Origin of the sequence: Nocardia blacklockiae (assembly GCF_015477355.1) — a bacterium.
Lineage (GTDB): Bacteria > Actinomycetota > Actinomycetes > Mycobacteriales > Mycobacteriaceae > Nocardia > Nocardia blacklockiae.
Window position 1 is genome coordinate 1 of the sequence record NZ_JADLRJ010000005.1, and the last position, 227513, is coordinate 227513.

Here is a 227513-nt window from a genome sequence, read left to right on the forward strand (position 1 = left end):
AGGCCAACCCCCAAGGTTTTCGGCGCGTCTCGGTTTTCGGGTGCCGCCGCGCCGCGACGAAGGAGCAAGCGGCGGCACCCGAAAACCGAGACTCAGGCGCCGAAAACCCGCCGCAGCGAAGCGAAGGCCAAAAACACAGCCCCGAACCTCCGCCCAACGCCGACACAACCCAGCCTCGCTCCCCCCACACAACCAGCCCTATCCCCACCCTCACTCCCCACCCCAACTCCCCCAACCCCAACCCCCCACCCCCCTCAAAACCGCGGATGCTCCCCCACCAAAACCGCCCGCACCCCCTCACTATCCTTAGCCTTCTTAACCGCCCCCAACGTCCAACACTCAATATGCCGAGCCGTAAGCACCGCCAAAGCCCGCTCAGCATCCTCAGGCGCCACCACAGCCACCATCCCCACCCCCATATTGAAAGTCTTCTCCATCTCCACCCGCTCGACCCGCCCACGCTGCGCGATCATCTTGAACACGGGCGCGGGATTCCAAGTCCCCCGGTCGAGTTCGGCCACCAGCCCCGCGGGCAGCACCCGCGCCAGGTTCCCGGCCAGCCCGCCTCCGGTGACGTGCGCGAAGGTACGCACATCGGTCTCGGCGACCAGGGCCAGGCAGTCCTTGGCGTAGATCCGGGTGGGCTCCAGCAACTCCTCACCAAGGGTCCGCCCGAATTCCTCGACGTGCCCGGTCAGTGACATCCGATCGATGTCGAGCAGCACGTGCCGAGCGAGGCTGTATCCGTTGGAGTGCAGTCCGGAGGAACCCATGGCGATGACGACGTCGCCGGGCCGCACCCGGTCGGGCCCGAGCACCGCTTCGGCTTCCACGACGCCGACCCCGGTGGCCGAGATGTCGTAGTCGTCGGGGCCCATGAGTCCCGGGTGTTCCGCGGTTTCGCCGCCGAGCAGCGCGCAGCCGGCCTTCACGCAGCCCTCGGCGATGCCTGCGACGATCTGTGCCATCCGTTCGGGCACGACCTTGCCGACGGCGATGTAGTCCTGCAGGAACAGCGGTTCGGCGCCGCACACCACGAGGTCGTCGACGACCATGGCGACCAGGTCCAGTCCGACGGTGTCGTGCTTGTCCAGTGCCTGTGCGACCGCGATCTTGGTGCCGACCCCGTCGGTGGAGGACGCGAGCAACGGCTCGGTGTAGTCACCCTTGAGCGCGAACAGTCCGGCGAAGCCGCCCAGGCCGCCCTGTACCTCGGGGCGGGTGGCCTTCTTGGCGAGCGGCGCGTACAGCTCGACCGCGCGGTCACCGGCCTCGATGTCCACGCCGGCCGCGGCGTACGAAGCACCGGCGCCAAGGCCGTCCACACCGGCACCAGTCGGGGTCTGCTCAGTCATTTTCGGGGAAAGCTCCAAACCGAATCGGCGGATAGATGCCTGCTCACGCTACCGGAGCCGGATAACGGGACTGCACCGGTATTGCCTTCTCGGCTCGACGAATCGGGCGATTTCGGGCGACCGCCGTTGACATACATACGGTATGTATGTGAATCTGAGCGCATCGCGACCACACCTCTGCGGAAGGCACGACATGGGAATCAGCAGCGCACTCGGCCCGGTCCACGAGGCGGAACTGCCGGGCGGCACCCGGATCCGCTACCACGACACGGGCTCCGGCGCGCCCGTGGTGTTCGTGCACGGCCTATTGGTCAACGCCGACCTGTGGCGGAAGGTGGTGCCGGGCGTGGCCGCCGCCGGGCACCGCTGCCTCGCCCCGGATCTGCCGTTCGGCGCGCACTCGATCCCCGTGCCCGGCGCGGACCTCTCCCCGACCGGCGCGGCCGACCTCATCGCCCAGTTTCTCGAACGGCTGGACCTGCGTGATGTGACCTTGGTGGCCAACGACACCGGCGGCGCGATCACGCAGATCATGCTGACCCGCGACCGTTCCCGCGTAGGCCGGGTCGTGCTGACCAACTGCGATGCCTACGACAAGTTCTTCCCCCAGCCGTTCACGCCGCTGCCGCGCCTGGCGGCGGTGCCCGGCCTGGTGCGAAGTCTGCTGGAGCTCATGCGATTCCGGCCCGCGCAGCGACTGCCGATCGCGTTCGGTTTGGTGACCAAGCGCCCGGTGCCGCCGGAGATCGCGGACTCCTATCTGCTGCCGAGCCGGCAGTCCGCGGCGATCCGGGCCGATCTGCTGCGGTTCGTGCGGGGCGTGCACAAGCGCTACACCCTCGCGGCCGCGGAACGGTTCCCGTCGCTGGACCTGCCGGTGCTGCTGGCGTGGGCGCCCGAGGACAAGGCGTTCAAGCTCGCGTTCGCCGAGCGGCTGGCGCGCGACCTGCCGGACGCCACGCTGCGGCTGATCGAGGACTCCTACACCTTCAGCGCCGAGGACCGGCCGGAGTTGCTCACCGAGTTGATCGTGGAGTTCACTCGGCTGCATGCCACGCCGTAGTCAGGAGGATCGCTCGCGCGCCACCCGGGCCGCGCTCGAGGACGCCGGACGCCGGCTGTTCGCCGAGCGCGGCTACGCGAACGTCTCGGCCGAGGAGATCGTCACCGCGGCCGGGGTCACCCGCGGCGCGCTGCACCACCACTACGGCGACAAGCGCGGCCTGTTCCTGGCCGTGCTCGAACAGTTGGAGGCGGAGAACACCGCCGAGATCGCCCGCGCCATCGCCGAACTTCCCTATCCCGGCGATCTGCTCGCGGCGATGGCCGTGGGCCTGCGCACCTTCCTGGAGATCAGCCGCCGCCCCGAAACCGTGCGGATCGCCATGTCCGACGGCCTGACCGTGCTGGGCTGGGAGGGCTGGCGCGAGATGGAGGCCCGCCACGGCCTCGGGCTCATCACCGACCAGCTGCGCCGGGCCGTCGACGCCGGCCTGGCCGTCCCCGTACCGGTCCACGTCCTGAGCAAACTCGTCCTCAGCGCCGTCACCGAGGCGGGCATGATCGTCGCCCACGCCGAGGACCCCGACACCGCCCGCCTCGAGGCCGAACAGTGCCTCCTCTTACTGATCAGCGGGATCCTCCGCCAACCCGGCGGCTGACCACGACGCCCCGCGCCGAACACGTGACGGCCGCGGCAACCGCTCATGGCTGTGCCTACGCCGTGCGATCGTCGACACCGCACAGGGCGTAGGCGAAGACGAACGGCTCCGTGCCGTCGTTGAACCACGCGTGCGGCGTGCCGTTCTGGATCACACAGTCACCGGGCCGCAACGAGACGTCCACGCCGTCGCCGAGGCGCATCCGCCCTTGTCCGGAGAGCACCACGATGTAGTCGATGCTCGCGGTGCGGTGCATGCCGGGTGCGGCGGGATCGAAGGCCGCCATCATGCCGGGCAGTTTCGCCTCCGCGTCCGCCGCGACGGCCGCCAGTTGTTCCTCGGACAGCTCCGCGTCGGGCTCATAGCTCAATCCCGGTGGGACGGAGATGAATCCGAAACGCACGCCGCCCGGCCCGGGGAAGTAGCTGGTCCGCGCAGCAGGCGGCAGCCGGTCGACCGGCAGCTCGGGCAGTTCGTCGAGTTCCCAGATCCGATAGAGCTCGGCGCCGGGTAGCAGCGCCAGCGTCAGCGGCTCGACCCGCTCGTCGGCCAGTACCCGTCCCCGACCGGCCCCGTCGTCGCCGACCACGATCCTGCGCATGTGAACTCCTGAATGCCTCGGCCGGCCGAGCGGGCCGGAATCGAATGCCGCGCCGACCCACCGGGCGCCGGCTCTCCGGACGGTATCCGCCGGTCGGCCGGGTGGGCTTGTCCCGCGACGCAGGGGCGTTGTCCGCATGCGCAGAGCCGCGCGGCCGTAAGCTCGTCCGAGTCGGGCCCGGCGCCCGGACCACCGATGTCCGCCGAATCGGAGGAGTGCGCATGGCCGTCGCCGAAGCAGCCACGACGCGCGCGGTCGATCCCCGCGAGCGAGCCGATTACTGGGCGCACCTGATCGACTCCTACCACTGCCGGCTGGGCTACGAATTCCCGTGCCGCACCGACTTTCACGGGCACACCCGGCTCCGGCGCACCGCCGCCTATCAGCTCGTCGGGTGGGAATCGGACGCCGTCACCTACCGTCGCGACCCGAAGCTCATCCGCGCCGACCCCGACGACGACTACCGGCTCGTCGTTCCGCTCGCCGGGCGGATCGGCTTCGACTCCGCGGACGAAAAGGGCACGCTGGCACCGGGTTTCGCGGCCCTGGTCGCCATCGACCGCCCCTTCGCGATGTCGATGTCCGACGGCGGCCGCGGGCTGATCGTCACCGTTCCGCGGCGCGAGATCCGCCATCGTCTGCACCGCGTCCCGGTGCCCGCCCGGCCGCTGGATCTCACGACCGGGCTCGGGCGGGTGGCCGCCGGCATGATCGGCAGCCTGTACGCCGAAAGCGCGGCGCTCACCGACGAGGCGGTCGACGCGGTCGCCGAGCGGCTGGTGGATCTGCTCTGCCTGCAGCTGCTGGGCGCACCGGCGAGCGCGCCGGCCCGGCTGGCCGAGGTGGAGGCGAGCGCCCGCCGCTACATCCACGACCACGCGATGGAACCGGACCTCGGTGTCGCGCGCGTCGCCGGTGCGCTCGGCTGGTCACCGCGGCAGCTGCAATTGGCGTTCCGCGCGACCGGCACCACCCCGAGTGAGGTCATCCGCGAGACGCGCCTGCGGGTGGCGCGCGACCGCCTGCGCAACCCCGCCTACGGGCACCGCAGCATCGCCGCCATTGCCGCGGACCTCGGTTTCGCCTCGATCAGTAGCTTCACCAAGGCTTTTCGCCGACGCTTCGACATCACGCCGGGCCAGCTCCGCCACGAATCCGGCGGGCACGCGGCACCCGTCCCGCTGAACCGCGCCGCCGGCTGATCCGTATCCGCGGCGGGAGTGGCGAGCACCCGGTCGACGTCCGGCACCGACCGGCCGGGTGCCCGCCTGGATGTTGTGTCGTCGGCACGTCCCCGAGACTGCGCGACGACACAACCGGATCGGGATTACCCGCTGGGATCGGCGGCGAAAAGTGGGGCCGACGCGGCACGGCGGCGGCGCTGCTCGACCGGGTCCGGCACCGGGACCGCGGCGACCAGGCGCCGGGTGTACTCCTGCGTCGGCTGCCGCAGGATCTCGTCGCGGGTGCCCTGCTCGACGACGGACCCGTTGCGCAGCACCGCGATTCGATCCGCGAGCTGGTCCACCACCGCGAGATCGTGACTGACGAACAGACAGGCCCAGCCGAATTCGCGTTGCAGTTGCGCGAACAGTTCCAGCACCCGCGCCTGCACCGAGACGTCCAGGGCGCTGGTCGGCTCGTCGGCGATGAGCAGATCCGGATTCAGCACCAGCGCGCGGGCCAGGCTGGCCCGCTGCCGCTGCCCGCCCGACAGCTCGTGTGGATAGCGCTGGTCGGCGTCGGCCGGCAGCTGCACGTCGTCCAGCAGCTTGCGCACCCGGGCGCGCAGGGCGGACCCGTTGGCGGCGCGATGCACCACCAGCGGCTCGGCCACGCACTGCCCGACGGTCAGCCGCGGGTTCAGCGATGTCGCGGGGTCCTGGAAGACGAAGCCCAGCCGCTTGCGCAGCGGCCGCAGCCGCCGTTCCGACAGGCCCGTCAGCGGCGTGCCGAGCACCGTGATCGTGCCCGCGGTCGGTCGTTGCAGCGCCGCCACGCAACGGCCCAGCGTGGTCTTGCCGGAGCCGGATTCGCCTACCAGACCCAAAGTTTCGCCGCGGGCGATGGTGAGATCCACCCCGTCCACCGCCCGGAAGGCCGGACGGCCCAGCGCGCCAGGGAATTCCACCACCAGCCCCGACACCTCGAGCACCGTCTCGGCCGCGGTTTCCGGCTCGCCGATCCCGTCGCTCGGTGCCGGTCCCGCGCCCAGGTGCGGGACCGCGGCCAGCAGATCGCGGGTGTACTGCTCCCGCGGATCGGCGAAAAGCCTTTCCACCGGGGCGGTTTCGACGACGCGCCCGTCACGCATCACCACCACCCGGTCGGCCAGGTCGGCGACCACGCCCATGTTGTGGGTGATGAGGACGATGGCGCTGCCGAGCCGGTCGCGCAGATCCCGCAGCAGCTCCAGGATCTCGGCCTGCACGGTGACGTCCAGCGCGGTGGTCGGCTCGTCGGCGATGATCACCTTCGGCTCGCACGCGATGGCGATGGCGATCATCACCCGCTGCTTCTGCCCGCCGGAAAGCTGGTGCGGGTAGAAGTCGACGCGCTGCTCCGGGTCGGGCAGGCCGACGGTGCCGAGCAGCTCGATCGCGCGGGTCCGGGCCTGCTTGCGACCCAGCCCGCGGTGCGCGCGCAATGCCTCCGCCAGCTGGAACCCGACCGTGAACAGCGGATCCAGAGCCGCGCCCGGCTCCTGGAACACCATCGAGATCGCCCCGCCGCGCAACGCGGTGAGCTGCTTGTCGGTCATCGCCGTGACGGCGTGGCCCCCGACGGTGACCAGGCCCTCGACCCGGGCGGTCGCGGGTAGTAGGCCCATCGCCGTGCGCGAGCTCACCGACTTGCCCGATCCGGACTCCCCGACGACGGCCAGCACCTCGCCGGGGAACACCTCGTAGGACACGTCGCGCACGGCGTGCACCGCGCCCGCGTCGGTGGCGAAGGTCACCGACAGCGACTCGACGGCCAGGGCGGTGGCGCGTTCCGCGGTCTCAGTCACCGGTGTCCTCCTTCGGCGCGGCGGTGGCGGCACGGCGGGTGCGCAGCAGCGGGTTGAGCACCTCGTTGAGGCTCTCCCCCACCAGCGTCATCCCCAGCACCACCAAAACGATTGCGACGCCGGGGAATACACCCGTCCACCAGATTCCGTTGGAGACGTCGGCGAGCGCCTTGTTCAGGTCGTAGCCCCATTCCGCGGCCTGGGTGGGTTCGATGCCGTAACCGAGGAAGCCCAGCGCGGCCAGGGTGAGAATCGCCTCGGACCCGTTCAGCGTGATGATCACGGGCAGCGACTGGGTGACGTTAGGGAAGATGTGTCGGAACAGGATTCGCCCCACGGGCGCACCGGTCACCCGCGCGGCGTCCACGTACGGCTCGTGCTTCACCGCGAGCGTGGCGTTGCGCACCACCCGGAAGTACTGCGGCACGAAGATCACCGTGATCGCCACGGCCGCCGACAGCACCCCGCCGAAGCTCGACGAATTGCCGCCCGCCACCACGATCGACACCACGATCGCCAGCAGCAGCGTCGGGAAGGCGTACAGGGCATCCATGAACAACGTGAGCACCCGGTCCACCCAGCGACCCAGATAGCCCGACACCAATCCCAGTGGCACACCGACGATCAGCGAGAGCACCAGCGACACCGCGATCACCCACAGCGCGGTGCGGGCACCGTAGAGCACGCGGGAGAACACGTCCTCACCGCGCACCGAGGTGCCGAACCAATGCTGCGCCGAGGGCGCCTGCTGCCGCGCGAAATCCACTCCGTCCGAGGAGATCTGGGCGAATCCGTACGGCGCGAGCAGCGGCGCGCACAGTGCCACGAGCACGAACAGGGCGATCAACCCGAGTCCGGCGATCAGCGTCACCCGCTGCAGCCCGGAGGTCATGGCGAACAGCCGCAGGCCGGGGATGCCGCGGCGCGCCACGGGTGGCACCACGACCGGTTCGGCCATCAGTTCAGGCGCGGTCATCTAGAACCTCACCCTCGGGTCGATCAGCGCGACGACGAGATCCACGAGGAAGCTCATCACCGCCACCACCAGCGCCAGGAAGGCCACGATCCCTTGCACCGCGATGAAATCGCGGGCCTGCAGGTACTGCGCGAGCTGGTAGCCGAGGCCCTTCCACTCGAAGGTGATCTCGGTGAGCACCGCGCCGCCGAGCATCATGGCGATCTGCATGCCCATCACCGTGACGATCGGGATCATCGCGTTGCGGAAGGCGTGCCGGCCCACCACCGTTCGCTCCGACAGTCCACGCGCGCGGGCGGCGTCCACGAAATCGCTGCGCAAGGTCTGGATCAGATTGATCCGCACCAGGCGCAGGAAGACGCCGGCGGTCAGCAGTCCCAGCGCGACCGCGGGCAGCACCGCGTGTTTCAGCACGTCGAGCAGGTAGCCGGGATCGCCGTACAGGATCGCGTCGACGGTCAGGATGTTGGTCTTCGGCGAGACATGTTGCAGTGCCAGTTCGACATTGGTGCTCGCCCGCCCGGCCACCGGCAGCCAGCCCAGCCGCACCGCGAAGACCAGCTTCAACAGCAGGCCGACGAAGAACACCGGTGCCGCGTACACCAGGATCCCGAACAGCCGCAGCCCCACGTCCGCCGCCTTGTCCCGGCGCCGAGCGGCGTAGCGGCCCAACGGAACTCCGACCACGAACGCCACCAGCAGCGACCAGAACACCAGTTCCAGCGTCGCGGCGCCGTAGCTGACGATGATGTCGCCGATGGCCCGGTTGTCGGTGGAGCGGCCGAAGTCGCCGCGCGCCAATCCCGAGATATAGTCCCAATATTGACTGAGGACAGGACGATTGAGCCCCGCGGCCTCCTTGCGTGCCTCGATCTGGTCCGGCGGCAGCCGACCGCCCAGCGCGGCGCTGATCGGGTCGCCCACAACCCGCATCAGGAAGAACACGACCGTCACCAGAATCCAGGCCGTCGGCACGATCAGCAGCAGCCGCACACCCAGGTAGCGCAGCAGCACCCCGTAGCGGGATCCACTGCGGCGCTGCGTAGTTCGAGGAGCAGGAGCCGGGGTGTGCGGCTCCTGCTCGGTGGTCGCGGCGGTCACTTGCTCAGCACGCTGTAACGGAACTTGGTGGACGGATCGAGGGTGTCCTCCGCGCCCTCGACGCCCTTCTTCGTGACGGCGATCTGCTTACCGGACAGCAGCGGCACGATCGAGAGATGCTTGGCCGCCATGTCGCGCTGCACCTGCTCGATGATCGCCAGGCGCTTGGCCTTGTCGGGCTGGGTCACCTCCGCGGTCAGCTGCGCGGTGATGGCCGGATCCTCGAAGTGGTTCTGCAGGAAGTTGTTCGGCGCGAAGAACGGGGTCAGGTAGTCGTCCGGGTCCGGATAGTCCGGGAACCAGCCCATCTGGAACACGGGGTAGCCGTCGCGGGCCCGTTCGCGCTGGTAGCTCACCCATTCGGTGGACTGCAGGTTGACCTTGAACAGCCCGGTGGCCTCCAGTTGGCTCTTGATCGCCGCGTACTCCTCGGAGCTGGAGCCGCCGTAGTGGTCCGGGTTGTACTGCAGGTTCAGCTCGACCGGCGCCGCGACGCCCGCGTCGGCGAGGAACTTGGCCGCCTGCTCCTTGTTCGGCTTGCTGCCGTAGAGGTCCTTGAACGGCTCTATGGCCCCCGGAAAACCCTGTGGCACAGACGAATAGGCCGGGGTGTAGGTGCCTTTGTACACCGCGCTGGACAACGCTTCGCGATCCACCCCGGCGGCCACGGCCTTGCGCACGGCCAGCTTCTGCTCTGGCGTGCCGCCGGGCATGGTGTGGAAGTTGAACACGATGTAGCGCAGTTCGCCGCCGAGGCCCTCGTGCACCTCGACCTTGTCGCTGCCGCGCAGCGACTCCAGATCCGTCGGGCTCAGGCTGCGGTAGGCGACGTCGATATTGCCGTTCTGGATCTCGAGCTTGAGGTTGTCGCCGCTGGCGTAGTACTTGGTGGACACCGAGGCGGTCTTCGGCGTGCCGAGGATGCCGTGGTAGTCCGGATTCGCCTGGTACTCCACCAGTTTGTTCTTGTCGTAGCTGGTGATCGTGTACGGCCCGGAGTACGCCTTGGCCTTGACGACCGCGTCGTCGTCCATGATCTTGTCGGCCGGGAAGACCGCCTCGTCGACGATCGGGCCCGCCTGGGTGGGCAGGATCGCCGGGAAGGTCTGGTCGTTGGCGTTCTTCAAGGTGAACGCCACCGTGCGGTCGTCGGGGGCGTCGGTGTGGTCCAGATTGCCGAGCAGCGAGGCCGGGCCGTTCGGGTCGTTGATCTTCAGCATCCGGTCGAAGGAGAACTTGACGCTCTTGGCGGTCAACGGATTTCCGTTGGCGAACTTCAGCCCCGACTTCAACGTGCAGGTGTACACGGTGGGCGTGGTGAACTCGCACTTCTCCGCGGCGTCGGGCTCCGGCGTGGTCCGGCCGGGCGCGAAATTCATGACGTGCTGGTAGATCTGCGTCTCGGGAACGTAGGAACCCTGGTCGTAGGCGGCCGCCGGATCCAGGGTGAAGATCCGGTCGGTGGTGCCGATCACCAGGCCGCCGCCCTCGCCGTCGCCGGTGCGGCCGGCACCGCACCCCGCCACGGCGAGCAGCGCCAGGCCCGCCATCCCTACCGCCGCAACGCCTTTCACTCGGCCGCCCGCTCGGCTCCTTCGAGCCGTCGACGCCGGTGTCGCCGAAAACCGCATGACTGTCCCTCATCTCGCAGCGCGGCGCACCCGGAGGCTGGATCACAGACCGGGCGCGTCACGGTGAACTTCGGTTATGGCGGGGACAGTACCGCCGGGCCGTTGCAAATATGTTGCGTTTCGCAACAATCAGGGTCTCTCGTAGCAAAAATGTGTCAAAAGGCGGTCACGCTACGCCGGAAACGCCGACGAATGCGTCAGCCCGGCCCCGAATTACCAGGACCGGGCTGACACAATGTTGCAAGAGTTCGGCCATGTGGCCGGCCGGACGCTCCTCAGGGACGGCTCAGCGCGCTCGCGTTCGCGTTGTCGCTCAACAGTTCCGACTCGCTCTTGCCGCCGAGGATGCCCTCCAGCACGTTCTTGCCGACGGCCGCCTCGGTGGGCAGCGCGATCGGGTAGTTGCCGTCGAAGCAGGCGCAGCACAGCCGGGTGCGGGGCTGCTCGGTGGCGGCGATCATGCCGTCGATCGAGATGTAGCCCAGCGAATCGGCGCCGATCGAGCGCCGCACGTTCTCGACCATCTCGTCCAGCGACTCGGTGTCGTCGGGACCGGCGCCGTTGGCGATCAGCTCTGCGCGCGAAGCGAAGTCGATGCCGTAGAAGCACGGCCACTTCACCGGCGGGGAGGCGATGCGCACGTGGATCTCCAGCGCGCCGGCCTCGCGCAGCATCCGGATCAGCGCGCGCTGGGTGTTGCCGCGCACGATCGAATCGTCGACGACGACGAGCCGCTTGCCGCGGATCTCCTCGCGCAGCGGATTCAGTTTCAGCCGGATGCCGAGTTGGCGGATGGTCTGGCTCGGCTGGATGAAGGTGCGGCCGACGTAGGCGTTCTTCATCAGGCCCTGGCCGTAGGGGATCTCCGAGCCCTGCGCGTAGCCGACCGCGGCCGGCGTGCCCGACTCCGGCACCGGGATCACCAGGTCCGCGTCCACCGGGTGCTCGCCGGCCAGGCGGCGGCCGATCTCGACCCGGGTGCCGTAGACCGAGCGGCCCGCGATGGTGCTGTCCGGCCGGGCCAGATAGACGTACTCGAAGACGCAGCCCTTGGGTTCGGGATTCGCGAAACGCAGCGAGCGCACGCCGTCGGCGTCGATCGCCAGCAGTTCGCCCGGCTCGATCTCGCGCACGAAGGACGCGCCGACGATGTCGAGGGCGGCGGTCTCGCTGGCAACCACCCAGCCGCGGTCGAGCCGGCCCAGGCACAGCGGGCGCACCCCGTGCGGGTCGCGGGCGGCGTAGAGGGTGTGCTCGTCCATGAAGGTGAGACAGAACGCGCCGCGCAGGGTGGGCAGCAGCTCCATCGCCGCCTGCTCGATGCTCTTGTCGGCGGCGGCGTGCGCCAGCAGCGCGGTCATCACGTCCGAGTCGGAAGTGGCCGCCATCGAGCCGCCGGACAGCCGGCCGCTGGTCAGCCCCAACTCGCGGGCCCGGGCGGCCAGCTCGGCGGTGTTGACCAGATTGCCGTTGTGGCCCAGCGCGAGTCCGGTGCCGACAGCGGTGGTGCGGAAGATCGGCTGGGCGTTCTCCCAGGTGACCGAGCCGGTGGTGGAGTAGCGGCAGTGGCCGATGGCGACGTGGCCCGGCATGGCGGCCAGCGTCTGCTCGTCGAACACCTGGCTCACCAAGCCGAGATCCTTGAACACCAGCACCTGCGATCCGTCGGCGACGGCGATGCCGGCCGCCTCCTGACCGCGGTGCTGCAAGGCGTACAAACCGTAGTAGGTGAGCTTGGACACGTCCTCGCCCGGAGCCCACACACCGAAGACTCCGCACTCCTCGCGCGGCTCGTTCTCGGGCTGCTCCGGAGAGGGCGTTGTTAGCAGGTTTTCGCTGCTGACCGACAGATCGGCGTGGGTCACCGTTTGCTCCCTGTTCGGCGGGCGGGGGGCAGTGATCATTCTACGGGTCATCCCCGCGAAACCTCGCGCCGCATCACCCGGGTGGCAGGGCGTTTGCTGCTACCGTTCGACCGTGGCGAGTACCGACACTGTGGAATCGAGTCCCCCGGCACGGCATCTGACCCCGGTGAAGTGGGTTTTCCCGGTGATCGTGATGACCCTGCTGGCGTCGCTGCTGGGTGTGATGTATCTCGACTACGTCGTCGACCCGGAGAAGAATCTGCACGAGTTCCCGGTCGCGCTCGTCAACCAGGATGTCGGTGACACGCTGCCCGGTCAGGACAAGCCGGTGAACTTCGGCGATCAGGTCGCCGACGGGCTGCGGCAGGCGGTGCCGTCGGACAAGATCGATCTGCGGGTGCTCGGGCCCGGCGAGGCGCAGCTGGCGATGCAGTCGGCGCAGGTGTACGGGACCATCTACATTCCCAGCGACTTCTCCAAGCGGCTGGGCATTCTCGGGGTCGGCAGCATCGTGCCCGGCGACATCGAGCGGCCGATCATCACGTTGCAGACCAATCCGCGCACCGGCGCGTTCGCGACGGCCATCCTGCAGCGGTTCGGCGAGGAGGCGCTGACGCAGGTGCAGGCGCAGGTCGGCAAGCAGCTGACCGAACAGGTGCAGGCCCAGCTGAAGCCGCCGCCCGGCGGTGCGCCCGCACCCGAGTTGTCGGGAGCCACGCGGATCACGCTGGCGGCGCCGCTGAATATCGTGATCGAGCAGTTCCGGCCGCTGCCGGGCGGTTCGGGCGAGGGGTTGACCGCCTTCTTCTACAGCCTGCTGCTCCTGCTCGTCGGCATGGTCGGGGCGATGATCATCCACCAATTGATCGATGCGGCACTGGGATTCCTGCCCACCGAGTGGGGTCCGTGGTACGTCCACTATCCGCGGGCCTCGATCTCGCGGGTGCAGACGCTGCTGCTCAAGTGGGCGGCCGTGGCGACGATGGCGGTGGTGGTCTCCGCGGCGCTGCTCGGCATCGGGAAACTGCTGGGGATGCCCATCGACAAACCGCTGGCGCTGTTCCTCTACGGCGTGCTGGTGATGATCGCCGTGGGCTTCACGTGCACCTCGGTGCTCGCCGCGATCGGGACGTCGGGGCTGATCGTCAATCTGATCGTGTTCATCATTCTGGGGTTGCCGTCGTCCGGGGGCACGGTGCCGATCGAGGCGACCCCGAAGTACTTCGGCTGGCTGGCCAATTTCGAGCCGATGCACCAGGTCTTCCTGGGCACCCGGTCCCTGCTGTACTTCAACGGCAGCGGCGCCGCCGGGCTGACGCGCGGCATCTGGATGGCGGTGCTGGGCCTCGCGATCGGCGTCCTGCTGGGCCTCACGATCACCCGCTTCTACGACCGCAAGGGCCTGGAGCGCAAACCCCTCACCCCGCGCCCGGCCTGACCCGGCCGTCCCGGAACGGTCCGGGACGGCCGCGGGAAACAGGCGGCAGGCCCGTGGACCCTGCCCGGGACGGCCGCCGGGGTCACCGGTGCCGGGAGCCCTGGCCGTTGAAGAACTGCGGCACTTGGTGCCAGAACGGCTGGAACCAGTCGACCATCGGCTGGAACAGGTGGAACATCGGGACTCCGTCCTCCCGCCTACGCGGGTGTTGTTGCGGTACGACCGGATTGCCGTACGCAGACAACGTTATTGGCGAATTCCCCGCGCAACTGGGACGCACCGGGCAGTTCGCTGGACGTCTGCTGGGACCGGCTGTGAACGGGACCGGCGACACTCAGCGACCGCGCGACGCGACGTTCACAGCGGCACCAACGGCAGCCAGCGAGCGACTTCCCCCGCCCGCAAGCCCGACGCGGTCAGCGCCCCCGAAGCCACCGCTTCCTCGAAACTGAGCAACCCCGTCACCAGCAACAACCAGGTACGAGCATCGGTCTCCACCACATTCGGCGGCGTCCCCCGCGTATGCCGCGGCCCCTCGATGCACTGCACCGCCACGAACGGCGGCACCCGCACCTCCACCGAATGCCCCGGCGCATTGGCAGCCAACGCCCGAGCGCTGGCCTTCACCGCCGCCCCCAACTCCTTCCGCCCCGGAACCCCCACCCCCTCATCCCGCAACCACTCCCCCACAACCCCCACAGCCGCCCGCACCTCAGCAGGCCCCACCACACCGCGTCGCACCACCCCGCCGAGCCTAGCGGCCCCCACCGACACCCACCCCTACTCCTCGAAGACCTCCGCCAACGTCTCCACCTCGAGCGCCCGATCAGTCCACGCTTCGAGTTGGTCGATATCGGTGCAGTTCACGACTCGATCGGCGACAGCCTCGGAAACGGTGAAACGATGCCGCAGAATCTTCAACAGGCTATGAGCCTCCCCGCGGCTGTAGTAGCGGCGGGCGAACTCGCTCTTGTATTCGTAGGTGCCGGCGCTCATGAGGGTCTCCAACACGTCTCGGGCCGCTGCGGGGAGTACGGCCATTACCAGGTCAATGTACATTTCGCCGTTGGGCAAGTCGACCATCGAGTGGGCGACTACGGCCAGGATCGCGTCCCGATCGCGATGGTTGCGGTGCGCGATCGCGGACAGCACCGTCATTTCCGGGTTGGCTTCCGCCGCAACCGGATCGGTGATGATCGGGACGTCCGTGGGGCCGATCACCACCGGTGTGAGCACACAACCGGGCGCGAGTGTGATCGGCGTGCGACACCACGTCGCCGTCCGGTCGTTCGGGCACAGAATCAACAGGACCACAGGACAACGGAGACGGGCGCGCAGCGTGACGAGATAGACGGGCCAGCTCCAGGGCTTGCCGGAGTCGGGTCGCAGTTGCGCCTCGACGATGACGCCCAAGGCCGGAGCGCCGTTGCTGGTCAGGGCGACGACGGCGTCGGCTCGGTATTCGGTGGGGTCGATGTCGGGGAAGTCGCCGCATTCCAGGCGGGCGTCGGTGAACTCGGGGAGGGGCGTGTCGAGCACGAGTTGTAGTAGTTCGGCGGCGAGGCGGGGACGTTGCCGGAACAGGTCGGCCAGGACTTCGTGCAGGGCACTGGGCATGGCGGGAGATTAGCGGGAGGTACCGACAGTCCTGCGGGGATTGCTGTTGGCGGACAGCGGGTTTCGGCGTGTTGCCGGGAAGCCGTGGGTGCGTCAGGGTGGCGATGTTCAGAACGCAGGGTGGGGGCTGGTCTGTGGTTGGTGGTTCAGGTGGGTGGCCAAGGGTGGGGTGAGGGCGCCGCCTGTGTTGAGGGACAGGTGTAGGAGGGCGGGGGCGGTGGTGCTGGTGGTGTGGCGGCGGAGCCAGGAGAAAAGGGTGCCTGCGGCTGCGGTGGTGGTGAGGGTGGTGGGGAGGTGGTCGCCCGCGGCGCGGGCGGGGTGGATGTGCCACAAGGCGAAAATGGTTGGGGACAAATATCTTCCGGGCGTTCCGAGGTGGGATTCGAGGAGGGGGTCGAGGGTGGCTCGGAAGATCAGTTCTTCGCTGTAGACGGTGCCGAGGGGGATGTGCACGGTGACCCATTCGGCGAGTGGGACTTCCGGGGCGCGGGCGGTGAGACCGGCGATACGGGCGCGGACGGGCGGGATGGCCAGTGCCGCAGCGTATCCCGCGATGACGGTGGCGGCGGCCGCTGCGCCCCAGCGGAACCCACGCGCGGAGAGCCAATTCGGGCGGCCGTGGAAGGTGAGGGCGTAGGTGGTGGCGAAGGCGGCGTTGGCGGCGGTGCGACCCCGGATGCCGAATCCGGTGCGGGGCAGCAGCACATTGCTCCACAGCAGCGGGAGCGCGGCGGCGAATGCGGCACGGGCGGTACTCATTTCACCGCACGTTCGAAGGTCTCCGCCAGTTCCAGCTGGGTGCGGATGCGCTCGTGTTCCTCCGGCGTCCAGTCGGGCGGCGGCAGCACCGAGACCCAGCCGTCGAGTACCAGGCTGCCGTAGTTGTGGCCGTGGCCGTCGCTGACGCCCTGCGCGTTGGTCAGGTCGACGGCCACCTGCCAGAACGTCACGAACGGCCACCACCGCATCTGCGACGACACGTCCGACCCGCGCGGCTCGGACAGCCAATCCGGTTGCGAGAAGATCAGATCCGGCGACCACCACACGATCGGGTCGGACGCGTGTTGCAGGTAGGCGATGCGCGGCCGCCGCCAATCCGGCGACGGCCTGCCCAGATCCGGTGCGGCGGAGGCGAATCGGACCACCAGCCCGTCGGCGTAGATCGGCTCCACCTCGCGGGTGCCGGGATCGCGGCGGTCGATGAACTGGCGCCACAGCCGATTCGAGTTCGGCGGCCCCACCCACAGCGCGCCGTCCACCTCGCCGCGCAGATCCGCCAGCCCCTCGAACGCCGACTCCGAGCCCTGCGAACCCAGACTCTCCCCGTACACCAGCAACTTCGGCCGCGACTCCGGCGGCCGCTTCGACCAGGCTTCGTGAATGGCGGCGAACATCTTCCGCCCGGCCACCGCCACCTTCTCGCGGTCCGCCAGGAACGACAGCACGCTGGGCAGATACGAGTACTGCGAGGCCACGATCGCGGTGTCGCCGTGGTACAGGTACTCGATCGCCCCGGCCGTCTGCGAGTTCACCCACCCGGTGCCCGTCGTGGTGACCACCACCAGCACCTTGCGGTCGAAGGCGTGCGTGCGCTCGAGTTCGGCGACCGCCAGCTGTTCCTGCGTCTGGTCACCCTGCGCCGAATCCAGGCCCGCGTAGACCCGAATCGGTTCGCGCGCGGGCGCATTGGTTACCGCGCCGATCCGGAACGCGTCGGGGCCGTGCGAGACGAACCACCGCCCCTCCGACCCGAGCGTCTCCCATTTCGCCAGCGAGTCCGGGCTACCGGACCGCTCGGACCGCCGCGGCTGCACGGCGTAGTCCGACATCTTGTCGTTGCGCACGCTGAACGCCGAGTTCGCGACCGCGAAGAAGGCCCGCGTGGCGACACCGTTGAACAGCGTCACCGCCAGCACGACCAGCACCACCACCCCGACGGTCGGCGCGAACTTCGGCGGCACCCGCACCCAGCGGCTCAGCAGCCGCGCGAAGAACCGCACGATCTCGCGCAGCGTCCGATACGCCGCCACCACGATCACGCCGACGGTGAGACTCAGCGCGCCGGTGCGCAGATACGCCGCGCGCGTGGTGCCCGCCATGTCCATCAGCGCCGAGATCTGCCGCTGCCAATCCGCCGAGAGCACCAGCATCCAGATCGCGATCAGCACGCACCCCGCCAGCACGACCAGCTTCACCGCGTACCGCACCCGCAGCGGCGGCGTGCCGAGCGGGATCCGGGGCCGAATCCACTTGCGGAACAACCACTCCAGCACGCATCCGGCGCCGTACCCGGCCGCGGCGTTGAGACCGCTGATGAGACCCTGGAACAGCCAGTCGCGCGGCAGCAGCGAGGGCGTGACCGACCACGCGAAGAACAGGGTCGCCACCACCAGGCCGACATAGTTCAGGTCGATGACGTCGTCCTCGAGGCGGCGCAGCAGCCGCCCCGCCCGCCGAACGACCACGGCGCCGCGCGAACGCAGCGTCGTGAGAGTCTCGGCGGTATCGAGCACCCGACAAGTATGGCGGCACGTGATCGGAAATCGGGGATCTCGCGGCGTGAGCACGGTAACGGCCGGCCCGGGAATTACCCACCCGAATCCGGGTAGTTCTACGCGGTTTCCGGGCCGCCGCGCCCGGCACGCTGGAGCCATGAGCAACCCCAACGCACAGCAGAAGAGCACTCCCGCTTTTCTCGCGCAGGCCGCGATCGCGTTCGGCGTCAGCTTCCTGGCGGCCGACGCGGGTATCTTCTATCTCCCGCTGGACATCTGGCAGCGCGGCTTCCTCCTGATGGCCGTGCTGTTCCTGGTGAGCAGCACCTTCACCCTGGCCAAGGTGGTCCGCGACCAGGTCGAGACCGCCAAGGTCACCCACCGCATCGATGAGGCGCGGATGGAAAAGCTGATGGCCGAACACGACCCGTTCAAGGTGCTGGGCTGAGCCCGATCAGCGCACGTGCGCCCCGAACAGCCGCGGCAGGGTGCCCTCGAAGGTCTCGCGGAGTTCGGCGAGGGTGATCGAGAACCTGCCCTGCACCTCGACGGAGTCCGAGCCCTGGTCGACCACGCCGATGCGGGTCCACGGCAGGCCGCGGGCGGTGCACATCTTGGTGAAGCGGGTCTCCTCGGTGCGCGGCACCGCCACCAGCACGCGGCCCGCGGATTCGGAGAACAGCGTCACGAACGGGTCGGCGTCCTCGGGAAGCAGGATGCGGCAACCGGTTTCGCCGGCCAGCGCGGCCTCCACGACCGACTGCCACAGGCCGCCCTCGCTCAGATCGTGTGCGGCGCTGACCATTCCGTCGCGGGAGCCGGCGGTGAGCACCTCGGCCAGCAGCTGCTCGCGGGCCAGGTCGACGCGCGGCGGCACGCCGCCGAGATGGTCGTGTTCGACCTGCGCCCAGATGGATCCGCCGAACTCGTCGCGGGTCTCGCCCAGCAGGATCAGGGTCTCGCCGGGTTCGGTGCCCAGCCCGGTCGGGATGCGGCGGTGCACGTCGTCGATGACGCCCAGCACGCCGACCACCGGCGTCGGCAGGATCGCGGTCTGCCCCGTCTGGTTGTAGAAGCTGACATTGCCGCCGGTGACCGGAATGCCCAGTGCCACACAGCCGTCCGCGAGCCCGCGCACCGCCTGCTGGAACTGCCACATCACGCCCGGGTCCTCCGGCGAGCCGAAGTTCAGGCAGTTGGTGACGGCCTTCGGGGTGGCGCCGGTGGCGGCGACGTTGCGGTACGCCTCGGCCAGTGCCAGCTGCGCGCCGGTGTAGGGGTCCAGCTTGGTGTAGCGGCCGGAGGCGTCGGTGGCCAGCGCGATCCCGCGGCCCGACGCCTCGTCGATGCGGATCACACCGGCGTCGGCGTGCTCGGCCAGCACGGTGTTGCCGCGCACGTAGCGGTCGTACTGCTCGACGATCCAGCGGCGGCTGCACAACTGCGGGCTGGCAAGCATTTTCAGCGCGGTGGCGCGCAGCTCGTCATCGGTCTTCGGGCGCGCCAGCGCATCCGGGGTGTCGGCGATCAGCGCGTCCTGCTCCTCGGGACGGCGGACCGGGCGCTCGTACACCGGGCCCTCGTGCGCCACGGTGCGCGGCGGGACGTCCACCACGGTCTCGCCGTGCCAGGTCACCACCAGCCGCTCGCCGTCGGTGACCTCGCCGATCACGGTGGCCAGCACATCCCATTTCTTGCAGACGGCCAGGAAGGCGTCGACGTTCTCCGGGGTCACCACCGCGCACATGCGCTCCTGCGACTCGCTCGAAAGGATCTCGGCCGGAGTCATATTGGCGGCGCGCAACGGGACGCGGTCCAGCTCGACGCGCATGCCCCCGTCGCCTGCGGCGGCCAGTTCGGAAGTGGCACAGGACAATCCGGCACCGCCCAGATCCTGGATGCCGACCACCAGCCCGGCGTGGTACAGCTCCAGACAGCACTCGATGAGCACCTTCTCCGCGAACGGGTCGCCCACCTGCACGCTCGGCAGCTTCTTGCGGCCGGTGCCGGACTCGTCGCCGGAGAAGGTGTCCGAGGCCAGCACGGACACGCCGCCGATGCCGTCCAGCCCGGTGCGCGCGCCGAACAGAATGATCTTGTTGCCCTGCCCCGACGCGAACGCCAGGTGCAGGTCCTCCACCCGCATCACGCCCGCGCACAGCGCGTTCACCAGCGGATTGCCCTGGTAGGACGGGTCGAAGACGGTCTCGCCGCCGACATTCGGCAGGCCCAGCGAATTGCCGTAACCGCCCACGCCGCGCACCACGCCGTCGACCACGCGCCGGGTGTCGGGGTGGTCGGCCGCGCCGAAACGCAGCTGGTCCATGACCGCGATCGGCCGCGCGCCCATCGCCATGATGTCGCGCACGATGCCGCCGACACCGGTCGCCGCGCCCTGGTACGGCTCCACGTAGGAGGGGTGGTTGTGGCTCTCCACCTTGAAGGTGACCGCCCAGCCGTCGCCGATGTCGACCACGCCGGCGTTCTCGCCGATGCCCGCGAGCATGGCGCGGCGCATCTCGTCGGTGGTGGTCTGGCCGAAGTAGCGCAGGTGCACCTTGGACGACTTGTAGGAGCAGTGCTCACTCCACATCACCGAGTACATCGCCAGCTCGGCGTCGGTGGGGCGGCGGCCGAGAATCTCGCGGATGCGCGCGTATTCGTCGTCCTTCAGACCCAGCTCCTTGTAGGGCTGGGGGGTATCCGGGGTGGCTGCGGCGGCGCTGACGGTGTCGACGGGGACAGTCACGGTGGGTACCAGGGTCCTTTCGGCCGGGCATACGGCGGGCAACCGGCGGCGGCGCCGGGTGCGACGTGAGGCTCGAGCGGGCGGGGAGACGAGCCCAGTCTAGTGGGTGGCAAACCGCACCCGACCAGGCGACCGACCGGTGCCGGGATACCCTGATCAAGTGACTGATCGATCCAGGGTCGCGGATCCGGACGAAGTGCCGGTGGCTACCTCCGAGGGGCCCCTCACCGCTGGTCTGACAACACGTCAGCTACGCCTGCTGTTGATCGCGATTGCCCTGTTCGCGTTGTCGGCGATCCTCTCCTTCGCCTTCAAGCTATGGCATGGCTACATCGATCTTCAGGTGTACCGCAACGGCGCCCGGGTCTGGCTCGACGGCGGCGACCTCTACGGCCCGATGCCGAAGTCCGGCGGGATCGGCCTGCCGTTCACCTATCCCCCGCTGGCCGCCCTGCTGTTCACGCCGCTGGCGCTGGTGCCGCTGGGCGCGGCGGAGTGGCTGGTGCTGGCGGTCTCGCTGCTGTGCCTGGGCGTCACGCTGTGGCTGGTCATCGATCGATTACGCCCGGCCTGGGACCGCCCGACCAGAATCGCGGCGGTGATCGGCGCGGTCGCGGTGCTCGGTCTCACCGAACCCGTCCGCCAGACCTTCAATTTCGGCCAGATCAACTTGGTCCTGATGGCCGCGATCGCGCTGGACGTGCTGGTGCGCCGGCCGTTCTGGCCGCGCGGCATGCTGATCGGAATCGCGGTGTCGGTCAAGCTGATTCCGGCCGCGTATCTGCTCTACTTCCTGATCCGCCGGGACTGGCGAACCTCGATCACGTTGGTGCTGTCCGCGATCGGCGCGGTCGCCGTCGGATTCCTGCTGTTCCCGGACGATTCGGCGGAGTACTGGTTCGAGACGCTGTGGGACACCGACCGCATCGGGCCCGCCTCCTACGCCGGCAACCAGTCGCTGAAGGGCTTCGCCTTCCGCCTCGGCGTCGCCGACGGCACCGCGACGCTGATCTGGATCGTGTTGTCGCTCATCGCCGTCGGGCTGGCAGCGCTGTGGATGAAGCGGCTGCTCGACGCCGGGGCCGAGATCTCCGCGCTGCTGGTCAATGCCGCCGCGGTGCTGCTGATCTCGCCGATCTCGTGGTCGCACCACTGGGTGTGGGTGGCCCCGGCGCTGCTGACCGTCGTGGCCGCGCACACCGGCCGGGCGCCGAAAGACCAACCGGCACAGCAACGCCGCCGCGCCCGCCTGCTCGCCGCCGCGCTCGGGGCGATCACGGTGATGTTCTTCGTCGGGCCGCACTGGCTGCTGCCGCACCAGAACGACCAGGAGGCCCGCTGGGCGCTGTGGCAGCAGCTCATCGGCAGCAGCTACGTACTGGTGACCTTCGCGATCCTGGCGATCGGCGCGCTGGCCTACCGGCCCGCCCGGCCGGTCACGGCTCGGGGGTGAGGAACGCCGCCAGCGCCGCCGAGTAGGACCGCACGTCCGCCGCGCCCATCAGTTCGCGCGCCGAATGCATGGCCAGCTGGGGCGCCCCGACGTCGACGGTCGGCATGCCGGTGCGGGCCGCGGTCATCGGGCCGATGGTGGATCCGCACGGCAGATCGGCGCGATGCACGTAGCGCTGCAACGGAACTCCCGCCTGCGCGCACGCCAGCGCGAACGCTCCCGCGCCCACCGCGTCGGTCGCGTAGCGCAGATTCTGGTTCACCTTCAGCACGGGGCCACCGTTGACCTCGATGCGGTGCGCGGGCTCGTGCCGCTCCGGATAGTTGGGGTGCGTCGCGTGCGCCATATCCCCCGAGGCGCAGACCGATCCGGCCAGGGCCGCCAGATACTCCGAGCGCCCGCCGCCGCGAGCGAGCACGATCCGCTCCAGCACCGCCGGCAGCAGATCGGACTGCGCGCCGCGATCGGACTGGCTGCCGACCTCCTCGTGATCGAACATCGCCAGCACCGGGGTCGCCGCGCCCGGGTGCTCGGCGGCGGCGAGGAAGGCGTGCAGGCCCGCGTAGCAGGTGGCCTGGTTGTCCAGGCGCGGGGCGCTGACCAGGTCCAGATCGCGGCCGGTCGATCGGCTCGGCGACAGGTCGTGGGTCATCAGCTCCCAGCCGAGCACCGCGCCCGGGTCGATGCCGGACCGCTCGGCCACGTAGCCCAGGAACGAGCGCGGCTCGCCGCCCACGCCCCACACGGCGTTGAGGTGCCGCTGCGGATCCAGGCTCACCCCACGCCGATCCTCGGACAGGTGAATGGCCAACTGCGGCACCCGCAGCAGCGGTTCGTCGAGCCGGACCAGCCGCTCGGTCACGGCGTTGCCCGCGCGCACGGTGAGCCGTCCGGAGATGCCCAGTTCGCGGTCCAGCCAGGAGTTCAACCAGGCCCCGCCGTAGGGTTCCAGCCCGACCAGCTGCCACCCCGCCGACGCCAGGTCGGGATACTGCTTGACCCGCAGGTTCGGGCTGTCGGTGTGCGCGCCGACCACGCGGAACGGGTGCGCGGCGGCGTCGGCGGCCGCACCGGCCCAGGCCACCAGCGAACCGCCGCGCACCACGAAGTGGCGCCCGTCGCCACCGCCGCGCCACGGCTGCGACTCGGACAGTTCGGTGAAACCCTGCGCCGACAGTTCGGCGGCGACGGTGCGGACGACATGGAACGGCGAGGGCGACGCGTCGACGAAGGCACACAGCCCGGACGCCGTCGCGGTGGTCGAGACCGGCATACCGGCGATCCTAGACAGCGCGGCCGCCGCCGCCCGCCGCCCTACCTCGTCGCCCGGGCCGACCGAAACTCTCAACACATGTTCGACCACCGCAAGAAAATTGCGCGCAACAATGAGAACTGTTTACTGCGAACGCTTTTCCGGCACACGAAAACATAGGATGATTGACCCCGGCAACGAAATCCGGACCGGATTCGACGTAATCGTTTCCGGCCCGGATCCGACGCCCGGAAGACGAAACGGTTGGTTCCGGACGGAAACCATAATGCGGATTACCACGCCCCCACGGCACCGGTAACCCGGCAGGGTCTCAGTCGGCGACCGGGACGTCGGCCACCAATTCGAGCAACCGCAGCAGTTCGGCATGGCTGCGCGCGCCGATCCGCTTGCGCAATTCCTCCTCCGACCGCGCCTCCTCCGCTCGCACGGACTCGACCAGTTCCGTACCGCGCTTGGTCAGCCCGATGAGGATGCGCCGGCGGTCGTCCTCGGCGGCGATGCGGAAGATCAGGCCGCGTTCGGCGAGCGCATCGGCGTGCCGGGTGGCCGACGAGGGCGGCAGCTGCGAGCGGGCGGCCAGCTCGCTCATCGTGACGCCGACCTGATCGGACAATTTCGACAGCATGGCCCATTGATCGGCCGAAAGTTGCCTGGCACACAATGCCGCATCGAGGTGACGTAACCAACTGCGTTCAGCGGCTCGCAGCGCTCCGTGGAGCGTCGCAAATCCGCTTACAATGGTCGACATATTTTCCCGCCCATCATTTTCGCTCTGACGAGAAGAAGGGTACCGAATGTTCACGTTGCGCGAGAGTCCGGACGATGTGATCGAGGTACTCAACATCGTTCCGCTACAGGGGTCCGGTGGAATTATCGGACCGTCCTGCGATGCGGCCGTCGCGCTGGCCGTCGATGAAATCAACAGCGGCACAGGAATTCTGGGGCGGGAAGTGCGGGTCACCACGATCGACGGCGGGCGCGCCCCGCGCGAGGTGGCGCGCGAGGTCTCGGCACTGCTGGCGACCGGGATGGTGCACGCGATCACCGGGTGGCACATTTCGGCCGTCCGCCGGGCGGTGGCCCGGGCCGCGGGCGGGCGGGTCCCGTACCTGTTCGCGACCATCCACGAGGGCCTGCCGGACGAGATGCCCGGTGTGCTCATGATCGGCGAGGACCCGCAGGGCCACGTGCTGGCCGCGATGGCGTGGCTGCGCCGCGAGTACGGCGCGCGGCGCTGGGCGCTCATCGGCAACGACTACATCTGGCCGCGGGCGACCGCGGCGGCGGTGCACACCGCGCTGGCCGACCCGGCGGCGATCGCGCTGGAGCGGTTCGTGCCGCTGGGCACCGAGGACTTCACCGAATTTCTCGCCGACCCGCGCCTGGATCTGGCCGACGGCATCATCATGCTGCTGGTGGGCTCCGACGCGGCGCGGTTCAACCGGCAGTTCGCCCACACCGGCCGGGCCGGGCGGCAGGTCCGGGTCAGCCCGGCCGTGGACGAGACGGTGCTGCTCGCCGCGGGCCCCGAGGCCAACGAGAACCTGTTCGTGTCCTCCTCGTTCTTCCCCGACTCCGACCGGATGCGCCGCTACCGGAGCATGCACGGCGAATTCGCGCCGCAGCTCACCTATTTCGGCAATACCGGCTACGAGGCGATGCACACGCTGCGCGCGGTGGCCCGGACCGTCGGCGGCTTCGAGGTGCCGCGCATCCACGCCGCCCTGGGCGGCGGCGCGGTGCTCGCCACACCCTCGGGCGAATGCCGATTCCGCGGTAATCAGGCCGTGCACTCGGCGCGGATCGCCCGGGCCGACGGAGTGGACTTCCGCATCCTCGGCCGGATCGGCTGAGCCTTTCGTCCCGAACCTTCCCAACACCGCGTAGTCCCTGGCCGAGCGGCAGGCGAAGGCTGCGTAAACTCGCGGTGACGCCAGGGCCCTGGCGCGGTTTCAGCCACCACCAGCGCAGGTGACGGAGTGCCGATAGGGGAACGCCGGTGGACGATCGCGACACCTTCGAGATCCTCAACGTCGTCCCGCTGCGCGGCTCGGGCGGGATCATCGGTCCGTCCTGCGAGGCGGCCGCCGCGCTGGCCGAGACCGAGATCAACAGTGCGGGCGGCATTCTCGGCCGCGAGGTGCGGGTCACGACGGTCGACGGCGGCGGTACGCCCTGCGCGATCGCCCGCGAGGTGTCGGCGTTCCTCGCCACCGGCATGGTCGGCGCGGTCACCGGAATTCCGATGCCCGATGTCCGCGCCGGGGTCGTGCACGCCGTCGACGGGCGGGTGCCCGCGCTGTTCGGCATCGGCGACGACGGCCAATTCGGTTCCCGCCGCGGCGTATTCATGATCGGCGAAAATCCGGGCGCGCAGACGGTGCACGCGCTGGACTGGCTGTACCGGGAGTTCGGGGCGCATCGCTGGGCCGTCGTGGCCAGCGACTACATCTGGTCGCGGCGGATGGTCCCGGCGCTGCGCCGCGCGCTCGGACTGCCGCATACGGTCGTGGCCGAGTTCACCTTCCCGGAGGGCTGCGCGAATTACGATGCGGCGCTGAACGATCCGCGACTGGACCGTGCCGACGGGGTGATCGTGCTGCTCGTCGGCGCTGACGCGGCTCGCTTCAACCGCGCCTTCGCGGCGGTCGGCCGGGCGGAACGGCAGCTCCGCACGGGACCGACCGCCGACGAGAACCTGCTGGCGGCGGTCGGGCCGCGGGCCAACGCCAATTTCTATGTCCCGTCCAGCGTCATACCCGACCCGCGGCTGCGGCCGGATCAGGAACGCATCGAGCGCTACCGGCGCCTGCACGGCAGTTTCGCGCCGTCCTTCAGCCGCTTCGCCACCTGCATCTACCAGTCGCTGCACACGCTGGGCGCGATGGTGAACACCGTCGGCTCCAGCGACGTGCAGCGCATACACACCAGGGTCGACACCGGCATGGTGTTCGAGCACGACGCCGGGGAGTTCACGCTGCGCGGCGACCAGCTACAGCAACCGGTCCGGATCTTCCGGGCCAACGGCGCGGAGTTCGAAGTGCTGCTGCGGGTTTGAACGACTACGCCGAGACCAGCGAGTCGAGCACCGACAGGAAGATGCCGAGGCCGTCGTCGCTCGGGCCGGTCAGCGGCTCGGTGGCGTGCTCCGGATGCGGCATCAGCCCGACGACGCGGCCGTCGGCGGAGGAGATGCCCGCGATGGCGCGCTGCGAGCCGTTCGGGTTCTCGCCGGCGTAGCGGAACACCACGCGGCCCTCGCCCTCCAGCTCGTCGAGCACCTGCGGCGAGGCCTGGTAGCGGCCCTCGGCGTTCTTCACCGGGATGAGGATCTGCGCGCCGGGCTCGTAGCGGGAGGTCCAGGCGGTGCTGGTCTGCTCGACCCGCAGCCATTCGTCGCGGCACACGAAGTGCAGGCCCTCGTTGCGGGTCAGCGCGCCGGGCAGCAGTCCGGCCTCGCACAGCACCTGGAAGCCGTTGCAGATGCCGAGCACCGGCAGACCCTTGCCGGCCGCCTCGACCACCTCGCCCATCACGGGCGCGAAGCGGGCGATGGCGCCGGCGCGCAGGTAGTCGCCGTAGGAGAAGCCGCCCGGCACGACGACGGCGTCGACACCCTTGAGGTCGGCGTCGGCGTGCCACAGGCTCACCGCCTCGGCGCCGGCCAGCCGGACCGCGCGGGCGGCGTCGACGTCGTCGAGGGTGCCCGGGAACGTGATCACACCGATCCGCGCACTCACGGCAGCCGCACCACCTTCCAGTCCTCGATCACCGTGTTGGCGAGCAGGGCCTCGGCGATCTTCGCCAGCTCCGCGTCGTCCACGCTGTCGTCCACGTCGAGTTCGAATCGCTTGCCCTGCCGGACCTCCGACACACCCGGGAAGCCCAGGCGCCCGAGCGCACCGACGATGGCCTGACCCTGCGGATCCAGGATCTCGGCCTTCGGCATCACCTCGACCACGACTCGTGCCACGCGTTGCTCCTCACGCTGCTGGGGGGATTACTTGAACAGCCTAATCGGGGCGGCGCGCACCCGGCTCGCCGGGGCGCGGCAGAGTTACGGTGAACACATGCGCATAGCCCACTTCGGTCATTCCTGCGTCCTGGTCGAGTTGAACGGCGCGAAGGTCCTGTTCGATCCGGGCACCTTCTCGCACGGCTTCGAGGGCATCACCGGGCTCGACGCGATCGCGATCACCCACCAGCATCCCGACCACATCGACCCGAACCGGATCGAGGCGCTGATCGAGCAGAACCCGGGCGCCCGGCTGCTCAGCGACCCACAGACCGCGCGGCAGCGCGGCGAGCCCTGGCAGGCGGTGCACGCCGGGCAGCAGCTGGCCCTGGGCGAGTTGCAGATCACCGGTGGCGGCGGCCGGCACGCGGTGATCCATCCCGAGCTGCCGGTCATCGACAACACCGTCTTCCAGCTGGGCACCGCCGCCGATCCCGCGCAGTTCGTGCATCCGGGCGATTCGCTGTGGGTGCCGCCGGTGCGCGTCGGCGTGCTGGCCACCCCGGCGGTCGCGCCGTGGATGAAGATCAGCGAGGCCGTCGACTACCTGCGCGCCGTCGGGCCGCGCACCGCCTTCCCCATCCACTACGGGATCATCGCGCCCGAGGCGCAGGGCATCTACTTCGGGCGACTGTCCGAAATGCGGCCCGCCGACACCGAATTCACGGTGATCCAGGCGGAGGACCACGCGGAGCTCTGAGCTATCCGCCGTAGGAGGCCAGGAACAGCGCCTCGGTCAGCGCCAGGTGCTCGATCTCGGTGGGGTCGACGCTCTCGTTGGGCGCGTGGATGAGGCATCCGGGTTCCTCCACGCCGATCAGCATGATCTCCGCGTCCGGGTAGGTCTCGGCGAAGACGTTGCACAGCGGGATCGAGCCGCCCTGCCCCTGGGTGGTGGCCGCGCGGCCGTACGCCGCCTGGAACGCGGCCTCCATCGCCCGGCGCGCGGGACCGCTGGTGCCGGAACGGAACGGCGATCCGACGCCCTCGGTCTCCACGGTGACCTTCGCGTGCCACGGCGTATTCGATTCCAGGTGTGCGGTAAGGGCTTTCAGCGCCGTGTCCGGATCGAGGCCGGGCGGGATGCGCAGGTTGAGCCGGGCCCGCGACCGCGGCTGCACGGCCGCCGACGAGCCGACCACCGGCGGCACGTCGATGCCCAGCACCGTCAGCGCCGGTCGCGCCCAGAGCATGTCGGACACCGTGCCGTCACCGAGCAGGTCGACGCCGTCGAGTACACCCGCGTCGGCGCGGAACTGCTCGGGCGGGTATTGCGCGCCGTCCCAGCGCTGATCGCCCGGCAGCCCGGCGATCGTGGTGTTGCCCCGCTCGTCGCGCAGCGTGGCCAGCACGTGGATCAAGGCGGCCAACGCATCGGGAGCGGGACCGCCGAACATGCCGGAATGCATGGGGCCGGAGAGGGTTTCGACCGTGACGAGCACGTTCACGTTGCCGCGCAGGGTCTGGGTGAAGGTCGGCACGCCCACGGCGAAGTTGCCGCAGTCGGCGATCACCAGGGCGTCGGCGCGCAGCAGGTCGGCGTTGCCCGGGACGAACGCCTCGAGCCCGCCGGTCCCCTGCTCCTCCGAACCCTCCGCCACCAGCGTGATCCCGACCGGATAGTCGCTGCCGCCCAGCGTTTCCCGCAGCGCCCGCAGGGCCGTCAGGTGGGTGACGATATTGCCCTTGCAGTCCGCCGCGCCGCGCCCGTACCAGCGGCCGTTCCGCTCGGTGAGCTGCCAGACCGGGGTGTGCCAGGCGTCGTCGCCGAGCGGTGGCTGCACGTCGTAGTGGCAGTAGAGCATGACCGTCGGTGCGCCCGCCGGAGCGAGGTGGCGGGCGACGACGGCCTTGCTGCCGTCGGGCGTCTCGTGCAGGCCGACGTCGGTGAGCCCGACCTCGGCGAAGGCGTCGGCCACCCACTGCGCGGCGCGGTGGCACTCCTCGGGCGGGAACTGCCGGGGGTCGGCCACCGATTGGTACGAAACCAGTTCGGCCAGATCAATTCTCGCCTGCGGCATCAGCGACCGCACCTGAGCGCGCAGGGCGGCGGTGCGGGCATCGTCGGTCATATCAGCTCATTTCGTCGTGTCGCCGAGCTTCCAGTCGTTCACCTGCCGAAGATAGGCGGGAAGGTGGTCGGGGCAATAGGTCTCGATCGCGAGTGCGGTCGCCGTCACCACGTCGCGGTCGGCGATGACCGGCCGGCTCCCGGGTCCGCCCGCGCCGTTGGCCACAGCGCTGCGATACCGCGCCTCGATCAGCGGCGAGGACGGGTCCTGGCAGATCAGCCCGCCGTCGCGGCCGAGCGCGTCGCGGATCGCGGCCGCGCCCGGGGTGGGCAATCCGGCCTCGATCAGCCGGGCGTGCAGGGCGTCGGCGCGGCCGGTCGACTCCGAATCGCGTTGCCGCTGCTGGAAGGTCAGCAGTCCCACGATCACGAGCAGGATCAGCGCCGCCGCGATCACCGCGTTGACGATCCGGCGGCGGCGGGTCTGCGCGGCCGTCTCCAGGCGACTCGCACCACCTGTCATGCCGAGGCTTCCCGCAGGGCCACGGCTCGCACCACCTGTCATGCCAGCGCCTCCCGGGGTATCGCGGCTCGCACCGCCTGTCATGCCAGCGCCTCCTGCGGGACCTCGGTCTTCCACTCCGGCTTGCGGAATCGGAAGAACAGGTAGGGGATCAGTAATCCCACGACGCCCATGCCCGCCCCGATCAGCAGCACGTAACCCAGCGCGCTGCCGCTGCCGTACTGCGAGGGCGGCACGAAACCGATGAGGAACGCCGCCACCGAGGACACCGTGCCGAGCCCGCACAGCCCGATCAGCGCGGGTGCCCGATAGCCGCGCGGATGGTCGGGTTGCTTGCGCCGCAAGCGAATCGCGGCGAGGAACATCAGCACGTACATGATCAGGTAGACCTGCGTGGTGATCACCGAGAGGATCCAGTACGCGCTCGACACATTGGGAATGAAGGCGTACAGCAGCGCCAGGATCGTGGTCAGAACACCTTGGGCGACAAGCATGTTCTGCTGTACGCCGTGCTTGTTCACCCGAGTCAGCAGCGGCGGCAGATAGCCCTCGGTGCGGCCGATCAGCAGCAGTCCCTTGGACGGCCCGGCCAGCCAGGTGAGCATGCCGCCCAGTGCGGCCGCCACCAGCAGTACGCCGAGAACCGGTGTGAGGAAACCGATTCGGAAGTGGTTGAAGAAGCCGTCGAAGGCCTGCATCACGCCGGCGGTGAGACTCAGGTTGCCCGAGGGCACCACCCAGCTGATCACCACGGCCGGGACGATGAAGATGGCCAGCACCAGGCCGACGGCCAGCACCATCGCCTTCGGGTACTCCCGCCCCGGGTCCCGTAGCGAGGAGACGTGCACGGCGTTCATCTCCATGCCGGCGTAGCTGAGGAAGTTGTTCACGATCAGCACCAGGCTGGCCAGGCCGGTCCACGCGGGCAGCAGATGCCCGGCGTCCATCGGGGCCGCCGACGCGTTGCCTTGCGCGAGGAAGACGACGCCCAGCACGATCAGCAACACGCCGGGAATCAGCGTGCCGATGATCAGCCCCATACTCGACAGTCCCGCAACGGTTTTCGTGCCCTGGGAGGACACGTACACACCGGCCCAGTAGATCACGACGATCACGATCGCCACGTACAGCCCGTTGGATGCCAGCGCGGGGTGAATGATGTAGGCGAAGGTGCTCGCCACGTATGCCAGCAGGCTCGGGTAGTAGAAGATCGTCATGGCGAACTGGCACCACACGGCGAGGAATCCCAGCGGCTGCGACAGGCCCTCGCCCACCCATTTGTAGACCCCGCCGCTCCAGCCCGAGGCCAGCTCCGCGGCGACGAACGCGGTCGGCAGCAGGAACAGCAGTGCCGGGATCAGGTACAGGAACACGCAGGCCAGCCCGTAGACCGCCATCGTCGGCGCGGACCGCAGGCTGGCTACGGAACTGGTGGTCATCAGGGCCAGGGTGACCCAGGAGATGTACTTGGTCACCACGGCGGTCTTCGTCGCCCGGTCGGCCGGCACCGCTGTCGTCATCACCGCTCCTTGTGCTGCCCGCTATCCAGGGATGTTCGAGCAAACGGTCGAAACGGCACCGTTCCACCTCACTGTGCCACTTCGGGTGCGGTTCCGGACAGCGATTCCGGGCGCTCGCGAATCATTCGTTAACAATCCGCAATCAGTAGATATCGCGGCGTCGTTTGCCGGGAATGTGACCGAAGGCCCTGTCGAACCGATGCGTGTGGCGGTGGCGAGCGCCGCCGAGCCTGTGCCATCCTGGAATTGCACGAGCGGATAGTGAACTTTCAGCAACTTGAGTACGGCCGGCGAATCGACAAGCATCGCAACCAGTTTCGTGGTGAAGCGCGGATCGCTCAGTCGCGCGGCAACTGGTCTGCACGAGCGCACGCCAGGAGACGAGCATGCCCGATGACTCCCTCAGCCCCGACGATCTGTTCGCGCTGCCCCCGCTGGAGGCCGGCGCGCCCAAGACCACGTTCCCGGACGCGGAGATGTTCGCGGACGCCGCCTACCAGATCGTCCACGACGAACTGCTGCTCGACGGCGTCGCCCGGATGAATCTGGCGACCTTCTGCACCACCTGGATCGATGACCGGGCCCGCCGCCTGATGGACGAGTCGATCGACAAGAACATCGTGGACAAGGACGAGTACCCGCAGACCGCGGAGCTGGAGCGGCGCTGCGTGCGCATGCTCGCCGACCTGTGGCACGCGCCCGACCCGGCCACCACGCCGGGCACCTCCACCACCGGGTCCAGCGAGGCCGCCATGCTGGCCGGGCTGGCGGCCAAGTTCCGCTGGCGCAAGCGGGGCGGGAAGGGGATTCCGAACTTCGTCTGCGGTCCGGTGCAGGTGTGCTGGGAGAAGTTCGCTCGGTATTTCGACGTCGAGATCCGGCAGGTGCCGCTGCGCGGCGAGCGGCTGACCATGCACCCCGACGACATCGCGGCCCACTGCGACGAGAACACCATGCTGGTGGTGCCGACCTTCGGGCAGACCTTCACCGGCCTGTTCGAGGACGTCGCGGGTATCAGCCAGGCGCTCGACGACCTGCAGGCGCGCACCGGGCTGGACATTCCGATCCACGTGGACGCCGCCAGCGGCGGGTTCCTCGCCCCGTTCACCGCGCCGGAACTGGTGTGGGACTTCCGCTTACTGCGGGTGAAGTCGATCAACGCCTCGGGTCACAAGACCGGGCTGGCCCCGCTCGGCGCGGGCTGGGCGATCTGGCGCGCGGCCGAGGACCTGCCGCAGGAGCTGATCTTCGACGTCGACTACCTGGGCGGCAACATGGCCACCTTCAACCTGAACTTCTCTCGCCCCGGCGGCCAGGTGGTGACCTCCTACTACGAATTCATCCGCCTCGGCCGGGTCGGCTACACGCGCGTCCAGTCGGCGGCGTACTCGGTCGCGCAACACCTCGCGGCCGGCATCGAGAAACTCGGTCCGTTCCAACTCGTCCACGACGGCGACCCGATGCGCGGCATCGCGGCGGTCTCCTGGACCGCCCGCGACGGCCAATCCTTCAACCTCTACGACCTCTCCGACCGCCTCCGCACCCGCGGCTGGCTGGTAGCCGCCTACCCCCTCCCCGCCGACCGCGACCACGAAACCGTCATGCGCGTCCTGATCCGCCACGGCTTCAGCCACGACATGGCCGACCTCCTCCTCACCGACCTCCACCGAGCCCTCACCCAACTGGACAAACACCCACCCACCACCTCCCTCACCCAAGAGGAAGCAGGCGGCTTCACCCACAGCGCCACCCCCAAGATAAGCACCGAAACCTTGCGCCACACAACGGGTTTGGATCGCTAGTTGGTGGGGCCGAACGCGGGCGCGATACGCAGCCGACGTTTCGGCGCCGCATTTATCGGAGGGAGGTGGCGGCTGCGGTGGCTATGAGGGTGGCGATGGTGGTGAGGGTTGGGGAGTGGAGGCGCCATTGTTGCCAGTAGAGGGGGACGTCGATGTGGAGGTCGGGGGCTAGGGGGATTAGAGGGGTGGGGTGGGTTTCGGGGGTGGGTTGGGTTTCGGGGATCATGCCCCAGCCGAGGCCTAGGCGGACGGCCTCGGCGTAGCCGGTGGAGGAGGGGATGTAGTGGCGGGGTGGGTCGAGGGGGCGGCGGACGCGGCGGCGGATGAGGCGGTCCTGGAGGTCGTCCTTGCGGTCGAAGAGGATTACCGGGGCGGTGGCGAGGGCGCGGGCGGTGGGGCCGTCGGGGAACCAGGTGCGGGCGAAGTCGGGGGTGGCCATGGGGCGGTAGCGCATGGCGCCGAGGCGTTCGGCGCGGCAGCCCTGCACGGGTTGGGCGGTGGCCGTGATCGCCGCCATGACGGTGCCGTCGCGGAGCAGCCGGGTGGTGTGTTCCTCGTCCTCCCGGTGGATTTCGAAGCACACGCCTGCCGGTGCGCGGCCCAGGGCGGGCATCACCCAGGTCTCGAGGGAGTCGGCGTTGATGGCGAGCGGTAGGCGCACCGGAGCGGTGGAACTGTCGGATGTTTCTGCCGCAGCGCCCAATTCGCGTGCGGTATCGCCCGTGAGCAACTCGATCTGGCGGGCCAGGCGCAGCACCGCGAGGCCGGAATCGGTGGGGCGCACCGGTTTCGTGCGCTGCAGCAGGATCCGGCCGACCGTGCCCTCCAGCGCCTTGATGCGCTGACTCACCGCCGAAGGGGTGACCCGGAGCCGGCGGGCGGCGGCCTCCAGCGTGCCCTCGGCGACCGCCGCGTCCAGCGCGCGCAGCTGGTCGAGTTGCAGGTCCATATGAAGCGATCCTAATGATGGTTGAGAATCTTTAGCTTGTCTGATTACCGTAAAGATTCCTAACGTCGACGGACGTGAACGTTTCCGCCGTGCTACCAGGTCTGGGCTTCGGGCTGTCGCTGATCGTGGCGATCGGCGCGCAGAACGCGTTCGTGCTGCGCCGCGGCATCCACGGGACGCACATCCTCGCGGTGATCGCGGTGTGCACCCTGTCCGACGTGGTGCTGATCGCGGCGGGCGTGGGCGGCCTCGGCGCCTTCCTGGCCTCCGCGCCGGTACTGATGGAGGTGGTGCGCTACACCGGCGCGGCGTTCCTGCTCGGCTACGCGGCGCTCGCCGTGCGCCGGGTGCTTTCCCCCACCGTGCTCACGGCCGCGGACGAATCCGCCACGAAAGACTCCAGTAACCCGATGGGCACGACCCACCCGGCGGGCTCGATTGCGCCGAACGACCGGCCGCATCAGGAAGGCGGGCCCGACTCGGGCAACATGTCCCCCATCGCCGCCGGGCCGGTCGGCGCAGCGACCTCACTCGGCACCGCGCGCTTTACGACCGTACTCACCCCCTCGGCCGCAGCATCGAAACCACAGATGCCCCAAGCACTTCCGGCATTGATCCCCACGGTCCTCACCTGCCTCGCCCTGACCTGGCTCAACCCGCACGTCTACCTGGACACCGTGGTCCTGATGGGCTCGTTCGCCAATACCTACGGCCCGGACCGCTGGGCCTTCACGGCGGGCGCGATGCTCGCCAGCGTGCTGTGGTTCACGGCTCTCGGTTACGGCAGCCGCCTGCTCGCGCCGGTGTTCGCCCGCCCCGCGGCCTGGCGCGTGCTGGACGCCGCCATCGCGCTGATCATGGTCACGCTGGGAGTGAGCCTGGTCCTGCGCTGACCGAGCCCGAGGCTCAGGCGGCGCGCGCCGAAACTGCCGGCTCCCAGCGGTAGACGTCCGGCACCGCCTCGTGGAACAGCGCGAGATCGATGGCGTCGAGCATCGCCTGCCGCGGCCCGGACCGATCCAGCTGCGCGGCCGAGACGGCCAGCCGCAGCACGCCGCCGCGCCGGGCGGTGCGCGCGGCGCTCATCACCAGCGCGTGGCACCACCACGGCTCCGCGCGGAAACCCTCGCCGATGCCGTGCACCCAGGCCCGCTGCGCCACACCACGTTCCAGGTCGTGCACCGCCGAGAGCGCCAGCGCCAGCCGGAAACCCACGTCGGGCAGCGCCGCCAGCGCGCCCTCGGACGAATTCCAGCGCGGCGCGGCGAACAGCCGGGTCCGCAGACCGGCCCCTTCGAGCACCCGGTCCGCGGCCATGAGCCGCAGGCGCGCTTCGTGTTCGGGCAAGGCGGCGAATTCCGCCCGCCGCCGCTTGGTGGCCGCCTGGTCGTAACCGTGCAGCACGATGGCGTCGCCCGCCGCCCGGCGCGACCGCAGCCAATCCTGTGTGCGCGGATCGTCGGCGAGCCGATACTTGCCCTTCAACCGCGGCGCGACCAGCAACGACAGCGGGACGCCGCGGCGGTCCATCTCCTCGGCGAACGCCATGGCCGAGGCCCTGGTGGTGTCGCGGATGCCCGACACCGAGACCAGCAATTGTGCACGCATAGTGGCGCGTACCCCCTTTCGGTGCTGCCAACCACACCCACTGTGCGTGGGCCAGGTGTCGGCACCGTGCTGCGCGGGTGACGCGCCGACGAATTCGCGCTACCGAATCAGGCGTCGGCCAGGCCGACCGTGTCCAGCACCCAGGCGTATTCGAACGCCACTTCCTTCCACTTCTCGTAGCGCCCGCTGACACCGCCGTGGCCCGCGGACATCTCGGTCTTGAGCAGCAGCGGCGCGTCGCCGGTCTTGGTGGCACGCAGTTTCGCCACCCACTTGGCCGGCTCCACGTAGAGCACCCGGGTGTCGTTGAGACTCGTGATGGCCAGGATCGCCGGGTAGTCCTTGGCCTCGACGTTCTCGTAGGGCGAGTAGGACTTCATGTACTCGTAGACTTCCTTGTCCGCCAACGGGTTTCCCCACTCGTCCCATTCGATGACGGTCAACGGCAGCGAGGGATCCAGGATCGAGGTGAGCGGGTCCACGAACGGCACGTTGGCGAGGATGCCGGTGAACAGTTCCGGCGCCAGGTTGGCGACCGCGCCCACCAGCAGCCCACCCGCGCTGCCGCCGTCGGCGACCATCCGATCCGGCGCGGTGACCTCGGTGTCGACGAGATGCCTTGCGCAGGAGACGAAGTCGGTGAAGGTGTTGCGCTTGGTGAGCGTCTTGCCGTGCTCGTACCAGAGCCGGCCCATCTCCCCGCCGCCGCGCACGTGCGCCACCGCGAACACCATGCCGCGATCCAGCAGCGACAGCCGCGACACCGAGAACGCCGGGTCGATGCTGGCCTCGTAGGAGCCGTACCCGTAGAGCAGCAAGGGTTTCGGGCCGTCGCCGAGGTCCTTGCGACGCACCAGCGAGATCGGGATCCGGGTGCCGTCCGCGGCCACCGCCCAATCCCGGTGCTGCTCATAGTCGTTCGGGTCGTAGCCGCCGAGTACGGCCTGCTCCTTGCGCAGCGCGAGGTTGCCGGTGGCGGGCGTGTAGTCGAAGACCTGCATCGGGGTGATGAACGAGGTCACGCCGAGCCGCAGCGTCGGCTGGTCCCATTCCGGGTTGGAGCCGACGCCCGCGGCGAACAGCTCCAGGCCGAAGTCCAGCTCGCGCAGCTCCCCGTAGCCCTCGGAGGTCAACGGCCACACCGCGACTCGCGACAGCGCCTCGCGGCGGTAGGACAGCACCAGGTGGTCGGCGAAGCAGTCGATGTCCTCGAGCCGCACGTCGTCGCGGTGCGGGATGAGGATCGTCAGCGCCGCCGGGTCGTCCACGGGGGCCTCGGCGAGCACGAAGTTCTCCGCCTTCACGCCGTCCACGACGTCGTTGTGCAACACCAGGAAACGGTCCTGCCCGCCGATCACCGCGTGCTCGGCCGAGTATTCGACGCCCTCGCGCCGGGGCAGCAGGACCCGGAATTCGCCTTCGGGATCGTCGGATTCGAGCACCCAGCCCTCGCTGGTGATCTTCGAACCGACCCAGATCATCAGATACTTCTCCGAGCGGGTGGCGCCGATGCTCACCCAGTAGCGCTCGTCCGGCTCGTGAAAGACCTTGGCGTCCTGGTCCTTCGGCGTCCCCAGGCGGTGCCGCCACACGGTGTCGGGCCGCCACGACTCGTCGACGGTCTGATAGAAGACGTGCGTGCCGTCCAGCGACCAGGTGGCGCCGGGGGCGGCGCCCGGGATCTCGTCGGCGAGCAGCTCGCCGGTGCGCAGGTCCTTGAAGCGCAGCACGTAGCGTTCGTCGCCGACGGTGTCCATCGAGTAGGCCAGCAGCGCGCCGTCGTGGCTGACCGAGAACGCGCCCAGCGCGAAGAAGTCGTGGCCCTCGGCGAGCGCGTTGCTGTCCAGCAGCACCTGCTCCCCGGCGATCTCGGTGTCGACCTCGAGTCGCGGCGGCGTCCAGTCGTCCGGGTCGCTGATCGGGCAGCGGCAGTGCACCCCGTACTGCTTGCCCTCGAAGCTGCGCGAGTAGTACCAGTACTCGCCCATCCGGGCCGGGACGGACAGGTCGGTCTCCTGCGTGCGCGCCTTGATCTCGTCGAAGATCTTGTCCCGCAGCGGCCCCAGCCGGGCGGTGTGCGCGTCGGTGTAGGCGTTCTCGGCCTCGAGGTAGGCGATGACCTCGGGGTTCTCCTTGTCGCGCAGCCATTCGTAGTCGTCGACGAAGGTGTCGCCGTGATGCACCCGCTCGGTGGGCACCCGCTTGGCTATCGGCGGCGTCAGCCCGTCGGGCCGCGACGGTGTGCCCGCGGCCGCTGCGTCGCCGGCGGGGTTCGTTCCGGTACCACTGTCGAGAGCCATGCGCTCCACCGTAGTGCGCGGCGCACGACGGTGGTCGCCAACCCCGGGCCCGGCGGGTTATCCGAGCCCGGTCGAGCGCGGCGCCGGTCGGCGCAGGTCACGCGGGTTGTCGCGGGCCGTGCGGCGGGAATCCATCAGGAAGTACAGCGCGGCCTTGCGGCGTTGGCATTGATCGGTGGGGCAGCTGCTGTGGATGTGCAAGATGTTGTGTGCATGCTCGACGGTGAGGTGCCGGGGCACCACCGCGCAACTGTCGAAGACGGGTGCCATGCGGTGCTCCATCCTTGTCGTGCCTGGGGTGTGGCGCGGCGCACATTTCCGACTGGGTCGACTGGTCGACGCCGTATATCCGCCACAATCAGCTGGGTTTCCGATTCGGTTGCGAGGTAAACCACGAGAATGTCACGAGCCGCCGACAAATGCCGGTGGTCGGCGACGTTTCGAGATCATTTGCCACACCCTCGTGACCGGGCCGTTTCCGGCGCGCCGGCGGGGTCGCGGGCAACCTCCCGCAACCGTCCGACCGGCGGCGACCGTGACAACCGCCACGCCCGCCCCGGACCCGACATCAGTTCCGATCGAGTTGCATTGTTTATCCGGGCGAAGCCGGGGAAATACGCTCCGGATCTGTCGCGCCGGTCAATTCGCCGACCGCGTCCGGGAACCGCCGGAAAAATGACGAATCACCATTCCCCGGGCGGCGGGACCCCGCGACCGGCTACTGTCTACGTCGACGCCGCCCGGACCCGTTCCGGACGGCGGCCGAAAGTGCCCGCACCGGACGGGCTTTCGGACGTTCGGCACCAGGTTGCCCGGCGGCCCGCCGGATTCGGACCCGCACAGGAGCAGATGTGGAAGCGAAGAACCGCGAGATCGAGCCCGACGCCGTGTGGCACCGCAGCAGCGCGTCCGGCGGTGTCGAGGTGGCCTTCCTGGCCAGCGGCAATGTCGGTCTGCGCGACGCGAAGAACCCCGACGGCCCGACGCTGATCTTCACCCCCGGCGAGTGGCGGGCCTTCGTCGCGGGCGCCAAGGACGGCGAGTTCAACCGGCCCGACGCCACCCCCGCGCAGTCCTGACCTAGGCGCCGATCGCGCCGCCGATGGTCGGCCACGAGGCGTGCAGGGTGTCCTGCCAGTACGACCACGAGTGCGTGCCCACCGGACTGCGATCGATGCGCGCCGGAATGCGCAGGCCTTGCAGCCGCTGCTCGAACGCCGTCACGCACATGTCCACGCCGGCCTCGATTGGTCCGCCGAAGAACAGGTTCTCCGGCAGCTGCGGTTTGATCTCCGCCTCGTGCGGCCCCGGAATGCCGGTGCCGGTGGACAGGTAGATGGTGGTGCCGCGCAGCCGGTCCGCCAGCAGCGCGGGATCGTGCGCGCCCCACTCCGGGCTGCCCGGAGCGCCCCACATGTTGCCCGGGTTGCCGCCGCGATTGGCGATGGAGAACAGGATCGCGCCTTGGGCCAGGCCCAGATCCGGGCAGGCGCTGTAGCCGGCGACCGCGCGGTACAGACCCGGGTTGCGCGCCGCGAGCACGAAGGCCGCGATACCGCCCATGGACAGGCCGCCGATCGCGTTCGTGCCGTCGCCGTCGAAGGTGGCGTCGATGATCGGCGGCAGCTCGCGGGTCAGGAAGGTCTCCCACCGGTAGCGGCCGAACCGCGGATCGTCGCTCTGCCAGTCGGTGTAGTAGCTGGCCTGACCACCGAGGGGCAGCACCACATTGACGTTCTTGCCCGCGAAGAACGGCTCGGCGTCGGTGGCGTTGGTCCAGGTGCTCTGCCGCTCCCCCGGATCGAGGCCGTCGAGCAGGTAGTAGGACGGGCGCGGACCGCCCCCGGCGGGGTGCAGCACCTGCACCTGGATGGTCCGGCCCATGGCGGGCGATTCGACGAACACCGCCGAGCGCGTCGGGCTCATTTCATCGATGCCGACGACGTGGGCCGCGGCAGCGCGCGGCGGCGGCCCGGCCCAAGGCCCGAACACACCGAGAGCAAGAGCGAGCACAACAGCAGCAACGGCTTTCCGCCGCATCACGCACCTCCATCAGCCCAGCACGAGTGCCAATAAAAGTAACGCACGACCCGAAAGAGCCGGTCGCATCGAACCGCTGGCGTTTCATCAGCAAACCACGCGTTCCGCCCCCGCCGCACCGAAACGCGATCAGCCGGGGGCCGAGCGCTCCAGCGCGCCGCGAATGGATCCGGCCAGATAGTCGAGATCGGCGCGGGCCGGGCTGGTCGGCCGCCCGCGCAGCCCGAACCCGTCGCCGGGCGTGCGCGGGATGACGTGCAGGTGCACATGGAACACCTCCTGCCCCGCCGTCACACCGTCGGCGAGGAAGAAGTTCACCCCGTCGCAGCCGACCTCGGACGCGCGCAGCGCCGCCGCGAGCCGCTGGCCCACCCGGAACAGCTTGCCGCCGATCTCCGGATCCAGTTCGGCGAGACTGCGCGCGGGCACCTTCGGGATCACCAGGAGATGCCCGGGGGTCATCGGCCGAATGTCCATGAACGCCAACACTTCGTCGTCCTCGTAGACCGTGGACGCGGGGGCGCGGCCGGCGACGATATCGGCGAAGATCGTGTACGGGTTCATGACCGATCAGCCTACGTCGCCGGGGCGCCCGGCAGGTCGGCTAGAGGATCGGTGAGGGGGTGTAGCGCGCGGCGTCGGGGTCGGCGTCGACCAGCTTCTGCACCTGGGCGACGACATCGGCCACCTGCGCCTCGGCCGCGCCGACGAACGCCGACTTGTCGTCCAGGGCCGCGTCCAGGGCGGCGCGGTCCAGCGGGAAGCGCTCGTCGGCGGCCAGGCGGTCGAGCAGATCGGGTTCGCGGCCCTGTTCGCGCATCGCCAGCGCGACGGCGACCGCGTGCTCCTTGATGACCTCGTGCGCGGTCTCGCGGCCGACGCCCGCGCGGACCGCCGCCATCAGCATCCGGGTGGTGGCGAGGAACGGCAGGTAGCGGTTCAGTTCGTTGCCGATCACGGCCGGGTAGGCGCCGAATTCGGTGAGCACCGTCAGGAAGGTCTCGATCATGCCGTCGACGGCGAAGAAGGCGTCCGGCAGCGCGACGCGACGCACCACCGAGCAGAACACGTCACCCTCGTTCCACTGCGCGCCGGCCAGTTCCGCGGCCATCGAGGCGTAGCCGCGCAGCACCACCTGCAGGCCGTTGACGCGCTCGCAGGAGCGGGTGTTCATCTTGTGCGGCATCGCCGAGGAGCCCACCTGGCCCGGCTGGAAGCCCTCGGTGACCAGCTCGTGCCCGGCCATCAGGCGCACGGTGTGCGCGAAAGACGAAGGGCCCGCGCCCAATTGGACAAGCGCGGAGAGCACGTCGTGGTCCAGCGAGCGCGGGTACACCTGCCCGACGCTGGTGAGCACGGTCGCGAAACCGAGGTGCCCGGCCACCTTCTGCTCCAGCTGCGCCAGCTTCGCCGGATCGCCGCCGAGCAGGTCGAGCATGTCCTGCGCGGTGCCCATCGGGCCCTTGATGCCGCGCAGCGGATAGCGGTCGATCAGCTCGCGCAGCCGGGTCAGCGCGATCAGGACCTCGTCGGCGGCGGAGGCGAACCGCTTGCCCAGGGTGGTCGCCTGCGCGGCCACATTGTGCGAGCGCCCGGCCATCACCAGCCCCTGGTACTCCGCGGCGCGCTCGGCCAGCCGGGCGGCCACCGCGACACCGTGGCGGTACACGTGCTCGAGCGACAACCGGATCTGCAGCTGCTCCACGTTCTCGGTGAGATCGCGGCTGGTCATGCCCTTGTGGATGTGCTCGTGCCCGGCGAGTGCGTTGAATTCCTCGATGCGCGCCTTCACGTCGTGCCGGGTGACGCGCTCCCGCTCGGCGATCGAGGACAGGTCGACCTGGTCGAGCACCCGCTCGTAGTCCTCGACGACCCCCGCCGGCACGTCCACGCCGAGGTCCGCCTGCGCCCGCAGGACCTCCAGCCACAGCCGTCGCTCGAGCACGATCTTGTGCTCGGGCGACCACAGCTGGACCAGTTCGGGGCTGGCGTACCGGGTGGCGAGGACGTTCGGGACAAGACTCACGGCGACAGTCTAATGTTCTGCCACTCGGCCCCGATTCGAGCCGGGCTACTCGCGGGCGGCCCGGCTCAGGCGGTGGTGTGCTGGGAGAGCGGGTGCGGCGGCGGATGCGGTGCGGGCGCGTGCTGCGTGGTCACGTGCTGTGGGGTCGGCGGGGCGATCACATCGATCAGCTCGAGCAGCGCCCCGCGGGCCACGCGACGCGGTTGCGGATCCAGTTCGGCCAGCGCGGCCACCACCGCGCCGTCGACCACCGCGACCAACCGCCGCAACTGCTCGATCCGCACCACCCGATCGGACCGGCGCAGCACATCGGCCAGCAATTCCTCGAGCTGAGCTCGTAGTCGTAGCTGCACGTCCCGTAGCTCGGGATGGCGGGCCGAGGCCACCGATCGCTCGTAGCGCGCGATGAGCTGGCCGCGCTCGAATTCGTTGTGGCCGTCCACGCCGACCAGGAGGTCCAATATCAGGTCGACGGTCGCGTCGGCGCCGCGGCGGCGATGGGTCACCTCGCCGACGCGGCGGCGCATCGCCTCCAGTTCGGCGTTGCCGCTGAACTCGACCGCGCGCGCGATCAGATCCTCGAGCGATTCGAAGTAATAGGTCGTCGACGCCAGCGGCAGGTCCGCGCGGGTGGCCACCGAACGGTGGCGCACAGCGTCGAACCCGCCCTCGAGCAGCAACTCGGCGGCAGCCGCGACCAGGGCTTGGCGACGCCGTTCGCCTTTCGGTGTCGTCGCGGTGATCACCGTGTCATCGTGCCAGTCATCATCAGCTCATCCGTGCCAAATCGGTGCGATCTATGACAATTCAGGTTCGGGTGGGCAAATGCGCCCGCGGTGTTGAAAAAACAACCACCGCTTTTCTACCGCATCCGGGCGGCCAGGGTGGGCCGGAACGAAAAGTCTTAGCGCGTCGATGCTGCTCAGACGGGCGACCTGTTCACCTGTCCAGATATTGCCGGAGCCGCGTCAGCGCCTCCTCGATGTCGGCGGTCGCGCCCGCGAACGAGAAACGGACCGTGTGGTTTCCGTTGACGGTGTCGAAGTCGATGCCCGGGGCGATCGCTACGCCGGTGTGCGCCAACAGGTCCGCGCACCAGCGCACCGAATCGTCGGTCAGGTGGGCGATGTCGGCGTAGGCGTAGAACGCGCCGTCGGCCGGGGCGAGTTCGGTGATGCCCAGCTCGGGCAGGCCGCGCAGCAGCAGCCCGCGGTTGTCGGCGTAGCGGCGGACGTGGTTGTCGAGTTCGGTGCGGGCCTCCGGGCCGAAGGCGTGCACCGCCGCGTACTGCGAGATCGCGGGCGGGCAGACGGTCATGTTGGAGGCCAGTCGCTGCAGGGCCGGGCGCAGGCCCGCGGGCACCAGCATCCAGCCCAGCCGCCAGCCCGTCATGGAGAAGTACTTCGACACCGAGCCCACGACCACGGCCTCGCGGGAGGTCTCCCAGGCCGAGGCGGTCGGTTCGGTGTCGGCGTAAGTGATGCCGTGGTAGATCTCGTCGGAGATCAGCAGCGTGCCGTGCGCGTCGCACCAGCGCGCGAGGGCGGCCAGTTCGTCCGGCGCGATCATGGTGCCGGTCGGGTTGGCGGGGCTGGCGACGATCAGCCCGGCCGGCGGTTCGGGCAGCCGCTCGAGCATCTCGACGGTCGGCTGGAAGCGGGTCTGCGGGCCGCAGTCCAGTTCGACCACCCGGCAGCCGAGCGCGGCGAGGGTGTTGCGGTAGGCCGGATAGCCGGGCCGGGCGACGACCACGGTGTCGCCGAGGTCGAAGGCGGCCAGGAAGATCAGCGTGAACGCGCCCGACGAACCGGTGGTGACCACCACGTCGTCGGGGTCGACCGGCACGCCGTAGGTGCGGTGGTGGTGCCCGGCGATCGCCTCGCGCAGCGGCAGGATGCCGAAAGTCTCGGTGTAGCCGAGCAGTTCGTGGTCCAGCGCGGCCTGCGTGGCCCGCAGCACCGGCGCGGGAGCGGGCGTCGACGGCTGCCCGGCGGCCAGCACGAGCACGTCGCCGTGGGTGCGGGCGCGCTCCGCGGCCGCCTTCCAGACATCCATGACGTAGAAGGGCGGAACGGTCGACCGACGGGATTCACTGCGCACCCGGACGACGGTAGAGCACGCCGCACGCCCGCGGCACGGCGGTTTCTGAGACGATCCTGAACTCCCGCCTCGTCGACTGCGAGTCGGGCGATCGCCCTGTTATCGTCGGCAGAATGCCTGACCAGGCACGCCGTGCGCAGCTTTTACCAGGGGGCGGGTCGGTTCTCCGTCCGGACTGGCGCTCGACGCTGCGACGAGAACGAGCGGCGCGCCGACGGCGGGCGCGGGCCGCCGCGCGGTGGGTGCGCACGTCGCTGGCGGAGTCGGCGCGGCGGAGTCGGCGGACGATCACCGAATTCGATTGGCGCGCTTATCTGCACCGGGATTGGCGGGCCTGGTTCCACGAGCAGGGGCCGCGGCTGCGCGGCTGGCTGCTGCGGCACCGCGTCCTGGTGGCGGGCGTGGTCGTGGTGGCGTTGTGTGCCGCGGCCGATGCCACCGGGCCGCGGCCCGTGGCGGTCGAGCCGGGGCCCGGCAGCGCGCAGCGTGTTCCGGTCGCGTATCCGCTACAGGTGCGCGCCGCGCCGGATTCGAGCAAGCGCTATCTGAACGCCATCAACAACGGCGAGCACATCCGCGAGTCGCAGGTGGTCGCCGCGGCCGCCCGCGCGACCCTCGAACGCGCCAAAGCCGAAGCGGCGGCGGCGGTTTCGGGACAGCCCGCGCCCTGGCTGGGCGGCACGGTCACGCCGCTGCCGGGCGGCGCGCTGCCGGGGCTCGGCGGTTTCGTGCTGCCCGCGCGGGGAGCGTTCACCTCCGGCTTCGGGCAGCGCTGGGGCACCTTCCACGCGGGCATCGATATCGCCGCGCCGATCGGCTCGCCGATCTACGCCGTGACCGACGGGACCGTCATCGACGCCGGCCCGGCTCAGGGCTTCGGCCTCTGGGTCCGCATCCGCCACGACGACGGCACCATCTCGGTCTACGGCCACATGTACGACTTCTTCGTCTCGGTCGGCGAACGCGTCCGCACCGGCCAGCAGATCGCCCGCGTCGGCAACCGCGGCGACTCCACCGGCCCCCACCTGCACTTCGAAATCCTGGTCAACGGTCAGCACGTGGACCCACAACCCTGGCTCGCGCTACACGGCCTCCAGCTGGGCTGAGCGAACCCCGCTCAGACCTCGGCGGGGATCGAGATGCGCTGTTCTACGGCCGCCAGGGCGATGTCGGTGCGGTAGTGGCTGCCCGGGAGTTTGATGCTCGCGATGCGGGCGTAGGCGCGCTCGCGGGCCTCGGTCAGATCCGCGCCGGTGGCCACCACGTTGAGGACGCGGCCGCCCGCGGACAGCAGGGCGCCGTCCGCGCGCAGCGACGTACCGGCGTGCAGCACTTCGGTATTCGGCTCGGCGGCCTCGACGCCGGTGATCACGTCGCCGGTACGAGGGCGGCCGGGATAGTTCTCCGCGGCCAGCACCACCGTCACCGCGGAGCCCTCGTGCCAGCGCGGCGGCTCGGCCGCGGCGAGGGTACCGGTGGCGGTGGCGTGCAGCAGCGCGCCCAGCGGGCTGTCCAGCAGCGCCAGCACCGCCTGGGTCTCGGGATCGCCGAAGCGACAGTTGAATTCGACCACCGCGGGCCCCGCCTGCCCCATCGCGAGCCCGGCGTAGAGCAGGCCCGAGAACGGCACGCCGCGCCGGACCATCTCCACCGCAACGGGTTTCACGACGGTGTCGACGATCTCGGCGACCGCCGTCGGCGGCAGCCACGGCAGCGGCGTGTAAGCGCCCATGCCGCCGGTGTTGGGGCCGGTGTCGCCGTTGCCGACCCGCTTGTGGTCCTGCGCGGGCAGCAGCGGCACCACGGTCTCGCCGTCGACCAGGCAGAACAGCGACACCTCGGGACCGTCGAGGAACGACTCCAGCAGCACCGGGTGACCCTGTTCGAGCAGTTCGGCGGCGTGGTCGCGGGCGGCCAGCCGGTCGGTGGTGACCACCACGCCCTTGCCCGCGGCGAGCCCGTCGTCCTTCACCACCCAGGTCGGGCCGAACCGGTCCAGCGCGGCGTCGAGTTCGCCCGGGTGGTCGACCACCTCGCTGTGCGCGGTGCGCACCCCGGCCGCGGCCATCACGTCCTTGGCGAACGCCTTCGAGCCCTCGATCCGGGCCGCCGCGGCCGACGGGCCGAAGCAGGCGATGCCCGCGGCCCGCACCGCGTCCGCGATGCCCAGCACCAACGGCACCTCCGGCCCGATCACCACGAGGTCGGACCCGAGTTCGGTGGCGAGCGCGACCACCGCCTCGGCGCTGCAGGGATCGACGGGGCGGAGCTGCGCCTGCTGCGCCATGCCGGGGTTGCCGGGCGCGGCGACCACGGCACTCACCCCCGGATCCCGCCGCAGGGCCAGCACGAGGGCGTGTTCACGGGCTCCGGAACCGATGACGAGTACTCGCACGCGACACAGCTTAGGTGACGGGATCACACGCTCCGCCGGGTATCGACCGGACGACCAGCGGCCCGTCACGTCCGGTTCAACCGGAGTTCACCGCGGCGAGCGACTCGGCCCGGTGACCGTCCGCCATAGACTCACCTCCATGGCTTCTGTATTCAGCGCGATCATCGACGGTCAGCTGCCCGGGCGGTTCGTCTGGGAGGACGACGAATTCGTCGCGTTCCTCACCATCGCCCCGGTCACCCAGGGGCACACGCTGGTGGTGCCGCGCAAGGAGATCGACCAGTGGCAGGATCTCGATCCCGACACCTTCGCCCGGATCAACGCGGTGGCACAGAAGATCGGCCGGGCGGTGCGGGCGGCCTGGGAGGCCCCGCGCGCGGGCCTGCTCATCGCCGGCCTCGAGGTGCCGCACCTGCACGTGCACGTCTTCCCCGCCTTCGACCTCGCCGATTTCAACATCTCCCAGGCCGACCCGGAACCGAGCCAGGAATCGCTGGACGAGGCCCAGGCCAAGATCAAGCAGGCCCTGCGCGACCTCGGCTACGGCGCCAACGTGCCCGACTGAGTCAGCGCGGCAACCGGACGGTGAACGTGGTGCCCGCGCCGACGGTGCTGGTCACCCCCACCGTCCCGCCGTGCGCGGCGACCAGCGCCTGCACGATCGACAACCCGAGTCCGGTGCCGCCGCTGTCGCGACTGCGGGAGGCGTCGGTGCGGTAGAAGCGCTCGAAGATCCGCTCGACCTGGTCGGGCGGCAGGCCGGGCCCGGTGTCGGCGACCTCCACCACCACCTCGTCGGCGGCCGGGGTCAGCCGCACCGTGACCGCCGCCTCCGGCGGAGTGTGCACCAGGGCGTTGTTCACCAGGTTGGACAGCACCTGCCGCAGCCGCGCCGCGTCGCCGGGCACCTCCAGAGTGCCGGTGCCGGAACGTATTTCGAGGTCGATGCCGCGTGCCGGCCCGGCCGGGCGGCGGGCCGCGTCGACCGCGCGGGCGCTGTGCACGGCGTCGCTGGCCAGGGCGAGCAGATCGACCGGGCGGCGTTCCACCGGGCGCTGCGCGTCGAGCCGGGCGAGCATCAGCAGGTCCTCCACCAGCAGCCCCATCCGGTTCGATTCGCTCTCGATCCGGTTCATGAACAGCGCCGGATCCGGCAGTGCCCCTTGCCGATACAGCTCGGCGAAGCCCTTGATGGTGGTGAGCGGGGTGCGCAGTTCGTGGCTGGCGTCGGCGACGAACTGCCGCATCTTGGCCTCCGAGCGCCGCGCCGACTCCTCCGAGGCCTCGGTGGCGGCGAACGCCTGCTGGATCTGGGTGAGCATGCCGTTCAGCGACCGGGAGAGCCGGTCGACCTCGGTGTCGTTGCCGCGCACCGGAACTCGGCGATGCAGGTCGCCGCCCGCGATGGCGGCGGCGGTCTCCTCGACCTCGCGCAGCGGCCGCAGGCTGCGCCGGATCACGAACTGCGCCACCACCGCCAGCGCGGCCAGCACGATCGCCCCGACCAGCACCTGCAGTCCGATCAGGCGGTCGACGATGTTCTCGGTGCCGGTGAGCGGCAACGCCACCACGCTCGTGCCGTCGGCGTCGGTGACCCGCACGGCCCGCCAGTGCTCGCCCGGATTGCCGACCGTTCCCACCGTGCGCGGGTGGCGGCCGAGGTCCGCCGGGATGTCGGGCGTCGTGCCCGCGTCGTCGATCGTGAGCCGCAGGGCGCCCGACGCATCGGTCACCCGCACATAGAGCGGCTCGAGTGTCCGCATCGGGCGCATCGACGGCCGCGCCGGCGGTGGCGGCGCGCCCGGCCGCGCGAATCCGTTCACGGCATCGGAGATCTCGCGATCCACACGGTCGATGAGGATGCGCTGCATCACCGAGGTCACCGCGATCCCGGAACCCAGCAGGCCGAGCCCGGCCAGCAGGACCAGGGCCAGCACCAGCGTCACCCGCAGCGGCACCGCCGCCAGCCGGCGCGACACGGCGGCGCGCACGGTGCGCCCGCGGCCCGAGAAGGTGGACGGCACGACCGCGACGGCAGCGTCACCGGCCTGCCGCGCGCTCATTTCACCGACGACTTGCTGCGGCTGGGCGCGCGCATCACGTAACCGACCCCGCGCAGGGTGTGGATCAGCCGGTCCGGCCCGGTGTCGACCTTCTTGCGCAGGTAGGAGACATAGGTCTCGACCACGCCGACCTCGCCGCCGAAGTCGTAGCGCCACACGTGATCCAGGATCCGCGGCTTGCTGAGGACCGTGCCCGCGTTGACCATGAAGTACCGCAGCAGGGTGAACTCGGTGGGCGACAGCGAGACCGGTTCGCCGGCCTTCCACACCTCGTGGGTGTCGTCGTCGAGTTCGATGTCCTCGAACCGCAGCCGGGAGGACTTGCGCTCCTCCACGGTGTGGCCGGCGCGGCGCAGGATCACCCGCAGCCGGGCGACGACCTCCTCCAGGCTGAACGGCTTGGTGACGTAGTCGTCGGCACCCAGCGTGAGTCCGGTGATCTTGTCCTCCACCTCGTCGCGCGCGGTGAGGAACAGCACGGGCGCGTCGATGCCGTCGGCCCGCAGCCGCCGCAGCAGCCCGAAGCCGTCCATGCCCGGCATCATGACGTCGACGATCAAGGCATCCGGACGGAAGACCCGGGCCCGGTCCAGCCCCTCGGCCCCATTGGCGGCCGCGGCGACCTCGAACCCCTGGTAGCGCAGGCTCACCGTGAGCAGTTCGACGATCATGGGTTCGTCGTCCACCACCAGGACACGGGCCTCGGGCATCCGATCGGCAGGCTGACCATTCATGACGCCCATGCTCCTCCCCGGGCCGCCGAGGACGCTGTGCCTTCGCTGGGAGTTTCCTGGGAGCGCCTTCCGACCTGCGTCTACCCCATCAAGAAACCCGGCCGCCGAGGCAGCCGGGTCGATGAGAGCCCCCTGTCAGGATTGAACTGACGACCTTTCGCTTACAAGGCGAGTGCTCTACCACTGAGCTAAGGAGGCGGAAAAGCGGTGTCATCATAACCGGATCGGGCCGGAGACACCGAAAGAAGCAGGTGCGCGAAGGGACCGACGCGGCGGCTGTGGGACGGGGTGTCGCACAGCCGCCGAATCGGTTGTCCCTGCGCAGTATCTATCGGGTACTGCGGGTCAGGACTGAGCGGCCTGCCGGGCCGCGTCGTCCGCGGCCATCGCATCACGCAAGCTCTTGGGCCGCATATCGGTCCAGTTCTTCTCGACGTATTCGACGCAGGCAGCGCGGCTGTCCTCGCCGAACACCACTCGCCAGCCGGCCGGTACCTCGGCGAAGGCCGGCCACAGGGAATGCTGCTCCTCGTCGTTCACCAGAACGAAGAAGCGGCCGTCCTCATCGTCGAACGGGTTGGTGCTCATTTCACCTCACTGGATACGTGCGCTGTGTACGGGAACGCGGCGGGGGCGCGAACTCCCCCCGGGCGTTGTGTCGACCCTAGCAAGGCCGACGTTACGGTTGGCCGGTTACCTCGAGCCGCCGAAGAAGTCGAGCAGAACCTTGTTCACCGCTTCGGGCCGTTCCAGGTAGCCGTAGTGCCCGGCGTCGGGAATCTCCTGGTAACGCGCGCCGGGGATGACGTCGGCCACCTCGCGGGTCAGATATGCCGGGATCATCCGGTCGTCGGCGAAGCCCATGGCCAGGCTGGGCACCTTGATCCCGCGGTAGGCCTGCAGGCGGTCGAAGTCGTGGTCCATCTTGCGCTGCGCGCGGATGCCGGGGGTGACCGGGCCGCCGGTGAACTCGAACAGGTCCAGCCAGTCGCGCGCGGCGTTGCGGTCGGCCATGGTGGCCGGCGAGAGGTTCATCACCGCGGTCAGCGCGGCCTCGTACTTGGGCGGCAGTTTCACCCCGGAGGCGTCGAGTTCGTGCTCGCCGAGCGACAGCGTCTTCTGGAATTGATCGAGCCGCCCGTGCCCGGCCATGTAGACGGCCTTGCGGACCAGATCGGGCCGGGCCAGCGCCAGCTCCTGCGCCACCCGCGCGCCCATCGAGGTGCCCGCGACCAAGGCCGGGCCCTCGTCGAGCAGTTCGATCAGCCCGGCGGTGTCCTTCACCATGTCGTCGATGGTGATGCCGTGCGCGGACTCGCTCGACGGGGCGATGCCGCGATTGTCGAAGGTGCACACCCGATATCCGGCCGCCAGCAGCGCCGGCACCTGATGCAGTTCCCACACCCGCCCCGGGCTGCCGGTGCCCATGATCAGCACGACCAGCGGCGCCGCGCCCTTGGTGTCGGTGCCCTTGGCCTTGTCCCCCTTCACCTGGTAGTTCAGCGAGATTCCGTTCACCGTGGCCAACGGCATGATGCTGAGACCCTTCTTCCGCGTGCAATGACTGTTCTCCCCACGGTATAGGTATCCAGGGCCCGGCCGTTTCGCCACCGGCCCGCGTGGAATGCCGGTATGCGGACGCCCGATACCATTGACAACGCAGAACGAGACACGACCCCCGAGCCGAGAGGACACGATGATGGCCGCGAAGGGCGCCAACGACATCGCGGACGACGATCTGGAGCCGCTCGCCGACGAAACCGCACGGCAGGCTCAGCGCGTGGTCGCCGCGTATGCCAACGACGCGGACGAATGCCGGATGCTGCTGTCGATGCTCGGGATCGGGCCCAGCACCCGGACCGAATAACCGCCGCACACTCCACACAACTTCACGGGCTCGAGCAATCGGAGGATCCAGCAGTGGACCAGCAGAGCGAAGACCAGCACGATCTACCCCTGCACGCTGTACCGGATGCCGAGCCCGCCCCCTACCGGAGCGGCGACGCCGGGTCCGGCTTCGTCGTCGTCGCCAACCGGCTGCCGGTGGACCTGGAACGCCTGCCCGACGGGTCCACCCGCTGGAAGCGCAGTCCCGGCGGGCTGGTGACCGCGCTGGAACCGGTGCTCCGCAACAACAACGGCGCCTGGGTCGGCTGGGCCGGGGTGCCCGACGTCGACGTCGACCCGATCATCGAGGACGGCCTGGAGCTGCATCCGGTGCCGCTGTCGGGCGACGAGGTCGCCGACTACTACGAAGGCTTCTCCAACGGCACGCTCTGGCCGCTGTACCACGACGTGATCGTCCGCCCGGAGTACCAGCGCACCTGGTGGTCCGCCTACGTCAACGTCAACCGGCGTTTCGCCGAGCACACCGCCAAGGTGGCCGCGGAGGGCGCCACGGTCTGGGTGCAGGACTACCAGCTGCAATTGGTGCCGAAGATGCTGCGCATGCTCCGGCCGGACCTGACCATCGGCTTCTTCCTGCACATCCCGTTCCCGCCGGTGGAACTGTTCATGCAGCTGCCGTGGCGCACCGAGATCGTCGAGGGCCTGCTGGGCGCCGACCTGATCGGCTTCCACCTGCCCGGCGGCGCGCAGAACTTCCTGTACCTCGCGAGAAGGCTTGCGGGACAGCCCACTTCGCGCGGCACCATCGGCGTGCGCTCGAAAATGGGTGTGGTGCAGGTGGGTTTCCGGACGGTGCGGGTGGGCGCGTTCCCCATCTCGATCGCCTCCGCCGAACTCGACGAGCTGTCCCGTCGGCGGTCCGTGCGCGAACGCGCCGCGCAGATCCGTTCCGAGCTGGGCAATCCCAAGCACATCCTGCTGGGCGTGGACCGGCTGGACTACACCAAGGGCATCGATATCCGCCTGGAGGCGCTGGAGGAGCTGCTGCGCGAGGGCCGCCTCGACCCGGCCGACACCGTGATGGTGCAGCTGGCCACGCCGAGCCGCGAGCGGGTGGAGAGCTACATCCAGATGCGCGGCGACATCGAGCGGCAGGTGGGCCGGATCAACGGCGAATTCTCCCGTGTCGGTTTCCCGTTCGTGCACTACCTGCACCGGCCGATCCCGCGCGACGAGCTGGTCGCGTTCTTCGTCGCCGCCGACGCCATGCTGGTGACGCCGCTGCGCGACGGCATGAATCTGGTGGCCAAGGAGTACGTGGCCAGCCACAGCGGCCTCAACGGAGCCCTGGTGCTCAGCGAATTCACCGGTGCCGCAGCGGAATTGCGCCAGGCCTACCTGTGCAACCCGCACGATCTGGACAGCGTCAAGGACGCGATCGTGGCCGCCCTCGACGACGACCCCGACACCCGCCGCCGCCGCATGCGCGCGATGCGCCGGCAGGTGCTCACCCACGACGTGGACCGGTGGGCGCGGGCGTTCCTCGAGGCCCTGGCGCAGGACCGGGTCGCGGGCAGCGCGCTGCTCAGCGACGACGACGTGGACCCGGGCTCACGCTGACTCGGCGCGAATCCCCCTGCGGCGCGGTCAGATCGGGTTGACCTGACCGACCAGCCAGTGCCCGTCCTCCTTGTCGAGGGTGACGCGGACGCGGCTGGGGGTCACGGTGCCCTGCGGGGCGTCCTTGCTGGTGGTGATCTGGTTCAGGTACAGCAGCACGACCGCGTGCGAGCGGTCGGCGGACACCACGCCGCCGGCCTGGGTGTTGGCCTGGACGGTGAGTTCTTTCTCCTTGGCGCCCTTGGCGATCACGTCGGTGACCAGCTTCAGGTAGTCCTTGCGGAACTCGGGGGTGAGGCTGTCGCCCACCTTCGGCAGTTCGGTGTCGACGCTGTGGAAGTCGTAGCTGAACATGGCCTGCACGGTGCGGCGGGCGGCGTCGACGGATTGGGTGCGGGCCTGCTCGGCCTGGTTGTCGGACCAGAACCGGAAGCCGGTGAACCCGCCCGCGACCACGGCGGCCACGAAAAGGATTGCCGCACCGGCGATCAGGAGGGGGCGTAGTCGGTTTCTCATGCCACGAACTCCACTTGCGAGGCGGTCAGGTGGCCGTCGTCGCCGCGGGCGACGGTGACCCGGAAGCGGTAGTACCGCTGCTGCGGATCGGCGGAGGCCGCGTTGGTCAGCGTCTGCTTGGCGGCGATGAGCACCCGCGCGGAGTGGTCGTCCTCGCTCTCGATCGCCGTCTCGATGATCTCGCCGCTGGCCTTCACCTTGGCCTGCTGCACGACCTGCGCGTAGGCGTCCTTGCGCTCGGAGTACTCGGCCTTGAGCTGGCCCGACGCCACCGCGAGCACCCGATCGATGTCCTGCGGCGCGGTGTCGTCCTTGATGTTGGTGAGGTTGAGCACCGCCTGCTTGGCCGTCTGGGCGTAGTCGGCGCGCCGGGTATCCAGCGCGTCCGCGTGCCGCTGGTGATAGACGAAGAACCCGCCGGACCCGAGCAGCACCAGCGCGGACAACACCGCCACCACGGCGGCAACCCACCCCAGCCACCCGAGCCGCTTCTTACCGGAGGCCGATTCGCTCTCGCCCGCAGCCGTCTCCCCCGCGGGCTGCGCTCCCATCCGCACGGTCTCCGCGTCGGCGGACCCCGCATGCGCGGCATCGCCGGTAGACACCGTCCGCACCGTCTCGGCATCGGCAGCTCCCGCAGCCTCGGCGACGGACGCGGTGCGCACGGTATCGGCAGCTCCCGCGTGCGCTGTCGACGCCAAGCGCACGGTGTCGGCGTCCGGGGAGCCCGCGTGACCCGCCGTAGCGGATCCGAGTCGGACGGTGTCGGCGTCGGCAGTCGCGCCGCGCACCGTCTTGTCATCGTCGCTCGTGCTGCGGGCGGCAGGGGCTTCGGTCGTGGGTTCGGGGCGGGCGGGGGTGGTCGGGGTGGGTCCGTCGGTGGGCGGGTCGGCCGAGCGCACCACGCGACGGCGGGTGCGACCGGGAGTGGGGGTGTTCTCGCTCATTTCTGCTGCTCCTCGAGCATCGACTGCCAGCTCGACGGTACCGTGCCGGAACCGCCGCTCTGGATGTCGCCCTGTCGGTAGGTGCGGCCGTCGGGTCCCATGAAGGTGGCGCTCTTGGGGTCGTAGTGGGTGTTGAGCGACGCCGGATGGGTGTCGGCGCTCGCGGGCGCGGGGGCGTCGGCGGGCGGCTCCCCGGCCGAGGCGACCGGCTGCGGCGGCCCGGACGGCGGGTTGTTGCCCTCGGGCACGTAGCCCCGCGGATCCCGGCACAGCTCCGGCGTCGGCGCCCGCTTGCCCGGGACCTCCTGGCACGGGTAGTTGCGGATGCCGCGCACCGCCTCCTTGGACTCCTGCGGGATCTTGCAGTACAGCTCGGGCGTCTCCGGCACGGAGAACTCGTTGGGCGAGCGGCGCTGCTCGGGCGGCAGGAAGCCGGTGGTGCAGCCGGGCGGGTCGTTGAGACCGAGCATGAAGTCGACGATCGCGCCGTACTTGGTGGGCCCGCTCGCGGCGGTCAGCAGCGCGGAGACCATGGGCGGCAACACGACCAGGATCTGCTCCAGCCCCGCGTGATAGGTCACGCCGACCTGTCCCACGCTGACCAGATTCGAAAGCAGCAGCGGCAGCGTCGGTTTCAGGTCCTGGAAGGTGGAACTCACCTTCTCCGCCGCCGCGGGCGTCTTGTCGAGCAGGCCGCGCAGCGCCGGATCGTGTTCGCGCAGTTGGTCGGTGACGGTGGCGAGATCCCTGGTCCACGACCGCACCGCGGCATCGGACTGGTTCTGGGTGTCCAGCAGCGGCCCGATCTTCGCGAGCAGGTCCTTGGTCTCCCCGGTGTTCGCCTTGGCCTCCTGCACCAGCAGCGACGCCGAATCGATGAACTTCTGCAGATCCGGCCCGGCGCCGTTGAACGCGGTGAACGCGTCGTCGATGACCTCGCGCAGCTTGGTGTCGGAGATGCTGGCCAGCAGCCGGTCGGCCTGGTCCAGCATGGCCCCGACGTCCTGCGGAAGTTTGGTGCGCCCCACCGGAATCACCGACCCGTCGGCGAGATTGCCGCCGTGCGGCGACGCGGCCGGCACCAGATCGACGTACTGCTCGCCGATCGCGGACACGCTGCGCACGTAGGCGTCGACATCGGACGGGATCTTGTAGTCGCTGCCGATCGACAGCTTCGCGCTCACCCCTTCCCGGGTGAGCCGCACCTCGTCGACCTTGCCGACATTCGTTCCGCGGTAGGCCACGTTCGCGGTCGGGTACAGCCCGCCGGTCGCCTCGAGCTGCACGGTCACCCCGTAGCGCCCGATGCCGAACATGGCCGGCAGGTGCACGTAACTCGCGGACATCACCAGCAGGCCCACCACGGTCAGCACCGCGAAGATGACCAGCTGGGTCCGGACGAACTTGGTGAGCTTCACTGCCCCGGGCCTCCTTGCGGCGGAACCGTCAAACCGGGAATCGAGGGCAGGCCCGGAATCGGCGGCAGCCCAGGGATACTCGGCGCCGGCGGTGGTGGCTGCAGCGGCCCCTGCACGGGATCGCCCTTCTCCCCGGCGGTTCCGGCGATGGTGCCGAGCGCGGCCTCGACGCCGTACTTCGCCTGCACGCCACCGAACCGGCCGCCGAGCGGGGTGCCGGTGAGGAAGTTGGAATCCAGTCGCGCGCCGGTGATGTCGTAGGTGACGAACAAATTCATGTAGTCGCCCTTGACCGCCTGGTTGATGCCCTTGATCGGGAACGGGAAGGTCAGCAGCAGTTGCAGCGAGGCCGCCAGCCGATCGCCGGTGTCCGACAACGACTTCAGGGTCGGCCACAGGTCTGCCAGCTCGGCCTTCAGGTTGTCGCCGCCCTGCGCGATCAGCCGCTGCACCACATCCCCGAGATCGCCCAGCGCGGTGAGCGCGTGGGTGATGTTCTCGCGTCGATCGGCGAGCACGGTGAGCGCGGGGTGGATGTCCTGGATGGCCGCGGCGACCCGGTCCTTCTGCTGCGACAGCTGACCGGAGAACCGGTCCAATCCTTCCATCGCGCCGATGATGTCGCCGGTCTGCTGGTCCAGGGTGGTGGTCAGCTGGGTCAGCTGCGGCAACAGGTCGCGGATGGCGTCCTCGCGGCCGTTGAAGGTCGCGTTCAGCTCGTGGGTGATGGTCTCGAGCTGCGAGATGCCGCCGCCGTTGAGCACCACCGACAGCGACGACAGCGTCTGCTCGGTGGTCGGGAAGGCCCCGGCGCGATCCAGCGTGATCAGATCACCGTTCTTCAACTGTCCTTGCGGCGCAACGCCTTCGGGCGGCGCCAGCTCGACGTGGTTGCTGCCCAGTAGGCTGGTCTGGCCGATCCGCGCGATCGCGTTGGCGGGCAGCTTCACGTCCTTGTCGAGGCTGACGGTCACCAGCGCGTGCCAGTCCTCGACATCGATGCCGGTCACCGTTCCGACCGCCACGTCGTCGACCTTGACCGGCGAATTGCGGGTCAGCGTCGTGACATTCGGCATCTGGATCCGCACCTGCCAGGACCCTTCGCCGGTCCCGGCCGCGCCCGGCATCGGAAGCGTGTTCAGGCCGTCCCACTGGCAGCCGGTGGCGCCCAGCAGCACCGCCAGCCCGATCGCGACGCCGGCGATCCGCGTCCGTCGACGCCTGCTCATCATCGCCCTCCTCCCGGAACGGCCAGGCCCGCGATGTCACCCGGCACGCTGACCGGCGACTGACCGCCCGCCGCGCCGGCGAGATCCGGGGTGCTGTAGGTGAGCTGCTGCGGGAACACGGTCTGGGTGGAGGCCGGATTCACCAGCAGCGGCGGATAATTCATGACCAGCGAGTTGAGCACCGGCCCGAGGTACTGGCGGCACAGCTGCCCGGACTTGTCGGAGTCGTTGGCGCCGATGCCCTCCACCGCGCCGCACAGGAAGGCGATCGGGTTGGCGAAGTTGGTGCCGACGACCGCGCCCGCGAGCGAGCCCTGGGCGGGCTTGTAGATCTGGTAGAAGTTCACCAGCCCGGTCGGTCCGGAGTGCAGCACCCGCTCGAGCTCGGGCCGCTTGTCGGCCAGCAGCTGGGTGACGTCCTGCAGCCGCTGCACGCCCTCGGTGAGCGCGCCGCCGCGCTCGTCGAGGAACCGCTTCACGTCGGCCACCGCGGAGTCCAGATTGTCCAGTCCCGCACCGAGATCCGACGACACCCCGGCCAGTACCGACGACACCGAGGCCAGCCGGCCGCCGAACTGCACGATCTGATCGTTGCTCTTGGACAGCACGTCGACGAACTGCTGCAGATTGCGAATGGTGCCGAACAGATCGGTCCGGCCGTCGGAGAGCGTGTTCAGCGTGCTGGACAGCTCGCGCAAAGTGTCGCGCAGCGCCTGGGCGTTGCCGTTGCCGAGGTTGTCGGCCGCGGTGCCGATCACCCGGCCGAACGAGCCCTGCTCGTCCTCGCCGACCGGTCCCAGCGCCTGCGACAGCTTGGTCAGCTCCGCCTTGATGTCGTCCCACTCCACGGGGACCGCGGTGCGCTCGAGCGGGATCTCGGCGTCGTCGTGCAGCTTCGGCCCGCCGTTGTAGACGGGCGCCAGCTGCACGAACCGCGCCGACACCAGCGAGGGCGACACGGCCACGGCGTTCGCGTCGGCGGGGATGTCGACGCCGCGGTCGACCGTCATGGTCACCTTGACGCGGTCGCGGCCCGGCTCGATCGAATTGATCTTGCCGACCTTGACCCCGAGCACCCGCACGTCGTCCCCGGCGTAAAGGCCCGTCGTCGACGGAAAGTACGCCGTGACATGGGTTTTGCCGATATTGGTGACGGCCCCGTAGACGATCCAGCCGGCCAGGGCCACCACCAGGCCCGCGGCCACGTACCGCGCCCAGCGCGGCACCTTGCCGAATTTGCGCAGTGCGGTCATCGCGGCGGCTCCTGGATCGCGGGATTGGTCGTCAGCGGCGCGTTCAGGTACTCCTGGAACGATTGCGGCAGCCGATCCGGCCAGACCAGCGCGTCGACCAGCGGCCGGATCGTCACGCTGGAGATGTTGGACAGGTAGGACTGGAAATACGGGCCGCTGCCGACCTGCTCGCCCAGCGCCGCGGCGTACGGGCCGAGCTGTTCGAGCGCCGAGCCCAGGTTGTCCTTGTTCTTCTGCAACAGCGCCAGCACCGAATTCAGTTTGTCCAGAGCGGGTTTCAGCTGCGCCTCGTTGTCGGAGACGAAGCCGCTGAGCTGCTGGGCCAGCCCGTTCACATACACGATGAGCTGGCTCAGGGCGGTGCGCCGGGCGTCGAGCTCGCCGAGCAGGTCGTTGCCGTCCAGCAGCAGCGCGTTGATCTGGTTGGAGCGGTCCGCGAGCACCTTGGTGACATTCTGTGCGCGCCCGAGCAATTCGGTGAGCGCCTGGTCGCGATTGTTCAGGCTGCGGGAGAGCGCGGTGATGCCGTCGAGCGCCGACCGCAGCGGCGCGGGCGTGTCGGCGAAGGTCTGCGACAGCGTGTCCAGGGTCTGGTTCACCCGGTCCAGATCCAGCCCCTGCACGGTCTTGCTGAGATCACCGAGCGCGTCGTTGAGCGAGTACGGAGACCTGGTGCGCTCCAAGGGAATCGGGTCGTCGCGGCGCAGCGCCCCGGTGCCCTGCGGGTCCACCTCGAGCGACTTGCGGCCCAGCACGGTGTTGGTCTTGATCGCCGCGGAGGTCTTGTCCCCCAGCACGATCGCCTCGTCGAGGCTGAAACGCACCTTCACCTTGGGACCGTCGAGGCGCACCTCCTCGACCCGGCCCGAGCGCACCCCGGCCACCTGGACCTGGTCGCCGGGCAGCAGGCCGCCCGCGTCGGCGAAGAAGGCGCTGAACTCGGCGCCGCTGCGCACGAACGGGAGCCGGTCGAATTGCAACGCGGACAACGAGATCGCGATCGCCAGCACGACACCGACGACGCCGATCTGCAGCAGCGGGGACCGATTTCCGTTCACTGGCTCGCACACCTTCCGGTCGACTGATTGCCCGGCAGGTGCACTTCCATCGGCTTGCCGTCGGGACCGTCGGCGAGCATGGTGACGCCGCAGACGTACATGTTCAGGAACGACCCGTAGGACCCGACGCGGACCAGCTTCTTGTAGGTCTCCGGCAGCTGGTCGAAGATCGCCTGGAGATCGTCGGACTTGTCGTCGAGATTCTGCGACAGCTGCCCGAGCTGGCCGAAGGTCTGTTGCAGATCGGGCCGGGCCTGCTGGAGCAGGTCGGTCAGGTCGCCGGTGGCGCCGGCCAGGCGCGGCAGGGCGGCGCCGATCGGGTCCTTGTCCGCCGCCAGCCCGCTCACCAGCCGCTGCAGTTCGGTCAGCGTGGTGTCGAATTCCTTGCCGTGGTCGTCGATGGTGGCCAGCACCGTCTTCAGGTTGTCGATCACGCTGCCGATCAGCGCGTCCCGGTCGGCCAGCGTCTTGCTGAACGAGCCGGAGCTGTTCAGCAGGGTCACCAGCGCGCCGCCCTGACCCTGGAACACCTGCAGCAGCGCGCTGGTGAGGTCGTTGACCTGCGCCGGATCCAGCCCGCGCAGCAGCGGCTTGAAGCCGCCGAGCAGCAGGTCCAGATCCAGCGCGGGCTTGGTGCGGTCGGTGCCGAGGGTGCTGTTCTTCGACAGCGGCTGCGCGGTGCCCGGACCCTCCATCAGTTCCAGATACCGGTCGCCGACCAGGTTCTCGTAGCGCACGGCGGCCTGGGTGCTGGTGTAGAGGCGGTACTTGTTGTCGACGTCGAAATCGACGTGCGCGAGATGGTCCTTGCCGACGTACACCCGCTGCACCGACCCGACCGGCACCCCGGCGATGCGCACCTTCGCGCCCGGCAGCATGCCCGACGAGCTGGTGAACACCGCGTGGTAGCCGGTCTCGCGGGAGAAGCGCATCTGGCTGAAGATCACGCCGAGCAGCGCGAGCACCAGCACCATGACGAGGGTGAAGATGCTCAGCTTCACGGTCGAGGCGTGCGGTTTCATCCTCACGGGTTGGGCACCCCCGGCATTCCGGCGAACATCAGCTGAAAGACCCTGGGGCCGTTGAGATGCGAGTGCAGCTCGGGGGTCCACACCTCGCCCTCGGAGGTGTCGGTGACCAGGTAGTTGGAGTGGCTGCCCGGCACGCGGTCCATGATGTTCTCGCAGTGCGGGCCGCCGGTGGCGTTCACCTTGGGCAGGTCCTTCGGGTACTGGTAGGGCTCGCCGCCGGGCATGAAGCCGGCGTTCAGCAGCACGCCGGCGCCGCTGCCGCCGAAGATCTGGTTCATCACGTCGACGTTGGTGCCGATCCCCTCGACCACGCAGTTCAGCGCCGAACGGTACTGGTAGAGCAGATCGGTGGTGGGGCGCAACAGATCCAGGGCCGTCACCAGTGACTGCTCGTTGTCGCGCAGGATGGGCGTGGTGGTGTCGGCCAGGCCGATGAGATTCACGAGCATGGCGTCGAAGTTGCGCTCCTCGTCGACGATCGTGCCGCCGGTGACCGCGGCATTGTCGGTGCTGCGCAACAGATCCGGCACGGTGTCGGCGTACAGGTTGGTCACCGGGATCGAGGTCCGCAGGTCGCGTTGCAGGTCGGGCAGGCTCGGGTTGAAGTCCTTCAGCAACTGATCGCTGTCGACCAGCAATTGGCCGAGTTTGTCGCCGCGGCCCTCGAGCGCGGTGCCCAAAGCGGTGAGCGTGGCGTTCAGCTTCTCCGGCTGCACCTTCGCGAGCACGTCGGTCAAATGCTGGAACAGCGTATTGAATTCGACCGTCACGGCCTTGGCGCTCAGCGTCGAGCCCGGCCGCAGCGAATCCGTCGCCGGTTGTTCGGGCACCTCGAAATTCACGTACTTGGCGCCGAAGACGGTGGTGGACCGGATGTCCACACCGGCATTGGCGGGCACCAGCTTCAGCTGTTCCGGATCGACCGCCAGCTGCAACCGCGCATGGTCACCGGTATACGAAACGGACGCCACCCGGCCGATTTCCACGCCGCGAATCTTCACCTTCGCGTCGGGGTCGAGCACGAGGCCCGCGCGCGGCGCGTCGACGAAGACGGTCCGGGTGTCGGTGAAACCGCCGGCGAACATCGTCAGCGCGACCGCGACGACCGCCGCGAGGCTCAGCACGAAGGCCAGCCCGGCGAGTTTCACACCCCAGCCGGCACCGAATATCCGCCCGGCGCCGTCCTTTTCGACCAGTTTGTTTGCCGCCATACCGCCTACCCGGAGAGATGGAAATTGCCGGAGGTGCCGTAGATGGCCAGCGAGACCAACAGGGTCACCGTCACCACCGCGACCAGCGACGCGCGCACCGCGTTACCGACCGCGACGCCGACGCCGACCGGGCCGCCCGAGGCGTGATAGCCGTAATAGGTGTGGATCAGCATGACCGCCAGGGCCATGAAGATCGCCTGCACGAACGACCACAGAATGTCGCTGGGAATCAGGAACGTGGAGAAGTAGTGGTCGTACACGCCCGCCGACTGCCCGTAGATCACCACGGTCGCGAACCGGCTGGCCACGAACGACGCGATCACCGCGAGCGCGTACAGCGGAATGATCGCGATCATTCCGGCCAGCACCCGGGTCCCGATGAGAAACGGCACCGGGCGAATGGCCATCGATTCCAGCGCGTCGATCTCCTCGGCCACCCGCATCGCGCCCAATTGCGCGGTGGCGCCGGCGCCGATGGTCGCCGCGAGGCCGATTCCGGAAATCACCGGCGCCGCGATGCGGACATTGATGAACGCCGCGAAGAAGCCCGTCAGCGCCTCGACGCCGATATTGCCCAGCGAACTGTAGCCCTGCACCGCGATGGTGCCGCCGGCGAACAGCGTCAGGAATCCGACGATCACCACCGTGCCGCCGATCACCGCGAGTGCGCCACTGCCCATGCTGATCTCGGCGATCAACCGAATGGTTTCGGTGCGGTAGTGCGTGAGCGCGCGCGGGACCGCTGCCATCGACTGCGCGTAGAAGAGTGCATGCCGCCCGATGTTGTCGAGCGAGTCGGACAACCTCCGCACTCGTCGCACAGTACGCGGGAAGCGGGATTCGATCACGAAGGCCATGCCGTCACCGCACCGTGAACTTGATGCCGACGGCGGTGACCACGACGTTCACCACGAACAGCGCCATGAAGGAGAACACCACCGTCTGATTGACCGCGTCACCGACACTCTTGGGACCGCCTCTGACATTGAGTCCGAGGTAGCACGCCACCAGCCCGGCGATCAGGCCGAACAGCGTGGCCTTCACCTCGGAGATGACCAATTCGGGCAGATGTGTCAGCAGCGTGATCCCGTTGACGAAGGCGCCGGGATTGACGCCCTGGAGGAATACCGAGAACAAGAAGCCGCCGACGATGCCGATCGTGCACACCAGGCCGTTGAGCAACGCCGCGACGAACATCGACGCCAGCACGCGCGGCACCACCAACCGGTGCACGGGATCGATGCCGAGCACGCGCATGGCGTCGATCTCCTCGCGAATGGTGCGCGCGCCCAGGTCCGCGCAGATCGCGGTGGCGCCCGCGCCCGCCACGATCAGCACGGTGACCATCGGCCCGATCTGGGTGACCGCGCCGAACGCGGCGCCCGCACCGGACAGGTCGGCCGCGCCGATCTCGCGCAGCAGGATGTTGAGCGTGAAGCTCACCAGCACGGTGAACGGGATGGCGACCAGCAGGGTCGGGGCGATCGAGACGCGCGCGACGAACCAGGACTGGTCGATGAACTCCCGGCGCTGGAACGGGGGCCGCACCAGGGCCCGCGCCACGGCGGCGGTGAGTTCGAAGAAGCCCCCTACCGCTTGCATCGGCACGGCGAGAACCTGGTTCATTCCGCGATTCCTCCTTGCCGTGCCTTGCACATACTGCCTGTGACGGCGCGCGGCGCGGCGCCGATGCCGTCTCGAAGATTAGAACATGTTCATCTGCATTCTGGACAGAATTTCGAGTTTTGAGCTGCCCATTTCTCTCGAACCGTAATCAAGAGTTAGAACCTGTTCATACGGCGTACAGGTCTCCTTTGTGAGGAGGCGCACACCACCCGAAGTCCATGTCTACCAACTGCCCGACCGCTGATCAACCGACGTGCGGGGCAGCCGCCCTCAGTTGGCCGCTCAGCCGAGATCGTGCAGCGCCGCCGCGGAAAACGTACGCCCCGACGGTCGCTCGGCGAAGTAGGCGCCGAGGGTGTCGGCCAGCGCGGCGGGCGACCATTCCGCGCCCTCGGCGTCGAAGCGCCGCTCCACCTCGGGGGCCGCCATCAAGGCGACCATCGGCCCGTAGACCACGAAGACCTGTCCGCTGATCGCCGCCGCACCCGGCGCGGCCAGGTAGGCGACCAGCCGGGCCACGTGCTCGGGCGCCAGCGGGTCGACCTCGCCCTCCGGCGCCGCCGAGAAGACCTTCTCGGTCATCGCGGTGCGCGCCCGCGGGCAGATCGCGTTGGCCTTGACGCCGAAGCGCGCCAAGGCGCGCGACGCGGACAAGGTGAGCGCGGTGATGCCGGCCTTGGCGGCCGCGTAGTTCGCCTGCCCCTCGGGGCCGAGCAGACCGGCCTCGGAGGCGGTGTTGATCAACCGCCCGTACACCGGCTCGCCGGCCTGCTTGGACTTGCCGCGCCAGTAGGCGGCGGCGTTGCGCGACAACAGGAAGTGCCCGCGCAGATGCACGGCGAGCACCGCGTCCCAGTCCTCGTCGGACATGTTGAACAGCATCCGGTCGCGGGTGATGCCGGCATTGTTGACCACGATGTCGACACCGCCGAAGGTCTCCTCGGCGGTGGCGATCAGCGCATCGGCGGTCGCCCGCTCGGCAACGCTGCCGGCGACGAATTCCGCCTTGGCGCCGAGCGCCCGGATATCGGCCAGCGTCGCGGCCACCGCGTCGTTCTCGGCCAGATCGTTGACGACCACCGCCGCACCGGCGCCGGCCAGCGCGAGCGCCTCGGCCCGGCCCAGTCCGGCACCGGCTCCGGTCACAATCGCCACTCGGCCGGACAGACTCAGTTCGCTTTCAACCACGCCGTGACTCTAGAACGTGTTCCAGTTCACGGCAAGCATCGGGTCACTCGAGTTTGAGGGCCGCCTTCGGGCACTGCGCCACCGCGGTCTCGACATCGGCCAGGCGATCCGCGGGCACCTCGGTCACCGCCACGTGCAGCATGTCCTCGTCGTCGAGTTCGAAGACGTCGGGCGCGATTCCGACGCAGATCCCGTTGGCCTCGCACTGATCGAAGTCCACACTCAGCTTCATTGACAACTCCCTTTGCCGCAGATGGTGCCGAGCCTACAAGCCATTCCCGGCCGCCGCGGCTGAAGCGGCCGGATCCGCGCTCCATACTGGAACATGTTTCAGTCGATGTGCAATGATCGGTGCTACCGCCCCGCGCCATACCGAACGGCTATCGAACGAGTGATGAGGTAACCCGCCATGCGGATTGCGTATACCCCGCAACAGGAACAACTGCGCGCCGAGCTGCGCGAGTACTTCGCCGAGCTGATCACTCCGGAACGCCGCGCGGCGTTGTCGGCGCAGACCGGCGAATACGGCCACGGCGACGTCTACCGCGAGGTCGTGCGGGACATGGGCCGCGACGGCTGGCTCGCGCTGGGCTGGCCGAAGGAGTTCGGCGGCCAGGACCGCTCCACCATGGATCAGCTGATCTTCACCGACGAGGCCGCGATCGCGGGCGCGCCGGTGCCGTTCCTGACCATCAACTCGGTGGCGCCGACGATCATGCACTACGGCACCGAGGAGCAGAAGCGGTTCTTCCTGCCCAAGATCGCGGCGGGCGAACTGCACTTCTCCATCGGCTACTCCGAGCCCGGGGCCGGCACCGACCTGGCCTCGCTGCGCACCTCCGCGGTGCGCGACGGCGACGACTGGGTGATCAACGGGCAGAAGATGTGGACCAGCCTCATCCAGTACGCCGACTACATCTGGCTGGCCGCCCGCACCGACCCGAATGCCAAGAAGCACAAGGGCATCAGCATGTTCATCGTGCCGACCACGGCCGAGGGCTTCTCCTGGACGCCGGTGCACACGATGGCCGGGCCGGACACCAGCGCCACCTACTACCAGGACGTGCGGGTGCCGCACACCGCGATGGTCGGGCCCGAGAACGGCGGCTGGTCGCTGGTCACCAACCAGCTCAACCACGAGCGGGTGGCGCTGACCTCCGCCGCGCCGCTGCAGCTGGCGCTGAACCAGACCGTCGAATGGGCCAGGGAGACCAAGGATTCCAATGGCGCCCGGGTCATCGACGGCGAGTGGGTGCGGCTGAACCTGGCCCGCGTGCACGCCAAGATCGAGTACCTGAAGCTGCTGAACTGGGAGATCGCCTCGGGCGCCGACGCCGGCGGCGACGCCGCGCCGCGGCCGTGGGACGCCTCCACCTGCAAGGTGCTGGGCACCGAGCTGGCCACCGAGGCCTACCGCCTGCTCATGGAGGTGCTGGGGCCGCAAGCCTACCTGCGCCAGGACTCCCCGGGGGCCGCGCTGCGCGGGCGGCTCGAGCGCATGCACCGCGCCTGCTTGATCCTGACCTTCGGCGGCGGCACCAACGAGGTGCAGCGCGACATCATCGCCATGACCGCCCTGAAGCAGCCGGCCGCGGCGCGTTGACCGAAAGCTGAGTAACCATCATGGATTTCACGAATACCGAAGCACAGCAGGATCTGGCCCGGCTCACCGGTGAGGTGTGCGGGAAGCTGGTCACCGCCGATCGGCTGCGCGAACTCGACACCGCGCCGGTGCGTTTCGACGAGCCGCTGTGGCGGTCGCTGGGCGAGACCGGAGTACTGGCGGCGACGCTGCCGGAGTCCGTCGGCGGCAGCGACCTGGGCGCGCTGGAGCAGACCGCGGTGCTGCGCGAGCTGGGCAAGCACGTCGCGGCGGTGCCGTACCTGTGGTCGGTCGTGCTCGGCGCGGGCGCGCTGGCCGCCTTCGGCTCGGACGCGCAGCGCGAGCACGCCGCGAAAGCCGCTGCGGGCGACGCGATTCTGACGGTCGCGCTGTCCGAGGAGCGCAACTGGGAGCCGACCCGGCCCACCACCACCGCCACCCCGGACGGTGACGGGTGGCGGCTGACCGGCGCCAAGACCGTGACGCCCTACGCCGAGCAGGCGTCGCGAATCCTGGTGTCGGCGAATGTGTCCGGCGCTGCCGCCGCCTTCCTGGTCGATCCCGCGGCCGCGGGCGTGCGGGTGACGGGACAGCAGGTGGTCGACCGCAGCCCGGAGGCCGAACTCGAATTCGACAGCGCCCCCGCCGAATTGGTGGGCACGGTCGAGCAGGGCGCGGAGATCCTGGACTGGCTGCTGGCCCGCGGCTGGCTGGGGCTGGCCGCCCAGCAGCTGGGCACGCTGGAGCGCGCGCTGGAGCTGGTGGCCGAATACGGCCGGGAGCGTGAGCAATTCGGCCGCAAGATCGGCAGCTTCCAGGCGGTGGCGCAGCGCCTGTCCGACGGCTACATCGACCTGCAGGGCCTGCGGCTCGCCGTGACCCAGGCGGCCTGGCTGCTGTCGGAGGGCCTGCCCGCCGAGCCGGAGATCCACACGGCCAAGTTCTGGGCCGCCGAGGCCGGCCACCGCATCGCCCACACCGTGGTCCACGTGCACGGCGGCGTCGGCATCGACCGCGACCACATCGTCCACAACTACTTCACCGCCGCCAAACACAACGAGTTCGCCCTCGGCGGCGCCACCGACCACCTCCGCGCCCTCGGCGCCCACCTGGCCGGTTAGTCGCTCGGACCCGAGCCGCCCGCACTTCGCTTCGAGTGCGGGCGGTTTCGTCCGTCCATCACCTCGGCGCGGGGCACTCCTGTCGTCCCGGCGCGGTAACCCGTCGACCCGGTACGGCACACCTCCGTCATTCCGGCGTGTTCTTGGCCGGAATCCACACTGCGGGGGTGGATCCCGGCCAAAAGCATGCCGGGATGACTAGGCAGACATGCCGGGAGGACTAGGAAGGCATGTCGGGGATCGGCTTTGCGCGGGTGAGGATTTCGTCGACCGTCTGGGCGACGGTGAGGTTGGTGGTGTCGAGCCAGAGGCCGATGCGGGGGGTTTCGGTGTGGAGAGTCTGGTCGAGGTCGGTGACGGTGAAGGTGCCGTAGGCCTTCTTGGTGCGGGCGGCCTCGCGCTGGGCTACGGCCTCTGGGCGCGGGGCGAGGACGACGACGTAGAGCGGGCGGGTGCGGATCTGCGCGATCGTGTAGGGGAGGAACTCGCCGAGGATCACGTCCTGCAGCACGGCGGTGAAGCCCGCGGCCGCGTAGCCGTCCGCCGCCTGGGCCGCCAGGCGGTGCCGCAGGCGCAGTTGCTCGAGGGCTTCCGGAGTCGGCTCGGGCGACATCGGCTCGAAGCCGCGCACCACGAATCGGCGGAAGGCGTCCCCGCGCACATGCGCCGAGCGGTCGAGCCGTTCGGCAAGCGCTTGTGCCACAGTCGACTTCCCGGCCGCCTGAATGCCGGTGAGCAGATAGACCGCCGCGCCGCGGTGGCCGATGTCGTTCGAATCGGTCATAGCCGGACGGTAACCGGGGCTCCCACCGCACCGCAGCCCAATTTCGGCCGCCCAGGTATTTCGTTACGGTCGGCAACCTTCCGATGAGTTTCGGCGGCCCGCGTCGTCCGAACCGATGTAGCCGCACCCGACTGCGCCGTCGAAAGGGGCCTGCCATGGCCAGCAAGATGATCTTCCTGAACCTGCCCGTCACCGACCTGGACCGGTCCAAGTCCTTCTACGAGGCCCTGGGCTGGAAGGTGAATCAGGATTTCACCGACGACAATGCCGCCTGCGTCGTCGTCGACGACAACATCTGCCTCATGCTGTTGGTGAAACCCTTCTTCCAGACCTTCACCTCGCGCCCGATCGCCGACACCCGCGCGGCCACCGGCTCGGTCTACGCGCTCTCCCTGAGCAGCGCGCAGGAGGTCGACGAACTCACGACCGCGGCGCTGGCGGCGGGCGCCACAGAGGAACTCGACGAGGCGAAACGCGCGCAGGAGGCCCAGGTCGGCATGCACGGCCGCAGCTTCATCGACCCGGACGGCCACCACTGGGAGCCCTTCTGCATGGCCTATCCGGGCAGCTGACCGCCCGCGCCCCCTACACCCGCAGCTCCGGCGGCAGCCCGAACAGCGGGAACATCCGGTCGGTATCCAGGAAGAAGTGCAGGCCGCTGATCTGCTTACCCTCGAGTTCGAGCACGGTGATCGACCACGGGTGGTACACACCGGGTTCCGCGGTGGGCTTGTAGTGCCCGAAGGCCGGCAGGCCGTTGGCGCCCGCCAGCGGGACCATCTTCGAGCCGCGGCACTCGTGCCCCGTGGTGACCATGAACCGGGCGACGTTCTCCGGGCCGGAGACCCACAGCTCGAACGGCGGCATGGACAGCGCCACGTCCTGCTTCAGCAGGGAGGTGAGGGTGTCCATGTCGTAGGCCTCGAAGGCCTGCACGAAACTGTCGACCAGCTTGCGCTGCTTCTCGTCGGACTCGTCGTAGCCGCCCGACTCCTTCGGCTGCACCTTGGACATGGTGGCGCGGGCCCGCTGCAGGGCGCTGTTCACCGAGGCCGGCGACATCATGAGCATGTCGGCGGTCTCGTTGGCGGAGAAGCGGAGTACCTCGCGCATGATGAGGATGGCGCGCTGGGTGGCGGGCAGATGCTGCACCGCGGCCACGAAGGCCAGCCGCAGCGAATCCTTCGCGGTGGCGTGCTCGGCCGGGTCGGCGCCGAAGGCCATGCCGTTCGGGATCGGCTCGACCCAGACGTAATCCGGCTGCGCGGGCGGCAGCGGGGTGTCCGGACTGGACGGACCCGACAGGTCCATCGGCCGGGCCCGCCGCTGCGGCCCGTCCAGCATGTCCAGGCAGACGTTGGTGGTGATCTTGTACAGCCACGACCGCAGGCTGGACCGGCCCTCGAACGAGTCGTAGGCCTTCCACGCCCGGGTGAACGCGTCCTGCACGGCATCCTCGGCCTCGAACGAGGAACCCAGCATGCGGTAGGCGTAAGCGCACAGCTCCCGCCGATACCCCTCGAACTGCTCCAGCACCTCGTGTGTGACCTCGGTCGCGGTGCCGGCGGAACTGCCCAGCTTGCTCATGGACACACTCTGGCACACGGCACCGACAAGAAACACCCCAGCTTTGCGGGCTTCCGAGTCTCAAACGTGACATGAGTCACGGCCGTTCCGAACCGGACAATCCGGCCGCTCTCCCGTCGTTCCGGCCGGAAGTTTCACCCGGAACGACCGGAGGGCCGACCGCCGCTATTTGGTGGCCGGTGCGGGCGCGTCCTCGTCGGCCGCGCGGGACTCCGCGTGCGCGTGCGCCCACTTGTAGTCCGGCTTGCCGGCCGGCGAGCGCTTGATCTCGTCCACGTACCAGATGCTGCGGGGCTGCTTGTAGGAGGAGATCTCCCGCGTCAGCACCGGGCGCAGCTCGTCGAGGCTCGGTCGCTTACCGGAGCGGCACTGCACCACCGCGGCCACCCGCTGACCCCAGCGCTCGTCCGGGACGCCGATGACCAGCGCGTCGAGGACCTCGGGGTGACACTTGAGCGCGCCCTCGACCTCCTCGGGGTAGATCTTCTCGCCGCCGCTGTTGATGCTCACCGAACCGCGGCCGAGCATGGTGACGGTGCCGTCCTCCTCCACCCGGGCGTAGTCCCCGGGGATGGAGTAGCGAATCCCGTTGAACTCCTTGAACGTCGCCGCGGTCTTCACCGGGTCGTTGTAGTAGCCGACCGGGATGTGCCCCTTGCGCGCCAGCAGCCCGACCTGCCCGGAGCCCGGGACCACCGGGTTGCCGTTCTCGTCGAGCACCTCGGTGGAGGCGTCGATCTTCACCCGCGGGCCGCCGGTGTGGGTGGCGCCCTTGGACACCACCGACAGCCCGCCGAAGCCGGTCTCCGAGGAGCCGATCGAGTCGGTGATGACGGTGTTGGGCAGCAGCTCGATGAACTCGTCCTTCAGCGCGGGCGAGAACAGCGCGGCGCTGCTGGCCATCGCCCACAGGTTCGAATGCTGGTACGGCTCACCGGTTTCCGGGTTCCCGGCCTTCAGCGCGTCGAGCATCGGCCGCGCCATGGCGTCGCCGGTAATGAAGATCATGTTGATGCCGTGGCGGTCGATCGCCTGCCACACGCCGTGCCCGCTGAACTCCGGCAGCATGACGGTCTTGCCGCCGTCGAACAGGCCGTGGAAGGTCGCGGTCTGCGAACCGCCGTGGATCATCGGCGGGATCGGGTAGCGCACCATCTGCGCGTTGCCGGCGCCGGCCTTGGCCTGCTGCCACTCGTCCTGCACGTACTCGCCGGTGAGGAAGTTGATGCCGCCGCCGAGCACCCGCCACCAGTCCTCGTGCCGCCACATCACGCCCTTGGGCATGCCGGTGGTGCCGCCGGTGTAGAGCATAAAGATGTCGTCGGGCGAGCGGTCGCCGAAGTCGCGTTCGCCGTGTGAGGCCGCCAGCGCCTCCTCGTAGCCGATCGAGTCGGCCGCGGTGGGCGCGTCGGTGCCGTCGTCCACGACCAGCACGGTCTTCAGCTTCGGGGTGTTCGGCCGGACGCCGGCCACCCGGTCGGTGTACCGCCGCTCGTGAATCAGCGCGACCATATCCGAATTGTCGAAAATATATTGCAACTCGTTCTCGACGTATCGGAAGTTGATGTTGATCATCACCGCCCGCGCCTTGAACACCGCCACCATGGCCTCCACGGCCTCGATGGTGTTGCGCGAGTAGATGCCGACCTTGTCCCCCGGCCCCACACCCTGTTCCTGCAGGTAGTGCGCGAGTCGGTTGGTCCGGTCCTCCAGCTGGGCGTACGTCACCGACCGGGTGTCGTCAGCCAGAGCGACGCGGTCCGGCACGAGGTCGACGGTGTGTTCGACAAGGTCCGCTATGTTGTAGCTCACAGGACAAAAATAGAACGTGTTCTTGGTCCTGACAAGAGTCAATTTACACCGTTTACGAATTCGATCGTGACGATAGCCGCCGACCGCCGATACGTCCTCGGAACGGCGAAAGACGTTGCGGCACAACACGACCGGCCCACCCGGCACAGGCCGGGCGGGCTGTCGTCGCGGCTTCGGGCCGCTACGCCTGCACGTAGCGGTCCCGGATCTTGCGCTTGTAGAGCTTTCCGTTCGGGTCGCGGGGCAGTTCGTCCAGGTAGTCGATGCTGCGGGGCAGTTTGTACTTGGCCAGGCGGCTCGCGGCGAACGCCATCAGCTCGCGGGTGAGGTCGTCGTCGGCGCGCACGCCCTCGGCCGGCTGCACGACCGCCTTGACCTCCTGGCCCCAGTCCTCGTGCGGGATGCCGAACACCGCGACGTCGGCGACCTTCGGGTGCGTGATCAGCTCGCCCTCGATCTCGGCGGGATAGATGTTCACGCCCCCGGACAGGATCAGGTCCGAGCGCCGGTCGTGCAGGTACAGATAGCCGTCGGCGTCCATGTGCCCGATGTCGCCGACGGTGAACAGGTCGCCGACGCGGGCGTCCTCGGTCTTGGCCTTGTCCTTGTGGTACTCGAAGTTGGAGCCGCCCATGCGCATGTAGACGGTGCCGGTCTCGCCGGGCGGCACCTCGTTGCCGTCGTCGTCGAGCACCTTCACCACCGCGTACGGCCAGGCCTTGCCGACCGAACCGGGCTTGCGCAACCACTCCTCGCCGGAGATGGACGTGCCGCCGCCCTCGGTCGCGGCGTAGTACTCGGTGACGACCGGCCCCCACCACTCCAGCATCCGGCGCTTGGTCTCCTGCGGGCACGGCGCCGCGCCGTGGATCATGCAGCGCAGCGAGGACACGTCGTACTTCGCGCGCACCTCCTCCGGCAGCGCCAGCAGGCGGTGGAACTGGGTCGGCACCATGTGGCTGTGGGTGACCCGGTGCCGCTCGATCAGCCGCAGCATCTCCTCCGGATCCCACTTGTCCATCAGAACCACGGTGTGCCCCAACTGAATCGAGATGGAGGCGAAGTTCAGCACCGCGGTGTGATAGAGCGGCGAGCCGCAGATGTGTACGTGGTCGTCGAACGGCCGGATGCCGAACAGGCCGAAGAAGCCGGTCGCCTGCGGCCCGACCACATCCGGATCGGCGCCGGTCAGCGGGCGGCGCACACCCTTGGGACGGCCGGTGGTGCCCGAGGTGTAGAGCATCGGCGCGCCGGTCGTGCGGTCGTCGGGGCGGCCGGTCTCGCCCGCGCCCAGCTCCGCCAGCGGCTGGAAGCCCTCGACCGTCCCCACCGAATAGCGTGCGCCCGCAGGGACTTTCGCCTCCTCGGCGGCGATCCGGGCGGCCTCGGCGAAGCGCTCGTCGGCGACGAACACCTTCGCCTCGCTGTCGCCGAGGATGTAGGCCACCTCCGGTCCGGTCAGATGCCAGTTCACCGCGACGATGTACAGCCCGGACTGATAGGCCGCGAAGTACACCGCGAGCGCCTCGGCGCTGTTGTGCACCATCGAGACCAGCACGTCACCGGCGCGCAAGCCCTTGGCCCGCAAGCCTTTCGCCAGGCGGTCGGCCTGGCCGGCCAGTTCCGCGTAGCTGACCTGCCGACCCGACGGATCGACGACGGCGATCCGTTCGGGTGCGGCGGCGGCGATATTCCACAATCCCAGCTGCTGCGCCTGCTCCATCGAAGTCACCTCTCGAATCTAGAACGTGTTCTAACCGCGGACAAGGGGTGCCAGCGCCTCGAACTGCGCGACGTCGCGGACCCCGACGAGCAGCATGGTGACGCCCGCCTGCTCCCACACCTTCAGCTGCTCGCGCACGTGCGCCTCATCGCCGATGATCGTGGTGTCGAGGATCAGCTCGTCGGGCACCGCGGCCGCCGCCTCGTCCTTGCGGCCGGAGCGGAACAGCCGGGTGATCTCGTCGACGACCTCGCCGTAGCCCATCCGCCGATACACCTGGGCGTGGAAGTTCAGCTCCTCCGCGCCCATGCCGCCGATGTAGAGCGCCATCACCGGGCGCAACCGGTCCAGTTCGGCCTTCGGGTCGTCGGTCAGGATGACCTGCGCGGTGGCGGCGATCTCGAAGTCGGCGCGCGAACGCCGGGCACCCGCGCGGGCGAACCCCTCGTCGAGCCACTCGTTGTACATTCCGGCGAGCCGGGGCGTGTAGTAGATCGCCAGCCAGCCGTCGGCTATCTCGGCGGTCAGCGCCACGTTCTTGGGGCCCTCGGCGCCCAGCCAGATGGGCAGATCCGCACGTAGCGGGTGGGTTATCGGCTTGAGCGGCTTGCCCAGACCCGTCGCGTCCGGCCCGGTGTAGGGCATCGGGAAGTGCGGTCCCGCGCTCACCACCTTGCCCTCCCGCGCGAGCACCTGACGGACGATCCCGACGTACTCGCGGGTCCGCTGCAACGGTTTGGCGAACGGCTGGCCGTACCAGCCCTCGACCACCTGCGGCCCCGAGACGCCGAGCCCGAGAATGTGCCGGCCGCCGCTGAGGTGATCCATCGTCAGCGCCGCCATCGCGGTGGCCGCGGGCGTGCGCGCCGACAGCTGCACCACCGAGGTGCCCAGCCGCACCCGGCTGGTCCGCGACCCCCACCAGGCCAGCGGCGTGAACGCGTCCGAGCCCCACGACTCCGCCGTGAACACCGCGTCGAAACCGGCCGCCTCGGCGGCGGTCACCAGTTCCCCGGCATTGGACGGCGGCTGCGCGCCCCAGTACCCGAGCTGCAATCCGAAACGCATGACCGATCCTTCCTTGGAGGGCGCGCCCTCCGGCGGGCTACTCTTGCCACCAGAATAAGAACCTGTTCTACTCGATATCGTGACTCAGGGGAACACCATGACCGGCACTGTTGCCGAAGCGAGTGGCCCGGAAACGGGAACCACGCCCGACGTGCTCGCCGCGGAACTACGCATGAAGTTCGACTACACCCGCTCGGTCGGGCCGACCATCGGCCGGTTCCTGACCGGTCTGCGGGACGGCCGGATCGTCGGCGTACGCGGGTCCGACGGCCGGGTCTTCGTGCCACCGGCCGAATACGATCCGGTCACCGCCGACGCGCTGACCGACTTCGTCGACGTGGCCGACGTGGGCACCGTGCAGAGCTGGAGCTGGGTCCGGGACCCGTTGCCCGGCCAGCCCTTCGACCGCCCCTTCGCCTGGGCGCTGATCAAGCTCGACGGCGCGGACACCGCACTGCTGCACGCTGTCGACGTCGACTCCGCCGACGCGATGCGCACCGGCATGCGCGTGCGCGCCCGCTGGGCCGCCGAACGGAGCGGCGGCATCCACGACATCGCCTGCTTCGAGCCCGGCGAAACCTCCACGGCCCCAACGCCGCCCGCGTCCGAGGGCGAGCCGATCACCGGCATCGTCACGCCGATCGACCTGAGCTACAAGCACACCGCGGCCCCGCAGGAGACGGTGTACCTCCGGGGCATCGCGGAGGGCCGGCTGGTGGGTGCCCGCGCGGCCGACGGCAAGGTGTACTTCCCGCCGCGCGGCGCCGACCCGCGCACCGGCGAGCCGACCGAGGACTACGTCGACCTCGCCGACACCGGCATCGTCACCACCTTCTGCATCGTGAACGTGCCGTTCCAGGGTCAGCGCATCAAGCCGCCCTACGTCGCCGCCTACATCTTGCTGGACGGGTCCGACATCCCGTTCCTGCACCTGGTGCTCGGCTGCGAGGCCAGCGAGGTGCGCATGGGCATGCGGGTCAAGGCGTCCTGGAAACCCCGCGAGGAGTGGACCTTCGAGGGTCTGGACAACATCTCGCACTTCGAGCCCACCGGCGAACCCGACGCCGACTACGAGACCTTCGCGCAGCACCTGTAGCGCCGGCGCTTCGGAAGAGAGCTGAAATACCTTGAGCAACAACGTAACCGACATCGCGGTGGTGGGATTCGCCCACGCACCGCACGTTTCGGAGACCTACGGCACCACCAACGGTGTCGAGATGCTGGTGCCGTGCTTCCGGCACCTGTACGACAAGCTCGGCATCACCGTCGGCGACATCGACTTCTGGTGCTCGGGTTCCTCGGATTACCTTGCCGGGCGCGCCTTCTCGTTCATCTCGGCGATCGACTCGATCGGCGCGGTGCCGCCCATCAACGAGTCGCACGTGGAGATGGACGCGGCCTGGGCGCTGTACGAGGCGTGGGTGAAACTGCGCTCCGGCCAGGCGAAGACCGCGTTGGTCTACGGCTTCGGCAAGGCCTCGGCGGGCACGCTGCGCCAGGTCCTGACCATGCAGACCGACCCGTACCTGGTCGCGCCGCTGTGGCCGGACGCCGTCTCGATGGCCGGATTGCAGGCCCGCGCCGGACTGGACGCCGGACGCTGGACCGAGCGGGACATGGCCGCGGTGTCCGCCGCCGACGACGCGGAGATCGAGAAGCGGCTCGCCGCACCGTATGTCGCTGACCCGCTGCGTGAGCACGACATCGCGCCCATCACCGACGGCGCTGCCGCCATCGTGCTCGCCACCGGCGACCGCGCCCGCGAGCTGTGCGAGCGACCGGCCTGGCTGACCGGCATGGCGCACCGCATCGACACCCCGATCCTGGGCGCCCGCGACCTGACCACCTCGCCGTCGGCCGCCGCGGCGGCGCAGGCCGTGCGCAACGGCGACACCGGCGATTTCGACATCGCCGAACTGCACGCGCAGTTCAGCCACGAGCAGCTGATCCTGAAACAAGCACTGGGACTGAGCGATACCACCCGCATCAATCCCTCGGGCGGCGCGCTGGCGGGCAACCCGATGTTCGCGGCCGGACTCGAACGGATCGGTTTCGCCGCGACCGAGATCATCAACGGCAACGCGAACCGCGCCCTCGCCCACGCGGCGAGTGGCCCTGCGCTGCAACAGAACTTGGTGGCCACCCTGGAGGCACGATGACCAACCTCGCCGCGGTGCTCGGCACCGGACAAACCCATCACGTGACGAAACGAACCGATGTGTCCATGGCGGGCCTGTGCCGCGAGGCCATCGATCGCGCGCTGGACGACGCCGAACTCACCATGGCCGACATCGACGCCGTCGTCGTCGGCAAGGCGCCGGACCTGTTCGAGGGTTCGATGATGCCCGAGCTGTTCATGGCGGATGCCCTGGGCGCCACCGGGAAACCGCTGCTGCGCGTGCACACCGCGGGCTCGGTCGGCGGCTCCACCGGCATCGTGGCGGCCAACCACGTGCAGGCCGGCGTGCACGGCAAGGTGCTCGCGGTGGCCTGGGAGAAGCAGTCGGAATCGAATGCCATGTGGGCACTGTCGAATCCGGTCCCGTTCACCAAGCCGGTCGGCGCGGGCGCGGGCGGCTACTTCGCCCCGCACGTGCGGGCCTACATCCGCCGGTCCAACGCGCCGCTGCACATCGGGGCGATGGTCGCGGCCAAGGACCGCCGCAACGGCGCCAAGAATCCGCTCGCCCATCTCCAGCAGGGCGACATCACCATGGAGTCGGTGCTGGCCTCGCAGATGCTGTGGGACCCGATCCGATTCGACGAGACCTGCCCCTCCTCCGACGGCGCCTGCGCGATCGTGCTCGGCGACGAGGAGTCGGCGCGGGCCGTCGAGGCGTCCGGGAAGAAGGTCGGCTGGGTGCACGGCACCGCGATGCGCACCGAGCCGCTGGCGTACTCGGGTCGCGACCAGGTCAGCCCGCAGGCCGGCCGCGACGCCGCCGCGGCGCTGTGGAAGCAGGCCGGGATCGCCAATCCGCTCGAGGAGATCGACGCCGCCGAGATCTACGTGCCGTTCTCCTGGTTCGAGCCGATGTGGCTGGAGAATCTGGGCTTCATGCCCGAGGGCGAGGGCTGGAAGCTCACCGACGCCCACGAGACCGAGATCGGCGGGAAGCTGCCGGTCAACCCGTCCGGCGGCGTGCTCAGCTCCAACCCGATCGGCGCCTCCGGCCTGATCCGCTTCGCCGAGGCCGCCAAGCAGGTGATGGGGCGCGCCGGGGCGTACCAGGTCGAGAACGCCCGCAAGGCGTTCGGGCACGCCTACGGCGGTGGATCGCAGTACTTCTCGATGTGGGTCGTGGGATCGGAACGCCCGTGACGATAACCGCCGAGGAATGCGGATTTTTCGGGTATCGCGGCCGCACGATCGAATTCCGGCGCGAATTCTTCGATTTCGGACCGTGCGGATGAGCCCGGTCCCGCCGCGGTCGGCGCGCTTCTACGAGAACATCTGCAAAACCATCGGCAAACTCACCGAGCCGCGTAGCGAATACGACCGAACTGACCAGTCTTTCGAAATCCAAGTGGTCTGTATCGCTCGTTTCGCCGGACCGATAGGAGCATCCGCATGACGACGACCACCGACCATCCCGCCCGGCTCGCCGGGCACGCCTCGCAGGCCGCGGTGCGCGCCCGGGACAAGGCCGCCTGGCTGGACCTCTTCGCCGCCGACGGCATCGTCGAGGACCCGATCGGGCCCTCGGTGTTCGATCCGGAGGGCCGGGGCCACCGCGGCCGCGAGGCCATCGGCGCCTTCTGGGACAAGGCGATCGCCTCGACCGAATCGATCGAGTTCCTGTTCGGCGACTCCTTCGCCTGCGGCAACGAGGTCGCCTTCACCGGCCTGATCCGCACGCACATCGGCGGGCAGGTGATCGACGCCGAGGGCGTGTTCACCTACCGCGTGGACGAGGCGGGCAAGATCGCCGCGCTGCGGGCGTTCTGGGAGGCCGACCGCGCCATGAAAACCATGCGACCGGCCTGACGCCGGGATCGGTGGGGACCGAGAAAGGGCGGGGCACCAGCCGGTGCCCCGCCCTTTTCGTCGTCTTCGCCTCAGTGGGCGACCGGGCAACCGCCCTTGTAGTCCACCGGGAACTCCTTGATGCCGTTGAGCCAGCCCGACCGCAGCCGGCGCGGGTCGCCCAGCTTGCCGATGTCGGGCAGGTGGTCCGCGATGGCGTTGAAGATCAGGTCGATCTCCAGCCGGGCCAGGTTGGCGCCGATGCAGAAGTGCGCCCCGGTGCCGCCGAAGGCCAGGTGCGGGTTGGGGTCGCGCAGAATGTCGAACCGATAGGGGTCCTCGAAGACCTCTTCGTCGAAATTGGCCGAGCGGTACAGCATCACCACGCGCTGCCCCTGCTTGATCTGCACGCCGGCCAACTCGGTGTCCTCGAGCGCGGTGCGCTGGAACGAGGACACGGGGGTGGCCCAGCGGATGATCTCCTCGGCCGCGGTCTTGGGGCGCTGCTCCTTGAACAGCTCCCACTGGTCCGGGTTGTCGAGGAAGGCGGCCATGCCGTGGCTGATGGCGTTGCGGGTGGTCTCGTTGCCGGCCACGGCCAGCAGGATGACGAAGAAGCCGAACTCCTCGGAGGTCAGCGCCTCGCCGTCGATATCGGCGTTGACCAGCTGGGTCACGATGTCGTCGGCCGGGGAACCCTTGCGCGCCTCGGCCATCTGCCAGGCGTAGCCGAGGATCTCGGTCGACGCGGCGAGCGGATCGGCCGTCGACTCCGGGTCGTCGTACCCGGTCATGTCGTTGGACCACTGGAACAGCTTCATCCGGTCCTCCTGCGGCACGCCGATCAGTTCGGCGATCGCCTGCAGAGGCAGCTCGCACGCCACCTGGGTGACGAAGTCGCCCGAACCCGACGCCGCCGCGGCCTCGACGATGCCGCGGGCCCGGGTCGACAGCTCCTCGCGGAGGCCGTTGACCGCGCGCGGGGTGAAGCCCTTGGAGATCAGCTTGCGCATCCGGGTGTGCTGCGGCGCGTCCTGGTTGAGCAGCACGAAACGCTGCAGGTCGATCTGCTCGCGCTTGATGTCGTCGTTGAAGCGCGGGATGGCGGTGTTCTCGTAGTTGGAGAACACGTCGCTGCGCCGCGAGACTTCCTTGACGTCGGCGTGCTTGGAGACCACCCAGAAGCCGTCGTCGTGGAAACCGCCGACCTCGGGCGACTTCGGATTCCACCAGATCGGAGCGGCCCGGCGTAGTTCCGCGAGCTCTTCGACCGGCACCCGCTCTTCCCACATCGCCGGGTCGGTGACGTCGAAACCGTCGGGCAGGTTCGGAGCGGGGCGCGTGTCTACCACCAGCTGTCTCCTTCGACTAACTGAAACAGGTTCTACCGTCATTGAAGCATAGGCGGTACAACTAGTGAAGGAGCGGATAATCAGACTCAGAATGTTCGCAGAACTTGTTTCAGTTTCTGCGCGAAAGGAACGGACATGGGCACTCCCGTCATCGTCGAGGCCGCACGCACGCCGATCGGCAAACGCGGCGGCTGGCTGGCCGGCCTGCACGCCGCCGAGGTGCTCGGTGCCGCCCAGCGGGGGGTGATCGAGCGCGCGCACCTGGATCCCGCACTGGTCGAGCAGGTCATCGGCGGCTGCGTGATGCAGGTCGGCGAGCAGGGCAACAACGTCACCCGCACGGCCTGGCTGCACGCCGGGCTGCCCTGGCAGACCGGCGCCACCACCATCGACGCCCAGTGCGGGTCGGCCCAGCAGGCCAATCACCTGATCGCCGGGCTGATCGCCGCCGGCGCCATCGACATCGGCCTGGCCTGCGGCGTGGAGTCGATGAGCCACGTGCCGCTGGGCGCCAACGTCGGCGAGAACGCCGGGCCGCGCCGCCCCGCGAGCTGGGACATCGATATGCCCAACCAGTTCGAGGCGGCCGAGCGAATCGCCAAGCGGCGCGGCATCACTCGCGACGACATCGACGAATTCGGCGTTCGCTCACAGCGTCTCGCGGCGCGCGCCTGGGCGGAGGGGCGCTTCGAGCGCGAGGTCCTCACTGTCACCGCGCCGCAGGTCGACAAGGAGGGCAACCCGACCGGCGAGAAGCTCGACGTCAACCGCGACCAGGGCCTGCGCGAGACCACCCGGGAGGGGCTGGCGAAGCTGAAGCCGGTGCTGGCGGGCGGAATTCACACCGCCGGCACCTCGTCGCAGGTCTCCGACGGCGCGGCCGCGGTGCTGCTGATGGACGAACAGGCCGCCGCCCGTGCGGGTTTGCGCCCGCGCGCCCGCATCGTCACGCAGGCGCTGGTCGGCGCGGAACCCGAATTCCACCTGGACGGGCCGGTGCAGGCGACCACCCGCCTGCTGGAACGGTCCGGGATGAGCATCTCCGACATCGACGTGTTCGAGATCAACGAGGCCTTCGCCTCGGTGCCGCTGTCCTGGGCTTCGGTGCACGGGCCGGATATGGATAAGGTGAACGTCAACGGCGGCGCGATCGCGCTCGGGCATCCGGTCGGCAGCACCGGGTCGCGGCTGATCACGACGGCGCTGCACGAGTTGGAGCGGTCCGACAAGTCGGTCGCGATGGTCCTCATGTGCGCCGGTGGCGCACTTGCGACGGGAACCATCATCGAACGTCTGTAAGTGCACCGTGATTAGCGCAGATAGTTGAACGTTCATCCCAGAAACCGTCAAACGTGGCGTACACCACACAAAAGTCGGTACAGAAGGAACGATGAGATGTCAGCTATCTTGCGGTTACCGGAGGCCCGTCGCTCGAGACCCCCGCGACGGGCCAGAACCGCTCTCCACCTGCGGTTCCCAACAACCGTTGCGGTGGCCCGCAAACGCCCCGGCCACAACCGCTTCGCGAACCGGCCCCCTGGAAGCTTCAAGGAAATCGCGAATCAGGCGTAGGTTTTCAGTTACTCAGCCGCTAATATCAATGATACGTATCCGAGATAACGACTGTTAGTACAGCGAAGGGAATTGGGCGGCTCACAATGGCTGATTTCGCGGCGCGGCTGAACAAGCTGTTCGAAACCGTGCATCCCCCGGGGCGTAAGCCGCACACCAACGCCGAGGTGGCGGCTGCGTTGACGGCCTCAGGCCATCCGATCTCGAAACCGTATCTCTCCCAGTTGCGGTCGGGACAGCGGACCAACCCGTCAGACGAGACGGTGGCCGCGTTGGCAAAGTTCTTCAAGGTCAAACCGGACTACTTCTTCAACGACATCTATGCCGCCAAGATCGATCACGATCTGGAGCTGCTGTCCCAGCTGCAGGGCTACGGACTGCGTCGGTTGTCGAGTAGGGCGTTCGACCTCTCAGAAGAATCGCAGAACCTCCTGACCTCGATGGCCGAGAAGCTTCGAGCGAGTGAGGGACTGCCTGAGATTCCGCCGGACGGCACGGAATAGCAAGTCTCACAAAGCGACACAGTGCGGTGACTCGGAACCGCACTGTGTTTGTTTTGCGACTGCGACCGAAGCGGAGCACGCTTCGGTGACAGTCGTGCACGGAGTTCGTCCGTGCGTTCGACGCCGGTCCCGAGGCGCTCTGCCATGCCCGAACGCGTTGTTTCCGATGTGATCCACACCGCGAGACCGGTTGGTTGGGCGAATACCGGGCGTCTGTGACGCGGGCGGCTCAGTGCCGTGTCGACGCGGCCTCGCGCGGTTCCGGCGAGGTCGACTCGAAGGCGCGGGCGATCGCCTGCACCCAGCCGCGCGGACTCAGGCCCTCCGGCGGCGCGATCCAGCGCGCGTCCACCACCACCTCGCCGAGCGGATGCCGCGCCCACTGCGCGACCCGATCCGCGCGTTCGGTGATCGAGTCCACCGGCCGTCCCGCGACCGCCAGCTCCACTCCCCCGCCGGACTGCAGATACAGCGCGTCCATGATCTGCGCGACCTGGTCGGAGGCCTTGAGCTGGGTGGTGGAGCCGGTCTGGTCCTTGGCCACGACCTCGGGGAAGCGGCCCACCATGGTGCGGTGCAGCGGCCGAATCTGCCGCAGCAGCAGGCGCGCTCGGGCCCACAGCTCGATCACGATCCACACCGCGCCGACCGCGATCAGCAGGCTCGCGACCTGCCAGGCCGGCCAGAACCAGCCGGGTTCGCCCGGCGGCTCGGGATCGATGTCGAGGGCCAGGCGGCGGACCGACAGCGCGGCCAGCACCCCCACCAGGGCGGTGCCGGAGGTGTAGAGCGCGATGCCGCGGCCCAGCGCCGTCCAGTCCAGGTTGCGCAGGCCGGTGAGCACGATGAACGCGCACCCGAGCAGCGTCGCCACCCAGCCGAACAGGGTCGACCAGGACAGCGTGACGGCGATCGCGACCAGGCCGCCGGCGTAGATGTAGGCGGCGATCTGCCGCAGATTGCGCCGCGAGACCACCGGCCAGGCCGCCGCGGCCACCACCGAGGTCGCGACGGTGAACAGCAGCCAGGCCGCCGCCTCGACCCGGTCGGCGAGCATCTGCCCGCGAATGCCGTTGGGCCGCAGGTGGTCCAGGGCCACGCTCACCTCGGGGATGGTCACCGTGGCGGCCGCGGCGACGGCCGCCACCGCGACCACGATCGCGACGCGGGCCGTCGTCGCCGGCTTCACCAGCACGCGTCCGACGCGCGCGCCGGCGGCCATCCAGACCAGCAGGGCAGTCAGCCAGAACGTCATCCCAGTGCCTCGTCGAATCGAAGGACCGAGACGCCGGCGCCTCGGTTGTGGAACACACGCAGCCGGGTCATCAGCATGCTGGCGAAGGTCTCGGCCTCCCATTCGCACTGCTCGTCCTCGCCGTCGTCGACGATCTGCTGATGCGCGCGCTGGCTGAGCATGTACGCGATCAGATCGTCGCTGGCCTCGAGGGTGACCTCGGGGGCCGGCTCGCCGGGGTGGTCGAAGACGATGTGGCCCAGCTCGTGCGCGAGGGTGTGGTCGCGGCTGGGTAGGGAGGCGGCCAGCACGATCACGTCCTTGTCGGGATAGCTGCGGCGCTGTCCGCACACGCCGGGACCCAGTTGGGCGCTGGCGATCTCGATGGGGCGGCGGCGTTCGGCCGAGATCGCCAGCACCACCTCGTCGAGGGTTGTGGCGTCGAAATCGGCGGCCACCGCGCAGACCGCGTCCACGGCGGCGGCGACCCGGCGGTAGGAACGACTACTCTGTGCGCGACTCTCGGTCATCGGTCACCCCTCATGCCCGCGGTCCGAAGAATTCCGCGCGTGCGGCGTCGATCCGGGCCTGTGCGGCCGAGGCGCTCTGGAAGCTCACCGCGCCCGAGCCGGCCGCGGCCAGTGCCATGGCGGCCAGGCCGCCGATCACGCTCAGCACCTTGACCGGCGGCAGCAGGCCGTCGGCGGAGGTGGGGCGCACGTTGTGATTCGGCGGCTGCGCCTGCACCGCGGGCGGCGGGGCCGCGGGCGGGGGCGGCGGAGGTGCGGGAGCCGCCGGGGGCGCGGCCACCGGAACCGGCGGCGCGAGCGCGGGCAGCGCGGGAATGGCCGGCACCGGAACGGGCGGCACGGCCAGGGGCGGGGCCGGGACCGCCGGCGGGGGCGGCACCGGAACCGGTTGGAGCAGCAGCAGAAGCAGCAGCGGCGAGAGGACCACAGCCGCCGAACCCGTTGCGGCGGAACCCGTCACGGCCGAGCCGGTGCCCAGCAACGCCGCCAACGCGGAACCGGTACCCACCGCAGCCGAACCCGTTGCGGCAGAACCAGTACCGAGCAGGGCAGCCAACGCCGAACCCGTGCCGACAGCCGCCGAACCGGTGGCGGCCGAGCCCGTGCCCAGCAACGCCGCCAGCGCGGAGCCGGTACCCACCGCAGCCGAACCTGTTGCGGCAGAGCCGGTACCGAGCAGGGCGGCCAGCGCCGAACCCGTGCCGACAGCCGCTGAACCTGTTGCGGCGGAACCCGTACCGAGCAGGGCAGCCAACGCCGAACCCGTGCCGACAGCCGCGGAACCCGTTGCGGCGGAACCGGTGCCGAACAGGGCTGCGAGGGCAGCGCCGGTGGCGGAGCCTGTACCCAGGAGAGCGCCGCCCGCGGCGGAACCGGTGCCCGCGAGGGCGGGGCCGACGACCGATCCGGCTCCGGCGAGCGCCGAACCCGTTGCGGCACCGGCCGATCCGACGGCCGCCGAACCGGTGTCGGCCGCGGCGGAACCGGTGCCGAGCACGGCCGAGCCGGTGGCCGCGCCCGCCGAACCCACGGCGGCGGAACCCGTTGCGCCGAGCGCCGCGGAACCCGTGCCCACGGCTGCCGAGCCGGTGCCGAGAATGCTGGCCGAGCCGGTACCGAGCAGCCCGGGTAGTTCGAGGAGTCCGATGCCCGCGGCCGCGTCGCGCGTGGCCGGGGCCTGACTCGCGTCACCCGCCGCGGTCTGCTGCTGTGCCGAACCGCGCGACACCTCGCCCGGCGTCCGCGCGGGTGGGACCTGCGCGGACCCGTCCTGCGAGGACGAATATCGCGGCGACGGGGAAGTGCCGGATCGCCCGGGAATGGTCAGAGGCGCGCCGTCACCATCGGCGGACCCGGACGGCCCGCACTGCGGACAACCACCATTGGGCTGCGCCTGCGCCGCGAGAGGTCCTAACAGCCCGCAGCCGGCGACGATCCCGGCCACTGCCGCTACACGCGCTATGCGACCAACGGTCATGCGCTTGCCTTCCCCTCATCGTTCAGCGCAGATCTTCAACCCGGTCGCTTCTACATCCGGGAATACAACGGATGCCGATCATCATAACTGCCGGGTGTTTGCTCGCACAGCGGGATGGTGTGACCTGTCCCACCGGCTCGCGACCAGCCGAATTACCACCGGCCGGGATCACGCGGGCGCGAGTGCGGGCCCGGATGCTCCCGATGTGCCGGCCGCTGCCGCGCCGGCCCCATCGGATCGCATCCGGATCATCGCCACTCGCACAAGGTCATTCGTCACCGGTGGCCGGGCGGATCGATGCCGCGGGGAAGGTTGCGGCGCGTCGCCCGATTTGCGGGTGCGTGTCGGATTCGGCGGGCGCTCAGGCGCCGTACACCGGCTCCGGCGGCGTCGCCTTGGCAATCAGCTCGCGCACCACCGGACCCAGCTCCGCGGGATTCCAGCGCGCGCCGCGATCGACCGGCACACCGTGCCGCCAACCGTCGGCCAGTGCCACCTTGCCGCCTTCGACCTCGAACATCCGGCCGGTGACCCCGGCGGAGTCGGGACTGCCGAGCCAGACCACCAGCGGGGAGATGTTCTCTGGGGCCATCGCGTCGAATCCGTCGTCGGGCTTGGCCATCATGTCGGCGAACACCGTCTCGGTCATCCGGGTGCGGGCGCTGGGCGCGATGGCGTTGACCGTGACGCCGTAGCGGGCGAACTCCGCGGCGGCGGTGATGGTCAGCGCCGCGATCCCCGCCTTGGCGGCGCCGTAGTTGCCCTGGCCGACGCTGCCCTGTAGCCCGGCCCCTGAGCTGGTGTTGATGATGCGGGCATCGACCGCGCGCCCGGCCTTGGTCTCCGCGCGCCAGTACTGGGCGGCGTGACGCATGGTGGCGAAGTGGCCCTTGAGGTGCACCCGCACGACCGCGTCCCACTCCTGCTCGGACAGGTTGACCAGCATCCGGTCACGCACGATCCCGGCATTGTTGACCAGCACGTCCAGGCCGCCGAAGGTCTGCACGGCCTGGTCGATCAGGCGCTCGGCGCCCGCCCAGTCGGCGACGTCGTCCCCGTTCACGACCGCCTTGCCGCCCAGTTCCAAGATCTCCTCGGCCACCCGGACGGCCGGCGAGTCCGCGCTGGGTGTGCCGTCCAGTTCCGCGCCGAGGTCGTTGACCACCACATTGGCTCCGGCGGCGGCGAAGGCCAGCGCGTGCGCGCGGCCGATGCCCCCGCCCGCGCCGGTCACGATGACGGTGCGGCCGGCACAGATCCGATCGGTGTTGTCTGCCATGTTCGTCGCTCTCATTTCGGTTGTGCTGCGTGGGAATTCGACGCTTCGTTGGCGGTGGCCGCGGCGAGGAACGCGGGCCGCTCGCCGCCGCCGTGCACCAGCAGCGACCCGCCGCTGACGTACCCGGCGAGCGGCGAGGCCAGGAACAGGGCCACCTTGCCGATCTCCTCCGGCGCGGCCAGCCGGCCCAGCGGGACGGTCGCGCCGACCGCCGCGATACCGGCCTCGTCGCCGTAGTGCAGGTGGCTGGACTCGGTGCGCACCATGCCCACGATCATCGAATTGACGCGCACCTTGGGCGCCCACTCCACCGCCAGCGACGAGACGAGGTGGTTGATCCCGGCCTTGGCCGCGCCGTAGGCGGCGGTGCCGGGCGACGGGCGGTAGCCGCTGACGCTGGAGACCATCACGATCGAGCCGCCCGCGGGCTGCTTCTGCATCACCGCGTTGGCGGCCTGCGAGACCAGCAGCGGCGCAAGCAGATTCAGTTCGACAATCTTCGAGTGGAAGTTGCGGCTGGCGTCCGCGGCGAGGGCGAAGGGCGCGCCGCCGGCGTTGTTGATGACGTGGTCGATCCGGCCGTGCCGCTCGACCACGGCATCGATCAGCGTGCGCACCGAATCCCCGTCGCGCACATCGCACGACAGGAATTCCGCGGTGCGGCCGGAGCTGGTGATCGGGGCGTCCGCGGGACGACGGGCGCAGGTCACCACGGTCGCGCCGGCGTCCAGGAATACCCGGCTGATGCCGGCGCCCACTCCCCTGACGCCGCCGGTGACCAGGGCGACGGATCCGGAGAGGTCCACTTCGATTGCCACCGTGATAACCTACCAAGCACTTGCTTGTTTGGCCAACGAATGGATATCCGATGGGGATCAACCGTCACACCGAGACCTCGGGCATCGAGGTCGTCACGATCGACTATCCGCCGGTCAACGCGCTGCCCACGGCCGGTTGGTTCGCCGTGGCCGATGCCGTCACGGCGGCCGGGCGCGATCCCGAGACCAAGGTGGTCGTGTTGCGCGCGGAGGGCCGCGGCTTCAACGCGGGCGTGGATATCAAGGAGATCCAGCGCAATCCGGGGCACCAGACCCTCATCGACGCCAATCACGGCTGCTACGCGGCGTTCGGCGCGGTCTACGAGTGCCAGGTGCCGGTAATCGCGGCGGTGAACGGGTTCTGCCTGGGCGGCGGCATCGGGCTGGTGGGCAACGCGGACGTGATCGTCGCCTCCGACGACGCCACCTTCGGCCTGCCCGAGGTCGAGCGCGGCGCGCTGGGCGCGGCCACCCATCTGGCGCGGCTGGTGCCCCAGCACATGATGCGGACGCTGTTCTACACCGCGAGCACCGTCACCGCGCAGCAGCTGCACCACTTCGGCTCCGTGCACAAGGTGGTGCCGCGCGCCGAATTGGATTCGGCGGCACTGGAAGTCGCCAAGAACATCGCCACCAAGGACGGCCGGGTCATCCGGGCCGCCAAGCGCGCCCTCAACGGCATCGACGTGCAGGACGTGCACCGCAGCTACCGCTACGAGCAGGGCTTCACCTTCGAGCTGAACCTGGCGGGGGTGTCCGACGAGATCCGCGCCCGGTTCGACGAGGACCTGGCCGCGAAGCGGGGTGAGAAGTGATGCGCGACAAGCGGATGAGCCTCGAGGAGGCGGTCGGCGAGCTGCGCAGCGGCATGACGATCGGCCTCGGCGGCTGGGGTTCGCGGCGCAAGCCGCTGGCCTTCGTGCGCGCGCTGCTGCGCTCCGACGTCACCGATCTGACCGTGATCTCCTACGGCGGACCGGATCTCGGGCTGCTGTGCTCGGCGGGCAAGGTGCGCAAGGCGTACTACGGCTTCGTCTCGCTGGATTCGGCCCCCTTCTACGATCCGTGGTTCGCCAAGGCCCGCACCGGCGGCGAGATCGTGGTGCGCGAGATGGACGAGGGCATGGTCAAGTGCGGCTTGCAGGCCGCCGCGGCCCGGCTGCCGTTCCTGCCGATCCGCGCGGGTCTGGGCTCGGACGTCATGAACTTCTGGGAGGGCGAGCTGCGGACGGTGTCCTCGCCGTATCCCGACGCCGACGGCCGCACCGAGACGCTCGTCGCCATGCCCGCGCTGACCCTGGACGCCGCGTTCGTCCACCTGGACCTCGGCGACCGGCACGGCAACGCGGCCTACACGGGCGTCGACCCGTACATGGACGACCTGTACTGCCTGGCCGCCGAACGCCGCTACCTCTCGGTGGACCGCCTGGTGGACACCGAGGAACTGGTGAAAGCCGTTCCGCAGCAGGCGATCATCCTCAACCGGATGATGGTCGACGGCGTGGTGGAGGCGCCGGGCGGCGCGCACTTCACCTTCGCCGGCGGCTACGGCCGGGACGAGAAGTTCCAGCGGCACTATGTGGAGGCCGCCGGGGACCCCGAGAGCTGGGCCGCGTTCAAGGCCCGGTACCTGGACGTGTCCGAGGCCGAATACCAGGCCGCGGTCCGCGAATTCGAGGAGCGCCGATGACCGACACCACCACCGCGACCCGCGCCGAGGTGTGCGTGGTCGCCTGCGCCGAGATCTTCCGCGGTGCGGGCGAGATCATGGCCAGCCCGATGTCGCCCACTCCGACCATCGGGGCGCGCCTGGCCCGGCTGACCTTCGAACCGGATCTGCTGCTCTCCGACGGCGAGGCGGTACTGCTCGCCGAGACGCCCGCGCTGGGCGCGAAAGCCCCTGCGGAGGGCTGGATTCCGTTCGGCAAGGTGTTCGACGTGGTGGCCTCCGGGCGGCGGCACGTCGTCATGGGCGCCAACCAGATCGATCGATACGGCAACCAGAACCTGTCGGCGTTCGGCGAGCTCCAGCGGCCGAGCCGCCAGATGTTCGGCGTGCGCGGCGCACCCGGCAATACGATCAATCACGCCACCAGCTATTTCGTGCCGCGGCACGGCAAGCGGGTGTTCTGCCAGCAGGTCGACATCGTCTGCGGCATCGGCTACGACAAGATCGATCCCGAGAATCCGGCGTTCCGTTTCCATCACCTGCACCGGGTGGTGAGCAATCTCGGCGTCTTCGATTTCGGCGGACCGGACCACACGCTGCGGGCGCTGTCGCTGCATCCCGGCGTGACGGCCGACGAGGTCGCCCAGAACACGTCGTTCGAGGTGGCCGGGCTGGCGGACGCGCAGACCACCCGGTGGCCCACCGAGGAGGAGCTGCGGATCATTCGAACGGTGCTGGACCCCAAGGGAATTCGAGACAAGGAAGTCCGATGACCGCACGGATCAGGACCGCGCTCACCGAACTGGTCGGCATCGAGCACCCGGTGGTGCAGACCGGCATGGGCTGGGTCGCCGGCCCGCGGCTGGTCGCCGCCACCGCCGAGGCGGGCGGGCTGGGCATCCTGGCCTCGGCCACCATGACGTTCGACGAACTCGCGGCCGCGATCGCGAAGACCAAGGCGCACACCGCGAAACCGTTCGGCGTGAACATCCGCGCCGACGCCACCGACGCGCCGGAGCGGATCGAACTGCTGATCCGCGAGCAGGTCCGGGTCGCCTCCTTCGCGCTGGCGCCGAAGAAGGAACTCATCGCGCGGCTGAAAGACGCCGGGGTGGTGGTGATTCCGTCGATCGGCGCGGCCAAGCACGCGGTGAAGGTCGCGTCCTGGGGCGCCGACGCGGTGATCGTGCAGGGCGGCGAGGGCGGCGGGCACACCGGCCCGGTCGCCACCACCCTGCTGCTGCCCTCGGTGCTCGACGCGGTCGACATCCCGGTCGTGGCGGCGGGCGGATTCTTCGACGGCCGCGGGTTGGCCGCGGCGCTGTCCTACGGCGCGGCGGGCGTCGCGATGGGCACCCGCTTCCTGCTCACCCAGGAGAGCACGGTCCCGGACACGGTGAAGCGCGAGTACCTCCAGCGCGGACTCCAGGACACCGTCGTGTCGCTCAAGGTGGACGGCATGCCGCACCGGGTGCTGAACACGGAACTGGTGGAGCGGCTGGAACATTCGGGCCGCTGGCGCGGGCTCACGGCGGCGGTGTCGAACGCGGCCAAGTTCAAGAGCATGACCGGGATGAAGTGGTCCACGATCGTCCGCGACGGGCTGGCCATGCGAAAGACCAAGGATCTCAGCTGGTCTCAGGTCGTGATGGCCGCCAACACCCCGATGCTGTTGAAAGCCGGTCTGGTCGAGGGCAACACCCAGGCGGGCGTGCTGGCGGCCGGCCAGGTCACCGGCATCATCGAGGATCTGCCGACGGTGCGGGAACTAGTCGATCGCATCGTCGGCGACGCCGCGGCGCGGATCGACGCGCTCGCCGCCCTGCGCGACGGGGCGAACGCGGCTCCCAGTTCGTAGACCCGCCCCGCCCCACCGACCCGATCACCAGGGCAGCACGCCGTACTCGTCACCGTCCGTCGCACCCCAGCGGTAGCCCCACAGCTGTCCGGTGGGTCCGTCGGCGGGCAGAGTCGCCAGGTGGACGACGGGTTCCGCACCCTGTTCCGGGGTGCGGAATCCGGTGTGGCCGTTGAGGTCCGTGGCGGTGTAGCCGGGGTTTGCGGCATTGACCTTGATCGGGGTGTCCCAGAGTTCCTTGGCGTACAGGGTCGTGATCATGTTGAGCGCGGATTTCGAGGAGGGGTACGGGATCGCGCCCAGCTGCCACATCGGGCTCTGCGGGTCGAAGGTGAGGGCGATCGAGCCGACCTCGCTGGAGACGTTGACGATGCGTGCGGCCGCTGCGGCCCGCAACAGCGGAAGCATGGCGTTGGTGACCGCCACGACGCCGAAGACGTTGGTCTCGTAGACCTTTCGCAGCATGCCCAGGGTGGTGGCGGAGGCCTTCCCGTCCCCTTCCGGTTCACCGGTGATGGCGGCGTTGTTGACCAGGATGTCGAGCTTGCCGAATTCCGCGCCGATGTACTCCGCGGCCTGTGCGACGGTCCGCTCGTCGGTCACGTCGAGCCGGACGAAGCGGGCGTCCGCGCCGCCGGCCACCAGCTTCTCGGCGGCGGCGCGGCCGCGTTCGGGGTCGCGCGCGCCGACCAGGACGGTGCTGTCGCGCGCGGCCAGCTGCCGGGCGGTCTCGTGGCCGATGCCCTTGTTGGCACCGGTGATCAGGGCTGTTGTCGTCATGGCATCGAGGGTCACACCCGGCGCGGGCGCCAGGGAGGACCAGGTTGTACCACCCACGCGCGGCGGCCGCGGCGGAGACTGGACCCATGGCGGATCGAAGCGAACTCGCGGCCTTCCTGCGCACCCGGCGAGCCCGACTGCAACCGGCCGACGTAGGGCTGCCGGACGGGCTCAACCGGCGCACCGCGGGGCTGCGGCGGCAGGAGGTGGCGCAGCTGGCCGGGCTGTCGGTCGACTACTACATCCGGCTCGAACAGGCGCGCGGGTCGAATCCGTCCCGGCAGGTGCTCGCCGCGCTGGCGCGGGCGCTGATGCTGTCCGCGGACGAACGGGAGTACCTGTTCCGCACCGCGGGCGAGAATCCGCCGCCGGTCGCCGGGCCGAATCGCGTCGTCCCGCAGTCGGTGCGCGTCATCCTCGACAACCTCTCGGCCACACCGGCTTACGTCGTGGACGCGGCATACGAGATCCTGGCCTGGAACGCGGCGGCCGTGCCGTTCCTCGGCGATCTCGACGCGCGGCCCGGCCGGGACCGCAACATGATCCGCTGGATCTTCGGGCAGCCCGACGACGACCCGCACTGGGACGACGAGTCCGCCGCCGCCTTCGCCCGCATCACCGTCGCGGACCTGCGTGCCGCCTACGCCCGCTACCCGGGCAATCCCGCACTCGCCGAACTCGTCACCGAATTGCTCGGCACCTCACCGCGTTTCGCCCGGATGTGGTCCGACCACGAGGTCGAGGTCCGCCGCGGCCACCGCAAGACCGTGCGCCACCCACAGTTCGGCCCACTGGAATTCGAATGCCAGCTCATGCACATCTCCGACACCGACCAGCGCATGATCCTCTACTGCGCCACCCCGGGCTCCCCCACCGCAGCCGTCTTCCGCACCCTCGCCAACCCGACCGTTCCGTCCTCTCCCCTGAAGTAGCCGCGAGGTCCGCGACCACCCGAGGTCATGCGCCGACGGCTCGGTTCAGATACCGCCCACGTGGCACCGGGCCGAACGGCAGGCACCACACGCCCGGGTCGGGGCTCTGCGAACCGGTCAGAACACATTCTGAAAAGTTTGATCGTCGGACCCAACGGATCGCCGTCTTGACGAAAGTGCGGACGCGGAGCCCCCGGGCTCGCAGGAGCCCCGCCACAACTCCGAAAACGATAAATCCCAGTCGAACAACCTTGCGCATACGCACTTTTCACGAAATCTGGCTCTACAAAATAGCAGGATCACAATACGATGTCCCCAATCATGATGGCCCGTGATGCAGTCGCCTCATCCACGACCGTCCGCATAGGACAGTTCTGGCAGTCGAGCTGACCGGCAAGCATGGCCTGCAATTTGGCTACCGAGTTCTGGCACTTGACATATCGGCTTGCTTCAGCGGATCGCTGCACGCAGCATGAACGAGAAGCCAGGCGGCAGCGCATGTTTCAGAGTCCGAGAACGAAGGATTGAAGGGGAAGCGGATGGGGGTGACATCGGCTGCCATGGCTGCGGTGGCGGCGATACTTCGTATCTACGAGGGAATACGGATGCTCGCTCTCGCCGATCCGGCCCCGGCCGAGTTCGCGACCTTGCATGAGCGCGTCCGTATCGAATACCTGTCGGATTGGGAGACAGCGCTCGCTGCGATCTGGCTGCACGGATCGGCAGAGGTGGTCGAGGCCGCCGTCGCTGTGGACCGCACCGCGACCGACTTGTTCACCAAGGCAGTGCATCATCAGATTCGAGACTGGGAACAGTTCGAGCGAGAACGCCTTCCGCTACGACACTCGTTCGAGCGGTTCTTGCAGGCGGCGCGACACGAACTGCGCCTGCCGGAGGTCGGGGCCAGCTTTTTCTGGGACACCGACCCGAATCGCAAGCAAGCCGACGCGGCTACCCCGCGCACATAGCCGTGGCTAGGTTGTCCGGACGGTGCTGTAGTCAGCCGAGGGGGAGGTCGAGATAGGACTCGGTATCTGTGGGGGAGCTGATGGTGGTGGTACTGAGGCTGTCGGTTCGGACGAACGAATAGAGCGGGTCGCGGCTGTTGAGGACCAGGGCCAGGCGGTGGCCGTCCGAGACGTCGTAGCAGGCGGCCTGGAGTTGCCATTCGATGGTGCGATTGTCGTCGGGGGCGAGGTCGGCGAGGGTGTACGGCTCGTGGGTGATGAGGCGGGCGGTGTTGTCGGGGGCCACGTCGAACAGGTAGGCGACCAGGGTGGCCTCGTTCGCGGTGCTGCGCACGGTCAGTCGCAGTCGGGGCGCGCCGCGCAGCCCGCGGCCGCCGGCGAGCGGTTCGGTCAGCCAGATCAGCAGGCGGTCCCGCTCGAACTCGTCGAGGCGGTAGGGCTTGGGGTTGCCGTACCACTCCTGCTGCCCGGTCGACAGGAGCACCGGGTCTGCGGCCGTGGCCGCGGTGAGGCCGCCGGCCAGGAAGTCGCGCGTCCACCCGATGCTTTGCGTCGAGCCCAATTCCCCGTCGCCCGTGGCGTTTCCGAGATATCGACGTTCGGTTCTGAGCGTCACGTCAGCCCAGGACTTGTGCGACTCTCGGCGGGCGGGCACGGTGATCCGGTCCCGCTCGCCGGAGACGGGCTGGGTCCGGTAGGTGAACATGATCTGATTGCTCACCTCGTCCGGATAGGCCGCCTGCCCGCCCCGCAGGTGGACCCGCAACCAGTCACGCGCCTCCCGCATCGGCGTCAGCAGGCCCGGGAAAGCTGTTCCGGTCGGCACGCCGACGAGGCCGGCGCCCTCGGGAGCACCGTGGTCGCCGATCCACATGTTCAGGCGTTTCGGCACCGTCAACTGGGTGAAGGTGTGGAGCAGCTCGTTGACCGGGAACAGGGTTTCGTGCCAGGTGTTCGACATGAATGTCGGGATACCGCGCGCGTTGGTGATGTCGATGTACGTCTCCGGGGAGCGTTCGGTACCCCAGGCGACGACTTCGTCCATGTTTCTGTTCTGTTCGAAATCGTCGAGGATCCGGCGAGTTTCGGCGTCGAACTTCTCCTCCCGGGTACCGCCGGTGAAGCCGACGAGTCCCCGCATGGCGGCCAGATGCCGGGTGCCGTTGGCATACAGGCTGGTGGCCAGGTTTCCCCAGGTACTCAGCGCCACGACCGCCGCCACCCGGTCCGCCGGATCGTGCGCGGCGACCAGCTGGCCGATCCCCGACCCGTAGGACTCTCCGAGTATGCCGATCGTGCTGGGCCCGAACTCCTCCGCGTAATCCAGCACCGTCGAGCCGTCGGCCCAGTCGTTCGGGCCACCGACATCGATATAGCCTTCCGACGTGGACGGCAGGTCCGGGTCACCGAGACCGCGCGGTGTGTAGGCCATGACGTGGTAGCCGTCCGCGGCCAAGGTGAGATAGGTCCAGAGGAACGGCAACCAGCCGTAGGGGCTCCACCCGGCCGGCACCACGACCAGCGGACACGGGGTCGACGTGTTCAGCTTGACGATGAACGCGGACAGGCGCACGCCGTCATGAGCGGTGAAACGTGGAAAATCTATTGTGGCGGTGGCCCTTACATCGTTCACCGCCTGTTGTAGTTCTGCGGGCAGCACACCGTCCGCGGCGCCCTGCAGCGTGGCCAGCAGCGCCCGCGACACGCTGAGCACGGCCGGGCTGAAAGTCAGCCCGCCCGCCCAAACACCATTGACCTCGATGTCGTGAAGAGTCTCGTCGGTCACCGTGACGACAGGATCGGTCATTGTTCGCGCACCCCAATTCCGTTCATGTGGTCATGAATCAAGCATCGCGAAAACCATTGTCGGAGAAAGGATCCGGCACATATCCAGGGTAGAACTCCGGCACCCTTCCCGACCCGTAACCCCTATACGAATCGAGGCCGGATATTCCGACACGCTATCGGCGCGCGCTGGATATCGCGACGGGCAGAGGAGCGGTCTACCTCGAGTCCTGACGGGTGATCCGGACCCGGTTGTCGTGGAATACCGCGCCGCCGCCGAAGTCGGAGTCGCGTTCCTCGATGGTGGCGTTGGGGGTGGGGCCGCCGGTCAGTTTGCGCCAGCGGCCCTTCGAGGTGGCGGCGACGCCGGGGCGGACTCGGTCGGAGACCTCGGCGACGGCTTCGAAGGAGCCTCGGTCGTTCGAGACGAGTACCGGTGTGCCGTCGGCGATGTCGCGGGACGCGGCGTCGTCGGGGTGCAGGGTGACGCGGGGTTCGCCTGCGCGGCGGGCCAATTCGGGGTTGTTGGCGAAGGTGGTGTTGAGGAAGTAGTGCGAGGCGGCGGAGATGAGGACCAGTCCGTCCCCGGGGTCCGCGGGCGACGTGTGGTCGAGCAGCAAGTCGCGGCCGACCAGTTCCGCGGGCGGCGTGTAACCCGGCAGCGGATCGTGCCCGGCCATTTCCGCCCGCGCGGAACGGAAGTTCAGCTTGTCCGCGGGCACCGGGCCGGGCTCGACGCGCAGGAAGCCGTCGGAGCGCAGGCGCTCGATGTCGAAGTCCTTCAGCAGTTGCCGGGCCAGGTCCTCGTCGGAGTCGTAGAGCGAGGGTTCGGTCAGGTTCATGCGGCGGGCCAGGCGCCGGAACGTCTCGGTGGTGGACAGGCATTCGCCTGGCGGGTCGACCGCCGGCTCGTTCCACACCAGGTACATGTTCCCGTAGGCGGCCAGCACGTCGAGGTGTTCGGGCTGCATGGTGGCGGGCAGCACGATATCGGCGTAGTCCACGGTGTCGGTCGGAAAGTGTTCCAGCACAACGGTGAACAGATCTTCGCGCGCGAGTCCCTCGATCACCCGGTTCTGGTCCGGATTGGAGCCGACCGGATTGGCGGCGATCACGAACAGCGCCTTGACCGGCGGATCGGCGGTCGCCAGCAGACCCTCGCCGATGCGGGTCTGCGACAGCATGCGCACCGGATTCGGCAGCAGATCGAACCGCACCAGCTCCGGCACGTTCAACTTGAAGTGCCCGGTCGTCGAATAGTGCAGTCCCCCACCGGGAATCGCCCAGTCGCCGGTGACGCCCGGCAGGCAGGCCAGCGTGCGCAGGGCCATGCCGCCGCCCGCGTGCCGCTGGATGCCCTGCGAGGCGCGGATGGCCGTCGGGCGGGTGCGGGCGATCCGTTCGCCGAGCGCCACGATCCGCTCCTGCGGGAGGCCGGTGATGGCGGCGACCCGCTCCGGAGTGAATTCCTCGATGCGCGACCGGAATTCGTCCCAGCCGACGGTGTGATCGGCCAAGAAGGCGTCGTCCTGCGCACCCAGCGAGACGATGACGTGCATCAGGCCGAGGGCCAGCGCGGCGTCGGTGCCGGGCAGCGGCGCGAGATGCTCGTCGCAGCGTTCGGCGGTGCGGCTGCGCACCGGATCTATCGCCACCGTGTGAGCGCCGCTGTCCTGGATGAACTTCCACACGTGGTGCCCGGAGGTGAGCGGATTGGTGCCCCACAGCAGGATCAGATTCGACTTCGCGAAATCCTCCGGGTCCATGCCGCCCGAGGTGCCGAGCGTGTACTTCATCCCCAGCGTGCCCGAGATCGAGCAGATCGTGGGATCGTGCAGCGACGAGCCCAGCACGTTGAAGAACCGCCGCCCCGAGAAGCCTTCCAGCCCTTGGATATAGCCGAGGCTGCCGGTGCCGTGGAACGGCCAGATCGCCTCGCCGCCGTACTCGTCGACGATCCCGCGCAGCCGCGTGGCGATCTCGTCGAGCGCCTCGTCCCAGCCGATCCGCTCGAAGCGCCCCTCGCCCTTGCGGCCGACGCGCCGCAGCGGATGGGTGATCCGGTCGGGCGCGTGCAGCTGCTCGAGGTACCGGTTCACCTTCACGCACAGCGCGCCGCGGGTGACCGGATGCTCCTTGTTGCCCCGCAGCCCGACGGCCTTGCCGTCCTCGACGGTCACCACCCAGGAGCACCCGTCCGGGCAGTCGAGCGGGCATGCGCCGAGTACCTTCACCCGACCGATGGTAGGGGCTTACCCGCGGCTCAGCTCAGCCGCTCGATGATGGTGGCGTTGGCGGTGCCGCCGCCCTCGCAGATGGTGAGCAGGCCGTAGCGGCCGTTGACCCGCTCCAGCTCGTTGAGCAGGGTGGCGAACAGCTTCGCGCCCGTCGCGCCCAGCGGGTGGCCCAGCGCGATCGCGCCGCCGTTGACGTTGACCTTGTCCGGGTCGGCGCCGGTTTCCTTCAGCCACGCCAGCACCACGGGCGCGAAGGCCTCGTTGATCTCCACGACGTCGATGTCGTCGATGGTGAGACCGGTCTTCTCCAGCGCCCACCTGGTCGCCGGGATGGGCGCGGTCAGCATGTAGATCGGGTCCGCGCCGCGCGCGCTGACGTGGTGGATGCGCGCCCGCGGCCGCAGCCCGTACTCCTCGACCGCCCAGTCCGACGCGAGCAGCGTGGCGCTCGCGCCGTCGGAGATCTGGCTGGCGACGGCCGCGGTGAGGCGGCTGCCCTCGCCGAGCGGCTTGAGCCCGGCCATCTTCTCCAGGCTGGTCTCGCGCGGGCCCTCATCGATCCAGAAGTCGCCGACCGGCACGATCTCGCCGTCGAACTTGCCCTCGGCGATGGCCTTGCGGGCGCGTTCGTGGCTGCGCAGCGCCCAGCGCTCCATGTCCTCGCGGCTGATGTCCCACTTCTCGGCGATCAGCTGCGCGCCGTGGAACTGCGACACCTCGCCGGTGCCGTAGCGGTGGTCCCAGCCCTGCGCGCCGACGAACGGCGACTCGAAGCCGTACTCCTTGCCCGCCAGCATGGCCGCCGAGATCGGGATGGCGCTCATGTTCTGCACGCCGCCCGCGACGATCACCTCCGCGGTGCCGCTCATGATGGCCTGCGCGCCGAAATTGATGGCCTGCTGGCTGGATCCGCACTGCCGGTCCACGGTCACGCCCGGCACCGCCTCGGGATAGCCGGCGGCCAGCCACGCGGTGCGAGCGATATTGCCGGCCTGCGGGCCGATCGCGTCGACGCAGCCGAAGATCACGTCGTCCACCCGGATCGGGTCGAGCGTGGTGCGCCCGAGCAGCCCTTGCAGGGCGGCCGCGCCCAGGTCGGCCGGGTGCACACCGGCGAGTGCGCCGCCGCGCTTGCCGACGGGGGTGCGCACGGCATCGATGACGTACGCCTCCCGCAGGGGCGCGTACTGGCGGCGGGCGGACGGTGCGGACATGCTGGCTCCTACTGGCGATGCGCTGCGCGAGCGATTCGGTGCGGCTCGGCGGACGGGTTGGTGAGCCCGTCCAGCACGATGGTGAGGTACTGCTTGGCGAGGTTGTCGACCGTGATCCGGCCGCCGGGCTGGTACCAGCGCACGGCCACCCACACGGTGTCGCGCAGGAAGCGGTATGCCAGTTCGATATCCAGTTCCGGCCGGAAGCTGCCGTCGCCGACGCCGCGGCTGAGCACCTGGTGCCACAGCTCGCGGAATTCCTTGTTGTATTCGTCGATGTAGCCGAAACGCGCTGTCCCGCTCAGCCTTTTGGCCTCGGCCTGGTAGATGGCCACCGCCGCGTGCCAGCGATCGAACGACTCGTAGGACGCGATCACCAAGGCCTCCAACGTATCCCGGGCCGGCAGGCCGGACGCGGCGATCTCGCGGTAGCGGCCGAACAGGTCGTCCAGGAAGCCGTGCAGGATCTCGTCGACCATCGACTCCTTGGAATCGAAGTGGTGGTAGAGACTGCCGGAGAGAATCCCGGCGGCGTCGGCGATGTCCCGGACCGTGGTGGCGCGCAGCCCGCGCTCGGCGAACAGACCGGCCGCCAAGGCGAGCAGTTCGTTGCGACGTGCGGATTTGGAGGCGTCAGCTGCGGGCACCCGCCCATCGTACAACCAAGCGTTTGCTTGGTCCATCGCCCTCAGCGAATCGAGAACCGCAGCGGCGAGGACACCGACAGGTCTGCGAGCAGCCGGTCACAGATCACCACCGGCGAGACGCCCGCCCGGGCCATCCGCGCGACCAGGGCCAACCGCCGCTCGCAACTGTCCCACTCCACGGTCAGCGGCCCGCGCCCAGGGCCCGCGTCGACCGTGGCCATCGCCCGCGGCGGGCCGCCCGGCGTGGGCTCCTCGCTGATCTTCAGCACCATGCCGCGCTGCCAGGCCCGATAGGTGTCCATATCGGCGCCGGCCACCAGCTTGTCGGTCGCGGCGCACAGCCCCTCGGCGATGCCGTCGGCGAAGGCGACCCGGTCGAAGCTCAGCTTGCGGCAGCGCCGCACCACTTCCAGCAGATCGGCCCGCACCTCGCACAGCAGCGCGGTGCGTTTGCGGCGGCGCAGCAGCGTCTCCGACTCGTCACCGGGCGGCTGCCGCACCAGGCCGATGCGTTGCGCGCGCACCCGGTCGCGGGTCATGTCGGAACGCAGGGCGCCGCGCGGATCGCGCGCGACATCGTCCTCGTTCACCGAATGCGCCTCGAGGATCTGGGCGGCACGCATCGCCGTCGCGCATTCGGAGGTGTGCTCGAGCAGTTCGGCGCCCAGGGTCAGCGCGGCCAGCACGACGCTGTCCAGCCGCCGCCGAGCCAGCACCACTTCGCGCACCAGCTCGAGTTCTTCGTTGTCTTCCTGACGACGATCCAGTCCCATGAATGGTGGTCCCTTCGCAGAATTAGGAACCGGCCTCACTCAGGATTGCACAACTGGGGCAGGTCGGCGCCACCGAATTTCGGCAGCGCCGAGGCAACACGGCACGTCAGGAACGAATCGCCGAAACGCTAGGCGCGCTGGCTGCTCACCGAGACCACCTCGCCGGTCAGGTACGAGGTGTAGTCGCTGGCGAGCATGGCGATGGTGGCCGCCACCTCCCACGGCTCGGCCGCGCGCCCGAACGCCTCGCCGGCCGCCAGCCGGTCCAGCAGGTCGGCCGAGGTGACCTTGTCGAGGAAGGGGTGCCGGGCGATGCTCGGCGCGACCGCGTTGATGCGCACGCCGAGTGCCGCGGCCTCGACCGCGCTGCACCGGGTCAGCGCCATCACGCCCGCCTTGGCGGCGGCGTAGTGCGCCTGGCCGTGCTGGGCGCGCCAGCCGAGCACGCTGGCGTTGTTGACGATGACGCCGCCGTGGCCCGCGTCGCGAAAGTACTTGAGCGCGGCGCGAGTACAGCGGAAGGTGCCGTTGAGGGTGATGTCGAGGACGCGGTCCCACTGCTCGTCGGTCATGTCGACCACCGGTGTCTCGCCGCCCAATCCGGCGTTGTTCACCAGAATGTCGATGCGGCCCAGGCGTTCCGCGGCCGTGCCGATCAAGGCGTCGACCTGCTCGGTGCTGGTTACGTCGCAGACCGCCGCGGCCACCCGGCGGTCCGGGTAGGCCGCGGCCAGTTCCTCCTCGGTCTGCTTCAGGCGGCGCTCGTGCCAGTCGGAGACGACGACGTCGGCGCCCTCGTCGAGCAGGCGCCGGGCGGTCGCCGAGCCGATCCCGGTGCCGGCGGCGGCGGTCACCACCGCGGTGCGGCCGGCGAGCAGGCCGTGGCCGGAAACCGGCTGGGGCGCAACGGAAAGGTCTGTCACGGAATGGTCCTTCCTATCGGGCCTCACGCGGCAGACCGAGCACGCGTTCGGAGATGATGTTGCGCTGCACCTCGTTGGAGCCGCCGTAGATGGTGTCGGCGCGGCTGAACAGGAACAGGCGCTGCCATTCGGTCAGGTCGTCGGGCAGGGCGATCAGGCCGGGCGCGCCCAGCACGTCCATGGCGAGTTCGCCGAGGCCGCGATGCCAGTTGGCCCACAACAGCTTCGACACCGACGCCTGTCCGGCCGCGGTGCGCGCGTCGACGGTGTCGTGTGCCGATTCGAGGGTGCGCAACGCGTGCGCGCGCAGCACCCGCAGGCCGACCCAGGCCTGGTCGATCCGTTCGGCGAGCACCGGATCGTCCAGTGCGCCACTGTCTTTCGCCACGGCCTCCAGATCGGCCAGTTCGCGGGCGAACCGGATCTGCTGGCCTACGGTGGAGATGCCGCGCTCGAAGGTCAAGGTGCCCATCGCGACCCGCCACCCGTCGCCGGGTTCGCCGACCACCAGGTCGGCCGAGGTGCGGGCGTCGTCGAAGAAGACCTCGTTGAATTCGGCGGTGCCGGTGAGCTGGATGATCGGGCGCACCTCGATACCGGGCTGGTTCATCGGCACCAAGAGGTAGGACAAACCCTGGTGCCGCGACGAGCCGGGCTCGGTGCGGCAGATCGCGAAGCACCAGTCGGCCACGTGGGCCAGCGAGGTCCAGATCTTCTGCCCGTTGATCTTCCACTCGTCGCCGTCGCGCCGCGCCGACGTGGTCACGGCCGCCAGGTCGGACCCCGCGCCCGGCTCGGAATAGCCCTGGCACCACAGCTCGGTGACGGTCTTGATGCCGGGCAGGAAGCGCCGCTTCTGCTCCTCGGTACCGAAGGCCAGCAGCGTCGGGCCGAGCAGTTCCTCGCCCAGGTGCGAGACCCGGCTCGGCGCGTCGGCCTTGGCGTACTCCTCGTGGAAGATCACCTGCTGGCGCAGCGTGGCATCGCGGCCGCCGTACTGTTGCGGCCAGCCCAGGCAGGTCCACCCCGCCGCGGCCAGGTGGCGATCCCACGCCAACCGCTCGTCGAACGCCTCGTGCTCGCGACCGGGACCACCCAGCCCGCGCAGCTCGCGAAACTCCCCGTTCAGGTTCTCGGCCAGCCATTCGCGCACGTCGGCGCGGAATTCGGCATCCTGGGAGGACTCCGCGGCGGCGCCCGAATCGTGGGTCTGGATCACACTCACTCCGGTAGAGTAACCTACCAAGCACTTGCTTTGTAGACCGACAGATTTCCGACTTCGCGGCACGCCGCGGGAGGACGCCCGTGACAACCCCTGCGCAGACCACACCCCTCGCCCTGCACGAGGCGGCCCGCCGGTACGGCGACGCGACCGCCGTCAGCGACGGCGACGTGCAGCTGAGCTGGACCCAGCTGCTCGACGCGGTCCGGCGCACGGCCGGGGCGCTGATCGCCCGCGGCGTCGCGCCGGGCGATCGGGTCGCCATCTGGGCGCCCAACACCTTCCACTGGGTGGTCGCGGCGCTGGCCACGCACTACGCCGGGGCGGCGCTGGTGCCGCTGAACACCCGCTACGTCGCGGACGAGGCCGCCGACGTGCTGCAGCGCGTGCGCGCCAAGGCGCTGTTCGTCACGGGGCTGTTCCTGGGCCGGGATCGTGCGGCCGAGTTGCGTTCCGCCGCACCGGGTCTGGCGATCGAGACGGTGATCGTCATCCCGGGGGACGAGACCACTCCCGTCGGGGATACGGGTTCCGACGCCGTTGTCGTCCACTGGGCGGAGCTGGACGGCCTCGCGGCGCAGGTGCCGACCGAGGACGTGATCGCGCGCGGGGAAAGCGTTGGCCCCGAGGACATCTCGGACATCCTGTTCACCTCCGGCACGACCGGGCGCAGCAAGGGCACGCTGGTGGCGCACCGGCAGGCCCTGGACGTGGTGCGCGCGTGGGTCGAGCGCGCCACGCTCGACAGCTCGGACCGCTACCTGGTGATCCCGCCGTTCTTCCACAACTTCGGCTACAAGGCGGCCATGCTGGCCTGCGTGGTCACCGGCGCGACGATCGTGCCGCAGGCCACCTTCGACGTGCCGGAGACCATGCGGCTGGTGCAGGAGCAGCGCATCACCGTGCTGACCGGGCCGCCGACCATCTACCAGACCATCCTGGACCACCCGGCCCGCGCCGATTCCGACCTGAGCAGCCTGCGGGTCGCGGTCACCGGCGCGGCGACCGTACCGGTGGTGCTGATCGAAAGAATGCGCGGCGAACTGAAATTCGATGTGGTGGTGACCGCGTACGGCCTGTCGGAGTCGGCCGGCTTCGGCACCATGTGCCGGCCCGACGACGACGCCGAGACCATCGCCAACACCTCCGGCGGCCCGATCGCCGGATTCGAACTGCGCATCGGCGACAACGGCGAGGTGCTGCTGCGCGGCCCGAACGTCATGCTCGGCTACCTCGACGATCCGGAGAACACCGCCAAGACCATCGACGCCGACGGCTGGCTGCACACCGGCGACGTCGGCGTGCTCGACGACCGCGGCTACCTGAAGATCACCGACCGGCTCAAGGACATGTACATCGCGGGCGGCTTCAACGTCTATCCGGCCGAGGTGGAACAGGCCCTGGCCCGCCTCGACGGCGTCGCGGAATCCGCCGTGATCGGCGTGCCCGACGAGCGGATGGGCGAGGTGGGCAAGGCCTACATCGTCCGCCGCGCGGGCACCACCCTGACCGAGAGCGACGTAATCGACCACGCCAAGCGCACTTTGGCGAATTTCAAGGTGCCGCGCTACGTCGAGTTTCGTGACGCGCTGCCCTACAGCGCCGCCGGGAAGGTGCTCAAACGGCAACTACGGGAGGAGATTTCGTGACCACCGAGGTAGTCACCTACGAGCGGCACGGATCGGCCGCGATCGTCACGATGAACCGGCCGCAGTACCGCAACGCGCAGAACTCGGTGATGACCTACGCGCTCGACGCCGCCTTCACGCGCGCCGTCGAGGACGCCGAGGTGAAGACGATCCTGTTGGCGGGCAACGGAGATCACTTCTCCGCCGGCCACGACATCGGCACGCCCGAGCGCGACCATCACGTGCGCTACGACAACAAGGCCGCGCTGTGGTGGGACCATGTCGACCGGGTCGGCGGCGACCAGCGCTACGCCCGCGAGTCCGAGGTGTACCTGGGCATGTGCCGTCGCTGGCGGGAGATCCCCAAGCCCACCATCGCGGTGGTGCAGGGCGCCTGCATCGCCGGGGCGCTGATGCTGGCGTGGTCGTGCGATCTGATCGTCGCCGCCGACGACGCCTTCTTCTCCGATCCCGTGGTGCGCATGGGCATTCCGGGCGTGGAGTACTTCGCGCATCCGTGGATGCTCGGCCCGCGCCGCGCCAAGGAGATGTTGTTCACCGGCGACCGGTTCAGCGCCGCCCAGGCCTACGAGTGGGGCATGGTCAACCGGGTGGTGCCGCGCGCGGAACTGCGCGCGCACGCCCTCGAGCTGGCCGAGAAGATCGCGGCCATGCCGCAGTTCGGCCTGGCGCTGACCAAGAAGGCCGTCAACCAGTGCGAGGACCTGATGGGCATGCGCGCGGGCATGGATTCGGTGTTCGGGCTGCACCATTTCGCGCACGCGCACAACGCCGAGGTGGGCGCCGACTCGCTGGGCGGCATGAATGTCGAGTCGATGAAGGCGAGCGCCGCGGCGCGCGCGACCGAGCAGAACGGGGCGAAGTAGATGGATCTCGATTACGACTCCGCGGTGGAGGATTTCCGGCTCGAGGTCCGGGAGTTCCTGCGCGCCAACGTGCCCGCCGCGCCTCTCCCCTCGATGGACACCCGGGCGGGGTTCGAGGCGCATCGCGCGTGGGAGCGCACGCTCGCCGAGGCGCGGCTGTCGGTGGTGTCGTGGCCGCGCGAGCACGGCGGCCGCGACGCGTCGCTGCTGGAGTGGGTGCTGTTCGAGGAGGAGTACTACGCCGCGGGCGCGCCCGGGCGGGTGAGCCAGAACGGCATCTTCCTGCTGGCGCCGACGCTGTTCGAACACGGTTCGCCCGAACAACTGCAACGGATCCTGCCGCGCATGGCCCGTGGCGACGACATCTGGGCGCAGGCGTGGTCGGAGCCGGAGGCCGGCAGCGACCTGGCGGGCATCCGGTCCACCGCCCGCCGCGCCAACGGCGGCTGGGTCCTCAACGGGCAGAAGACCTGGAGTTCCCGTGCGGCGTACGCGGATTGGGCCTTCGGGCTGTTCCGCAGCGATCCCGAGGCCGAGCGGCACCGCGGGCTCACCTACGTGATGTTCCCGCTGTCCGCCGACGGCGTGACCGTCCGACCCATCCCGCAGCTCGACGGCGAGCCCGGTTTCGCGGAGATCTTCCTGGACAACGTGTTCGTCCCGGACCGCGACGTGATCGGCACCCCGCACGAGGGCTGGCGGGTCGCGATGAGCACGTCGAGCAACGAGCGCGGGCTGTCGCTGCGCAGCCCGGGACGGTTCAACGCGACGGCGCGGCGGCTGATCGGACTGTGGCGCGAGACGGCCGACGCGAGCGACACCGAGGCGCGTAATCGGGTGGTGGACGCCTGGGTCGGCGCCGAGGCCTACCGCCTGAACACCCTGGCGACGGTCACCCGGCTGTCCGAGGGCGGCAAGCTCGGCGCGGAATCCTCGGTGAACAAGGTGTTCTGGTCCGATCTCGACATCGCGATGCACGAGACCGCGCTGGACCTGCTGGGCCCGGCCGCCGAGCAGAGCGGCGCCTGGACCGACGGCTACCTGTTCTCGCTGGCCGGCCCGATCTACGCGGGCACCAACGAGATTCAGCGCAACATCATCGCCGAACGCCTGCTCGGGCTGCCGCGGTAGGGAACAGACTTATGCACGCACAGATCGATGGGACCGCTCGATGAGATTCGCCCTCTCCCCCGAACAACGGGACTTCGCCGACAGCCTGCGCAAGATGTGCGATGCGGCCGGGACGCCCGGCATCATCCGTGCCTGGAGCGGCGGCGACCACCGCGGCGGCCGCGGGCTGATCCGCCAGCTCGCCGGCGCGGGCGCGCTCGGGCTGGCGGTCGACGAGGAGCACGGCGGCCTGGGCGCCGAGACGATCGACCTGGTGGTCGCCCTGCGCGAACTCGGCCGCGCGGCCGTGCCGGGGCCCCTGGTGGAGACCGCCGCCGTGATTCCCACACTGCTGCAAGCACTTCCGGGCACGGCGCTGGCGCGGCGGTGGCTGCCGGCCTTCGCCGACGGGCAGGCGCTGGGCACTCTCGCGCTCGCGCCGGACGCGCCCGCGGTCGACGCCGACACCGCCGAGGTGGTGCTGCTGGTCGACGGCGACCGGCTGTCGGTCGGCCACCGGGGACAGCACATCCGCTCGGTCGACGCGGCGCGGCGGCTGTTCACAGTGGTGCCGGATGACGTTGTCGCCGAAGGGGATACGGTGCGGGCCGCGGTGGACGCCGCCTTCGACGCCGGTGCGCTCGCGACGGCGGCGCAACTGCTCGGCGCGGGCCGCGCGCTGCTCGACACCAGCGTGGCCTACGTCAAGCAGCGCCACCAGTTCGGCAAGCCGATCGGGCAGTACCAGGCGATCAAGCACCACCTGGCGAACGCGCTGATCGGCCTGGAGATGGCCGAGCCCCTGCTGTACCGGGCCGCGCTCACCCTGGATTCGCCCGACCGCGCCCGCGACGTGTCGGCCGCCAAGCTGGCCTGCGCCGACGCCGCCTACCGCACCGCCCGCATCGCCCTGCAGGTACACGGCGCGATCGGCTACACCGCCGAATTCGACCTGTCCCTCTGGCTGACCAAGGTCACCGCCCTCCGGTCTGCCTGGGGCACAGCGGATTTCCATCGCGCCCGCATCGGCACGGCCCTGCGCGCGGAGTCGGGTGCGCCCGCGTGAGTAGCGAACGCCGTCCCGCCGCGCGGGCAGGAGGCGTCGTCGCGAGGCCGCAGCCGTTCGGGATCGACGCCCGAGACCACCGTCTCGGCACCTGCACGGGCGCAAGCGAACCACGCCGCACCGTGCACGGAAGACTCTGGCCCACAGCATGTTACGAGATGGGAATCGCGGGATGACCAGCCCAGCGGAGCTACAGGAACTCGCCACCACGGTGCGGGCCGTGCTGGCCAAGCACGGGGATCGGGACGCGCTGCGGCGGGCGATCGACACCGAGCGCGGTTACGACGAGCAGCTGTGGAAGCTGCTGTGCGAGCAGGTCGGCGTGGCCGCGCTCGCCGTCCCCGAGGAGTACGGCGGGATCGGCGCGGGACTCGGCGCGGCACTGGTGGTCGTCGAGGAACTCGGCCGCACCCTGCACGCGCCGCCGATGCTCGGTTCGGCGGTGCTCGGCACGCAGGCGCTGCTGCTGTCCGGCAACAGCGAGGCCTGCGCCCGGCTGCTGCCGGAGGTGGCGGAGGGCGCCCGCACCCTGGCGCTGTGCTGGGCGGGACCGCGCGGCTGGGACGAGTACGGCGTCCGGGCCGAGGGCGGAAAGCTCACCGGCACCGCGCATTACGTGCTCGACGGCGGCGTCGCCGACACACTGATCGTGCTCACGGCCGAGGGGCTCTACGAAATCGACGCCGCCACACCGGGAGTCGACCGCGCGGTGGCGCCGACGATGGACCCGACCCGCAAGCTCGCTCAGATCACCTTCACCGGGGCCGACGCCCGCGCGCTCGGCGGCGAGCCGACGACCGTGCCGGGACGGCTGCGCGACATCGCCTGGGCGGCGGTGGCGGCGGAACAGGTCGGCGCCGCAGACCAGTGCCTGCGGCTGACCGTCGACTACACCGGCTCGCGGGTCCAGTTCGGCCGTCCGATCGGCAGTTTCCAGGCGCTCAAGCACCGCATGGCCGACATGTACGTGCTGGTGGAGTCGGCGCGCTCGGTCGCCTACACCGCGATCGCCGGTCTCCCCGATCCGAGCGCGGCACCGGGCACGACCGCGGCCCCCGCCGACGCGGCACTGGACCTGGCCGCCGCCCGCATCCACTGCTCGCACGCCTTCGGCACGGTCGTCGGCGAAATGGTCCAGATGCACGGCGGCATCGCCATCACCTGGGAACACGAGGCACACCTGTTCTTCAAGCGCGCCCACGCCGACACCCAACTCTTCGGCACCCCACCCCGCCCGCTGGCCCGCCCGGCCTGACCCTTTCCACCCGCGCGCAGGATGAACGACGTCTTGCGCGCGGGGTGCTTCATCTCACGCCCGGATACATAGTTAGCCTATGTACATAGATAGTTAGTATATGTAAACTAAAGACTCGTGCAGTCGAGCCAACCCGTTCAGTCCGTGAGCCGAGAAGAACTCCTGGTCGACATCGTCGTCACCGCGAGCCGGCTCACGCGGCTGGCGGGCTCGTTCAGCGGGGACGTGCTGCCGCGCGCGATGGTGCGCGCGCTGTCGGTCCTCGACGAACACGGTCCGCTGCGGGTCAGCGAGTTCGCCCGGATCGACGGGTGTTCCCAGCCGTCGGCAACGGCGCTGATCGGCAGGCTGATCGCGGCGGGTCTGGCCGACCGCACCACCGATCCCGGCGACTCCAGAGCCGTGGTCGTCGAGCCGACGCCGGCGGGACGCGCCCGCTTGGCCGCGTCCCGCCGCGCGATCGGCACCGCCTTGTCACAGCGATTGCCCGGCTTCGAAGCCGCCCGCCTCGGCCCCCTCCACGACGGGCTGGACGAACTCCTCGAGGCCCTGAAATCGGCTGCGCATCGAGAAGATTCGATTCAGGAGCGTTGATGAGCACCACTCTCTCGCCGCGCGCCGCCACCGACGCGCCTGCCACCGCGAAATCCAAACAGCCGAAATCCGTGTGGGCCGTGGCCTTCGCCTCGGTGATCGCCTTCATGGGTATCGGCCTGGTCGATCCCATCCTCAAGCCGATCGGCGAGCAGCTGCACGCCTCGCCGTCCCAGGTGACGCTGCTGTTCACCAGTTACATGCTGGTCACCGGCGTGGCCATGCTGATCACCGGCGTCATCTCCAGCCGCTTCGGCGCGAAGAAGACGCTGCTCGCCGGGCTCGCCGTCATCGTGGTGTTCGCGGCGCTGGCCGGCAGTTCGAGCACCGTGGATCAGATCGTCGGGTTCCGGGCCGGGTGGGGTCTGGGCAACGCGCTGTTCATCGCGACCGCGCTGGCCACCATCGTGGGCGCGGCCACCGGCGGCGTCGCCCGGGCGATCATCCTGTACGAGGCCGCGCTGGGCATCGGCATCGCCGCGGGACCGCTGGTCGGCGGCTTCCTCGGCGGATTCAGCTGGCGCGCACCGTTCTTCGGGGTCTCGGTGCTGATGGCCGTCGCGTTCGTCGCGATCGTGGTGCTGCTGCCGCAGAGCCCGAAGCCGGCGCAGCGCACCTCGCTCGTCGCGCCGTTCAAGGCACTGCGCTTCCCCGGCCTGCTGCTGGTGAGCGTCACGGCGCTGCTGTACAACTACGGTTTCTTCACCCTGCTCGCCTACACCCCGTTCCCGCTGGACATGGGCACCTACGCGATCGGGTTCATCTTCTTCGGCTGGGGTCTGGCGCTCGCGCTGGCGTCGGTGGTGTTCGCGCCGCGGCTGCAACGCGCCTTCGGCACGGTCCGGATGATCGCGCTGGCCTTGGCGCTGTTCGCGGCGGATCTGGCCGTGATGGCGATCTGGGCCGACCACAAGCCGGTCCTGATCGTCGGCACCGTGCTCGCCGGCCTGTTCCTCGGCGTCAACAACACCCTGATCACCGAGGCCGTGATGATCTCGGCCCCCGTCGAGCGCTCCACCGCCTCGGCCGCCTACAGCTTCGTCCGCTTCGCCGGCGGCGCCGCCGCCCCGTACCTCGCGGGCAAACTGGGCGAACACCAAGTGTCCCTGCCCTTCTGGGTAGGCGCGGCCTGCACTGCCGCCGGCGTCCTGATCCTGCTCACCTTCCGCCGCGTCCTCGCCCACGTAGACGACCACGACCCGGCCGAACACAGCATCACCGAAGCCGAGGCCATCACCGTCGGCGACGACTGAACCCCAATCGCGTATCGAGAATGCCGGCCACGATTCGTGGTCGGCATTCTCAGTGCTTCAGGACCGGGACCTCGCGGATCGGTGGGGTTTTGCCGAAGCGGGCGCGGAGGGGGTAGGCGGCGGACGCTATCGCGACAGCGACGGCGGAGGAGACGAGTTGGGTGCGCATCGAGGACATGACGGCGGCGGAGATCAGGACCGCGCCGAGTACGGCGATGACGGCCCAGCTCAGGTAGGGGTAGAGCCACAGGCGGTAGGTGAGGGCGGCGGGGTCCTCGCGTTGCAGGCGGGCGCGTAGACGCAACTGGGAGAACATGATCGCGAGGTACAGGAAGGCCAGCAGCACGCCGATCGAGTTCACCAGGAAGGTGAAGACGCGGTCCGGGGAGATGTAGGACGCCACCACCGCGCACCACGCGGCGACCGTGCCGAGCAGCACCGCCCGCGCGGGGACGCCGCGGCGGTTCACCCGCACCAGAGCGGCGGGCGCGTCGCCGTCGCGGGTCAGCACGTACAGCATCCGCGAGGAGACGTAGATCGCCGAGTTCAGCACCGACAGCACCGCGGTCAGGATCACCACCTGCATCACCGTGCCCGCGGCCGGCACGCCCATGGTGTCCAGCGCGCTGACGAACGGACTGGTCAGGACCTTGGCGTCGTTCCACGGCAGGATCGTCACCACCAGCAGGATCGACGCCACGTAGAACAACCCGACCCGCCACAGCACGTTGCTGGTCGCGCGGGCCACCGCCTTGCCGGGTTCGGCGCTCTCGGCCGCCGCCAGCGTCACGATCTCGGTGCCGCCGAAGGCGAAGATCACCACCACGATCGCCGACAGCACCCCGTGCCAGCCGTTGGGCACGAATCCGCCGTGCCCGGTCAGATTGTCCAGTCCGCCATGGCCGTTCGGCCACAACCCGAGGATGTACAGCACGCCCAGAATCAGGAACACCACGATCGCGGCGACCTTGATGGAGGCGAACCAGAACTCGAACTCGCCGAACGAGCGCACCGAGACCAGGTTGACCGCGGTCATCACCACCAGCAGCGCGGCCGCCAGCACCCACTGCGGCAGGTCGACCCAGTTCGCGAGGATCGCCGCACCGGCCGTGGCCTCCGCGCCGACCAGGATCACGTACATGTACCAGTAGAGCCAGCCGACGGTGAACCCCGCGAAGGGCCCCAGCGCGATGCGCGCGTACTCGGCCAGCGACCCCGACACCGGCCGCGCCACCACCATCTCCCCGAGCGCGCGCAGCACGCACAGCACCAGCACACCGGCCGCCGCGTAGGACAGCACCGCCGCCGGGCCGGCGGTCCGGATCACCGAGCCGCTGCCCACGAACAGCCCCGCGCCCACCGCGCCGCCGATCGCGAGCATCGTCATGTGCCGACGGCGCAGGCCGGTGCGCAGACCCTCGCGCACCGCGCCGGTCGTCTCACTCATTGGTCACCTTCTGTTCGCCCGGAAGTTGCCGTGTCACCCTATCGACCCGGTAATGCGACGAGAACACGCAGGTGGCGCGGGTTGTCGCGGTACGGCCGACCGGGCTACTCGCCGGCGAGCAGGTCGTCGACCAGTTTCGGCAGCGCGGTGCCGATCGGTTCGCGCACCACCTCGGTGGCGAACGGGTCGTACGGGGTGGGCTCGGCATTGACGATGATCAGGTCGGCCCCGTTCTCGACGGCCAGCGCACACATCGACGCGGCCGGCTCCACCTGCAGGGAGGTACCGACGGCCAAGAAGATGTCGCTGGTGAGCGCGATCTCGCGGGCCTCGAGGACCGTGCCCGGGTCCAGTTGCTGCCCGAACATGATGGTGGCCGCCTTGAGGATGCCGCCGCAGACCGGGCACGGCGGGTCGGCCTCGCCCGCGGCCACCCGCTCCAGGGTGTCGGCCATCGTCGCGGTGAAATCGCAGCTCACGCAGACCACGTCGAACATGTTGCCGTGGATCTCCACCACGGTGTCCGGCGGCGAACCGGCCCGCTGGTGCAGGCGGTCGATGTTCTGGGTGATGATCCGGACGTCCCGCCCGTGCCCCAGCCGGGCCAGCGCGCGATGCGCGTCGTTGGGTTCGGCGCGCCAGGCCGGATTGTCGCGGCGGGCGAGCCAGGAACGTTGCCGCAGTTCGGGATCGGACACGTAGCTCTGGTAGGTGGACAGCAGTTCCGCGATCGGGTCCGTGGTCCACACGCCGCGCGGTCCGCGGAAATCCGGGATACCGGAGTCGGTGGAGATGCCCGCGCCGGTGAGCACACCGATCGAGCCGGTCCGTCGTCGCCACCCTGTCCTCATGCTCCCAGGTTAGGGCCGGGCCCGGACGATCGCTTTTGATACGCTCGTGTATCCGATCCCGTGGGGAGGAGCCCGGCGTGTCGACATCGCTCGAGACCGACGACCAACCTCCGGCGCGGCGGATGACCAAGCGCCGGGCCAAGACTCGGCAACGGCTGCTGGACGCGGCCTTCGAGGCCTTCGCGGACGAGGGTTTCGGGCGCTGCACCGTAGAGCAGATCTGCGAGCGTGCGGGCTTCACCCGCGGCGCCTTCTACTCCAACTTCACCTCGCTCGAGGAACTGTTCCTCGCGATGTGGGAGCAACGCTCGAGCCGGCTGCTACACGAGATGACCGCGGTGCTCGAGGACCAGGCCGAACCGCCCACCGGCCTCCGCGCAGACGTCGAGAGCACGACAGCACCCACCAATCTCCGCACGAACGCCGAGGACGAGACAGCACCCGCCCACCTCCGTACGAACCCCGAGGGCACCGCCACACCCGCCTACCTCCGCGCCAACGTCGAACGTGTGCTGGCGGCGGTTCCGTTGGACGAGAAGTGGTTTCGGATCACCTTCGAATTCACCGCCCACGCCCTGCGCAACCCGGCGCTGCGGCGGGTGATGGCCGCGCGCGAGCAGGCGATCGACGCCGCGCTGCGCCCCGTGCTGACGGAGCTGCTGGCGCGGGCGGGCCGCACGATCCCCGACCCCGCGGCGCTCGGCCGCGCCCTGGTCGCGGTACACGACGGCACCGCCACCCAATGCCTGATGGAACCGGACAGCGCGGCGGCCCGCCAGCAGCGCATCGACCTGTTCACCCATGTCGTGCTGGCCTACAGCGAAGCGCGCGAACAACATTCGTGAGCCACCCCCGAGAGGAGCCTGCCATGACCGACCGCCCCGCCCTGGCGGCCGCACTGGACCTGCAACCCCACCCCGAGGGCGGCTGGTTCCGCGAAACCTGGCGCAGCCCCGTCGAATTCGCCCCCGACGGCTACGACGGCCCGCGCTCAGCGGCAACCGCCATCCACTTCCTCCTACTACCCGGCGAGAAATCGGCCCCCCACACCGTCCGCTCGGACGAACTCTGGCTGTGGCACCGCGGCGGCCCCCTCCTCCTCGACATCGGCGGCGAGGAAATCCTCCTCGGCCCCGACATCGAACACGGGCAGCTTCTGCAAGCCGTGGTGCCGGGCGGCGTAAGCCAATCCGCCCGCCCCGCAACCGACAACTACGTCCTGGTCAGCTGCGTCGTCTCCCCCGGCTTCGACTTCGCCGACTTCCACCTCGACTGAGCTATTCAGCCACCCGCAGCACGCCCTCCTCCACGGCCTCATCAATCGCCCGCTCCAAACTCGGACAAGAATCGGGCCGCCCCGGCCCCCCGACCAATGCCTTGAAGACCGGGCAGTGGTCGGCGGGGTTCACCGTCCACTGCACCGACTTCTGGTGCGAACTGGCCTTGCGGACCAACACCTCGGTCCCGCAACTCCCACACGCGATCGGCGTCAGCCCGTCCTCGAGGTAGCGCTGCTTGTCGACGACCGTCTGGGCGCGCACCTGTTCCCGCCGTTCGGGACGGTCCGCGAAATCCGGTGCCTTCGCCCAGGTGGCCATCAGGCGGTCGCCTCCTGCTTGTCGCCGGCCTCTTCTTCGCGCTTGCGCCGCAGGTTCTCGGCGACCTCCGCCTCCCAGACCTCGTTGGCCTTGGTGGTGTCGACCTCGAACTCGAAGCGCTGCACCATCTTCGGGTCGATGTCGGCGACGTCGACGTAGAACTGCTCGTACCAGCGGCGCAGCTGGTAGACCGGACCGTCCTCCTCGCACAGCAGCGGGTTGTCGATCTTGGACTTGTGCTTCCAGATCTCCACGTCCTGCAGGAAGCCGACGCTGATGCCCTCGGTCATCTTCTTGGCCAGCTTGTCGGCCATCTCCCCCTCGACGCCCTTGGGCTTCTCCAGGGTGATGCCCCACTGCAGCACGAACGAGTCCTGCGTCACCGGGTAGTGGCAGTTGATCAGGACGCTGTTGACCTCGAACCCGCTGTAGATGTTGGTCAGCGGGTTGATCATGTACGACGGGCCGAAGTAGGACGCCTCCGACTTCAGCAGCGTGTCGCCGCCGTACTTGGAGGCCATGCCGATGTCCGGGCGCCCCTTCGTCTCCAGGTACTGCGTCGCGATGTGACCCTCGAAGACGTTCTTGAAGAAGGTCGGGAACGCGTAGTGGATGTAGAAGAAGTGCGCCATGTCGACGACGTTGTCGATGATCTCGCGGCAGTTGGCGCCCTCGATCAGCATCGACTCCCAGGTCCAGTCCGTCCAGCCGCTGTTGAGCTGGTCGGTGAAGTTGCCCTCGGCGTCGGTGTAGGGCCCCTTGATGTAGGGGATGTCGACCTCGGGCGGCGGCGGGTTGCCCTCGTGGTCCTGCCACACGAACAGCTGCCCGTTGCGCTCCATCGTGATCCACGAGCGGGTGCGGGCCAGCGGCGGCACGCGACGCGCGTACGGGATGGAGGTGCAGCGGCCGTTGCCGCCCCAGCGCCAGTCGTGGAACGGGCAGGCGATGGAGTCGCCCTTGATCTCGCCCATGCTCAGGTCGCCGCCCAGGTGCCGGCAGTAGGAGTCCAGCACCTTGATCTCGCCGTTGCTGTCGGCCCACACGACGAGCTTGGTGCCGAACGCCTGCACGGCGTGCGGCTTGCCGTCGCGGAACGGTGCGGCCAGCCCCAGGCAATGCCAGCCCCGCGCGTACCGGGTGGGCGCGGCCCCGACGTCGATCTCACGGACCTTCCCGCCCCGTGGTGGGGTTACTGCCATCGTGATCCCTCCTCTGAAGTACTAGAACACGTTACAAAATTGTCCGCATCGACGCCAGCTATTCCCTTGACTACCAGGCAAAGGGCATCCTTACGACTGGGCGGGTACCCGTTCTCGACAGGAATAAGAACGTGTTCTAGTCTCAAGACTAGTATCGGTCGCACCGGAGCAGGTCGACGGCCGATGAACCCGTTCCGATCGACCAGGCAGGAGCAGCCCCCGAGATGACGCGAGAAGTAACAGAGCGGGTCGAAGCGCTGTTGCCTACCCTGCGCGAACGCGCGCAGGAGGCAGAGGATCTACGCCGCATCCCCGACGAGACTATGAAGGCGCTGCAGGCCACCGGCTTCTTCCGTTTGGTGCAGCCGAAGCAGTGGGGCGGCTACGCCGCCGATCCGGTGATCTTCTACGACACCGTCCGCAAGATCGCCAGCGCGTGCGGCTCCACCGGCTGGGTGGCGGGCATCATCGGCATCCACAACTGGCACCTGGCGCTGTTCGACCAGCAGGCGCAGGAGGACGTCTGGGGCGAGGACACCGAGGTGCGGATCTCCTCGTCCTACGCGCCGATGGGCGCGGGCACCGTCACCGAGGGCGGTTACACCGTCAACGGCTCGTGGGCCTGGTCCTCGGGCTGCGAGCACGCCGACTGGGTGTTCGTCGGCGGCCCGGTGATCAAGGACGGCAAGCCGGTGGACTTCGGCAGCTTCCTGATCCCGCGCAGCGACTACCGCATCGACGACGTGTGGAATGTGGTGGGGCTCAAGGGCACCGGCTCCAACACCGTCGTCGTCGACAACGTGTTCGTGCCGCGGCACCGCTTCCTGTCGTTCCGCGCCATGAGCGAGCTGACCGCGCCGGGCCTCGCGCAGAACACCGACCCGGTCTACAAGATGCCGTGGGGCACAATCCATCCCACCACCATCTCGGCGCCGATCGTGGGCATGGCCTACGGCGCGCTGGAGGCGCACGTCGAGCACCAGGGCAAGCGCATCCGCGCCGCGTACGCCGGCGAGAAGGCCAAGGAGGATCCCTTCGCCAAGGTGCGGATCGCCGAGGCGGCCAGCGACATCGACGCCGCCTGGCGGCAGCTGTCGGGCAATGTGGCCGACGAGTACGCGCTGCTGGTGGCGGGCGAGGAGATCCCGTTCGACATCCGCGCGCGGGCCCGCCGCGACCAGGTGCGCGCGACCGGCCGGGCGATCACCTCGATCGACAAGCTGTTCGAGAGTTCGGGCGCCACGGCGCTGGCCAACGGCACTCCGCTGCAACGGTTCTGGCGCGACGCGCACGCCGGGCGGGTGCACGCCGCCAACGATCCCGAGCGCGCCTACGTCATGTACGGCACGCACGCCTTCGGGCTGCCGGTCACGGACGGGATGGTGTAGATGACCGCGGTCTCCGAGCTGACGTTCGAATCCACCTCCAAGTACGCGCAGGTGCGGCCGGATCTGAGGCTGCACTACCACGAGGCGGGTGTGGGCAACGGTCCGACGATCGTGCTGCTGCACGGCGGCGGGCCCGGCGCCTCTTCCTGGTCCAACTTCGCCCGCAACATCGACGTGCTGGCCCAGAACTTCCACGTGCTGGCCGTGGATCAGCCCGGTTTCGGCTTGTCGGACAAGCCGACCGAGCATCCGCAGTACTTCGTGCACAGTTCGTCGGCACTGAAGGATCTGCTCGACACCCTCGAGATCACCGATCGCGTGCACCTGCTGGGCAATTCGCTCGGCGGCGGCACGGCGGTGCGGTTCGCGCTCGACTACCCGGACCGCGCGGGCAAGCTCGTGCTGATGGGACCGGGCGGCCTGAGCACCAACCTGTTCGCGCCCGATCCCACCGAGGGCGTGAAGGCGCTCGGCAGGTTCAATGTCGAGCCGACTCGCGAGAATCTCGAAACATTCCTGCGCATCATGGTTTTCGACCAGAAGCTGATCACGCCGGAGTTGATCGAGGAGCGCTTCGCCTCGGCGTCGCAGCCGGAGTCGCTGGCGGCCACCCGCGCGATGGGCAAGTCGTTCGCCGCGGCCGACTTCGAGAAGGGCATGCTCTGGCGCGACGCCTACAAGCTGCGCCAGCCGGTACTGCTGATCTGGGGTCGCGAGGACCGGGTGAACCCGATCGACGGCGCGCTCGTGGCCTTGAAGACGATTCCGCGCGCGCAGCTGCACGTGTTCGGGCAGTGTGGGCACTGGGCGCAGCGCGAACGGTTCGACGAGTTCAACCGGCTCACAGTGGATTTCCTCACTCCGAAGGAGAAGTGACCATGGGTATTCGGGCGCTGGGATACATGCGCATCGAAGCCACCGACATGGCGGCCTGGCGTGAGTACGGGCTCAAGGTGCTGGGCATGATGGAGGGCGACGGGCCCGACAAGGAAGCCCTCTACCTGCGCATGGACGAGTTCGCGGCGCGGCTGGTGATCGTGCCGGGCGACAAGGACCGGCTGCTCGTCTCGGGCTGGGAGGTCGCCAACGCGCCGGAGCTGCAACAGCTTCGGGAGACGCTGTCGGCCGCCGGGGTGGCGTTCAAGGAGGCCACCAAGGACGAACTCGCCGACCGCCGCGTCGAGGGCATGATCCGATTCGAGGACCCCTCCGGCAACACCCTCGAGGCGTTCCACGGCATGCAGTACGTGGCCCGGCGGTTCGTCAGCCCGTACGGGCACAGGTTCGTCACCGAGGAGCAGGGCCTCGGCCACGTGGTGCTGACCTGCACCGACGATGCCGCGGCGCAGGAGTTCTACCAGGGCGTGCTGGGTTTCCGGCTGCGTGACTCGATGCGGCTGCCCCCGCAGCTGGTCGGCCGGCCCGCCGACGGCGACCCGGCCTGGCTGCGGTTCTACGGCTGCAACCCGCGCCACCACGCGCTGGCGTTCCTGCCGCTGCCGAACCCGACCGGCATCGTGCACCTGATGGTCGAGGTGGAGAACTCCGACGACGTCGGCCTCTGCCTGGATCGCGCGCTGCGGCGCAAGGTGAAGATGTCGGCCACCCTCGGCCGGCACATCAACGACAAGATGCTCTCGTTCTACATGAAGACGCCCGGCGGCTTCGACATCGAATTCGGTTGCGAGGGTCTGGAAGTCGAGGACGAGTCCTGGATCGCCCGGGAGTCGACCGCGGTCAGCCTGTGGGGCCACGACTTCAGCATCGGATTCAAGTAGCGAGTCAGGAGTACACGACATGACGGCGGACGGCGTGGCGGAATATCCGGAGATCGACGCACGGCAGTTCCGGAACGTGCTGGGGCAGTTCTGCACCGGCATCACGGTGATCACGACCCTCGGCGACGACGGCGCCCCGGTCGGATTCGCCTGCCAGTCCTTCGCCGCCCTGTCCCTCGAGCCGCCCCTGGTGCTGTTCTGCCCCACCAAGGGCTCGCGCACCTGGGCGGCCATCGAGCGGGCGGGCCGCTTCTGCGTGAACGTGCTCGCCGAGGAACAACAGCAGGTGTGCGCCCGCTTCGGCTCCCGCGAACCCGACAAGTTCGCCGGAATCGACTGGCGCCCTTCGGACCTGGAGCTGCCGCTCCTGGATGACGCCCTCGCCACGATCCAGTGCACAGTGTCGAGCGTCGTCGACGGCGGCGATCACCACATAGTGATCGGCCGAGTCCTGGCCCTGTCGGAGTCCACCGACTCCGGCAGGCCGCTGTTGTTCTACCGAGGCCAATACACCGCCATCGAGCCGGAGAAAACCGTCCCCGCCCCCTGGCGAGCCGACCTCGAACACTTCCTCACCACCACCACCCTCGACACCTGGTTGTAGGTGGCCGCAGCGACAAGGGCCGCACCGGAGTTCCGGTGCGGCCCTTGTCGTGTGCGCGTCAGGCGGGGGTGGATTGTTCGCGCTGGAGTTCCAGGGCGATGTCGATGAGTTGGTCTTCCTGGCCGCCGACGAGGTTGCGTCGGCCGGCTCGGACGAGCATTTCGGCGGCGGAGACGTTGTAGCGTTCGGCTTGGCGTTCGGCGTGTTTGAGGAAGCTGGAGTAGACGCCGGCGTAGCCCATCATGAGGGCCTGGCGGTCGAGGAGGCATTCCTGGGGCATGGCGGGGCGGACGACGTCTTCGGCGGCGTCGGCGATGGCGAAGAAGTCGATGCCGGTCTTGATGCCGAGTTTGTCGCAGACGCCGACGAAGGCCTCGACGGGGGTGTTGCCCGCGCCCGCGCCGAAACGCCTTGCGCTGCCGTCGATCTGCTTGGCGCCCGCGCGGACGGCGTAGATGGAGTTGGCGACCGCGAGGTCGAGGTTCTCGTGGCCGTGGAAGCCGACCTGGGCGTCGTCGCCGAGTTCGGCGACCACCGCGCCGATGCGATCGGAGACCTGCTCGAGCACCAGCGCGCCCGCGGAGTCGACCACGTAGACGCACTGGCAGCCCGCGTCGGCCATGATGCGGGCCTGCTTGGCCAGCACCTCCGGCGGCTGGGTGTGCGACATCATCAGGAAGCCGACGGTTTCCAGGCCGAGTTCGCGTGCGAGCCCGAAGTGCTGGATGGAGACGTCGGCCTCGGTGCAGTGCGTGGCGATGCGGACGATGGACGCGCCGTTGTCCTGGGAGACCTTGATGTCCTCCTTGACGCCGACGCCCGGCAGCATCAGCACCGCGATCTTGGCCTGCTTCGCGGTCTGCGCCGCGATCGTGACCAGTTCCTGCTCAGGGGTTTTCGAGAAACCGTAGTTGAACGACGAGCCGCCCAGGCCGTCGCCGTGGGTCACCTCGATCACCGGCACCCCGGAAGCGTCCAGGGCGGCGACGATGTCGCGCACCTCGGTCGCGGTGAACTGGTGCCGCTTGTGGTGCGACCCGTCGCGCAGCGAGGTGTCGGTGACCCGGATGTCGAGCGTGTTGCTGTACGGCTGTGCGTTGAAAGTCATTGTCCTAGCGCTCCTTACACGCGTGCCGAGACGATCTGGTCGGCGACGACCTCACCGACGCGGGTGGCCGCGGCCGTCATGATGTCCAGGTTGCCGGCGTAGGGCGGCAGGAAGTCGCCCGCGCCCTCCACCTCCACGAACACCGAAACCTTCGCCATGCCACCGGAAACCACCGACGGCTCGTCGAACTGCGGCTCGTTGAGCAGCCGGTAGCCGGGCACGTACTGCTGAATGTCGCTCACCATGCGGTGGATCGAGTCGGCGATGGCGGCGGTGTCGGCGTCCTCGGGGATCGCGCAGAAGATGGTGTCCCGCATGATCATCGGCGGCTCGGCCGGGTTCAGGATGATGATCGCCTTGCCGCGCCGCGCGCCGCCGATGGTCTCCACACCGCGACTGGTGGTCTTGGTGAACTCGTCGATATTGGCGCGCGTGCCGGGCCCGGCCGACACCGACGACACCGAGGCCACGATCTCGGCGTAGGGCACCTCGACGACCCGCGAGACGGCCGCGACGATCGGAATCGTCGCCTGCCCGCCGCAGGTGATCATGTTCACGTTCGGGGTGTCGAGGTTGTCGCCGAGGTTCACCGGCGGCACCACCGCGGGACCGACGGCGGCCGGCGTCAGGTCGATGGCCCGGATGCCCGCCGCCTCGTACTTGGGCGCGTACTCCCGATGCACATACGCGGACGTGGCCTCGAACAGCAGTTCCGGCTTCTCCGGCAGCGCCAGCAGCCAGTCCGCCCCCTCGTGCGAGGTCTCCAGGCCGAGCCCGGCGGCCCGCTTCAAGCCCTCGCTGTCCGGGTCGATGCCGATCATCCAGCGCGGCTCGATCTTCTCCGAGCGCAGCAGCTTGTAGAGCAGATCGGTGCTGATGTTGCCGGATCCCACGATCGCGGCAGTGACCTTTCGACTACTGCTCGCGGCTCCGCTGTTCCCATTCGCGGTCATGAACTCTCCCTAGCTGAAATTCAGTCGGACGGAACCGAGTCCGGCGAACTCGGCGTGGAAGGCGTCACCCGGGCGGGCGTCGATGGCGCGGGTGCAGGAACCGGGCAGCACGATGTCGCCGGCCTGCAGCCGCACCCCGAACGAGGCGACCTTGCGGGCCAGCCACGCCACCGCGATGGTGGGATCGCCGAGCACCGCGTCGCTGCGCCCCTCGGCGACGACCTCACCGTTGCGAGTGAGCCGGGCGTCGATCTTCCGGATGTCCAGCAGCCGCGGTTCCACCCGCTCCGGCCCGAGCACCCAGCCCGCCGACGAGGCGTTGTCGGCGATGGTGTCGCACAGCGCGATCTTCCATTCCTTGATGCGGGTGTCGATGAGTTCGATGGCGGGCGCGTAGGCGACGGTCGCGTCCAGCACGTCGGCCTCGGTGCACTCCGCGCCGGGCAGGTCCTTACCGAGCACGAAGCCGACCTCGACCTCCACGCGCGGGTACAGGTACTTCGACGTGTCCACGGGGACGTCCTCGAACACCTGCATCTCCCCCAGCAGATGCCCGTAGTCCGGCTCGTCGACGCCCATCATCTGCTGCATCGCCTTCGACGACAGCCCGACCTTGTGCCCGACGACCCGCGCGCCGCCGGCCAGCCGCTGCCGGATGTTGATCAGCTGGATCTCGTAGGCATCGACCACGTCGATGTCGGGATGCCGCGCGACCAGCGGGTCGATCGGCACCCGGTCACGCTCGGCGACCGCGAGCTCCGCGGCCAGTTCACTCCGTACCGCGTCGGACAGCACGCTTGTTCCTTCCACTGGGGGGCCGGGCCGGCAAGCAGGACAGAAACTGAAACGAGTTTTCCTGCGAAAACCGCCGTCAGCAGTACCGTCTGCCAGATCAATATAGACCGAACCAGGACCGATTCTATAACGTGTTCTACATGACTGATCGGGAATACGACGTGGTGGTGGTCGGCAGCGGTGCCGCCGGGATGACCGCCGCGCTCACCGCCGCTCACCACGGGCTGCGCGCGGTGATCATCGAAAAGGCCGCTCACTACGGCGGATCCACCGCGCGCTCCGGCGGCGGCGTGTGGATTCCCGGCAACAAGGCGCTCAAGGCGTCCGGGCGGCCCGACGACCGCGAGGACGCCCGCCGCTACCTGCACAACATCATCGGCGACGTGGTACCCAAGGAACGGATCGACACCTACATCGACCGCGGCGCGGAAGCCCTGGACTTCGTTCTCGATCACACGCCCCTGCAGCTCAAGTGGGTGCCGGGCTACTCCGACTACTACCCCGAGGCGGGCGGCGGCCTGGGCGCGGGACGTTCCTGCGAACCCAAGCCCTTCAACGCCAAGATCCTCGGCGAGGAGCGCTTCAACCTGGAGCCCCCGTACGCCAAGGCGCCGCTGAACGTCGTGGTCATGCAGGCCGACTTCGTGCGGCTGAACCTGATCCGCCGCCACCCGAAGGGCATGCTGCGGGCCATGCGCGTCGGCGCGCGCACCTACTGGGCGAAGTGGACCGGCAAGCACATCCTGGGCATGGGCCAGGCCATCATCGCCGCCATGCGCAAGGGCCTGATGGACGCGAACGTGCCGCTGCTGCTGAACACTCCGATGACCAAGCTGGTCGTCGAGAACGGCGTGGTCACCGGCGTCGAGGCGCTGGAGAACGGCAAGCCGGTCACCTTCACCGCGCGACACGGCGTGGTGCTGGGCGCGGGCGGTTTCGAGCACAACGCCGAGATGCGCACCAAGTACCAGCGCCAGCCCATCACCACCGAGTGGACCACCGGCGCGGCCGCCAACACCGGCGACGGGATCGTCGCGGGCATGGAGGCGGGCGGCGCGGTCGGCTTCATGGAGGACGCCTGGTGGGGGCCGACCATCTTCAAGAACGGCAAGCCCTGGTTCGCCCTGGCCGAACGCAACCTGCCCGGCGCCATCATGGTCAACACCGAGGGCAAGCGATTCGGGAACGAGTCCGCTCCTTACGTGGAGGCCGTGCACACCATGTACGGCGGCGAGTACGGGCAGGGCGAGGGTCCCGGCGAGAACATCCCGACCTGGCTGGTGTTCGACCAGCGCTACCGCAACCGCTACATCTTCGCCTCGTTGCAGCCCGGGCAGCGCATCCCGTCGCGCTGGATGGAGAACGACAACATCGTCAAGGCCGACACTATCGAGGAACTGGCCGGGCGGATCGGGGTTCCCGCGGAGAATCTGGCCGCGACCGTCGCGCGTTTCAACGGCTTCGCCGAGAAGGGCGTGGACGAGGACTTCGGCCGCGGCAACAGCCACTACGACCGCTACTACGGCGACCCGACGGTGAAGCCCAACCCGTGCCTGGCCGCGCTGGTGCAGGGCCCGTTCTACGCGGCCAGGATGGTCCCCGGCGACCTCGGCACCAAGGGCGGCCTGGTCGCCGACACCGCCGGCCGCGTGCTGCGCGAGGACGGCTCGGTGATCGAGGGCCTGTACGCCTCGGGCAACTGCTCGACCCCGGTCATGGGCCACACCTACGCCGGGCCGGGCGCGACCATCGGACCGGCGATCGCCTTCGGCTATCTGGCGGTGCTCGACATCGCCGAGCGCGCGAAGCGGCAAACGGCGACGACCGGCGCCGCGGGCGAGTAGTGATGGGAGACAGCGCCGCCGGAGCGGCGGCGCGGGGAGGCCTCGAGGAGAACAATGCCGATTGATCCGAAAGTCGCACTGGGCGCGGCACTTCCGACGCAGGAGTTCGCGTGGACCCCGTCGGACGTGCAGCTGTACCACCTGGGCCTGGGCGCGGGCGCCCGCTGGACCGACCCGGGTGAACTGCGCTATCTCGACGACCGCGAACCGCAGGTGCTACCGACGTTCGCGACCGTCGCGCACACCCTGCGGGTGACCGATCCGCCGAAGGTCAGCTTCCCGGGCGTGGAGATCGACCTGGCGAAGGTGGTGCACGCCAGTCAGGAAATCGTCACGCACCGGCCGATTCCGCCCTCGGGCAAGGCCACCGGCACGGGGCGCATCAGCGAGATCTGGGACAAGGGCTCGGCCGCGGTGATCGTGCAGGAGACCACGGTCACCGGCTCCGACGGCGACCCGCTGTGGACGGCGCGCTCGTCGATCTTCGCCAAGGGCGAGGGCGGGTTCGGCGGCGAGCGCGGGCCCAGCACCAAGTCCGAATTGCCGGACCGGGCACCGGATTTCGACGTCAACACGCCGACACTGCCGCAGCAGGCGCTGCTCTACCGCCTGTGCGGCGACCGCAATCCGCTGCACTCCGATCCCCAATTCGCCCGCGCGGCAGGGTTTCCCAACCCGATCCTGCACGGCCTGTGCACCTACGGCCTGGTCTGCAAGACGGCCACCGACACGGTGCTGAACTCGGATGCCGCGCGCGTCACGGGATTCCGCGGCCGCTTCGCGGGCGTGCTCTACCCCGGCGAAACCATCCGCTCGCGAATCTGGTTGGACAACAACGAGTTGACCATCGTCGCGACGGTCGTCGAACGCGAGAACGCGCCGGTGCTGGGCGACGTGAAACTCACGTTCACCGCCTGAGGACGACTCCGGGCTCGGGCGGTGTGAAACTTTCCACTGCCCGAGTCCGGGAACTCGGTTCCGGCGATGAGAGCCGGAGCCCCACCGCCTACGAATGCCCGGGCCTACCCATCCGCCGGATGACTGCCGCCGGGGCGGTCCACCGCGCCGGAAATGGTCACTCGGCGTCCGGGAATCCCGTCGCGAACAGGATGGCGATGGCGACGGAGCAGACGACGGCGATGATCGGAATAACCCACATACTCTCGACACTACAAGCCGTAGTACTTAGCGTCAGTCACGGAACGGGTCGCTGTGGCCAGTCACACAGCAGGCGGCCAGCAGTCTCCCCGTCATCCCGGCATGTTTTTGGCCGGGATCCGTCCACCCATGGATCCCGGCCAAAAGCGTGCCGGGATGACGGTGGTGTGGCCAATCCCGTCAGACCTTGCCGCGGCTCTCCTCACGCCCCTTCGTCAACCCCTGGATGACCAGCGCGTACAGCAGGATCACCAGGATCGGGGCGGCCAGCGGGACCCACGCCACGCTCACCGGGACCAGGGTCGCGGCGACCGCGACGGCGGTGAGCAGCAGCGCGCCCGCGACCGAGGGCAGCGTGGTCGGCACGACCCCGCTCGGCGCGTGCACGGTGGCGGTGTTGAGCAGGTAGGTGGTGGCGACGATGCCCGTGGCCGCCGCGACCAGGACACCGGTGTCGTCCCAGGCCAGCGCGCCCAGCGCCACGAACGTGGCCGCCACCGCGAAGACCCGGAACCGCCAGCCCAGCACCACCAGCGCGCCGGTGCCGAGCGCCGCCCACGGCAGCACGATCGCCACGGCCGCGGTCAGCAGCAGCCCGGACAGCACCGCGAGGAATCTGGTCATCGCTTCACCCGCACCAACCGGCGGTGCTCGGGCAGCAACCGCATCACCTGATCGAGTCGCGCGTCCTCCGGCCAGGCCACGATGTCGACCCCGACGGTACTCATGTCGCGATACATCGACGTCCGCTCCAATTGCCACATGCGCGCCAGCGTGGGATCGAGGTCCTCGTGGAACGGCGCGCCGCGCAGCACGTCCACCACCACGACCACGTGCCCGCGCTTGCGCAGATCGATCAGGGCCAGCGCGAACTGGGTGTCCAGCAGCGTCGAGAACGCCACCACGATCGCGCCCAGCGGCACCGCGGCGTGCGGGGCCAGCGTGCCCTGGGTCGGGATGTGCTCCTCGCCCACCTCGAGCACCGTGTCGACGATCCGATAGAACTGCCGCCGCCCGATGTCGGGCCGCAGCCAGCGCGGCACCTTCCCCAGACAGACCACCGCCGTGCGGTCACCGGCCTGCAGCGCCGACTGCGCCACCTGCGCCGCGCCGCGCACCGACAACTCCAGCGACTCCGAGGCCGGGCCGGGTGCCTGCTCCGAAGTGTCCACCAGCACAACGACATCCGCGGCCCGGTTGGTGAGCCGCTCGGTCACGTAGAGCCGACCGCGGCGCGCGCTCACCGGCCAGTTCACCGTGCGCAGTTGATCGCCCGGGGCGTAGGCGCGGATGTCGGCGTACTCGACGCCGGGTCCGTGTCGCCGGGTCAGGTGCGTGCCGATGCGTTCGGGATAGTCGGTGCGCGGCAACCGCATTCGCTGCGGATCGGCGATCGGGTACACGTACACCTCACCGGCCGGGAGCGTGACCGACGCCAATGCGAGCCCGGCCGGACTGAGCGCGGTGACCCGCGCCGTGACCGGATAGCGGCCCCAGCGCCCGGTCGACAGCGCGAGCCGCAGCCCCGCCGGAGCCGGACCGGAGTCGACGGCCTGTTCCACCCGCACCTCGAGGCCGTGCGCGTCCTCGGGGCGGCAGCGCAGCAGTGCGTGCCCGTCCTCGACGAAGGCGGCGATATCCATCACCACCTCCTCGGATTCGAAGCAGCGCAGCACACCCGACCCGTCCACCTGGATCTTGGTGCGCGACACCTGCCACGGCGCGGTGGCGAGCACACCCAGCATGGGCGCGGCGAACACGACCAGCTGCCAGCGGCCCAGCATGACCGCCAGCGCCAGCGCCGGTGCGGCGGCCGCGGCCAGCATGTACACCAGAGGCGCTGGCCGCCAGCGTAGTTCGGCTTCGGCGGCCGAGCTGGTATCGCGATGCCTCATGTGACCGTCGCGCGCGGGACCGGGAGGCGGCGCAGCAGTTCGGCGATGACGTCCTCGCCGCGGATGCGCCGCACCCACATCTCCGGCCGCAGCGTGATGCGATGTGCCATAGCCGGAATCGCCAGGGCCTTCACGTCTTCCGGGACCACGTAGTCGCGCGACATCAGCAGCGCGCGGGCGCGGGCCATCTGCACCAGGTCCAGTTCGGCGCGCGGGCTCGCGCCGACCTCCACCTGCGGATGGCTGCGGGTGGCGGCGGCCAGCGCCACCACGTACGTCACGACATCCGGGTGCACGGTGACGAATTCGACGGCCTGCCGCATCTCCAGCAGGCCTTGGGCGTCGACCACCTGGCCCACCTGCGGCGGCACCGCGCCGCGCTCGAGCCGGCGGCGGATCATCTGCGTCTCGTCCTGCTCGGACAGGTAACCCAGCCGCAGTTGCAGCGCGAACCGGTCCAGCTGCGCCTCGGGCAGCGGGTAGGTGCCTTCGTACTCGATCGGGTTGTCGGTGGCGAGCACGATGAAAGGCTGTGGCAGCGGGAAGGTTTCGCCGTCGATGCTGACCTGTCCCTCGGCCATCGCCTCCAGCAGCGCCGCCTGGGTCTTGGGCGGCGTCCGGTTGATCTCGTCGGCCAGCAGCATGTTGGTGAACACCGGGCCGCGCCGGAAATTGAAGCGGCCGGAGTTCATGTCGTAGATCGTGGAGCCGATCAGGTCCGCGGGCAACAGGTCCGGGGTGAACTGCACGCGGGTGAACTGCAAACCCAGTGCGGCGGCGAAGGATCGGGCGATGAGCGTCTTGCCCAGCCCGGGTAGGTCCTCGATCAGGATGTGGCCGCCGGACAGCACCGCGACCATGATCAGTTGTAGCTCTTCGCGTTTGCCCACCACGACGCGCGCGATCTCCCGCAACACCGCCTCGGTGCGCTTGACGGTCACGTCCATCGGCGTCGTCATACTTGAACTCATTCGTCTCGCACTCGTCTCGGAGCTTTCACATGGACTGCAGGCGGCGCAGGATCTCGTCCAGCGCCGCGCGCCCGGGGGCGCGGGTGTTGTGGTCGCGCGTAGCCGAATTCGCCGGGTCGACCCAGCGCCACAGTTCCGGGCCGAACAACAGCTGACCGGCGGCTTCGGTGGCGCGCCGGTTCTTGGCGATGCGGTGCCCGCTGGAGAGCTCGAACTCCTTGGCCAGCAGGGGCCGCAGGTATCGATCCCAGTCTGCGCGGGAACCGTCGGCGCGTTCGGCGAGCATCTGGGCGCGAGCTCGCCAGCGGCGCAACATCTCCGCGGGGCCGTTGTCGATCTCGTCGTCGGCCGGGCCCTCGAGCGCGGGGGTGCGCGACCGTTCGGCCAGCGACCGCACCAGCAGGCCCAGGGCGATCAGCACCGGCACGCCCGCCAGCAGCGGCAGCGCCTCGCGCTGGTCGCCGAGCGCGATCGCCTCGACGGCCACGATCACCACGATGGCGGTTCCGGTGATCACCCGGCGCCGCGCCTTGACCGGGGCGGGCACGTTCATAATCGTTCTCCCTGCAAATCGTTCAGCACGATCCGCAACAGCTGTTCGGCTCGCATGCGCTGCCATTCCAGCATCGCGTGCGGGCTGAAGCGAGCCTCCTCGAACAGCGCCACCAGTTCCCGGGCGGAGGCGTCGTGCAGGGCGCCGCGTTCGAAGGCGCGCGCCAGCACCTCCGAGGGGGTGTCGGAGATCAGTGGCGCGACCTCGCGGGCCTTGGCCAGGCCACTTTCCATGGCGACGTAGCAGGCGATGATCGCGGTGCGGGCGTCGCGGCCCGAGGCGATCATGGCGGCCAGGCCCATCTCCGCGACGTCGGCCAGCGAGACCGCGGGCTCGGCGGCCACCGGCTCGGCCGCGACGGCCTGCGGGACCGGGCGGCGGCGGGTGCCGACGGCGACCACCACCAGGCCGACGATCGCGGTCCCGACCAGCGCGGCCGCGCCGGCCCCGACGAACACCAGGGCCCGGCCGCTGAGTTGCGGTGTGCCGGAGAAGGGTTGGGGCGTCGGCGGCGGCGTCTCGACGATCGCGGTCGGGGTGGAGCGGGCGGGCGGCGGCTGCGGCTGCACCTCGGTGTCTGCGCCGCCGGTGAGCAGGTACACCAGCCACGCGAGGGCCGCGAAGACGGCGAGCACGGCCAGGCCGACCACGATCAGCAGTCCGACGCGGCGCAGCTGCCAGGGTGCGCGTTCGGCGTCGCGGTCGTCGTCGGGCATGGCCAGCGGCAGGCGGTGCTGACTGGTGATCACGCCGGCCAGCAGGATGACCACCGATACCAGGCACAGCACCGGCATCAGCGCGATCGCGACCGCCGACGGCGGTGACACCGCGTGCGGGCCATCGGTGCCCGGGAGGTATCCGCGCAGCGCGAGCACGGTCAGCGCCAGCAGCGCGACCAGCCCGATCGCGCGCGGCATCGCCGATCCCACCACGCCCACGGGCCTCTCCCAGAACCTCGGTACTGCACAAACAGCCACATCGTTACATGCCGAATGGTCCGTCAGGACGGAAATGGCGACACCCGGGGTAACGGAATTCCGTTCGTCCCAGTCGCGGGAGGTCGGATAGGGGAAACCTTGTGAGAATCCACGATTCTTCCGTCCGGCAATTTATCTGCGACACAACGGTTTATGAAGGGACACTGTTTAAAATACAAGCCGCGCGGCGGACGGCAACTCGCCCAGCCGGCTGGCGGTCCGGGCCAGATCCGGGACGCGCGCGACGTCGCGGACGAGGTCGGGCAGGGGTGCGGCGGCGTGCACGGTGAGCGGGGAGTCGGCGTCGTAGAGGATGTCGACCAGGTTGACGAAGCGGGTGACGTGGTCGGTCGGGACCGTGCGCAGTATCGGGACGTTGTGGAGCGTCCAGTGGTGGTAACGCGTGGTGAGTTCGAGATAGTCGGCGGCCGAGAGCGGGGTGCCGCACAGCTCATCGAAATTCGCTGCAAGGCAGTTGTTTCCGGCAACACGGGCGCGAATTTGCCGGTGCGCTATCCGTACGGACACGTCGCCGGGCGAAGAGGCGGCCAGGTCTGCGGGCAACACGGCGCGGTGCGGCGCGCCCTCGGAGAACGCCACATCGGATGACTCGGCGTCGACGAGATAGCGTCCCGAAGCGAAGCCGGTCCGCCGCGCACCCGACTCCCGGTAGTCGCGCGGCCCGTCGAGAACCAGCACGTCCAAGTGCGCGTGAATACGCTCGATCGTCGGCAGGAACCGTTCGTGGAACAGCGGATTCGGCAGCAGCTCGTCCGGTGCGTAGTTCGAGGTCACCACGAGCACGACGCCCCGCGCGAACAACGCGTCGAGCAGCCGCGCGATGAGCATGGCATCCCCGATGTCGTGCACATGGAACTCGTCGAAGCACACCAACTCGGCATCCCCGAGCACCGCGTCCACCGCCCGCCCGATCGTCCCCAGTTCCGCCACAGCACTGTGCAACCGCGCGAAGAACCCATGAAAGTGGAAGCGCCGCTTGCGATTCGACCGCACCTCGGCGAAGAACCGATCCATCAACATGGTCTTGCCCCGCCCGGGACGGCCGTAGAGGTACACGCCCCGAGGACGCCGCCACCGCCGCCCGAGCCGGGGTATCACCGCTGCCAGACATGCCGCCGCGTTCCGCTGCCCAGCGTCCAGCACGAGTTCGCCGTCCACACCCCTCACCATCCTCTATACATGCAGAGCCCATCTACACTTGTAGAGGATCAAGGCACGAAGTGGCCCCGAAGGTGACAACATCCACACCCCACAGGCCCCGGGCACGAAGGACTCCACATCGCCCCCAGGTCGGCAACAGACTGAAACGGCCCGGCCCCCAACCGGGAGCCGGGCCGCTACAACCCCGAACTACGCCTGATCGAACCGACCATCCACTGCGCGACCCACAAAGGCATTCCACTCATCGGGAGTGAATACCAGCGCCGGACCATAGGGGTTCTTCGAATCACGCACGCCAACAGCGCCCTTGGGCAACCAGGCCACCTCGACGCACTCGGTCTGACCACCGCTGTGACTGCTCTTGAACCAGGACGCCCCGGATAGGTCGAACTTCACGCCTCATACTCCCTTGCAACCCGCCTGAGCAGGTCTCGTGACTTCACTTCATCGAGCGACGCACTCCGTATGGCCGAAGCAAGTTCATGGTAGCGCCGGACACTGTCGGCATCCTCTAGATACAGATCCGGCTTCCCGTGACCCTCGAAGTAGACCAGGGGCGGCTCGATCATTCCTCCCCTGGCGTCGGCCCCAAAATCCAATATCGTGAACGGCCCCGGCAACAGTCCCCACTGACAGCCAGCACTGTACGGGTGGATACGAATGCTGATGTTCGGCTGTTTCCCGATCTCCGCGAGGTGCCTGCACTGCTTCGCCATTACGGCATGACTACCGATAACTCGATGTAGCGCCGATTCATGAAGCAGCACATCAAGTTTCACCGGTTCGAACTTGCGCGTGACGATCGCCTGACGCTTCATCCTTAGTCGTATCCGGCGGTCGAGGTCCTCTGGGCTGTCATCACGATAGAACGAGCCGATCAAGGCGCGTGCATAGTCCGCAGTCTGCAACAGTCCTGGAATTATCTCGTTGTATGAAATCAACTGGCGAGCAGCCGCTTCCAGACCGAGATACATGTTGAAAGTGGCATCGCCGTATAGGCCTCCAAAGGCAGTGTGCCAGCTTTTGACCTGCGCTTGCTTGGCAAGTTCGATCACCCGCTCGGTGTCGGCATCAGGAACCTCGTAAACCTCGCACAAGGCCTTGACCTCACGGATCTTGACCTTCACCACCTGCGCGGTCTCGATGCGGTGTAGCCCGCTCTTGCTCACTTCGGCCAACCTCGCCGCTTGGTCGAGCGACATGCCCTTCGCCTCGCGGGCCTCACGGAGGAAACGCCCCAGCTGACGCCGAGGCAGGGTCGATGAGGATTCTTCACTGATCACGGTCGCTGTACCCCCTGCATTTCCGGAACGGTCGGAGACTCGAATGTGGAACGCGCTGAACGCCTCTCCGGGATCCGTGCTGGGACTTTGGAACGACTTTGTTTGGAATTCCCGGATTCGCGCTGGTCATCGTATAGCTCGTGATGTGCTGACGCACATCATTCGGCTGATATCGAAAGTTCTCCACACCGAGTCAAGGGAGAGACCGTGCCGCACGAAAAAATCACGGAACCAATGTCCACCACTGTGGACGGTGACCCGCTCCTCAGCACACCGCGCATTACCGAGGACGCACCGGACTTGCCGACTCTCCACCAGGTCCTCGACGCCTTGGCGAGATTGGCACTGCCGACGTTTCCCGACCCTGGCAGCGAGGGGTGAGGTGCGTTGGATGCGTGGCAGATAACGCAAAGCATCCTCGCCATCGTCGGCGTCGGGGCCTTCGCGGCGCTCGGGCTGGGCTGCGTCTGGCCGATCAGCAAACCGCGGCCCCCGGACCACACGCGGAATACCGAAATCCTCACCCGCCCAAGCTCTTTCGAATGGCCGAAGGCATGGACATGCGGCCACCCGACCGAACCTCTCTCACTCCCCGACGCTCACGAAGCCATGCGCCTACACCGCGACCACACCTGCCCCCGCAAACGCGCCGCCTTCCGCACATTGGTCACAGCCGGACGCATGAGCCCGGATTCCACCCGCCCCCAACAACTCTGGAAAGACCAATGACAACTTCCCCCATCCCCCTCCACATCCACCGACTCATCACCCGAGCCACCCACGCCGGCTACTGCCTGACCCGCACCCCCACCCCACCCCACACCTGGACCCTCCTCGACGCCGAAGACGGCGAACCCCTCTTCACCTCCCCCCACCTCGACCAAATCCGCCAGTGGCTCGATACGTAGCCGGTCAGTGGTTGCTGGCCAGGACTGCCGCGAGGCCTTGTTGTAGGTCCTCGACGAAGAACTGCGGGGCCTCGAGGGAGGGGAAATGGCCGCCGGATTCGGGGGTGCTCCAGTGGACGATGTCGAGGTATCGGTGTTGAGCCCATGGGCGAGGACACTTTTCGACGTCGTGGGGGTACATGGTGAGGGCGGAGGGGACTTCGACTCGGAGGTCGGGGTCGAGGGAGTTGTGGCTTTCGTAGTAGAGGCGGGCCGCTGAGGCGCCGGTGCGGGTGAGCCAATAGAGGGTTACGTCGTCGAGGATGCGGTCTTTGGAGATTGTTTCGAATGGGGTGTCTTCGGTGTCGCTCCACTCGGCGAACTTGTCGAGGATCCAGGCGAGTAGGCCGATCGGGGAGTCGACGAGGGCGTAGCCGATGGTTTGGGGGCGGGTGGCCTGCTGTTTCGCGTAGGCCGCTCGGTGGCGCCAGAAATGGCGGGTTTCCTCGATCCATTCCAGCTCGGCGGCGGTCAGTCCGTCCGTCGACAATCCGGGCGGCGCTTCCGCGAACGTGGTGTGGATGCCGAGAACGTGCGACGGGAATCTGCCGCCGAGGACCGTGGTGATATTGCCGCCCCAGTCGCCGCCGTGGGCGACGAACTTGCGATACCCGAGCCGTCCCATCAGTTCCACCCAGGTGGCCGCGATCTTTTCGGTTCCCCACCCGGTGGTGGCCGGTTTGTCGCTGTAACCGAAACCCGGCAGCGACGGCACCACGACGTGGAACGCCGGGGCGGCTGCGTCTTTCGGATCTGCCAGCTCGTCCATTACGTCGATGAACCGGACGATGCTGTCCGGCCAGCCGTGCGTGAGGATCAGCGGAACGGCGTCCGCGCGGGTGGATCGGCGGTGCAGGAAGTGGATGCCCAATCCGTCGATGGTCGTACGGAATTGGCCGATTCGGTTGAGGCGCTCCTCGAAGGACCGCCAGTTGTATTCGGTCCGCCAGTAATTCACGACGTCGACCAGATCGGCGAGGGGAACGCCCTGGTCCCACCGGCGCGGGTCGGGCGCGGCGCGGTAGACCGTCTCCGCCTCCGGGAGCCGCGCCGAAGCCAATCGGGCGCGTAAATCGTCGAGGTCGGCGTCGGATGCGTGGGCTTCGAATGCGCGCACGTCGCTGGTCGAGGGGGCCATGGGAACTCCTGATCTATTGCGAACCGGCTAAGACGGTTCTAACACGTCGCCCCGACAGCCCGCAACCAGCTAAGGTGGTTCCATGCCTGCTGAGTTCCCCGACTTCCGCCTCGGCAGCGTGCTGGCGACCAGCTTCACTGCGACGCTGACGGAGCGCCGCGGCGACGCCGTGGAACGCATCCCCACGCCGCAGCGACTCGTCGACTGGCTGGCGGTGAGCGGCCTGACCGTCGCGTCCTGCACCGCCGCGCAACTCGAACGCGCCCGGGAATTGCGGGAAGCGATTCACGCCGCCGCGACAGCGGCCGCAATTCAGGACCCTCTCCCCGCGGCCGCTGTCCGCGTCATCAACGAATGCAGTACGAAGGGCCGAGCCGCGGCCGTCCTGACTCCCGAGGGCACCCGACAATGGCGTCTCAGCTCGCCTTCCCGCGTAGAAGACGCCCTGGGCGTGATCGCCGCCGACGCGATCGCCATCCTCGCGGGCGAACGCGACGGACGATTGGCCCTGTGCGCCTCGCCGACCTGCCGAGCCGCCTTCTTCGACACCAGCCAGAGCCGCACCCGCAAATGGTGTGACATGAACACGTGCGGAAACCGCCAGAAGAAGGCCCGCTTCAACGCCACCCACCGCAAGAACGCGGTCGGCTGACCACGCTCAGGATTCGGGGAGCACGGGAATCGCCGACTCGCGATGAATTCCGGACGCCCGGGCAGTCTGTTCTGCCATGGGCACTTTGACGTACGGGATGAATATCTCGGTGGACGGGTACATCGTCGACGGGAAGGGCGAGTTGCCCTGGGTCGGTCCGGACGAGGAGGTGCATCAGTTCTGGAACGACCGGGTCCGCGACACCGCGGTGTCGCTGTACGGGCGCAAGTTGTACGAGCTGATGTCGGCGTTCTGGCCGACGGCCGAGCAGGATCCGGAGATCGGGCCCGTGGAGGCGGAGTTCGCGCGATTGTGGTGCGCGATGCCGAAAGTGGTTTTCTCGCGGACGCTTTCGTCGGTCGACTGGAACTCGCGGCTGGAGCGGGGCGATGTGGTCGAGGTCGCGCGGAAACTGAAGGCCGAGACCGACGGCCTGCTGGACGTGGCCGGTGCGACGCTGGCCGCACCCCTGGTCCAGGCCGGGCTGATAGACGAATTCCTGGTAATGGTCACTCCGGTCGCGGTCGGGGGCGGCACTCCGTTCTTCCCCACGCTGGAGAAGTGGGTGCGGCTGAAACTGGTGGAGAACCGCACCTTCGCCACGACGGGTCAGGTGCTGCTCCGGTTCGAAGCCGTGCGCGACCACGAGACGACTCGCGAGCCCGCTCCGTAAAACCCTTTGACGCCCGCGACGACCGTTGCTACTTTTCCTGGGACCGTGCGAGAGAACGAGGAGGTGGTACCCGTGAACGTTTCGACATGGGTGCTCCCCTCAGGGGTCACGGTCGGGCGATAGGTCGTCGTCCGGGAGCGCCGTTCAACAGCACTCCCGAAAGGCACGACTGTGCGATTCATTACCGAACAACGCCTCGACGACGGCGTCCTCGAACGCGAATTCACCCTCGGCGAGATTCCCGGCACCCTGTGGACGCCCGAATCCGCCGAGCCGACACCGCTGATCCTCATGGGCCAACCCGGCGGCCCGGCCAAGATGTCTCCCCGGCTGCGGGCACGGGCGCGGTACGCCGCGGCGGAGGGCTTCGCCTCGGCGACCATCGACCTCCCGGGAAGCGGTGACCGGCCGCGGTCCGCCGCCGCCGAACAGGCCCGCGCCGACCTGGTCCGGGCGGTCGAGGCCGGCGGGCCGGTCGACGACGAGATCGTCGAACGGCTGGTCCTACCGCTGGTCGACAAGGCCGTCCCGGAATGGCAAACCACTCTGGACGCCCTCCTGACATTGCCCGAAATAAAAGGCCCCGTGGGGTATTCGGGCGGGGTGATCGCCATCGGCATCCGGCTGGCGGCGGTCGACCCCCGCATCGCGGCCGCCGTGCTCTTCGCCGGAAGTTACGTGCCCCGCAGCATGTTCGACGAGGCCAGGCGAATCACCATCCCGTTGCACGTCCTACTGCAATGGGACGACGAAGGAAACGACCGCCAACTGGCCCTGGACCTGTTCGACGCCTTCGGCTCCCAGGAGAAGACGCTGAACGCCAATATGGGCGGCCACACCGGCGTCCCGCAATCCGCGGGCGACGCCGCGAACAATTTCTTCGTCCGGCACCTGAAGTAGACCCGACCGCGGCGGCACCGCCCCACAGGCGGTGCCGCCCGGCCGGGCGGGTCCTTGCGTTCCCACCGCGCGTGCGACACGCTTGAAAAGCCTGCCCCACAAGCCATTTCAAGGTCACGACCGCTCTCGACGGGAGCAGCAGATGAGGATCTTGCGCGACACTTCTGTCCTGGCGGCACACCTCCGCGCTGTCGCCCGCACGCGATGGTTCGCACTGACCGGCATCTCCGTCCTGGCGGCGGCGTTCGCGTTGTTGCCGACGACACCCGCCGCGGCCGCAACCCAGTACACGTTCTTCCACTTCAACATGGCCGGGAATATGAACCACGGTGGCCACAGCGATTTCATCGTCCCGGCCGTGCGTGACTCGATCACGAACAACTGGCCGACGGCGGTGTCACTCAACGAGGTATGCGAGAACCAATTCGCCGAAATCTATTGGGACATCAACGCGCGGGGCGGCAACTACACCGGGCACTTCTCGGAGATCCTGCCCGCGCCCCAGACGCTGCCGAACGGTCACAAGGACGACTGGTGCGACGGGCATCGTTACGGCCTCGCACTGTTCATTCGTGGCACCGACCTCAGGTTCGACGAATCCAAGCTGAACCCGATCGTCGACCGCGGCAAAAGTGATCAGCTACGCAACGAACAGCGCTGGGTCATCTGCGGTACCGCGCGCGGCGATTCCGCACCCCGGCTCGAAGTGTGCTCCGCGCACCTGTTCGGGGGCGACCTGAAGTTCGTACAGATGGATCAGATCGCCGACGAACATCTTTTCCCCGCGGTCCGACGCGGCGCAGCCGTCGCATTCATGGGCGACACCTACCTCGACGCCGACGCGATGGTCCAGCACACCGGCGGGCTCTTCGAACACACCGTGCGCGGAAACACGTTCCCGAACCCCGATTGCCACACCACCCAGTGGACGAGGTGGTCCCGCAAGGACATCGCCGCGCACTGCCCGGGAAAACCGACGCGACAGAACGACCATGTGATGGTGTCCGTCAACCGCGCCCGTGACATCGGCGGCGCGATCACCCACAGCGACTGGAGCGATCACATCCCCGTACGCGGCCACGCCACGTTCGACTGATGCCGACCGCGTAGTCGACCGGAAATCAGAACGCTATTCGTAGGCGTTCGACGGCGCGGGGCGGGTTGGTACCTGGGTGATACGCGCGTCGGTCGCGATGCCGATCTGCCCGAGCGTCAAGGGGTTCATGCAGTCCCGGCGCGGTGAGGTGAAGATCGGGTCGCGGGACGGGTCGGTGTAGCCGGTGACCGATTTGTAGTACGGCCCGAGCGGTTGCCCGGCGGAGACGCTGATGCCGAAACAGTCGACTTCCAGGATGTAGGTGCCGTCGCCGCCGCAATGGGCCGAGGCGCCGCTCCACCACCGGTCCAGCGTGCAATCCTGCGGCTCGGCCGCGGCGGGGCCCGCCGCGAGGGCGGACATGGTCGCCGCGCCCGCGAGGAGCGCCGCCGTGCCGAGGGTTCGCCACCTCATGATTGCCATCCGGGTCTCCGCATCTGTGGCCGAAACGAGCTGTGGGCGACCCACCCTACCGTTCGGAAGCGATTTCAGGCGGCGGTCAGCACCAATCCCGAAGTCGGCACGCCCGTTCCGGCGGTGACGGCGATGTTCCGCAATCCCTCCACCTGATTCACCGAGGTGCCGCGAATTTGGCGGACGCCCTCGGCGATGCCGTTCATGCCGTGGATATAGGCCTCGCCGAGCTGACCGCCGTGCGTATTCAGCGGCAGGCGGCCGCCGATTTCGACGGCCCCGTCGGCGATGAAGTCCTTGGCCTCGCCGCGGGCGCAGAAGCCGAGTTCCTCGAGCTGCATGAGCACGAACGGGGTGAAGTGGTCGTAGAGGATGGCGGCCTGCATGTCGTCGGGGCGCAGGCCGCTCTGGGACCAGAGCTGGTCGCCGACCAGGCCCATTTCGGGCAGGCCCGTCATGGCGTCGCGGTAGTAGCTGGTCATGACGTACTGGTCCGCGCCGGAACCCTGTGCGGCAGCGGCGATCACGGCCGCGGGCTGCGGCAGGTCGCGGGCCCGCTCGACGCTGGTGACGACGATCGCCACGCCGCCGTCGGTCTCCTGGCAGCAGTCCAGCAGGTGCAGCGGCTCGGCGATCCAGCGCGAATTCTGGTGCTCCTCCAGGGTGATCGGCTTGCCGTAGAAATGCGCCGCCGGATTCACCGCGGCGTGCTTGCGGTCGGCCACCGCGATCGCGCCGAAATCCGCACTGGTAGCACCGTATACGTGCATGTACCGCCGGGCGACCATGGCGACCTGCGCGGCCGGGGTGCCCAGGCCCTGCGGGTACGCCCACGCGGCGTCGACACCGGAAGACGTTGCGGCCGAGGCCAAGTGCGTGGCGAACTGACCGAAGCGATGCCCCGAGCGCTCGTTGAAGGCGCGGTAGGCGACCACCACGTCGGCGACCCCGGTCGCGACGGCCATGGCCGCCTGCTGCACCGTCGCGCACGCCGCGCCGCCCCCGAACGGGATGTTGCTGAAGAACTTCAGGCTCGGGATGCCCGCCGCCCGGGCCACCGCGGCCTGGGTGTTGGTGTCCATGGTGAAGGTGGTCAGCCCGTCCACGTCCGCCGGCTTCAGACCGGCGTCGTGCAGCGCGGCCGTGACCGCCTCCGCCGCCAGCCGCAGCTCGCTGCGCCCGGACTCCTTGGAGAAGTCGGTGGCGCCGATGCCGACGATCGCGGCCTTCCCGCTGAGTGAGTTGCTCACGCCGTCTCCTGCACTGCGATAACGGCTTTCGCCGTGATGTGATCGCCGAGGCTGTCCCGGCCGACCACGTCGATGTGGATCTCGTCGCCCTCGACCGCGGTCACGGTGCCGGTCAGGGTGAGGGTGTCGCCGGCGTAGAGCGGCACGCCCAGCCGCAGCGCGAGCGACTTCACGATCGCCCCGGGCCCGGCCCAGTCGGTCACGAACCGCTGCACCAGCCCGGTGTCGGTGAGTATGTTGACGAAGATGTCCTTCGAGCCGCGCTCGACGGCCTTGTCCCGGTCGTGGTGCACGTCCTGGAAGTCCCTGGTGGCCAGGGCCGTGCTGATCACGAAGGTGGGATCGGCGTGAACGGCCAACTCGGGCAGGGTGGTTCCGACCCGCACCGCACCCGGCTCCACTGTCGCGGTCATGCGCTCACCTTCCAGTACGGCACGGTGTTGTCGTCGTCGAGCTGTTCGAACGCCACCTCGACCGGCTGTCCGATCCGCACCTCGTCGGGCGCCACGCCGCGCAGCTCACCGAGCACCCGCACGCCTTCCTCGAGTTCGACCAGCGCCACCACGTAGGGCAGTTGCCGCCCAGGCACTTTCGGCGCGTGGTGCACGACGTAGCTGAAAACGGTCCCGCGCCCCGACGCCACCACGTAGTCCGGCGGCGCGTCCTTGTCCGCCCACAGCGCGGGCACCGGCGGATGCCGCAGCGTGCCGTCTGGCAGCCGCTGAATCCGCAGTTCACCCGCTTTCGCTCCCGCCCAGAAGAATTCGGTGTCCTGGGAGATGGTCGGCCGCGCCCGCTTGCTCGGATCGTTCTGCGGCGGAGCCGGTTTCGCCGTGCCCGGCGCGAACTTCAACATCCGGAACGCCATCTCGGTGACCGCTTCGTCGCCGACGTACCAGGTCAGGATGTAGGTCGCGAACCAGCCCTCGCCGAGCGCGGTGCGCTTGGGCCCCACCAGATCTCGCAGCCGCGTGCGGGCCTCGACCCGCTCGCCGACCGTCAGATACCGGTGGTAGGTCTGCTCGCAGTTGGTCGCCACCACCGACGTGTAGCCCGCGGCGTCGAGCAGGTCGTTGACCGCGTTCATCGGATCGTCGGCGGGACGCGCGCCGTGCAGCCCGGGCATCGTCCACACCTGCGCCATGGCGGGCGGTGCGACGATGCCGGGATGACCGGCGGCCTTGGCGGCTTCCTCGTCGACGTAGATCGGGTTGGCGTCGCCGATCGCCTCCACCCAGTTGTTGATCATGGGCTGGTTGACCGGATCGCGCGCCACCCGCGGCGCGCACTCCCCCGCCCGCATGATCCGTTCCCCGGCGGCGACGATCTCGTCCGCTGTCACGGTTTCCGGCACTGGAAACTCCTATCTCGGTACGCGCGGCAGGTTCAGTCCGGCGGTGGCGATGAGTTCACGCATGACCTCGTTGACGCCGCCGCCGAAGGTCACCACCAGGTTCTGTTTGGTGCGGCGGTCCAGCCAGCCCAGCAGTTCGCCGGTGGCCTCGTCGGCGGGATCGCCGTAGCGTCCGACGATCTCCTCGGCCAGCCGGCCGGCCTCCTGCAACGCTTCGGTCGAATAGACCTTGGTCGCCGAGGCGTCCGCGATCACTCCGTTCGGGTCGTCGGCGGCGTGGTCGGCGTTCGCGGCGACCTGCCAGTTCAGCAGTTCGTTGAGCCGGACCATGGCGTGCATGCGACCCAGCGACCGTCGCACGTCCGGCTCGCCGAGCACGCCCTGGCGCTGCGCCCAGTCGTGCGCGCGGTCGTAGAGCTGCTCGATCTTGCCGGACGGGCCCAGGCTCACCCGCTCGTGATTGAGCTGGGTGGTGATCAGCTTCCAGCCGCGGTTCTCTTCGCCCACAAGCATTTCCGCGGGCACCCGCACGTTGTCGAAATACGTGGCGTTGGTGTGGTGCGCGCCGTCGCAGGTGATGATCGGCGTCCACGAGTAGCCCGGGTCCTCGGTGTCCACGATCAGGATCGTGATGCCGCGATGCCGCGACTCCACCGTCCCGGTGCGGCAGGCCAGCCAGATGTAGTCGGCCTCGTGCGCGCCGGTGGTGAACACCTTCTGCCCGTTGACGATCCAGTCGCCGTTCGCGTCGCGGACCGCGCTGGTGCGCAGGCTCGCAAGGTCGGTGCCCGCCTCCGGCTCGGAGTAGCCGATCGCGAAATGCACGTCGCCGGAGAGGATCGCGGGCAGGAACTTCTTCTTCTGCTCCTCGGTGCCGAACTGCTGCAGGGTCGGGCCGACGGTCATCAGCGTCACCAGCGGCAGCGGCACGTCCGCCCGCGCCGCCTCGTTGTAGAAGATCTGCTGTTCGACCGGGCCGAAGCCCTGTCCCCCATACTCTTTCGGCCAGCCCACGCCGAGCCGGCCGTCGCGGCCCATGCGCCGCACCACCGCGCGGTAGGCGTCGCCGTGCCGGTTCACCGACATCTCGGCTGCCTCCTCGGGCGTCACCAGATCGGCGAAGTAGGTACGCAATTCGTCACGGAGACGGCGCTGCTCGGCCGTCAGGTCGATGAACATCTGGCTCCCAAACGATCGAGCCGGAACGACGCGCCGCCGAGCCAGCGGGCGATGTCCTTGGCCTGTGAGTAGTAGCGGTGCAGCGGGTGGGTCACGTCCACGCCGATGCCGCCGTGCAGGTGGTGACACTTCTGCATGGCCGCGGGCAGGTCCGCGGCCACGCAGTAGGCGAGCACATCGAGGTCATCATCGATGCGGTGCTTGTCTGCGCCGCCTCCGGCGTCGCGTGCCGCGGCCCCCGAAGGCTCGGTCCTTCCCTCCTCCGCTCCTCCGCTTCGCTCCCCCGCTCCGTCAGTCCGGGACCGAGCCGGGCCGCGGCCGATTTGTTGCGCCAGTGCCCAGTTGGCGGACACGGCGGCCGCGTGCAGCGTCCGCGAGACGACGTAGACGTCGGCGATCTGCTGCGCCACCGCCTGGAACTCCGCCAGCGGGCGGCCGAACTGGCGGCGGGTCCGCAGGTGCTCGGCGGTCAGCGCCAGCACGCCCTTGAGCAGGCCGTCCGCGACCGAGCCGATCGACGCCAGCGCGTAGCGGTGCAGGTCGTCGAGGCCGTCGGGCAGCAGGTGGGCGTCGGGAATCTCGACCCGCTCCAGGTACACCGAGGACTCCGGCGCGCCGGTGGAGGCGGGCGACTCCCGCACGGTGAGGCCCGGCGTGCCGGACTCCACCACCGCGATCCCGGAGTCGGTCGGCACCAGCAGCCACCGGGCGCGGTCGGCGTAGGGCACGGCCACCTTGCGGCCGCTGATCCGCACCACGTCACCGTCCGGCTCGGCGACCGTCTCCGGCTTCACGGCGAACGGCGCGCCCGGCTCGTGCAGGGCCGCGGTCAGCACCGCGCCCTCCGCGACGGCCGGGAAGATCTTGTCCGCCAAGGCGTCCGGCGCCGAGGCCAGCAGCGGCAGCACCCCGAGGCCGAGGGTCGCGAGCGCCGGGACCTGCACGGCGTCGGTGGCCAGCTCGGTGAGCATGGCCGAGATCTCCAGCAGCCCCATGCCGTCGCCGCCGTGTCGTTCCGGCAGCGCGACCGTCAGCAGGCCGCTGTCGACGAGCTTGGGCCAGAGTTCGATATCGCGCGCGGCGTCGCGTTCCAGCAAACTTACGACAACCTCGGCGACAGCGTCCTGGCTCTCGTCCCTGTTGAAGTCCAATGCAATGCTCCCGTGTGAGATGTGGACTTAGCCGTGCGAGTCGCGCGGGAGCCCGAGAATCCGTTCGCCGGCCACGGTCAACAGGATCTGCTCGGTACCTCCCGCGATCGATAAACAGCGTGTCAGCAGGAATTCTTTCACCACTTCCGATTCCTGAGCGCCTGCCACACCCGCGAGTTCCACGGCAAATTCCGCAACCGCCTGACGATGGCGGACACCGACCAGTTTGCGCACGCTGCTCTGCGGTCCGGGATCGATTCCGGCCAGCATTCGTTGCGCCGCCCTGGTTTCCAGCAATAATCCAGCGACCGAATCGGAGACGAGTGCGCCGAGCCGGTCGGCAATCAATTCGGCACCGGGCCCCGTCGTCGGCGCGGTGGCGATCAACCGCTCCAGTTCGGCCCCGATCCCGCTGCCGCCCATGGCGACTCGCTCGGCCGACAGCGTGGAACGGGCGATCTTCCAGCCCGCGCCCAGCTCGCCGACCAGGCAGTCGTCGGGGACGAACACCTCGTCGAGGAACACCTCGGAGAATTTCGCCTCACCGGTGATCTGCACCAGCGGGCGAATATCGATCCCGGGACTGCTCATATCGACCAGGAAGTAACTGATCCCGCGATGTTTCGGCACACTCGCGTCGGTGCGGGCCAGGCAGATCGCCCAGTTCGCCACATTAGCCAGCGAGGTCCAGACCTTTTGCCCGCGCAGCGTCCAGCCGCCCTCGACGCGAGTCGCGGTGGTGCGCAACGCGGCCAGATCCGAACCGGCCTCCGGTTCGCTGAACAATTGGCACCAGATCACCTCGCCGCGCTGCGTCGGACCCACGAAACGCTCGATCTGCTCGGGCGTGCCGTGCTGCAGCAGCGTGGGCACCGCCCAATTGCCGATCTGAATGTCCGGCACCGTAATTCCGGCGGCGCGCACCTGCTCGTCGATCAGCGTGCGCAGGATCGGGCCGGCCCCGCGGCCGTAGGGCGGCGGCCAGTGCGGCGCGAGCAGGCCGGTGTCGACCAGTGCCGCGCGCTGTTGCTCGGTCGGCAGCGCCGCGATCCGGGCCAGGTCCGCGGCGAGTTCGGCGGCACCGGCCGCGTCCAGCCCCAGCGCTTCCCATGCCGCGCTGTCGGTGGCCGCGTCCTCGCCGAAGCCGAGATCCAGGCCCACGGTGCGCCGGTGTCCGGCCCGCACCAGCTCGGTGACCCGGGCCCGCCACACCGCGCCGCCGCCGAGCAGCTGGCGCAGCGCCACCGCCCGCCGCAGGTACAGGTGCGCGTCGTGTTCCCAGGTGAAGCCGATGCCGCCGAGCACCTGGATGCAGTCCTTGGCGGTCTCCACCGCCGCGTCCAGGGCGATGGACAGCGCGATCGCGGCGGCCAGCGGCAGTTCCTCGCTGCGGTTGTCCACGGCGGTCGCGGCGTCGGCGGCGACCGCGCGAATCAGCTCGGCGCGGCACAGCATCCACGCGCAGAGGTGCTTGACGGCCTGGAACTCGCCGATCCGGCGGCCGAACTGCTCGCGCACCTTGGCGTATTCGGTCGCCGTCTCGAGGCACCAGCCGGCGATGCCGGCCAGTTCGGCGGCCACCAGGGTCGCGACGAGATCCCCTACCGCGTAGGGGGGCGCGAAGATTCGTTCGGGCGCGACGCGCACGTTCGCGCAGTGCACCCGGGCCAGCGGCGTGCTCGTGTCCAGCGGCGGCAGCTCCTCGACGCGCAAGCCCTCGGCATCCGCGTCGACCAGGCACCACCGCCGCCGCGCACCGGAATCCGATGCGGTGGACGGCACCTCGATCGGCAGCAGCACGGCCGTGCCGGCGGCCGCGCCGAGCACCGTCTCCCAGTCTCCGGTCAGTGCGAGGTCGCCGGTTGTGTTGTCCGCCACCGCAACCGGGTCGCCCAACGCGACCCCGCAGGGCGTATCCTCGTCCAGCACCCCGCCGGTAACGAGGCCGGCGAGCGCGGTTGCCGACACCGGCCCGCCCACCAGATCGTGCGCCGCCTGTTCGACCAACACGGCCAGGTCGCCGACGGAACCTCCGGCACCCCCGGCGGCCTCGTCGACCGCGACGCGGAAGATGCCGAGACCCACCAGGCCCGGCCAGAATTCCCGCCAGTACCCAGGCGTCCCGTCGCGCATTGTTGCAATCGGGCGGACCGCCGCCGCCCATCCGCGCATCGACTCCTGAACGGCTTTATGCTCGTCAGTGGTGGCGATGGTCACACTGCCTCCCGCCTCTCCGGCGTGACTCCCACACCTAGAACATGTTCTAATATCCTCGTCGGGCGGAAGTCAAGACACCGTTCGCCTACGCAGCACCCACGGCACAGGCGCGACAACGACGTTTGCAGGAAAGGACTTTCACCAATGGCCAGTCCCTCCCGAGAGCAGTCAGGCGACTCGGGGGCGCGGAACGGAACCCGCCCGCGTGCCACACCGGTGACCACGCTCAGCGAGGACGAACTCAGCTCCTCCGCCCAGCGCGAACGCCGCAAGCGGATCCTCGACGCCACCCTCGCGCTGGCCTCGAAGGGCGGCTACGACGCGGTGCAGATGCGTGCGGTCGCCGAACGCGCGGACGTCGCGGTCGGCACGCTGTACCGGTACTTCCCGTCCAAGGTGCACCTGCTGGTGTCGGCCCTGGCCCGGGAGTTCGAACAGTTCGACAGCAAACGCAAGCCGCTGGCCGGCCAGACCCCGCGCGAGCGCATGCACCTGCTGCTCACCCAGGTCACCCGGGCCATGCAGCGCGACCCGCTGCTGACCGAGGCGATGACGCGGGCGTTCATGTTCGCCGACGCCTCCGCGGCCGCCGAGGTCGACCGGGTCGGACGGGTGATGGACCGGTTCTTCGCCCGCGCGATGAACGACGAGGAGGAGTCCTCGGAGCGCGATCTCGCCATCGCGCGCGTCATCAGTGACGTGTGGCTGTCGAACCTGGTCGCCTGGCTGACTCGGCGGGCCTCCGCGACCGACGTCACAGAACGTCTCGAGCTGACCGTTGACCTGCTGCTGAGTGGCGAATCCGGCTAGGTTTGCGGACCGTTCCGCGTGGCAAGCCAGCTAACGTACGGCAGGAGACCGCACAATCAGGAATGCGCACGGCGAGGCGGACGTAAACGTCTCGTATCACTGCGCGAACCGGCGGGCAAACCTCACCCAGTAAAGTTTCCCGCGCCCTGAAAAATCTCCTCCGATCTATAGGTTGGATGCGTGAGCGCACAGGATCTGCCACAGGAACTTCGCCGTGCGTTGGCGGCAGTAGCCCGCATGCCACGGCTACTTGTCGCCTCGGACTACGACGGGACCATCGCGCCCATCGTGTCCGACCCGGCGAAAGCCTATCCACATCGGGAATCGGTGAGCGCGCTGAGAGCGCTCGCCGGTCTGACCGCTACCACGGCGGCCGTCATCTCCGGCCGGGCACTGCGAGATCTCGCGGCACTGTCCCGGCTCCCGGTCGAGGTGCAGCTGATCGGTAGCCACGGCTCGGAATTCGACGTCGGCTTCGTCCACGCCATCGATAACGACGCCAAACAGCTGCTGCAGGAAGTGCAGAACGCGCTGAGCGGCATCGCCGCGGACAATCCGGGTGCCGCGGTGGAGATCAAGCCGGCCAGTGTGGCGCTGCACGTGCGCAACGCCGCGCCCGAGGTCGGCCGCCGCGCGTTGCAACAGGCCCGGCAGGGCCCGGCCAGCTGGGTGGGCGTCCAGGTGACCGAGGGCAAGGCCGTCATCGAACTGGCCGTCATCCAGACCGACAAGGGCGACGCCCTCGACATCATCCGCCATCAGGAGGGCGCCTCGGCCGCGGTCTTCTTCGGCGACGACGTCACCGACGAGAAGGCGTTCGCGCGGCTGTCGGGACCCGACGTGGGCATCAAAGTGGGTGAGGGCACCAGCCTCGCCGGATATCGCGTGGCCAGCACCGAGGAGGTGGCCAAGGCCCTGGCGTTCCTGCTCGAAGAGCGGCGCACCTGGCTGGCCGGTGCCTCGGCCCCTCGAATCGAACGGCTGACCATGCTGGCCGGCCCCCGCGCCAAGGCACTGGTCACGCCGGACGGGACGGTCACCTGGTTCTGCCACCCCGAACCCGATTCGGCGGCGGTGTTCGCCCATCTGCTGGGCGGCCCCGAGGCCGGGCACTTCACCATCGCGCCGGAGCGGCCCGGGCTACCGCTGTCGCAGCGCTACGTCGACGGCACCATGACCGTCGAAACCCGTTGGGCCAGTTTGCAGGTCATCGACTACCTGCCGCACGACGTGCCGCCCGAGCGGACCGATCTGACCCGGGTCATCACCGGTGACGCGCGAGCCGTGGTCACCTTCGCGCCGCGGCCGGAATTCGGCCAGGTGCCGGTGAAGGTGGACCGCGCGGCGGGCGGGCTGCGGGTGCACGGGCCCAACGATCCGATCGTGCTGCGCTCGCCGGGTGTGGAGTGGCAGATCGTGGAGGAGGGCATCCACCAGACCGCGCGGGCGGTGATCGATCCGTCGAAGGGTCCGGTCGTGCTCGAAATGCGCTGTGGCACTTCTGATCTCGCACCCGCCATGGTCAGCGAGCCGGAGCGCCGGCGCGAGGCCGAGCGGTACTGGCGGGACTGGTCCGAGGGGCTGGAACTGCCGCCGCTGAAGCCGGATCTGATGAAGCGGTCCGCGCTCACCCTGCGCGGGCTGGTGCACGCGCCCTCGGGGTCCATCCTGGCCGCGGCCACCACCTCGCTGCCCGAGGACATCGGCGGCGTGCGCAACTGGGACTACCGCTACTGCTGGCTGCGCGACGCCTCGATGACCGCGCACGCGCTGGTCACGCTGGGTTCCATCGGCGAGGCCGAGGAATTCCTGGAATGGGTGCACCGGGTGCTGGAGACGCTGGCCGGACCGGAGCGCCTGCACCCGCTGTACACCCTCTACGGGGAGACGCTGCCACCCGAGGCCGTGCTCGACGCGCTGCCCGGATACGCCGGTTCGCGGCCGGTGCGCGTCGGCAACGCCGCCAACATGCAGGTGCAGCTGGACGTGTTCGGGCCGATCGTGGATCTGATCGCCGGGCTCGCGGACGCCCGCGAGCGCAAGGGCATCGGCGATCCCGTCAAGGCGCTGCCGGACCGGGACTGGGAACTGGTGCACGCCATGGTGTCCGCGGTGCAGCGGCGCTGGCGCGAACCCGACCACGGCATCTGGGAGATCCGCGGCAACCCGCGCCACCACGTGTACTCGAAGGTGATGGGCTGGCTGACCGTGGACCGGGCGCTCAAGCTGGCGGAGAAGTTCCACCGCATGGTCGACCCGGCCTGGCTGGAGCTGCGCGACACCATCGCCGACGAGGTCAAGACCAAGGGCTGGAACGAGGAGGTGCAGTCCTACACCGCGGCCTACGACGGCACCGACCTGGACGCGGCGACGCTGCACATCGGATTGAGCGGGCTGATCGAGCCGTCCGATCCGCGCTTCGCCGCCACCGTGGTCGCCACCGAGGCCGAGTTGCGCAGCGGGTCCACGGTGTACCGCTACCACCACGACGACGGGCTGCCCGGCGGCGAGGGCGGCTTCCACCTGTGTGCCGCGTGGCTGGTGGAGGCGTACCTGCTGATCGGCAAGCGCTCCGACGCCGAGGCGCTGTTCGCGCAGCTGGTCGACGTGGCCGGGCCGACCGGGCTGCTGAGCGAGGAGTACGACCCGGTGGCCGAGCGGTCCCTGGGCAACCATCCCCAGGCCTACAGCCACCTGGGCCTGCTGCGCTGCGCGCAGCTGCTCAGCCAGCCGGTGGTGGCGCTGGCGCAATGAGCTAGCGCGCCCAAGGAATTCGACGGCCCGCCCCCGATCGGGGCGGGCCGTTCCCGTGGGGCCGTGCCACTCCCGTGGGGCCGTGCCGTTGCCATCGGGCGGGCCGTTCGCGTCATCCCGGCGCGCTTTCGGCCGGGATCCACCCCCAACCTGGACACGTCACGAATCCGTGGCTGTTCTCACAGCGGGAATCGGGGAATCGATGCCGCTGGTTATGGACACGTACGCTACATTTAATGGAAATCGTTTCCGTTAGTGCGTGTTGTAGGAGTGCCCCCGCGTGAGCAGAAATTTCGCCGTCCGAGTAGCTGCCGTCGCGATGGGGGTCGCGGTCACGGCGGGCCTCGCCGCCTGCGGTGGCTCGAGCGACGATTCGGGCAAGCCGACCGTCGTCGCCTCCACGAACGTCTGGGGCAGCGTCGCGGCCGCGATCGCCGGGCCGGACGTCGAGGTGAAGTCCATCATCGACAGTCCCACCGAGGACCCGCACGAGTACCAGACCTCACCCACGGACGCGGCCGACATCCGCGACGCCACGCTCGTCATCGTCAACGGCGGCGATTACGACGAATTCGCCGAGAAGGCCGCCGAGGGGCGGAGCAAACCCACCATCGACGCCTTCGAACTGAAGAGCGGGACCGACGAGAACGAGCACGTCTGGTACGACGTGAACACCGTCGACGCGGTGGCCGCGAAGATCGCCACCGAACTGGGCGCGGCCGACGCCGAGCACGCCCAGGCCTACACCGAGCGCGCCACGGCCTTCCGCAGCAAGCTGAAGGAGATCGCGGCCGTCACCGCCGGGATCGCGACCGCGCACCCGAAGTCCCCGGTGCTGCAGACCGAACCCCTCGCGCACTACCTGCTCCAGGCGGCCGCCGCCGACGACCGCACCCCGCCCGCGTTCGAGGAGGCCGTCGAGCAGGGCACCGATCCCGCCCCCGCCGACGTGGCCGCCGTCCGCGGCCTGCTGAGCGCCAAGCAGGTCCGCGCCCTGCTCTACAACGTGCAGACCGAGGACAAGACCACCCAGGACGTCGCCGCGGCCGCGAAATCCGCCGGCGTCCCGGTGGTCGAGCTGACCGAAACCCTCCCCGCGGGCACCGACTACATCCAGTGGCAGACGGGGAACGCGCAGGCCCTGGCCAAGGCCCTGAGCTGACGACGGGAGTTCCGATGGGGAAGGTCCGCACCACCGAAACGATCACACCGGCCGAAGAATCCGGCGCGGTGCCGGGCTGCCCGTCCTGCGACGCCTCGACGCCCGAGTCCCGAACCGTCGACGGCGGCTCCGGCTCGGCGGCGGGCACCTCGACGGCGCACGCTGTAGACGAGACCGGCTCTGGTGCAGAGGCGTTCGAGGGTGCGCGGGGCGTGGGTGAACCCGCGGTGCGGTTGCGGGGGGCGCGGTTGTCGTTCGGGGAGCGGACGTTGTGGGAGGGGTTGGATCTGGAGGTGGCGGCCGGGGAGTTCGTGGCCGTGCTCGGGCCCAACGGGTCGGGGAAGACCTCGTTGTTGCGGATGTTGCTGGGGCAGTTGGCACCTGGTGCGGGGACCGCGGAGGTGGCGGGAACGCCTGCGCGGGTGGGTAATCCGCACATCGGGTATATCCCGCAGCAGAAGACGATCGAGGCCGGTGTGCAGTTGCGCGGGGTGGATCTGGTCGGGCTGGGTGTGGACGGGCATCGGTGGGGGCTCGGGCTGCGCGGGCGGAAGGAGCGGCGGCGCAAGGTCGCCGACGCCGTCGCGCAGGTCGGGGCCGAGCACTACGCGCACGCACCGCTGGAGACGCTGTCCGGCGGCGAGCAGCAGCGGCTGCGGGTGGCGCAGGCGCTGGTGGGCGACCCGCGCGTGCTGCTGTGCGACGAACCCCTGCTGAGCCTGGATCTGGCCAATCAGCGGCTGGTGTCCGAGCTCATCGACAAGCGCCGCCGCGACCACGACACCGCGGTCCTGTTCGTCACCCACGAGATCAATCCGATTCTGCCGCTGGTGGATCGGGTGCTGTACCTGGTCGACGGCAAGTTCCGGATCGGCACGCCCGACGAGGTGATGACCTCGGAGGTGCTCTCCGAGCTGTACCGCACCGAGGTGGACGTGCTGCGGGTGCGCGGGCGGCTGGTGGTCGTCGGCACCGGCGACACCATGGACGCGCTCGGCGTCGCGGGCGGCCACTGCCACGCCGACACCCCCGCCGAGGTGGCCTCGTGATCGAGAAACTCTCCGACGTCTTCTCCAAGATGTTCGACTTCCACACCACCGCCGATCTGCTGTCCTACGACTTCGTGCAGCAGGCGGTGCTGGCGGCGGCGCTGCTCGGCCTGCTGGCGGGCGCCATCGGGCCGCTGATCGTGAGCCGGCAGATGTCGTTCGCGGTGCACGGGACCAGCGAGCTGTCGCTGACCGGTGCGGCGGCCGCGCTGCTGGCGGGGATCGGCGTGGGCGCCGGGGCCATCGCCGGGTCGGTGGTGGCGGCGGTGCTGTTCGGGCTGCTGGGTTCGAAAGCGCGCGAACGCGATTCGGTGATCGCGGTGGTGCTGTCGTTCGGCCTGGGCCTGTCGGTGCTGTTCCTGTGGCTGGGGCCCAGCCGCGCGGGGTCGAAGTTCTCGCTGCTCACCGGGCAGGTGGTCAGCGTGGGCAACGGCGGGTTGACCACGCTCGCGGTGTGTTCGGCCGGCGTGCTGGCGGTGCTCGCCTTCGTCTATCGGCCGCTACTTTTCGCGAGTACCGATCCCGAGGTCGCGGTGGCGCGCGGGGTGCCGGTGCGGGCGCTGTCGGTGGTGTTCGCGGTGCTGCTGGGCATCACGGCGGCCTTCGGGGTGCAGATCGTCGGTGCGCTGCTGGTGCTTTCGCTGCTGATCACCCCGGCCGCGGCGGCCGCCCGGATCACCGCGAGCCCGGCCCGCGCCACCGTCCTGGCGATCGTGTTCGCCGAGATCTCGGCCGTCGGCGGCATCCTGCTGTCGCTGGCCCCGGGCGTTCCGGTCTCCACCTTCGTCACGGCCATCTCGTTCGGGATCTACCTGATCTGCCGAATCGTCGGTGCCCGCTCCCGCACCCGGCGACCGGTGGCGGTACCCGTCCCCGCGTGATCCGCGGCTAGCTAGCGCCGCCCTCGCCCGCGAGTGCGAACAATCCGTCCCGGGTCTGCTCGATCAGCCCGTCGAGGAGCAGGGAGTCGAGGGCGCGGGCGCGCTGGCCCGGGTCGCGGGTCCAGGCGAGGTCGAGGGCGACGCGCTCGACGGGGCCAGGGGCGGCGCGAAGTACGTCCAGGAGGCGGCCGCGGGCCTGGCGGTCGGTGCCGTCGTATTTCTGGGTGCGGCGCACGATGTCCGAGGCCGGGCGGCCGGCGGTGACCCAGGCGCAGGTCGGCAGCGGGCAGCGGGAGCAGTCGGGGTTGCGGGCCGTGCAGACGGTCGCGCCCAGTTCCATCAAGGCCGCGGAGAAGCGGGCGGCGCGGTCGACGCGGGCGGGCAGCAGCGCCTCGGTGTCGGCCAGGTCGCGGGTGGCCGGGTTGCCCGCCTCCGCGCGGCCGTGCACGGCGCGCGCCACCACCCGGCGAACATTGGTGTCCACCACCGGAACTCGCTGCCCGTAGGCGAAGCAGGCCACCGCGCGCGCCGTGTACGCGCCGATGCCGGGCAGGCCGAGCAGCACGTCCACGTCGTCGGGCACCACGTCGCCGTGTTCGGTGGCCAGCACCCGCGCGCACTCGTGCAGCCGCAGCGCCCGCCTCGGATAGCCGAGCTTGCCCCACGCGCGCAGCACCTCGCCCTGGGACGCGGCGGCCATCGCCGACGGCACCGGCCAGCGCGCCACCCACTCCCGCCACACCGGCTCCACCCGCACCACCGGCGTCTGCTGGAGCATGATCTCGCTCATCAGGATCTGCCAGGCGGTCACTTCCGGCCGTCGCCACGGCAGGTCCCGCGCGGTCTCGCCGTACCAGTCGATGAGGGCATCGCTGTCGATGCTCACGCGCGCACGTTCCCTTCGATCCTCGAATGCCGCACGAACATTCGAACCCTGCACTTCCCCGACCATCCTCCCGATTCACCGCCCGGCACGCGAATCGCCCCTGTACCGGACGGCAGACCCCGGCCTTTGCCGGGACCCGGCACCCTCCTCGCAGCGACCGCCTCGCGCTGAGTCACCTCCGCGCCGGACGGCGATTTGCCGGGGTGCTGCCGGGCACTTCGAACCGAGCGCGTCAGCGCACCTCACCACCGCTTAGGGCACGGAAGAAGGGCCTGTTTGCCGCGCCGTAACTTCACGGACTCGCCGGTAGCCCCTGCGCTGTGGAAAATAGGACACATGCCTCATACCAACCCGATCAGCGCCTGGAAGGCTCTCCGCGAGGGCAACGACAGGTTCGTCAACGGCACACTCGAGCACCCCAGCCAAGGCGCGGACCGCCGGGCCACGCTCGTCAGCGGGCAGCAGCCCTCGGCGATCCTGTTCGGGTGCGGCGACTCCCGGGTGGCCGCGGAAATCATCTTCGACCAGGGCCTCGGCGACATGTTCGTGGTCCGCACCGCCGGCCACGTCGTGGATTCCTCGGTGCTGGGCTCCATCGAGTACGGCGTCGAGGTGCTGGACGTGCCGCTGATCGTGGTGCTCGGCCACGACAGCTGCGGCGCGGTGCGGGCCACCATCGACGCCCTGGACGGCGGCAACGTCCCCGGCGGCTTCATCCGCAGCGTCGTGGAGAAGGTCACCCCGTCCATCCTGATCGGCCGCCGCGAGGGCCTGTCCGGCGTGGACGAGCTGGAGGCCCGCCACGTCGTGGAAACCAGCCGGTTGCTCATGCAGCGGTCGATGACCATCTCGCAGCGCGTCGCCACCGGTGAACTCGCCATCGCGTGCGTCACCTACAAACTGCAGGACGGCAAGGCCAAACTGCATCGTGCCGTGGGCAACATCGGCGAAGTGGCCTGATCGCGGCCGGCGGAATGTACTGGGCGCCACGCCCGTTTCCCCACCGACACGCCGCGCCGCTGAGGGCGGCCCGCCCGATCGTGCCCTTACCGTTGTGGCGTGCTGGAACCGAATGGACCGCTGCCGCCGGAGATCTACTGGCGTCGCCGCCTGCTCGCCGTCGCGGCGCTGGTCGTCGTCCTCGCGTTGGTGATCTGGCTGGCGATCATGCTGCTGCGGAGCGGCGGCGACAAGGACGAGGCCACGGCCGTCGCGGCGACCACGTCGGTCACGAGTACGCCCGCCGCGACCTCGACCGCGCCGGGCTCCAGCACGCCGCCCTCGGCCGCGTCGACCAACGCCACCGCCAGCGGCTCCCCGGTCTCCTGCCCGGACCAGTCGCTGGCGGTGAAGGTCACCGTCGGCCAGCCCACCTACAAGACCGGTGAGCAGCCGGTCTTCGGCATCGTCGTCACCAACATCTCCACCGCGACCTGCCAGCGCGACATGGGTTCGGGACTGCAGCAGGTGACGGTGCAGTCGCTCGACGGCCAGCGCCGGCTGTGGTCGAGCACCGACTGCGACCAGGGCGGTCCCGCCGACGTGCGGGCGTTGAAGGGCGGCGAGCAGGCCGCCTTCACGCTCACCTGGTCGGGCACGAGTTCGCAGCCGGGCTGCGCGGGCGAGCGGGTGCAGGTGCCGGCCGGCGGGTATGCGGTGGTGGCGCAGCTCGGTTCGGTCCGCAGCACACCGGAGACCTTCAATATCGGGTGAGCGCTACACGCTGCCGGACTCGGCCAGCCGCGAGAGCCCTTCGCGCACTTGCCGAGCCAGCGCCGCGTCCACACCCGCCACGGCCGCGAGTTCCGCCGTGGTCGCCGCCAGCAGCCCCGGCAGCGATTCGAACGCGGCCACCAGCGGCTCCACCGCCTGCGGCGACACCCGCGGTATCTCGGCGAGCAGCCGGTAGCCGCGCGGGCTGACGCCGCTGTCGAGCGCCTCGATCGCCGTCGGGAAGCCCAGCGGCGCGGCCAGATTCGCCAGTTCCAGCAGCTCCACCTCGAGCAGCTCGGCCAGGCGCGTCAGAGCCTGTTCGAGGGCCGCCTCGTCGACCGGGTCGGCGCGTAGGTAGTCCCGCACCAGCGAGCGGCGCAGCGTCTCGGTATTGCCGACCACCTCGGCCAGTTGCAACGCCAGCTGGCGGCCGTCGACGCCGAGTTCCCGCACGTCCGAATCGATCTCGCGGGCGACGCGGCGGATCAGCTCCAGGCAGTGCACGACCGTGAGCACGTCGCGCAGCGTGGCGTAGTCCTCCAGCTCCACCAGCGACAGCTGCCTGGTCAGCTCGTCCAGGCGGGACCGGTAGCGCTCCAGCGTGGCCATCGCCTGGTTCGCGCGGGTGAGGATGGTGTCGGACGGCTGGATCAGGTGCCGCCCGCCGCGGGTGTACACCGTGACGATCCCCGTCGACCGGCTCACCGACACCACCGGGTATCCGGTGTGCGCCGCCGTGCGCTCGGCGGCCTTGTGCCGGGTGCCCGACTCCGCCGTGGGCAGCGTCGGATCCGGCACCAGGTGCACGTTGGCCCGCCGGATGCGCGCGCCGTCGGTCGAAAGGACCACGGCGCCGTCCATCTTCGACAGCTCGCGCAGCCGGGTCGGGGAGAATTCCACGTCCAGGTCGAAGCCGCCGTCGCAGATCCGCTCGACCGCCTCGTCGTAGCCGAGCACCACCAGCGCGCCGGTGCGCGCCAGCAGGATTCGGTCGATGCCCTCGCGCAGCTGCGTGCCGGGAATCAGGCGAGCGATCGTATTCGGTTGCACCGCCGCGGTTTTCGGTGTCGGCTCCAGGTGGCGGACGCTCGCCGAGAGCTCGTCCGCACCGGGCGACGACCGGTCGGGGCCGGGCGCGGTGCGGCCGAGCAGGTTGGTGACCCAGTGCCCCGCATTCATCCGGCAGCCTCCGCGTGCTTACGACTTCGATTCGACAAACCACCCCGGGCGACGGCCGCACGGATGTTCGCCACCTCGTGCACCTTCATGGTGATCCCGGACAGCTCCGCCCCGGGCGGCACCAGCGCCTCCGTGAAACCTAGCCGTTCCGCCTCGGCGAGTCGACGCCCCAGCCCCGTGACGCGCCGCACCTCGCCCGCGAGCCCGACCTCGCCGAGGATCACCATCCCGGCCGGCAGCGCGAGATCGCGCTCGGCACTGGTGAGCGCCAGCGCGACGGCGAGGTCGGCGGCCGGCTCGCTGAGCCGCATGCCGCCCACGGTCGCCGCGTAGACGTCGTGCTTGCCGAGATAGACCCCGCACCGGCTCTGCAGCACGGCGAGCACCATCGAGACGCGGTTGTAGTCCAGCCCGCTCACCGCGCGGCGCGGCGCCGGGACCTGCGTGGCCACCGTGAGCCCCTGCACCTCGCCGAGCAGCGGGCGCTTGCCGTCCATCGCGACGGTGATCGCGGTGCCCGGCACCCGTTCCTCGCGGTGGTGCAGGAACAGGCCGGAAGGGTCGCTCACACAGGCGATTCCGTCCTCGCGCAGTTCGAAGCAGCCGACCTCGTCGGCGCTGCCGAAACGGTTCTTCAGGCCGCGCACCATGCGCAGCGTCGAGTGCCGGTCGCCCTCGAACTGCAGCACCACGTCCACCAGGTGCTCGAGGGTGCGCGGCCCGGCGACGTTGCCGTCCTTGGTGACGTGGCCGACCAGCAGCACCGCGATCCCGCTCGCCTTGGCCAGCGAGGTCAGCGCCGCGGTGACCGCGCGCACCTGGGTGACGCCGCCGATCACCCCGTCGGCGTCGGCGGCCAGCATGGTCTGCACCGAGTCGACCACCAGCAGGCTGGGGCGCACCTGCTCGACGTGCCCCAGGATGGTGGCCAGATCGGATTCCGCTGCCAGATAGACCCTTTCGTGCACCGCGTCGGTGCGGTCGGCGCGCAGCTTCACCTGGCCCGCCGACTCCTCGGCCGTCACGTACAGCGAGCGCTCCTCGCGCTGCCGCGCCCACCGGTGCGCGACCTCGAGCAGCAGGGTCGACTTGCCCACCCCCGGCTCGCCGGACAGCAGCACCACCGAACCCGGCACGACGCCGCCGCCGAGCACCCGGTCCAGTTCGCTGACTCCGGTCGGCCGGGCCCGCGTCACCTGCGAGTCGATGGTCGAGATCGGCGCCGCGGCGGTGGACGGCAGCAGCGCCTTGCGCCCGGCCGCCACGGCGGCGGCGACGGGCGCCGCCTCGTCGATCGAACCCCATTCGCCACAGCCGGGGCAGCGCCCCACCCACTTGGCGACCTCGTGCCCGCATGCGGAACAGCGGTACTGCGACTTCACCTTGGCCACGTGCGCAGCCTAGGGATCGTGTCCGACACGAACGGTTCGCGACGCGGCGGCGTCGCGGGCCGCACTGCTCAGTGCCCGCCCTTGTGTTCGCTCTCGGCCGCGGCCGGGCCGCCCTCCTTGCGCGCGGTGTCCGGACCGGCGTCGACGGGGACCGGGACCTGGACGGTGCCGTTCTCCTTGAAGTTGAACGTGACCTGGTAGGTCAGGCCCGGGGTGATGTCCTTGGTCAGCCCGGTGATCTCGACCAGGATCGGCGCGCCGGGCTCGGCCGGGTGCTCCGCGGCGCCGAGGCCCTCGGCCTGGTGGCCGGCGGCCGCGCCGGTGGTGCTGCCGGCGGCGGCGCTGCTCGGGGCGGCGGAGCTGGTGGGCGCCGCCGAACTGGTCGGCGCGGCGGCGTGCGCGGCGCTCGGCGATCCGGCGACCAGGGTCTGCTGGAACTTCAGCTGCGGGCTGGCCGGGGTGATCCGCACCTGGCCCAGATCGCTGGTGATGCTGGTGAGTTCGTCCGGCGCGGTGGCGCCGTCGTTGATCGCGCTGAAGGCGAGCACGGCCTTGCCGCCCTTGGCGTTGGTGTACTCCTCGGACTGCGGCAGCAGGATGCGCACGTCGCGCAGCGCCACCTTGCCCACGTTGGCGCTGTTGCCGTTGACGGCGGCGACCTGGCCGGCGGTCTGTGAGATCTGACCCGCACTGCAGCCCGTCAGCGCGAGAGCCGCGCCCGCGGCGAGTGCCGCGACGACGACGGCGCCCCGCGGCGCCTTACGCAGGGCGCGCCGTGGCGCCTTCGACGCGGTGGTGGCATTCAGGGCAGTCACGGGTTGTCCTCCATGTCGACCGGCTCACTCCACGATGGAGAGTAGTAGTAGGCAGCGTAGTAGTCGCGTGCAGGTGTCCCGTGTCTCCCCTCTACGATTCGACACTCGGGTGCGCGCGACGGGAAGTCGGCGCCGGGGGCGAACCGCCGATGCGCGGAAGCCGTTCTGGCACAACGGGATGCACACAGGTGCCGATCTGTCAACCCCCACCGCCGCCCTGTTGTGGCCCTGACCTGCGTCGTTGATCGCGCCGTTACCGAGTCGCATGTTAAACTGTGAACATCGAAAGGGGCACGGGACACATGATTTTTAAGGTCGGAGACACCGTCGTTTACCCCCACCACGGAGCGGCGCTGATCGAAGCAATCGAGACCCGCACCATCAAGGGTGTGCAGAAAGAGTATCTGGTCCTGAAGGTCGCACAGGGCGATCTCACCGTTCGGGTTCCCGCAGAGAACGCGGAGTACGTCGGCGTGCGAGACGTCGTCGGCCAGGAGGGTCTCGATCGGGTCTTCCAGGTATTGCGCGCGCCGCATACCGAGGAGCCCACCAACTGGTCCCGCCGCTACAAGGCCAACCTCGAGAAGCTCGCCTCCGGCGATGTGAACAAGGTGGCCGAGGTCGTGCGTGACCTGTGGCGTCGGGAGCAGGATCGCGGCCTGTCCGCCGGCGAGAAGCGCATGCTGGCCAAGGCCCGCCAGATCCTCGTCGGTGAACTCGCCCTCGCCGAGGGCACCGACGACGTCAAGGCCGAGACCCTTCTCGACGAGGTTCTCGCCGCGGCTTCCTGACCGTGAGAAATTCGCACGACGAAAGTCGTGTGGTGGCACTGGTGCCTGCCGCCGGTCTGGGCGTGCGCTTGGGCGAGTCGATGCCCAAGGCGTTCGTCCCGGTCGGCGGCAGTCCCATGCTCGCCCTCGCAGTAGACGGCTTGATCGCGTCCGGGGTCGTGGACCGCATCGTGATCATGGTGCCCGCCGAGCTGATCGGCGAGGCGGAGGTGCTGCTCGCCACACGTGCCCGCGCGGCAGCACCGGACAGCCGGATGCCCGGCCGCGAGGACGCGCGGCCGGTACCGGTGAGCGTCGTGGCCGGCGGCACCGAACGCACCGATTCCGTGCGCGCCGGTATCGCGGCCGCGCCGGAGGCCGGACTGTTCCTGGTGCACGACGCCGCCCGCGCGTTGACCCCGCCCGAGCTGATCGCCCGGGTCGTCGCCGAGTTGCGCGCCGGGCAGCGCGCGGTGGTCCCCGGCGTCGCGGTGACCGACACCATCAAGTCGGTCGACGAGCACGGTGACGTGACGGGCACACCCGATCGCGCGCGGTTGCGCGCCATCCAGACTCCGCAGGGCTTCGACGCCCGGCTGCTGCGCGAGGCCTACGCGCACGACGTGCCCGTGACCGACGACGCCGGTCTGGTCGAGCGGCTCGGTGCGGCCGTGCGCGTCATCCCGGGCGACCCCAAGGCTTTCAAGATCACGACTCCGCTCGATCTGCGCCTGGCCCGAACTCTGCTCGCCGACACCGAGACTCGCGAGGCGGTGCACCCGTGAGCGAGGCGACCGGCACCGCGTCCCTGGCCGGCCTCCGCGTGGGCGTCGGCTCCGACGTGCACCCCATCGAAGCCGGCCGCCCCTGCTGGATGGCGGGCCTGCTGTTCGAGGGCGACAGCGGCTGCGCCGGCCACTCCGACGGCGACGTGGCCGCGCACGCGCTGTGCGACGCGCTGCTGTCGGCCGCCGGACTCGGCGACGTGGGCGCGGTGTTCGGCACCGGCCGTCCGGAGTGGGCGGGCGTGTCCGGAGCGGCCATGCTGACCGAGGTGCGCCGCTTGCTGGGGGTGTCCGGCTACGCGATCGTCAATGCCGCTGTGCAGGTGATCGGGAACCGGCCCAAGATCGGGCCGCGCCGCGCCGAGGCACAGCGGGTGCTCGGGGAATTGCTGGGTGCGCCGGTCTCGGTCTCGGGCACCACCACCGACGGCCTGGGACTCACCGGCCGCGGCGAGGGCGTGGCGGCGGTGGCGACCGCGCTGCTGCAGCGCTGTACCGGGGAGTGTCCGGGCTCGGACTGAGCCGGGGCCCCTACCCGCGAGTGCGCGCTGGATCCGTGCGCCCGTACCCTGCTATAAACCGCCCGTAATCTCGCTCTTTGCCCATAGCTAGGATGGCTGGTCGTGACTCTGCGCCTGTTCGACACCGAGACGCGGACCCTGCGTGATTTCACGCCGCTGGTCCCCGGTCGTGCCTCGGTGTACCTGTGTGGCGCCACCGTGCAGGGCGAACCCCACATCGGACACGTCCGCAGCGGAGTCGCGTTCGACGTGCTGCGCCGCTGGCTCGCCGCGGGCGGCTACGACGTGGCCTTCGTCCGCAACGTCACCGACATCGACGACAAGATCCTGAACAAGGCCGCCGCCGCGGGCCGCCCCTGGTGGGAATGGGCCACTACGCACGAGCGGGCGTTCGACCGCGCCTACGAGGCGCTCGGCGTGCTGCCGCCGTCGGTGGAGCCGCGGGCCACCGGGCACATCACCCAGATGATCGAGCTGATGCAGCGGCTGATCGACCGCGGGCACGCCTACGCCTCGAGCGGCAACGTGTATTTCGACGTCCGCAGCTACCCCGACTACGGCAAGCTGTCCGGGCACAAGCTCGACGACGTGCACCAGGGCGAGAGCGCCGGCGAGGGCAAGCGCGACCCGCGGGACTTCACGCTGTGGAAAGCCGCCAAGCCCGGCGAGCCGACCTGGCCGTCGCCGTGGGGTCCCGGGCGGCCGGGCTGGCATCTGGAGTGCTCGGCGATGGCCGAGTTCTATCTCGGCGCCGAATTCGACATCCATTGCGGCGGAATGGATCTGGTCTTCCCGCACCACGAGAACGAGATCGCCCAGTCGCGCGCCGCCGGGGACGGGTTCGCCCGGTACTGGCTGCACAACGGCTGGGTGACGCTGGGCGGCGAGAAGATGTCGAAGTCGCTGGGCAACACGCTCTCGGTGCCGAACGTGCTCAACCACGTGCGGGCCGTGGAGCTGCGGTTCTACCTGGGCAGCGCGCACTACAGCTCGATGCTGGAGTACTCCGACCAGGCGCTGCGCGACGCCGCGCAGACCTATCAGCGGCTGGAGGCCTTCGTGCAGCGCACGGTCGAGCGGGCGGGCGAGATCCCGGTCGGCAAGTGGACCGACGCGTTCGCCGAGGCACTGGACGACAATCTCGGAATTCCCAAGGCGCTGGCGGAGATTCACCGCGTCGTGCACGAGGGCAACAAGGCGCTGGAATCCGGCGCGACCGACACCGCGCGGGAACTGGCCGGGCAGGTGCGCGCCATGCTCGGCATTCTCGGGGTGGATCCGCTGGATCCGCACTGGGCCGCGCCGGCCGACTCCTCGGCCGCGCGCGACGCGCTGGACGTGCTGGTGCGCGCGGAGCTGGAGCGGCGCCAGCAGGCCCGCGCCAGCAAGGACTGGTCGAGCGCCGACGCGGTGCGCGACCGGCTGAACGCGGCGGGTGTCGAGGTCACCGACACACCGGAGGGCCCGGAGTGGTCCCTGACCGGTGGCGCGCGCCCATGAAACGGAAGGCGAACTGATGGCGGGCAATTCGCAGCGGCGGGGCGCAATCCGCAAGGGCGGCAGCAAGAAGGGCCAGACGGTCGGCTCCGGCGGGCAGCGCCGGCGCGGGCTGGAGGGCAAGGGCGCGACGCCGCCCGCGCACATGCGCAAGTACCACCCGGCGGCCAAGCGGGCGGCGGCCGCGGCCAAGGCCGCGCAGTCCAACGCGCGCTCGGCGGGCCGTCCCAGCACCCGCAAGGGTGACGACGGGCCCGAGCTGGTGCTCGGCCGCAACCCCGTGGTGGAGTGCCTGCGGGCCGGTGTGCCCGCGACCGCGCTGTACGTGGCGGTCGGCACCGAGAACGACGAGCGCCTCACCGAGGCGGTGAAAAACGCGGCGGAGGCCGGGATTTCGATCCTGGAGGTGTCGCGCACCGACCTGGACCGGATGAGCAGCAACGGACTGCACCAGGGCCTGGCCCTGCAGGTGCCGCCGTACCGCTACGCGCACCCCGACGACCTGCTGGACGCGGCCCGCGGCACCGCCGAGCCCGCGCTGCTGGTGGCGCTGGACAACATCTCCGACCCGCGCAACCTGGGTGCGGTGATCCGCTCGGTGGCCGCGTTCGGCGGCCACGGTGTGGTGATCCCGCAGCGGCGCAGCGCCAGCGTCACCGCCGTCGCGTGGCGCACCAGCGCGGGTGCCGCGGCGCGCCTGCCCGTCGCCCGCGCCACCAATCTGACTCGCACACTGAAGGATTACGCCAAGGCGGGCCTGCAGGTGGTCGGCCTCGACGCCGGCGGCGACACCACCCTGGACGAATTCGACGGCAGCGCACCGACAATCGTCGTAGTCGGCTCGGAAGGCAAAGGCCTCTCCCGCCTCGTCCGCGAAACCTGCGACAGCATCCTGAGCATCCCCATGGCCGGCCCCGTCGAATCCCTCAACGCCTCGGTAGCAGCGGGCGTAGTGCTCGCGGACATCGCCCGCCAGCGCAGGTCATAACTCACCGAATCCGCCGAGCCAACTCGCGACGCCGGAGGCGGCGCCCTCGACACAGCGCGTCGGGGAAGCTTTATACCCCGGCACACCCTAAACTTGACCGGTGGCTATGAACGAGCCCCCGTACTACTGGCACGAGCAGCAGCCGCCTACGCAGGCGGTGGAGCACCCGCAGGCGACCACGGTGCTGTTGCTCGGGGCGTTGAGTGTGTTCTGTTGCGGCGCACTGGGTCCGGTGGCGTGGGTGATGGGTAAGCGCGCCCTCGACCAGATCGAGGCGTCGCAGGGCGGCTTCGGTGGTCGCACGCAGGTGCTCGTGGGTTACGTTCTCGGCGTCGTCGGCACCATCCTCATGGTGCTGGTCGGCATCCTGTTCTTCCTGGTGCTGCTCGGCGGGAACGCCTGAGTAGCAAGCGTTTCCGCGCGGTTCAGTCCAGTCCGGCGCGGCCGGGTTCGATCGGCACGCCCCACGCGGGCCATTCGGCGCTGACGCTGCCGGTCCACTTCGGCTGCCGCCGGTCGTGCAGGGCGGCCATGCCCTCGCCGCCGTCGACGCTCTGCGCCACATAGGTATTCAGCTCGGATTCGAGTTTGCCGACGGCCTCCGCGCTCATGCCGAGGCTTTCCCACAGCAACCGCTTGGACAGCGCGACCGGGAGCGGGGCCGCGCCGCCGGCGATGTCGTGGGCGACGGCGAGCGCGGTCGGCAGCACCTCGCCGGCCGGCAGGCAGGTATTGGCCAGGCCCATGGCCTTGGCCTCGTCGCCGTCGAAGGTGCGGCCGGTGAGCATGATGTCGGCGGCGTTGGCCATGCCGACCAGCCGCGGCAGCGTCCAGTGCGCGTAACCGTCGGCGACGACGGCGCGCCGCACCTGGTTGAGCCCGTACACCGCGTCGCGGGCCATGTACCGCAGGTCGCACTGCAGGGCGAGCGCCAGCCCGATCCCGACGGCGTGCCCGTTCACGGCCGCGATGACCGGCTTGCGCACCTGCCACGGCGCCGGGTCGATGGTGCCGGTGACGTCGCCGACGCGGCTGGACAGGTCGGCGCCCGCGCAGAAGGCGGGCGGGGTGCCGGTGATGACCACGGCGCGGATGGCGTCCTCGGTGTCGCAGCGCCGTAGCGCCGTGCCGAGTTCGGCGGCCATCGTCGGCGTGAAGGCGTTCTGCTGGGCGGGGCGGTGGAGCGTGAGCACGGCGATTCCGGCCGAGACATCGACGTGCAGTTCCGAACTCATGCGAGAAGATCCTAGTTCTGTCGCCGCCGCGCCACGCCCGCCTCGAGCAGCGGAACCCCGGCACAGCGGCAACGGGTGTGTTGCCGCAGACCACCAGACCACAGCCCCCCGCACAAGTGCAACCCGCCCCCGGCAAATCCCCTAGGGGGTACCCGTCACCGCAACACCTGGCGGCCGATGGCCCACTTGTGGACTTCGGTGGGCCCGTCGTAGAGCCGGAAGGCCCGCATGTCCCGGAAGATCATCTCGACCACGGTCTCGTCGCTGATGCCGATGCCGCCGAGGACCTGCACACAGCGGTCGGCGACCTTGAACAGTTCCTCGGAGACGTAGGACTTGGCGATCGAGCTCTCGTGGCGCGCCTTGTGACCCTGGTCCATCAGCCAGCAGGCGTGCCAGATGGTGAGCCGGCACTGGTGCAGCGCGATCTCGTTGTCCGCCAGCATGAACGACACGCCTTCGTGTTCGCCGATCGGGCGGCCGAAGGCGGTGCGGGTCCTGGCGTGCTCGACCGCGATGCTCTGGGCGCGTTCGCCGGCGCCGAGCCAGCGCATGCAGTGCGTGAGCCGGGCCGGGGCGAGGCGCAGCTGGGCGTAGCGCAGCGCCTGGCCGGTCTCGCCGAGCACGGATTCCTTGGGCAGCACCAGGTTCTCGAAGCGGACCACGCCGTGGCCGCCGACGTAGTTGCGGTCCATGGTGTTCATGGTGCGTTCGATGACGATGCCGGGGGTGTCGCCCTCGGCGAGGAACAGCGTGGGGCCCTCGGGCAGGTGGTCATTGGCCGCCAGCCGCGCCATGATGATCCACGTCTTGGCGCCGTCGGCACCGGTGATCAGCCATTTGCGGCCGTTGACGGTGAAGTTCTCGCCGTCGAAGGTGGCGGTGGTGGCGAGCTGGTTGGGGTCGGATCCGGCGCCGTCCGGCTCGGTCATGGCGAAGACCGAACGCTGGTGGCCGTTGATCACCGGCATCAGGTAGCGGTCGATCTGCTCGGGGTTCGCGACCTTGGACAGCAGGAACATGTTGCCCTCGTCGGGGGCGGCGCAGTTCATCGCGACCGGGCCGAGGGTGGACCAGCCCGCGGCCTCGTAGATCACGGCCTGCTCGAGGTGCGTCAGCCCGCGGCCGCCCAGTTCGAGCGGCGCCTGCACGGTCAGCAGCTTCTCGGCCCGCGCCAGCTCGACCAGTTCCTGCCGCAGTTCGTCGTCGGGCCCGTGCGCGGTCAGCCGGGGGTCGCGCTCGTAGGAGACGATCTTGTCGATGACGAACTGGCGCGTCCGGTCGCGTTCGGCGGCCAGGTCGGCGGGAATCGAGAAGTCGATCATCGTGGCGGTCACCTTCGTTCGGGGGCGTGCGACGAGCATACGACGCACCGCGCCACGGACTGAAGGCGGCTGCCATCAAACTGTCTCCGGCAGCGTCCGCGCAGCTGATCAGGGTCTTGCGAGCAGATCGCGCAGGAAACGCTCGACCTCGGCGCGGTAGCGGCCGGGCTGGTCGTCGTGCACGAGGTGGCCCGCGTCCGGGATCAGCACGCGCCGCGCGCACGGGTGGACGGCCGCCATCTCCGCCATCTGGCCGGGCGGGGTGATGGTGTGCTCGCCCTCGAGCAGCAGGGCGGGCACGCGCACCGCCCGCCACTGGTCCCAGAAGTCGCGGCCACCCCACTCCTCGGAGATGTCGCGGAAGGTGCGCACCGCGCCGTGCAGGCGATAGCCGTCGGGGCCGCGCTCGAACGAGTCGAGGAAGTATCGGCCGGCCACCGGGCCGAAGTAGTTCAGGACGGCGTCGTCGTCCGGGAACGGCTGCGGCCACGCCTCGATCATCGCCGCCCAGTCGCGCGCGGTGCGGCCGCGGAAGTCGGGGGCGATGTCCTCGACGACCAGTCCCCGCACGCGCTCGGGATGCGCGGCCGCGAACACCCAGCCGTGCAGTCCGCCCATGGAGTGGCCGATCACCACCATCGGCTCGGTGATCGCGCGCGTAGCCGCCGCGAGGTCGGCCACGAAAGCCTCGGTGGTGAGTTCCGCCGGGGAGGGACGGCCGTGCCCGGCGGCGTCGAAGGTGTGGACGTGCCCGAACTCGCGCAGCCAGGGCACGTGGCGGCGCCAGGTGCGGGCGCTGCCCATCAGGCCGTGCAGCAGCAGAATCGGCACGCCCGTGCCGCCCTCGTCGTACAGCATCGCCCCGACGATACTTCCGCCCCGGCCGCTAGCCTGGTGCGCATGGCTGTTGTGAAGATCAATGCGATCGAGGTGCCCGAGGGCGCGGGACCCGAACTCGAGAAGCGGTTCGCCCACCGCGCGCACGCCGTGGACGGCGCGCCCGGCTTCCTGGGCTTCCAGTTGCTGCGCCCGGTGGCCGGCGACAACCGGTATTTCGTTGTGACGCAGTGGGATTCCGAGGACTCGTTCGCCGCGTGGCGGGACGGCCCGGCCAAGGAGGCGCACGCCGGCGACCCGTCGCGCAAGCCGGTGTCGACCGGGGCGTCGCTGCTGGAGTTCGAGGTCGTGATCGACGTGCCCGCCAAGGGCGCGGGCGAGTAGCACCCGGCGCGCGTCGATCCGGCCGTTCACTCCGGCCGGACGGCGACGTCGAATTCCCGGACACCCGCCTCGGCGGCCGTGTCCATCCCGGACAGGCGAAGGCGCACGTAGCGCGCGTACGACGGCGTGGTCAGGGTGCCGTCGGCCGCGCGCGACACCGTGGTCCAGGTGCGGTTGTCCCGGGAGACGGCGATGTCGTGAGCGGCCGGCGGCGGGCCGGTCCACGCGGCGGCGGCCGCGGTCACCGCGCTCACCTGCCCCAGGTCCACGGTCAGATCCGCGTGATCGGTGGCGGGCAGCCAGCTGGTCGCCGTGTCGCCGTCGACCGCGGCCTCGGCGTAGGCGCCGGGCTGCTCGCTGGTGGCGAAGGCCGGGTGGCACCGGGCGTCGTCGGCGGTGGCCGCCAGATCGGGTCGGCGAGTGGGCAACACCAGGTCCTCACCCGAAACCGCTTGGCGCACACCGCTTTCGGATTCCACCGGTAGCGGAGCGCCGGACTTCAGCGTGACGGTGCTGTGCTCGGGTCCGATCGCGACGTCGAAAACCCTGCCCTGCCAGTGCACTCCGCGTACCACCACACCGTCGGCCAGTTGCGGCGGCAGCAGCGGAGCCAGCCGCACGCGATCCGCGCGCAGTCGCAGGCCCGCCAGTCCGTTGGTGAACTCCTGCACGAATCCGCCTGCGAGAGTGACGAAGTCGAATGCGGGCGCACCCGCCAGCGGGTCGGTGGCACCGGCCTTGCTGCCGCGCGCCTCGGCGAATCGGCCGAACGGCTCGCGCGCGAAGGGCCGCGCCGACCGGTCCAGGTAGGTGCCCACGGCGCAACCCGGTTCGCCGGTCGCGGCGGCATCGATCTGATGGACCGAGTCGGTCATGGCGGGCCCGTCCGGGTCGGTGCGCTCGGCGTAGTAGTCGAGCGTGCGCGCGGCCACCTCCGGCGGCATCGGCCACTCCAGCGGGTACTGCAACAGCACGGTGTCGGCCTGTTTGAGCCGCGCGCCGCGGTAGCCGTCGAACTGCAGGAAGATGTTCTCGCGGTGGTCGAACGGCATGCGCAGGTGATCGGCGACGGCGGCCCAGACGGGTGGGACGGGCGCGCCGACTAGGCCCGCCGCCGTGATCGCGTTCCGTAGCGTGACGGCGGCGACGCCGTTGGTGTAGACGCCGTCGTCGACGCCGTTGCTGTACTCGTCCGGACCCGCCACGTCGCGTATCGAATAGCTGCCGTCGGGGTTGGCGGCGGCCCGCCCGGCCCAGAACTCGGCCAGGTCCGACATGATCGGCCAGATGCGTTCCCGCAGGTAGCGGTCGTCCTTGGTGGCCAGGTAGTACTGCCAGGCGGCGAGTGCGACATCGCCCTGGAGATGGACCTGGGTCAGGCAGTGCGGCGGCGCCCAGCTGTGGCATTCGCTCCACAGATCGCCGGTGCCCGCGCTGGTCCAGGAGTAGAAGGCGCCGGGATAGCCGAGCCGCCGCGCGTTCTCCCGGGCGGCGGGCAGGGTCTTGTACCGGTACTCGACCACCGCGCGCGCCAACTCCGGATGTAGTTGCAGCAGACCGGGATACATCCAGATGTCGGCGTCCCAGAAGATCAGGCCGCCGTAGTTGTCACTGCTCAGGCCGGTCGGCGAAATACTGTTGTCCTGCTGTGGATTCGTCGCGGAGTAGAGCGAATAGAGCGCGCCCCGGACCCACTTCTGCACCTCCGGGCGACCGGGCACCTCGATGTCGGACTCCCACAGCCCGCGCCATGCCTCGGCTTGCGCCGCAAGCGTTTCCGGCCAGCCGCGCGCCGCCGCACGCTGCGCCGACGCCGTCGCGGACCGGGCGGGGTCGGCGGCGGTGAGCGTCGTGTCGACGCCGACGAACTTGGTGATCTCGTACGACTTGCCGGACTCCACAGCCACATTCGCCTGCCGCGCGGCGGCCTGTGCGCGCACCGGTGCGCCGCCCGCGTCGAGCACGGAGACCACATCGCCGACCACATCGGTTGCGGCGGTGTGGAATTCGGCCGCCAAGCTGTCGTCGCGCACGGTCGTGGTGGTGCGGTCGAGACGCCGCGCGCCCGCGAAGTCGATCGCGTCGGTGACCGTCGCCTGCCCGCTCCAGTGCGGCGTGAGGCCGAGCCGGACCGCCGCGGCGTGCTGATCGCCGCGGTCGGCGAGGACGTCGAAGACGAGGTCGGTGGCGCGGCCGGCGCGCGTCGTCCAGGTCAGCTCGGTCCGCACCAGACCGCAGCGCAGGTACTGGGTCTGCCGGAAATTCGACACCTGCGCCGGCGGAGTGGCCGGGGAGAAGGTCTCGTCGCCGACCCCGACGAGCAGCGTCGACCAATTCGGCAGTGCCGCGGCCACTGTCAGCCCCTTCGCCACGGCGGGATCGCGGCCGTACAGTCCGGCCAGGAACGCGCCGTCGAAGCGCGGCGTGTACATCGGGTAGCCCGTGAGCTCGCCGGTCTCCGCGTAACCCGTGCCCGCGGGCGGGATTCGCAGACCGAGGTAACCGTTGCCGACGAACGGATGCGCCTCGTAGCCCGCGGTGAACGACCGCGCCGACGGGGCCCACTCCGGCCGCGCCGACACGCTGTCGCCGGGACAGGGATGATCCGCCGACGCACCGGGCGCAGCCCGCACCGCGACCACGATCGCGGCGACCACCAGCACGGCGACGAACGCCGCGACGAGACCGATCAGCAGTCGAGGGCGGTGGCCCGATGCCGGTCGCACAGTTGACGGCACATAACTCAGGGTGTCACAGTTCATGTGACAAGAGCGACGATGACGCGGTAACCCGGTGCGAATCCGGGGCGGTCGCGCCACTGTGATCCGGCCTCGGCCGGAGAGCCAGACACCCGCATCGCCGAGCTCGACCCGCTCGCGGGGACGCGACCATCCCCGAAGGAGGATCACCATGGCCATTGCGCACGTACCCAGTCGCGCAACCGATTCCCTCGCCACCGTGCTCGTGACGGTAGGCGTCGTCCTGATGGCACTGCTCACGCTGTACCTGGTCGGCTTCGATCAGGGTGCGATCTCCCGCAGCGGGATGTACCTGCACGAGCTGATGCACGACGGGCGGCACCTGCTGGGCGTGCCGTGCCACTGACCGGATCCCTCCGGACACTGCTGCTGCGTGGCCTGCTGGCCGGGCTGATCGCCGGATTGCTGGCGGGCACCGTCGGTTTCGTCGTCGGCGAACCGAAGGTCGAATCGGCCATCGCGCTCGAAGAGGCGGGCGCGGAGCACGGTCATTCGCATGAGGAGTCCGAGGAACCGCTGGTCAGTCGCGGCGGCCAGAAGTTCGGTGAGTTTCTCGCGCTCGGGCTGAGCGGGTTGGCGCTGGGCGCGATCTTCGCGGCGGTCGCCAATATCGCGCGGCGGCACACCGGCCTGTCCGGGCCGAAACTGGCTGTGCTGCTGGGCCTGTGCGGGTGGCTCGCGATCAGCGCCGTGCCGTTCTTCAAGTACCCGGCCAATCCGCCCGCGGTCGGCGAACCGGACACCATCAACGACCGCACCCTGCTGTGGGCGGCGTCGGTGCTGGTGGGGTTGGCGGCCGTCGGCGCGGCGGTGTTCGCGCACCGGCTGCTGGCCGCGCAGCTGAGCACGCTCCGGGTCACCGCCGCGGTGGTGGCGTTCCTGGTCGTGACGGCGATCGGCTACATCGTCCTGCCGGGTGTGAACGAGGTGAAGGACGACTTCCCGGCCACTCTGCTGTGGCAGTTCCGAGTGTCGTCACTGGCGGTCACGGCCACCCTGTGGGCGGCCCTCGGCCTGGCCTTCGCGACACTCACCGAATTCGCGAGCCGCAAAGAAGGCGTAGCCGCCTGACGGCGGGGTGGTACCCATCGGGACCGCCCCGCCCGGCGGCGCTCAGGACTCCAGCGCGGCGTCCAGCTCGATGCTGCCGACACCCGCGAGGGCCTTGCTGATCGGGCAGCCGACCTTGGCGCCCTCGGCGGCGGCCTGGAAACCGGCGGCGTCGAGGCCGTCGACCTTGCCGCGCACGGTCAGCTTGATGGTGCTGAGGTGGAAGCCGCCCGCCGGGTCGGGACCCAGCGTGACATCGGCGTTGACGTCCAGGCTCCGCACCGTGCCGCCGGCGGTGGCGATCTGCCCCGACAGCGCCATGGCGTAGCACGACGAATGCGCGGCGGCGATCAGTTCCTCAGGGCTGGTGGTCCCGTCGGCGGAGTCGGCGGTCCGCTTCGGGAACGACACGTCGAACTTGCCGACGCCGGAACTTGCCAGCTCCACCTGACCGGACCCGTCCTGCAGCCCTCCGGTCCAAGCGGTACGCGCGGTACGTGTTGGCATTACTGTCCTTTCACGTGAGGTAGTGCCGTCCCGACCGAACCTACCGGCTCGCCGTGCACTCCCGTAGCCCCTTCGGGGGCCACTACTCCGGATTCGTCAGCCTGGCCAGCACGATGCCGCCGAGGATCAGCGCCAGCGCCAGCGCGCGCCCGGCGCTCAGTGGATCCTTGTGCACAACGATCCCCAGCCCGATGGCGCCGACCGCGCCGATACCGGTGAACACCGCGTACGCGGTCCCGACCGGCAGCGACTGCATCGCCACCGACAGCAGATACACCGCGGCGGCCGCCAGCAGGAAGCACAGCAGCGTCGGCAGCGGCTTGGAAAAGCCCTGCGTCGGCTTGATGCTCTGCGACCAGGCGATCTCGATCAGTCCCGCCAATCCCAGGAGCAGCCAGTTCATCTCGGTATCCCGTCAGCCAAGTGGACATCGTGTCCATTTCGTTCTCGGACGAGTCAACTGGACATGTTGTCCACTTATTCCCCGGCGACCTAGAGTGGCGCACATGTCCTCCCGACCGGATCCGCCCGCCGCCGAGCGGGCCGACGCCGCCCGCAATCGGGCCAGGATCCACGCCGCGGCCGCCGAACTGTTCAGCACTCGCGACCCGCGCACGGTGACCATGGACGACATCGCCAAGGCGGCGGGGGTCGGGCGCGGCACGCTGTACCGCCGCTACCCGACTGTCGGCGCGGTCGCCCTGGCCCTCCTCGACGAGCACGAGCGCGAACTACAACGCCAATTACTGCGCGGCACACCGCCGTTGGGGCCCGGCGCGCCGCCCGCCGAACGCCTGGCCGCTTTCTACACCGCGATGGTGCGCCTGCTGGAAACCCATTCCGCCCTCGTGCTGGGCGCGGAGACGGGCGGCGCCCGATTCACCACCGGCGCCTACGAATTTTGGTACGCCCACGTCCGCTCCCTGCTCGTGGCGGCCACCGTCCCCCAGCCGGACGCGCTCGTGGACATCCTCCTCGCGCCCCTCGCCGCCGAGGTCTACCTCCACCAACGCTCGCGCGGCCGCAGCCGGAACCAGATCACCACCGCCCTGCACCGCCTCGCCCATGCCGTACTCGGCGCTCCGGCGGGGTGACGGCCTCGCCGGGTGGGCAAGCACGAAGGTAGCCGCCGGTGGGCGCACCGGCGGCTACGAGATCTGTTGTGGCTCAGGCCATGTCGCGGCGGTGGACCAGCCACAGCATGGTGGCGACGAAGACCGCGACGTAGGCGGCGAGGACGACGAACGACGTGGGCCGGGAGAGCGTGTCGAGGACGCCCGGGGTGGCCGCGCCGCCCACCGTGCGCATGGCGCCCGCGAGGGAGCCGGCGGCGGTGCCGGGCAGGTGGTCGGTGAGCACGCGGATCGGGGAGAAGATCGCGGCCACGCCGCGGAGCAGGTTCTCCACCACCAGCACCCAGACCACGCCCAGTCCGACGGCCAGCGCCGGGCCGCGGGCGAGCGCCCCGATCGCCGCACCCGCGAGCGTCCACATGCCCAGAATGGCTGTGCCGGTGGCGATTCCGGTCAGTGCCCGCCCGATCGACGGCAGCGCCAGCGAACCGTGCTGGAGACTGCCGATCAGCGCCGCCACGCCGGTGTCGATCACGAAGGCCGACAGCACGAGCCCGATCACCACGACGGCCAGCGCCAGCACGGCCCCACCGACCACGCTCAGCCGCGACGGGCCTTGGGTGAGAACGGTTTTCCAGCTGCCCCAGCCGTAGCCGCTGCCGATCACCAGCGCGCCCAGCACCAGCATCAGCGCGCCGCCGAACATCGCCATGCCCTGGGTGAACACCTCGGGCACCGCCGCCGGCAGCATCAGCTGCAACAGCACCTCGCGCGGCTGGCCGTTGGACATCCGGGAGCTGTCGCCCGAGGTGTAGGCCAGGTAGTTGAACAGGTAGGCGAAGACCAGATTCAGCAGAATCCAGGTGCCCAGGACGATCCAGAACGCGGGCCACTTGCGCAGCCGGGCGAATTCGGCTCTGGTACAGGCCAACAGGTCGTTCATCGCGACGTCTCCACTTTCGTCATCTCGAAAAAGACTTCCTCCAACGACTTTTCGTCGGAGCGCAGTTCCAGCAGGTCCGCACCCGCCTCGATCACCGCGCGCGCCACCACCGGCGCCGTTGCCGTACCGGCAGCCACTCTGATGCCGGCGGCGGTCAGCAACGCGGATCGCTCGCCCACCACCTTCCGCACGGCCGGGAAGGCCAGCTCCACCGGCTCGGCTCGCAGGAAAAGCGTTGCCGCGCCGCGCAGTTCGCTCACCGTGGCCTCGGTGAGCAGGCGGCCCCGCGAGATGACGCCGACGCGGTCGCAGATCTCCTGCACCTCACTGAGCAGGTGAGACGACAGCACGACGGTGTGCCCGTCGGCGGCGAGTCCGGTGATGAGCTCGCGCATCTCGGCCATGCCGGCCGGGTCGAGCCCGTTGGTGGGTTCGTCGAGGATGAGCAGGTCCGGGTGGCCCAGCAGCGCCGCGGCCACGCCGAGCCGCTGCTTCATCCCCAGGGAGTAGGCGCGGAACTTGTCGTCGCCGCGGTCGGTGAGCCCCACCCGGTGCAGCACCTGCTCCACGTCGTCGTGCAGCGCGCGGGTGCGGGCCGAGGCGCCGCGGTAGCGCGCGAAGACCCGCAGGTTGTCCCGTCCCGAGAGGTACGGGTAGAAGCCGGGCCCCTCGATGAGAACGCCGATGCGCCGCAGGGTTTCGGGGTCGCCGGGGCGACTGCCGAGCACCGTGGCGGTGCCGGAGCTGGGCCGGATCAGGCCGACCAGCATGCGCAGCGTGGTCGTCTTCCCCGCGCCGTTGGGTCCGAGGAAGCCGTAGATCTCCCCGGCCCGGACGGTCATGTCCACGGCGTCGACGGCGGTGTGCGGGCCGTAGCGTTTGGTCAAGGCCGCGGTGGCCACCACCGGAGTGGGTGCGGACCCGTTGCGTACCGAATCGTTCATGCCATCGAGAATCCGCCCTCGACCAGGGTCGACACATCCGCCGCGCAGCGCGACGCGGCATACGTATCCAGACGTAATTCGCCGCGCGCAGGCTCCGCTCGGCGGTCGGCCGGGCTACCGTGCGAGGGTGGAGTCGAGGACGCGGCCCGACGGCCGGGACGTGCTGGTGACGATCGTCGTCGCCGCGGTGCAGCTGGCCGGGGGAAATCTGGCGAACACGCACCAGAGCGGCACGCGCGCCCTCGACGTGTTCGGGGTGGCGCTGCTGCTGGCGGGGCCGCTGCTGCTGCTCGGGCGCCGGGTCCGTCCCGTGGCCGCATTCCTCGGCGTGCTGGCGGTGACGTCGACGTATCTGCTGGTCGGTTACGGTTACGGGCCGATCTTCCTGTCGCTGGTGATCGCCTTCCTCACCGCCGCGAGCCGTGGATCGCGGTGGTACACCTATCCGTTCGTGCCGGTGGGCTATCTCGTGATGGTGTGGCCGGTGCCCGCCTTGCGCGGGCATTCCACCAACAGCTGGCAGATTCTCGGACTGCTGGCCTGGCTGAGCGTGCTGATCGCGGTGGCCGAGGGGATCCGGCAGCGGCGGGCGGTGCTGGTGGCGCGCCGCCAGCGGGCCGAGGCCGCGCGCGCCAACGCGGCAGCCGAGCGCGCCCGCGAACTGGCCCGGCGCGAGCAGCGCGCCACCGAGGAGCGCCTGGCCATCGCCCGCGAACTGCACGACGTGCTCGCGCACAGCCTGTCGCTGATCAACGTGCAGTCGTCGGTGGCGCTGGAGCTGCTGGACCGCAAACCGGAACAGGCGGCCACCGCGCTGGCGGCGATCAAGCAGGCCAGCCGCGACGCCCTCGGCGAGGTGCACACGCTGCTGCGGTCGATCCGGGCCGGCGCGCACTCCGCTGCCGCGCCGATGAGCCCGGCCGTCGGCATCACCGACCTCGACGCCCTGGTCGGTCCCGCCCGCGCCGCCGGTCTGTCGGTCCGCACCGAGGTGAACGGCACCGCGCAGCGGCTGCCCGCCGTACTCGACGGTGCCGCCGCCCGCATCGTGCAGGAGTCGCTGACCAATGTGCTGCGCCACGCGCCTTCCTCGGAAGCCGTTGTCACCGTGGACTATTCGCCCGACACCCTGGCACTGACCGTCGAGAACTCGGCGCCGCCGGGTTGTCCACATCCATCCACAAACGCACCCGGTGGTGACGCTCCCTCCGGCCCGGCCGCCGCACCGGGGCCCCACGGCGGCAACGGCATTCCCGGCATGATCGAACGCGCCCATGTTCTCGGCGGCGAGCTCAGCGCCGGCCCGAGCCCCGGCGGCGGATTCCTGGTCCGCGCCCGACTTCCCATCCCCCACCTCGACTCCGAACCCCGGGACGACACATGACTTCGAAGCAGACGCCCACTTGCCCTCGGCGGCAAGCGAATCCGGCGGTGCGGCATTCTCCCCGTGCCGCGACGAGTACGTCGGAGGCGCGATGAGTATCCGGGTGCTGGTCGCCGACGACCAGGCGCTGGTGCGGGGCGGATTCGTCGCGCTGCTGGACGCGCAGGACGGGATCGACGTGGTCGGGGAGGCGGACAACGGGGAGCAGGCGGTGGCGCTGACCCGGGAGGCGCGCCCGGACGTGGTGCTGATGGACATCCGGATGCCGGTGCTCGACGGGCTGGCCGCCACCCGCGCCATCGCCGGGGATCCCGAGCTGTCGGCGGTGAAGGTCGTGGTGCTCACCACCTTCGAACTCGACGAGTACGTGTTCGAGGCGATGCGTTCGGGCGCAACGGGTTTCCTCGTCAAGCACACCGAGCCCGCGGATCTGGTGAAGGCCGTGCGTGTGGTGGCGGGCGGCGACGCGCTGCTCTCGCCCAGCGTCACCCGGCGGCTGGTCGCGGAGTTCGCCACCCGGGCCAAGCCCGCGCCGACCGCCGAGCTGACCGGCCTCACCGACCGCGAGCGCGAGGTGATGACGCTGGTCGCCGAGGGCCTCACCAACGCCGAGATCGCCGAGCGGCTGTTCATGAGCCCCGCCACCGCCCGCACCCACGTGAGCCGGATCCTGTTGAAGCTCAACGCCCGCGACCGGACGCAGCTGGTGGTGATGGCGTACGAATCCGGCCTGGTGCGCCCGGGCTGGCAGTAGCGGCACGCCGGGCAGGCATACGCACCGATACGTACACGGGTTTCCGTCCGCGCGCCGATGCCGTCGACAGCCGATCGGAAGAGGCTGGGAGACATGAACATCTACGCATCCCCCGCGACCGTCTCGTTCCTGGCCGATCACTACGACGGCGGCTGGCACCCCTGGCCGTTCTTCTGGGTGTTCCCGGTCCTGTTCTGGCTGACCGTGGTGACCCTGCTGTTCGTCACCCGGCGGGCCCGGTGGCGCGACCGCGGCATCGGCACGCTGCGGGCCGCCTTCGCACGCGGCGAGATCGACGAGGACCAGTACCTGACCCGGCTCGAGGTGCTGCGCCGCACGCGGCGTGCCCGGCGGTGAGCGCGCACCGGCGGCATCCGGTGTGCCGCCGGACCGCCGACCGTCAGTTCGGACCATCTTTCACACAGCGGAGATTCTCATGACCCTCAGATTCGCCACCATGCAGGTGCCCCGGTCCGGAGCCGACTGGGCGCGGACCGCCCGCACCGCCGAAGAGCGGGGCTACCACACCCTGTTGCTGCCGGACACGCTCAACACCGCCTCGCCGTTCCCGGCTCTCGCGGCCGCCGCCGCGGTGACCACCACCCTGCGGCTGCGCCCGAACGTCCTCGCGGCCCCGCTGCGGCCCGCGGCCGCCACCGTGCGGGAAACGGCTGCGCTGCAGCTGCTCTCCGACGGCCGCTTCGAACTGGGCATCGGCATCGGCCGCCCGGACGCCCAGGCGGAGACCGAACGGCTCGGCCTGCCGTGGGGCTCGGCCACCGCACGCCGGGACCACCTGGCCGCCACGGTGGCGGCCGTGCGCGCCGCGGTCGATCCCGCGCCGCCCGTGGTGATCGCCGCCTCCGGTCCGCGCATGCTCGCCCTCGCGGCCGAGATCGCCGACCGCGTACTGATCGCCCTGCTGCCGCACGCCACCGAGGACGATCTCGCCACCGCGGTCGCCCGGGTCCGCGATCACACCGACCGCCCGGTCGCCTTCACCACTCAACTGGTGGGGATCGGCGACGAGATGCCCCGCTGGCCGGGCAGCTGGACCGTGCCCGACGCCGCCGCCCTGCGCGCCGCCGGTGCGGTCGGCCTGCTTCCCGCCGATCCGGGCGCGGCCGCCGAGGTCCTGCGACAGCGCGAGGAGAAGTACGGCATCGACGAGCTCATCGTGCCCGGTGATCTGGCCGACGCCTTCGCCCCGGTGCTGGAACGACTGCGCTGACCCGGACACGCGAAAGCCCCGCTCCCGCAGGCGAACCTGCGGGAGCGGGGCCTCCATTCACGCTCTGCGACCTCGTAGGAGCGGGCCGCCAGGACGCTTCAGCCGTGGAGCCGACGCTCGGCGGTCACCGCCGGAGCCGGCCCTCGGTGACTACTCGCCCGAGGCGGACGCCTCGCCGGCCAGCACCTCGACCGGCTGCTCCTCCTCCGTCACCGGCTTGGCCGGCTTGGCCTTACCGGTGAAGGTGAACTTGGCATCCTCGCCGGCGCCTTCGCCGTCCCAGTTCTCGACGTCGACCTCGACGATCTGACCCGCGCCCAGCTCGCCGAAGAGGATCTTCTCCGACAGCTGGTCCTCGATCTCGCGCTGGATGGTGCGACGCAGCGGGCGCGCACCGAGCACCGGATCGAAGCCGCGCTTGGCCAGCAGGCTCTTGGCCCGCTCGGTGAGCTCGATCTCCATGTCCTTGTTCCGCAGCTGGGTGGCGACGCGGCCGATCATCAGGTCCACCATCTCCACGATCTGCTCCGTGGTGAGCTGGTGGAAGACGATCACGTCGTCGATGCGGTTGAGGAACTCGGGGCGGAAGTGCTTCTTCAGCTCGTCGTTGACCTTGAGCTTCATCCGCTCGTAGTTCGAGCCCTCGCTGTTGGACTGGGTGAAGCCCAGGCCGACCGCCTTCGAGATGTCCTGCGTGCCGAGGTTCGAGGTGAAGATCAGCACCGTGTTCTTGAAGTCGACCGTGCGGCCCTGGCCGTCGGTGAGGCGGCCGTCCTCGAGGACCTGCAACAGGGTGTTGTAGATCTCCTGGTGGGCCTTCTCGATCTCGTCGAACAGCACGACCGAGAACGGCTTGCGGCGCACCTTCTCGGTGAGCTGGCCGCCCTCCTCGTAGCCGACGTAGCCCGGAGGGGCGCCGAACAGCCGCGAGGCGGTGAAGCGGTCGTGGAACTCGCCCATGTCGATCTGGATGAGCGCGTCGTCGTCGCCGAACAGGAAGTTCGCCAGCGCCTTGGACAGCTCGGTCTTACCGACACCGGACGGGCCGGCGAAGATGAACGAGCCCGAGGGACGCTTCGGGTCCTTCAGACCGGCGCGCGTGCGGCGGATGGCCTTGGACACGGCCTTGACCGCGTCCTCCTGGCCGATGATCCGCTTGTGCAGCTCGTCCTCCATGCGGAGCAGACGGGTGGTCTCCTCCTCGGTGAGCTTGAACACCGGGATACCGGTCCAGTTGGCCAGCACCTCCGCGATCTGCTCGTCGTCGACCTCGGCCACGACGTCCAGATCGCCGGAGCGCCACTGCTTCTCGCGCTCGGCCCGCTTGGCGACGAGCTGCTTCTCCTTGTCGCGCAGCCGCGCGGCCTTCTCGAAGTCCTGCGCGTCGATCGCGCTTTCCTTCTCCCGGCGCGCCTCGGCGATCTTGTCGTCGAATTCGCGCAGGTCCGGCGGTGCGGTCATGCGGCGGATGCGCATCCGGGCGCCCGCCTCGTCGATCAGGTCGATCGCCTTGTCCGGCAGGAACCGGTCGTTGATGTAGCGGTCCGCGAGGGTAGCCGCCGCGACCAGAGCGCCGTCGGTGATCGAAACCCGGTGGTGCGCCTCGTAGCGGTCGCGCAGGCCCTTGAGGATGTTGATGGTGTGCTCGACCGTCGGCTCGCCCACCTGGACCGGCTGGAACCGGCGCTCCAGGGCGGCGTCCTTCTCGATGTACTTGCGGTACTCGTCGAGGGTGGTGGCGCCGATGGTCTGCAGCTCGCCGCGGGCCAGCTTCGGCTTCAGGATCGAGGCCGCGTCGATCGCGCCCTCGGCCGCGCCCGCACCGACCAGCGTGTGCAGCTCGTCGATGAACAGGATGATGTCGCCGCGGGTGTTGATCTCCTTGAGCACCTTCTTCAGGCGCTCCTCGAAATCACCGCGGTAGCGGCTGCCCGCGACCAGGGAACCAAGGTCGAGGGTGTAGAGCTGCTTGTCCTTCAGCGTCTCCGGGACCTCGCCGTTGACGATGGCCTGCGCCAGGCCCTCGACCACGGCGGTCTTGCCGACACCGGGCTCGCCGATCAGCACCGGGTTGTTCTTGGTGCGGCGGCTGAGCACCTGCATGACGCGCTCGATCTCCTTCGAGCGGCCGATGACCGGGTCCAGCTTGCCCTCGAGCGCGGCCTGGGTCAGGTTGCGGCCGAACTGGTCGAGCACCAGCGAGGTGGACGGGGTGCCCGTCTCGCCGCGGGCGCCGGACTCCACCGGCTCCTTGCCCTGGTACCCGGACAGCAGCTGGATGACCTGCTGGCGGACCCGGTTCAGGTCGGCGCCCAGCTTCACCAGGACCTGGGCGGCGACGCCCTCGCCCTCGCGGATCAGGCCCAGCAGGATGTGCTCGGTGCCGATGTAGTTGTGGCCGAGCTGCAGCGCCTCGCGCAGGCTCAGCTCCAGCACCTTCTTGGCGCGCGGAGTGAACGGGATGTGACCGGACGGCGCCTGCTGGCCCTGCCCGATGATCTCCTCGACCTGGCTGCGCACACCCTCGAGCGAAATGCCCAGGGACTCCAGGGACTTCGCCGCGACACCCTCACCCTCGTGGATCAGGCCCAGCAGGATGTGCTCGGTGCCGATGTAGTTGTGGTTGAGCATCCTGGCCTCTTCCTGGGCCAGGACAACGACCCGCCGCGCGCGGTCGGTGAACCTCTCGAACATCGCTCCCTCACTTCCTGCTCCGCTTACTACGGCTGTCCGGCGCTTCAGTCGACCGATCGCCAGCCTGCCATGAAGCCCTGGGGTTGCACTCCCCCGCCTCCCACTCTAGTTGGCGGGGGTCACGGCCGTCGTCCGTCCACCCTATTGCGAACCGCCGACAGCACGTCTCATTGAGTCATAACGCGACCGTTGCCAGGATCGTTTCTGCAGGACGTACGCCCACAGCGAACAGTGCCGAGCGCACCCCCGACCGGTACCGAATCGTTTCGGCCGCCGGTGACGGGCGGCACGAATCCGCGGTGCACCGGTCGCGACGCGCCGGATCGAGCACCTCACCGGGCCGAAAGTTCCCAGCCTTGGGGCTTCGGGGACAGCCGCGCCCGGCCGGCTCAGAGGTCGCGTTCGGAGATGATTCCGCTCTGCATGGCCAGCATCGCCAGGCGCACCCGCTTCTGGTTCTGCGGCAGGTCCTCCACGCCGAACTTGGCGAACAGCGTGCGCATGTGGGTCTTGATGGCGTCCACGCTCAGGAACAGCTCGTCGGCGATCTGCTGGTTGGGCGCGGGCGTCGCGAAGCCGGCGTTGTTCTTGTACGGGCGGCACAGCGCGATGAGCACCGACCGCTGGGTGTCGGTCAGCGAGCGCGTCGTCGGCATCGAGCCGGTCGAGGTGCGGGTGGCGTCGTCGGCGACGCCGGTGAAATCGTGGAACGACAGCAGCGAGGTGCCGACCCGGATCCGGTCGCCCGGGGAGAGCCGCCGCCGGCCGACCAGTCGCTCCCCGTTGACGAACGTGCCGTTGCGGGACAGGCCGTCGTCGACGATGGTCCAGTGCGCGCCCAGGTACTCCACCGACGCGTGCAGCCGGGACACCTCCGCGTCCCAGGACAGCGTCAGATCCGCCTGCTGTGAACGACCGATGGTGATCCGCTGGAGATCCGGGGAAAGCGGCAACTCCTGCTGCCGGCCCGTGTCATCGATGAATCGCAGGAACGATTCGTGAAATACGGTCACTGCGCCGATCCCTCAACTCTCCACTCAGCCAGCGACGTCGTTCGCACGTTTCCATGGTGCCGCGCCGCCCGCACCCGAGCAAGATCACGCGGCGCGCATCGCGGAACAAACGCCGCCCATCGGTTATGCGGAATCGATATGAAAATACCGCTGCCGTCCGGACGGCGCACGATTCCTCCGGACGGCAGCGGCGAAAGCGACAAGAGTAGTCGCGTCCGATCGTCTAGTTGGTACGACCGACTTCCTTGTTGTATGCCTCGGTAATGTCGGCCGAGATACGTCCGCGCGCGGACACCTTGTGGCCCTTGCGGCGCGCCCATTCCCGAATTGCCGCACTCTGCTCGCGGTCCATCGACACCCGGCTCTTGGTCGCACCCGCGGTCGCACCCGTCGGCTTGCTCCGCCGCCGGCCGCTCACCCGGCGCGCGTTGGTGACCCACTGCTCCAGCCCGTCGCGCAGCTTTGCCGCATTTGCCGCGGACAAGTCGATCTCGTACGACACACCGTCGATCGCGAACTCGACGGTCTCGTCCGCGATGGACTCACCGTCGACATCGTCGATCAGGCTAACGGTGACCTTCTTTGCCATGAGATGAACGTCCTCTCGAAATCGTGCGACCCGCATAGTAGGCCGATGCCCGAGTTGAGAATACCTCGAATTGCGAGATTTCCAAGACGAGACTTCGGCATTCGATTCCGACGACTCAGCGAGCGGTCGGACGCACAATTGGGAACAGTATCGTTTCCCGGATTCCCAGACCCGTCAACGCCATCAGCAACCGATCGATTCCCATACCGGTGCCCGTTGTCGGCGGCATACCATGTTCCATCGCCGCGAGGAAGTCCTCGTCCAGCCGCATGGCCTCGTCGTCGCCCTGTGCGGCCAATCTCGCCTGGTCGACGAACCTCTCCCGCTGAATCACGGGATCCACCAGTTCGGAATAGCCCGTCGCCAACTCGAAGCCGCGGACATACAGGTCCCACTTCTCGGTCACGCCCGGCTTGCTGCGATGCTGCCGCGTCAACGGGGACGTCTCCACCGGGAAGTCGCGCACGAAAGTCGGCGCGTACAGCTTGTCGCCGTAGGTGTGCTCCCACAGTTCCTCGACCAGTTTGCCGTGGCCGTAGCCCTTGTCCGGCGGAATTTCCAGACCCACCCGATCGGCCAGCGCCAGCAATTCCGATACGGTCGTTTCGGGCGTCACCGCGACGCCCAGCGCATCCGACAGCGACGGGTACATCTCGACGGTGTTCCACTCGCCGCTCAGGTCGTATTCGGTGCCGTCGGCCAGCGTCACGACCTGGGTGCCGAAGACCTCCTGCGCCACCTCCTGCACCAATTCCCGCACCATCCGCGCGGAATCGTCATAGGTGCCGTAGGCCTCGTACGTTTCCAGCATCGCGAACTCCGGCGAATGCGTGGAGTCGGCGCCCTCGTTGCGGAAGTTGCGGTTGATCTCGAAGACCCGCTCGATACCGCCGACCACGCAGCGCTTGAGGAACAACTCCGGCGCGATACGCAGGTAGAGGTCCATATCGAGGGCATTGGAGTGCGTCACGAACGGCCGCGCCGCCGCGCCGCCGTGCAGCGTTTGCAGCATCGGTGTCTCGACCTCGAGAAAGTCCCTGCGCTCCAATGCATTTCGCAACGCGCGCACCACCGCGACCCGGGTGCGCGCCATTTCCCGCGCCTCCGGCCGCACGATCAGGTCGACATAACGCTGCCGGACCCGCGCTTCCTCGCTCATCTCCTTGTGCGCCACCGGCAGCGGGCGCAGCGCCTTCGCCGCCATCGACCAGGAATCGGCCATGACGCTCAATTCGCCGGTCCGCGAGGCGATCACCTCACCGTGCACGAATACGAAGTCGCCGAGGTCCACATCGGACTTCCAGGCGGCCAGCGCGTCCGCGCCGACACCGTTGAGGCTGATCATCGCCTGCAGCTTGGTGCCGTCGCCCTCCTGGAGCGTCGCAAAACACAGTTTGCCGGTATTGCGCATGAATATCACGCGCCCGGCGACACCGACCTGCTGCCCGGTCGCGGTATCGGCGGCCAGGTCCGGATAGGTCGCGCGAATTTCGGCGAGGCTGTGCGTGCGCGGCACCACCACCGGATAGACCTCACCGCCCTCGGCGAGCAGCCGCTCCCGCTTCTCCCGGCGAATCCGCATCTGCTCCGGAACGTCGACTTCCGCTGCGGCAGGACGGGATTGCCCCGCAGGAGACGAACCCGCGGAGCTACCGGACGAAGGGGTGTTCGGGGTGCTCACAGCGCACTACCCTATCGTGCGTCGGAAATGGTTTCGCGCGCCGCCCGGCCGATACCGCACAGTAACAAAACCGCATCGATTCACACCCGGAACAGGCGGTCTCCCGCCGACCCGACCGCACCCCCGGAAATTGTGACGGAGCGGACAGTCGATCGAAATACGCTGTGGCGCGCCGTAATTCGACGGCAATGCCGGGGAATTACACCGAGGCGACCGCCACGACCTCCCGGGCGATGTGCGGGGCGCCCGCCGCCACGGTCAGCAGACCGGCCGCCTTGAGCGCCTGATACCCGCCCACCAGGTCGGTGGCCCGGTGCAATCCCAGCTCCTGCAGCGACGCCGCGGCCAGGCTGGAGGTGAAGCCCTCCGAGCACACCACGATCCATTCCACGTCGTGGTCGGCGGCCAGCGCCAGCCGCGCGGAACTGGTCGGGTCCAGGCGCCACTCCAGCACATTCCGCTCGATCACGAGGGCGCCCGGCAGCGTGCCCTCCTTCACCCGCTGGGCCTGCGGCCGGATGTCGACCAACAGCGCGCCCCGGGCGATCGCATCGGGCAATTCGAACGCGTAGACGCGCCGCAACCGCGATCGCGCGTGCGCCAGCATCTGCTCGATCGTCATGGTCATTTCACATCGCCTTCGGGCTGGTCGGTGAGGACGGTCCGGGAGCGTCGCAGCGTGCCGTGACCGGTGACCTCGTAGTAGGACATGGCGGTGAGCGGTGGTGAATAGGCGTGCACCGACAACGTCGGGTTCGACGGTTCGGCGGGGCCGGCGAGTTCGTCGGGGGCGCGCACCACGTCGTGCACCCAGCCGAGCGGGAACGACGCCTGGTCCCCGGCGGCCAGCGTGCGCCGGCGCAATTCCCTTCCGTTCCAGCGGAATTCGGATAACGCGCCGCTGAGCACGGTGAGCGCGCCGAGCGAGCCGGCGTGGTCGTGCAGTTCGGTGGAGCGGTCGGGCACCCAGCTGATCAGCCAGATGTCGACCTCCTCGTCGGATTGCAGCCGCACGGCCCAGCGGTCGTCGGCGGGCCAGACCCCGTCGGCGGGCAGCAGGTGGTCGTAGCGGCCGGCCAGCACGTCCTCGGCGCCTTCGTCGGTGAGCCGCAGCAGGTCGGCGGGGCGCAGCCGGGTGGGCAGCGCGGACACGACCGGGCGGTCGACGACCTCGGCGGCGGGCCGGGCCAGGACGTCCGCGACGGACGAGCGCGCGACGACGCGGGTACGCACGGAATCGGAGAGGGCAACTGCAGAGGACCGCATGAGCGAGACTCCAGGAGAAGTGGGGATGGTCGAGGGCGGATGCGAAGCCCCGACATCAGCCGAGGCGAATCAGCCTCGACAACACTCCTGGGTGGTCACGCGGTAAGACACGTCCGGAAGTTTAGCAGCCGGTGCGCTCCGGGCAAGCGCGGTGTCGGATTCCCCACACCGCAGCGCTCCGCCTTGTCGTTCCGGCGGGCGCGGCCCTGTCATTCCGGCGTGCTTTTGGCCGGAATCCGCTGTGGATCCCGGCCAAGAGCATGCCGGGACGACTAGCGGGCGACTAGCGCCGGCGCTGGAGGTTGCGCTCGAAGACCACGCGCAGGCCCTCCAGCGTGAGATGCGGCTCGTGGCGCTCGATGGTCTCGGACTCCGGCACGATCAGCGGCGCGGACTGGCCGGTGGCGACCACCACGACGTCGTCGCCGGAGAAGGCGTCGAGTTCGTCGCGGATGCGGTCGATGAGGCCGTCGACCAGGCCGGCGAAGCCGAACACCGCGCCCGACTGGATGCACTCCATGCTGTTCTTGCCGACCACCGAGCGCGGCCGGGCCAGCTCGGCGCGGCGCAGCGCGGTGCGCTCGACGATCGCCTCGGTCGCGATCTCCACGCCGGGCGCGATGACGCCGCCGAGGAACTCGCCCTTCGCCGACACCAGGTCGACGCAGATGGCCGTGCCGAAGTCGACCACGATGGACGGCGCCTCGAAGCGGTGGTAGGCGGCCAGGCAGTTGACGATGCGGTCGGCCCCGACCTCCTTCGGGTTGTCCACCAGCAGCGGAATGCCCGTGCGCACACCGGGTTCCACCAGCACGTGCGGGACGTGGCTCCAGTAGCGGCCGAGCATCTCGCGCAGTTCGCGCAGCACCGGCGGCACCGTCGACAGCGCCGCCACCCCGACCACCTGCTCGGCCTGCTCGCCGATCAGCCCGCGCACCTGCATGGCGAACTCGTCGGCGGTGAGCAGCGGATTGGTGTGGATGCGCCAGGTCTGCGCGACCTTGGCGTGCTCGCCGCTGCCGGCGAACAGGCCGATCTCGATGGTGGTGTTGCGGACGTCGATGGTCAGCAGCATCCCGGATATCTCCTAGGCGGGAGTCAGCGTGCGCGGCGAGGACAGACCGGAATCGGCCGGGGCGTGCGCCGGATCCGAACCCAGCTCCACCGGCCGGTTGCGCTCGTCGACGAACACCACCCGCGGCGCGTACTCGCGCAGTTCGGCCTCGTCCATCATGCCGTAGGCGATCAGGATCACCAGATCGCCCGGATGCACGAGATGCGCTGCGGCGCCGTTGATTCCGATCACGCCGGAGCCGCGCTGACCCGCGATCACATAGGTCTCGAGCCGGGCGCCGTTGTCGATGTCGACGATGCAGACCTGCTCGCCCTCGAGCAGATCGGCGGCCTCCATCAGATCCGGGTCGACGGTGACCGAGCCGACGTAGTGCAGGTCGGCGTGGGTCACCGTGGCGCGGTGGATCTTCGATTTCATCATGGTGCGCAACATCGTCGTCGGCCTTTCCTACGAGTTCGCCTGGGCGGGCTGGGCATTGGGAGTCGTGGGGTGGCCGTCGAGCGCGGTGGGCAGGGCGACGGCCATGTTGTCGATGAGCCGGGTCGCGCCCAGCCGGGCCGCGACCAGCAGGCGGGCGGTGCCGCTCCAGTCGGGCGGGGCGGGAGCGGTCAGCGGCGTCAGGTCGCTGCGGCGCAGCTCCAGGTAGTCGACGTCGAGACCGGGCGCGCCGTCCAGGACGGCGCGCGCCGCGGCCAGCACCGCCTCCGGACCCAGGCCACCGGCGTGCCGACCGGCGGCCAGCGCCGCGGACAGGGTGGTGGCCAGCTCGCGCTGTGCCGGGTCCAGGTAGCGGTTGCGCGAGGACATCGCCAGGCCGTCGCGCTCGCGGACCGTGGCCACCGGCACGATCTTCACGTCGAAGTTCAAGTCCCGCACCAGCTGTCGGATCAGGGTCAGCTGCTGGTAGTCCTTCTCGCCGAAGAACGCCTCGTGCGGGTGCGCGATCCGCAGCAGCTTCGCGACGACGGTCAGCATGCCCGCGAAATGCGTCGGGCGGGCGGCGCCCTCGAGTTCGGCGCCCAGCGGTCCGGGCTGCACCGTGGTGCGCGCGCCGTCGGGATACATCTGCGCGGCGCTGGGCGCGAAGACCAGTTCGACGCCCTCGCCGCGCAGCAGCTCCACGTCGGCGTCCAGCGTGCGCGGGTACTTGTCCAGGTCCTCGCCGGCCCCGAACTGCAAGGGGTTCACGAAGATCGAGACGATCACGACCTGATTGGTCCGCTTGGCCTGGCGCACCAGCTGGAGATGGCCCTCGTGCAGCGCGCCCATGGTCGGCACCAGCGCGACCTTGCGACCGACCGCACGCAGCGCCTCGGCCACCGCGGTCACGGTCGCCGGGTCGTGCAGCACGGTCAGCTCGCCGGGCCGATAGCTGCCGCGCAGAGCCCGCAGCCGCGTCGGATCGGTCATCGGGGTCCCTCCAGCAGATCGATCAGTGCGGGATTGGTGCGCGCGCGTTCGGCGGAACGCAGCGAGAGCGCGCGATAGCCGGCGGCGAGTTCGGGATCGACGTCGGTGAGCGCGTCGAGGTGGGCGGCGACCGCGGCCACGTCGCCGCGCGCGACCGGGCCGGTGAGCGCCGACTGCCCGCGTCGCAGCGCGTTGTCCAGCGCCGCCGAGGCCAGCGGGGCCAGGATCCGTTCGGCCAGGCCGTTGGGCTGGTCGTCGACCAGTTGCTGGCCGAGCAGGCCGGGACCGTCCAGGGCGGCGCGCAGCGCGGCCACCGCGTCGACGATCAGCGTGACCAGGTGGTTGCTGCCGTGCGCGAGGGCGGCGTGGTAGAGCGTGCGGTGTTCCTCGGGGACCCGCACCGGTTCGCCACCCATCTCGATCACCAGCGACTGCGCGATGGCGTAGCCGATCTCGTCGGCGGCGGTGATCCCGAAGCAGGCGTTGCCCAGCCGGGCCATGTCCTCCTCGTGGCCGGTGAAGGTCATCGCGGGATGGATGGCCAGCGGGCGGGCGCCGAGTGCGGTCAGCGGCGCCAGCACCGCGATCCCGTTCGCGCCGGAGGTGTGCGCCACGAGGGTGCCGGGCCGCACCACACCGGCCGTCGCGAGACCGGTTACCAGCCCGGCCAATTCGCTGTCGGGCACCGCGAGGATCAGCAGCTCGCTGCGGGCGGCCACCGCCTCGGGCGGCAGCACCCGGGAATCGGGCAGCGCCACGCGGGCCCGCTCACGCGAGGCGTCCGAGATCGCGGACACCCCGAATACGACGTGACCGGCGCGCTCCAATGCCGCGCCGAGCGCCGAACCCACGCGTCCCGCCGAGACGATTCCCACCGTCAGTCGTGCGGGCGCCGGGTCACTCCCTGAGACACCTCGACCCGCGTCGGGCCGTGCAGATTCAGAGGTCACCATTGTCCTCTCGAAAGTCGTTCCAGTCCCGCCGTGCGGGTACCGGACGTTATCGGTTCCGAGGATAGGCCGGGGCGGGACACACGGACAGGGCCGGGCCCGGTGATGTTCCCCACGGGCCCGCCTCAGTTCGAGCTGTTCTGCTCCGAGCGCAGGTTGGCCATGATTTCCGCGACCGTCAGCTGATGGCCGCCGTGCTCGCCGTCGCCCGCCTCCGCGCGGCGGCGACGGCGGGTGCCCGCGGTGCCGATGGCGGTGGGGACCTTGGTCTGCGTCCGGGACTTCTCGGTGGTTTCGGACGGTGCGGCCGGGCGAGTGGCACCGTTGGTTTCGGCGTCGGACGGCCGGGTCGGCTCGTCCGGTGCCGGTTCGGGCTCGCGGTCGTCTCGCCCGGCGTCGAGTACGTGGTTGTTTCGCCCGGTGTCGTTCACCTGGTCGCCGCGCGCAGCGTCGAGGGACGCGGACTCGTCCGGCTCTTCATCCTCCACCGGTTCCGGATCGGGCGAGCCGGGTCGCCCCGCCGCCGATTCGGCTGTGTCCGTTTTCTTCTCGGGGCTCTCCGACCACGCGGTCCAGGAATCGCTCGGGTACGGGTCGTGGTCGCCGGCCCCGACCCAGGCCGACCACTTGTTGCCGGGAGCCGGTGCGGGCTGCTCACCGTCGGCGGCGACGACCGAGGTCTCCGCCGTCACCGGATCGTCGTCGGGCCCGGCGAAGACAGGGGGCTCGGGGTGGCCGGCCTCGAAGACCGGGGTCACCGAACCGCGCGGCACGGCGGGCACGCTCCACGCGTCCCACGTGTCGGTATCCGGCGAGCTACCGTTCGCCGACCGGCTGGGCAATTCCGGAACTCGCACGACGTCGGCGCGCAGCGCGGGCCGTTCGACCGGCAGATCGCCGTCGAACAGCCGCTGCAGGCTTTCGCGCAGCACCGCCAGCTCGGCGCGCAGCGCCGCCATCTCCGCGGCCTCGGCGCCGACCTCCGCCCGCACCCGGGACTCGACACCCAGCTCGTATTCGTGCCGGGCCGCGATCTCCCGTCTCAGCTGCAGCTCGTAGACCGTTTGCAGGTCACGCATCTTGACCCGGTCGACCGCCGACTCCCGGCGGTACCGGGTGGCCGCCAGCACCCCGATCGCCGCAGACCACAGGGCCGCGACCAGACCGACGCGAGTCAATTGCAGACTGTTGCTGAAGAGCAGGAAAACACTGGCAATCAGACCGCACGGAATCAATGCACCGACGGCGAATTTTCCCGCGACTCCCCGCCATCGACGGGAAGCACTGCTACGGGCGGGCGAAACCATGCCCGCCAGGGTAGCTCGGATGGCCGACACAGGATGCGAGCACGGCCGGAAGTTTCGGAAGGAAAGATTGCTAAGAGGTTGCCGGTTCGTCGGGCGGATCGCTCGGGGCGCGACAGCAATACTCCAGCCACAGCGCCGCGGCCACCAGCAGCAGACCCGCCACCAGGCCCACGACCGCGCCCGGGGTGTCCGCGGCCGCCGCCCGCAATTCGGACCGCTGCGGGAGCACCCAGACCAGGAAGCCCAGCCAGACACCGGCGGCCAGCGAACCCACCTGCGCCGAGGCCTTGGCCAGCGCCGCCGCGCGGGCGGCCGTGATCGGATGCAACTGCTTGGGGCCGTCACCGATGCGCTGGTCGTGCACCCGCGCCCGAATCATGAAGGCCAGCACCGCTTCCAGCGCCGCCACCGGATACAGCGAGGCGCCCGCGATCACGGTGATGGGCGGGAAGCTGGAGTACGCCCAGCGCGTCGCGATCCACGCGACGGCCGCCGCGATCAGCACGTTCGCGGTCAGGTCGAACAGCTTCGTCGGTTTCATGACGTTCACGAGGTCACCGGCCGGAGTCGAAGGTCGGTGCGCCGCACCCCGTCTCGTTCGGCGGAGTCCAGCTCCGCCAGCAGTTCGCGCACCGGGCGCACCACGCCGTCCACCTCGAGCGCCGCCTCGGGATCCGCCTCCAGCCAGGGCACCAGCACGAACGCGCGCTCGTGCGCCCGCGGATGCGGCAGGGTCAATTCCGGATCGGCGCTGCGCACCGGGCGCGGCTCGCCGTCGCGGAGTTCCCCGCACCAGACCACGTCGACATCGAGAGTCCGTGCGCCCCAACGCACCTCGCGCACCCGCCCGGCGGCCTGTTCCAGCTCCTGACCCCGGCGCAGCCAATCGTGCGGCGCGGCGGCGGGATCGTCGACGACGAGGACGGCGTTCAGGTAGTCGTCCTGCGGCACCGGCCCCCACGGCGCGGTCGTGTACACCGACGACACCGCGACCAACCGCGGCGCGAACGCGTCGACCACACCGCGCAGATGTGCCTGCCGGTCACCGAGATTCGAGCCGATGGACAGCACCGCGCGGGTCATGCGGTCACCTCGCGCCGCCGGGTCGCGACCACCCGGACGTCGGCGAAGGTGTGCGGAATCGGCGCGGAAGGCTTGTGCAGCACCACTTCCGCGGCGGCCACGCGCGGGTCGGCCATGACGTCGTCGGCGATCTCCGAGACCACCGTCTCGATGAGATTGCGCGGCTCGCCTTGCACGATCTCCACCGCGCGACCGGCGAGCGCGCCGTAATCGATGGTGGCGGCGAGATCGTCGGAGGCCGCCGCCGCGGCGAAGTCCAGCCACAGCGTGATGTCGACGACGAATTCCTGGCCGTCGCGGCGCTCGAAGTCGAAGCAGCCGTGATGACCGAACGCGCGCAACCCGCGCAGTTCGATGCGGTCGGTGCTCAGTGGACTACTCCCTCGGTCCGTCCGTCGTTGCGGGACACGGCGTGCTGCCGCTCGTCGGCGGCCCGCCGCCAGGCCTCGGTGACGGCGATGGCGTCCAGCGACGCCCGCACGTCGTGCACCCGGACACCCCAGGCGCCGTGCAGCGCCGCCAGCGCGGAGACCGTCGCCGTCGCGACCTCGCGGCCGTCGGGCGGGCGCGGCGTCTCACCGTCGGCCAGCAGCGCGCCGAGGAAACGCTTGCGGGAGGCGCCGATCAGCACCGGCAGACCCTGCGCCGTGAGTTCGGGCAGCGCGCCCAGCAAGGCCCAGTCGTGCGCGGCGTTCTTGGCGAAACCCAGACCGGGATCGAGGACCAGCCGGCTCGGGTGCACGCCCGCCGCCATCGCGAGATCGACCTGGATCGACAGCTCGTCGCGCACCTCGGCGACCACGTCGTCGTACCGCTCGGCCCGCCCGGTGTGCCGGTAGTCCGCCGCGGCGCGCCAGTGCATGAGGATCCACGGCACCCCGGCCGCCGCGACGACCTTCACCATGTCGGCGTCGGCTCGCCCGCCGGACACGTCGTTGACCACCGAGACGCCCGCCTCGATCGCCGCCTGCGCCACGCTCGCCCGCATGGTGTCCACGCTGGTCGGCACCCCGGCCGCGACCAGGCCCCGGATCACCGGGGTCACCCGCTCCGCCTCGATCCGCGGGTCGATGCGCACCGCGCCCGGGCGCGTCGACTCGCCGCCCACGTCGATGATGTCCGCACCGGCCGCGTACAGCCGCACGCCGTGCGCGACCGCCGCGTCCGGGTCCAGGTAGCGGCCGCCGTCGGAGAACGAGTCGCTGGTGACGTTGACGACGCCCATCACCACGCAGGACCGCCCCGCGCGCGGGGTGACGAGCGGCGTCAGTTCGGGCACCACACGCTCGCTCACTTCCGCAGGATCAGATCGAGGGCTTCCGACCGCGAGGTCGCGCTGGTCTGCAGCAGGCCGCGCACCGCGGAGGTGGTGGTGCTGGCGCCCGGTTTGCGGATGCCGCGCATCGCCATGCACAGGTGCTCGGCCTCGACCACCACGATCGCGCCGCGCGGATCCAGCTTGCGCATCACGGCATCGGCGATCTGGCTGGTCAGCCGCTCCTGCACCTGCGGGCGCTTGGCGTAGAGATCCACCAGCCGAGCCAGTTTCGACAGGCCGGTGACCCGCCCGTGCGGGCCGGGGATGTAGCCGACGTGCGCGACACCGTGGAAGGAGACCAGGTGATGCTCGCAGGTCGAGTACAGCGGGATGTCGCGCACCAGGACCAGTTCCTGGTGCCCTTCCTCGAAGGTGGTGTCCAGCACGGCGTCCGGCTCGGTGAACAGGCCCGCGAAGATCTCGCGGTAGGCCCGCGCCACGCGCGCCGGCGTCTCGGCCAGGCCCGGCCGGTCGGGATCCTCGCCGACGGCGATCAGCAGTTCCCGGACCGCGGCCTCGGCGCGCGGCTGATCGAACGCGCGGCCCGTGGCCAGGGCCACCGCGGCGGACGCCACCGACGACGCGTCGGACTCCGCCAGATCACGGTTGTCGACCGACACTCGGGGACACCTCCACAACTCGAGTACTCGTCGCGTCCGGCTGAGCGGAACGCGGCCCTGCGACCACGAACGCGACCGGGATACCGGCAATTCCCCGGCATCCCGATCATCGAGCCTAATCACCGTGGATCAGTGCCGGCCGTTCGGTCCGTCCCATTCGCTGCCGTCGCTCTCGCCGTTCGGCCGCTGGTAACCCGAGCCCTCCTGGTCGCCCGGCTGGTTCCAGCCCGGGCGGCCGTAGCGCTGGCCGCCCGCGGGCGCCCAGCCACCGCCCTGCGGCGCCGCGCCGCCGTAGCCGGACCCGCCCTGCGGGCGCTCGGACGGCGCGTCCTCCTGCGGCGGCCAGCCCGGCGCGGACCAGCCGGCCGGAGCGCCGTAGTCGGGGCGCGAGCCGTGCGTGCCGCCGCCCTGGCGCGGGTACCCGCCCGCACCGCCACCCGGTTGCGGGTAGCCGCCCGGCTGCGGCGCGGGACGGCCGTAGCCGGGCTGCGGCGCCGCGTAGCCGGGCTCCGGCGGGTAGCCGTTGGCGGGCACCGGCTGGGCCGCGGCCCGCTGGACCGCCTGCTCCTGCTCGTCGGGCCACGGCTCGCCGCGCTCGGCGGCCAGCTCGCGCGGGGTCTTCACCGGCGGCCGGTCCGACGGGACGCGCTCGCCGAAGTCGTTGAACGCGGTGATCCGCGGGCGCTTGTCGACGGTGCTCAGCACCTGCTCGAGATCCTTGCGGTGCAACGTTTCCCGCTCCAGCAGGGCCGTGGCCAGCGCGTCGAGTTCGTCGCGGTAGTCGTTGAGGATCGCCCACGCCTCGGTGTGCGCGGCCTCGATGAGGTTGCGCACCTCCTCGTCGATCTCGCGGGCGACCTCGTGCGAATAGTCCGAGGCGGTGCCCATGGTGCGGCCCAGGAACGGGTCGCCCTGCTCCTGGCCGTAGCGCACCGCGCCCAGCCGCGCGCTCATGCCGTACTCGGTCACCATCGCGCGGGCGATCTTGGTGGCCTGGTCGATATCGGAGGACGCGCCGGTGGTCGGCTCGTGGAAGACCAGTTCCTCGGCCGCGCGGCCGCCCATCGCCATCACCAGGCGGGCGATCATCTCCGAGCGGGTCATCAGGCCCTTGTCGTCCTCGGGGACGGTCATGGCGTGGCCGCCGGTGCGGCCGCGGGCCAGGATCGTCACCTTGTAGACCGGCTCGATGTCGGGCATCGCCCACGCGGCCAGGGTGTGGCCGCCCTCGTGGTACGCGGTGATCTTCTTCTCGTGCTCGCTGATGATGCGGCTCTTGCGCCGCGGTCCGCCGATCACGCGGTCGACCGACTCCTCCAGCGCGGGGCCGGTGATCACGTTGCCGTGCTCGCGGGCGGTGAGCAGCGCGGCCTCGTTGATGACGTTGGCCAGGTCGGCGCCGGACATGCCGACGGTCCGCTTGGCCAGGCCGTCCAGGTCGGCGTCGGGGGCGATCGGCTTGCCCTGCGAGTGCACCCGCAGGATGGCGCGGCGGCCGGCCAGATCGGGGTTGGAGACCGGGATCTGGCGGTCGAAACGGCCCGGGCGCAGCAGTGCCGGGTCCAGGATGTCGGGGCGGTTGGTGGCCGCGATGATGATCACGCCGGTGCGGTCGCCGAAGCCGTCCATCTCGACCAGCAGCTGGTTCAGCGTCTGCTCGCGCTCGTCGTGACCGCCGCCGAGGCCCGCGCCGCGCTGGCGGCCGACCGCGTCGATCTCGTCGACGAAGATGATGCAGGGGCTGTTCTGCTTGGCCTGGTCGAACAGGTCGCGCACCCGCGACGCGCCGACACCGACGAACATCTCCACGAAGTCCGAGCCGGAGATGGTGAAGAACGGCACCCCGGCCTCGCCCGCCACGGCGCGCGCCAGCAGCGTCTTACCCGTGCCGGGCGGCCCGTACAGCAGCACGCCCTTCGGGATCTTGGCGCCCAGCGCCTGGTAGCGGGCCGGGTTCTGGAGGAAGTCCTTGATCTCGTAGAGCTCTTCCACGGCCTCGTCGGCGCCGGCCACGTCCGCGAACGTGGTCTTGGGCATGTCCTTGGACAGCTGTTTGGCCTTCGACTTGCCGAAGCCCATCATGCCGCCGCGACCGCCGCCCTGCATACGGGCCATGACGAAGACGAACAGGCCGAGCAGGATCACCATCGGCAGCACGAACAGCAGGATCTGGGTGAACCAGCTGTCCTGTTTGACGCTCGTGTTGTACGGCGCGCCCGAGGCCTGCACATCCTTGAGGACCTGCGCGGACACCTCGCTGCCGCCGGGGTACTTGGCGATGATCTGGGACTGGCCGCCGGTCGCGTCGTTGCCCTTGTTCAGGGTGATGCGGAGCTGCTGTTCCTTGTCATCGATCTGGACCTGCTTGACGTTGGCCTTGTCCTGCAGTTGGGTGAGCGCCACCGAGGTGTCGACGTTCTTCCAGCCGCGCGTGTCGTTGCTGAAGTAGCTGACCAGATAGATCACGAGCAGGATGCCCGCGACTATGGCCAGGTTGCGAAACACTGTCTTGCGGTTCATAGAGCGTCGGCCGGCTGGCCAGTCCTTTCCGGTGTATCCGGTGCGTGCCTACGATGCGTCGGGCGGTGCCGTAACCATTCCGAAAACCCGGCCGGGTCCGGCGGAACAGATGCGGACAAGCCACGTTACCGCGTACGGTCTACTCGATACATCGCGCAGTTCGGCAGCTGATGCAGTTCAACTGGTGAACGGTCGGAGTACGCAGGTGGTTCCCGACCTATCGGGTGGACACCGGTGGGTGTCTTCCCAAGTGGCAACAATCATGGCATGCACGACCTATTGTGAGGCACGACACAACAAGAGCGCAGGGGGTATGGACATAGTCGAGCTACGGACACCCACAGCGATTCTGCGTCACGGCGGCGGGCGCCTGCAGGTGCTGCGCCCCGGCGGGACCGACGGCGAGCGCGTGCTCGACGTGCCGATCTCCGATCTGCTCAAGGTCCGGCTGAACCGGCGCACCGACGACGCCGTCGTCATCGAGATCTACCTGCGGTACCCCACTTCCCTGCTGACCGGCATCCCGGCCGACCGCACCCCGCTGCCGGTGCTGATCGCCGAGCACGACGTGCCGGCCGCCACCGTGATCGTGGAGCGGATCAACGCCCAGATCCTGGCGACGCAGCGCATCGACATGTCCATGCCCGACCTCACCCCGCCCGCACCCGCCTGGGGCAAGTGGGGCCCGAACCGGGCCGACGTGGACCGGGCCGTGCGCCGGATGGCGCCGCGGCGCGAGGCCAAGGCGGCGATCGCGGACTTACATCGGCTGGTGACGCCGGAGGAGTTCGCGCTGGAGGTGGCCTTCGTCGGGTCCGAGCGGCCGGTGGGCCGCGGGCGCGGGCTGCTGGCCGTCACCACCGCCCGGATGCTGTTCGTCTCCCTCGCCGTGAACGCCCGCCACGCCTACGAGATGCCGGTGCAGGCGCTGCTCTCGGCGCGGCTGGCCGACGACCCCGGCAGCACCGGCGAGTACCGCATCGAGGTGACCGACGGCAACACCACGCTGCATTTCACCGGTTTCGACCGCGCCGACACCGACCGCGTGGTCGGCGCGCTGACCTTCGCGATTCAGCGCGAATCCGCCGACGGCGCCGTCGCGCCACCGGATCCCGGTGTGTCGCAATTGTATTCGGAATGGGAACTGCTGGTGGAGCGGCATTCGCTCGGGATGGTCGACGACGCACAGTTCCAGCGTTACGGTCGCGGCATCCTCCGATCGCTGCCCGACTGAACCGCGCAATACGCCCGATCGCGCGAATGTGGCCTTCCTCCGCGAGGCGCGAGGAAGGCCATATTCATGTCACAGATGCGCCATTTACTCGACCGTGCCCGCGGAAATGCCGCATTTCCGGGAAATCGGTATCAGTCGCCGGACTGCAAGGAGATTCGACGCCACGGGCTGGTCGGCCGCATCCACAGCCGCACCAGTTCCAGCCGGCGATCCACCCCGCCGGACTTCAGCTCGGCCAGGTCCTCGCAGGCCTGCCAGTAGGTCCAGCCGGCCAGGAAGGAATCGCCGAACTGCCGCCAGTTGCGGTAGCGGCGCTGCGCCGGCGGCAGGGCCCGCATCACGTAATCCCAGGCGACGTCGGCGTCGAGGTAGCCGGCGGTGAACGCCATCCGCGCCACCGCGACCACCCGGGCCAGGTCCCAGGCCTCGATATCGGCGGGCAGCGGCTGCACGAGGTGGTCGATCAGGCCTAGCTTGATGGCCTGCGACCAGATGTCGTAGTCGCGCACCAGCGCCTCGGGGTTGTCCATCCCCCGAAACGACCCGACCTGGCGCAGAAAGGCCCGGTGGCGGTCGGCGCGCTCGCCGAAACGGTCCCGTTCCGGGGAGTTGATAGCGGTCGTCACCAGCGGGTGCACCAGGGCGTAGAGCGGGGAGTGCATGCCGTCGAGCAGCTGTTCCATCGAGGCCATCGCCTCGGTGCCGTCGGTGATGCCCCAGGCGCCGGTGAGGGTGTCGATGGCCAGCTCGCGGCGGTCGCCCATCGGATGCTCGCGCTCGGGGCCGAGCAGCAGCGCGTCGTGGAAGGCGTCCCAGCGGGCCGAGTAGAACGCGCCCAGCGACAGCGCGCGCAGTTCGTCGTCGGAGACCTGCGCGCCGGACCAGTGATCTTCCTCGCGCCGATCCAGCTCCTCGTAGGGAAAGGTGGTCAGCGTCGGCACGTCGCGGGCAGCCATGCCTCCGATTGTGTCCCACCGCGCGCGATTGCGCTGCCTCCGGCGTCGCGTGTTCGCCACGACGCGCCTGCGAAGTAGCCCGAGTGCGCAACACACAATTTTCACATCAGTACATTCTTGCCCTGTCGCGCTCGGTAACCGAGCGCTAATCTCTGGCCATGAGTGGAAACATCACCGTCCTGCGTGGGCTCGAGCCCCCTGCGACAGAGCAGGAAATATACGCGGCCGCACAGGAATACGTGCGGAAAGTCGGTGGTCTGTCGGGCCTGTCGTCCACCACCAAGCCCGCCTTCGACAAGGCGGTGGCGGCCGTCGCCGAGGCCACCAAGGAGCTGCTGGGGGAATTGCCGGATCGCGGATTGCCGCCGGTCACCAATTCGCCGCTGCGCTGAGGCGGCTCACACGCCGAACACCGCCACACAGTCGAGGGCGATCTCGAGTTGCAGGCTGCGCTGCTCGATCGGGTGGCCGAGCAGTTCCTCGATCCGCTGGATCCGGTAGCGCACCGTGTTCTTGTGCACCCCAATCCTTTTCGCGGCCGCGTCCGGGCTGCGGTGACAGCGCAGGTAGGCGTGCAGGGTCTCGCGCAGCCGCGCGGAGCCGGTGTCCGGCCGCACCAGCGCGCCGAGTTCGCGGTCGATCAGCGCCCGCATCGCCGCCTCGTCCACCCCGGCCAGGTAGGCCACCTCCACATCCGGATAGCGCAGCAGGCGCGGCACGGCCCCGACCGCGCGCTCGGCGACGTGCCGGGCGGCCACCGCCTCCCGGTGACTGCGCCGGAAGCCCGCGATGCGGTCCGCGGGTGCGCCGACCGCGATCCGGACGGGCGGCTCGATCTCGATCTGCCCGGTGCCCGTCGCCGGGTCGGGCAGCCGGTCCGCGGCACCGTCGACGCCGATCCACGCCCACAGCCCGGCCGCGCCCGAGGGCACGGTCAGCACCGCGCCGTTGCCGACGGCGCTCGCCAGCCGGGCGGCCACCCGTTCCAGCCGGCCCAGCGTCTCGCTCTCGGCCGGTGTGGACGGATCGATCTCCGCGGCCGCGCGCAGGCCGGTGGCGCGCTCGTCGGTCCACAGCACGCAGGCGAGGTGGCGCTGGGTCAGGCGGTAGCCGAGGCGGGCCGTGGCCTGGTCGGCGTCGACCTGCTCGCCGGCCAGTAGCGCCCGCACGATCTCGCTGCGCTGGTTGAGGGCCGCGCGCAGGCCGCGTTCGCGTTCCTCCATGAAGGTGTCGGTGAGCGCCTCGATCGAGGTGCTGATCCAGCGGGTGGACCGGTCGAACAGCCGCAGCAGCGTCGCGCGTTCGGTGTTCGGGGGCAGCTGCCGCGCCTTGAGCACCTCGGTCATGTACTCGAGCACGGCCTCCTGGCCGAGGTGGTAGATGCGCAGCAGCAACCGCAGGTCGTGGCCGCGCCGGGCGATGGTGCGCGCGAAGGCGTGCGCCTCCGGCGGCACCGGGTAGTCCAGCGTGTCCTGGGTGAGGCCGCTCAGCACGACCAGCGCGTGGGCGCGCGTGCTGGCCTGCAGGTCGTGGCGCATGTCGCGGTCGGCCAGCTCCGGGACGCGCCGGATGATGGCCAGGTCGAGCCGGTCGACGACGTGCTCCAGCGTCTCGGTGCGCATCGTCTCGGCGACGAAGTCGGCGATCCACTGCCGCACCATGACGTCGGGCGGATCGAACGCCACCGGACACCTCCGCATTTTGTACTCGTGACACAAAGCCGACCGCGCGGATTGACCGTCGAAGCCAAGAACTCGCCTGGCGATTGTGCCACGATCATAGTTCAGTGAACTGATTCACAGTCGCAACGCAGCGTATGTGGGAGAGCAGATCGTGACGAACACCGACCCGGCCCCCGAGCCGGTCGAGCCACCACGCAAGGCCACCGGAAACGCCCGCAAGTCCCCGCCCCGCAAATCCACCGGAACCGGTGCCGCGGCGAAGAAGTCCACCGCGAAGAAGACTCCGGTGAAGAAGACCGCGGCCACCGAGAAGTCGGCCGCGACGAAAGCACCCGCGGCCGAAGCATCCAGCGACCGAGCCCCCGCGGCGAAGAAGACCACCGCCTCGAAGCCGTCGCGAAAACCTTCTGCCGCAAAATCTTCCGCGCCGCTCGAGGTGCGCAATCCCGCTGACGGGTCGGTGGTCGGCACGGTGGCGGTGGACGGTGCGGAGGTGGTCGCGGAGAAGATTCGTCAGCTGCGGTCGCAGCAGGCGGAGTGGGAGGCGATCGGGGCCGACGGGCGCAAGCGGTGGCTGCTGAAGCTGCAGGACTGGTTGATCGACAACACCGATCACCTGGCCGACGTGGTGCAGTCGGAGACCGGCAAGCCCCGCGTGGACGCGCTCATCGATCCGAGTTTCGCGGTGGACCTGATCGGCTACTACGCGCGCCGGGCCGGGAAGTTCCTGGCCGACGAGCATCCGTCGCCGCACAGCCCGCTGGCCCGGGTCAAGCGGCTGACCACCGTGTACCGGCCGTATCCGGTGGTCGGGGTGATCACGCCGTGGAACTTCCCGCTGGCCATGCCGGCGCTGGACGTGATCCCCGCGCTCGCCGCGGGCGCGGCGGTGCTGCTCAAACCGTCGGAGGTGACCCCGCTGTCGGCGCTGGAGCTGGCGCGCGGCTGGGCGGAGATCGGCGCGCCGCCGGTGCTGGCCGTGGCGACCGGCGGCGGCGAAACCGGTGCGGCCGTGGCGAATTCGGTCGACTACGTGCAGTTCACCGGGTCCACGCGGACCGGCCGCGCCATCGCCGCGGCCTGCGTGGACCGGCTCGTGCCCTACAGCCTGGAACTCGGCGGCAAGGACCCCGCGATCGTGCTGGCCGACGCCGACATCGACCGGGCCGCCTACGGCATCGCGTTCGGCGGGCTGTTCAACGCGGGCCAGGTCTGCATCTCGGTGGAGCGGGTGTACGTCGAGGAACCGGTGTACGACGAGTTCGTCGCCAAGCTGACCGCACACGTGCGCGAGCTGCGCCAGGGCGCCGACGGCCGCGAATCCCGTTACGACATCGGCGCATTGGCCAATGCGGCACAGCGCGACATCGTCGCCCGGCACGTCGAGGACGCGCTCGCCAAGGGCGCGCGGGCCCTCACCGGCGGCAAGCCGACCGGCGTCGGCACCTTCTTCGAGCCGACGGTGCTGGTGGACGTCGACCACGGCATGGCCTGCATGACCGAGGAGACCTTCGGCCCGACGCTGCCGGTGATGAAGGTGGCCGACGAGGCGGAAGCCGTTGCGCTGGCCAACGATTCGATCTACGGGCTGTCGGCGTCGGTGTGGACCGGCGACAAGGCCCGCGGCGAACGCATCGCGCGGCAGCTGAACGCGGGCGCGGTGAACGTCAACGACGTGTTCGCCAACCTGTTCAACTTCGCGCTGCCGATGGGCGGCTGGCAGCAGTCGGGCGTGGGCTACCGCTGGGGCGGCGCGGACGGCGCGCGGAAGTACTGCCGCAAGCAGGCGGTCACCACGCCGATCCTGCCGACGCAGCAGAAGGAACTGTTCTGGTTCCCGTACAGCACAGCGCGTCTGGGCTTCGCGCTGAGCGCCATGCGGGCCGCCGGCGCGCGCGGCCTGCGGCGGCTGGGAGTCCGGGACGTCATCAACACCGTGGGAGGTAAAGGCAAGTGACGGATTTCGGAAAGATCCGCGGCAAGGTCGTCGTCATCACCGGCGGGGCCCGCGGCATCGGCCTCGCCACGGCCACCCGGTTGCGGTCGCTGGGCGCGAAGATCGCCATCGGCGATGTGGACGAGACGGCGGTGAAGGAGTCCGGCACGGCGCAGGATTTCGAGCACTACGGCCGCCTCGACGTCACCGATCAGCAGTCGTTCGCCACCTTCCTCGACGACGTGGAGCGGCAGCTGGGCCCGATCGACGTGCTGATCAACAATGCCGGGATCATGCCGACGGGCAAGCTGGTCGACGAGCCGGACGCGCTCACCCGGCGCATCCTCGACATCAACGTCTACGGCGTGGTGCTGGGCTCGAAACTGGCCCTGGCCCGGATGCTGCCGCGCCACAGCGGGCACATCATCAACATCGCCTCGCTCGCCGGGGAGAGCCACATCCCCGGCCTGGCCACCTACAACGCCAGCAAGCACGCGGTGCTGGGCTTCACCGACACGCTGCGCGAGGAGTATCGCGGCAGCGGGGTGTCGTTCTCCTCGGTGCTGCCGACGCTGACCAATACCGAGCTGGGCTCGGGCGTGACCGCCCCGAAACTGATGCGCCCGGCCGAGCCGGAGGAGATCGCCGAGGCCATCGCCGGGCTGCTCGTCAAGCCCAAGGCGAAGGTCCGGATCACCGCGGTCGCCGGTGCGATCGCCCAGGTCTTCGGCCTGCTGCCGCAGTCGGTCGGGGACGCGCTCGGCCGCGCGCTGGGCTCGCAGCACGCCTTCCTCGACGAGGTCGACACCGGTGTGCGCAAGGCCTACGAGGACCGGGTGCGCGGCGGGACCGAGTAGCGCGCGGCACTATCGTCGCGGGTATGGCGACTGCGGTGTTCGTGGGACTCGCGACGCTCGATATCGCGTACGCGGTGCGGCGGTATCCGAGCGAGGACAGCAAGACCCAGGCGGCGGACCAGTTCCTGGGTGCGGGCGGCCCGGCGGCGAACGCGGCGGTCACCTACGCGTTCCTGTCGGCGCGGACCCCGGCGCTGGTCACCGCGCTGGGCGAACACCAACTGGCCCAGGTGATCCGGCGCGATCTCGACGACTTCGGGGTCGCGCCGATGGACGTCACGCCGGGCGGCGCCCAGCGGCCGCCGGTGTCGTCCATCGTGGTGGCGACCGAATCCGGCACCCGCACCATCGTGTCGCTGGACGGCTCGGAGATCTCGGCGCCGTTCCGGCCGACCCAGCTCGGCCCGTTGAACGACGCCGACCTCGTGCTGATCGACGGCCACTATCCGGAGCTGGCGCTCGGATTCGCCCGTGCGGCACGGGAATCCGGCGTCCCGGTGCTGCTGGACGCCGGGCGCTGGCGGCCGGTGCACGCGGAACTGCTGGCGCTGACCGACATCGCGATCTGCTCGTCCGCGTTCGCACCACCCGGCACGGGCGGCGGCCCGGACGAGGTCTTCGACCACCTCCACCGGCAGGGCGTGCGTCAGGCGGCGATCACGCAGGGCGGCAACGCGATCCGCTACTCCGAGGCCGACCGGCGCGACGAGATCACCCTCCCGCCCGCACCGGCGATCGACACCCTCGGCGCGGGCGACATCCTGCACGGCGCGTTCTGCCACTTCCACTGCGCCGGGCACTCGTTCCCGGAAGCCCTACGCGCCGCGGCGGCGATCGCCACCGCCTCCTGCGCCTACCTGGGCACCCGGGAGTGGATGCGGCACCAGCCGAAGTCGTTGCCGCACAGCGGATGACCTCCGTGCCGCACACTCACAACACCAGGTAGCTCCGCCCGCTCGCGCGCAGCACCAGATCCGCGCGGTCCCGGGTGGTGGCGACCAGGTCGGCGTTCAGCAGGTCGCTGCGTGCCACCTTCGACCTCGCGACCTCCTCGGACTTGCCGCCGCGGAGGTGGCGGCGCAGCAGGCGTCGGCGCAGCAGGTCGGCGGGGGCGTCGAGATACCAGGCCTCGTCGAGGTATTCGCGGACCTCCGGCCAGCCGGTCCCGCCGTCGTCGCCGAGCAGCAGGTAGTTGCCCTCGGTGATCGCGAAGCGCTGGTCCTCGAACAGCACGCCGTCCGGCACCGGCTCGTGCCGCACGCGGTCGTAGGTCGGCCACGGAACCGGTTGTCCGACCGGGCTTTCCCGCAGCTTGCGCAGGCCGTCCAGGTACGCCGCGACGTCGAAGGTGTCGGGCTCGCCCTTGCGCGCCAGCGCGCCCGCCGCCCGCAGCGCGGCATTGGTGAGGTGGAAGCCGTCCATCGGAGCGACCTCGGCCACCGCGCTCCCGTCCTGCTGGTTCAGCGTGTCGCGCAGCGCGGTGGCCAGTGTGGACTTGCCCGCACCGGGCGGCCCGGCGATGCCTAGGACGTAGCGCCCGTCCGGCGCGCCGGCCCGATCCCGTATCCGGGTGGCCAACTCTTCGAGCGACATCTCGCCATGACGGACCATCCGCCCGACCCTACCCGCGCGCACGCGGCTACCCGGCCGAACACGACGCACTCGTCAGAGCGGGATCAGCGCGTACACCCCGGCGGGCGCCCCGGATCCGCCGCGGTGGACCGCGCCGCCCGCCAGCACCCAGGCGCCGGTCGCGGGCAGCGCGGCGAGATTGCCGAGGCACTCCAGGCTGATCCGGTGCTCGCGGTAGAGCAGCTTCGAGGCGGCGTAGGTCTCGTCGAGTCCGACGTCGGGCCCGAAGGTGTCGATACCGAGCGCGCCTCGGTGGCCGAGCCGGCCGGAGTCGAGCAGCCAGCGCACGGTCTCGGGCGCGAAACCCGGTTGCCTGCCCTCGAATTCGCCGACACCGAGGAATTCCGGGGTACCCCAGAGCGCGTCCCACCCGGTCCAGGCGATGATCGCGGCTCCGGGCGGAATCGGTCCGTGCCGCTCCTCCCAGGCGCGGACGTCCTCGACGCCGATCGCGTAATCCCGGTCGCCCGAGCACTTCTCGCGCACATCGAGCCGCACCGCCGGGAGCAGCAGATCCTCGGGGTCGAGTTCGTCGGCCGCGGCACCGGCGGGGTCGAAGTGAATCGGTGCGCCCCAATGGGTTCCGGTGTGCTCGCCCTGGCGCAGGTAGCGCAGGAAGAATCCGTCGCGGTCGATCGTCGCCACGGTTTCGGCGATGAACGCCGGGTCGCCGGGGTACAGCGGCGTCGTCGCCGGGTCGTGGACGTGCGACAGGCTCACCATCCGCGCCCACGGCGCGGTCACCGCACGCTCCGCGGGATCACCCGGGTCAGCGCGCGCAGATCCTGTTCCAGCAGCCGGAAGAGCCGATAGGTCAACACGAAGGCCAGAATGCCACCGACGCTGAGAAAGCGCACCGGCCCCACCACCAGCCACAGCTGGTCGTCGGGGACCAGGGTGGCGCCGGCGACGCCGAGCAGCGGCACCGACGCGGACGCGGCCAGATAGAAATTGGCGCGCCGGCCCAGCGCCCACAGCTGCCGTCCGTCCTCGGGCCCCACCGCGCCCGCGACCAGCAACTGCGGATACACCGACCGCACCGCGTACACCGTGACCAGGAAGAACGGATACGCCAGCGCGATCGCCGCGCACACCACCTGGGCGGTGTAGAACTGCACGAAATTGCGGGCGGGCAGTTCGACGCCGATCGCCATCACCGCCGCCGGCCAGGCGATCCCGGCCAGCAGCCACATCGCGAACGGCACCCACACCAGCCGATCGCCGAGCGAGAGCACCTGCCGCCGCGCCACCGCCAGCTCCTCGGCGTCGACCGCGGCACGCATCGGTTCGCTGCCGGACGAGTCACCGGCGGCGGCTCGGCGCAGCCGACGGGACACGACCATCGCGCGCCGCGTCAGCAACACCATCAGCACCGCCGCCAGCGGGAACGTGACGGCATTGTTGATCAGCCCGACGGTCGCGTACCGGTCCTGGTCGGCGGGCGCCAGCTGCCCGATGATCAGGGTGTCGTTGAGCCGGATGTTGTAGAAGCTGGCGAGCAGGTTGGGCAGTCCGACGCAGGCGGTCACGATCGGCAGCCACCAGGCCCGGGCGCGGTAGCGCAGGCTGGTCGGCGGCGGGTCGACCAGGTCGCGGGCGCGGGCGTCCAAGCACAGCTCGAGCTGCCCCGCGAGTTCCGCGCCGGTCGCCCAGCGCCGCCGCGGATCGGCTTCCAGGCAGCGCAGCAGCGTCCGGCGCAGGGTGGCCGGGGTGTCCGGCGGCAGTTCGGCCACGGCGTCGGCAGCGCCCGATAGTCGATTCGCCTCTGCGCCGCCGGAAGGCTTTGCGCCGGTGAGCATTTCCCACAGCAGCACACCCAACGAGTAGATGTCGGAGCGGGCGTCGGCGACCACCGTGTCCGTGCCGCTCCCGCCCGCCCGCTGCTCCGGAGCGCGATAGGCCGACGAATCCTGCTGCACCGCATCCGATTCCGGGATACCGGCGCTGAAGTCGGCCAGCTTCGGGATGCCCTCCGCGGTGAACAGCACGTTCTCCGGCTTGATGTCGCGGTGCACGATGCCCCGGTAGCCCGCGTAGTCGAGCGCCGCCGCCAGCCGCCGCCCGATCCAGGCCACGGTCTCCGGCCAGGACAGCCCCGCGATCTCGGCGCGCACGGTCGAGTCGGTGGGCCGGATCTCGCCGCGCGCCGCCATGACCGCGTCCACCGACCGCAGCAGCAGCGCGCCGCCCTCGGGCACGGCCCCGGAACGCCGCAGCCGCAACAGATCCGCGACGCTGCCGCCCGGCAGATACTGCATGTACTGCAATCGCAGCGGCCCGCCCGCGACACTGCCGACCACCCGCTCGTCGAACACGCGCACGATGTACGGGTGGTCCAGCTGCGCCACCGTGCGCGGATCGTGCCCGCCCAGCGTCTCGATCCGCACCGCGACCAGGCGCTGCATCGAGAGCTGGCGGGCCAGGAAGACCTGTGCGTGGTCCGCGCCGCCGAGCAGGGTGATCAGGTCGAAATCGTCCAGCCGACGCCCGGGACGCACCTGGGCACTGTCGAATTCGACCGCGCCGGGCGGCGGCGTCGACCCGTTCCCGCTCCCCACGGCCAGCAGCGGCCGCAGCTCGGCGGCCAGTTCCGGGTACTCGTCGAGAAAGTCCGCGACGCTCGTGCGCCGGTACCGGCTGCGCAGCGTGAACTCCTCGCACACCAGCTCCAGGAACTGCGCGCTGGCGGCCAGTTCGGGAAACTCCTTGCCGTAGTCGGCCATTCGCTTGCCCCGCTGGGTCCGCAGCCAGCGCTGCCGCAGATCGATGCGCACCAGGTCCGCGAGCACCGCCATGCGCATCACCCGGCCCTCGGGCACATAGCGCGCCAGCGGCGGCGGATCGGGTCGCGGCGCGCGCAGTGCCGCCTGCCAGTCGGCGGCGAACCGCGCGACGGCCGCGTCCGGCGCCTCGCTCACGACCCCGCTCCACCGGCACCCGGCGAGCCGCGGCGCGCGGGCGGCCTCACTCGCGCTCCTCGGCGTCGGGAATGCGCTGCGCCGCAGCGGGATCCACCACCCGCTCCAGCGCGCGCAGATCGGCCTCGAGCGCCCGGAACAGCACATACGACACCACGAACGCGACGATCGCGCCGACGCACAGCACCCGGACCGCCACCACCACCCGCGGAATGTCGTCCGGCGGCAGGAAGGTCACGCCCGCGACCGCCAGCAGCGGCACCGAGGCCGCGACCGCCAGATACCGGGTGGCGCGGCGGCCGAGCAGCCGCAGCCGCCGGGCGTCGGCGGCGCTGACGTCGCCGTGCCGCAGGAACATCGGATAGATGCACCGCACCATGTAGAACGTCACCAGGAAGAACGGGTACGCCACCGCCATCGCCCCGCACACCAGCACCGACGACAGGAAGTGCACCACCGCCCGCACGCCCACGTCGCCGGTGGCCAACCGGAGCGCGATCGGGAAGGTGAACGCCGCCAGCCCCCACAGCGAAAACGCCACCACCACAGCGCGATCGCCCAGTAACAGCGCGTCCGCGCGGGCGCGCGCCAGTTCCCGCGGGTCGTAGTCACGCCCGCGGGACAGCCCGCGCGGCACGGTGATCAGCCGTCTGGACAAATAAACCAGCGCCGCGGAACCCGCGGGGAAGAACACCGCGTTGACCACCGCGGTGACGAACAGGAACGTGTGCTGCGACGGCTCGCTGAGCCGGTCCACGATCAGCGACTGGTTGTGCGCGATGTTGTACAGCGAGGCGGCCACGTTCGGAATCCCGATGGCCAGCACCGCCAGCGGCGCCCGCCAGGCCCGCAACCGCAGCCGCCAGCTCCCCCGCGGCGGATCCACCAGATCCCGGGCCCGCTCGTCCAGGCACAGCTGCAACTGCTGCGCCAGCTCCTTGCCGCCGGCCCAGCGCCTGTCCCGGTCGGGCTCCAGGCAGGTCAGCAGCACCCGGCGCAGTGCGGCCGGGCAGTCGGGCGGAAGTTGTTCCAGCGCCGCGGTTTCCACGCCCGCGCGGCGTCTGCGCAGCATCTCGCCCAACGTGGTGACGTCGCCGTCCTCACCCGCCGTCACATCGTCGAAAGGCTTTGCGCCGGTGAGCAGTTCCCACAGCACCACGCCGAGGGAATAGATGTCGGCGCGGGTGTCGAGATCGTCGGCGGAGCGCCGGTAGCCCGGATGGCAAGCCTCCAGCTGCTCCGGCGACATGTAGGACAGCGAACCCCCGAAGTACGCGACCGGGCTGGCGCCGGCGAGCGTGCGGCTGAAGCTGATGTTGAAGTCGGCCAGTTTGGGCACGGCCTCCGCGGTGAGCAGCACATTGGCCGGTTTCACGTCGCGGTGCAGCACGCCGTGCGTGTCGGCGTAGGACAGCGCCTCGGCCAGCCGCCGGCCCAGCCACGCCACCGTCTCCGGCCACGACAGCTCCGCCAGCTCGGCCCGCACGCTGGAGTCGGTGGGGCGGATCTCGCCCTTCTCCTCCATCGCCGCGTCCACCGCGTCCAGCAGCAGCTGCCCGCTGCGCTGCGCCGCGGGCGTGGCCCGCACCCAGCGCAGCACGCCGAGCAGCGTGCCGCCGGGCAGGAACTGCATGTACAGCAGCCGCAGCCGACGCGCCCGGGGATCGGCGCCCGCGGCCGGATCGAATTCCTCGAGCAGCCGCTGATCGAAGACCCGCACGATGTAGTCGTGGTCGAGCTGGGCCAGCGTCTGCGGTTCGGTGCCGCGGTCGGCGGAGACCTTCACCGCGACCAGTCGCTGCATACTGCGCTGGCGGGCCAGGAACACCCGCGCGAACGCGCCGCTGCCCAGCGCGGTCAACAGCTCGAAATCGTCGATGCGCTGACCGATCTCGATGCGGCCGAGGGCATCGGCGCGGGCCGCCGAACCGCCGGACGCCGCGACCAGGCCGGTGGTGGTGCGGGTTTGCTCGCCCGCCCAGGTGGCCGAGCCGTCCGGCGGCCGGACGGTGGCGGTGAGGTCGACGGCGGCGCGGCGGGTGCTGAGGTCCTCGTCGTCGGCGTTGAGCAATTCACGCAGCTGCCCGGCCTGCTCCGGGTACTCGCGCAGGCAATCACGCGGGTCCACACGCTCGCCGCTGTGGCGGCGGATGACGAACTCCTCGTAGACCAGGCCGGCCGGGATCGCCTCCGGCGCCAATTCCGGGAACTCCGAGCAGTATTCGCGCAGCCGCTTGCCCGCGGGCGCGGAACCGGACGAACGGGACAGCCACCGATATCGCATGTCGATGCGGATCAGCTCGACCAGCGCGTCCAGCCGCAGGGTGCGGGCGTCGGGCAGGTAGTCGGCGATGTCGGGCGGCCGCGCACCAGCCTCCCACGCACTGGCGAAGGCGGCCACCGCGCCGAATTCGATTCCGGCCGTAGGACGCCCGGAACCCCCACCGGAGTCGGAACTGAAAACCATATCCGCACCCATCCAAACCGGACCTGTGGAGCCGGTACGGACAGTTGTCCGCACTGGTCGGTCGGCGGCGGGACGGATAGAATCCGCCACACCCGAGACCATCATCCCCGAGCGTTGCCCGAAATGATAATTTGCGCGTCAACACGCAACCACCCCATTTCGACCACGACGCGACGGGGGCGAGCAGCATGCACAACGAGGGCACCGCACTGGCCGAAGGCATCTCATCAGCGGATACCTCCCAGCAGACACCGACAGCCGGCGCCGGATCCACCCAGGAGGTACCGGTGGGCGCGAACGATACGGCCGGCGCGAGATCCCCGCAGGAGCCGGGAGCCGGGCCCGAGCCACGCACGGCCACCGCGGTCGCGACCGCGGTCCGCGACGGTGTCGTGCGGCCCGAGCAGATCCTGGAGTCCGCGCTCGAACGCCTCCGCGTGACCGATCCGAAAGTAAACGCTTTCAGTATTGTTCGCGCGGAGCAGGCCCGCGCGGAGGCCCGCGAACTGGCCGAGCGCCCCGACCTCGACGCGCTCCCGCTGGCGGGCGTGCCGATCGCGATCAAGAACAACATCGACGTCGCGGGCGAGGTGACCCGCGGCGGCTCCCGATCCGGCGACGACCGCCCCGCCGCCGCCGACCACCCGGTGGTGCGGCGGCTGCGCGCGGCCGGAGCGATAGTCGTCGGACTGACCGAGATGCCCGAATTCGGGCTCTGGGGCGTCACCGACACCCCCGAACGAATCACCCGCTCCCCCTGGAACATTCGCTACAGCGCGGGCGGCTCGTCGGGCGGCTCGGGCGCGGCGGTGGGCGCCGGCGCGGTGCCGGTCGCGCACGGCAACGACGGCCTGGGCTCGGTGCGCATCCCGGCCGCCTGCTGCGGCGTGGTCGGCGTGAAGCCCGGCCGCGGCGTGGTACCGGCCGAGGTCGGCCTGGACTCCTGGGGCGGCATGACCGAGAACGGCGTCCTGGCGACCACGGTCGCCGATGCCGCGCTGGTGCTCTCGGTGCTGGCGGACCGTCCCGCGCTGGCCGATCTCGACCCGTCGGCGACGCTGCGCATCGGCCTGGCCCCGGGCGCGCCGTCGCCACTGCTGCGGGTGGACCGGCAGTGGGCGGGCGCGGCCCGCGCCGCCGCGCACACCTTGGCAGCGGCCGGGCACACCGTGCGGGACGCCGTGCTCCCCTACGCGGGCGCGACGACCGCCCTGGCCCTGCGCTGGGTCGCCAACCCGGTGCGCGAGGCGGCCACCGTGCCGCATCCCGAACGCCTGCAACCGCGCACCCGGCGGCACCTGGTGCTCGGCCGGGCGACACTGCGCTGCGGGCTGGTGCGCCCGAGCCAGATCGACCGCATCGAAGCCCGACTACTGGACTTCTTCGACAACCACGACGTGGTCATCACCCCGACGCTGGCCGGACCGCCGCCGCGCGCCCTCGAATGGCATCGCCGCGGGTGGTTCGCCAACGTCTGGGCCAATGCCCGCTACTCGCCCTTCACCCCGCTGTGGAACCTGGTGGGCTGGCCTGCCCTGAGCGTGCCGATGGGCACCCACACGCGCACCGGCACGCCGCTGGCCGCACAGCTGGCGGGCCCGCCGGGCAGCGAATCGACGCTGCTGCGGCTGGCCGCCCAGCTCGAGTCCGCGCGGCCCTGGCGCCGGACCGTCGATCAGGCCTGAGCCGGTTCCACCACGCCGAAGCCGCCGGCGACGACGCGATTGGCGAAATCGAGGATCGTCGGGCGATCGTCGTCGGCCCGCCAGGCCACCGCGAGTTCGCACGGCGGTAGGCCGCCGACCGGACGCGCGGTCAGGCCGGGCCACCGGTACATCGGCACGTTGTTCTCCGCCAGCAGGCAGACGCCCAGCCCGAGGCTGACCGCCTCCAGCCGCTCCTCGGCGGTCGCGGCCTCGCCGCCGATCTTGGCCTGCCGCCCGCCGCGCGCGTCGTTGCCGAGCCAGAAGTCGCGGCTCGCACCGGCTTCCGGCGGCATCGCGATGAACGGCTCGTCGGCCAGTTCGGCGAATTCGACGGTCTCGCGATCGGCCAGCGGGTGGTTCTCCGGCAGCAGCACCCAGCGCGGTTCGGTGCGCAGCACCTGCCAGCGGTAGCGACCCGTGTCGGGCACCGGCAGCCACATCAGCGCCAGGTCCGCCTGCCGGCCGGCCAGCCCGCTGGACGGGTCGGTCCACGACGCCGAGTGCAGCGCCAGGCGATGCCCGCTGGCGCTCTCGAGGTCGGCGATCAGGCCGCGGCCGATGGAACTCTGGATCCCCACCCGCAGCACCTCGCCCGCCTCCTGCAGGGCGACGTTGGTGACCTCCCACAGCTCGAGGATCTTGCGCGCGCCTTCGAGCAATTCCTTGCCCGCTACCGTCAGGGCGACGCTGCGCTGGTTCCGGTCGAACAGCACCACGTCGAGCTGGCGTTCCAGCTGGCGGATCTGCCGCGAGAGGGTGGGTTGAGCGATGTGCAGCCGCTGAGCGGCGTTGGTGAAGTGCAGTTCCTCAGCGACGGCAACGAAGTACCGCAAGTCGCGCAAATGCGGGTCCATAGCCCCTTGCTATCAGAATCGGTCTTGAAAATCCAGCTGGTTCAAACCTCAAAGTTTGAAAAGAGGCACAGAAACAGCCATTAGGTTTGTTACCGACAGCATATTGCCTTGCGAAAACATCCGCACAACCGCCTCCGCGAATCGCCAGCCAATTCAATTTTCAACCTGATTCGGCGGCGATAAGGTCAGGCGACCAGCAGTAACGGGGGCCACGATGACGTGCTGTCACAAGAGCGCCATCGCGGCGTCATCCGGCCACGCGGGCCAGCAACAACGGCTCCCCCAGGCCACACGACACCCGACAGCAAACAGTGACATTCGTCACACTCGGCGGCGCGGCACGCGGAACACGCCGCACTCGGCTTCCGCCACGGAAATCACGGGCCATCACACCCGCAGCAACCCGGCGCGTCGATCGCGACGCGCCGGGGCACGTCAAGCGCTGTATACGCGCGGTGCGAGCGTGCCGATGTAGGGCAGATCGCGGTAGCGCTCGGCGTAGTCCAGGCCGTAGCCGACGACGAACTCGTTCGGGATGTCGAAACCGACGTGCGCCACCTCGACCTGAGTGCGCAGCGCGTCGGGCTTGCGCAGCAGCGTCACCACCTCGAGCGAGGCCGGGTTGCGGCTGGACAGGTTGCGCTTGAGCCACGACAGCGTGAGGCCCGAGTCGATGATGTCCTCGACGATCAGCACGTTGCGCCCGGCGATGTCCTTGTCCAGGTCCTTGAGGATGCGCACCACGCCGGACGAGGAGGTGGACGAGCCGTAGGAGGAGACCGCCATGAACTCCATCTGCGTCGGGATGGTCAGCCGCTGGGCCAGGTCGGTCATGAAGAAGATCGCGCCCTTGAGCACGCCCACCAGCAGCAGATCACCCTCGGGGGCGTCGGGGGGATAGCGCTTGACGATCAGCTCGGCCAACTCGTCGACCTTCGCCTTGATCTGTTCCTCGGTGATCAGCACCGACGCGATGTCGTCCCCGTACACGTGCGCTGGTTTCCCTTCACTGAAGTCGATCGCGGCTCCGGCGTCACCGGGATCGTTATCGTGCAAACGCCAGGCTCAGCTTCCCACGTTCGCGCGTGGCAACCAACCGGGTCCCCGGCATTCCGCCGCCGACTGCGACCCCGCCCTGCCCGTGCCAGTCCGTGACCAGCGCGTCCACGGCTCGTAAATTCTTGTCCGTCAACGCTTTTGCGCCGCCCGCCAGCAGCCAGGCACGGATCGCGCGGCGGCGCAGCGCGGCGGGCGCAGTGGCAAGCGTCTCGATCGACAGCGCCGAGCCATCACCCGCCGCCTCCAGCAACCGTTGGGCAAGCGCGTCGAGCGCGTCGCCGTCCTCGCGCAGTTGTTCGGCGGTGCGGGCGAGCGCCGCGGCCGCGCCGCCGCCGAGCACCTCGTCCAGCAGGGGCAGCACCTCGGTGCGCAGCCGGACGCGGGTGAACTCCGGGGAGCGGTTGTGCGGATCCTCGTGCGGGCGCAGGCCGAGATCGGCGCACAGCTGCCGCGTGGTGGACCGCCGGACCCGCAGCAGCGGACGGCCCCACGGATCCGCGAATTCGGCCATCCCGCGCAGGGATCGGGGCCCGGAACCGCGGGCGAGGCCCAGCAGGACGGTCTCGGCCTGATCGTCGAGGGTGTGGCCGAGCAGCACGGGCAGACCCGCGCGGGCGTCGTCGAGGGCGTCGTACCGGGCGCGGCGGGCCGCCGCCTCCAGCCCTCCCTCGGTACCCACCGTCACCGCGAGCACCCGCGCCGACCGGCACCCCAGCTCGTTCGCCACCCGCGCCGCCTCGGCCGCCACCCGGTCCGACCCCGCCTGCAGGCGGTGATCGACCACGAGGGCATCGACCACCTCGGCCTCGGCGACGGCAGCCGCCGTCAACGCCAGCGAGTCGGCGCCCCCCGACAACGCCACCGCGACCACCCCGTTCGGCGCGCACCGCCCCAGCCAATCCCGCAGCGCGTGCCGCATTTCCAGCGCGGCCGGGGTCTCGGGTAGCAACGGCTCAGCCCAGCACCCGGGCGACCCAGCGCTGCGGCTGGCCGATCTCGTCGGTGCGGGGCAGGGTGTCGCCGTCGGTCCAGATCGTGTTGAAACGCTCCATGCCGACCGTGCCGACCACCTCGTCGACGAACGCCTTGCCGCGCACGTACTGGGCCACCTTGGCATCCACGCCGAGCAGGGCACGCAGCAAGCGCTGCAAGGGATTCGCGGGCCGGCGGCGGCGTCGGTCGAAGGCCTGCCGGATCTGCACCACCGACGGGATCACGGCCGGGCCGACCGCGTCCATCACGTGGTCGGCGTGGCCCTCGAGCAGCGTGCCGAGCATCAGCAGCCGATCCAGCGCCTCGCGCTGCGGGGGCGCCTGGGTGGCGCGCAGCAGGCCCAGCACACCGCGGTTGGCAGGGTCGTCGTCCGGGCGCGCGGCACCGCGGCGGCGCTCGCGCACCTCCGCGAGCAGCCGGGAGAGCACCTGGTCCAGCGGCTCGTCGCCGACCTCGCCGAGCACCTCCACGTTCTGCTTCATGTAGTCGGCCAGCCACGACGCCGAGGAGAACTGCACCCGGTGCGTCACCTCGTGCAGGCACACCCAGAGCCGGAAGTCGCTGGGCGACACCCCGAGTGCGCGCTCCACCGCGACGATGTTCGGCGCCACCAGCAGCAGCGTGCCGTCGGGCCCGCTGAACGGGTCGTACTGGCCCAGGATCGCCGTGGACAGGAACGCCAGCATCGCGCCCGCCTGCACACCCGCGGGCTTGCCGGTGAAGCGGCCGAATTCGGCCTCGGAGGCGCCGGTGAGCTGACCCATCGAGTCGGCGGCCGCCCGAATCCAGCCCGGCCGGTCCACGATTCGGGCCGCGGGCACCGCGCCGTCGTCGGCCAGCATGCTGACCTCCCGCACCGGCGCCTCGGCGCGCGCGGAGGCGGCCGCCAGCTCGTCGACCACCTGTTCGGCGGCAGAGCGGGTGGTGCGGGGCCCGGCCGGCACCAGCGCCGACCCCGTCTTGGCCGCCAGCCGCCAGTCGATCGCCCCGGACAGCGACGAGCGCCGCGGCTTGGCGATCAGCCGGCCGGATTCGACGTCGACCACCACCTGTTCCGAACGTTCGGGCGTCCGGTCGCCGGCAGCCCGGTCGTCCGAGGCCGCATCACCGGGTCCGGTCATCGTTCACCACCCGTCAGGAGCATCCACAATTGCGCAGCGTGGCAGCGATGGCATCCAATGCCGGGCGGCTGGCCTCGGGCGGCCGGTCGTTCGACATCAGCGCGAAGGTCAGCACGCGGCCATCGCTGTCCAGCACATACCCTGCCAACGCGCTCGATACCGACAGAGTTCCGGTCTTGGCGCGGACCCATCCCGCGCCGTTGTGGTCGCGCGGCGTGACGAACCGGTACGCCAGCGACCCGGTACCCGCCGCGACCGGCAGATAGTCGAGCAGCGGGGCCAGCGGTGAACCGGACGCGGCCGCGGCGGAAGACGTGGGCATGCGGGTCGCTCCCGTGCCGCCGCCGTCCCCGGGCTGCGGCGCGGCGGCTTCCATGAGCACCCGGTCGAGCAGCCGCGCCGGGACCCGGTCGTCGGTGGACAGGCCGCTGTTGTCGAGCAGGGTCGACCCGGTGGTGTCGAAGCCCGCGGCGCTCAGGGCGGTCGTCGTCGCGGCCGCGGCGCCGGCGAAGGACTGCTCATTGCCGGTGGCCGTGGCGATTTCCCGGCCGATCGTCTCGGCCAGCACGTCGTCGGAGTGAATCATCATCTCGCGCAGGCGATCTCGCAGCGGCGCGGACTGCACGTGCGCCACCTCGGTGGCACCGGCCGGTGCGTTGCCCAGCCGCACCTTGGCCGGATCCAGGCCGAGTTCCGCGGCCAGCCGGCGACCGGCGTCCAGCGCGGGAGTGGCTGTGCGCGGGGAATATTCGACCAGCGGGTCCAACCGGCCGCCGTCGATCATGACCGGTTCGATCGGGGCCCAGGAGCCACCGGCGATGTCGGCGGGATCCCAGCCCGCGGGCCACGCCGGTCCGGTGTAGACGGAGGTGTCCACCACGATCGTGTCGGCGGTGCGCCCGGCGGCCCGGATCTGCGCCACGAGGTCCGACAGCCGCGGTCCGTTCTGGTAATAGCCCTTGCCGTCGGCCTGCGCGGTCAGCGTGGGATCGCCCCCGGCGACGAGCACCAGCTCGTTCGGGCTCGACCCGCTCACCACCTTCGTGGTGACGCGGTGGTCGGGCGGCACCACCAGCAGCGCGGCCGCGGCCGTCAGCACTTTCGCCGTGGACGCCGGGATCACCGGCTTCGCGGGATCGGCGCTCCAGAGCACGCTGCGGCTGTCCGGATCGCTGACCGAGGCGGTGAACGCGCCGAGATCGGGGCTGCCGACCACCGGCGCCAAAGCCGCCGCCAGGCCCTGCGGGGACGGTGCGCGGGCGGCCGCGGACGCGGGGGCCAGCTGCGGGGACGGCGTCACCGGGGCGGGCACGGCCGCGACGCGCAGGCCGCCGTGCCGGAACTCCTCGGTCCACGGCCGCACGATGATCAGCACGGCCGCGGCGGCCACCACCACGACGACCAGTCCGGTGAGCACACCGATCCACAAGCCGCGGCGTCTCCGTCGGCCCGGACCGCCGATGTTGTTCCCTACCACCTGACCGCAGTCTCCCTAATCCCCGTGACAGGGTCGCATCGCGTGAGTTCCGCCGGGCCCCTGCCGCACCCATGCGCCCGCGGACCACACTATCCTCACCTCGCCGGCGTTCCCCCGAACGAACTGGCGAGTCGGCAGCCCGCGGCGCGCGCGCCGGGCCATCGAACACAGGCACCAGACTAAGGAGATGACGTGGAGTTCGACGTCACCATCGAGATCCCCAAGGGTCAGCGCAACAAGTACGAGGTCGACCACGAGACCGGGCGGGTGCGGCTGGACCGCTACCTCTACACCCCGATGGTCTACCCGGCCGACTACGGCTACATCGAGAACAGCCTCGGCTCCGACGGCGACCCGCTGGACTGCCTGGTGCTGCTGCCCGAGTCGGTCTACCCGGGCGTGATCGTCGAGGCGCGACCCGTCGGTGTGCTGCTGATGAGCGACGAGGCCGGCGGCGACGAGAAGATCGTGGCGGTGCCGGCCGGCGACAAGCGCTGGGACCACATCCAGGACGTCTCCGACATCGGCGAATTCGACCGCAAGGCGATCGAGCACTTCTTCGAGCACTACAAGGACCTGGAGCCGGGCAAGTGGGTCAAGGTCGACGGCTGGGACGGCAGGGCCAAGGCGGAGAGCCTGGTCGACGAGGCCTTCGCGCGCCTGAAGGAACAGGGCGGCCACTGAGCCGCGAGCGCTCGGTGACAGCTCCGGATCGGGGCTGTCACCGAGCGCCTGTGGCGGCGTACTCGCAGCTGCCACCGCCGACCCCCCGTGCGACGATGGCCGCGCGTACGGGCCACCGCGAATCCGGGCCGCGCCGCCAGTGCCGCACGCCGCCGAATTCGCGTTGCCACGCTAACCCGGGCAGGCCGGTGCGCGCATCTTCGGCGGCACGCGAATCCCGCTGGTCAGGGCGGTGGGTGAGCCGGAAATGATCAGAAAATGACGTGTCCAGGACTCAGCCGGCGGCCCGCGCGGCGCGCAGCGCGTCCACCTGCTCGCGCAGCGCGGCCAGCACCGGAACCTCCAACGTCTCGTCGACCCGCTCGTGCATCAGGTCGGCCTCCTCCAGCTGTACCACGATCTCGGCCGTCGCGCGCAGCACCTGCCGCGCGTGCGCGGTCCGGCCCAGCCCCTGCAACACCAGCCCGTGCATCAGCATCACGCGGCCGCGGTGCAGCGGCCCGGCCGCCTGGGTGATGTTCTCGACCGCCTCGGCCGCGATCGGTTCCGCCCGCCCGAACTCACCGGCCAGCATGTACACGTGCGCGAGCCGGGCCAGGGCGAAGCCGATCCGCAGCCGCATGCCGCTGCGCCGCGCGGATTCGACCGCGCGCGTGCAGAATTCGATCGCCTGCCGATGCTCGTCGCGGAACGCGAGGGCCGCGCCGAGTTCGTGCAGCGCCATCGCCTCCAGCGCGTCGTTGCCGATCTGCCGCGCCAGCGCCAGGCCGCGCCGGGCACTGTCGACGGACTCGTCGACCCGCCCGTCGTCCGACAGCGTCTTCGCGGCGTGGATGAGGCAGACGCACTCGATGGTCGGGTCGCCGACCCGCCGCGCCAGCCGGATGGCCCGCTCGGCATGCGCGAGCGAGGCGGCGACCTCCACGCCCACCCGCGTCGAGCTGGCCAGCATCTGCGCCGCGAAACCGGTCAGCCGGGCATCGGCGGCGGAGTCGCTGCCCAGCGACAGCGCGATGCGCTGATGGTCGCGGCCGGAACGCATCCGGGCCAGCGCGTAGGTGAGCACCGAGCCCAGCGCGACCCGCACCCGGCACTCCAGCCCGCGGTCGCCCGCGCGCAGGGCCGCCGCGAGCAGTTCCTCCAGCGCCCGCGCCAGCTCCTGGGCGTTGGGTCCGCCGTCGATCAATTCCGCCATCGCCCAAGCCAAGTCGGCGCACAGCGCCAGCGCCGGTCCCGACGCGGGACGGCCCGGCGCGGCCGCGTCCGGTCCGCTCGGCCGGGCCGTCTGCCGGAACAGCGCCACCAGGTTGCGTCGCTCGGTGTTCAGCCAGCACTGCGCATCCGCGCCGTCGGAGAACGAGAGCCCTTGTGCCCGAGTCTCTCTCAGGTACTCCGGCAGCCTGGTACCCGGATTGCACACCGCCACCACGTTTTTCATGGTCGCCAGGTAGAAGTCCAGCAGTCGCGGCAGCGCCTCGGCCTCGTCGGCCCGGCCCAGCTCGCGGGCGAACAGTCGCAGCAGGTCGTGGTGGGTGTAGCGGCCGGCGGCGGTGGCGTCGAGCAGGCTCAGGTCCACCAGCGACTCGCACAGGTACTCGGCCTCGTCGCGGTCCAAGCCCAGCACCGCGGCGGCGCCGGGCAGCGGCAGGTCCTCCACCTCCGGCACCGCGAGCATGCGAAAAGCCTTGGCCTGCTGCGGTTCCAGCTGGTCGTAACCGAGCCGGAAGACCGGGTCGACGGCCAGGTCGCCGGTGCGCAGCAGCCCCAGCCGGCGCCCGGAGTCGGCCAGCCGGTCGGCGATCGAGGCGATCGTCCAGCGCGGCCGGCTGGCCAGCCGCGCGCCGATGATCCGCACCGCCAACGGCAGCCGCCCGCAGGCGCGCACCACCGCCTCGGCGGCCTCGGGTTCGGCGGCGACGCGCTCGGCGCCGACGATGCGCGACAGCAGCGTGGCGGCCTCCGCGGCGGTCATCTCGTCGAGCCGCACGCCGACCACACCGGCCAGCTCCGGCAGCGCGGAGCGGCTGGTGATCAGCACGGCCGAGCCCGGCGTGCCCGGAATCAGCGGGGCCACCTGCTCGGCGTCGCGCGCGTCGTCGAGCACCACCAGCACCCGCTTGCCGTCGAGCCGGCTGCGGAACTGGGCGGCGCGCTGCTGCGCCGACGCGGCGATCTCGCCTTCGGGCACGCCCAGCGCGCGCAGGAAGTCGCCGAGGGTGTCGGCGGCGGAGATGCGGCGCTCGAAACCGTGCAGGTCGACGTGCAACTGTCCGTCCGGGAAGTGGTCGCGGACCAGATGGGCGACGTGCACGGCGAGCGTGCTCTTGCCGACGCCGCCCATCCCCGCGATCGCGCACACCGGCACCGCGCCGCCCGGCGCGGTAAGGTGCTCGACCATCCGGCGCACCCAGTCGGCGCGCCCGGTGAAATCGGCGATGTCGGCGGGCAATTGAGCCACCCGGAGCCGCTCGGCGACGGGCGCGGGACGCGGCGGCGCGGGTTCGGCGCGCAGGATGCGCTGCTGCAGATCCGCGAGCCGAGGACCGGGTTCCAGCCCGAGCCGGTCGACCAGGGTGCGGCGGGTGTCGGCGAAGACCTCGAGCGCCTCGGCTTGGCGGCCGGCGTGATAGAACGCCGTCATCAGCAGCTCGCGGGTCTTCTCCCGCAGCGGGTGTTCGGCTGCCAGCGGCTGCAATTCGCTGATCGCCTCGGCGTGGCGGCCCAGCCGCAGATCCGCCTCGAGCCGCTGTTCGAGCAGGCTCAGGCGGCGTTCGTCCAGCTGGGCGCGCTGGCGTTCGGCGTGCGGGCCGGGCAGTCCGGCCAGCGGCGTGCCCGCCCACAGGCCCAGTGCCGTTTCCAGTCGTTCGCGGGCGAGGGCGGCGTCGGCGGTGCGTTCGGCCTCGGTCGCGTACTGCTCGGCGAGTTCGATGTCGACCGCCGCCGGCGGCAGGCGCAGCGTGTATCCGCCGGAGAAGCCGATGAGCACCGCGGGCGGCGCGCCCGCGGCCCGCTCCGGCTCGAGAATCTTGCGCAGATGCAGGATGTGGTTGCGCACCGCGCCGACCGCGCTCGCCGTGGCCCGCTCGCCCCAGACGTCGGCGACCAGGTCCTGCACCGTGGCCGAGCGGCCGCGCCGCAGCAACAGGGCCGCGAGCACGGCGCGGCGCTGCTTGGGTCCGAGATCCAGCGGATCCTCGCCACGCCAAGCACGCACCTCACCCAGCACGGCGAACTTCAGCATCGGTCCTGTTCCACAAACGAGCGATCGTTGGTGTGACGGTAGACGATGCCGCTGAGCGGTTGTACAGGAAGCCGGTGGTTACCGGCCCTTGAACTCCGGCGATCGCTTCTCGAACACCGCCTGGATGGCCTCGGTGAGGTCCTCCGACGGCAGGAACGCGGCGTTCCACGCGGAGACGTAGCGCAAGCCGTCGGCAACGCGCCCGGCCTTGGGCTGCTCGAGCACGTCCTTGATGCCCTGGACGACCAGCGGCGGATTGGCGGCGATCTCGCGGGCCATCGCGTGCGCGGCGTCGAGCACGGCGTCCTGATCCGCGTACACATCGTTGACCAGACCGATCCGCTCCGCCCGCGCGGCGTCGATGTCCTTGCCGGTATAGGCGAGTTCGCGCAGGTGCCCCTCGCCGATGATGCCCGGCAGCCGGTGCAGCGAGCCGACATCGGCGACGATGGCGACCTTCGCCTCGCGCAGGCTGAACGTGGCGTCGGCGCTGGCCAACCGGATGTCGGCGGCGGCGATCAGGTCCAGGCCGCCGCCGACACACCAGCCGGACACCGCCGCGATCACCGGTTTGCGGCAGTCGGCGACCGCGGTGACCGCGGCCTGCAGACGTCGGATGTCGTCGAGGAAGGCGGTGCGCGGCGCGGCCAAGGCCTTGTCGGCCAGCAGCGGACCGAACAGCGGGCTCATCGCCTGCAGATCGAGGCCGTAGGAGAAGTTCCGGCCCGACCCGGTGAGCACGATCGCGCGTACCTCCGGATCGGCCCCGAGCTCGGCGAAGACCAGCGGCAGCTCGCGCCAGAAGTCCGGGCCCATGGCGTTGCCCTTACCTGGGCCGATCAGCGTCACCTGCGCGACGTGGTCCTTGCTCTCGACCGCGAAAGCCTTCCATTCAGTCATTTGTCCAGCGTAGCGGCCTGCGGTCGGCGGACGGCCCGGCAGCCCGCCGTGTAAATCCTGTGCAACATTCGCCGCGATCCGCCTTCGGGGTCGGCGCGCCGGTGCGACGATGGCCGTCTCAGGATCTGCCGCCCCGGTTCCATTCGGAGGCCACCATGTTGATGCACAACGGCATCGGCTTGGACAATTTCAACTCGCTCCCCCGCACCCGCGCGGTACATGCGCTCTACGAATGCTGCTGTGCTGTGACCTGGGCGGAGAAGGTGGCCGACGGCCGCCCCTACCCGGACCGCGCCGCCTTGCTGGCCGCGGCCGATGTCGAACTCCCCGCGCTGTCCGCCGCGGATCTCGACCGCATCTTCGACTCGTTCGTGCGCCGGGAACTGCCCGAACGCACGCCGGAGGCACTCGGGCAAGCCGTCCGCGAACGGCTCGGCCACATGCTCGGCCCCTCCGACGGCTATCCCGACTATTGAGCGCGGGCCGCAGTGCTCCCCGCGCGGGCAACGTAGGTTGGAACTGTACGAAAGCAGCGAGACAGCGTCCCCCGCGCGGGCGCCGAGGCGGTGACATGAGCAGTTCCTCCGATGCCGAGATCGAGGTGCCCGACGATCTGAGCGGGATCACGGCCGCCCAGTACCGGTCCGCCATGCGGCACTATCCGTCCGGCGTCACCATCGTCACTCTCGACTCGGCGACCCGGCCGGTCGGCTTCACCGCCACCTCGTTCGCGTCGCTGTCGCTGGATCCGCCGCTGATCTCGTTCAATATCGCGCACACCTCGTCGAGCATCGAGGCCATGCACGCCGCCGACTCGGTGGTGGTGCATTTCCTCGGCGAGCATCAGCGGCACCTGGCGCAGCGGTTCTCGCGGGCCGCCGAGGAACGTTTCGCCGACCAGTCGCTGTGGACGCGCCTGGACACCGGCGAGCCGGTCCTGCACGGCACCCCGATCTGGGTGCGCGCGGTGGTGCACAAGCTCATTCCCGTCGGCGACCACACTCTGGTCGTGGGCCTGGCGACGCGGGTCTACGACAACACCGGCGACCAGCCGATCGCCGCGCCGCTGCTCTACTACAACGGCGGCTATCACCGGCCCACCGGCTTGGACTGAACAGCTTTGCGCGCCGCGGCGCGCGGGTTGACAAGGCGGGCGGCGTTCTGCCAATCTCGCATCAGGTCATGAGTGCCAGCGTCAAGCCCCGGCTAGCTGGTCGGCAACCCTCCTCCGCGGCGGGGTGCTCCGGGTGACGACCTGGCCGCTGCCCGACCGGGCACGGCAAGCGCGGACTCCGATTACTCGTTCCTTGCGGAGTCCATGACCCGAAGGATGACGTGATGACCGCTGTTCTCGACCCGACCTGTGCCCCCGTCGCCCGCGTCACCGGCCGCGATCTGCGAGTTCCGTTGGTGCAGGGCGGAACTCGCGCCTACGCCAATTTCGACTACGCCGCCAGTGCCCCCGCGCTCGCCCAGGTGGCCGACCGGGTGAGCGAGCTGCTGCCCTACTACGCCAGCGTGCATCGCGGCGCGGGTTACGCCTCCCGCGTCTCGACCGACTGCTACGAATCCGCCCGCGGGACCGTCGCCGACTTCCTGAACTGCGCCGACGACCAGGTCGTCGTGTTCACCCGCAACACCACCGACGCGCTGAACCTGCTGGCCGCGTGCGTGCCGGGCGACACCGTGGTCCTCGACATCGAGCACCACGCCAACTTCCTGCCCTGGACGCGCCACGGCCGCCGGGTGGTCCCCGCCGCGGACACCGTCGAGGAGACGATCCGCCGCCTGGTCGCCGAGCTGTGCACCAAACCCGCTGCGCTGCTTGCGGTTACGGGTGCGTCGAATGTGACCGGCGAGGTGCTGCCGCTGGAGCGGCTGGCCACGATCGCGCACCAGTGCGGCGCCCGCATCCTGGTGGACGCGGCGCAGCTGGCGCCGCATCGACGAATCAACCTGCAAGCCAACGGAATCGACTACGTGGCGTTTTCCGGCCACAAGCTCTACGCCCCGTTCGGCGCGGGCGTCCTGGCAGGCCGCCGCGACTGGCTCGACGCCGCCGAGCCGTATCTCGCCGGAGGCGGTGCCGTCCAACAGGTCACCGCCACCGACGCGCACTGGGCGCCCGCGCCGCAGCGCCACGAGGCCGGGTCACCGAACGTACTGGGCGTGGCCGCGCTGGCCGCCGCCTGCGACACCCTCGCCGCCCTGGACGAGGACACGGTCACCGCGCACGAGCGCCGCTTGACCGAGCGGCTGCGGCACGGCTTGGAAAGCGTTGCGGGCGTGCGGTTCCTGCGCATCTGGTCGGACAGCGCCGACGGCGTCGGCATCGTCGCGTTCACCGTGGACGGGTTCGCGCCCGGCCACTTCGCCGCGTACCTGTCGGCCGAACACGGCATCGGCGTCCGCGACGGCCGCTTCTGCGCGCACCCGCTGCTCGCGCGGCTCGGCGTCGACGGGGCGCTGCGCGCCAGCATCGGGCTGGGGACCAGCGCCGAGGACGTCGACCGGTTGGTCGAGGCGGTCAGGACGCTGGTCGAGCACGGGCCGGGCTGGGACTATGCCTGCACGGACGGGCAGTGGAACCCGACGCCGGAGACGCGTCCCGGGCTCGCGCCGGGTAGCGGGGCGGGGGCAGCGCCCTGCACGTTCTGAGGGCTCGGCGCGCCGAGGGCGGGCATCCTCGCGACCCTTCGCGGCGCGGTTCCTGCCCCGCCTCGGCGGCTCAGGGCGTGAGGTAGCGCTCGGCCAGTTCCTCGAGCATCGGGTCGTCGTCGGGGATCGCGTCCAGCAGCTCGAGATCGTTCTCGACAGAGAGCTGGCGGGTGTCCTCCTGCTCGGGATCCGGGGCGCCGTCCTCGTTCAGCTGCCGCAGAATCTTCGCGCGGATGCGTGTTTTCAGTGAATCTGCCATATCCCCAGCATGCCCAGTGGGCGCGAGTTATCCCCAGCGCCCACGCCGCGATCGCTCACACGGGTGCCAGCCAGGTACCCCAGGGGGTATTCCGAAACACCGTGAACAGTGTGAATACCGCGAGAATCATCCACAACCGAGCACGCCCGATCCGAAAAGGCAGCAACCGCCCGCCTTGTCCGTGCCACCGCCGCCAGCTCCAATGCCCCAGCCACACCACGAACCCGATCAACAGCGGCACCAACAGCACATTGCTGTGCACAGCATCGACGACATGGCCCTCGGTGAGGTTGTGCACACCCCGCAACCCGCCGCACCCCGGACACCACCATCCGGTCAGCGCGTAGAACGGGCAAATGCTGTAGGACCCCGGCACGTGCGGATCCCGGAAATGCAGCAGCGCGCCGACCGCGACCGCACCCCCGCCCACCAGAGCCGGCTGCCCCAACCCCCGCCAGCCCCCACGGCTGACCGACGGCCGCACACGCGCGATATCCACAATCGTCCACGGTAGCCGCCGGGAACTCGGCTCCGCCAGGTCAGCCGGGTTGTGCGAAGCGCAGAAGCCCGGCCCTATCCCCTGGCGGACCGTTCACGCACGGCCGCACCGTCGGTGACCGGCGCGGTGAGCGTGCCCGCGAGCATGTCGACGATCTCCGTCCAGGCCGCCTCGTCGTCGGCGGTCACGCGGCCGGATTCGACGGCCCGCTCATGGTCGGCGAGCAGGGCGAACAGCACCGTGGGCAGCGAGCGCAGCCGCCGGATCCGCAGGCGGGCGGGCAGGTCGGGCAGTCCGCGCTCGAGCCCGCGCATGATCACCCGCACCGAAGTGCGTTGTGCGGTATCGAGATTGGCCGCATCGGTCACGGCCGGGTGGGTGCGGATCTGCTCCAGGAAGCGGGCGTAGTGGCCGATCCCGTGTCGCGCGCTCAGCTCGAACATCGGGATCACCAGGGCCTCCAGCAGGCCGTGCACGCTCTCGGCGGCCGCCGAACCCGCTTGTTCCGCGAGCAGTTCCAGCCTGCGCACCTCCAGCGTCGCCAACCGGTGCTCGACCACTGCCGCGACGAGTCCGTCCCGCGAACCGAAGTGGTACTGGATCGCGGAATTGTTGCGCTGCCCGGCCGCGGCGGCGATGTCGCGCAGCGGCACGGTGGGTCCGCGCTCGGCGATCAATTGCTCCGCCGCCACGATGAGCCGCTCTCGGGCCGTCGTTTCCACAGTTCGAACCGTAGCGTCTCATCAGCATGTTGAGAAGTACCTCTTGACAGTTAAGGACTAGTGCTTAAAGACTGCGTGTGACGGCGCTCACGGATCTCCGGGCCCGTCTCCCTGCACGCAGGACCGCATCAGCGGCGGTCCGGAGGAGGAGTCACCTCGCGATGATCCTGGACAATTTCCGCCTGGACGGCCACGTCGCCGTCGTCACGGGCGCGGGCCGCGGCATCGGGGCCGCGACCGCCCTCGCGCTGGCCGAAGCCGGTGCCGATGTCGCCATCGCCGCCCGCACCGCCACGCAGCTCGACGAGGTCGCGGACCAGATCCGTGCCGTGGGCCGCCGGGTCGTCACGGTCCCCTGCGACCTGTCGGACCTCTCGGCCGTCACCGCGTTCGCCGATACCGCCGCGGCCGAGCTGGGCCGGCTCGACATCGTCGTCAACAATGTCGGCGGCACGATGCCGAACACCTTCCTCACCACCACGCCCGACTTCCTCGAAGAGGCGTTCCGCTTCAACGTGTCCACCGCGCACGCCCTGACCCAGGCCGCGGTCCCGCACATGTTGCGGGGCGACGGCGGATCGGTCGTCAACATCACCTCGATGATGGGCCGCGCACCCGGCCGCGGCTTCCTCGCCTACGGCACCGCCAAGGCGGCACTGGCGCACTGGACCCGTTTGGCCGCAACGGATCTCGCGCCACGCATCCGCGTCAACGCGATCGCGGTCGGCTCGGTGCTCACCTCCGCGCTGGACGTGGTCGCGCAGCAGCCGGAGATCAAGAAGCGCATGGAGGACGCCACCCCACTGCACCGCCTCGGCGAACCGTGGGAGATCGCCGCCGCCATCGTCTATCTGACCTCGCGCGCCGGCGGCTACGTCACCGGCAAGATCCTCGAGGTCGACGGCGGCATCGAGAGCCCGAATCTCGAACTGGGCCTTCCGGATCTGTGAGGAGAACACGATGACCTATCGCGTAGTGCAGTGGAGCACAGGCAATGTCGGCCGATGGGCGCTGCGGTCCATCATCGCCCGGCCGGAACTGGAACTGGTCGGCGTGTGGGTGTCCAGCGCGGCGAAGGAGGGCAAGGACGCCGCCGAACTGGCCGGACTCGACGAGCCGACCGGCGTGCTCGCCACCACCGACGCCGACGCCCTGCTCGCCCTGAAACCCGACTGCATCGTGCACACCGCCATGGCCGACGACCGCCTCATGGAGGCCGTCGAGGACCTGAAGAAGTTCCTGCGGGCGGGCATCAACGTCGTCTCGAGCAGTCCCGTATTTCTCCAATTCCCCTACGGCACCACGCCTTCCGAGGCGATCGACCCGATCGTCGCGGCCGCCGAGGAGGGCGACGCCTCCCTGTGGGTCAACGGCATCGACCCCGGCTGGGCCAACGACTGGCTCCCCCTGCTCGTCTCCAGCGGCAGCGAACGCATCGACCAGATCGTCTGCTCGGAGCTGATGGACTACTCCACCTACGACAACCCCAAGGTCCTGTTCGACATCATGGGCTTCGGCAGCCCCCTCGACGACCTCCCCCTCCTCCTCCAGCCCGGCGTCCTCACCCTCGCCTGGGGCAGCGTGGTCCGCCAACTCGCCGCCGCCCTCGACGTCGAATTGGACGAGGTAACCCAACATTTCGAACGCCTCCCCACCCCCACCCCCCTCGAGATAGCCGGCCGCACCATCGCCCCAGGCACCGCCGCCGCCCTCCGCTTCCAAGTCACCGGAACCCGCGCGGGCCGCCCGGTCCTCATCCTCGAACACATCACCCGCCTCCACCCCACCCTGGCCCCCAACTGGCCCCAACCCACCGGAAAGGGTTGCTACCGAGTAGAAATCAAGGGCGAACCCGACTACCAACTGGACCTCCAGCTCTACAGCGGAGGCGACCACGCCAAGGCAGGCCTGGTAGGCACCGCCGCCCGCCTCGTCAACACAGTCCCCGCCGTAATCCAGGCCCGCCCAGGCTTACTCACCGCCACCGACCTCCCGCTGACCACAGGTCGGGGGCTGGTCAGCCCCTGAGTCCAGGGTGTACGCCGCCGATGCTCACTGTGCCGATCGAACGGATAGGCAGGCCTACCTTCCTCCGCCCGGTCGGCACAATTGGCAGCGGCGCGTACGGCGCACCCCGTCTCGAAACCGTCCCCCATTCTTCGAATGCAAACGATAAGGCAACGATCGCACCTACCCGCGTGGTGAAACGATGTTCAGCGACACCTCGGCGCTTTACACTCGACCACAGTTGCGGAGCTCCAACAGTCTCCGTTCCGGGGAAGCAGGTTTGTTATGTCCGATTCGACGGAGAAGAGGATAGTCGTGCTCGCCGACCCAGGCGAAATCACGGCCGGACCCAAAGAAATCGTCAACATCCAGCTACCCTCGAAATATCATAATAATCCACCGCCTTCACGGTACTCGTTCTGGAAAGCGATTCAGCTCGCAGCAGAGGACTCCAAGGAAGCCCTCCCCGCGCCTGTCATATACTCCGTCGTCACATTTCCCACCTCCACGGACCTGTATTCGAACACCAAGCTTTTGGCGATCAGCTGGGATTCGGCCAATGGGGATCCGCTCTATCGGTCCGACGCGACACTCACCTACCTGAGGACGCAAGCGAGAGTCCATATCGCCGAGCTGATGAAGGAAGGAGCGACAGTATTCATCGAGTCGCAGACCGCGCAGTCCCGTCCTGTCCAGGAGTCGTACGACGCAGTCCTCGGTGCGGGCGAACTGCAAGTGGTGACCGATTGGCCGAGCAGAGCCACCGCCCACGGACGGAGAACGCGACGCGTTCGTGCACGGAAGAACCATCCCGTTCTGAGAGGACTGGCGGATCCGTTGGATCCTGATCTCAACTTGTGCAAGACGCGGCCACACGAGATTTTCCTCAATGTGCCGGACGAGTTGATCCCCAAGGCCAACGACGGGCGCGCCCGGGGAGGAATCCGCTATGACCCGCGTAGCGGTATTTCGGAGTCCACCTGGTTCGGCTGGTTCACCTGGTGGGGGCCGGACTGGGCGCCATTGCTCTACAACGATGGCCCGGACAGCGACAAAGGCCCCGTACTCCTCGCGAAGGTACGCGACCGGGGCCTTATTCTCGCTTCGACAATGTGGATCTCCGCATCCCAAACCCGCCTCGCGTCACGAATCGCCGAAACAGCGCTGTCCGAAGATCTGATGCGCGAAGTCCGTCGACACCACCGGGCCGCGAAGCGCCGCAGACTAGCGGTAGATCTCCTGGTAGGCGCCGCATTCCTGGCGGGTCTCATCCTGATCCTCACAGGTCTGATCGCGGTCGCCCGCGACAATGATCGAGATTGGGTGCTATCCGTCGCGGGCATCGGCATGGTCGGCACCACAGTGACAGCGTGGCAGCTCTTCGTCCAGCAGATCTGGCGTCGGCCGTTCGGCGTGCCCTTCTACGCCGCGTGGACGCGTTCTCGCAGGACCAAGCCCCGGGGCTGACGCGCTCCGACAATCGCCGGCCGTCGACCGATAACAGCGGCCGATGCGGACCCGATACCTGTCGATGAGGCTATCCCGTCATGTAGACTCCGCCCCTGTTCGCGTACATTGCTGTCCGAAGCCGGTTCGGTACTCATACGCATATCAAAGGTGGAGAGAGGTGGCGAAGGTGCAGCATGCCTGGGAAGGCCTGCGCTACGATGTCGTGGAATACCCCTTCGCTGAAATAATGCGAGAACATCTGGACGTCCCCGCTCTAGAGAAGCTGCACCATTATCACAATATTCCCGACCTGACTCCAGAAAACGAACAGAGCACCACGCTACACAAACAGATGTATGACATCGGTGCCACATTTCAGTCTATTTATCTCGCATTCGTGAAGCATGTGGTCGAACCACATTTCGGCGAGAAGCTGGTGTACCAGAAGAAACCCAACCTCAGATTCCAATTCCCAGGCAGTGTGGCCGTCGCAAACTGGCATCGCGACAGCGACGTAGGACACGCCGAATACGAGACGAACATCTGGGTTCCTCTCACTGCTGTCAACGACAAGAACTGCGTGTGGATGGAGTCCCGGCCAGGGCTTGGTGACTATCGGCCTGCGGTCGTTCCATTCGGCTCCGCCCTCATATTCCAAGCGGCCGCACTGCGTCACGGAAACATGCCGAACACGTCCGATCAGACAAGAGTCAGTTTCGAGTTCCGAGTCATCAAGGCCGCCGATTATCAAGACCGTGACGAAAGATCCGTGAACATGCACAAGCGGTTCGCGCTCGGTGATTACTTCGATCAATTCTGATCGCTGCCACCGCGGACGCCTCGGGGATTCCTGCGTCGAGTTCGACTGCGTCCGTGACCCTTTCACCTTCCCGGGCTGAACCCATTGCGCGCAAGGGGGTTTCGCTTCTAGGGCTCGCGATGTGCCACGCGGGCGCCGAGCCCTTCACACCCAACCTGTCCTGGCATGAGTACAGCACCGCTCG

General features: G+C 69.7%; 218 protein-coding genes, 1 tRNA gene and 2 riboswitches. Of the genes, 86 read left to right on the forward strand and 133 right to left on the reverse strand.

The features are described 5' to 3' along the window. Window positions 1-254: 254 nt before the first annotated feature. Window positions 255-1355: a phosphoribosylformylglycinamidine cyclo-ligase gene (gene purM, locus IU476_RS16215; RefSeq protein ID WP_195101048.1), complete on the reverse strand. Its 1101-nt coding sequence runs from the start codon at window positions 1353-1355 to the stop codon at window positions 255-257. A gap of 193 nt (window positions 1356-1548) precedes the next feature. On the opposite strand from purM, the gene IU476_RS16220 reads away from it, so the two are divergent. Continuing rightward, window positions 1549-2418: an alpha/beta fold hydrolase gene (locus IU476_RS16220; protein ID WP_195101050.1), complete on the forward strand. Its 870-nt coding sequence runs from the start codon at window positions 1549-1551 to the stop codon at window positions 2416-2418. After that, entirely contained in the window at window positions 2405-3016 is a 612-nt protein-coding gene (locus IU476_RS16225) for a TetR/AcrR family transcriptional regulator (protein ID WP_195101051.1), read from the forward strand. Before IU476_RS16220 ends, IU476_RS16225 begins: the two co-directional genes overlap by 14 nt. A gap of 55 nt (window positions 3017-3071) precedes the next feature. Here the strand turns inward: IU476_RS16225 and IU476_RS16230 are convergent, their stop codons facing one another. Continuing rightward, entirely contained in the window at window positions 3072-3617 is a 546-nt protein-coding gene (locus IU476_RS16230; RefSeq protein WP_195101052.1) for a cupin domain-containing protein, read from the reverse strand. A gap of 221 nt (window positions 3618-3838) precedes the next feature. Here IU476_RS16230 and IU476_RS16235 point away from each other — a divergent pair, with 221 nt between their 5' ends. Beyond that, window positions 3839-4819, forward strand: a complete 981-nt coding sequence (locus IU476_RS16235) for an AraC family transcriptional regulator (protein ID WP_195101053.1) — start codon at window positions 3839-3841, stop codon at window positions 4817-4819. Between the two features lie 125 nt (window positions 4820-4944). Here IU476_RS16235 and IU476_RS16240 read toward each other — a convergent pair whose 3' ends face one another. From IU476_RS16240 to purF, 5 genes are all read right to left on the reverse strand, one after another. Next, window positions 4945-6627 (reverse strand): ABC transporter ATP-binding protein, encoded by a 1683-nt coding sequence (locus IU476_RS16240; RefSeq protein WP_195101054.1) that lies wholly within the window; start codon window positions 6625-6627, stop codon window positions 4945-4947. After that, window positions 6620-7603: an ABC transporter permease gene (locus IU476_RS16245; RefSeq protein ID WP_438944021.1), complete on the reverse strand. Its 984-nt coding sequence runs from the start codon at window positions 7601-7603 to the stop codon at window positions 6620-6622. The genes IU476_RS16240 and IU476_RS16245 overlap by 8 nt, the downstream gene beginning before the upstream one ends. After that, on the reverse strand, window positions 7604-8617 hold the full coding sequence (locus IU476_RS16250) for an ABC transporter permease (RefSeq protein ID WP_195101946.1): 1014 nt from the start codon (window positions 8615-8617) through the stop codon (window positions 7604-7606). It lies immediately after the preceding gene. An 83-nt stretch (window positions 8618-8700) separates the two neighbouring features. After that, entirely contained in the window at window positions 8701-10254 is a 1554-nt protein-coding gene (locus IU476_RS16255) for an ABC transporter substrate-binding protein (RefSeq protein ID WP_195101947.1), read from the reverse strand. Window positions 10255-10610: 356 nt separating this feature from the next. After that, window positions 10611-12200, reverse strand: coding sequence for an amidophosphoribosyltransferase (purF, locus tag IU476_RS16260; protein ID WP_195101055.1), 1590 nt, complete (start codon window positions 12198-12200; stop codon window positions 10611-10613). A 112-nt stretch (window positions 12201-12312) separates the two neighbouring features. On the opposite strand from purF, the gene IU476_RS16265 reads away from it, so the two are divergent. Then, window positions 12313-13638, forward strand: coding sequence for a YhgE/Pip domain-containing protein (locus IU476_RS16265; protein WP_324194088.1), 1326 nt, complete (start codon window positions 12313-12315; stop codon window positions 13636-13638). A gap of 357 nt (window positions 13639-13995) precedes the next feature. On the opposite strand, the gene IU476_RS16270 is transcribed toward IU476_RS16265, so the two are convergent. From IU476_RS16270 to IU476_RS16285, 4 genes are all read right to left on the reverse strand, one after another. Further along, window positions 13996-14379 (reverse strand): sterol carrier family protein, encoded by a 384-nt coding sequence (locus tag IU476_RS16270; protein ID WP_195101949.1) that lies wholly within the window; start codon window positions 14377-14379, stop codon window positions 13996-13998. Window positions 14380-14418: 39 nt separating this feature from the next. After that, entirely contained in the window at window positions 14419-15255 is an 837-nt protein-coding gene (locus IU476_RS16275; RefSeq protein ID WP_195101056.1) for a hypothetical protein, read from the reverse strand. A gap of 108 nt (window positions 15256-15363) precedes the next feature. Then, the gene (locus tag IU476_RS16280; RefSeq protein WP_195101058.1) at window positions 15364-16014 is read right to left on the reverse strand and encodes a CPBP family glutamic-type intramembrane protease; all 651 of its coding nucleotides are present in this window, start codon (window positions 16012-16014) and stop codon (window positions 15364-15366) included. Further along, window positions 16011-17768 carry an alpha/beta hydrolase gene (locus tag IU476_RS16285; protein ID WP_324194089.1) on the reverse strand — a complete coding sequence of 586 codons (1758 nt, stop codon included), beginning with the start codon at window positions 17766-17768 and terminating at the stop codon, window positions 16011-16013. Before IU476_RS16285 ends, IU476_RS16280 begins: the two co-directional genes overlap by 4 nt. A 139-nt stretch (window positions 17769-17907) precedes the next feature. On the opposite strand from IU476_RS16285, the gene IU476_RS16290 reads away from it, so the two are divergent. Beyond that, window positions 17908-18198 carry a YiaA/YiaB family inner membrane protein gene (locus IU476_RS16290; protein WP_195101062.1) on the forward strand — a complete coding sequence of 97 codons (291 nt, stop codon included), beginning with the start codon at window positions 17908-17910 and terminating at the stop codon, window positions 18196-18198. Window positions 18199-18204: 6 nt separating this feature from the next. Here IU476_RS16290 and purL read toward each other — a convergent pair whose 3' ends face one another. Next, window positions 18205-20499, reverse strand: a complete 2295-nt coding sequence (gene purL / locus IU476_RS16295; RefSeq protein ID WP_195101064.1) for a phosphoribosylformylglycinamidine synthase subunit PurL — start codon at window positions 20497-20499, stop codon at window positions 18205-18207. A gap of 160 nt (window positions 20500-20659) precedes the next feature. Here purL and IU476_RS16300 point away from each other — a divergent pair, with 160 nt between their 5' ends. Beyond that, on the forward strand, window positions 20660-21952 hold the full coding sequence (locus IU476_RS16300; protein ID WP_324194090.1) for a glycosyltransferase 87 family protein: 1293 nt from the start codon (window positions 20660-20662) through the stop codon (window positions 21950-21952). On the opposite strand, the gene IU476_RS16305 is transcribed toward IU476_RS16300, so the two are convergent. Both IU476_RS16305 and IU476_RS16310 read right to left on the reverse strand, forming a co-directional pair. Next, on the reverse strand, window positions 21936-23225 hold the full coding sequence (locus tag IU476_RS16305; RefSeq protein ID WP_195101066.1) for a M18 family aminopeptidase: 1290 nt from the start codon (window positions 23223-23225) through the stop codon (window positions 21936-21938). The genes IU476_RS16300 and IU476_RS16305 overlap by 17 nt on opposite strands. Window positions 23226-23535: 310 nt before the next feature. Next, window positions 23536-24069 (reverse strand): MarR family winged helix-turn-helix transcriptional regulator, encoded by a 534-nt coding sequence (locus IU476_RS16310; protein WP_324194091.1) that lies wholly within the window; start codon window positions 24067-24069, stop codon window positions 23536-23538. On the opposite strand from IU476_RS16310, the gene IU476_RS16315 reads away from it, so the two are divergent. Beyond that, window positions 24020-25078, forward strand: a complete 1059-nt coding sequence (locus IU476_RS16315) for a substrate-binding domain-containing protein (protein WP_195101068.1) — start codon at window positions 24020-24022, stop codon at window positions 25076-25078. The two genes, IU476_RS16310 and IU476_RS16315, sit on opposite strands and share 50 nt — an antisense overlap. Window positions 25079-25224: 146 nt before the next feature. Continuing rightward, window positions 25225-26283, forward strand: coding sequence for an ABC transporter substrate-binding protein (locus IU476_RS16320; protein ID WP_195101070.1), 1059 nt, complete (start codon window positions 25225-25227; stop codon window positions 26281-26283). A 4-nt stretch (window positions 26284-26287) separates the two neighbouring features. On the opposite strand, the gene purQ is transcribed toward IU476_RS16320, so the two are convergent. Further along, on the reverse strand, window positions 26288-26965 hold the full coding sequence (purQ, locus tag IU476_RS16325) for a phosphoribosylformylglycinamidine synthase subunit PurQ (protein WP_195101073.1): 678 nt from the start codon (window positions 26963-26965) through the stop codon (window positions 26288-26290). After that, window positions 26962-27198, reverse strand: coding sequence for a phosphoribosylformylglycinamidine synthase subunit PurS (gene purS, locus IU476_RS16330; RefSeq protein ID WP_195101074.1), 237 nt, complete (start codon window positions 27196-27198; stop codon window positions 26962-26964). Before purS ends, purQ begins: the two co-directional genes overlap by 4 nt. Window positions 27199-27295: 97 nt before the next feature. Between purS and IU476_RS16335 the strand changes: the two genes are divergently transcribed. Further along, on the forward strand, window positions 27296-27940 hold the full coding sequence (locus IU476_RS16335; protein WP_195101075.1) for an MBL fold metallo-hydrolase: 645 nt from the start codon (window positions 27296-27298) through the stop codon (window positions 27938-27940). A gap of 1 nt (window position 27941) precedes the next feature. Here IU476_RS16335 and IU476_RS16340 read toward each other — a convergent pair whose 3' ends face one another. From IU476_RS16340 to gadC, 3 genes are all read right to left on the reverse strand, one after another. Then, window positions 27942-29312: a dipeptidase gene (locus IU476_RS16340; RefSeq protein ID WP_195101076.1), complete on the reverse strand. Its 1371-nt coding sequence runs from the start codon at window positions 29310-29312 to the stop codon at window positions 27942-27944. 6 nt (window positions 29313-29318) lie between these two features. Continuing rightward, window positions 29319-29774, reverse strand: a complete 456-nt coding sequence (locus IU476_RS16345) for a hypothetical protein (protein WP_195101077.1) — start codon at window positions 29772-29774, stop codon at window positions 29319-29321. A gap of 80 nt (window positions 29775-29854) precedes the next feature. Further along, on the reverse strand, window positions 29855-31294 hold the full coding sequence (gene gadC, locus IU476_RS16350) for a glutamate/gamma-aminobutyrate antiporter GadC (protein WP_195101078.1): 1440 nt from the start codon (window positions 31292-31294) through the stop codon (window positions 29855-29857). Window positions 31295-31680: 386 nt separating this feature from the next. Between gadC and gad the strand changes: the two genes are divergently transcribed. Next, a complete protein-coding gene (gad, locus tag IU476_RS16355) occupies window positions 31681-33096 on the forward strand; it encodes a glutamate decarboxylase (protein ID WP_195101079.1) in 1416 nt (471 codons plus the stop codon). A gap of 52 nt (window positions 33097-33148) precedes the next feature. On the opposite strand, the gene IU476_RS16360 is transcribed toward gad, so the two are convergent. Beyond that, entirely contained in the window at window positions 33149-34045 is an 897-nt protein-coding gene (locus IU476_RS16360) for a LysR family transcriptional regulator ArgP (protein WP_195101080.1), read from the reverse strand. A 74-nt stretch (window positions 34046-34119) separates the two neighbouring features. Between IU476_RS16360 and IU476_RS16365 the strand changes: the two genes are divergently transcribed. After that, window positions 34120-34938, forward strand: coding sequence for a LysE/ArgO family amino acid transporter (locus IU476_RS16365; RefSeq protein ID WP_195101081.1), 819 nt, complete (start codon window positions 34120-34122; stop codon window positions 34936-34938). Window positions 34939-34951: 13 nt separating this feature from the next. On the opposite strand, the gene IU476_RS16370 is transcribed toward IU476_RS16365, so the two are convergent. From IU476_RS16370 to IU476_RS16380, 3 genes are all read right to left on the reverse strand, one after another. Further along, window positions 34952-35653 carry a DUF2334 domain-containing protein gene (locus IU476_RS16370; protein ID WP_195101083.1) on the reverse strand — a complete coding sequence of 234 codons (702 nt, stop codon included), beginning with the start codon at window positions 35651-35653 and terminating at the stop codon, window positions 34952-34954. A 107-nt stretch (window positions 35654-35760) separates the two neighbouring features. Continuing rightward, window positions 35761-37953: a S9 family peptidase gene (locus IU476_RS16375; RefSeq protein ID WP_195101085.1), complete on the reverse strand. Its 2193-nt coding sequence runs from the start codon at window positions 37951-37953 to the stop codon at window positions 35761-35763. Window positions 37954-38010: 57 nt separating this feature from the next. After that, entirely contained in the window at window positions 38011-38223 is a 213-nt protein-coding gene (locus IU476_RS16380; protein ID WP_195101087.1) for a hypothetical protein, read from the reverse strand. A gap of 581 nt (window positions 38224-38804) precedes the next feature. Between IU476_RS16380 and IU476_RS16385 the strand changes: the two genes are divergently transcribed. Further along, window positions 38805-39032 carry a DUF397 domain-containing protein gene (locus IU476_RS16385; protein ID WP_195101088.1) on the forward strand — a complete coding sequence of 76 codons (228 nt, stop codon included), beginning with the start codon at window positions 38805-38807 and terminating at the stop codon, window positions 39030-39032. A 1-nt stretch (window position 39033) separates the two neighbouring features. Here the strand turns inward: IU476_RS16385 and IU476_RS16390 are convergent, their stop codons facing one another. The 5 genes from IU476_RS16390 to IU476_RS16410 form a co-directional block, all read right to left on the reverse strand. Next, window positions 39034-39993: an alpha/beta hydrolase gene (locus IU476_RS16390; RefSeq protein WP_195101089.1), complete on the reverse strand. Its 960-nt coding sequence runs from the start codon at window positions 39991-39993 to the stop codon at window positions 39034-39036. Window positions 39994-40122: 129 nt separating this feature from the next. Next, window positions 40123-40557: an HIT family protein gene (locus IU476_RS16395; protein ID WP_195101090.1), complete on the reverse strand. Its 435-nt coding sequence runs from the start codon at window positions 40555-40557 to the stop codon at window positions 40123-40125. A gap of 40 nt (window positions 40558-40597) precedes the next feature. Further along, a complete protein-coding gene (purB, locus tag IU476_RS16400) occupies window positions 40598-42019 on the reverse strand; it encodes an adenylosuccinate lyase (protein ID WP_195101091.1) in 1422 nt (473 codons plus the stop codon). Window positions 42020-42084: 65 nt separating this feature from the next. Continuing rightward, window positions 42085-42765 (reverse strand): TetR/AcrR family transcriptional regulator, encoded by a 681-nt coding sequence (locus IU476_RS16405; RefSeq protein WP_195101092.1) that lies wholly within the window; start codon window positions 42763-42765, stop codon window positions 42085-42087. 193 nt (window positions 42766-42958) lie between these two features. Continuing rightward, window positions 42959-44119 (reverse strand): pyridoxal phosphate-dependent aminotransferase, encoded by a 1161-nt coding sequence (locus IU476_RS16410; protein WP_195101094.1) that lies wholly within the window; start codon window positions 44117-44119, stop codon window positions 42959-42961. Between the two features lie 113 nt (window positions 44120-44232). Here IU476_RS16410 and IU476_RS16415 point away from each other — a divergent pair, with 113 nt between their 5' ends. Further along, window positions 44233-45225, forward strand: a complete 993-nt coding sequence (locus tag IU476_RS16415) for a M23 family metallopeptidase (protein WP_195101097.1) — start codon at window positions 44233-44235, stop codon at window positions 45223-45225. 11 nt (window positions 45226-45236) lie between these two features. On the opposite strand, the gene purD is transcribed toward IU476_RS16415, so the two are convergent. Then, complete coding sequence (gene purD, locus IU476_RS16420; RefSeq protein ID WP_195101099.1) at window positions 45237-46514, reverse strand: phosphoribosylamine--glycine ligase; 1278 nt, start codon at window positions 46512-46514, stop codon at window positions 45237-45239. Between the two features lie 139 nt (window positions 46515-46653). Here purD and IU476_RS16425 point away from each other — a divergent pair, with 139 nt between their 5' ends. After that, complete coding sequence (locus IU476_RS16425) at window positions 46654-47079, forward strand: HIT family protein (RefSeq protein ID WP_195101101.1); 426 nt, start codon at window positions 46654-46656, stop codon at window positions 47077-47079. A 1-nt stretch (window position 47080) separates the two neighbouring features. Here IU476_RS16425 and IU476_RS16430 read toward each other — a convergent pair whose 3' ends face one another. The 5 genes from IU476_RS16430 to IU476_RS16450 form a co-directional block, all read right to left on the reverse strand. Beyond that, a complete protein-coding gene (locus tag IU476_RS16430; RefSeq protein WP_228823806.1) occupies window positions 47081-48577 on the reverse strand; it encodes a sensor histidine kinase in 1497 nt (498 codons plus the stop codon). Next, complete coding sequence (locus IU476_RS16435; protein WP_438944022.1) at window positions 48574-49311, reverse strand: response regulator transcription factor; 738 nt, start codon at window positions 49309-49311, stop codon at window positions 48574-48576. Before IU476_RS16435 ends, IU476_RS16430 begins: the two co-directional genes overlap by 4 nt. A gap of 126 nt (window positions 49312-49437) precedes the next feature. Then, window positions 49438-49509, reverse strand: a tRNA-Thr gene (locus IU476_RS16440). Window positions 49510-49656: 147 nt separating this feature from the next. Beyond that, window positions 49657-49899, reverse strand: a complete 243-nt coding sequence (locus IU476_RS16445) for an MbtH family protein (RefSeq protein ID WP_019931522.1) — start codon at window positions 49897-49899, stop codon at window positions 49657-49659. 105 nt (window positions 49900-50004) lie between these two features. Then, the gene (locus IU476_RS16450; RefSeq protein ID WP_195101105.1) at window positions 50005-50844 is read right to left on the reverse strand and encodes an alpha/beta fold hydrolase; all 840 of its coding nucleotides are present in this window, start codon (window positions 50842-50844) and stop codon (window positions 50005-50007) included. 166 nt (window positions 50845-51010) lie between these two features. On the opposite strand from IU476_RS16450, the gene IU476_RS16455 reads away from it, so the two are divergent. Both IU476_RS16455 and IU476_RS16460 read left to right on the forward strand, forming a co-directional pair. After that, window positions 51011-51178 carry a hypothetical protein gene (locus IU476_RS16455; RefSeq protein WP_195101107.1) on the forward strand — a complete coding sequence of 56 codons (168 nt, stop codon included), beginning with the start codon at window positions 51011-51013 and terminating at the stop codon, window positions 51176-51178. 89 nt (window positions 51179-51267) lie between these two features. After that, complete coding sequence (locus IU476_RS16460) at window positions 51268-52779, forward strand: alpha,alpha-trehalose-phosphate synthase (UDP-forming) (RefSeq protein ID WP_195101953.1); 1512 nt, start codon at window positions 51268-51270, stop codon at window positions 52777-52779. A 27-nt stretch (window positions 52780-52806) separates the two neighbouring features. Here IU476_RS16460 and IU476_RS16465 read toward each other — a convergent pair whose 3' ends face one another. The 12 genes from IU476_RS16465 to IU476_RS16520 form a co-directional block, all read right to left on the reverse strand. Continuing rightward, window positions 52807-53295, reverse strand: a complete 489-nt coding sequence (locus IU476_RS16465; RefSeq protein ID WP_195101109.1) for an Rv1363c family protein — start codon at window positions 53293-53295, stop codon at window positions 52807-52809. Beyond that, complete coding sequence (locus IU476_RS16470) at window positions 53292-54242, reverse strand: Rv1363c family protein (RefSeq protein WP_195101111.1); 951 nt, start codon at window positions 54240-54242, stop codon at window positions 53292-53294. The genes IU476_RS16465 and IU476_RS16470 overlap by 4 nt, the downstream gene beginning before the upstream one ends. Next, window positions 54239-55660: an MCE family protein gene (locus IU476_RS16475; RefSeq protein ID WP_195101113.1), complete on the reverse strand. Its 1422-nt coding sequence runs from the start codon at window positions 55658-55660 to the stop codon at window positions 54239-54241. Before IU476_RS16475 ends, IU476_RS16470 begins: the two co-directional genes overlap by 4 nt. Then, entirely contained in the window at window positions 55657-56889 is a 1233-nt protein-coding gene (locus IU476_RS16480; RefSeq protein WP_195101115.1) for an MCE family protein, read from the reverse strand. Before IU476_RS16480 ends, IU476_RS16475 begins: the two co-directional genes overlap by 4 nt. Further along, a complete protein-coding gene (locus IU476_RS16485) occupies window positions 56889-58142 on the reverse strand; it encodes an MCE family protein (RefSeq protein WP_195101118.1) in 1254 nt (417 codons plus the stop codon). The genes IU476_RS16480 and IU476_RS16485 overlap by 1 nt, the downstream gene beginning before the upstream one ends. Next, on the reverse strand, window positions 58139-59200 hold the full coding sequence (locus tag IU476_RS16490; RefSeq protein WP_195101121.1) for an MCE family protein: 1062 nt from the start codon (window positions 59198-59200) through the stop codon (window positions 58139-58141). Before IU476_RS16490 ends, IU476_RS16485 begins: the two co-directional genes overlap by 4 nt. Beyond that, complete coding sequence (locus tag IU476_RS16495) at window positions 59197-60222, reverse strand: MCE family protein (protein ID WP_195101954.1); 1026 nt, start codon at window positions 60220-60222, stop codon at window positions 59197-59199. Before IU476_RS16495 ends, IU476_RS16490 begins: the two co-directional genes overlap by 4 nt. A gap of 2 nt (window positions 60223-60224) precedes the next feature. Then, entirely contained in the window at window positions 60225-61442 is a 1218-nt protein-coding gene (locus tag IU476_RS16500; protein ID WP_195101122.1) for an MCE family protein, read from the reverse strand. 5 nt (window positions 61443-61447) lie between these two features. Further along, window positions 61448-62299 carry an MlaE family ABC transporter permease gene (locus IU476_RS16505; RefSeq protein ID WP_195101123.1) on the reverse strand — a complete coding sequence of 284 codons (852 nt, stop codon included), beginning with the start codon at window positions 62297-62299 and terminating at the stop codon, window positions 61448-61450. A 4-nt stretch (window positions 62300-62303) separates the two neighbouring features. Then, window positions 62304-63068 (reverse strand): MlaE family ABC transporter permease, encoded by a 765-nt coding sequence (locus tag IU476_RS16510; protein ID WP_195101124.1) that lies wholly within the window; start codon window positions 63066-63068, stop codon window positions 62304-62306. 282 nt (window positions 63069-63350) lie between these two features. Continuing rightward, window positions 63351-64256, reverse strand: coding sequence for a 3-oxoacyl-ACP reductase (locus IU476_RS16515; protein ID WP_195101125.1), 906 nt, complete (start codon window positions 64254-64256; stop codon window positions 63351-63353). A gap of 43 nt (window positions 64257-64299) precedes the next feature. Next, window positions 64300-64488: a ferredoxin gene (locus IU476_RS16520; protein ID WP_195101127.1), complete on the reverse strand. Its 189-nt coding sequence runs from the start codon at window positions 64486-64488 to the stop codon at window positions 64300-64302. A 177-nt stretch (window positions 64489-64665) separates the two neighbouring features. On the opposite strand from IU476_RS16520, the gene IU476_RS16525 reads away from it, so the two are divergent. Both IU476_RS16525 and IU476_RS16530 read left to right on the forward strand, forming a co-directional pair. Continuing rightward, window positions 64666-65859: an acyl-CoA dehydrogenase family protein gene (locus tag IU476_RS16525; RefSeq protein ID WP_195101129.1), complete on the forward strand. Its 1194-nt coding sequence runs from the start codon at window positions 64666-64668 to the stop codon at window positions 65857-65859. Window positions 65860-65879: 20 nt separating this feature from the next. Further along, complete coding sequence (locus tag IU476_RS16530) at window positions 65880-66980, forward strand: acyl-CoA dehydrogenase family protein (protein WP_195101131.1); 1101 nt, start codon at window positions 65880-65882, stop codon at window positions 66978-66980. Window positions 66981-67200: 220 nt separating this feature from the next. Here the strand turns inward: IU476_RS16530 and IU476_RS16535 are convergent, their stop codons facing one another. After that, the gene (locus IU476_RS16535) at window positions 67201-67764 is read right to left on the reverse strand and encodes an AAA family ATPase (protein WP_195101133.1); all 564 of its coding nucleotides are present in this window, start codon (window positions 67762-67764) and stop codon (window positions 67201-67203) included. 155 nt (window positions 67765-67919) lie between these two features. Here IU476_RS16535 and IU476_RS16540 point away from each other — a divergent pair, with 155 nt between their 5' ends. Further along, a complete protein-coding gene (locus tag IU476_RS16540; RefSeq protein ID WP_195101134.1) occupies window positions 67920-68336 on the forward strand; it encodes a VOC family protein in 417 nt (138 codons plus the stop codon). 13 nt (window positions 68337-68349) lie between these two features. Here IU476_RS16540 and IU476_RS16545 read toward each other — a convergent pair whose 3' ends face one another. The 4 genes from IU476_RS16545 to IU476_RS16560 form a co-directional block, all read right to left on the reverse strand. Further along, a complete protein-coding gene (locus tag IU476_RS16545) occupies window positions 68350-69351 on the reverse strand; it encodes a sigma-70 family RNA polymerase sigma factor (RefSeq protein WP_195101135.1) in 1002 nt (333 codons plus the stop codon). A 165-nt stretch (window positions 69352-69516) separates the two neighbouring features. After that, window positions 69517-71163 (reverse strand): acyl-CoA synthetase, encoded by a 1647-nt coding sequence (locus tag IU476_RS16550; protein ID WP_195101136.1) that lies wholly within the window; start codon window positions 71161-71163, stop codon window positions 69517-69519. Between the two features lie 181 nt (window positions 71164-71344). Continuing rightward, window positions 71345-72886 (reverse strand): acyl-CoA synthetase, encoded by a 1542-nt coding sequence (locus IU476_RS16555; protein ID WP_195101956.1) that lies wholly within the window; start codon window positions 72884-72886, stop codon window positions 71345-71347. Between the two features lie 30 nt (window positions 72887-72916). Then, window positions 72917-73954, reverse strand: a complete 1038-nt coding sequence (locus IU476_RS16560) for an LLM class F420-dependent oxidoreductase (RefSeq protein ID WP_195101137.1) — start codon at window positions 73952-73954, stop codon at window positions 72917-72919. Between the two features lie 97 nt (window positions 73955-74051). Here IU476_RS16560 and IU476_RS16565 point away from each other — a divergent pair, with 97 nt between their 5' ends. The 4 genes from IU476_RS16565 (at window position 74052) to IU476_RS16580 (ending at window position 77942) form a co-directional block, all read left to right on the forward strand. Further along, window positions 74052-75050 (forward strand): Zn-ribbon domain-containing OB-fold protein, encoded by a 999-nt coding sequence (locus IU476_RS16565; protein WP_195101138.1) that lies wholly within the window; start codon window positions 74052-74054, stop codon window positions 75048-75050. 31 nt (window positions 75051-75081) lie between these two features. After that, window positions 75082-76113 (forward strand): thiolase family protein, encoded by a 1032-nt coding sequence (locus IU476_RS16570; protein ID WP_195101140.1) that lies wholly within the window; start codon window positions 75082-75084, stop codon window positions 76111-76113. Next, window positions 76110-77276 (forward strand): thiolase family protein, encoded by a 1167-nt coding sequence (locus IU476_RS16575; RefSeq protein ID WP_195101143.1) that lies wholly within the window; start codon window positions 76110-76112, stop codon window positions 77274-77276. The genes IU476_RS16570 and IU476_RS16575 overlap by 4 nt, the downstream gene beginning before the upstream one ends. A gap of 249 nt (window positions 77277-77525) precedes the next feature. Further along, window positions 77526-77942 (forward strand): nuclear transport factor 2 family protein, encoded by a 417-nt coding sequence (locus IU476_RS16580; RefSeq protein WP_195101145.1) that lies wholly within the window; start codon window positions 77526-77528, stop codon window positions 77940-77942. Window positions 77943-78013: 71 nt separating this feature from the next. Here IU476_RS16580 and IU476_RS16585 read toward each other — a convergent pair whose 3' ends face one another. Beyond that, entirely contained in the window at window positions 78014-79213 is a 1200-nt protein-coding gene (locus IU476_RS16585) for a cytochrome P450 (protein WP_228823854.1), read from the reverse strand. A 195-nt stretch (window positions 79214-79408) separates the two neighbouring features. On the opposite strand from IU476_RS16585, the gene IU476_RS16590 reads away from it, so the two are divergent. Together IU476_RS16590 and IU476_RS16595 are read left to right on the forward strand one after the other, a co-directional pair. Continuing rightward, entirely contained in the window at window positions 79409-80572 is a 1164-nt protein-coding gene (locus IU476_RS16590; RefSeq protein WP_195101149.1) for a steroid 3-ketoacyl-CoA thiolase, read from the forward strand. 359 nt (window positions 80573-80931) lie between these two features. Then, a complete protein-coding gene (locus IU476_RS16595) occupies window positions 80932-81348 on the forward strand; it encodes a helix-turn-helix domain-containing protein (RefSeq protein ID WP_011207048.1) in 417 nt (138 codons plus the stop codon). Between the two features lie 229 nt (window positions 81349-81577). Here IU476_RS16595 and IU476_RS16600 read toward each other — a convergent pair whose 3' ends face one another. The 5 genes from IU476_RS16600 to IU476_RS16620 all read right to left on the reverse strand — a co-directional run bounded on the left by IU476_RS16600 (window position 81578) and on the right by IU476_RS16620 (window position 86680). After that, window positions 81578-82603: a hypothetical protein gene (locus IU476_RS16600; protein ID WP_195101151.1), complete on the reverse strand. Its 1026-nt coding sequence runs from the start codon at window positions 82601-82603 to the stop codon at window positions 81578-81580. Further along, a complete protein-coding gene (locus IU476_RS16605) occupies window positions 82600-83112 on the reverse strand; it encodes an ImmA/IrrE family metallo-endopeptidase (RefSeq protein ID WP_195101152.1) in 513 nt (170 codons plus the stop codon). Before IU476_RS16605 ends, IU476_RS16600 begins: the two co-directional genes overlap by 4 nt. 10 nt (window positions 83113-83122) lie before the next feature. Further along, window positions 83123-84340, reverse strand: coding sequence for a hypothetical protein (locus tag IU476_RS16610; RefSeq protein WP_195101153.1), 1218 nt, complete (start codon window positions 84338-84340; stop codon window positions 83123-83125). Between the two features lie 610 nt (window positions 84341-84950). Continuing rightward, entirely contained in the window at window positions 84951-85868 is a 918-nt protein-coding gene (locus tag IU476_RS16615) for an SDR family oxidoreductase (RefSeq protein ID WP_195101154.1), read from the reverse strand. Between the two features lie 11 nt (window positions 85869-85879). Next, on the reverse strand, window positions 85880-86680 hold the full coding sequence (locus IU476_RS16620; protein ID WP_195101958.1) for an SDR family oxidoreductase: 801 nt from the start codon (window positions 86678-86680) through the stop codon (window positions 85880-85882). Window positions 86681-86736: 56 nt separating this feature from the next. Here IU476_RS16620 and IU476_RS16625 point away from each other — a divergent pair, with 56 nt between their 5' ends. From IU476_RS16625 to IU476_RS16640, 4 genes are read left to right on the forward strand one after another with little or no spacing between them, the layout of a single operon-like run. Continuing rightward, window positions 86737-87501: an enoyl-CoA hydratase family protein gene (locus tag IU476_RS16625; RefSeq protein WP_195101155.1), complete on the forward strand. Its 765-nt coding sequence runs from the start codon at window positions 86737-86739 to the stop codon at window positions 87499-87501. Beyond that, window positions 87501-88376, forward strand: coding sequence for a CoA transferase subunit A (locus IU476_RS16630; protein ID WP_195101156.1), 876 nt, complete (start codon window positions 87501-87503; stop codon window positions 88374-88376). The genes IU476_RS16625 and IU476_RS16630 overlap by 1 nt, the downstream gene beginning before the upstream one ends. Continuing rightward, the gene (locus tag IU476_RS16635; RefSeq protein ID WP_195101158.1) at window positions 88373-89128 is read left to right on the forward strand and encodes a CoA-transferase subunit beta; all 756 of its coding nucleotides are present in this window, start codon (window positions 88373-88375) and stop codon (window positions 89126-89128) included. The genes IU476_RS16630 and IU476_RS16635 overlap by 4 nt, the downstream gene beginning before the upstream one ends. Beyond that, window positions 89125-90213, forward strand: a complete 1089-nt coding sequence (locus tag IU476_RS16640) for an NAD(P)H-dependent flavin oxidoreductase (protein ID WP_195101160.1) — start codon at window positions 89125-89127, stop codon at window positions 90211-90213. The genes IU476_RS16635 and IU476_RS16640 overlap by 4 nt, the downstream gene beginning before the upstream one ends. 24 nt (window positions 90214-90237) lie before the next feature. On the opposite strand, the gene IU476_RS16645 is transcribed toward IU476_RS16640, so the two are convergent. After that, window positions 90238-90993 carry an SDR family oxidoreductase gene (locus IU476_RS16645; protein ID WP_195101162.1) on the reverse strand — a complete coding sequence of 252 codons (756 nt, stop codon included), beginning with the start codon at window positions 90991-90993 and terminating at the stop codon, window positions 90238-90240. An 86-nt stretch (window positions 90994-91079) separates the two neighbouring features. Between IU476_RS16645 and IU476_RS16650 the strand changes: the two genes are divergently transcribed. Beyond that, window positions 91080-91925, forward strand: a complete 846-nt coding sequence (locus IU476_RS16650; protein WP_195101163.1) for a helix-turn-helix transcriptional regulator — start codon at window positions 91080-91082, stop codon at window positions 91923-91925. Between the two features lie 539 nt (window positions 91926-92464). Beyond that, window positions 92465-92893, forward strand: coding sequence for a hypothetical protein (locus IU476_RS16655; RefSeq protein ID WP_195101165.1), 429 nt, complete (start codon window positions 92465-92467; stop codon window positions 92891-92893). A gap of 31 nt (window positions 92894-92924) precedes the next feature. Here IU476_RS16655 and IU476_RS16660 read toward each other — a convergent pair whose 3' ends face one another. The 7 genes from IU476_RS16660 to IU476_RS16690 form a co-directional block, all read right to left on the reverse strand. Next, on the reverse strand, window positions 92925-94700 hold the full coding sequence (locus tag IU476_RS16660) for a CocE/NonD family hydrolase (RefSeq protein ID WP_195101168.1): 1776 nt from the start codon (window positions 94698-94700) through the stop codon (window positions 92925-92927). Window positions 94701-94896: 196 nt separating this feature from the next. After that, window positions 94897-96912: a molybdopterin-containing oxidoreductase family protein gene (locus tag IU476_RS36190; RefSeq protein WP_195101170.1), complete on the reverse strand. Its 2016-nt coding sequence runs from the start codon at window positions 96910-96912 to the stop codon at window positions 94897-94899. A 29-nt stretch (window positions 96913-96941) separates the two neighbouring features. Then, window positions 96942-98093 carry an acetyl-CoA C-acetyltransferase gene (locus tag IU476_RS16670; protein WP_195101960.1) on the reverse strand — a complete coding sequence of 384 codons (1152 nt, stop codon included), beginning with the start codon at window positions 98091-98093 and terminating at the stop codon, window positions 96942-96944. A gap of 44 nt (window positions 98094-98137) precedes the next feature. Then, window positions 98138-98776 (reverse strand): TetR/AcrR family transcriptional regulator, encoded by a 639-nt coding sequence (locus tag IU476_RS16675; protein ID WP_324194092.1) that lies wholly within the window; start codon window positions 98774-98776, stop codon window positions 98138-98140. A gap of 41 nt (window positions 98777-98817) precedes the next feature. Further along, entirely contained in the window at window positions 98818-99549 is a 732-nt protein-coding gene (locus IU476_RS16680; protein ID WP_195101175.1) for a hypothetical protein, read from the reverse strand. A gap of 128 nt (window positions 99550-99677) precedes the next feature. Next, window positions 99678-100472, reverse strand: coding sequence for an SDR family oxidoreductase (locus IU476_RS16685; RefSeq protein ID WP_195101177.1), 795 nt, complete (start codon window positions 100470-100472; stop codon window positions 99678-99680). A gap of 13 nt (window positions 100473-100485) precedes the next feature. After that, on the reverse strand, window positions 100486-101688 hold the full coding sequence (locus IU476_RS16690) for an acyl-CoA dehydrogenase family protein (protein WP_324194127.1): 1203 nt from the start codon (window positions 101686-101688) through the stop codon (window positions 100486-100488). Window positions 101689-101777: 89 nt separating this feature from the next. On the opposite strand from IU476_RS16690, the gene IU476_RS16695 reads away from it, so the two are divergent. The 7 genes from IU476_RS16695 (at window position 101778) to IU476_RS16725 (ending at window position 109487) form a co-directional block, all read left to right on the forward strand. After that, window positions 101778-103343 (forward strand): FadD3 family acyl-CoA ligase, encoded by a 1566-nt coding sequence (locus IU476_RS16695; RefSeq protein WP_195101180.1) that lies wholly within the window; start codon window positions 101778-101780, stop codon window positions 103341-103343. Next, complete coding sequence (locus IU476_RS16700) at window positions 103340-104209, forward strand: enoyl-CoA hydratase (protein WP_195101181.1); 870 nt, start codon at window positions 103340-103342, stop codon at window positions 104207-104209. The genes IU476_RS16695 and IU476_RS16700 overlap by 4 nt, the downstream gene beginning before the upstream one ends. Continuing rightward, on the forward strand, window positions 104210-105340 hold the full coding sequence (locus IU476_RS16705; protein ID WP_195101182.1) for an acyl-CoA dehydrogenase family protein: 1131 nt from the start codon (window positions 104210-104212) through the stop codon (window positions 105338-105340). It abuts the gene before it with no gap. A gap of 40 nt (window positions 105341-105380) precedes the next feature. After that, entirely contained in the window at window positions 105381-106385 is a 1005-nt protein-coding gene (locus IU476_RS16710) for an acyl-CoA dehydrogenase family protein (RefSeq protein WP_195101183.1), read from the forward strand. 172 nt (window positions 106386-106557) lie between these two features. Next, on the forward strand, window positions 106558-107640 hold the full coding sequence (locus tag IU476_RS16715; RefSeq protein WP_195101184.1) for an acyl-CoA dehydrogenase family protein: 1083 nt from the start codon (window positions 106558-106560) through the stop codon (window positions 107638-107640). A 144-nt stretch (window positions 107641-107784) separates the two neighbouring features. Continuing rightward, complete coding sequence (locus IU476_RS16720) at window positions 107785-108234, forward strand: MarR family winged helix-turn-helix transcriptional regulator (protein ID WP_324194093.1); 450 nt, start codon at window positions 107785-107787, stop codon at window positions 108232-108234. Further along, window positions 108234-109487, forward strand: coding sequence for an MFS transporter (locus IU476_RS16725; RefSeq protein WP_195101185.1), 1254 nt, complete (start codon window positions 108234-108236; stop codon window positions 109485-109487). Before IU476_RS16720 ends, IU476_RS16725 begins: the two co-directional genes overlap by 1 nt. A 49-nt stretch (window positions 109488-109536) precedes the next feature. On the opposite strand, the gene IU476_RS16730 is transcribed toward IU476_RS16725, so the two are convergent. Together IU476_RS16730 and IU476_RS16735 are read right to left on the reverse strand one after the other, a co-directional pair. Beyond that, window positions 109537-110934 (reverse strand): amino acid permease, encoded by a 1398-nt coding sequence (locus IU476_RS16730; RefSeq protein WP_195101187.1) that lies wholly within the window; start codon window positions 110932-110934, stop codon window positions 109537-109539. A 104-nt stretch (window positions 110935-111038) separates the two neighbouring features. Beyond that, window positions 111039-111785 (reverse strand): SIR2 family NAD-dependent protein deacylase, encoded by a 747-nt coding sequence (locus IU476_RS16735; protein ID WP_195101189.1) that lies wholly within the window; start codon window positions 111783-111785, stop codon window positions 111039-111041. Window positions 111786-111907: 122 nt separating this feature from the next. On the opposite strand from IU476_RS16735, the gene IU476_RS16740 reads away from it, so the two are divergent. Both IU476_RS16740 and IU476_RS16745 read left to right on the forward strand, forming a co-directional pair. After that, window positions 111908-112630, forward strand: coding sequence for a TetR family transcriptional regulator C-terminal domain-containing protein (locus IU476_RS16740; protein ID WP_195101962.1), 723 nt, complete (start codon window positions 111908-111910; stop codon window positions 112628-112630). 23 nt (window positions 112631-112653) lie between these two features. Next, window positions 112654-113061, forward strand: a complete 408-nt coding sequence (locus IU476_RS16745; RefSeq protein WP_195101191.1) for a cupin domain-containing protein — start codon at window positions 112654-112656, stop codon at window positions 113059-113061. Window position 113062: 1 nt separating this feature from the next. On the opposite strand, the gene IU476_RS16750 is transcribed toward IU476_RS16745, so the two are convergent. Both IU476_RS16750 and IU476_RS16755 read right to left on the reverse strand, forming a co-directional pair. Beyond that, on the reverse strand, window positions 113063-113383 hold the full coding sequence (locus IU476_RS16750; protein WP_195101193.1) for a hypothetical protein: 321 nt from the start codon (window positions 113381-113383) through the stop codon (window positions 113063-113065). Continuing rightward, window positions 113383-114585 (reverse strand): 3-ketosteroid-9-alpha-monooxygenase, oxygenase component, encoded by a 1203-nt coding sequence (locus tag IU476_RS16755; RefSeq protein WP_195101195.1) that lies wholly within the window; start codon window positions 114583-114585, stop codon window positions 113383-113385. The genes IU476_RS16750 and IU476_RS16755 overlap by 1 nt, the downstream gene beginning before the upstream one ends. A gap of 224 nt (window positions 114586-114809) precedes the next feature. Here IU476_RS16755 and hsaA point away from each other — a divergent pair, with 224 nt between their 5' ends. The 4 genes from hsaA to hsaB are packed head-to-tail and all read left to right on the forward strand — an operon-like array spanning window position 114810 to window position 118355. Continuing rightward, a complete protein-coding gene (gene hsaA / locus IU476_RS16760) occupies window positions 114810-115973 on the forward strand; it encodes a 3-hydroxy-9,10-secoandrosta-1,3,5(10)-triene-9,17-dione monooxygenase oxygenase subunit (protein ID WP_195101197.1) in 1164 nt (387 codons plus the stop codon). Beyond that, window positions 115974-116849: a 4,5:9,10-diseco-3-hydroxy-5,9,17-trioxoandrosta-1(10),2-diene-4-oate hydrolase gene (gene hsaD / locus IU476_RS16765; protein WP_195101199.1), complete on the forward strand. Its 876-nt coding sequence runs from the start codon at window positions 115974-115976 to the stop codon at window positions 116847-116849. Between the two features lie 2 nt (window positions 116850-116851). Further along, window positions 116852-117751, forward strand: coding sequence for an iron-dependent extradiol dioxygenase HsaC (gene hsaC / locus IU476_RS16770; protein ID WP_195101201.1), 900 nt, complete (start codon window positions 116852-116854; stop codon window positions 117749-117751). Window positions 117752-117770: 19 nt separating this feature from the next. After that, window positions 117771-118355 carry a 3-hydroxy-9,10-secoandrosta-1,3,5(10)-triene-9,17-dione monooxygenase reductase subunit gene (gene hsaB / locus IU476_RS16775; RefSeq protein ID WP_195101203.1) on the forward strand — a complete coding sequence of 195 codons (585 nt, stop codon included), beginning with the start codon at window positions 117771-117773 and terminating at the stop codon, window positions 118353-118355. Window positions 118356-118413: 58 nt separating this feature from the next. On the opposite strand, the gene dmpG is transcribed toward hsaB, so the two are convergent. Genes dmpG through IU476_RS16790 form a run of 3 tightly spaced genes read right to left on the reverse strand, consistent with a single transcriptional unit; the run spans window position 118414 to window position 121211 of the window. Continuing rightward, window positions 118414-119463, reverse strand: a complete 1050-nt coding sequence (gene dmpG, locus IU476_RS16780; RefSeq protein ID WP_195101205.1) for a 4-hydroxy-2-oxovalerate aldolase — start codon at window positions 119461-119463, stop codon at window positions 118414-118416. Between the two features lie 14 nt (window positions 119464-119477). Then, window positions 119478-120416, reverse strand: coding sequence for an acetaldehyde dehydrogenase (acetylating) (locus IU476_RS16785; RefSeq protein WP_195101206.1), 939 nt, complete (start codon window positions 120414-120416; stop codon window positions 119478-119480). 9 nt (window positions 120417-120425) lie between these two features. Further along, window positions 120426-121211: a 2-keto-4-pentenoate hydratase gene (locus IU476_RS16790; RefSeq protein ID WP_195101207.1), complete on the reverse strand. Its 786-nt coding sequence runs from the start codon at window positions 121209-121211 to the stop codon at window positions 120426-120428. Between the two features lie 131 nt (window positions 121212-121342). On the opposite strand from IU476_RS16790, the gene kstD reads away from it, so the two are divergent. Together kstD and chsH3 are read left to right on the forward strand one after the other, a co-directional pair. Beyond that, window positions 121343-123055, forward strand: coding sequence for a 3-oxosteroid 1-dehydrogenase (kstD, locus tag IU476_RS16795; RefSeq protein WP_438944023.1), 1713 nt, complete (start codon window positions 121343-121345; stop codon window positions 123053-123055). Window positions 123056-123109: 54 nt separating this feature from the next. After that, window positions 123110-123973, forward strand: coding sequence for an enoyl-CoA hydratase ChsH3 (chsH3, locus tag IU476_RS16800; protein WP_195101209.1), 864 nt, complete (start codon window positions 123110-123112; stop codon window positions 123971-123973). Between the two features lie 420 nt (window positions 123974-124393). On the opposite strand, the gene IU476_RS16805 is transcribed toward chsH3, so the two are convergent. The 8 genes from IU476_RS16805 to IU476_RS16840 all read right to left on the reverse strand — a co-directional run bounded on the left by IU476_RS16805 (window position 124394) and on the right by IU476_RS16840 (window position 131074). Continuing rightward, entirely contained in the window at window positions 124394-124837 is a 444-nt protein-coding gene (locus IU476_RS16805) for a hypothetical protein (RefSeq protein WP_195101210.1), read from the reverse strand. Continuing rightward, a complete protein-coding gene (locus IU476_RS16810; protein WP_195101211.1) occupies window positions 124834-126108 on the reverse strand; it encodes a DUF58 domain-containing protein in 1275 nt (424 codons plus the stop codon). Before IU476_RS16810 ends, IU476_RS16805 begins: the two co-directional genes overlap by 4 nt. Continuing rightward, on the reverse strand, window positions 126105-127067 hold the full coding sequence (locus IU476_RS16815) for an AAA family ATPase (RefSeq protein ID WP_195101213.1): 963 nt from the start codon (window positions 127065-127067) through the stop codon (window positions 126105-126107). Before IU476_RS16815 ends, IU476_RS16810 begins: the two co-directional genes overlap by 4 nt. A 37-nt stretch (window positions 127068-127104) precedes the next feature. Next, window positions 127105-127632 carry a hypothetical protein gene (locus tag IU476_RS16820; protein ID WP_195101216.1) on the reverse strand — a complete coding sequence of 176 codons (528 nt, stop codon included), beginning with the start codon at window positions 127630-127632 and terminating at the stop codon, window positions 127105-127107. Further along, on the reverse strand, window positions 127629-128570 hold the full coding sequence (locus IU476_RS16825; RefSeq protein WP_324194094.1) for a DUF4129 domain-containing protein: 942 nt from the start codon (window positions 128568-128570) through the stop codon (window positions 127629-127631). The genes IU476_RS16820 and IU476_RS16825 overlap by 4 nt, the downstream gene beginning before the upstream one ends. A gap of 207 nt (window positions 128571-128777) precedes the next feature. Beyond that, window positions 128778-129788, reverse strand: coding sequence for a cell division protein ZapE (gene zapE / locus IU476_RS16830; protein WP_324194095.1), 1011 nt, complete (start codon window positions 129786-129788; stop codon window positions 128778-128780). Window positions 129789-129980: 192 nt separating this feature from the next. Next, a complete protein-coding gene (locus IU476_RS16835) occupies window positions 129981-130187 on the reverse strand; it encodes a DUF397 domain-containing protein (protein ID WP_195101220.1) in 207 nt (68 codons plus the stop codon). Further along, window positions 130184-131074 (reverse strand): helix-turn-helix domain-containing protein, encoded by an 891-nt coding sequence (locus tag IU476_RS16840; RefSeq protein ID WP_195101222.1) that lies wholly within the window; start codon window positions 131072-131074, stop codon window positions 130184-130186. Before IU476_RS16840 ends, IU476_RS16835 begins: the two co-directional genes overlap by 4 nt. Before the next feature lie 725 nt (window positions 131075-131799). Here IU476_RS16840 and IU476_RS16845 point away from each other — a divergent pair. Next, a complete protein-coding gene (locus IU476_RS16845) occupies window positions 131800-131982 on the forward strand; it encodes a hypothetical protein (RefSeq protein ID WP_195101224.1) in 183 nt (60 codons plus the stop codon). Between the two features lie 4 nt (window positions 131983-131986). On the opposite strand, the gene IU476_RS16850 is transcribed toward IU476_RS16845, so the two are convergent. Beyond that, the gene (locus IU476_RS16850) at window positions 131987-133159 is read right to left on the reverse strand and encodes an epoxide hydrolase family protein (protein ID WP_195101226.1); all 1173 of its coding nucleotides are present in this window, start codon (window positions 133157-133159) and stop codon (window positions 131987-131989) included. A gap of 82 nt (window positions 133160-133241) precedes the next feature. Between IU476_RS16850 and IU476_RS16855 the strand changes: the two genes are divergently transcribed. The 4 genes from IU476_RS16855 to IU476_RS16870 all read left to right on the forward strand — a co-directional run bounded on the left by IU476_RS16855 (window position 133242) and on the right by IU476_RS16870 (window position 136480). Next, window positions 133242-133811 carry a CGNR zinc finger domain-containing protein gene (locus IU476_RS16855; RefSeq protein WP_195101228.1) on the forward strand — a complete coding sequence of 190 codons (570 nt, stop codon included), beginning with the start codon at window positions 133242-133244 and terminating at the stop codon, window positions 133809-133811. Between the two features lie 76 nt (window positions 133812-133887). Continuing rightward, window positions 133888-134484, forward strand: coding sequence for a dihydrofolate reductase family protein (locus IU476_RS16860; protein WP_195101230.1), 597 nt, complete (start codon window positions 133888-133890; stop codon window positions 134482-134484). A gap of 171 nt (window positions 134485-134655) precedes the next feature. Then, window positions 134656-135384, forward strand: a complete 729-nt coding sequence (locus IU476_RS16865; RefSeq protein WP_195101232.1) for a dienelactone hydrolase family protein — start codon at window positions 134656-134658, stop codon at window positions 135382-135384. A gap of 31 nt (window positions 135385-135415) precedes the next feature. Beyond that, complete coding sequence (locus IU476_RS16870) at window positions 135416-136480, forward strand: hypothetical protein (protein WP_195101235.1); 1065 nt, start codon at window positions 135416-135418, stop codon at window positions 136478-136480. Window positions 136481-136513: 33 nt separating this feature from the next. Here the strand turns inward: IU476_RS16870 and IU476_RS16875 are convergent, their stop codons facing one another. The 7 genes from IU476_RS16875 to IU476_RS16905 all read right to left on the reverse strand — a co-directional run bounded on the left by IU476_RS16875 (window position 136514) and on the right by IU476_RS16905 (window position 144045). Further along, on the reverse strand, window positions 136514-136903 hold the full coding sequence (locus IU476_RS16875; RefSeq protein ID WP_195101237.1) for a hypothetical protein: 390 nt from the start codon (window positions 136901-136903) through the stop codon (window positions 136514-136516). Window positions 136904-136968: 65 nt separating this feature from the next. Next, window positions 136969-138144: a lipid-transfer protein gene (locus IU476_RS16880; RefSeq protein ID WP_195101239.1), complete on the reverse strand. Its 1176-nt coding sequence runs from the start codon at window positions 138142-138144 to the stop codon at window positions 136969-136971. Continuing rightward, on the reverse strand, window positions 138141-138557 hold the full coding sequence (locus IU476_RS16885) for a MaoC family dehydratase (protein ID WP_195101240.1): 417 nt from the start codon (window positions 138555-138557) through the stop codon (window positions 138141-138143). The genes IU476_RS16880 and IU476_RS16885 overlap by 4 nt, the downstream gene beginning before the upstream one ends. After that, entirely contained in the window at window positions 138554-139447 is an 894-nt protein-coding gene (locus IU476_RS16890; RefSeq protein ID WP_195101964.1) for a bifunctional MaoC family dehydratase N-terminal/OB-fold nucleic acid binding domain-containing protein, read from the reverse strand. The genes IU476_RS16885 and IU476_RS16890 overlap by 4 nt, the downstream gene beginning before the upstream one ends. Before the next feature lie 60 nt (window positions 139448-139507). Next, window positions 139508-140677, reverse strand: a complete 1170-nt coding sequence (locus IU476_RS16895) for an acyl-CoA dehydrogenase family protein (protein WP_195101241.1) — start codon at window positions 140675-140677, stop codon at window positions 139508-139510. After that, window positions 140662-141828 carry an acyl-CoA dehydrogenase family protein gene (locus IU476_RS16900; protein WP_195101242.1) on the reverse strand — a complete coding sequence of 389 codons (1167 nt, stop codon included), beginning with the start codon at window positions 141826-141828 and terminating at the stop codon, window positions 140662-140664. The genes IU476_RS16895 and IU476_RS16900 overlap by 16 nt, the downstream gene beginning before the upstream one ends. Window positions 141829-141855: 27 nt before the next feature. Beyond that, window positions 141856-144045, reverse strand: coding sequence for an acyl-CoA dehydrogenase family protein (locus IU476_RS16905; RefSeq protein WP_195101243.1), 2190 nt, complete (start codon window positions 144043-144045; stop codon window positions 141856-141858). Between the two features lie 144 nt (window positions 144046-144189). On the opposite strand from IU476_RS16905, the gene kstR reads away from it, so the two are divergent. The 5 genes from kstR (at window position 144190) to IU476_RS16930 (ending at window position 150701) form a co-directional block, all read left to right on the forward strand. Further along, the gene (gene kstR, locus IU476_RS16910) at window positions 144190-144855 is read left to right on the forward strand and encodes a cholesterol catabolism transcriptional regulator KstR (protein ID WP_195101244.1); all 666 of its coding nucleotides are present in this window, start codon (window positions 144190-144192) and stop codon (window positions 144853-144855) included. A gap of 180 nt (window positions 144856-145035) precedes the next feature. Further along, complete coding sequence (gene otsB / locus IU476_RS16915; RefSeq protein ID WP_195101246.1) at window positions 145036-147609, forward strand: trehalose-phosphatase; 2574 nt, start codon at window positions 145036-145038, stop codon at window positions 147607-147609. Between the two features lie 319 nt (window positions 147610-147928). Next, window positions 147929-148771, forward strand: coding sequence for a metal ABC transporter solute-binding protein, Zn/Mn family (locus IU476_RS16920; protein ID WP_195101965.1), 843 nt, complete (start codon window positions 147929-147931; stop codon window positions 148769-148771). A 14-nt stretch (window positions 148772-148785) separates the two neighbouring features. Continuing rightward, window positions 148786-149820: a metal ABC transporter ATP-binding protein gene (locus IU476_RS16925; protein ID WP_228823809.1), complete on the forward strand. Its 1035-nt coding sequence runs from the start codon at window positions 148786-148788 to the stop codon at window positions 149818-149820. Beyond that, window positions 149817-150701, forward strand: coding sequence for a metal ABC transporter permease (locus tag IU476_RS16930; protein ID WP_195101248.1), 885 nt, complete (start codon window positions 149817-149819; stop codon window positions 150699-150701). The genes IU476_RS16925 and IU476_RS16930 overlap by 4 nt, the downstream gene beginning before the upstream one ends. A 7-nt stretch (window positions 150702-150708) precedes the next feature. On the opposite strand, the gene IU476_RS16935 is transcribed toward IU476_RS16930, so the two are convergent. Further along, window positions 150709-151587 (reverse strand): iron-sulfur binding domain-containing protein, encoded by an 879-nt coding sequence (locus tag IU476_RS16935; RefSeq protein ID WP_324194097.1) that lies wholly within the window; start codon window positions 151585-151587, stop codon window positions 150709-150711. 336 nt (window positions 151588-151923) lie between these two features. On the opposite strand from IU476_RS16935, the gene IU476_RS16940 reads away from it, so the two are divergent. Together IU476_RS16940 and IU476_RS16945 are read left to right on the forward strand one after the other, a co-directional pair. Continuing rightward, window positions 151924-152547, forward strand: coding sequence for a carbonic anhydrase (locus tag IU476_RS16940; protein WP_195101252.1), 624 nt, complete (start codon window positions 151924-151926; stop codon window positions 152545-152547). Window positions 152548-152646: 99 nt separating this feature from the next. Further along, entirely contained in the window at window positions 152647-153300 is a 654-nt protein-coding gene (locus tag IU476_RS16945) for a DUF4232 domain-containing protein (RefSeq protein WP_195101254.1), read from the forward strand. A gap of 3 nt (window positions 153301-153303) precedes the next feature. Here IU476_RS16945 and disA read toward each other — a convergent pair whose 3' ends face one another. The 3 genes from disA to IU476_RS16960 form a co-directional block, all read right to left on the reverse strand. After that, window positions 153304-154479, reverse strand: coding sequence for a DNA integrity scanning diadenylate cyclase DisA (gene disA, locus IU476_RS16950; RefSeq protein ID WP_195101256.1), 1176 nt, complete (start codon window positions 154477-154479; stop codon window positions 153304-153306). Beyond that, a complete protein-coding gene (radA, locus tag IU476_RS16955; RefSeq protein WP_195101258.1) occupies window positions 154476-155870 on the reverse strand; it encodes a DNA repair protein RadA in 1395 nt (464 codons plus the stop codon). The genes disA and radA overlap by 4 nt, the downstream gene beginning before the upstream one ends. Before the next feature lie 68 nt (window positions 155871-155938). Then, on the reverse strand, window positions 155939-156685 hold the full coding sequence (locus IU476_RS16960; protein ID WP_324194098.1) for a copper chaperone PCu(A)C domain-containing protein: 747 nt from the start codon (window positions 156683-156685) through the stop codon (window positions 155939-155941). Window positions 156686-156987: 302 nt separating this feature from the next. Here IU476_RS16960 and carD point away from each other — a divergent pair, with 302 nt between their 5' ends. The 6 genes from carD to IU476_RS16990 all read left to right on the forward strand — a co-directional run bounded on the left by carD (window position 156988) and on the right by IU476_RS16990 (window position 161649). Beyond that, window positions 156988-157476: an RNA polymerase-binding transcription factor CarD gene (gene carD, locus IU476_RS16965; RefSeq protein ID WP_019931623.1), complete on the forward strand. Its 489-nt coding sequence runs from the start codon at window positions 156988-156990 to the stop codon at window positions 157474-157476. A gap of 29 nt (window positions 157477-157505) precedes the next feature. Further along, window positions 157506-158240 carry a 2-C-methyl-D-erythritol 4-phosphate cytidylyltransferase gene (ispD, locus tag IU476_RS16970; RefSeq protein WP_324194099.1) on the forward strand — a complete coding sequence of 245 codons (735 nt, stop codon included), beginning with the start codon at window positions 157506-157508 and terminating at the stop codon, window positions 158238-158240. A 23-nt stretch (window positions 158241-158263) separates the two neighbouring features. Then, window positions 158264-158761 carry a 2-C-methyl-D-erythritol 2,4-cyclodiphosphate synthase gene (ispF, locus tag IU476_RS16975; protein WP_195101987.1) on the forward strand — a complete coding sequence of 166 codons (498 nt, stop codon included), beginning with the start codon at window positions 158264-158266 and terminating at the stop codon, window positions 158759-158761. A gap of 102 nt (window positions 158762-158863) precedes the next feature. Then, complete coding sequence (gene cysS / locus IU476_RS16980) at window positions 158864-160261, forward strand: cysteine--tRNA ligase (RefSeq protein ID WP_195101262.1); 1398 nt, start codon at window positions 158864-158866, stop codon at window positions 160259-160261. 16 nt (window positions 160262-160277) lie between these two features. Beyond that, complete coding sequence (rlmB, locus tag IU476_RS16985) at window positions 160278-161246, forward strand: 23S rRNA (guanosine(2251)-2'-O)-methyltransferase RlmB (RefSeq protein ID WP_195101264.1); 969 nt, start codon at window positions 160278-160280, stop codon at window positions 161244-161246. A gap of 106 nt (window positions 161247-161352) precedes the next feature. Next, complete coding sequence (locus tag IU476_RS16990) at window positions 161353-161649, forward strand: DUF4190 domain-containing protein (protein ID WP_195101988.1); 297 nt, start codon at window positions 161353-161355, stop codon at window positions 161647-161649. A 22-nt stretch (window positions 161650-161671) separates the two neighbouring features. Here the strand turns inward: IU476_RS16990 and IU476_RS16995 are convergent, their stop codons facing one another. From IU476_RS16995 to IU476_RS17005, 3 genes are all read right to left on the reverse strand, one after another. Next, entirely contained in the window at window positions 161672-162481 is an 810-nt protein-coding gene (locus tag IU476_RS16995) for an enoyl-CoA hydratase/isomerase family protein (protein WP_195101266.1), read from the reverse strand. A 155-nt stretch (window positions 162482-162636) separates the two neighbouring features. Continuing rightward, window positions 162637-163806: an acyl-CoA dehydrogenase family protein gene (locus IU476_RS17000; protein WP_195101268.1), complete on the reverse strand. Its 1170-nt coding sequence runs from the start codon at window positions 163804-163806 to the stop codon at window positions 162637-162639. 108 nt (window positions 163807-163914) lie between these two features. After that, window positions 163915-164664 (reverse strand): alpha/beta fold hydrolase, encoded by a 750-nt coding sequence (locus IU476_RS17005; RefSeq protein ID WP_195101271.1) that lies wholly within the window; start codon window positions 164662-164664, stop codon window positions 163915-163917. Between the two features lie 42 nt (window positions 164665-164706). Between IU476_RS17005 and IU476_RS17010 the strand changes: the two genes are divergently transcribed. Next, window positions 164707-165027, forward strand: a complete 321-nt coding sequence (locus IU476_RS17010; RefSeq protein ID WP_195101273.1) for an antibiotic biosynthesis monooxygenase family protein — start codon at window positions 164707-164709, stop codon at window positions 165025-165027. A gap of 26 nt (window positions 165028-165053) precedes the next feature. Here IU476_RS17010 and IU476_RS17015 read toward each other — a convergent pair whose 3' ends face one another. Continuing rightward, window positions 165054-167765, reverse strand: a complete 2712-nt coding sequence (locus IU476_RS17015) for a discoidin domain-containing protein (protein WP_324194100.1) — start codon at window positions 167763-167765, stop codon at window positions 165054-165056. After that, window positions 167765-167900, forward strand: a riboswitch (cobalamin riboswitch). Its footprint overlaps the gene before it by 1 nt. A 37-nt stretch (window positions 167901-167937) precedes the next feature. On the opposite strand from IU476_RS17015, the gene IU476_RS17020 reads away from it, so the two are divergent. Then, on the forward strand, window positions 167938-168132 hold the full coding sequence (locus tag IU476_RS17020; protein ID WP_195101277.1) for a CbtB domain-containing protein: 195 nt from the start codon (window positions 167938-167940) through the stop codon (window positions 168130-168132). Beyond that, window positions 168123-168857, forward strand: coding sequence for a CbtA family protein (locus IU476_RS17025; protein WP_195101279.1), 735 nt, complete (start codon window positions 168123-168125; stop codon window positions 168855-168857). Before IU476_RS17020 ends, IU476_RS17025 begins: the two co-directional genes overlap by 10 nt. 42 nt (window positions 168858-168899) lie before the next feature. On the opposite strand, the gene IU476_RS17030 is transcribed toward IU476_RS17025, so the two are convergent. Both IU476_RS17030 and IU476_RS17035 read right to left on the reverse strand, forming a co-directional pair. After that, entirely contained in the window at window positions 168900-169343 is a 444-nt protein-coding gene (locus IU476_RS17030; RefSeq protein ID WP_195101281.1) for an OsmC family peroxiredoxin, read from the reverse strand. A gap of 82 nt (window positions 169344-169425) precedes the next feature. Then, window positions 169426-169746, reverse strand: coding sequence for a DMT family transporter (locus IU476_RS17035; RefSeq protein ID WP_195101283.1), 321 nt, complete (start codon window positions 169744-169746; stop codon window positions 169426-169428). Between the two features lie 103 nt (window positions 169747-169849). Between IU476_RS17035 and IU476_RS17040 the strand changes: the two genes are divergently transcribed. Continuing rightward, window positions 169850-170437, forward strand: a complete 588-nt coding sequence (locus IU476_RS17040; RefSeq protein ID WP_195101284.1) for a TetR/AcrR family transcriptional regulator — start codon at window positions 169850-169852, stop codon at window positions 170435-170437. A 73-nt stretch (window positions 170438-170510) separates the two neighbouring features. Here IU476_RS17040 and IU476_RS17045 read toward each other — a convergent pair whose 3' ends face one another. Both IU476_RS17045 and IU476_RS17050 read right to left on the reverse strand, forming a co-directional pair. Next, a complete protein-coding gene (locus IU476_RS17045) occupies window positions 170511-171359 on the reverse strand; it encodes an ABC transporter permease subunit (RefSeq protein ID WP_195101285.1) in 849 nt (282 codons plus the stop codon). Further along, window positions 171356-172303, reverse strand: a complete 948-nt coding sequence (locus tag IU476_RS17050; RefSeq protein ID WP_195101286.1) for an ABC transporter ATP-binding protein — start codon at window positions 172301-172303, stop codon at window positions 171356-171358. Before IU476_RS17050 ends, IU476_RS17045 begins: the two co-directional genes overlap by 4 nt. Window positions 172304-172430: 127 nt before the next feature. On the opposite strand from IU476_RS17050, the gene IU476_RS17055 reads away from it, so the two are divergent. The 4 genes from IU476_RS17055 (at window position 172431) to IU476_RS17070 (ending at window position 175672) form a co-directional block, all read left to right on the forward strand. Continuing rightward, window positions 172431-173687: a sensor histidine kinase gene (locus tag IU476_RS17055; protein WP_324194101.1), complete on the forward strand. Its 1257-nt coding sequence runs from the start codon at window positions 172431-172433 to the stop codon at window positions 173685-173687. Between the two features lie 91 nt (window positions 173688-173778). Next, window positions 173779-174441, forward strand: coding sequence for a response regulator transcription factor (locus IU476_RS17060; RefSeq protein ID WP_195101288.1), 663 nt, complete (start codon window positions 173779-173781; stop codon window positions 174439-174441). A gap of 93 nt (window positions 174442-174534) precedes the next feature. Further along, window positions 174535-174798 carry an SHOCT domain-containing protein gene (locus IU476_RS17065; protein ID WP_195101289.1) on the forward strand — a complete coding sequence of 88 codons (264 nt, stop codon included), beginning with the start codon at window positions 174535-174537 and terminating at the stop codon, window positions 174796-174798. A 79-nt stretch (window positions 174799-174877) separates the two neighbouring features. Further along, on the forward strand, window positions 174878-175672 hold the full coding sequence (locus IU476_RS17070) for an LLM class flavin-dependent oxidoreductase (protein WP_195101291.1): 795 nt from the start codon (window positions 174878-174880) through the stop codon (window positions 175670-175672). 150 nt (window positions 175673-175822) lie between these two features. Here IU476_RS17070 and IU476_RS17075 read toward each other — a convergent pair whose 3' ends face one another. From IU476_RS17075 to ftsH, 17 genes are all read right to left on the reverse strand, one after another. Further along, on the reverse strand, window positions 175823-178366 hold the full coding sequence (locus IU476_RS17075) for an ATP-dependent Clp protease ATP-binding subunit (protein ID WP_195101293.1): 2544 nt from the start codon (window positions 178364-178366) through the stop codon (window positions 175823-175825). Between the two features lie 389 nt (window positions 178367-178755). Then, entirely contained in the window at window positions 178756-179379 is a 624-nt protein-coding gene (locus tag IU476_RS17080) for an FHA domain-containing protein (protein ID WP_195101295.1), read from the reverse strand. A gap of 223 nt (window positions 179380-179602) precedes the next feature. Beyond that, window positions 179603-179968, reverse strand: coding sequence for a histone-like nucleoid-structuring protein Lsr2 (locus IU476_RS17085; RefSeq protein WP_195101298.1), 366 nt, complete (start codon window positions 179966-179968; stop codon window positions 179603-179605). A 115-nt stretch (window positions 179969-180083) separates the two neighbouring features. Continuing rightward, window positions 180084-181550, reverse strand: a complete 1467-nt coding sequence (gene lysS / locus IU476_RS17090) for a lysine--tRNA ligase (RefSeq protein WP_195101300.1) — start codon at window positions 181548-181550, stop codon at window positions 180084-180086. 298 nt (window positions 181551-181848) lie between these two features. Further along, window positions 181849-182271: a rhodanese-like domain-containing protein gene (locus IU476_RS17095; protein WP_195101989.1), complete on the reverse strand. Its 423-nt coding sequence runs from the start codon at window positions 182269-182271 to the stop codon at window positions 181849-181851. A 2-nt stretch (window positions 182272-182273) separates the two neighbouring features. Then, window positions 182274-182915, reverse strand: a complete 642-nt coding sequence (locus tag IU476_RS17100; RefSeq protein WP_195101302.1) for a cysteine dioxygenase — start codon at window positions 182913-182915, stop codon at window positions 182274-182276. 283 nt (window positions 182916-183198) lie between these two features. Then, window positions 183199-183990: a type III pantothenate kinase gene (locus IU476_RS17105; RefSeq protein ID WP_195101304.1), complete on the reverse strand. Its 792-nt coding sequence runs from the start codon at window positions 183988-183990 to the stop codon at window positions 183199-183201. A gap of 12 nt (window positions 183991-184002) precedes the next feature. Further along, complete coding sequence (gene panD, locus IU476_RS17110) at window positions 184003-184422, reverse strand: aspartate 1-decarboxylase (RefSeq protein ID WP_195101307.1); 420 nt, start codon at window positions 184420-184422, stop codon at window positions 184003-184005. Window positions 184423-184437: 15 nt separating this feature from the next. Then, the gene (gene panC / locus IU476_RS17115) at window positions 184438-185400 is read right to left on the reverse strand and encodes a pantoate--beta-alanine ligase (RefSeq protein WP_195101310.1); all 963 of its coding nucleotides are present in this window, start codon (window positions 185398-185400) and stop codon (window positions 184438-184440) included. Continuing rightward, on the reverse strand, window positions 185397-186353 hold the full coding sequence (locus tag IU476_RS17120) for a Rossmann-like and DUF2520 domain-containing protein (RefSeq protein WP_195101313.1): 957 nt from the start codon (window positions 186351-186353) through the stop codon (window positions 185397-185399). Before IU476_RS17120 ends, panC begins: the two co-directional genes overlap by 4 nt. A 122-nt stretch (window positions 186354-186475) precedes the next feature. Further along, window positions 186476-187528, reverse strand: a complete 1053-nt coding sequence (locus IU476_RS17125) for a DUF6779 domain-containing protein (protein ID WP_195101315.1) — start codon at window positions 187526-187528, stop codon at window positions 186476-186478. A gap of 199 nt (window positions 187529-187727) precedes the next feature. Further along, window positions 187728-188198 (reverse strand): DUF3180 domain-containing protein, encoded by a 471-nt coding sequence (locus tag IU476_RS17130; protein ID WP_195101316.1) that lies wholly within the window; start codon window positions 188196-188198, stop codon window positions 187728-187730. A gap of 5 nt (window positions 188199-188203) precedes the next feature. After that, the gene (gene folK, locus IU476_RS17135) at window positions 188204-188740 is read right to left on the reverse strand and encodes a 2-amino-4-hydroxy-6-hydroxymethyldihydropteridine diphosphokinase (RefSeq protein WP_195101317.1); all 537 of its coding nucleotides are present in this window, start codon (window positions 188738-188740) and stop codon (window positions 188204-188206) included. Further along, a complete protein-coding gene (folB, locus tag IU476_RS17140) occupies window positions 188737-189111 on the reverse strand; it encodes a dihydroneopterin aldolase (protein WP_195101990.1) in 375 nt (124 codons plus the stop codon). The genes folK and folB overlap by 4 nt, the downstream gene beginning before the upstream one ends. Continuing rightward, window positions 189108-189965 (reverse strand): dihydropteroate synthase, encoded by an 858-nt coding sequence (gene folP, locus IU476_RS17145; RefSeq protein ID WP_195101991.1) that lies wholly within the window; start codon window positions 189963-189965, stop codon window positions 189108-189110. The genes folB and folP overlap by 4 nt, the downstream gene beginning before the upstream one ends. A gap of 65 nt (window positions 189966-190030) precedes the next feature. Then, window positions 190031-190657 carry a GTP cyclohydrolase I FolE gene (gene folE / locus IU476_RS17150; RefSeq protein WP_228823877.1) on the reverse strand — a complete coding sequence of 209 codons (627 nt, stop codon included), beginning with the start codon at window positions 190655-190657 and terminating at the stop codon, window positions 190031-190033. A 150-nt stretch (window positions 190658-190807) separates the two neighbouring features. Then, a complete protein-coding gene (gene ftsH / locus IU476_RS17155) occupies window positions 190808-193198 on the reverse strand; it encodes an ATP-dependent zinc metalloprotease FtsH (RefSeq protein ID WP_195101319.1) in 2391 nt (796 codons plus the stop codon). Window positions 193199-193511: 313 nt separating this feature from the next. On the opposite strand from ftsH, the gene IU476_RS17160 reads away from it, so the two are divergent. Further along, on the forward strand, window positions 193512-194432 hold the full coding sequence (locus tag IU476_RS17160; RefSeq protein WP_195101322.1) for a hypothetical protein: 921 nt from the start codon (window positions 193512-193514) through the stop codon (window positions 194430-194432). A 131-nt stretch (window positions 194433-194563) separates the two neighbouring features. Here IU476_RS17160 and IU476_RS17165 read toward each other — a convergent pair whose 3' ends face one another. After that, complete coding sequence (locus IU476_RS17165; protein ID WP_195101324.1) at window positions 194564-195388, reverse strand: DUF1266 domain-containing protein; 825 nt, start codon at window positions 195386-195388, stop codon at window positions 194564-194566. Between the two features lie 158 nt (window positions 195389-195546). Between IU476_RS17165 and IU476_RS17170 the strand changes: the two genes are divergently transcribed. After that, entirely contained in the window at window positions 195547-195780 is a 234-nt protein-coding gene (locus tag IU476_RS17170) for a DUF2277 domain-containing protein (RefSeq protein WP_195101327.1), read from the forward strand. Between the two features lie 6 nt (window positions 195781-195786). On the opposite strand, the gene IU476_RS17175 is transcribed toward IU476_RS17170, so the two are convergent. Beyond that, on the reverse strand, window positions 195787-197073 hold the full coding sequence (locus tag IU476_RS17175; RefSeq protein ID WP_324194102.1) for a PucR family transcriptional regulator: 1287 nt from the start codon (window positions 197071-197073) through the stop codon (window positions 195787-195789). Window positions 197074-197221: 148 nt separating this feature from the next. Between IU476_RS17175 and IU476_RS17180 the strand changes: the two genes are divergently transcribed. Genes IU476_RS17180 through IU476_RS17190 form a run of 3 tightly spaced genes read left to right on the forward strand, consistent with a single transcriptional unit; the run spans window position 197222 to window position 200777 of the window. Beyond that, entirely contained in the window at window positions 197222-199027 is a 1806-nt protein-coding gene (locus tag IU476_RS17180; RefSeq protein WP_324194103.1) for an aldehyde dehydrogenase family protein, read from the forward strand. Beyond that, complete coding sequence (locus IU476_RS17185; protein WP_195101331.1) at window positions 199024-199863, forward strand: SDR family oxidoreductase; 840 nt, start codon at window positions 199024-199026, stop codon at window positions 199861-199863. Before IU476_RS17180 ends, IU476_RS17185 begins: the two co-directional genes overlap by 4 nt. 23 nt (window positions 199864-199886) lie before the next feature. After that, on the forward strand, window positions 199887-200777 hold the full coding sequence (locus IU476_RS17190) for a PfkB family carbohydrate kinase (RefSeq protein ID WP_195101332.1): 891 nt from the start codon (window positions 199887-199889) through the stop codon (window positions 200775-200777). Window positions 200778-200793: 16 nt separating this feature from the next. Here the strand turns inward: IU476_RS17190 and IU476_RS17195 are convergent, their stop codons facing one another. Genes IU476_RS17195 through IU476_RS17210 form a run of 4 tightly spaced genes read right to left on the reverse strand, consistent with a single transcriptional unit; the run spans window position 200794 to window position 206880 of the window. Then, the gene (locus IU476_RS17195; RefSeq protein WP_195101333.1) at window positions 200794-201474 is read right to left on the reverse strand and encodes a nucleoside/nucleotide kinase family protein; all 681 of its coding nucleotides are present in this window, start codon (window positions 201472-201474) and stop codon (window positions 200794-200796) included. Window positions 201475-201528: 54 nt separating this feature from the next. Beyond that, window positions 201529-202239, reverse strand: a complete 711-nt coding sequence (locus IU476_RS17200) for a cyclase family protein (RefSeq protein WP_324194104.1) — start codon at window positions 202237-202239, stop codon at window positions 201529-201531. Beyond that, window positions 202236-204413 (reverse strand): serine/threonine-protein kinase, encoded by a 2178-nt coding sequence (locus tag IU476_RS17205; RefSeq protein ID WP_195101334.1) that lies wholly within the window; start codon window positions 204411-204413, stop codon window positions 202236-202238. The genes IU476_RS17200 and IU476_RS17205 overlap by 4 nt, the downstream gene beginning before the upstream one ends. Window positions 204414-204459: 46 nt before the next feature. Continuing rightward, window positions 204460-206880 (reverse strand): serine/threonine-protein kinase, encoded by a 2421-nt coding sequence (locus tag IU476_RS17210; RefSeq protein WP_195101335.1) that lies wholly within the window; start codon window positions 206878-206880, stop codon window positions 204460-204462. Window positions 206881-207167: 287 nt separating this feature from the next. Between IU476_RS17210 and IU476_RS17215 the strand changes: the two genes are divergently transcribed. Then, window positions 207168-208565: an amidase gene (locus IU476_RS17215; protein WP_324194105.1), complete on the forward strand. Its 1398-nt coding sequence runs from the start codon at window positions 207168-207170 to the stop codon at window positions 208563-208565. Here the strand turns inward: IU476_RS17215 and IU476_RS17220 are convergent. The 5 genes from IU476_RS17220 to IU476_RS17240 all read right to left on the reverse strand — a co-directional run bounded on the left by IU476_RS17220 (window position 208556) and on the right by IU476_RS17240 (window position 214075). Next, window positions 208556-209440, reverse strand: coding sequence for a LysR family transcriptional regulator (locus tag IU476_RS17220; protein WP_195101336.1), 885 nt, complete (start codon window positions 209438-209440; stop codon window positions 208556-208558). The two genes, IU476_RS17215 and IU476_RS17220, sit on opposite strands and share 10 nt — an antisense overlap. A 435-nt stretch (window positions 209441-209875) precedes the next feature. Beyond that, window positions 209876-210430, reverse strand: coding sequence for a hypoxanthine phosphoribosyltransferase (hpt, locus tag IU476_RS17225; RefSeq protein ID WP_195101337.1), 555 nt, complete (start codon window positions 210428-210430; stop codon window positions 209876-209878). A 55-nt stretch (window positions 210431-210485) separates the two neighbouring features. Beyond that, window positions 210486-211418 carry a tRNA lysidine(34) synthetase TilS gene (gene tilS / locus IU476_RS17230; protein WP_195102003.1) on the reverse strand — a complete coding sequence of 311 codons (933 nt, stop codon included), beginning with the start codon at window positions 211416-211418 and terminating at the stop codon, window positions 210486-210488. A gap of 34 nt (window positions 211419-211452) precedes the next feature. Then, a complete protein-coding gene (locus IU476_RS17235) occupies window positions 211453-212613 on the reverse strand; it encodes a zinc-dependent metalloprotease (RefSeq protein WP_195101339.1) in 1161 nt (386 codons plus the stop codon). Between the two features lie 13 nt (window positions 212614-212626). Beyond that, window positions 212627-214075 carry a D-alanyl-D-alanine carboxypeptidase/D-alanyl-D-alanine-endopeptidase gene (locus IU476_RS17240; protein WP_438944032.1) on the reverse strand — a complete coding sequence of 483 codons (1449 nt, stop codon included), beginning with the start codon at window positions 214073-214075 and terminating at the stop codon, window positions 212627-212629. 207 nt (window positions 214076-214282) lie between these two features. Here IU476_RS17240 and ppa point away from each other — a divergent pair, with 207 nt between their 5' ends. Then, complete coding sequence (gene ppa, locus IU476_RS17245; protein ID WP_195101341.1) at window positions 214283-214774, forward strand: inorganic diphosphatase; 492 nt, start codon at window positions 214283-214285, stop codon at window positions 214772-214774. Between the two features lie 274 nt (window positions 214775-215048). On the opposite strand, the gene IU476_RS17250 is transcribed toward ppa, so the two are convergent. Next, window positions 215049-218015: an AfsR/SARP family transcriptional regulator gene (locus IU476_RS17250; RefSeq protein WP_195101343.1), complete on the reverse strand. Its 2967-nt coding sequence runs from the start codon at window positions 218013-218015 to the stop codon at window positions 215049-215051. A gap of 78 nt (window positions 218016-218093) precedes the next feature. Continuing rightward, complete coding sequence (locus IU476_RS17255) at window positions 218094-218915, reverse strand: crotonase/enoyl-CoA hydratase family protein (RefSeq protein ID WP_195101345.1); 822 nt, start codon at window positions 218913-218915, stop codon at window positions 218094-218096. Between the two features lie 155 nt (window positions 218916-219070). On the opposite strand from IU476_RS17255, the gene IU476_RS37065 reads away from it, so the two are divergent. The 3 genes from IU476_RS37065 (at window position 219071) to IU476_RS17270 (ending at window position 221573) form a co-directional block, all read left to right on the forward strand. Next, window positions 219071-219391, forward strand: coding sequence for a 2-oxo-4-hydroxy-4-carboxy-5-ureidoimidazoline decarboxylase (locus IU476_RS37065; RefSeq protein ID WP_195101348.1), 321 nt, complete (start codon window positions 219071-219073; stop codon window positions 219389-219391). 95 nt (window positions 219392-219486) lie between these two features. Next, entirely contained in the window at window positions 219487-220029 is a 543-nt protein-coding gene (locus IU476_RS17265; RefSeq protein WP_195101350.1) for a flavin reductase family protein, read from the forward strand. Between the two features lie 64 nt (window positions 220030-220093). Next, window positions 220094-220207: riboswitch (SAM riboswitch) on the forward strand. 46 nt (window positions 220208-220253) lie between these two features. Further along, window positions 220254-221573 (forward strand): aminotransferase class V-fold PLP-dependent enzyme, encoded by a 1320-nt coding sequence (locus IU476_RS17270; RefSeq protein ID WP_195101352.1) that lies wholly within the window; start codon window positions 220254-220256, stop codon window positions 221571-221573. 70 nt (window positions 221574-221643) lie between these two features. Here IU476_RS17270 and IU476_RS17275 read toward each other — a convergent pair whose 3' ends face one another. From IU476_RS17275 to IU476_RS17285, 3 genes are all read right to left on the reverse strand, one after another. Continuing rightward, window positions 221644-221832 (reverse strand): hypothetical protein, encoded by a 189-nt coding sequence (locus tag IU476_RS17275; protein WP_195101354.1) that lies wholly within the window; start codon window positions 221830-221832, stop codon window positions 221644-221646. Between the two features lie 55 nt (window positions 221833-221887). Beyond that, complete coding sequence (locus tag IU476_RS17280) at window positions 221888-222331, reverse strand: DUF2752 domain-containing protein (RefSeq protein WP_195101356.1); 444 nt, start codon at window positions 222329-222331, stop codon at window positions 221888-221890. A 74-nt stretch (window positions 222332-222405) separates the two neighbouring features. Then, window positions 222406-223053, reverse strand: a complete 648-nt coding sequence (locus IU476_RS17285; RefSeq protein ID WP_195101358.1) for a TetR/AcrR family transcriptional regulator — start codon at window positions 223051-223053, stop codon at window positions 222406-222408. Window positions 223054-223214: 161 nt separating this feature from the next. Between IU476_RS17285 and IU476_RS17290 the strand changes: the two genes are divergently transcribed. From IU476_RS17290 to IU476_RS17305, 4 genes are all read left to right on the forward strand, one after another. Then, window positions 223215-224003: an SDR family oxidoreductase gene (locus tag IU476_RS17290; protein ID WP_195101360.1), complete on the forward strand. Its 789-nt coding sequence runs from the start codon at window positions 223215-223217 to the stop codon at window positions 224001-224003. A 10-nt stretch (window positions 224004-224013) separates the two neighbouring features. Further along, window positions 224014-225081 (forward strand): NAD(P)H-dependent amine dehydrogenase family protein, encoded by a 1068-nt coding sequence (locus IU476_RS17295; RefSeq protein WP_195101362.1) that lies wholly within the window; start codon window positions 224014-224016, stop codon window positions 225079-225081. Window positions 225082-225345: 264 nt separating this feature from the next. After that, complete coding sequence (locus tag IU476_RS17300) at window positions 225346-226527, forward strand: hypothetical protein (protein WP_195101364.1); 1182 nt, start codon at window positions 225346-225348, stop codon at window positions 226525-226527. Between the two features lie 160 nt (window positions 226528-226687). Then, a complete protein-coding gene (locus tag IU476_RS17305; RefSeq protein ID WP_195101366.1) occupies window positions 226688-227329 on the forward strand; it encodes a hypothetical protein in 642 nt (213 codons plus the stop codon). Window positions 227330-227513 lie beyond the last annotated feature (184 nt).

Excerpts from the sequence above, each read along its gene's own strand:
- IU476_RS17235 (WP_195101339.1), bottom strand. The coding sequence starts at position 212,613 with ATGACCGGACCCGGTGATGCGGCCTCGGACGACCGGGCTGCCGGCGAC.
- IU476_RS16860 (WP_195101230.1), top strand. The coding sequence starts at position 133,888 with ATGGGCACTTTGACGTACGGGATGAATATCTCGGTGGACGGGTACATC.
- IU476_RS16380 (WP_195101087.1), bottom strand. The coding sequence starts at position 38,223 with ATGGCACCCGTCTTCGACAGTTGCGCGGTGGTGCCCCGGCACCTCACC.
- IU476_RS16465 (WP_195101109.1), bottom strand. The coding sequence starts at position 53,295 with ATGAGAAACCGACTACGCCCCCTCCTGATCGCCGGTGCGGCAATCCTT.
- IU476_RS17035 (WP_195101283.1), bottom strand. The coding sequence starts at position 169,746 with ATGAACTGGCTGCTCCTGGGATTGGCGGGACTGATCGAGATCGCCTGG.
- IU476_RS16810 (WP_195101211.1), bottom strand. The coding sequence starts at position 126,108 with ATGAGGCATCGCGATACCAGCTCGGCCGCCGAAGCCGAACTACGCTGG.
- kstR (WP_195101244.1), top strand. The coding sequence starts at position 144,190 with ATGGCCAGTCCCTCCCGAGAGCAGTCAGGCGACTCGGGGGCGCGGAAC.
- IU476_RS17220 (WP_195101336.1), bottom strand. The coding sequence starts at position 209,440 with ATGGACCCGCATTTGCGCGACTTGCGGTACTTCGTTGCCGTCGCTGAG.
- IU476_RS17010 (WP_195101273.1), top strand. The coding sequence starts at position 164,707 with ATGGCTGTTGTGAAGATCAATGCGATCGAGGTGCCCGAGGGCGCGGGA.
- IU476_RS17045 (WP_195101285.1), bottom strand. The coding sequence starts at position 171,359 with ATGAACGACCTGTTGGCCTGTACCAGAGCCGAATTCGCCCGGCTGCGC.
- rlmB (WP_195101264.1), top strand. The coding sequence starts at position 160,278 with ATGGCGGGCAATTCGCAGCGGCGGGGCGCAATCCGCAAGGGCGGCAGC.
- IU476_RS16525 (WP_195101129.1), top strand. The coding sequence starts at position 64,666 with ATGCGGATTGCGTATACCCCGCAACAGGAACAACTGCGCGCCGAGCTG.
- IU476_RS17020 (WP_195101277.1), top strand. The coding sequence starts at position 167,938 with ATGGCCATTGCGCACGTACCCAGTCGCGCAACCGATTCCCTCGCCACC.
- IU476_RS17265 (WP_195101350.1), top strand. The coding sequence starts at position 219,487 with ATGAGCAGTTCCTCCGATGCCGAGATCGAGGTGCCCGACGATCTGAGC.
- IU476_RS16395 (WP_195101090.1), bottom strand. The coding sequence starts at position 40,557 with ATGAACCCGTACACGATCTTCGCCGATATCGTCGCCGGCCGCGCCCCC.
- IU476_RS16235 (WP_195101053.1), top strand. The coding sequence starts at position 3,839 with ATGGCCGTCGCCGAAGCAGCCACGACGCGCGCGGTCGATCCCCGCGAG.
- IU476_RS16725 (WP_195101185.1), top strand. The coding sequence starts at position 108,234 with ATGAGCACCACTCTCTCGCCGCGCGCCGCCACCGACGCGCCTGCCACC.
- IU476_RS17275 (WP_195101354.1), bottom strand. The coding sequence starts at position 221,832 with ATGGCAGATTCACTGAAAACACGCATCCGCGCGAAGATTCTGCGGCAG.
- IU476_RS17255 (WP_195101345.1), bottom strand. The coding sequence starts at position 218,915 with ATGACTGAATGGAAGGCTTTCGCGGTCGAGAGCAAGGACCACGTCGCG.
- IU476_RS16580 (WP_195101145.1), top strand. The coding sequence starts at position 77,526 with ATGACGACGACCACCGACCATCCCGCCCGGCTCGCCGGGCACGCCTCG.
- IU476_RS16710 (WP_195101183.1), top strand. The coding sequence starts at position 105,381 with ATGAGATTCGCCCTCTCCCCCGAACAACGGGACTTCGCCGACAGCCTG.
- IU476_RS17030 (WP_195101281.1), bottom strand. The coding sequence starts at position 169,343 with ATGCCAACACGTACCGCGCGTACCGCTTGGACCGGAGGGCTGCAGGAC.
- IU476_RS16755 (WP_195101195.1), bottom strand. The coding sequence starts at position 114,585 with ATGGCAGTAACCCCACCACGGGGCGGGAAGGTCCGTGAGATCGACGTC.
- IU476_RS17100 (WP_195101302.1), bottom strand. The coding sequence starts at position 182,915 with ATGCGGTCCTCTGCAGTTGCCCTCTCCGATTCCGTGCGTACCCGCGTC.
- IU476_RS17295 (WP_195101362.1), top strand. The coding sequence starts at position 224,014 with ATGACCTATCGCGTAGTGCAGTGGAGCACAGGCAATGTCGGCCGATGG.
- IU476_RS16345 (WP_195101077.1), bottom strand. The coding sequence starts at position 29,774 with ATGACAGGTGGTGCGAGTCGCCTGGAGACGGCCGCGCAGACCCGCCGC.
- IU476_RS17165 (WP_195101324.1), bottom strand. The coding sequence starts at position 195,388 with ATGGCTGCCCGCGACGTGCCGACGCTGACCACCTTTCCCTACGAGGAG.
- IU476_RS16920 (WP_195101965.1), top strand. The coding sequence starts at position 147,929 with ATGGGGGTCGCGGTCACGGCGGGCCTCGCCGCCTGCGGTGGCTCGAGC.
- carD (WP_019931623.1), top strand. The coding sequence starts at position 156,988 with ATGATTTTTAAGGTCGGAGACACCGTCGTTTACCCCCACCACGGAGCG.
- IU476_RS16585 (WP_228823854.1), bottom strand. The coding sequence starts at position 79,213 with ATGTGGGAAGAGCGGGTGCCGGTCGAAGAGCTCGCGGAACTACGCCGG.
- IU476_RS17160 (WP_195101322.1), top strand. The coding sequence starts at position 193,512 with ATGGACATAGTCGAGCTACGGACACCCACAGCGATTCTGCGTCACGGC.
- hsaA (WP_195101197.1), top strand. The coding sequence starts at position 114,810 with ATGACGCGAGAAGTAACAGAGCGGGTCGAAGCGCTGTTGCCTACCCTG.
- IU476_RS16850 (WP_195101226.1), bottom strand. The coding sequence starts at position 133,159 with ATGGCCCCCTCGACCAGCGACGTGCGCGCATTCGAAGCCCACGCATCC.
- IU476_RS17130 (WP_195101316.1), bottom strand. The coding sequence starts at position 188,198 with ATGAAACCGACGAAGCTGTTCGACCTGACCGCGAACGTGCTGATCGCG.
- IU476_RS16875 (WP_195101237.1), bottom strand. The coding sequence starts at position 136,903 with ATGGCAATCATGAGGTGGCGAACCCTCGGCACGGCGGCGCTCCTCGCG.
- IU476_RS16715 (WP_195101184.1), top strand. The coding sequence starts at position 106,558 with ATGACCAGCCCAGCGGAGCTACAGGAACTCGCCACCACGGTGCGGGCC.
- chsH3 (WP_195101209.1), top strand. The coding sequence starts at position 123,110 with ATGCCGATTGATCCGAAAGTCGCACTGGGCGCGGCACTTCCGACGCAG.
- IU476_RS17095 (WP_195101989.1), bottom strand. The coding sequence starts at position 182,271 with ATGACGATCGAGCAGATGCTGGCGCACGCGCGATCGCGGTTGCGGCGC.
- IU476_RS16895 (WP_195101241.1), bottom strand. The coding sequence starts at position 140,677 with ATGTTCATCGACCTGACGGCCGAGCAGCGCCGTCTCCGTGACGAATTG.
- IU476_RS16575 (WP_195101143.1), top strand. The coding sequence starts at position 76,110 with ATGACCAACCTCGCCGCGGTGCTCGGCACCGGACAAACCCATCACGTG.
- IU476_RS16645 (WP_195101162.1), bottom strand. The coding sequence starts at position 90,993 with ATGACGACAACAGCCCTGATCACCGGTGCCAACAAGGGCATCGGCCAC.
- IU476_RS16560 (WP_195101137.1), bottom strand. The coding sequence starts at position 73,954 with ATGCGTTTCGGATTGCAGCTCGGGTACTGGGGCGCGCAGCCGCCGTCC.
- IU476_RS16480 (WP_195101115.1), bottom strand. The coding sequence starts at position 56,889 with ATGAGCAGGCGTCGACGGACGCGGATCGCCGGCGTCGCGATCGGGCTG.
- IU476_RS16590 (WP_195101149.1), top strand. The coding sequence starts at position 79,409 with ATGGGCACTCCCGTCATCGTCGAGGCCGCACGCACGCCGATCGGCAAA.
- IU476_RS17000 (WP_195101268.1), bottom strand. The coding sequence starts at position 163,806 with ATGATCGACTTCTCGATTCCCGCCGACCTGGCCGCCGAACGCGACCGG.
- IU476_RS16225 (WP_195101051.1), top strand. The coding sequence starts at position 2,405 with ATGCCACGCCGTAGTCAGGAGGATCGCTCGCGCGCCACCCGGGCCGCG.
- IU476_RS16735 (WP_195101189.1), bottom strand. The coding sequence starts at position 111,785 with ATGAGGACAGGGTGGCGACGACGGACCGGCTCGATCGGTGTGCTCACC.
- IU476_RS16545 (WP_195101135.1), bottom strand. The coding sequence starts at position 69,351 with ATGAGCAAGCTGGGCAGTTCCGCCGGCACCGCGACCGAGGTCACACAC.
- IU476_RS16530 (WP_195101131.1), top strand. The coding sequence starts at position 65,880 with ATGGATTTCACGAATACCGAAGCACAGCAGGATCTGGCCCGGCTCACC.
- IU476_RS17270 (WP_195101352.1), top strand. The coding sequence starts at position 220,254 with ATGACCGCTGTTCTCGACCCGACCTGTGCCCCCGTCGCCCGCGTCACC.
- IU476_RS16640 (WP_195101160.1), top strand. The coding sequence starts at position 89,125 with ATGACCGCACGGATCAGGACCGCGCTCACCGAACTGGTCGGCATCGAG.
- IU476_RS16435 (WP_438944022.1), bottom strand. The coding sequence starts at position 49,311 with ATGAATGGTCAGCCTGCCGATCGGATGCCCGAGGCCCGTGTCCTGGTG.
- IU476_RS16280 (WP_195101058.1), bottom strand. The coding sequence starts at position 16,014 with ATGAGTACCGCCCGTGCCGCATTCGCCGCCGCGCTCCCGCTGCTGTGG.
- IU476_RS16855 (WP_195101228.1), top strand. The coding sequence starts at position 133,242 with ATGCCTGCTGAGTTCCCCGACTTCCGCCTCGGCAGCGTGCTGGCGACC.
- panD (WP_195101307.1), bottom strand. The coding sequence starts at position 184,422 with ATGTTGCGCACCATGATGAAATCGAAGATCCACCGCGCCACGGTGACC.
- IU476_RS16495 (WP_195101954.1), bottom strand. The coding sequence starts at position 60,222 with ATGAAACCGCACGCCTCGACCGTGAAGCTGAGCATCTTCACCCTCGTC.
- IU476_RS17005 (WP_195101271.1), bottom strand. The coding sequence starts at position 164,664 with ATGCTGTACGACGAGGGCGGCACGGGCGTGCCGATTCTGCTGCTGCAC.
- IU476_RS17050 (WP_195101286.1), bottom strand. The coding sequence starts at position 172,303 with ATGAACGATTCGGTACGCAACGGGTCCGCACCCACTCCGGTGGTGGCC.
- IU476_RS16630 (WP_195101156.1), top strand. The coding sequence starts at position 87,501 with ATGCGCGACAAGCGGATGAGCCTCGAGGAGGCGGTCGGCGAGCTGCGC.
- tilS (WP_195102003.1), bottom strand. The coding sequence starts at position 211,418 with ATGCGGCACGCGCTGCGGGATTGGCTGGGGCGGTGCGCGCCGAACGGG.
- IU476_RS16660 (WP_195101168.1), bottom strand. The coding sequence starts at position 94,700 with ATGACCGATCCTGTCGTCACGGTGACCGACGAGACTCTTCACGACATC.
- IU476_RS16230 (WP_195101052.1), bottom strand. The coding sequence starts at position 3,617 with ATGCGCAGGATCGTGGTCGGCGACGACGGGGCCGGTCGGGGACGGGTA.
- IU476_RS16940 (WP_195101252.1), top strand. The coding sequence starts at position 151,924 with ATGCCTCATACCAACCCGATCAGCGCCTGGAAGGCTCTCCGCGAGGGC.
- IU476_RS16990 (WP_195101988.1), top strand. The coding sequence starts at position 161,353 with ATGAACGAGCCCCCGTACTACTGGCACGAGCAGCAGCCGCCTACGCAG.
- IU476_RS16455 (WP_195101107.1), top strand. The coding sequence starts at position 51,011 with ATGGCCGCGAAGGGCGCCAACGACATCGCGGACGACGATCTGGAGCCG.
- IU476_RS16505 (WP_195101123.1), bottom strand. The coding sequence starts at position 62,299 with ATGGCCTTCGTGATCGAATCCCGCTTCCCGCGTACTGTGCGACGAGTG.
- panC (WP_195101310.1), bottom strand. The coding sequence starts at position 185,400 with ATGACCGATCCGACGCGGCTGCGGGCTCTGCGCGGCAGCTATCGGCCC.
- IU476_RS16655 (WP_195101165.1), top strand. The coding sequence starts at position 92,465 with ATGGGGGTGACATCGGCTGCCATGGCTGCGGTGGCGGCGATACTTCGT.
- IU476_RS16375 (WP_195101085.1), bottom strand. The coding sequence starts at position 37,953 with ATGGCTCTCGACAGTGGTACCGGAACGAACCCCGCCGGCGACGCAGCG.
- IU476_RS16310 (WP_324194091.1), bottom strand. The coding sequence starts at position 24,069 with ATGTTGAGTACCTCGATCACATCGTCCGGACTCTCGCGCAACGTGAAC.
- IU476_RS17060 (WP_195101288.1), top strand. The coding sequence starts at position 173,779 with ATGAGTATCCGGGTGCTGGTCGCCGACGACCAGGCGCTGGTGCGGGGC.
- IU476_RS16680 (WP_195101175.1), bottom strand. The coding sequence starts at position 99,549 with ATGGGACTGGATCGTCGTCAGGAAGACAACGAAGAACTCGAGCTGGTG.
- IU476_RS17250 (WP_195101343.1), bottom strand. The coding sequence starts at position 218,015 with ATGCTGAAGTTCGCCGTGCTGGGTGAGGTGCGTGCTTGGCGTGGCGAG.
- IU476_RS16520 (WP_195101127.1), bottom strand. The coding sequence starts at position 64,488 with ATGAAGCTGAGTGTGGACTTCGATCAGTGCGAGGCCAACGGGATCTGC.
- IU476_RS16650 (WP_195101163.1), top strand. The coding sequence starts at position 91,080 with ATGGCGGATCGAAGCGAACTCGCGGCCTTCCTGCGCACCCGGCGAGCC.
- IU476_RS17120 (WP_195101313.1), bottom strand. The coding sequence starts at position 186,353 with ATGGTGACCTCTGAATCTGCACGGCCCGACGCGGGTCGAGGTGTCTCA.
- ftsH (WP_195101319.1), bottom strand. The coding sequence starts at position 193,198 with ATGAACCGCAAGACAGTGTTTCGCAACCTGGCCATAGTCGCGGGCATC.
- IU476_RS16340 (WP_195101076.1), bottom strand. The coding sequence starts at position 29,312 with ATGACCGACGATGCCCGCACCGCCGCCCTGCGCGCTCAGGTGCGGTCG.
- IU476_RS16605 (WP_195101152.1), bottom strand. The coding sequence starts at position 83,112 with ATGACCGAGAGTCGCGCACAGAGTAGTCGTTCCTACCGCCGGGTCGCC.
- gad (WP_195101079.1), top strand. The coding sequence starts at position 31,681 with ATGCCCGATGACTCCCTCAGCCCCGACGATCTGTTCGCGCTGCCCCCG.
- IU476_RS16430 (WP_228823806.1), bottom strand. The coding sequence starts at position 48,577 with ATGAGCGCGCGGCAGGCCGGTGACGCTGCCGTCGCGGTCGTGCCGTCC.
- folP (WP_195101991.1), bottom strand. The coding sequence starts at position 189,965 with ATGGGCGTCGTCAACGTCACCAGCGACTCGTTCTCCGACGGCGGCCGC.
- IU476_RS16555 (WP_195101956.1), bottom strand. The coding sequence starts at position 72,886 with ATGGAGCAGGCGCAGCAGCTGGGATTGTGGAATATCGCCGCCGCCGCA.
- IU476_RS16890 (WP_195101964.1), bottom strand. The coding sequence starts at position 139,447 with ATGCGGGCGGGGGAGTGCGCGCCGCGGGTGGCGCGCGATCCGGTCAAC.
- IU476_RS16540 (WP_195101134.1), top strand. The coding sequence starts at position 67,920 with ATGGCCAGCAAGATGATCTTCCTGAACCTGCCCGTCACCGACCTGGAC.
- IU476_RS16370 (WP_195101083.1), bottom strand. The coding sequence starts at position 35,653 with ATGCGTGCACAATTGCTGGTCTCGGTGTCGGGCATCCGCGACACCACC.
- IU476_RS16315 (WP_195101068.1), top strand. The coding sequence starts at position 24,020 with ATGTTCACGTTGCGCGAGAGTCCGGACGATGTGATCGAGGTACTCAAC.
- IU476_RS16885 (WP_195101240.1), bottom strand. The coding sequence starts at position 138,557 with ATGACCGCGACAGTGGAGCCGGGTGCGGTGCGGGTCGGAACCACCCTG.
- IU476_RS17070 (WP_195101291.1), top strand. The coding sequence starts at position 174,878 with ATGACCCTCAGATTCGCCACCATGCAGGTGCCCCGGTCCGGAGCCGAC.
- IU476_RS16425 (WP_195101101.1), top strand. The coding sequence starts at position 46,654 with ATGGCTTCTGTATTCAGCGCGATCATCGACGGTCAGCTGCCCGGGCGG.
- IU476_RS16995 (WP_195101266.1), bottom strand. The coding sequence starts at position 162,481 with ATGAGTTCGGAACTGCACGTCGATGTCTCGGCCGGAATCGCCGTGCTC.
- IU476_RS16415 (WP_195101097.1), top strand. The coding sequence starts at position 44,233 with ATGCCTGACCAGGCACGCCGTGCGCAGCTTTTACCAGGGGGCGGGTCG.
- IU476_RS16565 (WP_195101138.1), top strand. The coding sequence starts at position 74,052 with ATGACCGGCACTGTTGCCGAAGCGAGTGGCCCGGAAACGGGAACCACG.
- IU476_RS17085 (WP_195101298.1), bottom strand. The coding sequence starts at position 179,968 with ATGGCAAAGAAGGTCACCGTTAGCCTGATCGACGATGTCGACGGTGAG.
- IU476_RS16290 (WP_195101062.1), top strand. The coding sequence starts at position 17,908 with ATGAGCAACCCCAACGCACAGCAGAAGAGCACTCCCGCTTTTCTCGCG.
- IU476_RS16815 (WP_195101213.1), bottom strand. The coding sequence starts at position 127,067 with ATGACGACGCCGATGGACGTGACCGTCAAGCGCACCGAGGCGGTGTTG.
- IU476_RS16785 (WP_195101206.1), bottom strand. The coding sequence starts at position 120,416 with ATGACCGCGAATGGGAACAGCGGAGCCGCGAGCAGTAGTCGAAAGGTC.
- IU476_RS16305 (WP_195101066.1), bottom strand. The coding sequence starts at position 23,225 with ATGCCGGTCTCGACCACCGCGACGGCGTCCGGGCTGTGTGCCTTCGTC.
- IU476_RS16845 (WP_195101224.1), top strand. The coding sequence starts at position 131,800 with ATGACAACTTCCCCCATCCCCCTCCACATCCACCGACTCATCACCCGA.
- hsaC (WP_195101201.1), top strand. The coding sequence starts at position 116,852 with ATGGGTATTCGGGCGCTGGGATACATGCGCATCGAAGCCACCGACATG.
- disA (WP_195101256.1), bottom strand. The coding sequence starts at position 154,479 with ATGAATGCGGGGCACTGGGTCACCAACCTGCTCGGCCGCACCGCGCCC.
- folK (WP_195101317.1), bottom strand. The coding sequence starts at position 188,740 with ATGACCCGCGCGGTGCTGTCCATCGGCTCGAATCTCGGTGACCGGCAG.
- IU476_RS16615 (WP_195101154.1), bottom strand. The coding sequence starts at position 85,868 with ATGGCAGACAACACCGATCGGATCTGTGCCGGCCGCACCGTCATCGTG.
- IU476_RS17075 (WP_195101293.1), bottom strand. The coding sequence starts at position 178,366 with ATGTTCGAGAGGTTCACCGACCGCGCGCGGCGGGTCGTTGTCCTGGCC.
- hsaB (WP_195101203.1), top strand. The coding sequence starts at position 117,771 with ATGACGGCGGACGGCGTGGCGGAATATCCGGAGATCGACGCACGGCAG.
- IU476_RS16390 (WP_195101089.1), bottom strand. The coding sequence starts at position 39,993 with ATGCGGCGGAAAGCCGTTGCTGCTGTTGTGCTCGCTCTTGCTCTCGGT.
- IU476_RS16445 (WP_019931522.1), bottom strand. The coding sequence starts at position 49,899 with ATGAGCACCAACCCGTTCGACGATGAGGACGGCCGCTTCTTCGTTCTG.
- IU476_RS37065 (WP_195101348.1), top strand. The coding sequence starts at position 219,071 with ATGTTGATGCACAACGGCATCGGCTTGGACAATTTCAACTCGCTCCCC.
- IU476_RS16805 (WP_195101210.1), bottom strand. The coding sequence starts at position 124,837 with ATGACCAGATTCCTCGCGGTGCTGTCCGGGCTGCTGCTGACCGCGGCC.
- IU476_RS17040 (WP_195101284.1), top strand. The coding sequence starts at position 169,850 with ATGTCCTCCCGACCGGATCCGCCCGCCGCCGAGCGGGCCGACGCCGCC.
- IU476_RS16730 (WP_195101187.1), bottom strand. The coding sequence starts at position 110,934 with ATGAGTGAGACGACCGGCGCGGTGCGCGAGGGTCTGCGCACCGGCCTG.
- IU476_RS16335 (WP_195101075.1), top strand. The coding sequence starts at position 27,296 with ATGCGCATAGCCCACTTCGGTCATTCCTGCGTCCTGGTCGAGTTGAAC.
- IU476_RS17105 (WP_195101304.1), bottom strand. The coding sequence starts at position 183,990 with ATGCTGCTGACCATCGACGTCCGCAACACCACCATCGAGATCGGCCTG.
- IU476_RS16535 (WP_195101133.1), bottom strand. The coding sequence starts at position 67,764 with ATGACCGATTCGAACGACATCGGCCACCGCGGCGCGGCGGTCTATCTG.
- dmpG (WP_195101205.1), bottom strand. The coding sequence starts at position 119,463 with ATGACTTTCAACGCACAGCCGTACAGCAACACGCTCGACATCCGGGTC.
- IU476_RS17190 (WP_195101332.1), top strand. The coding sequence starts at position 199,887 with ATGGCGACTGCGGTGTTCGTGGGACTCGCGACGCTCGATATCGCGTAC.
- gadC (WP_195101078.1), bottom strand. The coding sequence starts at position 31,294 with ATGACGACAGCGGTGCCGGCCGACCGGGCGACGAAGACCGCCGTGGTG.
- IU476_RS16745 (WP_195101191.1), top strand. The coding sequence starts at position 112,654 with ATGACCGACCGCCCCGCCCTGGCGGCCGCACTGGACCTGCAACCCCAC.
- IU476_RS17170 (WP_195101327.1), top strand. The coding sequence starts at position 195,547 with ATGAGTGGAAACATCACCGTCCTGCGTGGGCTCGAGCCCCCTGCGACA.
- IU476_RS17195 (WP_195101333.1), bottom strand. The coding sequence starts at position 201,474 with ATGGTCCGTCATGGCGAGATGTCGCTCGAAGAGTTGGCCACCCGGATA.
- IU476_RS16925 (WP_228823809.1), top strand. The coding sequence starts at position 148,786 with ATGGGGAAGGTCCGCACCACCGAAACGATCACACCGGCCGAAGAATCC.
- IU476_RS16255 (WP_195101947.1), bottom strand. The coding sequence starts at position 10,254 with ATGGCGGGCCTGGCGCTGCTCGCCGTGGCGGGGTGCGGTGCCGGCCGC.
- IU476_RS16450 (WP_195101105.1), bottom strand. The coding sequence starts at position 50,844 with ATGCCGTTGGCCACGGTGAACGGAATCTCGCTGAACTACCAGGTGAAG.
- IU476_RS16595 (WP_011207048.1), top strand. The coding sequence starts at position 80,932 with ATGGCTGATTTCGCGGCGCGGCTGAACAAGCTGTTCGAAACCGTGCAT.
- purM (WP_195101048.1), bottom strand. The coding sequence starts at position 1,355 with ATGACTGAGCAGACCCCGACTGGTGCCGGTGTGGACGGCCTTGGCGCC.
- IU476_RS16705 (WP_195101182.1), top strand. The coding sequence starts at position 104,210 with ATGGATCTCGATTACGACTCCGCGGTGGAGGATTTCCGGCTCGAGGTC.
- IU476_RS16750 (WP_195101193.1), bottom strand. The coding sequence starts at position 113,383 with ATGGCCACCTGGGCGAAGGCACCGGATTTCGCGGACCGTCCCGAACGG.
- IU476_RS17210 (WP_195101335.1), bottom strand. The coding sequence starts at position 206,880 with ATGGTTTTCAGTTCCGACTCCGGTGGGGGTTCCGGGCGTCCTACGGCC.
- IU476_RS16360 (WP_195101080.1), bottom strand. The coding sequence starts at position 34,045 with ATGGACCTGCAACTCGACCAGCTGCGCGCGCTGGACGCGGCGGTCGCC.
- IU476_RS16740 (WP_195101962.1), top strand. The coding sequence starts at position 111,908 with ATGACCAAGCGCCGGGCCAAGACTCGGCAACGGCTGCTGGACGCGGCC.
- IU476_RS16635 (WP_195101158.1), top strand. The coding sequence starts at position 88,373 with ATGACCGACACCACCACCGCGACCCGCGCCGAGGTGTGCGTGGTCGCC.
- hsaD (WP_195101199.1), top strand. The coding sequence starts at position 115,974 with ATGACCGCGGTCTCCGAGCTGACGTTCGAATCCACCTCCAAGTACGCG.
- IU476_RS16500 (WP_195101122.1), bottom strand. The coding sequence starts at position 61,442 with ATGGCGGCAAACAAACTGGTCGAAAAGGACGGCGCCGGGCGGATATTC.
- IU476_RS16485 (WP_195101118.1), bottom strand. The coding sequence starts at position 58,142 with ATGACCGCACTGCGCAAATTCGGCAAGGTGCCGCGCTGGGCGCGGTAC.
- IU476_RS16820 (WP_195101216.1), bottom strand. The coding sequence starts at position 127,632 with ATGAACGTGCCCGCCCCGGTCAAGGCGCGGCGCCGGGTGATCACCGGA.
- IU476_RS16510 (WP_195101124.1), bottom strand. The coding sequence starts at position 63,068 with ATGAACCAGGTTCTCGCCGTGCCGATGCAAGCGGTAGGGGGCTTCTTC.
- IU476_RS16245 (WP_438944021.1), bottom strand. The coding sequence starts at position 7,603 with ATGACCGCGCCTGAACTGATGGCCGAACCGGTCGTGGTGCCACCCGTG.
- IU476_RS17300 (WP_195101364.1), top strand. The coding sequence starts at position 225,346 with ATGTCCGATTCGACGGAGAAGAGGATAGTCGTGCTCGCCGACCCAGGC.
- IU476_RS16600 (WP_195101151.1), bottom strand. The coding sequence starts at position 82,603 with ATGACGTTCTGGCTGACTGCCCTGCTGGTCTGGATGGCCGCCGGCGCG.
- IU476_RS16220 (WP_195101050.1), top strand. The coding sequence starts at position 1,549 with ATGGGAATCAGCAGCGCACTCGGCCCGGTCCACGAGGCGGAACTGCCG.
- IU476_RS16470 (WP_195101111.1), bottom strand. The coding sequence starts at position 54,242 with ATGAGCGAGAACACCCCCACTCCCGGTCGCACCCGCCGTCGCGTGGTG.
- IU476_RS16625 (WP_195101155.1), top strand. The coding sequence starts at position 86,737 with ATGGGGATCAACCGTCACACCGAGACCTCGGGCATCGAGGTCGTCACG.
- IU476_RS16275 (WP_195101056.1), bottom strand. The coding sequence starts at position 15,255 with ATGCCCAGTGCCCTGCACGAAGTCCTGGCCGACCTGTTCCGGCAACGT.
- IU476_RS17065 (WP_195101289.1), top strand. The coding sequence starts at position 174,535 with ATGAACATCTACGCATCCCCCGCGACCGTCTCGTTCCTGGCCGATCAC.
- IU476_RS17290 (WP_195101360.1), top strand. The coding sequence starts at position 223,215 with ATGATCCTGGACAATTTCCGCCTGGACGGCCACGTCGCCGTCGTCACG.
- lysS (WP_195101300.1), bottom strand. The coding sequence starts at position 181,550 with ATGCGGATTCGCCGGGAGAAGCGGGAGCGGCTGCTCGCCGAGGGCGGT.